The sequence below is a fragment of the Pantoea pleuroti genome, assembly GCF_014156615.1.
In the GTDB taxonomy this organism is placed as follows: Bacteria; Pseudomonadota; Gammaproteobacteria; order Enterobacterales; family Enterobacteriaceae; genus Pantoea; species Pantoea agglomerans.
Genome location: NZ_SBFD01000003.1, coordinates 308,871 through 539,556, shown reverse-complemented (window position 1 = coordinate 539,556; position 230,686 = coordinate 308,871). Strand labels below are relative to the sequence as shown.

Genomic DNA, 230,686 nt, shown 5'->3' with positions numbered 1-230,686 from the left:
GATCTCATCGACAATACACGAGGCAGTCATGACCGATTTAATCAGCGTAGCCAGACTGGCAGGGGTCTCCCGCGCAACCGCTGCGCGCGCCTTTTCTGACCCTCATCTGCTAAAACCGGGCACGCTGCAAAAGGTGCTTGCCGCCTCGGAACAGATCGGTTTCCGCCCGAATCATATTGCCCGTCAGCTCCGCACCCAACACTCCACCACGCTTGGCGTCCTGTTGCCTTCACTGCTCAATCCGGTTTTTGCCATGCAGTTACAGGCGATGGAGCAGCAGGCTCGTCTGGCGGGATATGGGCTGCTGGTAGCAACCAGTGATTATCAGGCTGAGCGGGAAGCGGCCATTGTCGAACATATGCTGCACCAGCGTGTCGCCGGTCTGGTACTGACGGTGGCAGATGCCGACAGCAGTGCGCTGCTGCCGACACTGGCGGCGGCGAAGATGCCCTTCGTGCTGACCCACAACGTTCCGCAACAGCAAGAATGGCCCGCGCTGTGCGTAGATAACCGCAAAGCCATTGCCGAAGCGACCGCCCATCTGGTGTCACTGGGCCACCGCCACATCGTGATGGCTGCGGGTCCTATGCAGCAATCTGACCGCGCCCGTCTGCGCTACCTTGGCTACTGCGATGCCATGCAGCAGGCCGGTCTGACGCCGCAGGCGATGATTGAGATGCCCAGCCATATCCAGTCCGATTTCCATCCGCTGCTGCCGCTGATTAATGCACCTTCGCCGCTGACGGCGGTGATTTGCAGTAACGATCTGCTGGCTATCAGCCTGCTGGGTGCCGCTGCGCGTGCCGGCGTCAGTGTACCGAATCAGCTCTCCGTGGTCGGCTTCGATGGCATTGAGCTGGGCGAACAGCTTTCACCTTCACTGGCCAGTGTGGTGCAGCCGATTGCGCTAATGGGCGCGCGCGCCATTGACCTGCTTCTGAATCCCGTCGGCGGTAAAACCCATCTGCTGGCACATCATTTACGTCTCGGGGAGAGTGTCGCCCCGGCATTTCATGGCTCTTTTTCAGGGGAACATCATGTCACTCACCGTTAACTTCAAACCTATCGCCAGCGCTGCGCTGCTGGCCGGATGCACGCTTGCCTCATCGTGGGCGCAGGCGGCAGAAAATGCTATCTGCTACAACTGCCCGCCAGAGTGGGCCGACTGGGCGACACAGCTCCAGGCGATCGAAAAAACGACGGGCATTCATGTGCCGCAGGATAATAAAAATTCGGGTCAGGCGCTGGCGCAGCTGGTCGCCGAGAAAAGCAATCCGGTCGCCGACGTGGTCTATTACGGCGTCAGCTTCGGCATTCAGGCAGTCAGCGCAGACGTGATCAGCGCTTACAAACCGGCAAACTGGGATCAGATCCCGGCAGGCATGAAAGATCCCGCTGGTAAGTGGGTGGCGCTGCACTCCGGTACCATGGGCTTTATGGTCAACGTTGATGCGCTGGGTGGCGCGCCGGTGCCGCGTTCCTGGGATGATCTTCTGAAGCCGGAATATAAAGGCATGGTGGGCTATCTTGATCCGGCCAGCGCCTTTGTGGGCTACGTTGCAGCCGTCGCGGTGAATCAGGCCAAAGGCGGCAGCCTGCATGACTTCACCCCGGCCATCAACTGGTTCAAAGCGCTGCAACGCAACCAGCCGATTGTGCCTAAGCAGACCGCCTATGCCCGGCTGATTTCAGGCGAAATCCCGATTCTGATCGACTATGACTTTAACGCCTACCGTGCCCGTTACAAAGATCACGCCAATGTGGAATTTGTGATCCCCAGCGAGGGGACGATCACGGTGCCTTACGTCATCAGTCTGGTGAAAAATGCGCCGCATCCGGCCAATGGTAAGAAAGTGATCGATTTCGTGCTGTCAGATGCTGGTCAGGCGATCTGGGCTAATGCCTGGCTGCGTCCGGTCCGGGCGGGGGCGATGTCACCCGAAGCGAAGAAATATTTTCTGCCTGACAGCGACTATGCGCGCGCTCACACGGTTGATTATCAGCAGATGGCCGACGCGCAGAAGAGCTTCTCCGCCCGTTATCTGAGCGAGATCCGCTGATGTCACTCTCAGAGATCAATCCGTTTGCTGCTGGCGACTCAGTTCGCCACCGCCTTCGGCCGCTGGGGGCAAACTGGCCGTGGATGCTGCTGCCTGCGCTGCTGTTCTTTGCTGCCTTCTGGTTGTTGCCGTTTGCTCGTCTGTTGCAGATCGGTATGACGGAGGATCGCACGACTCACCACAGCGGCTACTGGACGGTAATCAGCCAGCCGCAATATCTGCAAAGCCTGCTGAATACCGTGCTGCTCTCGGCGGCGGTCACACTGGTGACGCTGCTGATTGCTGCGGTGGTCGGCTGCTTTCTGGCACGGCAGCGCTTTACCGGGCGAGGCACTCTGCTGGCGCTGCTGACCTTTCCGCTGGCCTTTCCGGGCGTGGTGGTGGGATTTCTGATGGTCATGCTGGCGGGGCGTCAGGGGGTTCTGGCGCAACTCAGTCTCAGTCTGTTTCATGAGCGCTGGATCCTGGCCTATTCGCTCAGCGGCTTATTTATTGGCTATCTCTATTTTTCGCTGCCGCGCGCCATCGTGACGCTGGTGGCGGCCAGTGAAAAGCTGGACCGTTCGCTGGAAGAGGCCGCCCGATCGCTGGGTGCCAGCCAGTGGCGCATCATCATTGACGTCATCATTCCTGGGCTGAAACCGGCGCTGCTCTCCTGCGGCGCGCTCTGTTTCGCCACCAGCATGGGCGCCTTTGGCACCGCATTTACCCTTGGCACAGAGCTCGCGGTGCTGCCGCTGACCATTTATGGCGAGTTCACTAATTACGCCAACTTTGCCACCGCAGCGGCGCTTTCGGTGGTGATGGGGGCGGTGGCCTGGCTGGCGCTGATGCTGGCGAACGGACTGGCTGCCCGCCGTAAGGAGACGGTATGAAGCGCCGGGGGCTGTTCTGGCTGCAGGTGGTGATCACCAGCCTCACCGCGCTGTTTATGATTGTGCCGGTTGTGCTCTCGATGCTGGCGGGCGTCACGCAGAACTATTTCACTGGCCTGCGCAGCGGCCTGACGCTGAAGTGGGTGGAACAGGTGTGGCAGATGTATGCCGACACCTTCTGGCTGTCGCTGCTGATCGCTCTGAGTTGTCTGGCGGTGACGGTTATCGCTGGCGTGCCGGCCGCCTGGGGCTTACTGAAATCACCGTCACGCTGGGCCAGCCGCATTGAGGAGTGCCTGATGCTGCCAGTCGCATTGCCGGGCCTGGCCACCGCATTGGGCATCATTCTGCTTTATGGTCAGTTCAGCGCGTTGCGCGACAGCTGGCTCTTCATCCTTATCGGCCATGTGCTCTTTACCTTGCCCTTTATGATCCGACCGGTGCTGTCGGTGATGCAGGCGATTGATCTGCCGCGCCTTGAAGAAGCTGCCGCCAGCCTGGGGGCGGGCTTCTGGCGCCGCTTCTTTACCGTGGTCGTCCCGAACTGCCGCAACGGCATTCTGGCGGGCGCATTTATGGTGATCACCCTGTCGGTGGGGGAGTTCAACATTACCTGGATGCTGCACACGCCACTGACCAAAACCCTGCCGGTTGGTCTGGCCGACAGCTACACCTCGATGCGGCTGGAAGTCGGGTCCGCCTATACCCTGATCTTTATTATGATGATTTTACCGCTGCTGCTGTTGCTCAACGCCTGTAATCACTGGCTGGAACGGCAATCTTCGCGGCAGCAGAGAGAGGAAACCGTATGAATGAGGCCGTCAACGTGACGCTGCGCCACTGCTCGCGTCGCTTTAATCAGCAGGTCGCGCTGCATCCGCTCGAACTGCAGGTTCACGCCGGTGAAACACTGGTACTGCTGGGGCCGTCAGGCTGTGGCAAAACCACGCTGCTGCGTATTATCAGCGGTCTGGATAGCAGCGATCCCCCGGGAGAGATCTGGTTTGACAAGCGTAACGTCACCGCGCTGCCGATTGAGAAACGCAATGTTGGCATGGTGTTTCAGAACTACGCGCTGTTCCCGACGCTCAACGTGGCGCAGAACGTCGCCTATGGACTGAAGGTGCAGGGCGTGCCACGTGCCGAGCGTGACGCGCGGGTCGCGGAGATGCTGGCACTGGTTGACCTGACACATCTGTCCCACCGGGCGATTGATAAATTGTCCGGCGGGCAGAAGCAGCGGGTGGCGCTGGCACGTGCGCTGGCCGCCCGGCCCAAAGTCCTGTTGTTCGATGAGCCGCTGGCGGCGCTTGACGCCAGGCTGCGCGATCGGCTGCGACTGGAGATCGGCGCGCTGCTCAAGCGGCTGGCGATTACCGCGGTTTACGTCACCCACGATCAGCAGGAGGCGATGGCGCTGGGCGATCGCATCGCGGTGATGGAGCAGGGCCGTCTGGTGCAGTTGGATACTCCGCAGGGAATCTATCAGCGCCCGGCCTCCCGCTTTGTGGCGGATTTTGTGGGCGCCATTAACTGCATTGCGCACGATCCCGACGGTCATCCCCTGCGTTTTTGCCGCCCGGAAGATGTGCTGCTGGCCGACGACACCCGCTATGCCCAGCGCGGTGTGGTGGTGGGCAGTACGTTTCTTGGCGCCTCGCAGCGCTTACTGATCGATATCGGGCTGGATAACCCCATTCAGGTCGAGCGTCATGCCCGCGAAATCTGGCAGGCGGGACAGCGCATCAGCTGGTCGCTGACCCGCCAGGCCGCGCTGGAATTTAGTTGCTAAGGAGTCGGTTGTGTCTGTTCAACCCACGGTCATCGCTCAAATCAGCGATCTGCATATCAAGGCCTTTGGTCGTCTCTCTTATAAACAGGTCGATACCCATGCCGCTTTACTGCAGGTTATCGATACTCTTAACGCGCTGCAGCCGCGCCCCGATGTGGTGGTGATTACCGGCGACCTGGTCGATTTTGGCAAGCCGGAAGAGTACCAGACGCTGCGCGAAGCCCTGCAGCGCCTCCAGCTGCCCTTTTATCTGATGGCGGGCAATCACGACGATCGCCAGGCACTGCGGGCTGCCTTTCCGGATCACACCTACCTGCAGGCGGGACCAACCCTGAACTGGCAGCTTAGCGTGGGCGGCGTCAGGCTGCTGGCCCTGGACTCCAGCGTACCGCAACAGCCGTGGGGCGAGGTGGATGAGCAGCAGTTGCAATGGCTGGATCAGGCACTGCACGAGGCCGCGGATCAGCCCACGCTGGTGATGCTGCATCATCCCCCTTTTGCCTGTGGCATTGCGCATATGGATCGGCAACGGTTACGCCATCCTGAGGCACTTGAGGCGATCATTGCCCGCCATCCGCAGGTTGAGCGGGTGCTCTGTGGTCATCTGCATCGCAGCCTGCAGACCCGTTTTGCCGGAACCCTGGCCTGTGTCGCGCCAGGCGTGTCGCATCAGGTGGCTCTGGATCTGCATCCGGAGGGGCCGGCTCATTTTATTCTGGAGCCGCCTGGCTTTTTGCTCCATTGCTGGCAGCCAGTGCAGGGAATGGTCACGCATCAGTGCGCGATTGGCCACTTTTCGGGACCCTGGCCATTTTACGATAGTCAGGGGTTAATCGATTAGTGCCAGCTAAATCTGTATTAAGCGGGGTGATATTTGTCTTAATGCTGCTCAAAAATGCCGACACAGTGTAGACTTAAGCCCGGCTATCAGGGCTTCTGGCACACATTAAAAAAATAATCAGGCATTCACGACATGACACTCTTCTCCAGGGCGGCGACGCCATGCTAAAGCTCTTTCGGCCCAAGGCCGACTTGCGCAATCTGATCGCCCTGCTGGTGATTGTCAGCATTGTTATCACGCTCGCGAATACGCTCTACGCCACCTGGCGGGTGCAGCGCCAGGTACTGATTGACACCACACTTGAGGCTAACCGGGCCTATGCCGCCAAGCTGGCCTCAACCAGTGAAATCTTTTTCCAGCTGGCGCAGTCACAGCTGCACTACAGCGCCAACCAGCTAAGCCGTGATTTTAATAATGAAGAGCTGCTGAATAGCGAAGTCAATCGTCTGCGTGAGCAGACCACCAGTTTCAACTCGGTGGCCGTGGTGGATGAGCAGGGCGCGATCAAAGCGATCTCGCCCGAATCCCTGACGCTGAAAGGGATGCGTGTCACCAGTGACGCCTCCCGCGAAGCGCTGACGCTGCGGCAGCCGATCATCAGTAAACCGACCCTTTCTGCAGCCAATAATCTGCTGGTGTTTGTCTCCTGGCCAATCTGGAGTCCCGATGGCGACTATCTGGGCTACATCGGCGGCACAATCTATCTGAAGAAAAAAAGCATTCTGAATGCGTTACTGGGTGAACAATTTTACCGTGATGGCACTACGGTCTATGTGCTCGACAGTAATAATGAGGTGTTGTATCACCAGAATCGTCAGCTGATTGGTAAAGTTCTGCCCGCCATCGTCAGTCCGCGTGACGAGAAGACCAATGGCTCGCTGATGCTTGCGGGTGCAGGTGAGTCCACGCAGCTGGCGGGCTATGCCGTCGTGCCGACCACCGGCTGGACGGTGGTGGCGCTGAAGCCGATTAACGTCACGCTGAACCCGCTCTCAGGCCTGTTAATGAAAGTCCTGAAAAACTCGGTGCCGTTCGCGTTGCTGACCCTGCTGGTTGCGCTGGTGCTGGCACGGCTGATTGCCCGGCCGCTGTTCCAGCTGGCCCGCAAAGCCAGCCGTATGGATGCGCAGGGCGTATCAAAAGAGATTGGCGGCATCAGTGCCTGGTATTTTGAGGCGGCGCAGGTCAAGCGCGCGCTGCTCACCGGCATCGGACTGGTGCAGGATAAGATCGGTCGTCTGAGTTCGGAAGCCCAGACCGATCCCCTGACTCAGTTGCTGAATCGGCGTGGTCTTAATGCGGTACTGGAGTATTACCGCACGCTACGCCAGCCTTTCTCGGTGCTGGCGCTGGATATCGATCACTTTAAAAGCGTCAACGATAGCTGGGGCCACGATGTGGGTGACCGGGTAATTCAGCAGGTCGCTAGCACGCTGCGTGCCAGCGCCCGTCAGTCTGACGTGGTGTGCCGCAACGGCGGAGAGGAGTTTCTGATGCTGCTGCCGGGAACGGCGCTGGATGAGGCGCAGATTATCGCCGAGCGCGTGCGACTGGGTATTGCAGAAGCCTGGCTCACCGACGTGGGACGCATTACCTTGTCTATCGGCGTCGCGGCCTGGAATGGTTCGCAGGATGCCGGGCTTGAAGGCAGTTTAAAACAGGCGGATGCGGCACTCTATGAAGCGAAAAATGCCGGGCGCAACTGCGTTATCGTGGCCGCCGCGTAATCGCTTGAACTCAGAGTATTTCGTAACGGCAGGATAAAAACGGGCGGGGAAGAGGCAGCTAAGCAGGGCACGGCGTTAAGGCTACCGCGCCCCTCAACATCAGGCTGACTTGACGTAATCCAGCACCATGTCGTGGTGATTCGAGGTCTTAAAGTTATCAAACACTTTTTCGATCCTGCCCTCAGCATCTATCAGGAAGCTGATGCGATGAATGCCGTCATAGGTTTTCCCCATAAACGTTTTTTCACCCCAGACGCCAAACGCCTGGCAGACTTCATGGTTTTCATCGGAGAGCAGGGTAAAGTTCAGCAGCTCTTTTTCGACAAACTTTGACAGTTTTTCCGGTTTGTCGGTGCTGATGCCCAGCACTTCCACGCCCGCTTTTTTCAACTCATCCATGTTGTCACGCAGACCGCACGCCTGCACGGTGCAGCCTGGTGTCATCGCTTTCGGGTAAAAGTACACCAGAACGCGCTGTCCCTGGAAGTCGGTCAGATTCACGTGTTCGCCGTCCTGATCGGGCAGGCTAAATGCGGGTGCAGTATCTCCGGCTTTCAGTGGATTCATTACATCTCTCCATTTTCTTATTCAGGCTGTGGGTAATACACCATCCGGTCAGAAACGGCCAGAGGGAAAATTACCATCAGGGGGTATTTCACCACATAGCCGGTCACCTTTCAGTGGCAGTAATGTGGAGAAATAACTCCGGTTAATTGACCAAAGCTTAGCGTACCGCGCTGACAGATTCGCTGCTGTCGGCATCTGACACACTGTAAAGGCGCAGCGTTCCCTGAGCATTCAGCTCCTGACACAGGGTATTAAACGCCTGCTCAAACGGGGTGCCACTGGTTCGCGTCGGACTGTGAGCGGTCATTTGAATATAGAGCGTAGGTGGCAAATTGTGTTGTGCTGGCGTGATGCGCGACACCAGTTCGGCCACATTCATCTGATGCTTATCGATAAGATCGGTAAAGCGTTCAATAATATGCGGCGAATCAGCCACCTCAACCTGAATGAACGCGGTGTCGGGCATCGGCGGACGGAGCCGGGCATTGGTGCGCTTCATGACGATCAGCAGTTCCAGCTCTGCCCCTTTCAGTGGCAGGGTCGATTCAATCAGTGTGATCGCGTTCCAGCTGCCCGACAGCAGCATGATAAAGGTGAACTCATCCCCAAGCATGGCAAGACGGCTATCTTCAATATTGCAACCGCAGCTGCTGACGTGTCGGGTAATGGTGTTGACGATACCCGGACGGTCAACACCGAGCGCGGTGATCACCAGATGATGGGGCTGAGATTGCGGCAAAATGGCTTTTCCTCTGCTTTCGCTAATAACCATAAGGTAAACATAAAAAAAACTGCTGACAAGCGCGGGAATGGCGTGGCTGGCTTGCTTTTCCCTAAGTGTAAAACGTACCATGAAGCACTTGTTTGTCGAGGGGATCGCCAATGTTTACGGGAAGTATTGTTGCACTCGTTACGCCAATGGATGACAGCGGTAATGTCTGCCGGTCGAGTCTGAAAAAACTGATTGATTATCACGTCGCCAGCGGCACCGCGGCGATCGTTTCCGTCGGCACCACAGGCGAATCTGCTACCCTGAGCCATGAAGAACATGGTGATGTGGTGATGCTGACCCTGGAGCTGGCCGATGGCCGTATTCCGGTGATTGCCGGAACCGGGGCAAACGCCACCGCTGAAGGCATCTCTCTGACTAAGCGTTTTGAAAATTCCGGCGTTGTGGGTTGCCTGACCGTGACCCCATATTACAACCGTCCGACGCAGGAAGGGCTGTTCCAGCACTTTAAAGCGATTGCGAATAGCACCAGCCTGCCACAGATGCTGTATAACGTTCCCTCGCGTACCGGTTGTGACATGCTGCCGGAAACCGTTGCCCGCCTGGCCGAAATCAAAAATATTATCGGAATCAAAGAGGCAACCGGGAACTTATCGCGGGTTAGTCAGATCCAAGAGCTGGTTAATGAAGATTTCATTCTGGTGAGTGGCGATGACGCGACTGCGCTGGACTTTATGCAACTGGGCGGCAAAGGCGTCATTTCGGTGACGGCCAACGTGGCTGCGCGCGAAATGGTCGAACTGTGTCAACTCGCACAGCAGGGCAATTTCGTCGGGGCACGCCGCCTGAATCAGCGTCTGATGCATCTTCACCAGACGCTTTTCTGTGAACCCAATCCTATCCCGGTGAAATGGGCTGCGAAACAGCTAGGATTAATCGCTAACGACACGCTGCGTCTGCCAATGACGCCACTGACTGCAGCCGGCCAGCCGAAAGTGGAGCAGGCGCTGGTGAAAGCGGGTTTGCGATAATTTAGGGAGTTTGAATGAATTACTCAGTAAAGCGGTCAACAGTAGCCACAGTGGTGGGGCTTTCTACCCTGATGCTGTTGTCGGCCTGTTCAAGCGATCAGCGTTATAAGCGCCAGGTCAGCGGTGACGAATCTTATCTTGAAGCCAGTCAGTTAAATGAACTGAAAGCGCCTGCCGGAATGATCCTGCCGGTGCAGCGTGGTGATTTCGATGTGCCGCGCACGACCAGTCAGGCACCCACCGGCAAGCAGCTCGACATCCGTCCGCCAGCCCAGCCGCTGGCGCTGATGAACGGCACCCGCGCACAGTTCAGCAACAATACCGGCGCGCTGATGATTGATAACAGCCGCGGTTCAGTCTGGTCGCAGGTCGTCAACGTGGTGCAGTCATACAAATACCCGATTGCCTCCCGTAATGACGCAGGCCAGCAGCTGACGACGGACTGGGTGCAGTGGAACCGTGCTGATGAAGATCAGCAGTATCGTGGCCGCTACCAGATCAGCGTGCAGTCGCAGAGCTATCAGCAGCAGTTAACCGTTCGTCTGCTGGAGCTGCAGCAGGATGGTAAAACCATTACCTCACCTGTGCAGATCCAGCGTTACACCGCGCAGATGCTGAATGACATCAGCACCGGTATGGACAAGATTGATACGGCGAGTGAAAACGCGGCCTCTGGTCGGGTGAATGGGGCCATTGATGTGCAGAGCGGTGCAGATGATACCGGCCTGCCACTGCTGATCCTGCGTACGCCATACAACGTGGCATGGCAGCGTCTGCCTGATGCAATGAAACGCGTCGGGATGGAAGTGACCAACTCGACCCGCTCAACCGGCAGCATGAAGGTGACCTACAAGTCACTGAGCAGCAGCGACTGGGATTCAGTCGGTGCGAAAGATCCGGAATTACCAAACGGTGATTACAAAGTGCAGGTCGGCGATCTCGACAACCGCACCAGTCTGCAATTCATCGACCCGAAAGGGCATGTGCTGACCCAGTCGCAGAACGATGCGCTGGTGGCCGTGTTCCAGGCGGCGCTGAACAAATAAAGTTGCCCCAGGCCGGAGATTCTCCGGCCTTTTTATTTTGTTTTTGGCATAATAGCGCGCGGCGAAGTAAACGATTGCGTCAAGGCAATCGCCGCAGCGGCACTGGCCGCTGAACACCCGTTATTTCAAGTCTGGAGTGAACAAGATGCAAAAGCGAGCTGAGTTGTATCGCGGTAAAGCGAAAACCGTATACAGCACCGATAACCCGGATCTGCTGATACTCGAATTCCGCAACGATACATCAGCAGGTGATGGCGCCCGAATCGAGCAATTTGATCGCAAGGGAATGGTTAACAACAAGTTTAACCATTTTATCATGACTAAATTGCAGGAAGCGGGTATCCCGACCCAGATGGAAGCGCTGCTGTCAGATACTGAAGCGCTGGTGAAGAAGCTGGAGATGGTGCCGGTAGAGTGCGTGGTACGTAACCGCGCCGCAGGCTCGCTGGTAAAACGTCTGGGCGTGGAAGAGGGCATTGTGCTCAATCCGCCGCTGTTTGATCTTTTCCTGAAAGATGATGCAAAGCATGACCCGATGGTCAATGAATCCTACTGCGAAACCTTTGGCTGGGTCAGCAAACAGAACCTGGCGCGGATGCAGGAGCTGACCTTTAAAGCCAACGAGGTGCTGAGCAAACTGTTCGACGATGCGGGCCTGATTCTGGTCGACTTCAAACTGGAGTTTGGTCTGTTTAACGGCGAAGTGACGCTGGGCGATGAGTTTTCGCCAGACGGTGCGCGCCTGTGGGACAAAGAGACGCTGGATAAAATGGATAAAGACCGTTTTCGCCAGAGCCTCGGCGGCGTGGTGGAAGCCTATGAAGCGGTTGCACAGCGGCTGGGCGTGAAGCTCGACTGAGTTTGCCTGCCGCGCAGAAAGAAAAAGGAGAGCCCCGGCTCTCCTTTTTTCATTTCAGGGTAAAGCTGGTGATTGCTGCCTCACACAACTAAAATCATGCCATCTGAAAAAATGACTGAGGGAATACAGCATGCGCTGGCAAGGGCGTCGCGAAAGCGACAATGTAGAAGACCGTCGCGATCAATCGTCCGGTTTAGGCGGCGGAGGCCGCCAGATTCGTCTGCCGCGCGGTAAAGGCGGTATTGTGCTGCTGATTGTCGTGGCCATCGCGGGTTATTACGGTTACGACCTGACCGCACTGCTGACAGGTGGCGAAGTTGCACCGACCAGCCAGCAGCAACAGCGCAGCGTCAGCGCCAATGATGATGAGGCTGCGAAATTCACGAAGGTGATCCTGGCCACCACGGAAGACACCTGGGGCAAACTGTTCCAGCAGATGAATAAACAGTATGTGGCACCAAAGCTGGTGATGTATCGCGGCGCAACCCGCACCGGCTGTGGTACCGGACAGTCAGTCATGGGGCCGTTCTACTGTCCTGCCGATCAGACCGTCTACATCGACCTCTCTTTTTATGACGAGATGAAAACCAAACTCGGCGCGGACGGTGACTTCGCCCAGGGCTACGTCGTCGCGCATGAAGTTGGCCACCATGTCCAGAAACTGCTGGGCATTGAACCGAAAGTGCGTGAGATGCAGCAGGGCGCCAGCCAGACGCAGGTCAATCAGCTCTCCGTCAAAATGGAACTGCAGGCGGACTGTTTTGCCGGTGTCTGGGGACATTATATGCAGCAGGAAAATATCCTTGAAGCGGGCGATCTGCAGGAAGCGCTGAATGCCGCCGAGGCAATTGGCGATGACCGCCTGCAGCAGAAAGGTCAGGGCCGCGTGGTGCCGGACAGCTTCACCCACGGGACGTCTGAGCAGCGCTACACCTGGTTCAAGCGCGGTTTTGATGGTGGCAATCCAGGACAGTGCAACACCTTCGCCAGCAACTGATGAGTCTGCAGCATCTTACGCAGCTTATGCAGCAGGCCGGTGTGCGTCGTCTGGCGGTGATCAGCGGCGACCCGGCCTGGTGTTTACTACGGGCTGCGGCGTGGCGTGAAACGCTGACCGGCGACTGGCTGGAGTTGAGCCCGGAACCGCTGTTCTCTGCTTCAGATATAGAGCCGGGTCAGTATAAAACGCCTGTCCTGCACAAACAGCCTGCTGCGGTGCGCACGCTGCTTGGCCGTGAATTTCGTCATGCCCTGTTTGACGCCCGTCAGGGCTTTCATGCCGACGCTTTCGCTGCGCTGGCTGGCACGCTCACCGCCGGTAGCTGGCTGTTACTGCTGGTGCCGCCCTGGGAACAGTGGGCGCAGCAGCCTGACAGCGACAGCCTGCGCTGGGCCGATGTCGCTGAACCCATCGCCACCCCTTATTTTGTTCACCACCTGCAACAGCTGATATTAGCGGATGACCAGGTGCTGCTGGAGCGGCAGCATCAGCCATGCCGGTTTCCGGCGCAGCCGGACTGGCCGCAGTGGCACTGTCAGGCACCGCAGCAGCAGCAGCAGGCGATACTCGATCAGCTGATGAGGCTGCCAGCGGGGGTTGCCGTGCTGACCGCGCCTCGCGGACGCGGTAAATCGGCGCTGGCGGGCATGCTGGCACGAATGAACGGACATTGTCTGGTGACGGCTCCGGCCAAAGCCTCAACGGAGGTGCTGAGCACCTTTGCTGCTGACGCTTTTCACTTTATGGCACCCGATGCGCTGCTGGCGCTGGAGGCGTCGCCGCAGGCGGAATGGCTGATTGTGGATGAAGCGGCGGCGATCCCGGCACCGCTGCTGCAGGAGCTGGTCAGTCGATATCCCCGCGTATTGCTCACCACCACCGTACAGGGCTACGAAGGAAGCGGGCGCGGGTTTATCCTTAAATTCTGCGCCGGGCTTCCTGATGCACACTATTTTACGCTCGATGAGCCGCTGCGCTGGTCGCGTTTCGATCCGCTGGAGCAGTGGCTGAACCAGGCGCTGCTGTTTGACGATACCGCCGCACCCGCACCCGATTGCCCTGTAACGCCTCATCGTGTTGAGCGCCACGATTTCGGTGCGCTGGAGGCCGCGTATCGTCTGCTGACCAGTGCGCACTATCGTACCTCGCCACTTGATCTGCGCCGCCTGCTGGATGCTCCGGGCATGCAGCTGTGGCGGGCCGGTGATGCGCCGGCGTTACAAGGCGCGCTCTGGCTGGTGGAAGAGGGCGGTCTTGAACCTGCACTGGCACAGGCTGTCTGGGCGGGCACCCGGCGACCCCGCGGGAATCTGGTGGCGCAGTCGCTGGCAGCCCATGCCGGTCTGGCTGAGGCGGCGACATTGCGCTCGCTGCGCATCAGCCGTATTGCCGTGGCGGCGGAGCGGCGTCGTCTGGGAACCGGACAGCAACTGGTTGCTGCAGCGGCCAGTGCGGCCGCCGGATATGACTACCTCTCCGTCAGCTTCGGCTACACTGAATCTCTCTGGGCGTTCTGGCGCGCCTGTGGCTTTAGCCTGGTGCGGATTGGCAGTCAGCGCGAAGCCAGCAGCGGCTGCTACGCGGCGATGGCCATGTTGCCCTGTTCTGCTGCGGGTGAGGCATTGCAGCACCGCGCGGCAGAACAGCTGGCGCGAGACTGGCCGCTGTTGCGCCAGCATATCGCACTGGAACTGCAGTTTGATCAGGTTACTGACGACGGATTGACCGCACAGGATATTCGTCTGGCGGCGGGTTTTGCCTGGGCGCAGCGGCCACTGGAAGCGAGCCTGCCGGTGTTGCAGCGTCTGGTGCGGGCCAGTTCAGCCTCTTTACCGCTGCTGGCTGCGGCGGTTGCCACACCCACAGCCCTGGGCGAACTGGCCCGGCAGGCGGGAGTGAGCGGGCGCAAAGCGCTGATAGCTAAGCTGCGTCAGCAGGCGGCAGCGGCCCTCCAGACACTGGGCGTTGATGCGGCCTTGCTGCACCTGCCGTTGAAATAATTCGACCAGCTGGTTCAAATTATCCTTATATGATTTTGTGCCAGGCGGCGTAGAGTGAATACAGGAGGTCAACATGACACTGAAATATGTAATCGTTCAACAGCCTGCCACTACAGCGCAGCTGTTTCTGCTCTACCATGGCGTTGGCGATAATCCGGATTCAATGGGCGAGATTGGCAACTGGTTTGCCCGAACGTTTCCCGAAGCGCTGGTGGTGTCCGTCGGCTCTCCTGGTGCGGGTCGTCAGTGGTTCGGCGAAACCGACCTGCACGATCAGACCGTCCAGCAGCGGGTTGATGCGGCGATGCCGCAGTTTGTTGAGTCTGTGCGCCACTGGCAAAAAAAGAGCAGCGTGCGGCCGGAAGCGACAGCGTTAATCGGCTTTTCGCAGGGCGGCAGTATGGTGCTGGAAGGGGTTAAGGCGCATCCGGATCTGGCGGGCCGCGCGGTGGTGTTTAATGGCCGGTTTATCACCCTGCCGGAAAAGGCCAGTACCCGCACCACCATTCACCTGATCCACGGTGATTATGATGAGCAGATCCCGCTGCATCATGCGCAGCAGGCGGAGCAGCGGCTGACCGCCTGCGGTGGCGATGTTACCCTGGATATCGTTGACGATCTGGCGCACGCCATCGATCAACGCAGCATGGAGCTGGCGCTGAATCATCTGCGTTATACGGTGCCAAAACGCTACTTTGATGAGGCGTTAAGCGGCGCAAAACCGGGTGACGATGATGTTATCGTTATGATGTAAAAAGCCCCTGCGTAGCAGGGGCATTTCAGACTGCTGACAACGCCGAATCGGGGTAATCCCACCGCCACGCATAAATTCAACACGCAGGGAACACGGTCAGAGGAGGAAAGCGTCCCGCGCCAGGGATGGTGCGGGCCGAGCGGCCAGGGAATGGCTTTAGCGACTTTCCGATCTGACCGTGTTCTCTGCGCAAGCTCGATCTTAACGCTGATGAGAGCTGACTTTGTGAAGAACCATAAAAAAGCCCCTGCTATGCAGGGGCTTTTTCGTTTACTTTTTCTTCGGCCAGTTGTCGTCGTCATCCCATTTATCGTTGAAATCACGATGCGGCGGCAGGTCAGGTTTGTTATCCATAAATTTTTTATGATCGATGCGTTTCAGATCTTTATAAACGTTCATCAGCACGCCAACCATCAGCAGGATCACCAGGATCCACCAGTAATCTTTAATAAATTCCATTTGCTGCTCCTTAAAACCGCCGTCAGGCGATCAGTTGTTCCATGATGCGTTGGTACATCCGGCTCAGCATCTGCAGGTCGGAGGCTTTCACACACTCATTGATTTTATGAATGGTGGCATTCACTGGCCCCAGTTCCACCACCTGTGCACCCATCCGGGCAATAAAGCGGCCATCGGAGGTTCCGCCCGTGGTCAGCAGCTGCGGCTTAATTTCATTATAGTGCGCTACAGCTTTCACGACGGCATCAACCAGTTTACCGCGCGTGGTCAGGAAGGGCTGGCCAGAGAGTTTCCACTCAATGGTGTAACGCAGCTGGTGACGATCCAGCAGCTCTGCGACCCGCTGACGAATCATCTCATCGGTGAGTTCGGTGCTGAAGCGGAAGTTAAACTGCACAAACAGCTCGCCGGGGATCACATTGTTACTGCCGGTGCCCGCCTGGACGTTGGCAATCTGCATGCTGGTCGCCGGGAAGAACTCATTCCCCTGATCCCACTCGGTCGCGACCAGCTCGTTCAGCGCCGGCATCGCCCGGTGAACCGGGTTATCCGCCAGATGCGGATAGGCGACGTGGCCCTGCACGCCATGCACCATCAGGTTAGCGGTGATTGAGCCGCGACGGCCATTTTTCACCACATCACCCACCACTTCCGTGCTGGAGGGCTCGCCGACCAGGCAATAGTCGAGCCGTTCGCGGCGCGCCATCAGTCGTTCAACCACTTTAACTGTGCCGTTGGCCCCGCTGGCCTCTTCATCGGAGGTAATCATAAAGGCGAGTCGCCCTCGGTGATTGGGACGCACCGCAACAAAACGTTCGGCAGCCACCACCATTGCCGCCAGCGATCCTTTCATGTCGGCCGCGCCGCGACCAAACAGCATGCCGTCGCGGATGGTGGGTTCAAACGGCGGATTAATCCAGCGGCTGGCATCGCCAGGCGGCACCACATCGGTGTGACCGGCAAACGCCAGCGTTTCACCTTCGCCACGGGTGGCCCAGAAATTCAGGGTGTCGTCGATGTTCATCGTTTCAATCTTAAAGCCAATGGCTTCAAGACGGGCGATCAGCAGAGCCTGACATCCGGCATCATCGGGGCTGAGAGAGGGGCGACGAATAAGCTGCTGCGTCAGCTCAATGACCGGGCAAAACATATTATGACTTCTCCTGGATAGCATTCTGATAGGTGGCTTCGCTGAAACCGGCGAGCAGGGAGCCATCCGGGGCGCGCAACAGCGGACGCTTAATCATGGCGGGATGCGCCAGCATCAGCGCTTTGGCGCTGCTGGCATCGGTAACCGCGTCGCGATCACTCTCAGGCAATTTACGCCAGGTGGTACCCCGGGTGTTAAGCAGAGCCTGATAACCCAGTGCATCGATAAACTCCTGCAGCAGGGCATCGCTCAGGCCATCCGCACGGTAGTCGTGGAAGTGATAGTCAACGCCTGCGTCTGTTAAAAAGCGCCGGGCTTTTTTTATGGTGTCGCAATTTTTAATCCCGAACATCACCCACTGCGTGCTCATGGCCCGATCCTTATTGTCCTGTGAGAAGTGAAAGCTGAAAAAAGCAGCCAAAGTGCGAGTTTACCATAGTGTGATCCGTTGCGGCATCTGCCACGGCGCGGGAACAGGGCCGCAGGGCACGCTAGCGAGGACATCGTCTGGCATCGGGTAAACGCTATCAATTTCGTAGCTAATCATTACCCTGCTTATCAATAAGAGCTTAGGAATTTCGCCATGTTGATAAAATAGTCTACCGTTGGGTTTAAACTAAATTATTTTCAACAGGGTTAAGGAGTTGCTGAAGTGTGCGTCAGCTTGCAAAACCAGCAACATTCATGTTTTTATGACGGTTGCCGATAGATATAACAGGTGTAAACGTATTCACCTGTATAAAAAAAGCGCGTAATATTGCCAGCACAATAAGAGAGGGCATTATGATTGACACTGAAATGGGAACCTGGAAAGAATTTATCGAAGCGATGTTACGCAACAAGTAACGCGCGAAGAAAAAAGCAGGTTAATCCCGCTTGCTGGAATTCTTACCACACACAGAAATAAGGCGGCCACTGATATCAGTGACCGCTTTTTATTTGCGCCTCTATTTAGTCGAGCGGCTTCTCTTTGAGCGGGAAGCGGCGGCGTACCAGCACAAAGAACAGCGGCACAAAAAAGATCGCCAGCAGTGTGGCAGAGATCATTCCGCCCATCACACCGGTTCCCACGGCATGCTGGCTGCCGGAGCCCGCTCCGCTGCTGATCGCCATGGGCAGTACACCAAAAATAAAGGCCAGCGAGGTCATCAGAATCGGCCGCAGACGCTGACGCGATGCCTCCAGCGTAGATTCCACCAGCTCGCGTCCACGGCTGTTGATCTCATTAGCAAATTCTACAATCAGGATGGCGTTTTTGGCGGATAACCCCACTACCGTCAGCAGGCCAACCTGGAAATAGACATCATTTTCCAGCCCACGCATCCAGGTGGCGATTAGTGCCCCGACCACGCCCAGCGGCACCACCAGCATCACCGAGAACGGGATCGACCAGCTTTCATACAGCGCGGCCAGGCAGAGGAAGACCACCAGCAGCGAAATCGCATAAAGTGCCGGCGCCTGCGAACCGGAGAGCCGCTCCTGATAAGAGGCACCGGTCCACTGAAACCCGACGCCAAGCGGCAGGGCATTAACCAGTTTTTCCATCTCATCCATCGCCGTGCCGCTGCTGACGCCGCTGGCCGCTTCACCGACAATCTCCAGCGACGAATAGCCATTGTAGCGTTCAAGACGCGGGGAACCGGTCTCCCAGCGGCTGGTGGCAAACGCGGAGAAGGGCACCATTTTGCCGCTGCTGTTGCGCACGTACCATTTATTGATGTCGTCTGGCAGCATGCGGAATTCAGCGGCGGCCTGCACATAGACCTTCTTCACCCGGCCACGATCCAGGAAGTCATTCACGTAGCTGGAGCCCCACGCGGTGGTCAGGGTGTCGTTGATGGTATCCAGCGACACGCCCAGCGCCTGCGCTTTACGTGCATCAACATCGATCTGCAGCTGCGGGCTGTCATCCAGTCCATTGTGTCGTACCCGCGACAGCGCGTTGTCATTGCCCGCCATCTCCAGCAGTTTGTCACGCATCGCCATCAGTTGGGTATGACCGACGCCCGCGTGATCCTGCAGTTGCAGGTCAAAGCCGGAGCTGCTGCCCATGCCGGTGATGGCTGGCGGGCTGCTGGCAATCACCCGACCCTCTTTGATCTTCTGGAATGCCTTCGTCGCGCGATCGATAATCGCGAACGAGGTGCGATCCGCACCGGGCCGCGCTTCCCAGTCTTTCAGCCGCACAAACAGACGCGCCACGTTTTGTCCATTGCCGCCCGGACCTGCGCCGATGGTGGAGAAGACCGACAGCACATTGGCCTTCTCCTCGGTGAGATAATAGTTTTCGACTTTGGCGACGACGCTGGCAGTTTGCTCAAGCGTCGCGCCTGCCGGAAGCTGAACCTGCGTCAGGAATACGCCGCGATCTTCCAGCGGCAGAAACGACGTCGGCAGACGCAGAAACAGAAAGGCCATCAGGCCGATGATGCCGAGATAGAGCAGCAGCCAGCGACCGCCCTTGCGCAGGATACCCGCGACCCCGCGCTCGTAGCGGTCAGCATTGCGATTAAAGTGACGATTGAACCAGCCGAAGAAGCCGCGACGCTCAGGCTGCTCGCCCTGCGCCACGGGTTTGAGCAGCGTGGCACAGAGCGCCGGTGTCAGGATCATCGCCACCAGCACCGACAGCACCATCGCCGACACAATGGTAATTGAGAACTGACGGTAGATGGCGCCGACGGTGCCGCCGAAAAACGCCATCGGCACAAACACCGCAGAGAGCACCAGCGCGATGCCCACCAGCGCGCCCTGAATCTGGCCCATCGATTTTCGGGTGGCGGCACGCGGCGAGAGTCCCTCTTCATGCATGATACGTTCAACGTTTTCCACCACCACGATGGCATCATCCACCAGCAGCCCGATCGCCAGCACCATGGCAAACATGGTCAGGGTATTGATGCTGAACCCGCAGGCATAGAGCACGCTGAAGGTGCCGAACAGCACTACCGGCACCGCAATAGTAGGAATTAAGGTGGCGCGGAAGTTCTGCATAAACAGGTACATCACGCCAAAAACCAGCACAATCGCCTCCAGCAGCGTCTTCACCACATCGGTGATTGACGCTTTAACGAAAGGGGAGGTTTCATAGGCGATTTTTGCTTCCAGACCGTGTGGGAAGTAGTGGGACAGCTCCTCAATACGCGCCCGCACCAGCTTATCGGTGTTCATCTCGTTGGCACCGGACGCAAGCTTCACCCCCAGGCCTGACGCGGGCTGGCCGTTGTAACGACTCAGATAATCATACTTCTCAGCGCCCAGCGCCACACTGGCGACATCGCCCAGCGTCACCACCGAACCATCGGGATTGTTCTTCAGGGTAATCGCCCGGAACTGCTCAGGGGTCTGCAGCATCGACTGGGCGTTGACCGTAGCGTTAAGCGCCTGTTTCTCTACCGACGGCAGGCCACCCACCTGACCCACGGCAACCTGGGTGTTCTGCGACTGGATCGCGCTGACCACATCTTCCGTGGTCAGCGAGTAGGCGATCAGTTTATTGGGATCGAGCCAGATACGCATCGCATATTGCGAGCCGTAAGCGTCAACCTGGCCGACGCCATCAATACGGCTTAGAGGATCCTGAATATTACTGGCGACATAGTCTGAAATATCCTGCTTATCCATGCTGCCGTCGGTTGAAACGAATGCCACCATCAGAATATTACTGTCACCGGTTTTATTGACGGTTACACCCTGCGACTGCACCGCCTGTGGCAATTTGCGCAGTGCGGATTGCAGCTGGTTCTGTACCTGCTGACGGGCTTCATCGGGATTGGTCCCGGCGGTAAAGGTGAGGGTGATCTGTGCCTGGCCGGTGTTGCTGCTGTTAGAGGACATGTACATCAGATTATCGATGCCGGTCATGTTCTGCTCGATCACCTGGGTAACGGTGTTTTCCAGCGTCTGGGCGGATGCGCCCGGATAGTTAGCGGTGATGCGCACGTTGGGCGGTGCCAGATCGGGGTACTGTTCAATAGGCAGCGAAATAATCGAAAGCGTGCCACACAGGCACAGCAGAATCGCCAGAACCCAGGCAAAGATAGGGCGGTCGATAAAGAAATTCGACATTAAATCGACACTCCTCACTACTTTTATCGTTGGTCAGGCCCACCAGCAAAGAGCGCTCTGGCAGGAAAATCGGCGGGTCTTTGCCATGATTCTCCGCCGCCGTTTACTCTACGTGCGGCAGCGGGGGAAATCGTGGAGAAATTGAGGAGAAAATGTAAATTCGTTGGCTATTTGCGGCTTTCAAGCCACATCACCGTGGCGGCGACGCGTGAGCGGACATCCAGTTTCCGCAGCAGGTTACGAATATGCACTTTTACCGTCTCTTCAGAGATATGCAGAATAGCGGCAACCTCTTTATTCGACAGGCCACGCGCCACCTCCTGCAGCACATCCCGTTCGCGCTCGGTGAGCTGACGCAGAGGATCGGCACTGTGCTGGCGATTAGCCAGATAGCGGGTGACGCCCTCGCTGAAGACCTTTTCGCCCCGTGATGCCTGCAGGATATGCGCCAGCAGGACCTCCGGCTCGCTGTCCTTGAGCAGATAGCCGTCAGCACCGGCATCCACCATGGCAAAAATATCGCTGCGGGCGTCAGAGACGGTCAGCACCAGAATGCGCGAGCTGATCCCTTCATGGCGTAGCGCCTTCAGCGTATCCAGTCCGGACATGCCTTTCATATTCAGGTCGAGCAGAATGATGTCCGGTTCCTGATGACGGGCCTCCGCCAGCGCTTCAGTGCCATTGCTGGCTTCGGCGATCACCTCCAGCCGGGGATCCAGCGCCAGCAGCTGACGGACACCGCGGCGCATCAGCGGGTGGTCATCCACAATCATCAATGTTAATGCGGGCTGTTGCATATTTTCTCCGTTTCATCGGTTTCAGACTGCGGCAGATCAGACGGTATTGGTCAGGGACAACACCCTGTTCTGTATCGAATAGTCCGCGGTCGCAAACCGATAGATTATTTTAATGAATTAAGATTAGCTCTGGCCTGCTATTCCAGCGGGCGCGCCGGTTGCGGTGGAAAGCGCAACTCCACCCTGGTACCCCGTGGCTGTGCGTGGAGGGTCAGATGGCCGCTCAGGCGCTGAGCGCGCTCCGCCATAATAGTCAGGCCGTAATGGCCCGGCGGTTCGTCAGTGCTGTTCATCCCCACGCCATCATCCGTAATTGTCAGTAAGTGCTCACCTTTTTCACTGTGCTGATAATCCACCCGGATAACCTGGGCACTGGCGTGACGAATCGCATTCAGCAGCGCCTCACGGACGATCTGCAACACATGCACCTGCTGTTGTGCTTCCAGACTCTGCAGGCCGGTCTGATAGTTAAAGTGTATCTCTGCACTGCTCTTCTCCTGCAGCGAGGCGATCATCGCCTGCATGGCCGCCACCAGATCCGCCTGCTCAATGGTCAGACGGAAGGTGGTCAACAGTTCGCGCAACTGACGATAGGCTTCGGCCAGCGCCTGATCGAAGTCCGCGATAATGGTATGGGCGGCGCTATCGTCTTTATCAACGGCGCGGCGTAGCAGGGTCAGCTGAATGCGTAAAAACGAGAGCGACTGCGCCAGCGAGTCATGTAATTCCCGGGCAATGGTCGTGCGCTCTTCAATCAGCAGCATCTGCTGATACTGCTGCTGTGCCTGCCAGATCCAGATAGCTCGTCCCAGCATCGCCGCCAGGCTGCGCATCAGTTCATCCGGAGGCGGGGCGCCAGCTGTCTGCCAGCGCAGCTCGCCGATCTGCTGCTCGTCCTGCTGTAACGGCAGACGTTGCCACTGACCGGCGGCCTGATCATCACCGGCGCGAAACTGAAACTGGTCACTGTCGAGCCGGATCGCCGTCAGTTTCTCACGCGTCAGTACATTGGTTAACACGGCTTCAAACAGTGCCGGATGCAGCGGGCTGGCGGTCAGCATTTGTGAGCTGTCATAGAGTAGCGACAGCGTGCGATTCGCCTGGGTTAAATCTTCCGTTTTGGCGCGCACCGTGCTTTCCAGCAGCTGGTAGTGCGAATGCAGACGTGCCGCCATGCCACTGAAGGCATGCGACAGCACCCGCAGTTCATTCTGCTGTTCAACGTGCAGCGGCGGAAAAGCAAAGTTGCCGCTCTCAACATAGCGACTGGCGGTGACCAGCGCATTAAGCGGGCGCACCACCTGCAGTCGGGTAAAGCGAATCGTCATCAGTGCCAGCGCCACAATCGCAATGACCCCCACCAGGCTGCTGGCGGCCACCAGATGCATTTTCAACTCGGTATAGCGCTGCAGACCCAGCACAAAGCGATCGATTTCACCGACGTAGATCGGCACCTGCTGCTGATAAGCCACGGTATCGCCCTGTTGCAACTGCTGCTGCAGCGAGGGCCAGGCGGCACGCAGCCGTTGATAGCGAACACTTACTTCACGGGGTACCCAGGGCCGATCGAGTTTTTGCAGCACCGGCGCATCCAGCGTTTGCTGATAGCGCGCCAGATGATGAGCCAGATTTTGCGGCTGACGGCTGGCATCCCAGGCCATGCGATAGCTCTGCATGCGCAGTGAACCCGCCAGATTGATCGCCTCCGCGTCGCGCTGGCTGCTCAGGAGCGTGACTAATGCCAGACCGGTGGTGAGCAGCGACAGCAGGACAATGGCGCTGAGCGCCTGAGCGATGCTTTGAGTTACGGAACGTTTAACAATCACATGAATGGCCCTGTTGAGAGTGCGGGAATTATAAGAGCGCATTAACGTAACGCAAATGATCCATTCCCTGTTTATCGCACAGGACGTTACACATCGCACATAAAATGACCGCAACTGACAGTTCCCAGGACGTGCTGCTATTCCACGCTTAAAAAAGGAACAGGTTTACATCGTCCCGATGTTGCTTTTCATTGCAGCGCTAATAATTCATCCAGTCATCAAATCAATCCCGATCACAGATTAAGGAGCATCCAATGAAAAAGCTGAATGCTGTCCTGGCGGGCGCATTACTGGCTACCGCCTCATTTGCCACTTTCGCCGCCACGCCGGTCGATCAGTCGCAGGCGCAGAGTATGCAAAGCATCGGTAGCGTTTCGGTCTCCGGCGTTCGCGGCTCACTGGACGATGCGAATCGCCAGCTGTCGCAAAAAGCGGAAGAGATGGGCGCCAGCCATTACCGCGTTATTGGTGTCGATAACCCAGGCGACTCCAGCCTGTGGAGCGGCACCGCAGAGATTTATCGCTAACCCAACCCTCCTGTTTCCATCCCTGTAGCTTTTACCGGCCTGAAAATGGCCGGTTTTTTTGTTTTTGTGCATCAGGATGGATTCTTACAAATCAGCCTGTGCATCTGCCCGGTATATTTTGCTTCGTTCTTGCAGAACGGGTAGGATTCATCGCCGTAAATTCCCGCGCTGCCTGGCACTCACTCACAGGCAAACGCACAGAGGAAAATACCCCATTTCACAGGGCATTACGCCTGAAATAGGGATGCGACGACTGATAGTCAGGACAAACAGGAATGCTATGAAATCTAAAAACAAAACCCCAGGCGAGATGCGCGCTGCGAAACGACGCTGGCTCAATTCTCATGACGCCGGCTACCAGAAGGCGATGGGTAACCGTCACGTACAGATGATTGCGATCGGCGGTGCCATTGGTACCGGTTTGTTCCTGGGCGCAGGTGGCCGTTTGCAGGCTGCTGGCCCCGCCTTAGCCATCATCTATCTGGTGTGTGGCATCTTCTCCTTCTTTATTCTGCGTGCGCTGGGCGAACTGGTGTTACACCGTCCCAGCAGCGGCAGCTTCGTCTCCTACGCCCGTGAATTCCTGGGTGAGAAAGCTTCCTACGTGGCGGGCTGGATGTACTTCGTCAACTGGGCAATGACCGGCATCGTCGATATCACCGCCGTCGCGCTCTACATGCACTACTGGGGCGCATTTGGTGATGTGCCACAGTGGGTGTTCGCCCTGGGCGCGCTGGCGATTGTCGGCACCATGAACATGATCGGCGTAAAGTGGTTTGCCGAGATGGAGTTCTGGTTTGCGCTGGTGAAAGTGCTGGCGATTGTGATCTTCCTGGTGGTGGGCGTGGTGTTCCTTGGCACCGGCAAACCGCTGGATGGCAACAGCACCGGCTTCCATCTGATCACCGATAACGGTGGCATGTTCCCACACGGCTTACTGCCTGCGCTGGTGCTGATTCAGGGTGTGGTGTTCGCCTTTGCCTCTATCGAACTGGTAGGTACGGCGGCGGGAGAATGTAAAGACCCGAAAACCATGCTGCCGAAAGCGATCAACAGCGTGATCTGGCGTATCGGCCTGTTCTACGTTGGTTCCGTGGTCCTGCTGGTGCTGCTGCTGCCGTGGAACGCCTATCAGGCGGGTCAGAGTCCGTTTGTTACCTTCTTCTCGAAGCTGGGCGTACCTTACGTTGGCAGCATCATGAATATCGTGGTGCTGAGTGCGGCGCTCTCCAGCCTGAACTCTGGCCTCTACTCAACCGGGCGTATTCTGCGCTCCATGTCGATGGGTGGCTCTGCACCGAAATTCATGTCTAAGATGAACGGTCAGCAGGTGCCTTATGCCGGTATTCTGGTGACCATCGCCGTCTATGTGATTGGTGTGGTGCTTAACTACTATGTGCCTTCTCAGGTGTTTGAGATTGTCCTGAACATCGCCTCGCTGGGGATTATCTCCTCCTGGGCCTTTATCGTGGTTTGTCAGCTGCGTCTGCGCAAAGCGATTAAAGAGGGCAAGGCGGATGATGTCAGCTTCAAGCTGCCAGGCGCGCCGTTTACCTCATGGCTGACGCTGCTGTTCCTGTTCAGCGTACTGGTGCTGATGGCGTTTGACTACCCGAACGGGACTTACACCATCGCCTCCATTCCGCTGATCGCGGTATTGCTGGTGCTGGGATGGTTTGGCGTGCGTAAGCGTGTTCACGCCATAGCTGAGACCGAACAGGATCATCACGAAGAGGAGCCTCAGCCGACCCGACTGGCTGACGACACCTCGCGCTGATAAGCTCTGCAGCAATCAGGCCAGCCTTCGGGCTGGCTTTTTTTTGTCCGCCAACCGCCTCATTCACCGCGAGAATTAGGATAGTTTTCCCGCAAGCTTGCCCCTATGATGAAAGGCTCCCTTTATGCGGTAGCGGAGTCCTCATGTCGTTTAAGATCAACATCATCAAAGATAAGCTCCTGTCCGAAAACTGGTTTGTGCTGCGTAACTACACCTATGAGATCACCGATGGTCGTGGCGAGGTTATCCGCCATAAACGTGAAGTCTACGATCGCGGAAACGGGGCGACCATCCTGCTCTATAACCGTGAAAAGAACAGCGTGGTCCTGACGCGCCAGTTCCGTATCGCCACTTACGTCAACGGTAACGAAGGCGGCATGTTAATCGAAGCCTGCGCAGGCTTGCTGGACGACGACTCTCCGGAAGATTGCATTCGCAAAGAGGCGATTGAAGAGACCGGTTATGCGGTGGGCGAGGTGGAGAAACTCTATGCCTGCTATATGTCGCCGGGCGGCGTCACTGAATTGATCCACTTTTTCGCAGCGGAATATAATGAATCGCTGCGCGACAATGCGGGCGGCGGCGTTGAAGATGAGTCGATCGACGTGCTGGAACTGCCTTTCCCTGATGCACTGGCAATGGTCGCCGATGGCCGCATTCGCGACGGCAAAACTGTCATGCTGTTGCAGCATGCGCAGATTGCTGGCTGGCTGATACCATAAAAAATCATGCAGTTAGCCTGTTGCAGCGTGACGGCGTTGAGCGTGGAAAGTGAAGCATAATCCACTTTTCATGCACGCTTTTTAAGCAGTTAACTGCGCTTTTTGCACAGGTTCACAGAATGGGAACCCTGGCAGGCCCGTTGATGCGCTATCCTCTCCACTCTGGGTATTCGGGGATCGATTTTCTTAATGTCGTATTGGATGAAATCGCTGTGGCTGTTGCCGTCTCTGTGGGTTGCCTGTGTTCAGGCGGAACCGTTGCAAAAGTCATTCAACGACTGGCAAATCACCTGCAACAATGAAGCCTTTTGCGTGGCGCGCAATATTCCGGGCGACAAAGGGTTAGTAATGACGATTTCGCGGCATGCGGGCGTCAACGATCGCCCCTTGCTGCGAATCGACTACGGCAGTGCCTACAGTGGCGCGCTGCCGGGCGGTTCGCTTCAGGACAACCTGCTACTGGACCAGCGCCGTCTGAAACCCGACCTCAAACACTGGACGGTTGAACCGCATCATCTCGCCACCAGCAATGCCATCGCAATTGATGAGTTTCTTGATCTGGTGATGGAGGCGAAAACCCTTCAGCTCACTTTCGATCCCAATGCGCTGATCTCCCTGCGCGGCATGAAGGCCGCGCTGTTGCTGATGGATGACACCCAGGGGCGGGTCAACAGCATGAGCGCATGGGTCAAACGTGGCGATCGCGCCAGCTGGGATGTTCCGCCACCGCCTGCGCTGCCGCCACTGCCGCCTGCTGTCGAGCCACCCGCGGCATTAACACGCGACGAGACCAGCGGATTAATTGATTACGGCACCTGGCGGGTCAATACCGACTCCTGCTCACTCGATCCACTGCGCCGTGAAGTCAGCGTTGCGCCACTCACCGATCAGCGCGCGCTGCTGCTGGTGAGTTGTGAAATGGGGGCTTATAACGTGATCGATCTGGCGTTTGAAGTGACGCGCAGTCAGCCGTATGTCGCGCGCGGCATCACCTTAACTCTGCCGTTTACCCCACCAGGTGCCAGCGATCGGCAGCTTGAGCTGATCAACGCCGAATATGATGCGGCCAGCGGCCAGCTCTACACCTTTGGTAAAGGGCGTGGATTGGGTGATTGTGGCAGTGCCACACGCTGGCAGTTTGATGGCACGCGTTTTGTGTTAGCGGAGTATGCGGAAGAGTCGACCTGTGACGCCTGGCACAGCAGTGATGACTGGCCAACCCTGTGGGTCAGCCAGTCTGACGGTGGCGTACAGCAGCGTTAACGAATCGCCTGCACCATCATCGGTGAGCCAAGCTGATTACCGACCAGTTCGGCCAGCATATTATTCACGCCGTCGCTCATTGGCGTAAAGCGGGTCAGCGGCGAGCGTGTCACCACCACAAATACCCCCACATTATACTGCGGCACCATCGCCATATAGGTGATGAAACCGCCGCCGCCGCCGGTTTTCTGAATAATGCCAGGGCGACCATTTTTCGGCCCCATAAAGACCCAGCCCATCCCCAGCGCATCTGCTTTGCCCGGCACATCCATGCCTTCTACTTTGCTCAGCTGATCGCGACGATAGATCAGCGTCTGCAGTCGATCGATCTGCGGCGTGCGGTGGTTAACCGAAGAGTTAAGGAACTGCTGCATCCAGCGGCCCATATCATCCGGCGTGGAGTAAACGCCGCCGCTGCCAATCGCCGCCAGGGTGTTATTGCACGGACTGGCCCCTTTTTCCGCCACCATCAGGCGTCCGCACTGCTCAGGCGACGGCGTAAACGTCGTGTCCTTCATGCCGAGCGGGCGGGTAATCAGCTGCTGAAACAGCGCCGGATAGGGTTTGCCGGTGGCGCGCGACAGCGCATCACCCAGCAGATCGTAGCCCAGGTTGGAGTAGGCGGCACTGCTGCCCGGTGCCGCTTTGAGGTTAGCGCGCGACAGCCACGCCCAGCGTTCACCACGGGTCGGCCAGACAAATACCGGACGCTGCGCTTTGCCGCCTGGCTGTTCGCGCGGCAGTCCGCTGGTGTGGGTCGAGAGGTTGATCAGGCGAATGGGCTGACCATTGTAGGTGGGCACGCGTGAACCCGGCGGCGCATATTTACTCAGGGGATCGTCGAGGCGAATCTGTCCGCGCTCAGCCAGCTTCACCATCACTTCACTGGTCATCAGCTTACTCAGCGAGGCGATGCGAATCAGCGAATCTTTCTGCGGACGGATATTGTTGCCGGGACGGGTTTCACCAAAGCTGGCGAACACCCGCTGATTGCCATCAATCGCCACCAGTGCCATGCCGGTTGCACCGCTGCCGTAAAAGATATGTTCCGCATAGCGATCAACAATCTGAGAGGCCAGCAGTGGATCGGGCGCGACCTGCGCCATGCTTTTTAATGGAAGCAGTGAAACCATCAGGGCCAGTAAATAGGGTGTGCGCATGTTCAACGGAAGTGGCTTCGCTATAAAATCGGAGGAAATCTGCCTTCACTCATCGGGATGCATCAGGACAGAACCGCGTTATCCCGGCAGAACAACAGCAGGAACAGACGGACAGTCAGCGCACAGGCAGCATTAAGTATGACGGCTCTATAGTAATGAGTTTGCGCAGGGCGGGAAGAGGGGAATGGAGTTTTTTTTATGTATCAGGCTATAAGTGGAAATGGCCCTTCCCGGTGAGCCGGGAAGGGCATAAGCATTAAACTGGCTTGAGTAATGCTTCAGCGTGGCTGACGATATTCTCTACCGTGAAGCCAAACTCCGGGAACAGCTGACTGGCCGGGGCCGATTCACCAAAGGTGGTCATACCGACAATCGCACCGTCCAGACCGACATACTTGAACCAGTAGTCAGCAATACCCGCTTCTACCGCCACACGCGCCTTCACGCCGCTCGGCAGTACGGATTCGCGGTAAGCGGCATCCTGCGCATCAAACAGGTCAGTAGAAGGCAGTGAAACCACCCGCACCTTGTGACCGCCTGAAGTGAGCTTGTCCGCTGCACCCAGGGTGATCTCAATCTCTGAACCGGTTGCGATCAGAATCACTTCTGGTGTGCCGTCGCAATCCTTCAGCACGTAGCCGCCGCGTTTGATGTTTTCGATCTGCTCCGGGGTACGTTCCGGCTGCAGCAGATTCTGACGCGAGAGGATCAGCGCTGTCGGGCCGTGATGACGTTCGACGGCGGCTTTCCACGCTACAGCGGTTTCGACCTGATCGCACGGACGCCATACGCTCATGTTTGGCGTCAGACGCAGGCTGGCGATCTGCTCTACCGGCTGGTGCGTCGGACCATCTTCGCCCAGACCGATGGAGTCATGGGTGTAGACCAGAATCTGTCGTGCCTTCATCAGTGCAGCCATACGCGCGGCGTTTCGCGCATATTCAACAAACATCAGGAAGGTTGCGGTGTAGGGAACGAAACCGCCATGGTGCGCGATACCGTTACCAATCGCCGTCATACCAAATTCACGCACGCCGTAGTGAATGTAGTTACCGGCCGGATCCTCTTTGATCGATTTAGAACCGGACCAGATGGTGAGGTTACTCGGTGCCAGGTCAGCAGAACCGCCGAGGAACTCCGGCAGCATTTTGCCGTAGGCTTCCAGCGAGTTTTGTGACGCTTTACGGCTGGCGATTTTCTGCGGGTTAGCCTGCAACTCCTGAATGAACCGGGTCGCTTCGGTTTCCCAGTTGGCGGGCATTTCGCCATTCATCCGGCGCTCATACTCTTTCGCCAGCTCGGGATGGGCTTCTTTGTAAGCCGCAAATTTTGCATCCCAGGCTTTTTCACGTTCAGCTCCCGCCGCTTTAGCATCCCACTGCTGGTAGATTTCAGCCGGGATCTCAAACGCCGGATAGTTCCAGCCGAGCTGTTTGCGGGTCAGGGCAACTTCTGCCTCACCCAGCGCCGCGCCGTGCGACTCCTCTTTACCGGCTTTGTTCGGCGAACCGAAACCGATAATGGTGCGGCAGATAATCAGTGAAGGCTTATCGGTGACGCTCTGCGCTTCTTTGATCGCCTCACGAATGGCATCAGCATCATGGCCGTCAATGTCGCCAATCACATGCCAGTTGTAGGACTCAAAGCGTTTATGGGTGTCGTCAGTAAACCAGCCTTCGGTCTCGCCATCGATCGAGATACCGTTATGGTCATAGAAGCCGATCAGTTTGCCGAGACCCAGGGTCCCCGCCAGTGAACAGACTTCGTGCGAGATGCCTTCCATCAGACAGCCATCGCCCATAAACACATAGGTGTGGTGATCGACAATCTCATGATCCGGACGGTTAAACTGTGCGGCCAGCGTGCGTTCTGCAATCGCTAAGCCCACGGCGTTAGCCAGTCCCTGACCCAGCGGGCCGGTGGTGGTTTCAACGCCTGGGGTGTAGCCGATTTCCGGGTGACCTGGCGTTTTAGAGTGCAGCTGACGGAAATTTTTCAGCTCTTCAATCGGCAGGTCATAACCGCTCAGGTGCAGCAGGCTATAGAGCAGCATCGAGCCGTGGCCGTTGGAGAGGATAAAGCGGTCGCGATCAAGCCAGGCGGGATTGGTCGGATTATGCTGGAGGAAGTCGCGCCACAACACTTCGGCGATATCGGCCATTCCCATTGGCGCACCGGGGTGGCCTGAATTTGCCTTCTGTACCGCATCCATGCTCAGTGCACGAATCGCGTTTGCCAACTCTCTGCGTGAGGACATAAAGTTCTCCCTTGTTATGCATCAGGGCGGGAAAGTCCCGCCCGACTAAAATAAAGACTACAGGCGTGCGGCGAGCACATCTTCCAGCTTCTGCTGGTCAACCGCGAACTGGCGGATGCCGTCAGAGAGTTTTTCAACTGCCATCGGATCCTGATTATGTTCCCAACGGAACTCCGCCTCGGAGAGCGGCGACGGCTGGTGGAAGCCTTCAGTTGAAGGCTCCAGTTTGCGCTCAAGCGGCGCATCACTGTTCTGCAACTCTTCCAGCAGGTTAGGTGACAGGGTCAGGCGGTCGCAGCCTGCCAGCGCGATAATCTGCTCCACTTTACGGAAGCTGGCGCCCATGATGATGGTGCTGTAACGGTGCTTTTTGTAGTAATCGTAGATGCGACGCACGGATTTCACGCCCGGATCTTCATCCGCCACGTAGGGGTCCATGGGTTTGCGCGAGTTATACCAGTCGTAGATGCGGCCAACGAACGGGGAGATCAGGAACACGCCCGCTTCGGCACAGGCACGGGCCTGAGCAAAGGAGAAGAGCAGTGTCAGGTTGCACTGAATACCGTTTTTCTCCAGCTCTTCCGCAGCGCGGATGCCTTCCCAGGTAGAGGCCAGCTTAATCAGTACGCGTGAGCGATCGATACCGTGCTCTTCATACATCCGAATCAGTTTTTCTGCTTTGGTCACACACATGCCACGATCGAAGGAGAGGCGCGCATCCACTTCGGTCGAAACACGGCCCGGTATGCTTTTCAGGATTTCCATACCAAGGTTGATCGCCACTTTGTCGCTGGCGTTGATAATCTGCGTCTCTTTGCTGCCGCCCTGTTTTTTGGCGTACTCAATCGCGTCATCCATCAGGTGCTTATACCCTTCGAGACCGGACGCTTTCAGAATGAGTGAGGGGTTGGTGGTGGCGTCTTCCGGATGGTAATTACGAATCGATTCGATATCACCACTGTCCGCCACCACGGTGGTGAACTGTTTTAGGGCTTCTAGCTGGTTCATCTCTAAACTCCTTGAAAAGAAAAATGAAAGCGAACAGGGGGCACCTCAGGCCTCGCAGCCGGTCTGTGGCATGTTCTGCTACCGGGAACGCGAACCCATAACATTGCAACAGAGAGTTTCTGATGAACATGCGGTTTCTCTGATTGTTGCGCTGCGAGGCGGTGCGAAGGAGCCGTCATGCGGTGTTAACCGTGGGGTGCGCCATATTCCACCCATAAGCATAGCAGTCAGGAGGAATGACGCAGGCCACACTGTAGCAATCTGTGCCCTGTCAAAAAGAAGAGGCCGATCAGGCGAGAGGTAAGCGCAGCGCGGGTTGAGACCCGCGCTGCAGCGGCAGAAACGATCAGACTGGCAGGTTCAGCCAGTTCTTCACCGGCAGGAAATCGCGATAGAGGGCGGCTTCAGGTGAGTCGGCATCGGGCTGATAATCATATTCCCAGCGCACCAGCGGGGGCATCGACATCAGGATCGATTCAGTGCGACCGCCGGTCTGCAGACCAAATAGCGTGCCGCGGTCCCACACCAGATTAAACTCCACATAGCGACCACGGCGATAGAGCTGGAACTGGCGCTCACGATCGCCCCACGGGTGTGCTTTACGGCGCGCTACAATCGGCCGATAGGCATCCATAAAGCCGCGGCCAACCGCCTGCATAAAGCTGAAGCTCTGCTCAAAGTCGGGCGTGTTGAGATCGTCAAAAAACAGGCCGCCAATGCCGCGCTGCTCATCACGATGCTTCAGATAGAAATAGTCATCACACCACTTTTTATAGCGCGGATAGACATCCTCGCCAAAAGGCTGGCAGAGGTCAGCGGCGGTCTGGTGCCAGTGCAGCGCATCTTCTTCGAAGCCATAAAAAGGGGTCAGGTCAAATCCGCCACCAAACCACCAGACGGGATCGGCACCCGGTTTCTCCGCGATAAAAAAGCGCACGTTAGCGTGGCTGGTGGGCACATAGGGATTGTTCGGGTGGATCACCAGCGACACGCCCATCGCTTCAAAGCTGCGACCCGCCAGCTCCGGCCGGTGTGCAGTGGCGGATGCAGGCATCTGATCGCCATGCACGTGCGAAAAGTTGACGCCCGCCTGCTCAAACACCGCGCCGTTGCGCAGGACGCGGCTCTGACCGCCGCCGCCGCCGGGACGCTGCCAGCTATCTTCGGCAAACGCTGCGCCGCCATCTTCAGCCGCCAGCTGGTTACAAATCTCATCCTGCAATGCGAGCAGGAACGCTTTTACGCGGGAAATATCAGCCATTTTTTCGCTTATGGTTTGTCAAAGTCTGACGCGATTATACGCAAAACCGCGCCGCTTGCATGAGTGCGGCGAGTCGCACGGCCTGAACCGGCGACACGCATCAGGCGTTTCGCCGATCAAACTCATCAAAGTAATTGACGATGCCGCTGGCAATAGCCGAGGCGATTTTCTGGCGAAACGCGGTGGTGCCAAGCAGCTGCTCTTCACGCGGATTGGTAATAAAGGAGGTCTCGACCAGTACCGAGGGGATCGACGGTGACTTGAGTACCGCGAAGGCAGCCTGCTCGGTGTGCTGGCTGTGAAGATGATGAACCGGGCGGATCTGATCCAGTACATGCTTGCCCAGCGTCAGGCTGTTTTTGATGGTGTCCGTCTGCACCAGATCGAACAGGATCTGCTGCAGATAGTGATCCTGCTGCTGCGCTTTCACGCCACCCAGCTTGTCCGCATCGTTCTCCCGCTGTGACAGATAACGCGCCATCGAGCTACTGGCACCGCGATTAGAGAGCGCAAACACCGAGGCACCGCTGGCATCGGGACTGGTAAAACCGTCGGCATGAATCGACATAAAGAGATCTGCGCCGTGCTGGTGGGCGATCTCTACCCGCTGATAGAGCGGAATAAAGTGGTCGCTGTCGCGGGTCAGACGCACTTCTATACGCGGATGGCTCTGTAGCTGACGCTGCACGTTGCCGGCAATCTCCAGCACGATGTGTTTCTCTTCGGAACCCTCTTCGCCAACGGCACCAGAGTCGATGCCGCCGTGACCGGGGTCGATCATCACGATACGTTTACCGTTCTTTGCGGGCGGGGCAGGGCGCGAATGACGATTTGCACCGGTAAGGGCTGACTGCTCTTTAGCCTGAACCGCGCGCGGCGATAGAATGGCCAGAGCCAGCCCGGAAAGCAGTAACTGACGGCGATGAATCAAACGTTTAAGCAGGTGCATGTGCGGGTCCGGTAACAGGAATCTTGCCGGTGTTATAGCCTAAGGGGCTGCTGCCTGCGATCACAGAACCATTTCAGGGCATTACTTTGTATTGCAGGTCGCGAACAGTAAATTTGCGCTTTTTTATTTGTCGCCCGTCATGGAGGGTTGCGTGCGGCAGAGAATGCGTGATAATCAGCAAATTGTGCTTATTTGCAGGTAAAGAAGATGGAAATCCGCGCCTTCCGCCAGGAAGATTTTGAAGAAGTGATCACCTTATGGGAACGTTGCGATTTGTTACGGCCATGGAACGATCCTGAGCTGGATATCGAACGCAAAATGAATCACGACCCCGATCTCTTTCTGGTCGCTGAAGTGGGCGGCGTGGTCGTTGGCACACTGATGGGCGGCTATGATGGCCATCGCGGCGCGGCTTACTATCTGGCCGTGCATCCCGACTATCAGGGACGCGGCTTTGCGAATGCGCTGATGAACCGTCTGGAGAAGAAGCTTATCGCGCGCGGCTGTCCGAAACTGCATCTGATGATCCGCGAAGAGAATGATCAGGTGGTGGCGTTCTATGAGAAGCTCGATTATGAGCCGGTTGATGCGCTGCTGTTTGGTAAACGTCTGATCGAAGATCGTGAATACTAAGCCGTCACCGGGCTATCTGCCGGACGAGTATGACGCCAGAGGGCAGCTGCGGCTGCCGTTTCTTTTTTGGCTGATCCTGTTACTCCAGGCGCGGACCTGGCTGCTGCTGGTGATGGCCGGGGCGTCACGGCAGCAGGGTAACGATCTGCTGGCGCTGTTCTATCCGGATCGTCAGGCGTTCTGGATCGGTCTTGCGCTGGGTTTACCGGCGCTGGCGGGCCTGCTGCTGACCGGATATCGCACCCGCCTGCCGCGACTCTGGCAGCACTGGCGCAGCGTGCTGGCGCTGTCGCTGCTGGTGAATCTGCTCTGGCAGGGAATGCAGTTTGTGCAGGGCGATCTGCTCACCTCACCGCTGCCATTGCTGCTGACGTTGTTTGACCTGCTGGCGCTGATCTGGCTGCAATCCAGCCGCCGCTGTCGTGACTGCTTTCTGCCCGAACATCATCTTCACTAAACTTTTTGTCGCTTTGCGACTCCAATCAGTTCCGCCTTTCCGGCATCGCATTTACAGGAGTTCTCATGAAAGCTGTTCGTTCCACGCTACTGATCGCCGCCGTTGTACTGAGCGGCTGTGCCAGTTCGGGTTCCGGCGCTGACAGCAGCCAGCAGGCAAGCTGGTGGAATCCGCTGACGTATCACTGGTCTTCGGCGCTGCCGTGGAACTGGTTCGGTTCCTCGCTGACCGCGACTGAACAGGGCGTGGGTGGGTTAACTGCCTCGACCGCCATGAAAGAGGACGCGATTAATGCCGGACTGAACGGTGACTATAGCCTGCGTCAGGGCATGCGCAGCCAGAACGGTCAGGTGGTCTCTTTCTGGCAGGCGCTGGATGATGGCAAAGTTAAGCTGGTGATTTACGGGCAGTCGCAGGTCGAACGTATTGAGGTCATGGACAGCGCAATCGCCAGCAGCGATGGCAGCAAAGTGGGTGATGTCTTCAGTAATAAGTTCAGCAAAGCCTTCGACAATTGCACCTTAGCCAGCGGCACCGATGCGCGTGACGTGGCGTGCCGCGCGCCTGGCAGTCAGCATCTGACCTATGTTTATCATGGTGACTGGCATGGACCGGAGGGATTAATGCCCTCTGACGATACGCTGAAAAGCTGGAAAATCAGCAAGATTGTCTGGCAGCGTTAATTCCTCGTCTTCAGCGCGCCGCGCGTCAGGCGGCCGCTGAGCCTCCCAAACCCTTGCCGGAGCGTGCGGCACGGGGTTCCTCCTCCCCATCGGCTTTTGCTGATTTCTGCATAAACAGTGCCGTCGTCTTATGCTTTTTTCGACTTTGAAATCATCAAACGATATATAAAACCGTTACTGGTTTTCACTGAGTTATAAATAAACTGGTGCCTCAGCGGGTGAGATCCGCATCAAACTTTTTCAGGGTGCCAAATGACATTACAAGCGATGAAAAAAATCGTGAGCGGTATCGCGTTGTCGCTGAGCCTGGCCGGCGCAGCCAATGCCACTGAACTCCTTAATAGCTCTTACGATGTTTCGCGGGAGCTGTTTGTCGCCCTGAATGCTCCCTTCGTTAAACAGTGGGATGCCAGCCATCCCGGCGATCCACTGACCATTAAGATGTCGCACGCCGGTTCATCGAAGCAGGCGCTGGCTATCCTGCAGGGACTGCGCGCGGATGTCGTCACGTACAATCAGGTTACGGATGTGCAGGTGCTGCACGATAAAGGCAACCTGATTGCCGCAGACTGGAAAAGCCGTCTGCCGAATAACAGCTCGCCTTTCTACTCCACCATGGCGTTTCTGGTGCGCAAAGGGAATCCAAAACAGATTCACGACTGGTCAGATTTGACCCGCAGTGATGTGAAGCTGATTTTCCCGAATCCGAAAACCTCCGGTAATGGCCGCTATACCTATCTGGCCGCCTGGGGCGCAGCGGATAAAGCGGACGGGGGCGATCAGGCCAAAACCCGTGCCTTTATGACGCAATTCCTGAAAAACGTTGAAGTGTTCGACACCGGCGGTCGCGGTGCGACCACGACCTTTGCTGAGCGTGGCCTGGGCGACGTATTAATTAGCTTTGAGTCCGAAGTGAATAACATCCGCAACCAGTACGGCAAAGATGAGTATGAAGTGGTGGTGCCGAAAACCAACATTCTGGCGGAGTTTCCGGTGGCATGGGTGGATAAAAACGTCGCGACCAATAAAACCGCTGATGCGGCCAGCGCTTATCTGAACTATCTCTACACGCCTGAAGCGCAGAATATTATTACTCACTACTACTATCGCGTGAACAATGCACAGCTGATGGCGGAGCAGAAAGATCGCTTCCCGCAGACCAGCCTGTTCCGGGTGGAAGAGGCGTTTGGCGGCTGGGATAAGGTGATGAAGACGCACTTCGTCAGCGGCGGTGAGCTTGATAAGTTGTTAGCGGCGGGGCGCGGATAATGTTTGCAGCCAGCCAGAAACGTGTGTTGCCCGGCTTTGGTCTCAGCCTCGGCACCAGTCTGCTCTTTACCTGTCTGATTCTGCTGCTGCCTATCAGCGCGGTGATCATGCAGCTGTCGCAGATGACGCTGCAACAGTACTGGGATGTGGTGACCAATCCGCAGCTGATTGCCGCCTATAAAGTAACTCTGCTCTCTGCAGGCGTCGCCTCACTGTTTAATGCGGTGTTCGGCATGCTGATGGCATGGATCCTGACCCGTTACCGTTTTCCGGGCCGGACGCTGCTGGATGGCCTGATGGATCTGCCATTTGCACTGCCTACGGCGGTGGCAGGTCTGACCCTGGCCGGACTCTTTTCGGTCAACGGCTGGTATGGACAGTGGTTCGCTCAGTTCGACATCAAAATTTCCTACACCTGGATTGGTATCGCCATCGCCATGGCCTTTACCAGCATTCCGTTTGTGGTGCGTACCGTACAGCCGGTGCTGGAAGAGTTAGGTCCGGAGTATGAAGAGGCGGCCGAAACGCTGGGTGCCACGCCATGGCAGAGCTTCCGCCGCGTCGTGTTGCCGGAAGTGGCACCGGCGCTGCTGGCCGGGACTGCGCTCTCATTTACCCGCAGCCTGGGTGAATTTGGTGCGGTGATCTTTATTGCCGGTAACATCGCCTGGAAAACGGAAGTCACCTCACTGATGATTTTTGTCCGGCTGCAGGAGTTCGACTATCCGGCGGCCAGCGCCATCGCCTCGGTGATCCTGGCGGCATCGCTGATTCTGTTATTTGCGATTAACACATTACAGAGCCGCTTTGGCCGTCGTCTGGGAGGTCACTAATGGCTGAGGTTTCACAAATTAATCACGCTGCTCGTCAGCCAGTGAACTGGGGCAAGTGGCTGCTGATTGGTATCGGCGCGCTGATCTCGATTCTGCTGCTGGTGGTGCCGATGGCCTCCATCTTCTGGGAAGCGCTGAATCAGGGGCTGATTGTCGCCCTCAGCAATCTGGCAGACCCGGACATGCTGCACGCCATCTGGCTGACCGTGATGGTGGCGCTGATCACCGTACCGGTTAACCTGGTGTTCGGCACGCTGCTCGCCTGGCTGGTGACGCGCTTTACCTTCCCGGGTCGTCAGTTGCTGCTGACCCTGTTTGATATTCCTTTTGCCGTGTCCCCGGTCGTGGCCGGTCTGATGTATCTGCTGTTCTGGGGCGTTAATGGCCCGGCAGGCGGCTGGCTGGATGCGCATAACATCCAGATTATGTTTGCCTGGCCTGGTATGGTGCTGGCGACGGTGTTTGTGACCTGTCCGTTTGTGGTACGCGAACTGGTCCCGGTGATGCTGAGTCAGGGCAGTCACGAAGATGAAGCGGCGGTGTTGCTGGGCGCCTCTGGCTGGCAGATGTTCCGCCGCGTAACGCTGCCGAACATTCGCTGGGCGCTGCTGTATGGCATCGTGCTGACCAACGCCCGTGCGATTGGTGAATTTGGTGCGGTCTCGGTGGTATCGGGATCGATTCGCGGTGAGACCTACACGTTACCGCTTCAGGTTGAATTATTGCATCAGGACTACAACACCGTTGGCGCGTTCACCGCGGCCGCCCTGTTAACCCTGATGGCAATTGTGACGCTGTTTCTGAAAAGTATTGTGCAGTGGCGTTTAGAGCAACAGCACAAACGCCTGCAACAGGAGGGAAATCATGAGCATTGAGATTAACAAGATCAACAAATCCTTTGGTCGCACATCGGTGCTGAACGATATCTCTCTGGATATTGCCTCGGGTGAAATGGTGGCGCTGCTTGGCCCGTCAGGCTCGGGTAAAACCACGCTGCTGCGCATTATTGCCGGGCTGGAGCATCAGAACAGCGGTCACATCCGTTTTCATGGTAACGATGTCAGCCGCCTGCATGCGCGCGATCGTCAGGTCGGTTTTGTCTTCCAGCACTACGCGCTGTTCCGTCATATGACGGTATTCGACAACATCGCCTTTGGCCTGACCGTGCTGCCACGTCGTGAGCGTCCTTCAACGGCGGAGATCAAACAGCGTGTTACCCGTCTGCTGGAGATGGTGCAGCTGGCCCATCTGGCGAATCGCTTCCCGGCACAGCTGTCGGGCGGCCAGAAACAGCGTGTGGCGCTGGCGCGTGCGTTAGCGGTTGAACCACAAATTCTGCTGCTGGATGAACCCTTTGGCGCGCTGGATGCTCAGGTACGTAAAGAGCTGCGCCGCTGGCTGCGTCAGCTGCATGAAGAGCTGAAATTCACCAGCGTGTTTGTCACCCACGACCAGGAAGAGGCGATGGAAGTCGCGGATCGCGTGGTGGTGATGAGCCAGGGCAACATTGAACAGGTCGGCACGCCAGATGATGTGTGGCGCGATCCGGCGACCCGTTTTGTGCTGGAATTCCTGGGTGAGGTGAACCGCTTTGATGGCGAGATTCAGGGATCACAGTTCCATGTTGGCGCGCATCACTGGCCGCTGGGCTATACCTCGGCCCACCAGGGCGCGGTTGAGCTGTTCCTGCGTCCGTGGGAAATCGACGTTTCACGCCGTAGCAGCCTGGAAACCCCGCTGCCGGTTCAGGTGCTGGAAGTGAGCCCGCGTGGACACTTCTGGCAGCTGGTCGTCCAGCCTGTCGGCTGGCAGAGCGAGCCGGTCTCGGTGGTGTTTGAAGGTGAGCAGGCAGCGCCGATTCGCGGCGAGCGTCTGTTTGTTGGCTTGCAGCAGGCGCGTCTCTATAAAGGCGATACGCCACTGCGTGCAGTTGCCTTTGCACAAAGCGCCTGATATTTTCTCTTCAATACCGGGCGGGAGTGTCATTCCCGCCTTTTTTTCGCATCTGGTTTGTAAGATGCCAGGAACCGCACCGTGACGACTCTCGAAAATACCATCGGCAATACCCCGCTGATTATGTTGCAGCGCCTGACGCCCGCCAACGGCAGCGAGGTCTGGCTCAAGCTGGAAGGCAATAATCCGGCAGGTTCGGTAAAAGATCGCGCGGCCTGGTCGATGATCAATCAGGCGGAGCTGCGTGGTGATATTGCACCTGGCGATCAGCTGATTGAAGCTACCAGCGGCAACACCGGGATTGCGCTGGCGATGATCGCGGCGATGAAAGGCTACCGACTTCGCCTGCTGATGCCCGACAACATGAGTCAGGAGCGGCAGGACGCGATGCGCGCCTATGGCGCAGAGTTAATTCTGGTGCCACGTGAACAGGGCATGGAGGGCGCACGCGATCTGGCCCAGGCGATGGCGGCGCGCGGTGAAGGCCGGGTGCTGGATCAGTTTAATAATCCCGATAATCCGCTGGGCCACTATCAGACCACCGGCCCGGAGCTGTGGCAGCAGTCGAACCAGCGCATGACTCATTTTGTCTCCAGCATGGGCACCACCGGCACCATTACCGGCGTAGGACGATATCTGAAAGAGCTCAACACGGGCGTGCAGGTGATCGGTTTGCAGCCCAGCGAAGGCAGCAGTATTCCGGGTATTCGTCGCTGGCCGCTGGCTTATCTGCCGGGGATCTACCGCCCCGATCTGGTGGATGATGTGATAGATATGACGCAAAAGGAAGCGGAAGAGACGATGCGCGCGCTGGCACGCCGTGAAGGCATTTTCTGTGGCGTCAGTTCAGGCGGCGCGGTGGCGGGTGCGCTGCGTATTGCGCAGGCCAATCCTGGCAGCGTAGTGGTGGCGATCGCCTGCGATCGCGGTGACCGTTATCTCTCTACCGGACTCTATCATCAGTAACCTCTGCTGATGCGGAATCAGGCCTGTGCGCGCATTAACTGCCCACAGGCCTTTTTTAACCCCAATTTTCGGTGCCAGATAGACTGAATCTGTAAGGATCGCGTAAATCAGGCTGCGCGAATGTTTAGCACAGGACAAAATAGCGGCAATTCTCCAGAGAGATAACCATGAAAATTTTGCTTGTTGATGATGATGTTGAATTAGGCACGATGTTAAGCCAGTACCTGATCGGGGAAGGGTTTGATGCTCAGCTGGTTCTGACCGGCAGCGCTGGCGTGCAGGGCGCGTTATCGGGAGAGTTCACCGCCATGATTCTGGACATTATGCTGCCCGACATGAGCGGCATTGATGTGTTGCGTCAGGTGCGCCAGAACAGCCGGATACCGGTGATTATGCTCACCGCCAAAGGCGATAATATTGATCGCGTGATCGGTCTGGAAATGGGCGCGGATGACTATATGCCCAAGCCCTGCTATCCCCGTGAGCTGGTGGCGCGACTGCGCGCCGTATTACGCCGTTTCGAAGAGCAGGCACCGCAGCCAGATGCCAGAGAGCCGCTGCGCTGGGGGGAGCTGATGCTTAATCCCGCCACCCGCATCAGCGAATGGCAGGGTAAAACCTTTGATCTGACGGCGTCGGAATTTAATCTGCTGGATCTGCTGCTGCGTGCGCCGGACAGAGTGGTGTCAAAAGATGAGCTCTCTGAAAAGGGACTCGGTCGTCCGCGTGAAGCCTATGACCGCAGCGTTGATGTACATATCAGTAACATTCGTCAGAAGCTCAGTGCATTAACCGCTGACAGCATCAACATCGAAACCGTTCGCAGCATCGGTTACCGTATTCGATGAAACAGAGTTACCGTGGACGCATGTTCTGGAAGATCTTTATCGGCTTCTGGATCGTTTTTGTCATCATGAGCCAGCTTATCTGGCTCGGCTTTACGCTCTCCGGTAAACGGCATGAACCGCCTGAACTCGTGGCTATCCGTCGTATTGTGGATCTGCAGATGACCTCCGCCGCGTCCGTGCTGGAGCGGGGCGGGCCTGATGCGCTGAATGCGATGCTGTCAGACTGGGATAACAGCGATCGGCAGTTCTTCCACGTCACCCAACAGACAAAACCGTCGCAATCAGAAAACAGCGGCAACATGGATATCAGAGGGCGCTTTCCTGAAGAGGTGGTGCGCTGGGTTCGTGGCGCGGATGGCAAAGCCTATCAGCTGCGCTACGACCTGGATGGGATGCGTAAAGACAGCACGCTGAACATGATGCCGCGCAAATTTCTGAATATTCCTGAGCCGATGTTTGTCTTCGCCGGCTCGGTGGGATTGCTGTTCAGTCTGCTGCTGGCCTGGAATCTGACGCGACCTATGCGTCAGCTGCGGGAAGGATTTTCCCGCGTGGCTGAGGGCGATTTAAGCGTGCGGCTGTTTCCGATCATGCGTAAGCGCCACGACGAGATCTCAAACGTCGCTGAAGCCTTTGACGCCATGGTCGAGCGGCTCGATACCCTGGTGCGCGCCCGTGAAGAACTGTTGCATGATATCTCACATGAGCTTCGTTCACCGCTGGCCCGACTGCAGCTGGCGACCGGGCTGGCCAGACAGACGCCAGAAAGTGTGAACAGTTCGCTTGATCGCATTGATGAAGAGGCGCGTCGGCTGGACAAGATGATCGGTGAACTACTTACACTATCGCGGGCTGAGCATGAAAGCATCCCGGATGAGCAATATTTTGATCTGACCGGCTTGCTGCAGGCGGTTATTACCGATGTCCGTTATGAAGCGCAGATCCCTGGCGTGCAGGTAGAGTTGCAGGTCGACGATCGGGCTGATTACACCGTGCGGGGCAATGCAGAGCTGATACGGCGCGGAGCAGAGAATGTGTTACGCAACGCACTACGCTTCTCTCTGCCAGGGCAGCGGATTGATGTTCATCTGCACGCAGAACAGCAGTGGCTGGTGATTCAGGTGCGCGATCAGGGGCCAGGAGTCGATGAGGAGAAACTCTCCAGCATCTTTGACCCGTTTGTTCGGGTTAATTCGCCGCTGATGGGCAAAGGTTATGGTCTGGGGCTGGCTATCGTGCGCAAGGTGGTGCTGGCGCATCATGGTGAGGTCGAGGCAAGAAACCGGCCAGAAGGCGGACTGGAACTGACGCTGCGTCTGCCGCACTGGCAGCCCTGAACAGGTATACAGCAGAAACGATAACGGCACCCGCGGGTGCCGTTATGTTATGAACGAATGCTTACTTTCTGATGCGAATCACCGGCGTTTCGCCGACGGTGACCTGGCCAGTCAGCTTAATCAATTCCTTGATTTCATCCATATTGGAGATGACAACCGGTGTCAGGGTTGATTTCGCTTTCTCTTCCAGCAACGGCAGGTCGAACTCGATAACCACGTCGCCTTTTTTGACCTTCTGGCCTTCTTCAGCGATGCGTTTGAAGCCTTCACCTTTCAGTTCAACCGTATCGATACCGAAGTGGACGAACAGCTCAATGCCATTGTCTGATTCGATCGAAAAAGCGTGATTGGTTTCAAAAATCTTACCGATAGTGCCATCAACAGGGGCAACCATTTTGTTGCCGCTGGGCTTGATCGCAATACCGTCGCCCACGATTTTTTCTGCAAACACCACATCTGGTACGTCTTCAATGTTGACGATTTCGCCTGACAGAGGCGCTACGATGTCAATTGTCCCAGCGCTATCCGTTTTTTCGCCAAAAAGTTTAGAAAACAAACCCATGATCTTCTCCTAAGCAGTAATTTGGGGCCAGCATCATGCAGATTAGCAGAGCGTTTTTTCCTTAATGAACTTGTTTACCAGGTTCATTAAATCTTCCGCTGTCGGTTGAGCCAGTGCCTGCTCCGCCAATGCCTTCGCATCTTCAAAATTAGTATTACGAATGATTTTCTTGATGCCAGGGATAGAAATGGCACTCATGCTGAACTCGTCCAGCCCCATTCCCAGTAACAGTAGTGTAGCACGTTCATCACCTGCCAGCTCACCACACATGCCGGTCCATTTACCTTCAGCGTGAGATGCATCAATGACTTGCTTGATTAAGTTAAGCACAGACGGCGTCATTGGGTTGTACAGGTGCGAGATCAAATCATTACCACGATCGACCGCCAGAGTATACTGCGTCAGATCGTTTGTCCCAATACTGAAGAAGTCGACTTCCTTCGCCAGATGATGAGCAATCACGGCTGAAGCCGGGGTTTCCACCATGATGCCGACTTCGATGCTCTCATCAAAGGCTTTACCTTCTTCACGCAACTGCGCTTTCAGCAGCTCCAGTTCCGCTTTCAGGCTGCGTACTTCTTCAACCGAAATAATCATCGGGAACATGATGCGCAGTTTACCGAAAGAGGAGGCGCGCAGGATCGCACGCAGCTGCGCATGCAGAATCTCTTTGCGGTCCATGGCGATACGGATAGCGCGCCAGCCGAGGAACGGGTTCTCTTCTTTTGGCAGGTTCATGTAAGGCAGGTCTTTGTCGCCGCCGATGTCCATGGTACGCACGATAACGGCCTGTGAACCCATGGCTTCTGCGACGGCTTTGTACGCCTGGAACTGCTCTTCTTCGCTTGGCAGTGAGTCACGATCCATGAACAGGAATTCGGTGCGGTAGAGACCCACGCCTTCAGCGCCGTTACGTTCAGCACCGGCGATATCGCGTACAGTACCGATGTTGGCGCAGACTTCAACCTGATGACCATCCAGCGTAACGGCTGGCAGATCTTTCAGCTTGGCTAATTCATGTTTTTCCGACAGATACTGGTTCTGTACGGCTTTCAGCTCTTCCTGAATCGCTTCTGAAGGATTGACGTGAATCGCATTGTTAACGCCATCCAGAATCAGGAAATCGCCATTTTTAACCGTGACGGTCACATTGCCGGTACCGACAATGGCTGGGATCTCCAGCGAGCGCGCCATGATTGAGGTATGTGAGGTACGGCCACCCAGATCGGTGATAAAGCCCAGCACCTTCTTCAGGTTCAGCTGTGCGGTTTCTGACGGCGTTAAATCTTTTGCCACCAGAATGGATTCGTCCGGAATAGCGCTCAGGTCAACGATATGCAGACCGAGGATGTTTTGCAGCAGTCGCTTACCGATGTCACGTACGTCAGCCGCACGCTCTTTCAGATATTCGTCATCTAACTCCTCCAGTGCTTTCGCCTGGCCATCGATGACCGAGTAAGCAGCAGCATCGGCAGAAGCGTGATCTTTTTTGATCAGGTCGATGATTTCCTGCTCCAGCTCTTCATCTTCCAGCAACATAATGTGGCCTTCGAAGATTGCTGCTTTCTCTTCACCGAGGGTTTCACCCGCTTTGACGCGAATCGCTTCCAGTTGTAATGCCGCTTTGCTGCGGCCATCGAGGAAGCGCTGGACTTCCTGCTCAACCTGGTCATCAGAAATTTTCTTGCGGTTGATGACGATCTCGTCTTCTTTCAGCAGCAGTGCTTTGCCGAAAGCGATACCTGGTGATGCTAAAATGCCTGAAATCATAACGCTACCTTTTAATCACGATGGCTGATGGGACTCTGTGCGGTGCCATTGTCGCGGGACACGTACTCTACGAAAGCAATAACGCGGACAGGTTGTCCGCGATCAAGATGTTTGCACTCAATGGCGCAGAGGAGTCGATTTGCTGGAGAGCTGAGCGGAGATTACTCCAGTTCAGCCATCAGTTTGACCAGATGCTCAACTGCTTTCTGCTCGTCTTCACCTTCCGCGGAAAGGGTCACAACAGTACCCTGGGTTAAACCCAGTGTCTGCAGCTTGAACAGGCTCTTCGCGCTCGCTGATTTACCGTTAGAGGTCACGGTAATTTCTGACTGGAAAGCTTTGGCTTCTTTAACGAATTGCGCAGCTGGGCGAGTGTGCAGACCGTTTGGTGCAGTAATGGTAACTTCTTGCTGGAACATTCTATTTCCCCAACGTTATCAGGATGAGTGTTATGGATCTAAAGTCTAGCCTGGAGCCTTTACTTTAGCCTGTGTAGGTGCGCGGGTATAGCTTCATGCTGACCAAAGACGCGCATGCGTCAAATCTACAGTCCGTTGCGTCTCAAAACCGATTCTACACGTCACCGGTTAATTATGCCGTGATTCGCCGTTTCACTGAATCTGTAAATCGATTCAGCTTGATCCACTTCAAACGCGGATTAATTTCAGGCATCGAAATAATTGGCAGTCTAAATAACAGAGCGGCGTCACTGAAATCAATCTGCCGGGTGATGAAAGTGAGATCTGCACCACAAAAAAGCACCCGATTGGGTGCTTTTTTCTCCATTTTCGGACTATCGGCCTCTGCTACTGAAGCTCTTTTTCAGTGAAGAGATCGGCAAACAAGGCGGTACTCAGATAGCGTTCACCGGAGGAGGGGAGGATCACCACAATATTTTTGTTGGAGAAGGCTTCATCTTCCTGCAGCTTCAGCGCCGCGGCAACGGCAGCACCGGATGAGATACCGGCCAGAATACCTTCCTCTTCCATCAGCCGACGCGCCGTACTGATCGCTTCTTCATTGGTGATTGCCACAACGCGGTCCACCAGATTCAGCTCAAGGTTGCCCGGAATAAAGCCTGCGCCAATACCCTGAATTTTGTGTGGGCCGGGCTTGATCTCATCGCCCGCCAGCGCCTGAGCAATCACCGGTGAATCGGTCGGCTCAACCGCGACGGTAATCAGATCTTTTTTGCCTTTGGTTTTTTTGATGTAGCGGCTCACGCCGGTCAGCGTACCGCCGGTGCCGACACCGGCAATAAAGACATCCACTTCGCCGTCCGTGTCTTCCCAGATTTCCGGGCCGGTGGTCTTTTCATGGATTTCCGGGTTGGCCGGGTTGCTGAATTGCTGCAGCAGCACATATTTATCCGGATTGCTGGCAACAACCTCTTCAGCTTTGCTGATGGCACCTTTCATGCCTTTGGCACCCTCGGTCAATATCAGCGTCGCGCCCAGCGCCTTCAGCAGCTTACGGCGTTCCACTGACATGGTTTCTGGCATCGTCAGCGTTAATTTATAACCGCGCGCTGCGGCGACATAGGCCAGAGCAATACCGGTGTTGCCGCTGGTCGGTTCCACCAGTTCAACACCCGGTTTCAGAATACCGCGTTTTTCTGCGTCCCAAATCATATTGGCACCGATACGGCATTTTACGCTGAAGCTCGGGTTACGGGATTCAACTTTCGCAAGGATGCGGCCGTTACCGATGCGGTTCAGTCGAACCAATGGCGTATGACCAATTGTCAAAGAGTTGTCTTCATAGATCTTACTCATAGCCTGTCCTTAACTGTATGAATTATTGGGAACCCTATGAGCATACCTGTTCTGCCTGGGGGCGGAAGGAAAGAAATCGCATATCTATATGTCACCCGGCAATAAGCCCTGCTGAAAAGAGCATAAGGCGCGCTGATAATTTTAGCGCACTTCACTGCGTGCCAGCTGTGGCCGGTAGCGATCGACCCACATGGCGGTGGCACCGCAGACGGCAACCGGCATGATCACGAGGTTCAGAACCGGAATCATGGTGAACAGACTGATTAGCGCGCCAAACTGCATATTGGCCGTTTTGTGCTGACGCAGGGCGTTGCGCATCTGCTGAAAAGGCACTTTATGGTTATCGAACGGGTAGTCGCAATACTGGATGGACAACATCCAGGCGCTGAACAGGAACCACAGCACTGGCGCAACGGTCTGGCCAAAACCAGGAATAAAATAGAGCAGCAGCAGACCCAGAGCGCGTGGCAGGTAATAACCCAGTTTTTGCAACTCGCGCTTCATGATGCGCGGCACATCCTTAATCATCCCAGCCCAGCCGCTGTCCGGCAGGGGCTTGCCTGTCAGGCGGCCTTCCAGTTGCTCGGCCAGCAAGCCGCAAAACGGAGCGGCAATTAAGTTTGCCAGGGTCGAAAAGAAGTAGCTAAACACCAGCACAATCGCAATCACCGACAGCGGCCATAACAGATAGCTCAGCCACTGCAGCCAGTCCGGAATATGGGCCATCAGACGCGGGATCCAGTCACCGAGACGATAGAAAAGCCAGATAAAAGCGCCACCCAGCATCACAATATTGATCAGCAACGGCATCACCACAAAGCGGCGAATACCAGGCAGACGTACCAGTTTCCAGCCCTGGCTAAAGTAGTGCATGCCGTTAAAATTTAAGACGGAATTCTCACGGGCCATAAAGCCAGTTCTCCTGAAGATGTTAAGGCGCGCCCACTATAACCTGGCTTTTTCTCCAGGCCAGGTGCCGTTTGGGTAAAAAAACAGCGAAAAAGCGTGGGTTGCCTATCTTATTTGTCAGAAAATAGTGCACAGACTTGCACTTGTGTAGCAGGGCAAATACAGTTAGAGGATAAAGTTTGCCGCGGTGGCAAGGTATTGGAACAACAGAGAATACAATGATGCAGGATTTGCGTCTGATATTAATCGTTGTTGGCGCGATCGCCATTATAGCGCTCCTTCTTCACGGGCTGTGGACCAGCCGTAAAGAGCGTTCGTCAGTGTTCCGCGATCGCCCGCACAAACGTCTAAAACAACGTGATGAAAATGATGAGCAGGACCTGATTGACGACGAGGATGATGGCGTCGGCGAGGTTCGCGTTCGTTCTGATCGCAACGTACATCAGGAACCGCGTTTCGATGAGATTCGCGAGCCACAGCCAGAAGCGCCGCGTAAGCCTGCGCCCGCTGAGCCTGTGCGTCAGCCTGCGCCACGACCCGCACCGCAACCCGAACCTGAAAGCGACCCGCTTTTTAACACGGCACCGCAGCCTGCTCCGCAGTCGCGCCCTGAACCGGTTCGTCAGCAGCCCGCACCCACTTTTGTCGCGCCGCCGGTTCAGGCCGACCCGCTGCTGGATCTCGACCCGCTGGAATCTGTACAGCCAGCACCGCAGTACCAGGCAGAACCTGAGCCGCAGCCTGAAGTGACACCGGCGCCCGCGCCGGCACAGCCTGCTGCTAAAGCGCCAGCGGAAAAACCGAAAGAAGCGGTACTGGTGCTGCATGTTGCCGCACATTCGGGCGGTGAACTGAACGGTGAGGCACTACTGCAGGGTATTCTCCAGGCGGGCTTCCAGTTTGGTGAAATGAACATTTTCCATCGTCATCTCAGTCCGGCTGGCAGCGGCCCGGTATTGTTCAGTCTGGCCAATATGGTTAAGCCGGGCTCGTTCAATCCTGATCTGATGACCGATTTCAGCACGCCTGGCATCTCTATCTTTATGATGGTGCCTTCTTATGGCGATGCGAATCAGAACTTCAAGCTGATGCTGCAGTCGGCTCAGCGTATCGCTGATGATGTGGGTGGCGTGGTGCTGGATGATGAGCGTCGCATGATGACCCCACAGAAGCTGGAAACTTACAAAGCGCGTATCCGCGATGTGGTTGGCGTCTGAGACCGGCGCTAAACGCTATCTGAATTGTTAAAAACAAACCCCCGCCTGTCGGGGGTTTTTTATCTGATGGGGCTTTATGAAATCCGTCCAGGATCACATCACCGAACTGCGCACCACGTTGCGCCATCATGAATATCTCTATCACGTTATGGATGCGCCGGAAGTGCCGGATGCTGAATACGATCGTCTGATGCGTGAACTGCGTCAGCTGGAAGAGGAGCACCCGGATCTCATTACGCCGGACTCGCCGACACAACGCGTGGGTGCCGCGCCGCTGACGGTCTTCGAGCAGGTGCGCCATGAAGTCCCGATGCTGTCGCTGGATAACGCCTTTGATGAAGCCACGTTTATGGCCTTCAACAAGCGGGTGCAGGATCGGCTGAAAAGCAGTGACGACATTACCTACTGCTGTGAACTCAAGCTTGATGGCGCTGCGGTCAGCCTGATGTATGAAAATGGTCTGCTGGTCCGGGCCGCAACGCGCGGTGACGGCACAACCGGCGAGAACATTACAGCCAATGTCCGCACCATTCGCGCTATCCCGCTGCGGCTTAAAGGCGACAACATTCCGGCACGGCTGGAAGTGCGTGGCGAAATATTTATGACGCAGCGCGGCTTTGAAAAGCTGAATGAGGAAGCACGCCGGACTGATGGCAAAGTCTTTGCTAATCCGCGCAATGCAGCAGCCGGTTCTCTGCGTCAGCTGGATCCGCGCATTACCGCCAAACGTCCGCTGACCTTCTTCTGCTACGGTTTTGGCCTGCTGGAAGGCGGTGAGATGCCGCACAGTCACATGGGGCGTCTGCAACAGTTTAAAGCCTGGGGCCTGCCTGTCAGCGACCGCATTAAGCTGGTGCACAACGCAGAAGAAGCCCTGGCCTTCTATCGTGATATTGAACAACAGCGTCCGAATCTGGGTTTTGATATTGATGGCGTGGTGATCAAAGTCGATTCACAGGAACTGCAGGAAAAGCTGGGCTTTGTGGCGCGTGCACCGCGCTGGGCGATTGCTTTTAAATTTCCGGCACAGGAACAACTGACCTGGGTGCGGGACGTCGAATTTCAGGTTGGCCGCACCGGGGCTATCACACCGGTGGCTCGCCTGGAGCCGGTGCAGGTCGCGGGCGTTATCGTCAGCAATGCCACGCTGCATAACGCGGATGAAATCGAGCGGCTGGGATTACGCATCGGGGATCGGGTCGTCATTCGCCGCGCCGGTGATGTGATTCCGCAGGTGGTCAACGTGGTGATGGCCGAGCGCCCTGAACAGACGCGTGAAGTCCTGTTCCCGGCACACTGTCCGGTCTGTGGTTCCGAAGTAGAACGGGTCGAAGGGGAATCGGTTACGCGCTGCACGGGCGGTTTAATCTGCGGTGCTCAACGCAAAGAGGCGCTGAAGCATTTTGTCTCGCGCCGGGCGCTGGATGTTGATGGCATGGGCGATAAGATTATCGACCAGCTGGTAGAGAAAGAGTACGTCAACACACCTGCGGATCTGTTCCGTCTCACGGCGGGCAAACTGACCGGACTGGATCGCATGGGGCCGAAATCGGCACAAAACGTTGTCGACGCGCTGGAGAAAGCGAAATCGACTACGCTGGCGCGATTCCTCTATGCACTGGGCATTCGTGAAGTGGGTGAAGCCACCGCTGCCAATCTGGCTAACCATTTTGGTGAATTGCAGAAGGTTATGGATGCCGATCTTGAGGCGCTGATTGCGGTGCCGGATGTCGGCAAAGTCGTTGCGGCACACGTGCGCAACTTCATGGAAGAGGAGAGCAACCGTGAGGTTATCCGCCAGCTGGTCGAAGATATCGGCATTCACTGGCCGCAGGTGGTGGTGGTGAGAGCCGAAGAGATCGACAGTCCGTTCGCCGGTAAAACGGTGGTGCTGACCGGCTCCCTGTCGCAGATGAACCGCGATGATGCCAAAGCGCAGCTGATCGCACTGGGCGCAAAAGTCAGCGGCAGTGTCTCGAAGAAAACCGATTTGCTGATTGCCGGTGAAGCGGCCGGTTCAAAGCTGGCGAAAGCAGCGGAGCTTGGCATCGAAGTGATTGATGAAGCGGAAATGATCCGCCTGCTGGGAGCCTCAGATGGATGAACATCAGTTGGTGGCGATAGCTAATACGCCTATGCCGTTTGGCAAATATAAGGGGCGGATGCTGATCGATCTGCCTGAGCCTTATCTGCTGTGGTTTGCCCGCAGTGGGGACTTTCCGTCTGGTCTGCTGGGCGATCTCATGCAACTCACCCTGACAATAAAAATTGAGGGTCTGGAAGGGTTAGTTAAACCGCTTCAGACCCGCAAGTAACGCTGCCCGCGCTGGCGGGCAGCCGATCTATTTCTGAGACTCCATCACCGAATCTTTGACCTGCACAGCCTGCTGCTTCTCATTGGTCTTCTTATAACGTCCGGCAATAAATGAACAGACCATCAGCTGTACCTGATGGAAAATCATCAGCGGCAGCACAATAATCCCCACGGTACTGGCCGGGAACAGGATATTCGCCATCGGCACGCCATTCGCCAGACTCTTCTTCGAACCACAAAACAGCACCACAATCTCATCGGCGCGTTTAAAGCGGAACAGGCGCGAGGCCAGCAGGTTGATAATCAGCACAGCGGTCAGCAGGATGATTGAGCCTGCCACAATCCACAGCAGCGTAATCAACCCAACGCGATGCCAGATGCCGTTAACCACCGCTTCACTGAAGGCAGAGTAAACCACCAGCAGAATGGAGGTCTGGTCGGTTTTGCCAATCAGGCTGCGGTGCTTCTCAACCCAGCCACCGATCCAGCGCCGTGAGAGGTGTCCCAGCACGAAAGGCACCATCAGTTGCAGCATAATCTTCCCGATCTGCTCCAGTCCATCGCTGGGCGCGCTGCTGTGAATATCCATCACCAGGTTCACCAGCAACGGCGAAATAAACACACCCAGCAGGCTTGATGCAGAGGCGCTGCATACCGCTGCCGCGACGTTACCGCCCGCCATGGAGGTAAACGCGATAGCGGACTGCACGGTCGCAGGCAGGATACAGAGGTAGATAAAGCCGGTATAAATTTCCGGGCCGACATTAACCGGATGCCACCAGACCAGCAACAGACCCAGCACCGGAAACAGCACAAAGGTGCTGAACATAATCCACAGATGCAACCGCCAGTGACTGCTGCCTGAGATGATCTTTTCACGCGACAGCTTGGCACCATGCATAAAGAACAGCAGTGCTATCGCTGCCGTCGCGAGATAGCTGAATATATCAACGTAGATCCCTCTGGCTGGCAGGAAAGAGGCCAGCAGCACGGTGATGATGAGTTTAATCATCATCGGATCGAGTTTTAAAAATCCCATTGTTAAATTCCGGTAAATTTTTCAATAGCGCGATTGTGCGTGAAACCTGTTTAGAAATAAAATTGATTTATTGAATTAATCTATGAGCAGAATCGATGAATTATACCCTGCGTCAGCTACGAACCTTTATTGCGGTGGCACACTATGGCGGATTCAGCCAGGCGGGGCAGGCGATAGGTCTGAGTCAGTCGGCGGTCAGCCACAGTATTAAAGAGCTGGAAGCGGAAACCGGCGTACGGTTGCTGGATCGAACCACCCGGGAGGTGATGCTGACTGAAGCGGGAAAACAGCTGGCGTCACGCATGGAGCGCCTGCTGGAGGAGATTCATACCACGCTGCTGGATATCCGCAGTTTTGGCGAACAGCGCAGTGGTACCGTCAGAGTGGCAGCCAGCCAGACCATTTCCGCTCATCTGATGCCGCAATGTCTGGCCGCCAGCCAGCAGCACTTTCCTGACATCAAAGTGATACTGCACGATCGTGCCCAGCAGTGGGTGCTGCAAAGTGTGCGTAACGCCGAAGTCGATTTCGGGATTGTGATTGGGCCACTCAGCGACAGCGATTTTGACAGCATCGCGATTCTGGATGAGCCTTTCCTGCTGCTATGCCGTGATGATGATCCGCTGGCGCAGGTGGAAAGGGCAGAATGGTCAATGCTGGATGGCCGCACCATGGTGCTTCAGGACTATGCTTCGGGCAGTCGGGTCCTCATTGATGCGGCGATGCAGCAGCAGAATATCAGGGCTGAAGTCGTTCAGGAGATTGGTCATCCCGCTACGCTGTTCCCGATGGTACAGGTGGGGATCGGCATTAGTATTCTGCCCGCGCTGGCGTTACCGTTACCGGCGGATCGCGCATTAACGGTGCGGCGTCTATATCCTGAAATCAATCGCAGCCTCACGCTGATTAAGCGTAAAAACCGCTCGCTGACGCCTGCTGCCGAAGCGATCTGGCAGGAGGTGCGCCAGCAGGCGACGCTGCTGGCGCAACAACGCGAGGCCAGGCCCGCATTTTAGATGTAGACGTCAATTTTGTTGGTGTCGGTAGGGCGGTTAATCCCGTCCGCTTTGCTCTCACTGACAGGCGAGCTGTCACTCTTTGGCTGATCCTGCTCGGCCTGCTTCTGTTCCAGCTGAGCAATCTGTGCCTGCAGCATGGTGATTTGTGACTGATACATCTGCTGCATTTCAGACTTCTGTTCGTCAGTCAGTTCTTTGTTGTCGGCCAGTTCCTTGACTTGCGTTAAGACGTTCTGAATCTGTTTATTCAGTGCCGCGACCTGCGAGGCAACACTGCCGCCACCGCTGTCACCGCCACTGACTGCACTGCTTAGAATTCCGGAAATTGAAGACATCATTTTTCTCCCTGTAAGTTGTCAGATACGTTATCGGCACGCTGTGAAACGACTTGAGAGCTGAAATTGTTAAGGTTGCGAAAAGGCGAGAGCTTATCTGTTAAGCCAATGTCAGTGCAGCAGAAAAAAACAGGCACCAAAAAGGGCTAAAAGAGAGCAGATAAGCTTAAAGCGAGGGGAGCACAGGCCTGTAGCAAAGCATCGCGGGACAGGGACAAAAACGCCGGGAGCGTTTTTGAACAACGCAAAGCGTTGGCCCGTCTGCGGGCGCACCTCAGGGATGAGGTGCGTAATCGCCCGCGCTGTGCCTGTCATGGAAGGCGGTTTTGCGTCTTTGCGAAAGGCCTGTGCACCCTGAGCCAGCACACTGTTTAAAGCCTGAAGTCGCAGAAAAGGTCAGTTCAGCTTTAAGCATGGTTAAGTCAGCGCAGCAGAAACGAAAAAAGCGCCATAAAGGCGCTTTATTCTGAATTGGTGGGTCGTGCAGGATAGCCTCGGCCCGTCGTGGGCCTCGCCCTGCGGGTGATGCTGTCGCATCAGCCTGAATCGCTCCCGGCGATTCAGTCGAACCTGCAGCAGGTTCTCACCCTGCACGGTAAAGTCCGTGCCCCGGAAACGAAAAAAGCGCCTTAAAGGCGCTTTTTTCTGAATTGGTGGGTCGTGCAGGATTCGAACCTGCGACCAATTGATTAAAAGTCAACTGCTCTACCAACTGAGCTAATCACCCACTTCGTACTTCAGTACTACTCACAGGCTAGATATGGTGGGTGATGACGGGTTCGAACCGCCGACCCCCTCCTTGTAAGGGAGATGCTCTACCAACTGAGCTAATCACCCACTTCGTACTTCAGTACTACTCACAGGCTAGATATGGTGGGTGATGACGGGTTCGAACCGCCGACCCCCTCCTTGTAAGGGAGATGCTCTACCAACTGAGCTAATCACCCATATCTTCATACCTGTTCACTGCGGGCCACGCTGTTAAGAGTGGTGGGTGATGACGGGTTCGAACCGCCGACCCCCTCCTTGTAAGGGAGATGCTCTACCAACTGAGCTAATCACCCCCGCTGTGTGGAGTCGCATTATAGGGATAGTTGATTTTGAGTCAACGCTTTTTAAAACATAAATGTGCGTTCGGTTTATTTTTAAACACCCTGTCGCGCTTTTAGCCAATGTGCTGGTTTTACTGGCAGAAAAGCCTCTTTTCCCGGACGGCAACCGGCGGGCATGCATTGAGGATTCACCGTCAGATGCTAGAATGTGCCCACTGTTTTTCGCGTCTAACCTGTTTTTTGTCATCCAGACAGAGAACCCGCGCATCTAAGGCAATACTCAATGAAAATCAAAACACGCTTCGCGCCCAGCCCGACTGGCTATCTGCATGTAGGTGGCGCTCGTACCGCACTTTACTCCTGGCTCTTTGCCCGTCACAACCAGGGCGAGTTCGTGCTGCGCATTGAAGATACCGATCTGGAGCGCTCCACGCCGGAAGCTATCGAAGCCATCATGGATGGCATGAACTGGCTGAGCCTCGACTGGAATGAAGGCCCTTACTACCAGACAAAACGTTTTGATCGTTACAACGCGGTCATTGATGAAATGCTGGAAGCGGGCACCGCCTATAAATGCTACTGCTCTAAAGAACGTCTGGAAGCGCTGCGTGAAGAGCAGATGGCCAACAACGAAAAGCCGCGTTATGACGGCCGCTGCCGTGACAGCCATGAACATCATGCAGATGATGAGCCGTGCGTTGTGCGTTTCCGCAATCCGCAGGAAGGTTCGGTCATCTTTGACGACCAGATCCGTGGCCCGATTGAGTTCAGCAACCAGGAGCTGGATGACCTGATCATCCGCCGCACCGATGGTTCGCCAACCTACAACTTCTGCGTCGTCGTGGATGACTGGGATATGGGCATCACCCATGTGATTCGCGGTGAAGACCACATTAACAACACGCCACGTCAGATCAACATCCTCAAAGCGATTGGCGCGCAGGTTCCGGTCTATGCCCACGTCTCAATGATCCTGGGTGATGATGGCAAAAAGCTCTCCAAGCGTCATGGCGCGGTAGGGGTGATGCAGTATCGTGATGATGGCTACCTGCCAGAAGCGCTGCTCAACTACCTGGTTCGTCTGGGCTGGTCACATGGCGATCAGGAAATCTTCAGTGTGGCCGAAATGGTTGAGCTCTTTACCCTGGATGCGGTCAGTAAGTCTGCCAGTGCGTTCAACACTGAGAAACTGCAGTGGCTGAACCACCACTACATCAATACGCTGCCGCCAGAATATGTGGCGACACATCTGCAGTGGCATATTGAAGAGCAGAAAATCGATACCCGCACGGGTCCGGAACTGGCGAAGCTGGTTGCTCTGTTAGGCGAGCGCTGCAAAACGCTGAAAGAGATGGCTGCATCCTGCCGCTACTTCTATGAAGACTTTGCAGAGTTTGATGCCGATGCCGCGAAGAAACATCTTCGTCCGGTAGCACGTCAGCCGCTGGAAGTAGTACGCGATAAGCTGGCCGCGATAGAAGAGTGGACGGCTGAAAACGTTCATCAGGCTATTCAGAGCACCGCAGATGAGCTGGAAGTCGGGATGGGAAAAGTAGGCATGCCGCTGCGTGTGGCCGTGACCGGTGCCGGTCAGTCACCCGGACTGGATGTCACCGTGGAAGCGATAGGCCGCAGCCGCAGCGTTGCACGTATTGAGCAGGCGCTGGCCTTTATCAGCGAGCGGGAAGCACAGGCTTAATAAACAGAACCGGAAGCTTCGCGCTTCCGGTTTTTTACTCTTCAGTGATATCCAGACGCTGCAACATGCCTTTAATACCTATCCGCAATATCAGCGCTGAAAGCTGCTCCTGTTCAGCCTGACTCATTTGCGGAACCGCATTCACCAACAGTGCCGTCAGTGAATCTGCCGGAACCCTGTACATTGCGGCGGGTTCATGCAGGCTACGCGTCGAATGGATAAATTTTTCTACGCGATCATCGACATGAATCAATCGCGCCTTGCCGCCCTGAATGCCGGGTCTGGGCAGGGTAGTCCAGTTTTCGCGCTTAATCCATTTGTTCACTGTCTGTCGGCTCAGGCCCGTCTCTGAGGCGAGTTCTTCGGGTGTTAACCATTCCTTTTTCATCATACCTTCCCTGATAAATACACCTTACTCTTCGCTGATGCCCAGTCGCTGCAAAACGCCCTTGATACCTTCGCGTAAGATTAGTGCAGTGAATTGATCCTGCTCGTCCTGAGTCATTTGCTGGACGGAACTTATTAATAACGCAGGTAATGAATTGGACGGAGTGCTGTAAATTGCCGTCGGCTCGTTAAGGTTACGGGTCGACTGAATAAAACTTTTTACGCGCTCATCAATGTGAATCAATCGGGCTTTACCGCCTTGCACACCGGGCTTCGGCGTGGTCGTCCAGTTTTCCCGCTTGATCCATTTATTCACCGTTTGCCGACTGTAACCCGTCTCTGCAGCCAGCTCTTCGGGGGTAAGCCATTCCTTTTTCACGATGCAGTCCCTGATTAATACATTAGCAGGACATATTACAGCAAAACGTAACGGGGGAAAGTAACTGAAGCTGAAATTGCCTTTTGTCTCTCGACAAAAGGCAAAACATCATTACTGAGGATTACTGGCGGGTTCAGCGGCAGGACGGAATGCAAGGAAATAGGCCAGACCAACGAACACGGCACCACCCACGGCATTGCCTGAGAAGACGGCAATAAAATTAGGGAAGTACTCTGCCCAGCTCATCTGACCGGCAAAAATGGCGGCCGGAATAATAAACATGTTGGCGACAACGTGCTGGAAGCCAATGGCTACAAATGCCATCACCGGGAACCACATGCCGAAGATCTTGCCGACCACATCTTTACTGGCAAAGGCCAGCCATACCGCCAGGCAAACCAGCCAGTTACAGCCGATGCCAGAAATAAAGGCGTGCAGGAAATCAGCGTGGACTTTTGCAGAGGCGATAGCAACGGTCTTCTTCAGGTAATCGCCCTCGGTCATACCCAGCATATGACCAAAGAACCAGGCGACAGCCACGCTGCCGAGAAAGTTAGCCAGGGTAACCCAGAACCAGTTGCGCGCCACGCTCATAAAGCTGATGCGACGGGCGAACCAGGCCACCGGTAAGGTCATCATATTGCCGGTCAGCAGCTCACCACCCGCCAGTACGGTCATGATGATCCCCACCGGGAAGACCGCGGCGCCTAACAGGCCGCCAAAAGAGCCCCATTCAGCGGGCAGGGTGTTGATCACGTGAAGATCCAGCAGGAAGCCGGTCGCAATAAATGCGCCCGCCATAAAGCCGAGAATCAGAAGGATGCTGACAGGTGCACGGCTTTTAGCCACGCCTGACTGGATCGCCAGTTGTGCGATTTCTTTAGGTGTATGCAGCGACATAGTATCTCAGTAGTTTTTTTATGATTAATGGGACGATAACGCCTGGTGGACGCGTGGTACGCGGGAGAGGGTCCCGGCGACCACTTAATTAGCGGGCTAAGTTTTGCATGCGAAAAAGCCGAAGACAAGAAAATTCCTATAACATATTTAACCGTGAATTAACCTGACGGCAGACTGAATAACAGTTAAAAAACGGTCCTGTGTGAACAGACACGATTTTCCCCTGCAGCATGCTGCTGAAACTTCGCAGGTTGCCGCCTTTTTCAGCGATCAAACAGAGAATGTCATTTTGCCGTTGACACCCCGGAGGGGGTTTCATATTATGCCGTCCGTCGCTTAACGCGACAGTTTTTCGGTTCGGGGCTATAGCTCAGCTGGGAGAGCGCCTGCATGGCATGCAGGAGGTCAGCGGTTCGATCCCGCTTAGCTCCACCAAACTTCTTCCCAAAAGTTTGGCACTGAAAAACGATTCCAGATGTGGGGGTATAGCTCAGCTGGGAGAGCGCTTGCATGGCATGCAAGAGGTCAGCGGTTCGATCCCGCTTATCTCCACCATTTTCTAACACGCCGTTGTCAAAATCCTTTCTGATTAATCTCTTATTCGCCAGTTGCTGCGGATCCCAACGCTATTGCTTTGCCATTCACGCTGCTGCGCACGCTTAAATACGTTATTACCGGCATGATCCGCCATAACATCCGATGCTGTTTGCAGGACGCTGTGCCGCCTGTTGTGCACGATCTGAATGCAGATGTGACATGTGCAATGGAAGAGTTAACGCGGGAAAGGGAAATCAGCGGGAAGCAGAGCAGGAACAGAGCAGAAAGAGAAGGGCGAGACCTGCTCGCCCTTTGATGCTAAGAGTAGTGCGCAGAACCGTGCTTAGAACGCCAGAACCAGACCGGCGATAGCGGCGGAAAGCACGCTGACCAGCGTAGAGCCGTACAGCAGCTTCAGACCAAAGCGGGAAACCACGTTGCCCTGTTCTTCATTCAGACCTTTAATCGCACCGGCCACGATGCCGATAGAAGAGAAGTTGGCGAACGAGACCAGGAACACGGACAGAATACCTTCTGAATGTGGCGACAACTGACCCGCGATTTTCTGCAGATCCATCATGGCAACAAACTCATTCGATACCAGCTTGGTTGCCATAATACTGCCGACCTGCAATGCTTCACCAGCAGGCACGCCCATCACCCAGGCAAACGGATAGAAGACAAAGCCGAGAACGCCCTGGAAGGAGATGCCGAAGATCAAATCAAACAGCGCATTCAGACCTGAAATCAGCGCGATAAAACCAATCAGCATGGCGGCAACGATAATCGCGACACGGAAACCAGCCAGGATATATTCGCCCAGCATCTCAAAGAAGCTCTGGCCTTTGTGCAGATCCTGCAACTGCAGATCTTCTTCGTTCTCTACGCGATAAGGGTTGATCAGCGACAGCACGATAAAGGTGCTGAACATGTTGAGCACCAGCGCGGCGACCACATACTTCGGCTGCAGCATGGTCATGTAAGCACCGACGATCGACATCGATACGGTCGACATCGCTGTCGCGGCCATGGTGTACATGCGGCGCTGTGACATTTGGCCCAGGATATCTTTATAAGCGATGAAGTTTTCTGATTGTCCCAGTATCAGAGAACTCACGGCGTTGAAAGATTCCAGTTTTCCCATGCCATTCACTTTCGACAGTACGGTACCGATACCGCGAATCACCCATGGCAGGATACGGAAATGCTGCAGAATACCGATCAGCGCAGAGATAAAGACGATAGGGCACAATACGTTAAGGAAGAAGAAGGCCAGGCCTTTGTCGCTCATGTTGCCGAAGACGAAGTTGGTACCCTCAGCGGCATACTTCAGCAGATGGTCAAAGAAGCCCGCGAATCCTTTGACGAAACCGAGTCCCGCTTCTGAGTTCAGGAAGAACCAGGCGAGCACAATTTCAATCACCAGTAGCTGTATAATGTAGCGAATGCGAATGCTTTTACGATCGTGACTGACCAGCAAGGCGAGTATCCCGACCACCACCAGTGCTAAAAGAAATTGCAAAATATGGGACATGGTTGCTCCAAATTTGAGGAGGGTTGTATTTTGTTGCGTATTCTATGTAACGCGTTACTTAAAAACGAGATCTGAACCACAATATAAGTATTCGCTATCGCTATATTTTCCAGAAAAGTTCCAGAGATCACGTCCTGTTTACAAATACTTCACTTCAGATAACCACATAATTATTGTCTGAATTTTACACCGGGCGTAAAGTGACACTATTGCTCACATTTTTAGCAATCACATCCTTTACTGTAATGTATAGCAATGGCTATACTTTATAGCAGCATCTATTACACCGATAACAATAAACGAATTTCACTTGCACCTGCTAACCCCTAAGCTGCCGGGGCAGGCAAATGTTCAGACAGGGTACCGGATATGTTTGAAAGTCGTACCGCCGAGCGCGCCGCTCGCGGAGTCAGAAAAGTCAAACTCGCACTGCTGGGGCCCGCTTTTATCGCCGCTATCGGCTATATCGATCCGGGCAACTTTGCGACCAACATTCAGGCGGGCGCTGCTTACGGCTACAAATTGCTGTGGGTGGTGGTATGGGCCAACATCATGGCCATGCTGATTCAACTGATGTCAGCCAAGCTGGGTATCGCTACCGGCAAAAACCTCGCTGAACACATTCGCGATCGTTTTCCCCGGCCCGCCGTCTGGTTTTACTGGGTGCAGGCGGAAATTATCGCGATGGCCACTGACCTGGCGGAATTTATCGGAGCCGCGCTGGGGTTCAAACTGCTGCTCGGTATTTCATTGATGCAGGGCGCGGTGCTGACCGGCATCGCCACGTTCCTGATATTGATGTTACAGAGCCGTGGGCAAAAGCCGCTGGAGCTGGTGATTGGCGGACTGCTGCTGTTTGTGGCGGCGGCCTATATCGTCGAACTCTTCTTCTCCCAGCCCAATGTCAAAGAGCTGGTAATCGGCATGGCGCTGCCCGCGTTACCGACGTCGGATGCTGTATTCCTGGCGGCGGGTGTGCTGGGTGCGACCATTATGCCGCACGTGATTTATCTGCACTCCGCGCTGACGCAGGGTAAAAGTGAGGACAGCAAAGGCCAGCGTTACTCCTCAACCAAACTGGATGTGGCGATTGCCATGACCATTGCCGGATTTGTTAACCTGGCGATGATGGCGACCGCCGCAGCGGCATTTCACTTCAGCGGCCACAGTAAAATCGCTGAACTCGATCAGGCCTATCTGACGCTGCAACCTCTGTTAGGCCAGGCGGCGGCGATAGTGTTTGGTCTGAGCCTGGTAGCGGCCGGATTATCTTCAACGGTGGTCGGTACGCTGGCGGGGCAGGTGGTGATGCAGGGCTTTATCCACTTCCATATTCCCCTGTGGGTGCGCCGAACCGTCACCATGCTGCCCTCCTTTATTGTCATCTGGGCAGGCTGGGACCCGACAAGGGTTCTGGTAATGAGTCAGGTGCTGCTGAGTTTTGGTATTGCGCTGGCGTTGATTCCGCTGCTCTCCTTTACCGGCAACCGCGAGCTGATGGGCGATGATATGGTTAACTCGCGCCTGATGCAGAACACCGGGCGACTGATCGTGCTGCTGGTGATTACGCTGAATCTTTACCTGCTGGTGGGTGAAGCGCTGGGGCTGTAGCGACTGTGAAACCTGAAACGCCCGGTTCTGCCGGGCATTGCAGACAACTGACAAACTCAAGTCAGATATCTTTCAGCCGCGAATTAGCTTAAAGCACAGGGAATCCGGTCAGAAGAGGAAAGCGTCCCGCGCCAGGGACAAAAACGCCGGGAGCGTTTTTGAACAACGCAAAGCGTTGGCCCGGCTACGGGCGCACCTCAGGGATGAGGTGCGTAATCGCGCGGGACGAGCATGTCAGGGATGACATCTTTTGCGTCTTTCCGATCTGACCGGGTTTCCTGTGCTGGCTCCGTCTGGCAGCAATCAGGCCTGACCTAATCAATAAATAAAAACGCCCGGTTCTGCCGGGCGTTTTTATTAATGGCGATCGTGTCCGTGATGGTCAGGCCCACGACGGTCATGATGATCCCAGCCACGATCACGATCGCGGCGATACTGATGTTCCCAGCGACGCTCGCGGTCGCGCTCATGCCAGCGGTGTTCGCGCTCCCACTGCTGCTGACGACGCCACTCTTCGTGTCGCCACCAGCGGCGTTCGTTGTAAGAATAGCGGTCGTTCCACCAGCGCGGTTCACGCCAGCGGCCACCATCCCAGTAATAGCCACGGCGATCGCGATCGCCAAGATTCAGGGTGACGCCGGGGGCCAGAGTAATAGAGGCACTGGAGGCCTGGGCTGTGTGGTGTGCCAGCGGCGACAGCAAGGCCAGCAGGGCAGCAAAAATAAGGGCTCTTTTCATTTTCTTCTCCTCATCAACAGTCTGATGCTGTTGCGGCGCAGCGAGTATGCCTGCGTATTGCTGTTGTTACCGCATCATTGTGTCGGAAGATTGTGAGGAAATTGGGGAGAGAAAGGGGTTTGAGACTATTCTGGCGCAGAAACGCCCGGCGTCAGCCGGGCGCTAAAACCGTTACAGTAGCGCCGCGTCAATCGCAGCTAACTCGCTGTCGCTGAACTGACGGTGAGCAAGCATCGCCATCGCGTCATCGATCTGGGCCGTTTTGCTGGCTCCGATCAGTACTGAAGTCACACGCTCATCGCGCAGCACCCACGCCAGCGCCATCTGCGCCAGCTTCTGTTCGCGCTGCTGCGCAATAGCATTAAGCTTGCGGACTTTCTCCATCTTCTCATCCGTCAGCTGGTTCTCATTCAGGAACTTGCTGCCGCTGGCCGCGCGCGAATCTTCCGGAATGCCCTGCAGATAGCGATCGGTGAGCACGCCGCCTGCCAGCGGAGAGAAGGCGATACAGCCGACGCCCGCATCGCCCAGCGTCTGAATCAATCCCTGCTCAGGTGTGCGTTCAAACATCGAATAGCGCGGCTGGTGAATCAGACAAGGGGTGCCGAGATCGCGCAGGATAGCTATCGCTTCGGCGGCAAGGTCGGCCGGATAGTTTGAAAGGGCAGCGTAAAGCGCTTTGCCCTGGCGCACCACATGATCCAGCGCGCGCATCGTCTCTTCCAGCGGGGTTTCCGGATCGGGACGGTGATGATAGAAAATATCCACATACTCCAGCCCCATTCGCTTCAGGCTCTGATCCAGACTGGCGACCAGATATTTACGCGAACCCCAATCTCCATAAGGCCCCTGCCACATGGTATAGCCCGCTTTAGTGGAGATGATCAGCTCATCACGATGGGCACGAAAATCTTCCCGCAGAATACGCCCGAAGTTCTCTTCTGCTGAGCCAGGTGGTGGGCCGTAATTGTTGGCTAAGTCGAAGTGCGTGATGCCAAGGTCAAACGCATGACGCAGCAGCTCACGGCTGTTATCGACCCGGGTACTGTCACCAAAGTTATGCCACAGTCCCAGCGAAATGGCGGGCAGTTTGATGCCGCTGCGGCCGCTGCGGCGATATTCCATCTGTTGATAGCGATCGGGATGAGGGAAAAGGGACATTCAGCGCTCCTGGATAAAACGGGGATATGTGCCAAAAGTGTATCAGTGTATACGGTTACACTTAGTGACAGCGCGCTGCAATTCGCATTTTTACAGAATATTCCGCCAGCGTAACGTCGCCTTTCCAGCCATTGCGGCTGGCTAAAATAGCGGCACGCCTCGCTAATTTTATCCTCTGTCAGATACTTAACCCGACTCTTCCCTGAAAGGAATGCGCAATGTCCATATTCACTGTTGGAGATTACCTGCTGACCCGTCTGCAGGAGATTGGTGTAAAGCATCTGTTTGGCGTGCCGGGCGACTATAACCTGCAATTTCTTGACCACGTCATCGCCCATCCGGCCATCAGTTGGGTAGGCTGCGCTAATGAGCTTAACGCAGCCTATGCGGCAGACGGTTATGCACGCTGCAACGGCGCGGGAGCGCTATTGACCACGTTTGGTGTGGGCGAACTCAGCGCGATTAATGGCATTGCGGGCAGTTATGCCGAGTATCTGCCGGTGATCCATATCGTTGGCGCGCCTGCGACGCAGGCCCAGTTGCAGGAGGATTGTGTTCATCATTCGCTGGGCGATGGCGATTTCCAGCATTTTATCCGCATGGCCGCAGAAGTCAGTGCGGCAACGGCACAGCTTACCGCTGACAACGCCACGGCTGAGATCGATCGGGTGATCGTCAGTGCGCTGCAGGCTCGTCGTCCCGGCTATTTGTCACTGGCCGTCGACGTGGCGGCCATGGAGGTGCAGCCACCCACGCAGCCCCTGAACAGTCATCAATCCTCTTCGCCCGCTGCGCGTCGCGCTTTCAGCGATGCGGCGGAACGGTTACTGGCACCGGCAGAGCGGGTTTCACTGCTGGCCGATTTTCTTGCGCTGCGCTGGCAGCAGCAGTCCGCACTGGCCGCGCTGCGTGAGCAGTGTGCTATTCCCTGTGCCAGCCTGCTGATGGGCAAGGGGGTTCTGGATGAACAGCAGCCGGGTTACGTCGGTACCTATGCCGGTGAGGCCAGCGCAGGTCAGGTGTGCGAACAGATTGAGCAGGTGGATGTGGCGATCTGCGTCGGGGTGCAATTTACCGACACCATTACTGCAGGCTTCACGCAGCAGTTTAACCCTGAGCGACTGATTGATCTGCAGCCCTTCAGCGCCAGCGTGGGCGGTGAAAATTTTGCGCCGCTGTCGATGGCGGAGGCGCTGAGCGAACTGCTGCCGCTATTTGAACGCTATGGCCGGCAGTGGCAACCCGCCGCCGCGCCGCCCGCTGCGCAGCCTGCAGAACCGGCGGCAGTGATCAGCCAGCAGGCGTTCTGGCAGGCGATGCAGGCATTCCTGCAACCCGGTGACCTTATTCTGGCCGAGCAGGGGACTGCCGCCTTTGGCGCGGCCGCGTTAAGATTGCCCTCGCAGGCGCAGCTGGTGGTTCAGCCATTATGGGGATCAATCGGCTATACTCTTCCGGCAGCGTTTGGCGCGCAGACTGCCGATCCTGATCGCCGGGTTATCCTGATCATCGGAGACGGTTCGGCGCAGCTGACAATTCAGGAACTGGGTTCGATGCTGCGTGACCAGCAGCGACTGATACTCTTTTTGCTGAATAATGAAGGCTATACCGTCGAACGGGCGATTCATGGCGCAACACAACGTTACAATGATATTGCCCAGTGGAACTGGACGGCCTTACCGCACGCCCTTAGCCTGCAGGGCCAGGCGCAGAGCTGGCGTATCAGTGAAACGGTGCAGTTAGAGGAAGTGATGGCGCGACTCTCAGAGCCGAAGTGGCTCTCTCTGGTTGAAGTCGTTATGCAGAAAGAGGATTTGCCGCCACTGCTACGAAAAGTCACCGCCTGCCTGAATCAACGCAACGGCGGCTAAGATTCAGATAGTTGCCGCTGTGCAGGGTGGGCTATCGCGGTTAGGCTGTAGCACACCTGAGTAAGACGCTCACCAATCGCACCGGTGAGCGTTGTTGTTTTATGGGCAGAATTTTATAGTGTCCTCCAACTCTTAAGACCCCAAGCGGAGCAACAGAAGAATGACAACTTATGCCTTGGTCGGCGATGTCGGCGGTACTAACGCACGCCTCGCCCTGTGTGAGGTGGAAAGCGGCAGCATCACCCAGGCCAAAACATTCTCAACATCAGAATACGACAGCCTCGAAGCCGTCATCCGCCACTATCTTGATGAACAACAGCAGGACGTTAAAGATGGCTGTATTGCCATTGCCTGCCCGATTACCGATGACTGGGTTGAAATGACCAACCATGACTGGGCGTTTTCCACGCGCAAGCTCAAAGAGAACATCGGTTTTGAACACCTGGAAATCATTAACGACTTCACTGCGGTATCCATGGCGATCCCGATGCTGACCGCCGAAAACGTGATTCAGTTTGGTGGTACAGAGCCAGTCAAAGATAAGCCTATCGCGATTTATGGTGCCGGCACCGGATTAGGCGTCAGCCATCTGGTGCATGTGGACAAGCGCTGGGTCAGCCTGCCAGGTGAGGGCGGTCATGTCGACTTTGCTGCCAACAGTGAAGAAGAAGATCAGATCCTGGAAGTGCTGCGCGAAGAACTGGGCCATGTTTCAGCGGAACGTGTGCTGTCAGGTGCCGGTCTGGTTAACCTCTATCGTGCGATTGTTAAAGTGGATAATCGCGTGCCGGAAAATCTGAAGCCGAAAGATGTCAGCCAGCGTGCGCTGGATGACAGCTGCACCGACTGCCGTCGCGCGCTGTCAATGTTCTGCGTCATCATGGGCCGTTTCGGCGGCAACCTGGCGCTGAATCTCGGCACCTTTGGTGGTGTCTATATTGCCGGCGGCATCGTGCCACGCTTCCTGGAGTTCTTTAAGTCGTCGGGTTTCCGTGCGGCGTTTGAAGATAAAGGCCGCTTCCGCGACTATGTTGCCAGTATCCCGGTTTATATGATTACGCACGACCAGCCTGGCCTGCTGGGCGCGGGCGCGCATCTGCGCCAGACGCTGGGTCGCGAAATCTGATTCTGCTTTACCTCGCGCGCACTGCCATTCTGCGCGCGAGCGATTTTCCCGATCTGCCTGCTTCACCGGGGCAGGATCGGGGAATTCCCTCCCGACTTTTTGCTGCTCTCCTGCTTCGCCATCCCCCTTTCTGAACAGGTCTTTAACCGTACTGCGCTACAGGCGCATCAGCTGTCGAAACTGCTTCACCTTACTGCGGCTGACCGGCACCTGAAACTCCAGATCGCGCAGCTTCAGCAGATAGGTATTGTTAAACCACGGCTCGATTTCACGAATCTTGCTGAGGCTGACACAGAAAGAGCGGTGGCAGCGGAAAAATTGCTGTTCCGGCAGGCGTGAACAGAACTCGGTAATATTCATCGACATCACGTAGGATTCGCGCCGGGTATAAACAAACGTCAGCTTCTCATGCGCCTCAACGTAGTAAATATCATTCACGTCAGTGACGATAATACGCTCATCTTTGATCAGGTTGACCGTCTGCGGTGCGGGCGTGGCAGTGAGATGGCTGACCGCCTGCTGCGCCTGCGCTGTGGCTTCGAGCTTGTTCAGCATGGTGACAATTCGCGACTCCTGATAGGGCTTGAGAATGTAGTCAAACGCCTCCAGCTCAAACGCTTCCACCGCATGCTCTTTCCACGCGGTAATAAAGACAATCAGTGGCTTGTGGGCAAACTGATGGATATTCTGTGCCAGCAGCATGCCATCCAGTGAGGGGATGTTGATGTCGAGGAAAATCACATCAACCCGATGCTGTTGCAGGTATTTCAGCACGTCCAGACCATCGTCAAAACAGGCTTCAATCTCGATTTTGCTGTGATGCTGAATCATCCAGCTCAGCTCCTGCTGCGCCAAAAATTCATCTTCCACAATAATGGCTTTCATAACAGATTCTCCGCCAGGCGCTGGCCATTCTTACTCAGCGTAAAGGAAATCTCGGTGCCCGGCTGATGCCGCACGATATTCAATCCCTGACCCGACAAAAGTTTTACCCGATGATGCACATTGAGCAGGCCGATTTTATTACCGGGCATCTCGTTGCGTGCCACCCGTGCTATCACTTCGTCACTGATGCCCTGGCCGGTATCCCGCACCGAGATCCGCACCTGATCGCCCAGATCCCGGACGCTCAGCGTCACCACGCCTTTGCCTTTACACGGCTGGATGCCATGGACAATGGCATTCTCCACCAGAGGCTGGATCAGCAGACTCGGCAGCAGAAAATGGAGATCCTCATCGACGTCATAGATCATCGTCAGCTTATCGCCAAACCGGGCCTGCTCGATGGCGATGTAATCTTTCACCTGCCACAGCTCTTTACGGATGTCGATTAGCTCATCGTCGTTCAGTTCCAGGTTATAGCGCAGATAGCGTGACAGGTTGATCACCAGCTGGCGGGCGGTATCGGGATTGAGCCGGATAGAAGAGGAGATAGCATTCAGGGCGTTGAACAGGAAATGAGGATTTATTTTACTTTGCAGCGCACGCAGTTCCGCTTTATTCGCCATCTCGCGCAGCTGCTCGGCACGCGACACTTCAAGCTGGGTTGAGATGATTTGTGACAGGCCAATCGCCATCTCCTTCAGCGAGCCGGTAATACGGTGCGCGCGGCGATAGTAGATTTTCAGCGTGCCGGTGACTTTGCCTTTCTCCCACAGCGGGATCACGATCATGGAGTGAATATCTTTGGTGCGATGCGCTTCATCGTTGTTCTTAATAATAATTTTACCGCTGGCGATCGACTGCGCCGTGGTGGGGCTGATGCCATCATCCCCATGTTTATAGTTGTGTTCGCCATAGCCGACGTAGGCCAGAATCTGTTTTTTATCGGTCATCGCCACTGCATCGGCTTTGATCTCCCGTCGGATAATGTCACAGATGTTGCGCAGCGAGTCGCTGTTCACCTGACGAAACAGCGGCAGAGTTTTATTGGCGATCTCCAGCGCCAGCTTGGCCTGGCGGGCGGCAATCGCCTCTTTCTCCCCCTCAACGCTCTGCACCAGTAGCACAATGATACCGATACTGGAGGCACCGAGGATCATCGGCAGGGCAATTTCCGACACAATCGCCAGCCCGAGTGAGGTGGGGCGCGCCCACACAACAATCAACAACATCGTCAGGGCTTCACAGAGCATGCCGCCGACGATTCCGGCACGCCAGCGGTGCTCTTTCAGTACCCGGCGATTAATACCGCCCGCGACGATACCGGCAATGATGCTGGTAATCAGGCAGGGCACGGAGGTTACGCCGTGAATATCGATCAGAAAACGGTGCAGACCGGCAATAACCCCGGTGGCGATCCCGACCCAGGGACCAAACAGAATGCCGCCCGCCATCACGGCGATGACCCGCACATTCAGCAGTGAACCATCGACATCGACACCCGACCAGGTACTGAACAGCGCAAACAGGGAAAAGATGGCAGTAACCGCCACTTTCTCCGCACGGGTGTGTTCATCTTTTTGCAGCAGCTGACGAAACGGGCGGGTGCGTGTCAGGAAGAACAGGCAGATCAGCATCAGGGCGGCGCGGTCAAATACTGCCAGTAACATCGTGAAGTGGGAGGACACAGGCGACTCGTCGGCAATGGAAAGTGCCTCTATGATAAAAAATGTGATCGCGAACCGCTAGCGTCCCGATCAATCACGGCGGGAGTTAGTGCTTCAGATCAATTTTTATGGCATATGGGCAAAAAGAGGAAAGGTTGAGTGCATTAAAGGGGAACAGTTTTTCGCCCTGCAGAGGCTGGTCGCTAAGGTGCCGTTTTGCTATGTTGCGCGATGAGGTGCGCCAGTGACCGCTGGAAAACCGCGCCCATCGGGAGCAGCAGATGCAACTAGTCACCGCCAGATTAACCCTGAGTAAATTACAGCCAGAAGACTGGCAACTGTTTCGTGCCGTCCATGAAGATCGCGACACCATGACCTGGGTGAGCGAAGTCCCCGATGAAGCGGATATCCGCCAGCGCTTCACCGAGCGTCTTGCGCCCTGGCAGGCGAGCAGTTTTCATATGCTCTGCCTGGTTGCACGACGTCGTGACAACGGTGAGCCGATTGGCCTGTTTGGCTGCAGCCCCGAATGGGAGCCATACCGTCAGGCGGAGGTGGGCTATATGCTGCTGCATCGCCACTGCGGTCAGGGATATGGCAGCGAAGCCCTGGCGGCGCTGTGTCAGTTTTTGCTTGAAGCCGATTTCCACAAACTCAAAGCGATGGTGATTGAAGGTAACTGGGCATCACGCCGTATTCTGGAGAAAAACGGCTTTCAGCTGGAGGGCACGCTACGGGATAATTATCTGCTGAACGGCTGCTGGGTGAACGATTGGCTGCTGGGGCGGCTGAATCCGCAAAAATAAAAATATTTTCCGCCACCCTCGACAAAATGATCCTCGCCACGTTATGTTCGTAACGGGTCACCACAGTGACCCGCGTCGCTCGGACGGTCCGGGCGCTTACGTAATCCAGAGGACATCATGGCTGATAACAGCACACCCCGTCGTTTCTCGCGTATCGAACGCTTACCCCCTTACGTTTTCAACATCACCGCTGAACTGAAGATGGCTGCGCGTCGGCGCGGCGAAGATATCATCGACTTTTCAATGGGCAACCCGGATGGCCCGACTCCGCCACACATCGTCGAAAAGTTATGCCAGGTGGCGCAGCGTGACGATACCCACGGTTATTCCACCTCTCGCGGTATTCCGCGCCTGCGCCGGGCGATCTCGCGCTGGTACGCCGATCGCTATCAGGTTGATATCGATCCTGAATCAGAGGCGATTGTCACCATCGGTTCCAAAGAAGGCCTGGCGCACCTGATGCTGGCGACGCTGGATCACGGCGATACCGTGCTGGTTCCCAATCCGAGCTATCCGATTCATATCTACGGTGCGGTGATTGCCGGGGCGCAGGTGCGCTCGGTGCCGCTGGTGGCGGGTGTCGACTTCTTCAATGAGCTGGAACGCGCCATCCGCGAGAGCTATCCCAAGCCAAAAATGATGATCCTCGGCTTCCCGTCCAACCCCACCGCACAGTGTGTGGAGCTCGACTTTTTTGAACGGGTGATTGCGCTGGCGAAGCAGTACAACGTGCTGGTGATCCACGATCTGGCCTATGCCGACATCGTCTACGATGGCTGGAAAGCGCCATCGATTATGCAGGTACCGGGCGCGCGTGATGTCGCCGTCGAATTCTTTACCCTGTCAAAAAGCTACAACATGGCAGGCTGGCGCATCGGTTTCATGGTGGGCAACAAAGAGCTGGTCGCCGCGCTGGCGCGAATCAAAAGTTATCATGACTACGGCACCTTTACGCCACTGCAGGTGGCGGCGATTGCGGCGCTGGAAGGGGATCAACAGTGCGTGCGCGACATCGCAGAGCAGTACAAACGCCGCCGTGATGTGCTGGTCAAAGGATTGCATGAAGCGGGCTGGATGGTGGATAACCCGAAAGCCTCAATGTACGTCTGGGCAAAAATACCGGATCATTACGCACATCTTGGGTCGCTGGAGTTCGCTAAGCAACTGCTACAGGAGGCGAAAGTCTGTGTCTCGCCCGGTATCGGGTTTGGCGACTATGGTGACACGCACGTGCGTTTTGCGCTGATAGAGAACAGCGATCGTATTCGTCAGGCGGTACGGGGAATTAAAGCGATGTTTCGTGCCGATGGCATATTGCCAGGCAGCATAAAAATGGAAGAAGAACGCTGACAGCCAGCAGGGGCGACTCCGGGGTCGCCCCGTGGCGGCACTGTCACGCCATTACTTCAGCAGCAGAACAAAGGTTCCGAACCAAAGTAACGCGAAAAAAGATATTCCCATCAAGGCATATTTCACAAAGCAACTCCTCTGAGCGGTTACGATGATGGCGATCCCAAACCAGTGCAACGCGAACAGATGTGGAAAAGAGATCGCCATTTACAGTCATGGTCTGCTCTTTTCCGGGTTGATCTGAATAACTCAGAACAGGATCGAGCGCTAATTTACGCGGAATCCTCCCCAAATGAAATAGGTCCGTTCTGAGATATTGCTCACAATTTTACGGCACTTCGATTTCAGGGATCGCCGACATGCCTACACGTAACTGAGCCAGATGCTGTTGGTCGCCATCCAGCACAATTTTCACCGGCAGACGTTGAACGACTTTAGTGTAGTTGCCGGTGGCGTTATCGGGAGAGATCGCCGAAAAAGTTGCGCCGGTGGCCGGTGCGATGCTGTCCACATGACCAGTAAAGGTCTCGCCCGGCAGGGCGTCCACCCGGATCCGCACCCGCTGGCCGGGACGCACATCGCTTAACTGCGTCTCAAGATAGTTAGCAGTAATGTAGGTTTGCTGCAGTGGCACTACCGCCAGCAGACGGGTGCCGGCTGATACGTACGCGCCGGTCCGCACCGAGCGCTGACCCACCATGCCGTCAACGGGCGCAGTAATGCGGGTGTAGGAGAGATTCAGCCTGGCCTGATCGACGCTGGCCTTCGCCGCTGCAACGTCCGCTTCTGCTGAACGCACCGCCGCCTGTAGCACTCCCACCTGTTTTACTGCTGACGCCAGCGCGGCCTGACTCTGATGCACAGCTGCCAGCGCCGAGCGCTGGTTTGAGCTGGCTTTCTGCTGATCGTCGGCTGCCACGGTACCGCTTTTATAGAGGCGGTTATAACGATCGGCGCTCTGACCGGCATACTGCGCAGAGGCTTCGCTGGCCGCCACGCTGGCTTTCTGCTGATCAATCACCGACTGCTGCTGCTCCAGCTGTGCCTGGCTGCTCAGCAGTTTCGCCTGGCTCACCTGCAGGTCAGCCTCCGCACTCTCCAGCGCCACACGATAGTCACGATCGTCCAGCGTCGCCAGCAGCTGACCCGCTTTGACCTGCTGATTATCCTGCACCTGCACGTGGCTGATGTAGCCCGAGACTTTCGGTGCCACAAGGGTGTAGTCCGCATTGACGTAAGCGTCGTTGGTGCGGTGATCGTTGCCGGTCATCAGTGACCAGACCACAAAAGCGATGGCCAGTAACACCAGCAGCAACAGACTCAGCAGCAGGGTTCTTTTCATTTCGAAAGCACGCATATTCAGTTATTCCGGGAAGGGTTTTGAATCAAAGTTTGAGGCGGCCACACCCGTTTTGGCAGGATGGCGGTAAGCAGTAACAGGCAGGCGGCAAAGCCGGTCAGCATCAGCCAGCTGTCGCTCAGTCCAAGGATCGTGGCCTGATGCCTGACCAGGGTGGCGAATCCGCTGAGATTATAGGCGGCGCTGATGCTGCCATCCGGCAACAGCGGCAAGCTGCTGCTGGCCTGACTGGCCGTCGGCGCTGTCATCAGCCAGCTGCGACTGGATGCCTGATTAATCAGCACACTGGAGTGAAACTGCTCACGATGCGAAAGGAAAACCTCAACCAGCGTAGAGGCAGCGATGCTGGAAAAGCCGCGCACCGTATTAAACATCGCCGAGGCAAACGGGCCTTCTGGCGGGGCCACAACGCTGGTGGCGCTCATCAGTATCGGCAAAATGATCATCGGTTGTCCGAACGCCTGCAGGATCTGCAGCAGCCAGAAATTCTGTCTTGCCCAGTCACTGGTGATCTGTGAGCCCAGCAGGCAGGAGGTCACCAGCAGGCCAACGCCCGCCGTCAGCATCCAGCGGCAGTCGATCCAGCGGATATTCAGCAGGGCCGCAATCAGCGGTGCGATCAGCAGTTGCGGCAGACCCACCGCCAGCGCCAGCGGGGCAAACTCAAGGGTGCGAAAGCCGCTGACCTGAGCAAAATAGGCCGAAGGCAGCGCGGAGCCTGAAAGCCCAAGGATGAGCACGCAGGCCAGGCCCAGCAAGCCATGCGCCAGATTTGGCCGTCGGAGCATCTGCAATTTAAACAGCGGCAGCGGGTGAAACCATTCATTAATCAGGAAAACCAGCAGCAGCGGCAGCGCGGTGAGCAACATACCGGTAATCAGTGGCGAGTTCAGCCAGTCGAGGCGCTCACCCTGGGTCAGCACCAGAATCAGCAGCGCAACACCACTGCAGCCGGTCACCATGCCGAACAGATCGATCTGCTGAAAGCGTTCCGGCCGCAGCGGATCCTGGGGCAATCCCCATCCTGTCAGCAGCATAGCGATCAGCATCAACGGCACGACCTGCCAGAACACCATCATCCAGCTGACGTGATCGGTCCACAACGAGGCCAGCGAGGCCGCCATATTGGGGCCAAACGTCGCAGTCAGGGCATAGCCCGCCAGGCCAAAAAGTTTAAAGGGCGGCGGCAGAAAGCGCAGGGCGACCGTCATCAGCATCGGTGGTAAGGCGCCGCCAAACAGGCCCTGCAATACGCGCAGAGTGATAAACAGCGTCGGATCCCGCACCAGCGGCAGCAGAATGCCGGTCAGCATAAATCCCGCCGACACGCCTAACGTAAAACGCCGCAGCGACAGGGTGACGGCAAACCAGGGCGCAATCATCATGGCGGCTACTTCTGCCGCCTGATAACCAGAGATAATCCAGCTACCCTGATCGTAACTGATGCCGATAGCGGCACGTATATCGGCCAGCGCGATATCACTGACGCGATCGTTCAGCCCGGAGGTCAGGGCGGCGATGAGCACGCCGACTAATCCCAGTGCCAGTCGCAGTGTAAAAGGATGAGGGGCCGGCGCGGTGGCAGGCTTAGCATTCATTGCAGGCGATCTCGTTATTATGATGCAGTGTACTGCGATGTGATACAGGTCGTAATATTACATCCCGGTATACTGTATTGCAATGTGGTACAGGCTGTAAAAAGTGCGGCATTCGCGCTACAGTAAGGCAGCTCAAACAGGACGACGCTATGGCACATCAACCCTCCAGCCGCGAGGATGAAAAAACGGGCGGTATACAGGTCATCGCCCGTGCGGCAAAAATTCTTAATGCGCTTGGCGAACAGCCCGGCGGCATGAGCCTTGGTGAGATCGCTCAGGCGGTCGAACTGCCGCGCTCAACGGTGCAGCGTATTGTTGCTGCGCTCGACAGTGCAGAGCTGGTGCGCAGCAGCGGGGCGGGCGGACTGCGTCTGGGGCCGGCGCTGTTAAAACTGATCTCCAGCGTACATACCGATGTGGTTGATCTGGTCAGTCCGCTGCTGGAAAAACTCTCTTCCGACACCAATGAAACCGTCTCGCTGGCGCGCGCCAGCGGCAGCCAGCTGGCGATTATTCACCACGTGGTGGCGTCGCGTGAGCTTCGGGTGGTTCCGCATATGGGACTCAATCTGCCGCTCTACAGCACCTCCGGTGGACGGGCGTTGCTGGCGCTGGAGTGTGAAAAAGATGTACGGACGATCGTTGGCGACGCCTGGCAGGAGTTAACCGATATGACGGTGAAAACGCTGCCTCAGTTGCTGCAACTTATCAGGGAAGTGCGCGAAACCGGTATCGCCGTGGATCGCGGTGAAACGCTGGAAGGTATCTCTACCATGGCGTTTGCGCTGGATACGCTGTTTGGTCGCTTTTCTGTCTCTTTGCTGGTGCCCTCTGCACGTTTTCTGCGACACGAAGCCCGTTTTCGTGACGAGATGCTGAAGTGTAAAGAGGCACTGGTGCGTGAAATCGGCAAAGTCGCCGCGATAGAAGGATAAGCATTCGATGAAAACCCTGCTGATGGCCATTGATCACTCTCCGGTAGCGGAAAAAGTGGTCGCCTTAACCATTGAAGAAGCGCTGGCGCATCGCGCCGAGGTGGTCGTGCTGTGCTGCGTCGATCCCGCTTACTCCTCCTGTAATCAGCCAATGGAAATCGATGCGGGTGAAGATCCGGCCGATTTTGTGGCCGCGCAGGATGAGCAGAATACGGCAGAAATGGTGGTGCGCCATGCACTGGCTCCGTTACTGCGCGCGGGCATTAATGCGCGGGGCATGATTCTGGCGGGTGACGCGGCAGATACTATCGTTGCCCAGTCGCAACAGCTCAAGGCCAGCATGATTATCATGGGACGTCGCCATCTCTCCTCTTTGAATCGGCTGTTAAAAGGCTCGGTCAGCGCATCCGTTATTGAGCGCGCTCACTGTCCTGTGCTGATCGATGTGCGTAAGGATTAATCCCGCCGCATGAATGCTCTGCTTTTTATTACGCTGGCCGCGTTTGCGCTGCTGGCGCTGATTGTAATTGTACTGATCAAAACCACCCGGCTGCGTTTGTGGCAGGGGCTGATCATCTTTCTGCTGCCCCTGATACTGGCGAATCTGCTCTGGTTCAGTTGGGTTGCGCCGCATCAGTTGCAGGCCAGTCAGCGTGAGCAGGCGGTAAATCAACTGGCAAAGATGCCCGGTTATCGGGTGCTGCAGACTCAGGAGCCGGCGTTATGGCTGTTGCTGACCCAGGAGCTGACCCGGCGCATCCGGGCGGGGGAGCCGGCTGAGAAGGCGACGGGCGAGCTACGTGGCTGGCTGATTGAGGTGATTAATCAGCGGCTGATGCGCGGAACTGACGCGGCGGTCGTCAACTATATCAGCGTCTCGGTTGAAGAGATGCGGGCGCTGAACCAAATCGATCCGGGCCTCTGCTTCCGTTATCTCTATCCGCAGGTGAGTGGTGGCATCAATCTGCTGACCACGCTGCCGCCGTCGCTGAATCGCAAAGAGGCGGATGCCATGGAGCAGCTGCTGCTGAACAGTCCATTGCCCGATCAGCCATTGGATAAGGCGCTGGCGCAGGATGATCTGCAAAAGATTGTCGCCCGGCTCTATCAGCAGTGGGGGGATAAGCTGCAGCAGCTGAATATGCCTGCCGACACGGCGGTTGATCGCTCATCGTTGTGTGCCATGTCGATTGACCTCTACAGTGCGATTCTGGCATTACCTGACAAGCGCGCCGCTAACCTGTTACGTAGAATGATTGCACTGACTGGCCAGTAAGCGGCAGCGGAGCAGCGGAATGGCGGGCGAAAAAAAGCCCGCTAAGCGCGGGCAGGGAAGAGAGGAACAGATTTTTATTTTTGGCATTTCCTGGTGTGGTGCAGTCTTCGTTTTGTCTGAATGCATCTTGTCACGCCGCGTATGATAGTGCTAGCCGTTTAATCGTATTACATTAATCGGTAAAAGCTTCTCAAGTTTTGATTTTTCGCGCATTAATCCTATGGATGCGCGGCACGCTGCGTCATAAACTGCGCGGCAACGTGAGGATAACTAAATGAAAAAACTAATTACCAGCGCACTGGCGCTGATTTTGCTGAGTGGATGTACTGCCAGCAAACCCGGGGCATTTGAACGTGTAGATGAAGATCCAGGCTCAAATACCGTGCAGTACCGTTTTGACCCGGTAAAGGTCAATCGTGATGCAATGAATATTGATCTGGCGAATTACTGCAGTAATAAAGGCTTTGATAAAGTCGAGGCGTTACCTGCGCAGGAGAGTCATATTCCGGGACTGCAGAAAGCGTGGTTCCAGTGTAATTATGCTGTGAAAAGCTAAATAAAACGGGCGGGATAATTATCCCGCCCTTAAAGTTTAATGCTTTTATTTTATGCTGTGTGACATCTTTGCCCGTTAGCGGCGATGGTGACCGCCATGATACCCACCGTGATAACCTCCATAGTAGCCTCCATGATATCCGCCGCCACCCCCGCGGTGCCAGCCATTGTCGTGTCTGGGGCTGATGATACAACCACTTAATAAGGTCATCAGCGCAACCATCGAAGCGACTTTAATTAATCTCTTCATCGGAAGCTTCTCCTCTTTTCCAATGACTATGACACTACGCTGGAAAAGTGGAGTGAAGATGCAGGCTTTGTAGAGTTATTTAAGAAGGTATGACCGAATATTTCAGAGTGCTGCGTTTTGCAGCGGAGAATAATAAAGAAATAAGAATGAACTGAATAGTAAATACTATCAAAGAGAATAGTCTCAAAATCAAGCGAAAATAATTCTCATTTGAAAGTTTTTACAACTACATTATTAGCATGTCAGTTCAATGGGAGAGAAACATGGCGCATGACGTTAAAAATATTCTGGCTTTACAGGCTGAACTGGGCGAATGCCCGCTCTGGTCAGTGGAAGAACAGGTGCTGTACTGTGTCGATATTCTGGCACCCGCCATTCACCGTTTTGATCCGGTCAGCGGTGAACTGCAAACCTTCCCGCAGGCGGAAGAGGTGGGATGTATCGGTCTGCGTGAGCAGGGCGGTCTGATAGCTGCATTGCGTGGCGGTGTCTGGCTGCTGGATGCGCAGGGTAAGCCAGAGAAAAAGATCGCAGAGAATCCCGGTGTGGCTGCGCAGAGCCGATTTAATGATGGCCGTGTCGATCCCTGGGGGAATTTCTGGTGCGGCAGCCTGTGGGAACCGCAGGACAAAAATGGCGGGCTGCTGTGCCGTGTGACGCCTGACCTGACGCTGGAGGTCAAAGCGCGTGACATTAAAATTTCCAACGGGCTGGCCTTTTCTCCCGACCGGCGCTGGATGTATCACAGTGACACGCCGAATGAAGCGCTCTATCGCTATCCATTAAACGCGCAGGGCGAACCGGGCGAACGCACCTTGTTCCGCCGTTTCGACGCGAAAGGGGGATTGCCGGATGGTGCCGCAGTGGATAGCGAAGGATTTTACTGGTCCGCACAGTTTGATGGCGGACGCGTAGTACGCATCGATCCCCAGAGCAGCGAAATCGTCGATGAGATCCTGCTGCCGGTGAAGTGGCCAACCATGGTGGCCTTTGGTGGCGCCGATCTTAAAACGCTGTTTATTACCAGTTCACGGGAAGATCGCACCGAAGAGGAGCTGGCGCGCTATCCGCAGTCAGGCGATATCTTTGCGGTGGACGTCTCTGTGGCAGGCATGGCAGAGCCGCGATTCCGCGGCTAAACGTGAACGGGCCGCTCTGGCGCGGCCCGTCGTGATGGTTAATGACGTTGCAATACAGGTGTTGCTGTAACAGAACTCTGTGGTAAGCGGATGGTGAGTGACAGGAACAGGGAGATGACCAGCAGCGTCATAATCAGACTGAAGGTGACGGTGAACCCGCCAAACAGCGAGGCGACCAGTGAGCCCAGCACGCTACCGATACCAAATCCGAGATAGAGCAGACCATAGTTTTTTGTCAGGTTGTTGAGGCCGAAAAAGTCACTGACCAGCGACGGGAATACCGTGATGGTACCGCCAAAGCTGAAGGCTACACAGGCGAGTGACAGGAAGAAGGTGATCTCATTCATCCGGGTAAACAGCAGCACGCTCATCCCGATCAGCGACACGATTTGCGCCAGTGAAATAACCCGGATGCGCATCATTTTGTCAGACAGTATACCCAGCACCAGACGGCCACTCAGGTTGGCAATCGCGATCACCGTTACCGCACTGGCAGCGGTCTGCGTAGTCAGATGCACCAGCCCTTCGCCGATATCTTTAGCAACGCCTATCACATAGAGACCGCTCATGCAGGCTGTCAGGAACATCAGCGCCAGCATCCAGTACTGCGGCAGACGCACCGACTGTGCCAGCGTGTAATCCCGCGCATGTTGCTGACCATTCGTGCTGCTCCCGGTATCCTGAAGGGGGGCTTCACGCATCAGCAGTGCACCGAGGATAATCATCGACATCGCTAGCACGCCCCAGATCATAAAGGTCTGCTCCAGACCCACCGTCGCCAGCAGCGCCCCGCAGATAAATTTGAATCCCAGACTGCCAAGACCGTAAGCGCCAATCGCACAGGCAGAGATCATCCCTTTGCGCTCCGGAAACCACTTCACGCAGTTTGAGAGCGTCATCAGGTAACCTGCGCCATCGGCCAGACCAACCAGCAGCCCGGCGCTGAAATAGAGCATCATCAGGTTATTAGCATGCGCGGTAAGCCAGAAACCCAGCGCCATCAGCACACCCGCCCCGATAGTGACGCGGCGTACGCCAAAACGTTCCTGTAATTTACCGGCCAGCGAGGAGGCAATAGCCAGCCCCAGGCTCAGAAGACCAAAGGAAAAAGCGACCTGACTGACCGTCGCATCCAGCTTCTGTGACAGCTGGCCGTTGAACAAACTCCATGTGTAGACTGACCCCAGTGCGAACTGAGTAATTACCGTTCCGAACAATGTAAGCCAGCGAGCACGCTGGTAAGAAGCCTGTTGAGTCTGGTTCATAATTTATCTCTCCCGTCCGGGAATCTGGAAACTGTGGTCAGAATAAAGCAGTGATTCGCGCGCGTGAGCAGTAAAGGCATGAACGGAACGGATCGGGGAATGAAATGCCATTCAGGCGGTATGAATGGCATCGGAGGGGTTAGCGACGTCGCGTCAAAAGTAAGCAAAGCGGCAAATTAATAAGTAAGCGTAATTAGCCGTAAGATAATGTTTCATTAAGATGATTCTGTGAGCAGGTTTTCAGATTATTTGCCAGGCTAACAGTTCACTTATCAGGAGGAAATATGAAAGACCGGACATATGAATCCAGCACCAGTGAGGATGAAGTTTGCTGCATTATCGGTCAGGCGGTGATTGAACTCAGTACAGAACAGCAGCCTGTGACCAAATCGACGCTGGCATTAAAACTGCTGTCGATGGCCGATCGTGATAGTGACGATGAGCGTGTTCTGCTTTACTGGATTGCGCGTAAAGCGATCAATAAACCACAGAAACTCCTTCAGCAGCAGTGGGCGTAACGCCCATACGGGGGCGGGCCTCAGCCCGCCTCCGCGTCAGATGATTACCCGGCGACGACTTGCCGGCCAACGGGCAAACATCACTATATTGCCCAGTAAAATCATGACAAGGCCAGGGATGGCACTGGCATGCCACTCATATCCTTCGTAACGGGTAGAGAGTGCCAGCGCCACCAGCGGAAACAGCACCGTTGTATAGGCAGCCCGACTGGCTCCGATACGTCCCACCAGCGTAAAATAGGCCCCGAATCCCATCACCGATCCCACGATAGCCAGATAGATCAATGCCCCAAACCACTGTGTATTCCATGTCGGCTGCAGCGAAACACCCTGTAGCAGCGAGACCAGTGCCATGATCAGCGCACCGTATAACATGCCGTAACTGTTGGTTGTCAGCACGTCGCGTTGCAGACGCTGATGCCGCTGACTGATCATATTGCCGAATGAAAATCCCAGTGTGCCCAGCGCACTTAACCCAATGCCCCACATCAAGCCGGCCGAGGCATGCGTGCTGCGCAGATCGTGCCAGAACAACTCAACAATGCCCGCCATGCCGAGCACTATCGCCGGAATCAGACGTGCGGAAGGGCGCTGACGGAAAAATATCCAGCTGTTAATGGCGTTATACATCACAGCCATAGAGAAAATGACCGACTCCAGTCCGCTGCTGATATAGCCAGAGGCGTAATAGAAGCAGACAAAGTTGAAGCCAAAAACGCAACAGCCCTGCAGCACACAGAAAAGGTGATCCTGCAGTGTCAGCCTGTGCAGACGCTTTATCAGCTTAAGCAGCAATAACATGACCAGCGAGGCCAGCAAAAAACGCCAGAAGACAGCGACGGTCACGGCGCTGATGCCTGCAGACTGTTGCGCATAAATCGCAATCCAGGTCGTGCCCCAGGTGAGCACGACTGAGAGATATAAAAACAGGTTCATTGCCAGATTCTCCATCGCAAAACGCTGAGTCTGCGCCCGCAACGCTCCCTGATCTTGCAGTGGATTGCGCAGGGTTTGCAAAATCTTGCGCATTTTTACCCTCTGTCCCGATGTGCTCTGTTTTCTGTCCCGCGCAATCCGTAAACTGGCACTCTGTTTATCTGAACTGATACCCCGATGAGTCGCTTCCAGACCTTTGACATGCTGCAACGCCACAAAGCACAACTGCGTGATCAGGTGCAGCTTCACAGCGGCATTCAGCTGGCAGCCTGGTTTAATAGTGGCGATCGCGTGACAAACCTCAGCGATCATCACACGCTGAGCCTTTACGTGGCGGGCGGCTACGATACCTGGCATAAAACCCCGCATGGCTGGCGTAACGGTGGCGCACCGGACCGCTTCTGTCTGATGCCGGCAGGCACGGAATCGACCTGGGATCTGCGTGCCGATCTCGCCTTTGTTCATCTTTATTGCAGCGAGAACCAGCTGCGGCAGCTAGCCGAACGGGTCTGGGACCGCAGTCCGGCGCAGTTAAATCTGCATGAGAAAGTCTTTTCTGTTGATGACCGCATTACCCAACTCTATCGACACTTTCTGCTGAGCAGCGACTGGCAACAGCCCGCCAGCCAGCTGACGCTGAGCAGCGCATCAACACTCCTGCTGACTCATCTGTTGCAGCACTACAGCGAAGTTAAGTGGCAACTGCCCCAGGTGCGGGGTGGACTGTCTCCCGCTGTATTACGGCGGGTTCTGGAATTTATTGAAACCCATCTCGATCAGCCTTTAACCCTGGCTGTGCTGGCGCAGGAAGCGGCATTGAGTGAGTTTCACTTTGCCAGAATGTTCCGTCATACCACTGGCGAGGCACCACACCAGTTCGTGATGCGCCGTCGTATGGATCGTGCAAGGATGTTGCTTGAGCGGCCCGAGCTGACGCTGATCGATATTGCCCTTCAGTGTGGTTACCACTCTTCAGCCCACTTCAGCCATCGTTTCCGGCAGGTTTATGGCATGACGCCCTCGGCATGTCGGCGGGGGAGTCGATGAAATTTCTGAAATTGCCTCTATAGATACTGGTATTAAGCCACATTGAGGATCTACCTTTGGACTATTCTGCAAGTTTCTTTTTCAGACGAACATAATTTATGCGAATTCTGGCTTAATATGTGAGTCGTTATTTATCTTAATGCTTCATAAGTGTGTTTAAGACTGTATGATTGGATTAATTATCATAATTTGAGAGAAATTATTACGGCTTAATAAAACACGAAGGTGCCAGTTTTAATAGACACCCTAAATAAATAATAAGCTTCAGATCGTGCTAAAACATCCAGTGTTCTTGAGACATTACTGTTCTTTGTTACCTTTAATATCCCACCCTGACTGAGTTTCCGCACCTTTGCCGCCACTCGCTGACTGTTCCCAATACTGTGTTTTAACTTTTGATGCCTGAAACTGATATGAAACTCCGATCAGATCACGATTTGTAGTGCCATTGAAAACCACATTGGTGATAAGAACGTCTTCAAGCGTAATGCGGCAATACTCGATTTGGCTCCCTCCTGCCTTACATACCGAAAGCTCCACCTTGCCAATATGCTTGCCGTTGGAGACGTAACGCATGATTGCTGGAGTAGCTTTGTCTATAAGCGCCTGAACAGTCAGATCACGATACTGAACCTTTCCTGCGCCACAGCCCCCACCAACCGTCATGTTCCCTGGCTGGTTTGCACCCCAGGTGAATGATTCAATGCTGATGCAGCCTTTATGATTACTGTCCTGAGATTCGCCCGTAATGCCATCGATTTTTAAGAAGATATCTGTACTAATTGCTGGTCCGTTTGCTTTCCCTCAGAAGAGGGATCTGATTAAATAAAATTAATAATACGTATAGTGACATAAAGGTACAGTCATGGACTACTGGAAACCAGGCCGATTTAAGGATTACTTTCTGACAATGGCTAGTGCTGAGGCTAATCAGCTGCTTATTAAGTCAAGTCACCTCTCTTTAATTCACTTGTATGATGGTTACAACAGGGTTCAGTTTCAGGACGAAGTAAAGATTTTCATTAACGCTCAAATGGATACTATTCGATCAGGTGCCAGCGATGATGAATGCCAGCGATGTATACAAAATCTGAAAGAAGAACATCGTAATCTCATAAGACAAGATCAACTTCTTTGGACAGGTCAGGCGGCATTGCATGCTTTAGTACAGTTCGTTCAGCAAGGTGATATATGGGGATATGTTATCAATGGTGCAGGTGTAGTACTGAATGGATTACAGGTAGTGGCTGGGTTTGGAGTCATGGCCGCTTCAGCTGCAACCGGAAATATAATAGGGGTTGGGTTTGGTGCAATGCTCACACTTCATGGTGTGAATGGGGTCCAGGAGAGCGTGATGAATGCTATTACAGGAAAAAATGACGCCCAGGGTTTCTTAAAGGACGGCTATATTGGAGTAGCTAAGTTTTTAGGCTTCGATCAAAAAACAGGTGAAATTGCTTACAGCAGTATGGATCTTGCTCTCTCTGCCTACGGCATGTTTAGGCTGATAAGAAAACCCGAAACATTTCGTCTCTTTTACTACATAAACTCCGATTTTATTCGGGGTATCAAAGATATGAGCCGTTTTGAATTAGGAGTTGAAATATATAACGGCTATTCTGCTCTCAAATCGATATACGATAATAAAAAATAAGTCACTTTTTTCTTGTATATAGGAATGATTTGTAGCCTAACTTCATCGGTGTAAAAATGTAAAAAATTGGAGCTATGATTAGCATTGTGATTGAGTATGAGGTAATAGCGAGGCTATCCTTGTACATAAGCGTGTATATCCAAACAATAGCAAGAATGATTACAAGGAGCATTGAAGCAATAAAGCGTAGGCTAAGCTCTTTGAGTAAAGCTGGGTAAGTTGTTCCACTTTTTTCGGCTTGCATTCTTAAAGCAGAAATATCTTTCGCATTGAAACCGTTTTCAGCGAGACTTCTTTCAATTTCAAAAATGTTCATATTGTCACCAGGGCTGTAGGTCTGAATAGATCATAACTTATATCGCCAGGAAGTTGCCAGAAAAATTATATTGTCTTTCAATAAGGAGGTAAAAATGTTAGAGGACTCAAAATTAATTTATCCACATCTTTCTATTATGCGTTATTCCCCAGCGTGGATTGATGAGAGCAAAACTACTGAATTAGCTTTGAAATGGCAGAGTTCACTAGTCTCTTTTTTTATAACTCAACCTCACCGAAAACAAGAGGCTTTTTTGATCGGAAGCGGCTTTATCTATCTATTGAGCGACCATATGCCTTGTATTGTTAGTGCTTCCCATGTAATTAAAGAGATGCAAAAAAGTGAATCACCATTCATATCTATTGACGGAAATGAATTTAAGTTCGAGCATCTGGACATTTTTTTTAATGATGAACAAGATTACGCTATCATTCCTATGCCTGAAAAAATCATGAAAGCAATACCAAACAGCATTCTTTTTGATACTAAAATTGATAATGAATATTTTGATAAAACATCTTCATTTGTGATTATGGGATATCCGTCAAAAGTTAACAAGTTGCATAAAATGTACCCTGAGAAAAGTTTGTCGCCTTTTAATATTAATTTCCACAACTTTTTTTATGAAAGGAAAACCGAAGATATTTATTTCCATTTCATTGCTGAGGGTAAAGAAAAAAATATCTGTTTTGAGGATGCAAGTACTAATAAAAATGTTACTTCGCTTGCAGGCATGAGTGGGAGCGTAATTGCTCAGCTGATAATTAGTAAATTGAACGGGGGGAGTTTCTTTAAAAGCCATTGGTATATTCAAAGAGCACCGCCCTAAAAGAGGTAATTTTCTGGTAGGTTCTACCTTTATCGATTTTGCGGATGAGGTTAATTCATGCTTAAATAATGATGAGAATCAGCCTTCGCATTTCTTACCTTTAACTCAGTGAGTGGCATAGTAAAAATCCCCGGCTGATGGAATCTGCATTATCGAACCAAACATCTCAACAATTGTACCAACATGACACTGTTGATTTTGTGAGTCTGCTGGAGACGCAGGTGGACTGTGTGATTGAGTTAAATGACTGAACAGAATGGATAAAGTAGACTTTGAGATACGTTGCGAGACTAGCATATGGTGTCCCCTGCAGGAATCGAACTTACAGTTAAGTGACTTATTTTAAGCGAAAAATATGATTTAGAATCATTTGTACCAACAAAGATACCAACAAAAGCTTCTTTCTTCAAAACAGCTTTATGACGTTGATTGAACAGTGTTGATTATACTCTTTTCATGGAGAAATCGTGAAGGAGTTAGCTTTGAAAAACTGGTCAACAGAAGATACCAAAGCAGTCAAATCCTGGCTGAACATTTCTAGCTATAGAAAGTTCGAAGAGACCACGCTTAACTGTCTCTATCATGAGCTGTGGGCAAGGGCCTTACTCTTTAAACCCTGGCCCACAGAAGAAGAAAAGATCGGCCTCGGTGGGTATATGAGACAGATCTTCAATGGGAAGCCTTTCCTCTTCGATCCCGAACAGCTTAACTACATGCAAGATGATCAAACTCTTCAAAGCCCACCGCATATCTTCATCACAGACATAAGCCGACTTGCTCAACTTAGTGTAACGGGTCTCCGGGTCAATCTGTTCTCCTGGGAGCAAGGTAGTGACGAGTACTGCGTAAACCTTCCCCACCATGAAGCCTATGTATCTACGGTTATGTCAGCGGTATGTGAGAGAACCGTCCTTTTAGAAATAGACCTTGCCAGTGGTACAGACGATGAGATTGCAGAGTCTATCAAGTCAGCTCTTCCGCAATGGAGACGCGTGAAGGGGATTGAAGCTGACGAGTCAGGGGCTGTGCGCTTCGGCTACGGCACAATCAAGAAGATTATCTCTTATCGTCTCATCGCAATGCTCGATGTTCTTTTATGGGCAAAGATGTATGAGCTGCGCGTTTCAGACGAGCGGCTTTCCAGACTGCTGTACACAGATGAAGACGACGAGGCAGTTATCCGTCTTAATTACCATATCAAAGACGCCGATAGACCACTGGCTATGAAAGCAGCAACCATTGATTTCGTTCGCCAATTCAATTTCTTCATAAATCGAAACCCCCACCTTAAAAATATGAGAGTTTCAGACGTCATGAAACTCTCGGATTCCAACTGACCCAGCCTCCAGTGGCTCCGTTGTCACGAGCCACACTCACCCTCCTAATCTTCCACCTGGTAATGTAGCTCTCATCGAAACAGAAGAGAGAGCGACAGCATGAACATTTCAAATATAAAACTCATTCGCTTAAGTGCGGTAATAAATAAAACAGGATATAGCAAGTCATGGATTTATAAGCTTATTAGGAACAAGCAATTTCCTCAACCTATCAAGATTGGCTCTCGTGCGGTGGCGTTTATTGAGGGTGAGATTGATGAATGGATTGAGATGTTAATTTCTAAATCACGAAACGAAACCATTTAAGAGGGGTTTAATATGAAACTGAACGATTTTATTAGTACTAATAAATATTTTAAGTCTATGAAAAAAGAATCATTTGATAAAAGATTCGACCATGATGCAGTTACAGCCATGTGTAATGATGAATTTTCTAAAAGCATTGCTTTCTGGTTAGGGGAATATCTCTCAGGAAATATAAAGAGTGCAGTATCTACTATTTTTGAATTTGAGTTTAAATTACAGTACGCAGTCTTTTCAATATGGATGACTTTGTTTAAGCAGAAAGAAGATGTTGAGAATCTGGCCAAAATGATCCTTTTGTTTAAATCTGAGCATGAATTCAAGGATTTTAAGCTGTAATATTATTTTAAATAAATCGTATTTTTATATGGTTAATTTAACAGTGATAGGAATGGGGCCATGTATCATATGCATGGCCCTTCATATAAATGAATTACAACCTATCTTGCTTTTTTATGGTTTCTGCTAGTTGTTCAATATTGGAACCCAATAGTTGCTGTTCATTTTTAATCCTTTGGGTTAAATGTTCGCTTCTAAGATCGGCAACACGTGATTGAATAGACTGAAAGTTTTCAAATTTTGGTTCTCCGTCGAGAGTGGATTTTTGATCAAAGCCATAGCTAATGAGCTGAGATATTGAATGTTTATCATCAAGATTATTATCGATTTTGTAGTCTAATAAATATTGGAAGAAGTCAAGGAACTCCCTTGCTGATAACTCCAATAGGTAGCGTTCGTAGAACTCGAAGGAAGATGATTCATATAATTCTTGCAAGATTTCATTTTCATTTTCAAGAAAGTATATCCACATAATTTCCAGGTTGTTTTTAATATCGATCATAGACTCTCCTTAGTTTTTATTTCTATATAAGCATTTTTTAAAATTAAAGCAACTATTGACTAATTAAAAAGTTGTGTTATTTAAAGTGAATGCTGTGAAAGTTGTCGATAAAAATGGAAAGAATTAAGCGTAAAAATAAGATAAAATTTGCAAAATTCTTTACGGTAATAATGCGAAGTCAGTTATATCAAGCTACGCAGAGTGTTTTTAAGGTATCAGGTAAATAGAATCCTCCTTATATATACCTTATTAACATTTGGAAAGAATATTTAGTGCCATCCTTTATTGACAGTTATTAAGCGGTATATTAATAAAATATTTTTGCAAAATTATTATAGGTCATTGTTTTTGAATATTTAACCTATACCTGTTTCGCAAAGAATTTAACTGAAAAAAAAGGAGATTTTATGGAAAGATTTGGTATTAAAACGTTTAAAATGAAAAATGGTGAGCGCTATTGCATTATAAAAAACAAGAAAACAGGCATTCCGGTATTTTATCCATGTTTATTTATTACTACACAACTGAGAAATAGTAATGAATCGATAAAAACAATTGAGACTCAGGCAGGGTGTATCACACTTTTTTATCGATTTCTTTTTATACGCAACATAGACATTGAAGAGCGAATTCAAACAGCCAGATTTCTGGATAATAATGAAATTGATCTTCTGCGGGATTTTGTCGGGAAGAGGATGAGAACTGCGAAAGTGATTAATATCAAAGATCATCATCCTGGAGTATGCAGTGCGACAAAGTACATACGGCTTACGACAATAGCAAAATATCTCGAATGGTTGTGTCAGCTAACTATCAAAAATATAGATGATGGCTACATGAAAATTTCCTACTTCGTGAAAAAAATAAAAGCCAGAAGGCCGAAGATAAAATACAGGAATTCAGAAGGCAACGTCTATAAAACAATCGAAGAAGAAGACCTGGAAATCCTTCTTTCAGTTATTGATCCTCAATGTGAATTGAATCCATTCGACAAAAAAGTTCGCCATAGAAATCAGCTTATAGTCATAATATTACATTCATTAGGGATAAGGTGTGGAGAGTTATTGAACCTGAGAGTTGAAGATATTGATTTTGCAGCGCAAATGCTTTTCATAAGACGAAGGGCTGACAGTATTGAGGACACAAGAGTCAATCAGCCCCTCGTAAAAACGCTTGAAAGAAATTTACCTATGTCTGACGAACTTACCAGACTTCTCCATTCATATATTACAGGCGAAAGAAAAGCCAATATCAGAAAGAAAAAGCACGGATACCTTTTTATTACTCACAAAGAAGGAGAGACACGTGGCGATCCTCTGTCCGTTCCTTCTTACCATAAGATCATTTATAGACTGAGAAGCATTGACTCAGGTTTAAGCCAGTTGACTGGACATAAGTTCAGACACACATGGAACTATCTATTTTCGAAACTGATGGATGAAAGCACCGACTATGTGAGTGAAGAGATGCAAGAGAAAATGCGTTCCAGCCATATGGGTTGGGAGCCGGGTTCTGGAACAGCACAAACCTACAACAGACGATTTATTGTTAAGGAATCAGTAAAAGCAGCCTTGCAACTTCAGGATAATATTTTTAAAAAGCGCAGCGGGGTATCTTATGAATAAATTAAAGGTTCTGAACGCGCATAAAGATATCTTTCATGCAAAAAACGAAGGCTACAGATTCGGATTGGATGATGAATTCTGGGAGTTAAGTAGAAATATAAAATTGAATGTGGGTGAGGTCACTGAAAGGTTGTCAGATAACCTCAGGTACGGTTATGTGAACACACTTAAATATTTCGCAGAAGAAATCAGCCCCGGATCTGTTAAGCAAATTAACAGAGTTTTCATGAAATTCATTTCGTTTATGAGTTTTGATTCAATTGACGAAGCTGTAATGCTAACAACAAAGTCCAGTAATAAGTTCTCGAATCAGGATTTCATTTGTCTCAGGATCCTAATCAAAAAATGGTATGAATTAGGTTTTGACGGGGTTACCCAAAACTGTGTAGACCTCGTTGATAACTGGACGATAAAAGACAATAAAAAGGGTGAGGTTGTTAAAAGACGAGACCCTTATCAGGGCCCTCTGACAGACATGGAGTTTGATAACTTTTACGATGCTGTCTCACGTGCGTACCAGAAGGGTACGATATCCTATTCTGATCTGGCAATGGCCTTAATCACCATTCATACGGGAAGAAGAAGTCTACAAATCACACAGATAAAAACGAAAGACATCATAAACGAAAGAACTATAAACGAATGCTATATAAATATCCCCAGAATAAAACAAGGTGAAAAGTATAGAGCCTCATTCAGGCGATTCAGGATTACACATGAATTATTCAATATTTTTAAAGAACAGGCACGTATTGTCTCTGAGAGTTTTAGCAAGCAGATCGGCAGAAAACTCTCTGAGAAAGAGATGTTGGAACTACCATTGTTTGTCTGTAAGGAAAGGCTTGAGGGGGTTGTTGAGTGTGAGAATTTACATGAGCTGCTTTCTTCAGACAGACTTCATGCCTATGCGATAAAGTGTACTCAAACGCTCAAAAGAATAGCTACAACAGAGGACGTGATCTCGGAAAGGACGGGTGAAGTAATAAATATGAATGCCAGGCGGTTTCGCTATACGTTAGGTACCCGGCTTGCCAGAGAGGGTTATGGAGAAGTCGTTATAGGCGAATTACTTGATCATTCCACTTTAATGTATACAGGCGTTTATGTTCAGTCAGGTCCAGATAGTTTAAATAAAATCGAAGATGCCGTCTCCGCTGAGCTTGGCTACTATGCAAAGATGTTTCAGGGAGTGCTGATTAACAAAAGTGAGGATAAATATCCCGGCGGCAATATCAGAATTAATACTGGTGAAAAGTCAGGGCAATGCGCCAGTTGCAAATCCTGCACAGCATGTGTGCCCATCCCCTGTTACACCTGCATGCATTTCAGACCTTTTGTTGAAGGGCCGCATGAAAAATTACTCGAATATTTACTCGATGAGCGTAACAGGATTCAGTGCATAGTGGCTGATCCTGTGACTATACAAATACTGGACAGAACAATTATTGCAGTATCAGAGGTGATAAATAAGTGTAAAGAATTTAAATCAAACCCGGAGGTGTCAAATGGATAATATCAAAAATGATAAAGTTAGAGTTCTCGAAACGTGCAGGGAAAAATATTGCGCGCAGAAAATAGATGATTTTGTGAGCTACTGTCGGATCACTCTCAATAAAAACGACCTTGTGAGCTGGGAGGAGGTTAACTGGCCAAAAGTTTTCCTTTTCACTAAAACCCCTGTCAAAGGCGCTAAAAAAAGTTCTGTTATTGTAAATGAGCCATTAGACAGGAATTTTATTGAGTTCGCTAAAAGCTATGTCCTTTACCACTACATGAATGGGGGCAAGAAAATCAATCAGCGTCTTAATATCGTTTTCAGGACACTTGAGGCAGCCCTCTTGCAGGTCAATGGGCGGAGTCATATTCAGTACGTTAACCTCACTGTTCTGGATCAGTGCGTTGTCACCTTAAAAAGCGCATACACCAAAGCAGTAGCGCATGCCTGCGGCAAGGTACTTGAAGGACTGGTTTTATTTCTCAGAGAAAAAGAATTCCTGATCATGCAGTCACTGCTCTGGAAGAGCCCAATCAGAGCGCAGGAAGCAAGCAACAGGCTCACTAAAACTGCTCAAGAGGCCCGTGAGGCAAAGTTACCTGACGAAGAGTCGTTGAATGCTATCGCTGAAATCTTCGCACTTCCAGATGATCAGCTTTCAGAAATGGACTTGTTCATAAGCTCCGTCTTTGCATTGCTCATGTGCGCACCTTCCAGAGTAACCGAAATCCTGACGCTCCCGGCGGATTGTGAAATCCGTGAGGCGGACAGGGAAGGAAAGCTGAGGTACGGGCTGAGATTCTATTCCGTGAAGGGGTTTGGTGGAAATGTGAAATGGATACCTGAAGTCATGGTCCCGGTTGCTGAGATAGCTATCAGGAGGCTGAGGACTCTTTCAGAAAACGCCCGGACATATGCCAGAGAGATTGAGATTTCCGGTAAGGGCCGAGAGCTTTACCCAGACTTCCCCTGGTACGATAAAGAAAAGAACATTCGATACAGCAACGCACTCTGCCTGCTGTTCCGTTATCAACTCAGCACAAGTATAAAAACACAAAGAAGTCTTTTCAGACCAACTGCCACACTTGTCAGCGCCAATCTGGGGAGCACTGAGTATCGCAGGACGCACTGCATTTCTACGATTTTTGACAGGCACGGCTACAAAGGATCAAAAGGGAACAATCTTTCACTCAGAAGTCACCAGGCAAGACACTTACTCAATACAATTGCACAACGTGGTGGCCTTGGCGACTTTGAACTGGCCAAGTGGTCAGGAAGAGTGAGGGAAACACAAAACAGAACCTATAACCACGTCAGCCAGGAAGAGAAGGTTCGGGAGTCAGTTAAGCATAACGTGCAGAATATTGGCATTAAACCAGAAAACACCACCCCACGAGCTATAGCAAACCCTTCATGGCGTATTGATGTTAAAGATACAGGCCATGCAGCCATTCACGTGACAGAGTTCGGCTACTGCACTCATGACTACGTAATCTCTCCATGTACGAAGTTCAGGGACTGTATCAATTGCAGCGATCATACGTGCGTGAAAGGGGACAAAGACTCGCTAGGCAGGCTGGAAGCTACTGCGGCATACACAGAGCAGCTTCTTGAAAAGGCAAAGGTTGATATGGAAGAGGAATACGGGGCTGACAAGTGGGTGGCCTATCACGAAAAAACCCAAGCAAGACTTCTGGATTTGATAGCGTTACTCAAAAGCAAAAATCTTGAGGACGGGGCGCTGGTAAGACTGGAGGGTGATGATTTTACACATATGAAAAATCTCACAGGCGCGAGCAGAAATGAACTGATTGGAAATGAAAGGATTAATCATAATTAAAAGGAGAGTCATATGGCTAAACATCTAGATGATAAAGATATCAGCATAATTAAAAACACAATAGCAGGTTGGGACAGTGAGAAGTCAGGTAAGCTTTCATGGGAATATCTTTGTGACAGGCTTGAACCTCTGATTGGTAAGCGACCAACCCGTCAGTCACTGGGGCTTCACAAAGATATTGTCATGGCTTTCAATATTAAGAAGAAAAATATTAAGTCTGGAAACGATGAAGAAAAACGGCCAGCTAATTTAAAAATGGCCTCACAGCGTATCAGTAATCTCGAATTCAAAAATAAAGTACTGGCAGAAGAGCTCAGGAGTCTGGAAGAGAGGTTTGTTGTATGGCAGTTTAATGCTATTAATCACGGACTCAGTTTTGAACAACTTAATAATGGATTGCCCAGGATAGACAGGGAAACAAATGCTGATTAAATATTTAGTTGCGCAGATATTGCGCAATTAAAATTATATGTTATCTTGTATATACAACCAAGGAGTGGTTGATCAATTTTGCAAGGACGCAATCTATGAAAAATACAGACGCTCTTTCAAGGGAAGAAAAGTTACTTTTGCTTTTACAAATGTTCATTGAGAGATTAAAAAAATCAGGTTTTGCTCAGGACAAGATAATTAGATATATCTGGCTATTCTGTGTCGGCTACTACATTAAGTACTACCTTCCACAATCTAAAACAGATCTTGCAGATCGTTTTACGATAATATCTATGCTTTCAAACGCTCTAAAATCGAGTTCTCCAAGAATCATTCAGCACCTTGGCTATGAACATGAGATCACGTTTTTTTTTCACTTTATGATTCATTATGCCATTGATAATGATGAAGAGGCGGAAAATATTTATCGTGAGGAAAGGGTAAAGTATGAGAAAGCTGTACTCCTAAATCAGGTTGTTGCTGCCAGAAGAAAGAGAAAAAAAAGGAGAATTTAAAAATTAAAAGGGCATTAAAAATTAACACCCCAGGGATATTTACAATCATCAATTTTTTGATTAAATACCAATTATTCTAATGTTATTCGTTTGATTGTTAGCTTTTGCCCAATGAGATAATTCAGAAAGGATTTGTGCGTTAAAATCAGAGTCTGGTTGATGTCCAACAGGATCGTGATCTTCTCCCTGAAAAAGCGATGAAATTAATTTTTGCACTTTAACTTTTAAAATTTCATCTGCAGAAATTCGGGTGAAAGCGGAGTAAGGCTTATCTTTTCCAAGCTCAGCCCCTCCTAAGAAACGTTCAAAATCAGGTATGCTCCAACGATGATAGACGGTATGACCATGGTTTCTGCATTTAACAATCTCTTCTCTAATTACATTATTAATAGTCCACATTCCATTGTTAGAACCATCTTTGCGATAAGGCCAATCAATATCATGAATAATGCCAAAGCTAGTTTTGAAATGGCGTAGCATTTTTATTAATGGAATTAAGACAGCTTTACCACGAGCTCTTATGATACTTACTTTCCCAGACATTTCGTGCTGCGTTTTTACAATAGCTGAAATGAAAGCTGCATGTTCAGTATCGCCCTCAACAATAATAGGATAACTACCAAAGAAAATTTCAGCAAACCCAATATCTGTCAATTGTAAAGCTTGAAGGTTATCTTTTTCAGTTGTTGAGAAATCTGCTTCATCTGCTATATATAATCGTGGAGACAATGACTTTCCATCTGCCGAACGCTGCATACGTGCAATGGTAGTATGATCTTCTAAAGGATTAATAAAATAAGGAGAATGTGTAGTTATTAATACTTGCCAGTCAGAATGTTTACCGAGAGCATAAAGGTGTGCCTGAGCAGCTCTTGCAGCCATTGGATGTAACGCATTTTCAGGTTCGTCCATTAATAGTATATACCCAGGTAATGCGGGGTCCTCAGCGTCCTCAGGAATAGTATCACCATTATTGATAGCTTCAATTTGCTGATTAAGTAGTTTTACAGTTTCGCTTTCTGAATTCTTTTTAAGCTCTTTTTTTAGCTGATCTTTTAAAGGTTTGAGAAGAGCATCTCGTTTCTCTGTTTGACGGCTAATTTCATTGTGTACTTGTAACATTGCCCAAAATAATGCTCTCCTTGCTCCAGTGCCTTGTTGCCCGATTCGAGATTTGCCAGCAGCTTCCTCAACGAGTAATCCTGAACCTTGTTTGAGTAAGTTTTCAATTTTCAGCTCTGGAGGTGTCATTTCGACATGAAGTTGTACCCCTAGACCAGGAAAAATATTTTGAAAACCATGCTGTATTTGTTGAGATATATGAGACAATCTTTGCTGATGCGGACCAGCTAATGCATTTACAGTAGCAGCTAAAGCAGCTTTATCTTTTGATATTTGTGAGTCGCAGTCACTCTCTAATGTTTTAAGCTCTTTAACAAGAGGACTCAAAGCTAACGTTAGCAAAATATCTTCTGTTGTTACAGCATCGTCTAATGATTTAATTCGCATAGGTCTTGGAAGTCGTGACTTAAATACATTATCAGCACCACCAGCTTTACCATCAGCCGCCCAGTCATTTAGTTGAGGATCCCATGTTTTCCTGGTGGATTTACCATCCTCATCCCAGAACCATGAACTCCTGACTATTCTTTTATCATCATCGACTATTTTCCACTTCTCATCTACGTTGCCCATCCCTTCAGGAATATGAACATCAAGTATGACTTCGGATATTTGATCTCCTTTAGACCAATTACACCTGTCACTATTTATATTAAATATATTAGGGTTAAATGCAAGTTCATAAGCTCTCAGTATTGTAGTTTTACCAGAGTTATTTGGCCCAACAAGACAGAGAATATCGTCGAGTTTAACACTAACACCCTCTGGCCCAATACAGCCTATGTTCTTGACGGTGATATTTAATAGCTTAGATCTCATTTCTTCTATCCTTCAAAGTTGATAAATCATATTCTTAATAAGTAAAGCTCTCAATATATACGCAAGAAACATTATGTGACAATTTTTTAGTTAGAACTGTGATAGGAGTAACGTAAATTTCAAACCTGCAATTAATTTATAGGTCCATAGTGCTAGTAGAAGATTGAAAGCAGGTTATAGAAAAGAGAATGAAACGAGGTTATTTATAAATTGATTTAGTATTGCATAAGTCAGTTATTCTTTTAATTTTGATTACTATCGGTTACATTGCTATTATTATGTTTTTGTTAGTTATTTGTTCTGCATGCGGATTGTCTCAACTCCAGTAGATAGTTCTTGATCCTTAATCATAAACAATTTAAAGAAGTTGAAAAAAGGAAAATTACCGATAAAAGATTTAATCTATATTCTCTTTAACATTAGTCGAGGATGAAGTATGGACGTTATTCATAACTATGAAAAATACAGACGCTCTTTCAAAGGATGAAAAGCTACTTTTGCTTTTACAAATGTTCATTGAGAGATTAAAAAAATCAAGTTTTGCATAGGACAAGATAATTCGCTGTATCTGGCTTTTCTGTGTCGGCTACTACATTAAGCACTACCTTCCACAATCTAAAACAGATCTCGCTAATCGTCTTACGATCATATCTGTACTATCAAACGCTTTTAAATCGAGTTCTCCAAGATTCATTCCGCACCTTAGCTATGAGCACGAGATCGCTTTGTTCCTTCGCTTTATTAATTCATTATGCCATTGATAATGAATAAGAGGCTGAGGGAGTGTATCGTGAGTAACGTGCTAAGTATGAAAAATTCTTTCTATTTAAATGTTTCTTTGCACATCTAAAAAAGAAAGGTAAGAGATTTCAGTTGAAGTTTAAATGAAATCTTCTGCGTTAAAAAAGTATCTTTGAGAATGCTATAGACACCAAATTTATTTTTAATATATTAAAAGTTTAATTGTTAAACCAAAAAGGATAAATCTGGCTTTAATAATTAATTTGCAAACTATTAATTTATTATTCGTTCGTTTTTGTTGTTTTTGCATAATATAAAGGAATTGATATTTCAAATCAATTCCTTTTATTGTTGCTGGATTCTATAGTTCATTGAATTCGCAAACGGGAATAACAATTAAACTTGTTTTCTTTAAAAGGTATTTCCTAATAACTGATGACTTACTTCTCATAACATTTTCCCTGGCCTTAGCATTAAGGCTTTTTTTCTTAGGATCGTAAAAATCCATATCTTCAGTAATGAATTTTGCTTCATCCATCTGTTCTGCAAGAGTTACTGCTGTTCTGACATACCATTTATCTCCTGAAGAGGGAAATCCATTGGTTTTTAAAGTTTTTAATATCGTTTCATGATTTTCTATTGGAATGTTCACTACATTACCTGACTCAAGTTCATAGATAAGCCAAGCATTAAACCATTCAGGGCTGACCACATTTCTCCATTCACTTTCAATTTGACTTCCTTCGTCCATGTAAATAGTTTTATTATCGAAATCGAATAATTTAAGTGTTGAGCCAGTTAAGCTGGTTTGATCCTCATTTAATTCAAGTACGGTTTCCTGATAAAACCCTTTAAAAATATTTGCATCGATTACTAAGTTCATTTAATCATTCCTTGATTTTTGATGAGAGCGAATATGACGTGCTTTAGCTAAAGCTTTAGCTTCTTCAAGTCGCTGTGGGAAAAATCCCTCGGGCCATGGATCCTTAAAATTTCCTAACTCGTCTAATTCAAGTTTTATTAATGATTTTTTATCACCAATAAAATGAGAATAATAAATAACAACATCTTCTTCTGGTATTTCTTTAAGTGCAATATATTGTTGCAAGCGAACAATCAAATGTTCGCTGTGAGTTTCAGCGATAACAACCTTATTTTCCTGGTACATATCTAGGAAGAAATTTGCAAGTTCTGCCTGTGCCTTAGGGTGTAAATGTATTTCTGGCTCTTCAACAATAAGTAATCCTCCTTCTTGCATATTATAACCAGCTGTTAAAACAGGTATTATTTGACTGTTTCCGTAACCAACATCTGCATAATTTTCATACTCTTTGGTTATAGGATGCTGTATCTTTATTTCATAATGACGGTCAGATAGGTGGTTGATTTTTAAATCAGATGCGATTCCAGCCTTATTTAACCAATTAGATATTTTATTTATAAGCTTTTTGGATTTTTTTTCTCCTTTTATTTCATCCATTGCTAATATATTTGCTGAATTCTCTCCAGTGATACCAACTTTAGAATGCCTCTCACCAGAATATAAATAGCTTCGCAACGGTGCAGAACGCATAGCGCCCAGATATTCAACACCTGTCAAATCTTTTTGTAAAGTATCAGATATATGAGTTAATGCTCTTGCAGCATGCATCGTATCCTCAAATATCAGTTTATTCAGTTTTTCATTGTTGTATAATTCATACCCAAGAGTTAAGTTGCTGGGTATGAAATTAAAGATCCTAATTTTTTTGGATATAGATGAACGTAATTCAGTAGGGATTGTTATATTATTTAATGTGTTTATAACATAATTTTCACTATCATCAGATCTCGTAATAGTTATAACGTTGTCGTTACCAACGTCTACAACAATTTCGCTTAAAACTATTTCACGAAACTTGGATCTATATTTGTATTTGAACGTGAATTCAAAGTTAGATGTATAATCTAGCTCGGCTTTCTTGAAGATTTTTGAGTAAAAAGCTGATGATTTTTCTCTTTTAACGCTTACTTTTATCTCAATCCCCTTTCTTATACTATTGCCAAATGTGATGTCTTTATAAGTCCCAAAATCCCCTAAATAACCATTAAGCAGAAGCGGGATGTTGTTATCATAACTCTGGAGAGTTTGTGAAAGAATTCTAGGGATAGCCAGTGCAGATGACTTGCCAGAGTTATTTGGTCCGACAATTAATGTTATAGGTTTTATATCCATATTAGTACTTTCAAAAGCTTTGAAATTTTTAGAAGATAAATTTGTTATCATTTAATTTACACCTTTTTGTTTATGGTGGGAAAATAATGTATTTTTATAAGAGTTACTGGTATCTTCAATATTATATTAATACTTTTTTCCATTTGATTAATGGTTTACATTAAGACTTTGAGTTACTTATCCAAATTAGAATTACAATTCTTTGTTAGATTTAATGTCCCAACCTGACTGTGTTTCAGCACCCTTGCCACCGCTTGCAGATTGCTCCCAGTACTGTGTTTTAACTTTTGATGCCTGGAACTGATATGAGACTCCTATCAGGTCACGGTTAGTAGTACCATTAAAAATCACATTGGTGATAAGAACGTCTTCAAGCGTAATGCGGCAATACTCGATTTGACTCCCTCCGGCCTTACATACCGATAGCTCTACCTTACCAATATGCTTGCCGTTAGAGACATAGCGCATTATAGCTGGAGTTGCTTTGTCTATCAGGGCCTGAATCGAGAGATCGCGGTACTGAACTTTTCCAGCACCACCTCCGCCTCCAACTGACATGTTCCCTGGCTGGTTCGCGCCCCATGTGAAAGATTCAATAGCAATCCAGCCCTTATGGTTACTGTCCGGTGATTCACCTGTAATTCCATCAATTTTTAGGAAGAGGTCTGTACTCATGACTGGTCCTTTTTCTTTCCCTGAGAAGGGTAATCTGATTAAATAAACTTAATGATACGTATAATGACATAAAGGCACAGTCATGGACTACTGGAAACCAGATCGATTCAAGGATTACTTTCTGACTATGGCTCATGCTGAGGCAAATCAGCTGCTAAGCAATGCTAATCACCTTTCTCACATCTACCTTAAAGACGGATTTAATAGGTTACAGTTCCAGGATAACGTTAAGGCTTTCGTTAACGCTCAGCTTAACGTTATCCGTTCTGGCTCCACTGATGATCAATGCCAGGAATGCATCCAGAATCTCAAAAAGGAAAATGAGTACCTTACGATTCAGGACAGAATGCTAAGAGCAGGAACAGCTGCGGTTCATGCTTCGGTGCAGTTGGTCAGGAATGGAGATTTTTGGGGCTATGTGATTAATGGCGTTGGGGTAGTGCTGAGCGGTATGCAGGTAATAGCCGGTGTATCAGTGATCGGTGCTTCCCTTGCGTCAGGGACAATCATAGGTTCTGCCTTTGGGGGAATGTTGGTTCTGCATGGACTCAACGGCTTTCAGGAGTCTGTTGAGAACCTGGTGTATGGCAAAACTGATAGTGTTGGGTTACTCAAACAGGGTTATGTAGCAACAGCTGAGTTTTTGGGGTTCGATCAGAGGGTTGGGCAGTTAGCATACAGTTCAATGGACCTGGCACTGTCTCTCTATGGCATCGTGCGTCTGGTACAAAAACCTGAGGCCTGGCGGCTCTACTATTTTCTTAATACCGACTACGTTCGCGGGATTAAGGAAATGAGCAGAAAAGAGCTATTCATTGAAGTCTATAATGACGCTTCAGCCATAAAGTCAATCTCTGACACTTACAAAGAGTGACCATGCTTTTTAATGAATCTGTAGGCTTTAAATGCAGGTTTCAAAGGTACGAATATATATAAAATAACGAAACCTGCTACAAGCGTGATCGAATACGAAACAAGGTTTTCTTGTGTACCACTGCGAATAGTATAAATGAGTCCTGCGAGAAGGATTGCTATTAATATCATTGCAACTATGAATCTTTTCTTTAACTGTGAAAGGAGCCAGGGATAAGGATAACCGTCTTTCTCAGCATGCTGACGTATCACAGAGACTTCTTTTGGCGTAAACCCCTCTTTTACAAGCATTTCTTCGATTTGCATTTTGTTCATAATAAGCGTCATTCATTTGTCTTAAGATAGTCTGATTGTAACTCAATACCTAAGCCCTATACAAACCGGAAAGACCTTTGAAAGGCTTCTGGTTTTTTATTTTTTTGAATGGTTCCCTGGTGCTAACACTTGCGCATAAAATATGTGCTTTGAAATTTCGTTGGAAAATGAGCTTGTTAATTATTGGATTCAATTAAGGTGATACTTTCCAGTTACCTTCATTTTTCGTGAATTTGAATTCAGCTACGGTTTGTTTCTCGCCCATCATTGGTAGTGTTATATCAGTATCCACTTTGCAAAGATATGTCCCTTTTGCCTCAGACTCTTTACAGGAAACCTTGTCAGCTTTGTTCAGAGTCGTGAGCATGTCTTTGCTGTTTTCACCGAACCGCTGTCTGGCTTGCTGGTTTGTGTGCTCAATGTTTTCCTGCATAGCTTTCTGGATTTCGGAAGAGGAGGGTTCGCTGTCGCAACCAGTGAGCAAAACTGACAAAGACAGGACTACAACTGTTGAAATTTTATTCATTTCTTAATCCCTTATTTGATATTGATAATTATTGTGTTGCTGTGGTTTTGTTGAGTGTCTGATCAAAAATTTCACACCACTGTTTTAATTGCATTTCCGTATCACGGATCCCGCGTTCATGGTGAAACCGGCCTTTACGGGGGTGAAATTTGATCTGCCATTCCGGGCATTCAATGTCTCTCACCTGGATAAAGAACCCTGAGTTTTCGAAATTTTTAAGGCGGGTAAGGTTGTTTTGACCTTTAGCTCCTGCCATACCGACTAAATCAAAAGCTACGATTTCACCTCCAACGGCTAAATGATATCGCCAGCCTTTGACGTCACTAAACCTGTAAGCTTTCTTGCGCTTACCTGCTTCGAGAGTTAGCAACTTCCGATTCGTATCAATGGTCATTTTGCTGTCCTGGAACTCATGGATCCACAGACCGTTGTCATTGACGTTCAGCAGGTCGATAGTCGACGCGTTTGCTCTTTTATGTGTGTATGACACATATGCCGTAAGGAGTAAGAAGAAGGCAGGTAACGTCCACATGAACAGGAACCCTGCAGTGTCCCTAGGATTTGAATCAGTCAGAATCCAGAAAATCACTACCACAACAATCCAGAATCTAATCGAACGAAAGAACGATGGTTTACTCACTTTCTGACCGCTCAAAGCCGCTGTGTCCATTTTATGCACCTTTATTTTAAAGTCGCTCATAACTAGCTGATTGGTAACTGCTTTTACGACGCATTTTTGAACGAGTTCAAAACTTAAGCAAATCACTTGTACCGATCGATGATCCTTATTTGATAGGTAATGACTATCATATATAGATTATCGATCTGTAAAAACGATCAATTGCTTGTGCAAATAAGAACTTAGACTGGAAAATTGCGTAGAGGCAGGAGGTTATCGAAAGGGCACTGCTGTGCGTTCAGTCACTATTTTGCTGCTGCCTGGTGGCTCAGATAACTCAGGCTCAGCTGAGAGGACTGTATGAATTGTCGAAAATGAGGATTTTTGGTGGAGAAACGTCTTACCTGCCTTTTTGAGCAGGTCTGTGAAAGCGGCCAGGTAAGGAATGCTCAGTAGCCACTCTAATACCCTTGTCATGAAGTAGTCAGCCCTACTAGGTTGCTTGCCTGACGTACTCGTTATGTTGAAAAGGGTCTGCGCTTCGGTTGTCTCTGACGCTCCAGCTCTATGATCATAAATAGGAGGAGGCGTACCTTCGGATTCTAAAGCAGCTGGTAATGACGGTGTAATAGCTACCTTAGTAACTTCTTTATCTGAATCACTCGTCTCATTACCTCCCATAGCTGAAGCTTTCAAAGCAAACAGCAGAGGATTGTCACGTTCAGGTTCGTAGCGAAGCTTCTCTTGCAGGTTGGCCCATGAGTAAGACTTTCCCAGCTGGGAAGCTTTAAAGGCGATCCCGGAGTATTCGAATGAGAAACCATTCATACGGCCCGTGGAGGAAATGTTGGGTATGGTCGTTATACCGTTCTCAGCAAGTGCTTTAACGAAGCTCGGAATGCCATTGTGAGTACTGCGGAGTGTATCTATTGTGTTCTGCAGGAAAGTTTTGGGGCTTTGCTGGCCTTCGCGCTTCTCTTTCTGTTCCTCACTTCGTGATAGCCTCTTACGCTTACTGGATGGGGAAGGGCTATGTGAAGGCGAGTGACCTTTTGTTTTAGTCAGTTCATGCGCCATCTCAAGCTCCTGAATTACTCGCGTGCTGATTAGGTTTTCATTCCTACCTAGGTAAAGCTTACCCCCAACTAAGTCGACTCTGCTGGCAATGATATGAATGTGCTGGCCGGCCTCGTCGTCATGTAAGACATAGCAGCGTAAGTGCGTCTCACTAAACCCCATGCGATTCATGTAGTCGTCAGCAAACACATCCCACTGCTTCGCTGTAAGGGATTCACCCTGTGGCAGGCGAAGCGAGTTGTGCCAAACTGGTTTTGCGACATCTTGGCGAAGATGCTTGGTGCTATCGAATTCAGCTATCAGTTCAAGGGTTGAATCACCTAACATGTTCCCGCCAATGACGATTGGATCACTTCTATGATGTGAACCAGGTTTCAGTGCATAGAAGACAACGCCAGCGAAGCTCTTACCTCTCCGAATCTTCTGCATACCTTTCATTAGGGGCACTCCATACGTCTGCTGAGATAAGGCTCTGGCGAAGCTCTATGATCTGTCTTCTTACGGCAAACAGCTCTGTATTCGTAAGCTGGCTGTCTTTACTCTTACTATCGATATGGAAAGCAATACGGTTTAATTTCTGATTGATCTCACCCAAAGTCTTCCATGTATCGATGTTTACAGGAGGTACAATCATGGGGAGCTTCTGCAAAGAAGCCATACGTAACCATTCGCCTTTTGCGTAATCTCCTCTCAATTCGTTTAGCTTGATCAATTCGGCGTTATTAAGACGGACACTAACACAATGGGTTCTGAGTGTTTCTGGAATCACGTTAGTAAGGTTTGAGGAACTTTTAATCAAAGGGACAATGCTTTTGCCTACACGAGGAATGGGTGATTTATTTTCCATATGAACTCCTTTTCATATATGAAATTGAATATTTAACTAAATTATTATTGGGTCTTTATTGGTTTGTCAAGAAGGCATTGTCATTATTACTAATTACTCGATTAAAAAAATGAGAGAATGTACTATGAGAGCTCTAAAAGTGTTTGATCCTATTCAGGTTGAGAGGTACGCAGAATGAAACATGGTATTAGAAGTTTTGAGTTTATCGATTGGGATGTTTTCCTAGCTGAAAGTAATAAAGATGTTTCCTTTACACTAGATTTTCATATTGATGCGGGGTTTAGTTTTGCTAATGCCGTTGCAGATAGGAAAATACACAAGGAAAAAGCTAAGTCAGTGGTAATGGATGATTCCTTAAAAATTCCAACGGCAATTTTTGATTTCCAAGGTAAAGTGAAAATTGAATATTTAAAAATAAAAACCATAAGTATTAAATGTCTTGATTATCATTTTTCCGATATTACTGAAAAGTACATTGTTACAGTTGATTTTTCTGATGAAGAAATGAATTACGGAAAATTCCGAAAAGATTTGAGTTTGAGGTATAACGATAATGAAAGTTTAAGCAAGGATATCGTAAATAAAATATACTTTACAAGTTATTTTAAAGAAAGAGCAGAGAAAATAAAAAATGAGATAGTGTCTTTTATAGAGCTATCAGGATATTTTGCAAAATATTCACACTCATCATTAAACCTATACTTAAATGAAGAAGGCATGTATTTTAGGATTTTGCAATCAGGGGGAGGGATCCAAACGGCTGGGCATAATCCTATACACCCATTTCTTCTGCGTAAAGATAAGTTAATATCCTTAAAAGATACATATGATAAAATTCCTGTCCAATACAAAAAATATTATCAGAAAGGCATTCATTATCAATTCTTAGGCTTCTTTGATGAAAGTTTTTTATGCTTCTATAAGCTTATTGAGAACGTATTTTATTGCGAAGATTTTCTTATGTCGTTCCATCAAAAAAATGACAAATTCGGGGAGCTCAAAGGGATTCAGAAATCGCGTAAGAAGCTTGGGAATCAGAAGAAAATGACTTCATTTATTTGTGAATGGATTATTGAAGCCGACTGCTCAAGTTTAGATGAGCAAAATAAGCTTTTTGATATGTTTGAGGAACTTATCAAGATAAGGAATGAAATTGCTCATGGTAGCGATCAAAGTGAAAAGAGTAATATCGCCATAAGGCAACTTATAGCATTATCTAACTTAATGCTCAATCAAATAAATTCTATAATTTAAATTTAGAGCGTCATTTAAATTAGCAGATTGCGCATCCACTTATGTTAGGATTAAATAACTGAAGCACGTCTTTTTATCTTGATTTTTTCTTTTCAAACATAGAGCAGAAAAGCAAGGCAACTCAGAGAAGCGGAGCTTCTTTGAGTTAGCCCTTGCTTTAAGTAAAAATATTCTTTAATTGATCAACTTGACAAATATAGATTTCGGAAGTATTAAGAATATATTGGTGTTTTCTTTGGGGGTTAATATGTTTATATGTTCAATTTTTATATTATCGTTAAATATATTGGCTATGTTCGATAGCAGTATAACTGCTTGGGTTGTAATTGTTGATATTTGGTGCGCAATAACAATTATCGTTATTGCGGCAATGAAAAGGTCTGGAAAAATTGATTTTTAATTATTCCTGCTTCTGACAATAAATTTTATAGTGTTTAATATTTCAGATATAAGGTTTTCTTTAGAGTTTTCAGGCGTTTTTTCTGTGAGTTCGCTAAGTTCACTTTTTTTGAGAGAGTTTAATGTTTCCTTAACGCGTTCCTGAATAAACTCAATTGCGCAGATAAAGAATTTTGCAGCTAAGCAGGTTAGGATAATAACCTTAAGTATCAGGAGGTCTTCCAAGTCAAATAGTGATTTAAAAAAATCAAATATTGCAGTGTTACCTAGGATATTTTTGTAAAAAGCGGAGTAAGCCACATAAGTTGCTGAAGCAGAAAGTGCCGCATCATTTAATGCCTTAATAGATTTACCTCTATGAAAATACCAAGTAGATATAATTATCCCCCCGATTATAAGTACAGAAAATAAAAGTGTATCATTCGGTTTTGTAATGAGAGATGATAGGTGAAAAGTGTCTGGGTGCTTTATGATATATTTACAAGCATAATAAGCTAATGTTAAAGTGGCGACAAAACCACAAAGATCTTTAGCTATTGATTTAAGTTCAATCTTTTTCATTCGCTTTCCTTTATAATGGAATTGTATTGATCAAAGGTGATGTTTATATATTTTAGACCTAAGAGATGGGACCAAACTAAGAAAAGTTTTCAATTATTTTTTGATTATAATCCTCAAGATAATTTTGCAGTTCATTTCTGTCAACTAAGCGAACTTTCGCTGATTCTGCAAGTTCTTTCGCCGAATTAGTGAAATATGAATTTGTAATAACCATTGCTTCGTCACATGAGTAAAATGCTTTAGCGGAGATAGCTTGTTGTACTGCTGAGTTACCAACTGAGCCAGAATAGTTTTTTGCTTGGATAACAATGTTTTTATCGAAACGAGTGACGAATAAATCTGCACCCTGATCTTGAGTTCTCTTTGTTTCTTTAACATCATATCCGAGAGTCTGGAATATTTTGACTAAAAAGTCTTCAAATTCAAATCCATTCATCGAATCTACTGAGTACATATTAACATATTTATCAGGATTGAAGTGCTCAAGACGTGTAGCCAATCTTTCGACTAAAATGTCAAAGTATATAGTTTCACAGATTGATGTATATTTTCTAACATTATCAATCGTTATTAATGGTGTGCCTGGAGTGTTTTGAGCATTCTCGTTGAAATCTAATGCAGGGAAGGTTATTTTATTGTTCCAGACAAAATATAGAAATAAAGATAGATCCGCTCGAAATGTTGTTCCTGCTTCTTCAATCCATGATTTTAAAGATTCTGTTAATGTAGGTTTGATATGCCTTTTGATCTCATTCGCAAATCCACTATATAAAGCGTTGAATGATGTGGTAAGTAAAAGCTTGTCCAAAAGCATTGGCAGCTCTTCTAACTCATCAAAACCCTTTCGAACAAGTACTTCGCGAAACAAAATAAAATCAGAGTAGGTACTTTTGTCTTCAGTGACATTATTCTCTGAACGCTTATCATGTGAAAATTTTGTCGTGTAAATGAAATTTGTGAAGTAAGGATCCTTAAACGTTGCATATTTATCTAGAACATTTTGAAGGAGGCTATTGAGTTGGGATTGCTCTTTCTTTTTCCCGAACAGGTCTTTTATAACTCCTTTTGATTGATATTGAAATTCTGGATAAAAAGAAGGGTTAAGAGGTATCATTTCTTCTGAGGTTATGGGGATGTGTGTTTTTGTACCCCATGATTTTGTCGCCGTTGGAACTCCGCCAGAGCACCATGGGCAAATAATTTCAAAAGATGTCTTACTACATGAATAACATTGATAAATCATAAAGGGTTGTCCATATTATTCGTAAAAACCGTGAGTTAACTGAGTCTTTTTATTAATTGAGACACGAGAATAATATTCTTGTGTCTCAACTCTCTATGTATTTAGTGGCGCTTGGAGTGCAAGCCACTAAATAAGTATTATATAATATAATACATTGGTGATTTATAAATTATTTTATTATCACTTTCCATTTTTTGAATAACGGATGTGATAATTCCTTTTAAAGTACCACTTGTAGCCTTGAAGCCCATGGCCCTTGATACAGAATTGACCAACTCGTCCTGGGTAGCACCGAAGCTTTTATTGATAATCTCAATGATTCCTGCCTCCATTTCCTTATTAGATATGTTTTCCGACTTTCTTAATCCTGCTGATTTAACATTCGTTCTGTCTCTCAATGTGATTGAAAGACTATCATTGTATAAAAAGTCATCTTCCAGGCAAAATGAGGAATTTGAGGTTGTAATTTTTATTGCATCTTTAACAATGGCTTCAATACGGGCCCCTGCACGTTGTAAACCCCATGCTGACCTGACACGAGTGATGACTTCATTCACATGTATTGGGGCTTCCACAAGAACAATTTGCTCAACTATCTTAGCGAGAACGCCAACTGGGGTTTCATGAATCTGGAATCTTGTGTCAACGTCAGGAACCGCCTCAACATATGCCACAGTTTCATTGAAACTGCCTTCAATTGTCTCAAGACCAATCTCTGTGACAGTCTCTCTTTCAACTGTCACTATCTCGACAGGTACAGCTCTTGACCGAGATAGAGAAGTTTCAGAACGATTTTCGAGCTCTTTCTTAGCCGCCTGAATAGCAGAGAGAGTTTTCTGTAGTTGCTCTTCGGGGCGCTGGAACCAATCCGTGCTCCAAATCCTATGAATGATCCAACCATGGTCCTCAAGCACTGCCTGACGTAGGCGATCTCGTTCTCTTGAAGAACGGGAAGAGTGGTATGTCATACCATCGCATTCAATCCCGATAAGGTAGCGACCCGGCATATCAGGGTCGGCAATGGCTAAATCAATAAAGAAGCCTGCTATACCAACTTGAGGGTGGACCTGGAAGCCTTCTTTTTGAAGAGCATTTGCAACCTGTTCTTCGAACACACTGTCCATTGAACGGCCACTTTGTTCTGCAACTGACAAGCGTCCTGTTCTTGCATATTGCAGGAAAAGTTTAAAAGCGAAGACACCTCTACCTTTAGCTCTTTCAAGATCGATATCTTCGTCAGTGATTGAGGCATAAACTTCGCAACGCCTTTTGGCTCGACTGATAAGAACGTTCAGGCGTCTTTCACCACCCTCTGCTCCAAGAGGACCAAATCTCATTGCCATGTAGTTTTGTGGATTTCTGGCATATCCAACAGAAATGATAATGACGTCGCGTTCGTCACCCTGAATGTTTTCAAGGTTTTTTACAAAAAACGGTTCGCTTGGGTGTGCATAGAAAAAGTCCTCGAACTCAGTGTTCAACCTGCGAAGCACTTCAAGCTCGTCCTGAATACGCTTTCTCTGGGTAACAGAAAAGGTAGCAACACCTAAAGATAAATGAGGATGGCTTCTTGCATGTTCGAGAATTGCTGTTGCTACGCGTTTTGCTTCGTTTGCATTGCTTCCAGATTCGAATACGCCATCTTCAACTTTATGGAAACTTAGGCCCATACCTGCTTCTTGTGTATAGGGGCTGGGAACTATAAAAAGTTTGTTTTCATAAAACTGGCTATTTGACACAGCAATCAATGACTGGTGGCGGCTTCTGTAATGCCAGCGAAGCATTTTTTGAGGCAACCCTCTGGCAACAAAAAGTCCAAGTATGCTCTCAATGTCCGCCACTTGTGCTGACTCGTCATCATCCTGCTCATCTGCGGAACCTGTCATTTTGGCGAAGAAAGAAGTTGGAGGTAACTGACGTTCGTCTCCGACAACGACCATCTGCTTACTTCGTGCAATAGCTCCTAATGCATCTACAGGTTGGATCTGACTGGCTTCATCCATTACCAGTAAATCAAACGACTGCTTACCTGGTACTAAAAACTGGGCAACTGACAGAGGGCTCATCATCATAACTGGCTTTAAGGCCTGAATAGCTGCACCAGCTTTTGTCATGAGCTGTCGAATCGCCATATGGCCACGTTTGCGTGCCATCTCACCCCGCAGTACACCCACAGGGCCTACGCCAACTTTAGAGGGAATTGCTCTGTGGTGAGCTCTTACAACTTCAAAACTCGAAGCTTTTATTCTTCGCAGATCCATTTCAGCGAAGCTTGCTACTCTTCTTGAATGCAAATCACCATCAAAACGAGCCAGTTCTGGCTCATCTTCGACCATTACAGACAGAATTGAGTCGAAATAAGTTCTGTCAAAAGTACCCGCTAAACGTTCAGGGGAAAGAACTCCACTACTCAAATCGGAGATTAATGGATAAATACCAAATGTTCTCGCCAGCTCTACACGGTTTTGCCAGGCAACCCATTTTGAAAGTTGTTCAGAATTATCTATCCAAAGAGTAATCTTGTCATAGACTGGATTAAATAGTATTTCATGAATATTTTCATTTTTGAAAATTGATCCATAGGAAGATCTAAGCGAAGTAAACACTGATGTGAGTTTGGCAAACTGCGCTTGAATAGACTCACTCAAGCTTCGGGATTTATCAACTAAACCCTGTCTGTCATCTAATTTAGACGCTAAGATTCTTAGGTCGTTATTTAATTCAATCCATGAGTGAGATTGAAGTAACAGATCCCAGTCACTGTTTTCTTTCAACCATAATGGATACATGGTTGACTGAGCTAAATTATCGAAAGTATGAATGATATTCATTTTTTGCTGGGCGTTTGATAACAAACTCAACAATTCAATACGATCAGAAACAGAGGGTTCATTTTTGACGAAAACATCTTTATACGCGGAGTCCATAGTGCTTAGCACTTCAGACTTTACAAGAAGTGATTCTAGTGGAATGCTTTTAACGGAGTAATAGTTATCAAAAAACTCTTCTGGCGTGGCTCCTAATGAATCCCAAAGAATACGGCTTTCACCTAAAACTTCATGAGTGAGTTTTTTAAGCTGACTCACTTGATATGCTAAGGCGTCTTTGTTGGAGAGGCGACTTGCAATTATTCGGGCCTCAGAGTTGATACCACGTAAGGTACGCATCCATTCGACAAGTGATTTCAGCAATTCACTATCGCTATTCTCACCTCGCCAGTCTGAACCAAATGCAGACTGTCCAAACTCATTCAAATCAATGATGGATTTTCTCAATTTCTGTGCTTTTGTCAACAGATCGAGGTACTCAACCTGCTGAGGGATCGTCAAACCTTTATCATTTATCAATGAAAGGGTAAGCTTTTTCGACTTTCGCCATTCGCTATTAAGGAATTTAAAAGCGCCAGTGTTGTTTTCAAGGCTGTTTCGTGTGCTTTCTACATCTGTTTCCCACGCCTTTTCAACAAAGATGAGATTGATTTTTAATTTATAAATACTAAGCTGTTTAATATCTGCAACCAGACTTGCCGCTTTATCAATACCACCTTCCCAGACAGTGGCAATGAATGCTTCTGGACTCACATTTGGAGCTTGAGTAATACTTTCACCCAACTCAATGAGACTTTCAATCTCACTTAAATTCGAGAATCCGATTTTAGAACCCAACTCCTGCTGCAATCTGGAAGACTCTTTTAAGATTCTAGGTGTAAGTGTCTTCAGTTTATAGGCAGTAGTAAAAGCATTAATATTAATATCTACAGGTAATTTACGATAATCTTCTGAAAGGCTGGCGACCTCGGTGTTGAATTTGTCTGCATGTAATTCTTTTTCAAGCTTGCTGTAGAGTTCTTTAAATGAGAATCCAGTTTCAATTAACGTCTTTGTCTCATCTTTAGAAGTGGCCCATAATGGCGAACTTAATGATTCAGGTGATAAATTAGGCGCTGAGTTAATTAATTCAGCTATTAGAATGAATTCCTGTAACTCTTTTAATGAGCCTATATGATAGGCTTCATTGGTAAGTTTAGAAAGATTGATAGACTCTTCAATAGAATCTGAAAGTTCAGACTTCAGGTTCGTTAATGAGGCAGTGAGTCTTTCAACTTCACTAGGAAGTATCTCAGTTCTATCGATACCATTCCATGGGTGCGAATCAGGAATGCCAATATCACTTATCCTCTCAATTAATTCATCAATAAGTGCATGTCTTTTGGCGAAATCGTCGTTACTCCATGATTCATAACCGCTAAGCTTATAATCATTAGGATCAAAACCTGATTGTCTGAGACGTACCAGTTGCGCCATAACCTTGTATGGCGTTAAGCCAGATGGCATGTACGTTTTATGAATTCTTGCCGGGTGATTGTTGAGGATATCTCGGCTTTCTGTGAGATTATTGACTAATGTATCTGGAAATTCTCCCCGAGGTGAACCGAGTTCCCAGACTCGCTTCAGTTCTTCAAGGAATGCTCTTTTGTTGGTTTTATTGCTATGTAGCTCTAAACAAGCATCTCCAACACCCGCCTGATCAAGTCTGCGCTTAACTACTTCAAGGGCCGCCATCTTTTCAGCTACAAACAATACTTTTTTACCGTCTGCTACAGCTGAAGCTATGATGTTTGCGATTGTCTGAGATTTACCAGTTCCTGGAGGACCCTGAATAACCAAGCTTTTACCATTACGTACTTCGTGAATGGCAAGAGTCTGTGAGCTATCACTGTCCAAAATATGAAGCATTTCTCGTGGGGGGATGACTGAGTCAATTACAATGTCGTCAGAGATTAACTCTCCACCAGAGAAGCCTGTTTCTAAAAGACACTTTATTGATTCCTGATCTGTGATCTTTGAATCTGAAGGCCAGTTATCAGGATCTAAATCTGTATACATCATAAATTTAGCGTAGGAGAACAGACCTAGATTGACTTCATTTTCTAATACTTCCCAGCTTTCTTTCAATGATACAGCTTGTTTTATCTCTGCGAAGTAATTCGTTAAAGAAAAATCTTCATCGATACTCAGGGGAGGTAGGGTGATTTGGTGAACACGGCTGAGGAATGTCTCAAGCGACAGGTTGCTAATGATGTCCTCATCCCTGACTTTAATTTTAAAGCGTTCTCCTGCTTTAGCTCGCATTAATTCAATTGGCAACAATAAAAGAGGGGCATGCCGTATGTTTGCTTTGTTGTTAGGATCTATCCATTTAAGCGATCCTAGCGATAGAAACAGGATGTTTACGCCTTGTTCTTCTTCAAGGGTCTTTGAGTCATAATATAAATCTAATAACTTTTTTTGTAATGTCTTTGGCGTGAGCTTGGTCTGGAGTTTTGTATCATTGTGGTTGGTTTCGGAGTCATCTAAGAAAATAATATCTTCGGACTCTGAGTCTGTCTCATTGTTCTCATTGCTTTCATCTGTTTTTTTATCTTCTCGACCATGAAGAAAAGTGAACGGCTTGCCTTCTTCAAAAAGCATCTTGAACAAAATGTCAGATCTTTCATTAACTACTTCCAAAAATTTTGTAGTCTTTGATTTTGGTATGTTAAGTAAACGATTTCTAGCTGTCAGATCGAGTAACTCTGCTCGCGACTTTTCAAGTTTCTGGCTGAGTGACAGATTGGAGTTTTTGTAAAGCGAGCCTTCAATTTCGTCCATTACGCATAACCTTGAATTGAAAATTTATCAGTTAATCAGTGAGTTATGCTAATAGCTTTAAATCACTGCAATTTTTCTGTACATATTAGAATGTTTCAGCGTGAAAATTAAGAATTTTCTAATTAATATTGGTTGTTATTTTTTACTTCTTAAAAATCATGTGCTTAAATAAGGCCGTTAAAGCCATAGCTAAGGTGAAAGGAGTTTGATATAAGTAAGATTGATGCTTTGGTGCTTTAAAGGTCAGAAAATAGGTAGCCCAGTTGCAGGTAATTTATACCCACACAGCATAACGTTGTGAAAAAGGTTTGGTTGGGCTTAGAAAATTTTATGCCTAATGTAGGTACAGGTACATTATTAGGTAATCTATTGAATGCTTTAGGTGGCTACCAAGAACTGGTTTCCAGATATAACTAAAGTTAATCTGCACAAGCACTTGATTTATTATAGAATTATGATGGGTGACTTTTAAATACTGTTAATAGTGCTTGAAGCGATTTACGTATGACTCCAGTAATGTTTATTCACTACTCAGATTATGTGTCTAAACCCGGCTGGATTCGAGTGTAACCCTCCAGCCAAGCAATACGACACTCAGAAAGTATCTCGGTCAGAACGAGATTTAGCATTAGTTGTATCTATGTTCATCTTGCTATGAACTCTTAAAAATTAGACCTTGATCAAATCCCTATCAGTTTGTCAAAAGATCTCTTGATATAGCCAACTATTGATCATATTTTGAACAGAAGGGTTCCTTTTCAAACATTCACAGGAGAATTTCTATGGCACTTAAGCCTGGTCCGAAACGAATTGCTGATTCAACAGGACAACCTGATCAGCGTCAACGTGATAACAAAAAAACTCCGGGAAATAACCCAAAGGTAAAACCTAGTAAAAATTCCAAACCTTAGTAATTTCTAACTAGTAACAATTAAAAGCCTTGCGGGGCTTTTTTTGTTTAAAGTATAATAAAAATTTAGATGATTATGTGGATTTTTTTAACAAAGGCCTAACTTATTATTTATCGATGAAGGTTATGTTCTTTTCTTAGATTGATTTTTTCCTTCAGGAGTGAGTTATGCCTACGAATATGTAAATGTAGTGGTCCGAAAGAAATCGTTAAAATCAACTTTGTTATCGCATTGAATCCAGTTATCTTAGTGGTTTAATAAAAATACTCTTCCTGAAAAATATTTTGGTAATCTTCCTGGAGGCCTTTCCCAGTATATGAGTATCCAGATTTTTATTTTTTTAGCTGAGGTGGCAGCACACAACTTTCACGTTTTGTCGTCAGTTAAGCCATAAAGATTGCATTTCAAAATTCCACAAGAAGAGGTGGTTGCTTATTGACCTTTAGTTAACCATATAAATAATATTTTATATCGATTTTGGTTTTTTAAATAATAAAATTATCGTTAATTTTTAGATGCAAGGCTTAAAATAAGTGAAAACTATTAAAGCAATTCAGGTTTATAAAAGTGATGATGAGTTACAAAACCTTCTAAATGCTTGGATTAATGCCATCATACGTTATACCTCAACTAATGAGTACGATAACCCATGGTGGTATAATGAAAGGGCTTCGCTAAGTGTTTTGGCTGGAGCCGCATGGACGCTGAAAAATTGGCTCGCTTTGGAAGAGTTTTCTACGATGAAGCGTTACCGCACTCTTGTACCTGGGGTTGATAGCGGGTCTCTGCGCCATGGTCGTTGTGATTTGTTTGTTCAGTCCCCAAACAGTAGTTTTGCAATTGAAGCAAAGCAAACTGTGCAGTCTATTGGGTCTCGTTCCGATGGCAATACTTATATTGCTCGTGCGATGCGAAGGGCTTGGGAGGATTCTGGAGACTTGAGTAAAAAGGAAGCGTATCGTCGATTTGCTGTAACATTTATTGTTCCCTATATACCAGTAAATGAAGTTCTTAACGAAGAGGTTGGTGATACTGAGGTATGTCCTGAAAAAGTAGAGAAAGCTGTCAACGATTGGTTAAGCGGCCATCATATTTTTTCTGAGAACTCTATGAAAAATGCTAACTATGCTTATGTTTTCCCTAAATTAGGTAATCACAATTACTCGCTTAATAGGAAGCACTATCCTGGTATAATGGTTTTTTTTGAAGAACGCTTCCGTGCACATCGCCAAAAAAATTCAAATGATCAGTAATTCTTCTGAGTCTTTATCTTGCATGATATAAGATTATTTTATTTTAACACTAATATATAAAATATTAGTGTTTTTAACAATACACTGAATTTTAACTGCCTAGTATTAAAGATGTTTTAAGGGGGGTATTTCAATAGAACACATAAAATGATAATGAAATATGAAGCTAATCAGAATGTTCGAATCATTAGGGGTAGGCCCATTTTAACCCAAGTGATTTTAGGAATTAATGCATAGCTTTTTTAGAAAAGTTTTAGGGCGTTAGCGTTCTCACCCTACAGGCTTCCAGATAGTCAGCCCACCATTGCAACATGAGTTTCGCTCTTCTAAATATTCTGGTTTATGGATGTAAGCTTCCCAAACGCTATTGCGCTCTTGATGGCTTATTTGTCTCTCTACAGGGTGTCTTAACCAAAGTTCGGATTCAATTAATGCACTACGAGCCATGGTTCAATGCAAAAAAAGCCAGTCACTATTTACTGGCTTTTATTAAAAAATGAAATTTATTGACCTAAATCACGTAGCTTCTTGCCAGACATAAGATTCTTTTCGATATGCTTAAGAGTGACTCCTTTGGTTTCGGGAATCAGGAGAAAAGTTATCACGATAAAGATCAGGTTGAAGCCGGTATACAGCCAGAACGTTCCTGCAGGCTCAATACTTCCCAGAAGTGACAGGAAGGTTGCTCCGAATATCATGTTGGCAACCCAGTTAGTAGTCGTTGAGCAGGTAATCCCGAAGTCCCGGCATTTCAGAGGCTGTATCCCTGAACACAGTATCCAGACCACCGGGGCAGCACTCATGGCATAGCCACCTATACACAACATTGTCATACCCACTGACACCCATGACAGACCGGAACTGATATTTTCCTGACCCGCTTTCATGAGGCAGTAGCCCAGAACCATAGTGGCGAATGCCATTACACTGAATCCAATTTTAAGGATTGGCTTCCTTCCCGTTTTATCAACGGTGAAGACCGCAATGAAGTTAGCAAACATGAAGGTCAGGCCAACTACTATGGTTGCAACCATCTGCTCCTGTGTGCTCTGGAAACCAGCCATTTGAAAATCTGAGGAGCGTAATACATGATGATGTTCATACCCGTGAACTGTTGCATGCCCTGCAGCAACATACCAAGGTAGACGGCGCGTCTCACATTCCTGTTTTGCCTGAACAGAAAAAACCCCCCTTGCTTCATACGAAGGCTTTCCCTTATCTCGTTCAGTTCCTGTCTGGCTTTCTCTGAGGTATCACGAAGCATTCGCAGAACTTCTTCCGCCTCAACATGCAGACCTTTTGAAGCCAGCCAGCGGGGGCTGTTGGGCAGGAAAATAACCATGACGAAAAGTACAACTGCTGGTATAGCGAGAACACCCAGCATTGCCCGCCAGTTGCCACTGTAACTGAATGCTGTATCCGAAAGGAAAGCTACGACAATACCAAAGGTGATCATGAGCTGGTAAAGACTAATCATTTTTCCACGTACATTCTCTGTTGCCATCTCTGACAGGTAGAGAGGGGCGGTATAGGAGGCGATACCAACGGCCAGTCCGAGTAAAACCCTGAATGTAAGCAGAGCTTCAACACTTATGGCGAAGGCTGATCCAAGGGAACCCATTATGAAGAGTATGGCTCCCGCCATAAGGCTGTACTTTTTTCCCAGTCTATGTGAAACCCAGCCGTTACAGATTGCTCCAATCGCGGCTACCAGAGTGGCAGGGCACTTGAGATAATACCTATATCAAGTCCAAGGAGAAGCCCAGCGAGAGCTGCTGTTATGGATACAAAAAGACATTCATTGTTTTGACTGGACAACACATCTCGTATGAGACGGCATGATGTGAATTTTCACTCGCATGTGAGCAATAATCTGGAAACTTCATTCAAATACAGAAACGAAATTCTTGATTACTAAAACATGTATAATTAGCATGATAAATATATTTTTTTGAATTATTAGCAAAATATAGAGGAGTATTAAGATTTTAATAAATGTAACTTATTAATATGGAAAACCTATTTAGCTAATAAATAAAAATAAAATTTGTAGTTGAAAATTCTGTTTAATGGTGGAGTGTCCATACATAAATAGTGATTTTTTTTATAGTCCAGAGCTAATGCAAAGTTTTACACGCAACATAAAATTAACAAAATTACATACTAACCTCCTATTCTGAAACATTTCTGATGAATATAACTTCACAAAAGTAGTGTTAGGTTGATTTTAACCTTTCACGTTACTGATGAGTTAGCTTCTTGGAATTCCATGGAGGTGAGTAGTGAGTGAACACATCATTAATAATGATCCAGCATATTGTAAGCAAGCTAAGTATGGGTGTTCTGTAGGGATTTTTTGCACGGTCAGTAGTAATGAGCTATTGCTGGCTTTTAAAACACTATCTTTTGCAGCACGCTCTGAATTTGTTTCTAACATTCTTATTTTGATCACTGATAACGGAAACATAAATCAAAATTTTGCCTCTTTGGAATTATTAGAGCGTTTTTCGCATAAGTTCGAAATTAAATGTGGGAACTATGGTTCTGGTTATGAAACTTCGATCCGAGATGGGGGTTATGATCAGATATCAGCTCGCAATGCTGCCTTAGACATTTTGTACAAAAAAGATGTTGATTGGGTTATGCAACATGATGCGGATGATGTTTATGATCTTTCTTTTTATGAGAGAATCTGCACAGATTATGCTGAACACCAAGCCATAATGACTGAATGCTATACATTGAATTCTAGATCGTCTTATATTGTAAATTCAAAAATGTACAAAGACATGTATGGCAAGAAGCTAATTAATCCACACATAAGAGTCTGGAAGAAAGAGTTAAACCTTAAATTCAGCAAATCCAAATTAGTTTCAGATAAGTATGCGAATGAAACAAGACATTGTGGTGTTGAATTTCCCGATGGAATGAAATTAATCTTAATCAATAAACCATCTCACTACCACTTGCATCGACTTCTTAATAAAAGGCACTCAAATTTTCTTGATAAAGGAAATACGCAAGAAATAAAGTTAGAAGAAGAACTTAAAGAGAAATTAAAAACTATATTACTTTAGATAGAGTGAGGTGAGTTATGAGTTCATCAGAGCATAAAGTATTGAATACACCCATGTATCACTTTGAAGGAGATGATGGGCTTATATACTCTCATCTGCCTTTAAGAGGTATAGCTTTTAAAAGTAGTAAGGCTTCTTTACCATTAATTGAAAAGCTTGCAAATCATGTTAATCTGGATGCTGAAGAAATAAATCATCCGATAATAAAAAAACTGTCCAAGTGGAATGTTATTGGAGAACACATTAAGCAATTACCTGTAATAGAAGATCTTGAGGAATTTAAACCGTTTGAGGCCACTTTGCTACTCACTGAAACATGTAATCTGGCTTGTAGCTATTGTTATGCCAGGGCCACAGGTGAGAAGAGTGAAGCAATGAGCAAAGAAATAGCTAAAAAGGCTGTAGACATTGCTATTGAGAATGCAAAATCAATCCATAGTCACACCGCAGAGTTCAGGTACCTTGGAGGTGGAGAACCTACTACGGAATGGGAATTGATTGTATGGATAAATAATTACATAAAGTATAAAGCTGACGAGGCTGGTGTTAATACTTATATCAGGTTAATAACTAATGGAGTCTTAATCAATGACGAAAAGGCAAAGTGGCTCAAAAAAAATATCGACTTTGTAACTTTATCATTTGATGTATTACCCGATCTTCAACTGAACCGTCCTTTCCCTAATGGAAAAAGTTCACAAAAAGCGCTACTTAGAACAAGCGAATTATTAACTAAGCATGGTGTTCCTTATCATTTCAGGACGACTCTATCTAGCGAATCAACAGGACGGTTAGTCGAAATGGTCGAATATATTAGGGACTATACCTCTGCCAAGGAAGTTCGCATGGAACCAATGGCTGAGATTGGCCGAGCGACTGATAGTGAACTTTCAAAGCCCAAACAACAAGAGTTCATAGATCAATTTAAAAAAGCATATTTTTTAGCTAAAGAAAATGGCATCAATGTCACAAACAAGCTAATGGGTAACGTTGATCGCAGGGGGGGCCGTTTTTGTAATGTAGAGTTCGCTGTTACTCCCAAAGGTGAAGTCGCAGGTTGTCATAGATATAGTCGAAGCGAAAATGAAGGTTATGACCTGTTCCATGTTGGGACATTCAAAGACAATGACTTTAAGTTTGATGTGAAAAAAGTTAATTCTTTAAGGCAAATTAATAATACTTCATTTAGTGATTGTTCTAAATGTTTTGCCAGATGGAGTTGTGCCTCAGGATGCTTGTCTGCACGTTACGATAAGAATGGCATAGCCGAGCATGGCCCGATATGTCATATCACCAGGGAATTGCTAAAATTTGGAGTACAGCAGTCTCTGGCGGAATGATGTGTGAGTAGTGTTTTTTCCAATCAAAGGAGAGTAAAATGAGTCTTGATTCGAAATTGCATCAAAGTGAGAAAAATATTAATCTAGAGGATGAAGATGTTGAAATTACTTTTATTTCAAAACATCCTGAAGATGAAGAAGGTAATTTTGAGTTCCTTTGCTGTGCCGTAGGCGCTGGTGGTGGCGGACCGGGTGTCGGTGGACACTTCTAAATGAAATCTTAATTATCAATAGGGATAAGCAACAGCGCTTTATCGCTGTTGCTTAAATAAGGATAGAAAATGCTAACTTCTATTTTAAAAAAATTTGAGAGCTTTATTAAGCCATTTGAAGAGGATAATGGTTTTCTAAAAGAAAAGAATTCTTTAAGAGTGTTAATTAAACTTGCATTAGAACATAAGATTTTAGCTTCTTCACTTTTCATACTTGGTTTATTATGTTCTGGTTGTGAGGTTTTTATAATTCACTCTTCAGGAAAGCTTGTTGATCTGATTAGTGAGGTTAGTCGGGATCGCGATACTATCATTAAAGCATTAAGCGATAACCAGATTTTTATTATTCTTTTCTTGGCAATGCTTTTGTTTATTAGGCCTCTATTAAGGTGCTTAAATTTACTAACAATAAATCAAGCAGTTTACTCGAAATTAAGTGCATTAGTTCGAGTTCAGCTCTACAAAGAAACCTTGAAAAATAAGATGGTTTTTTTTGACAGTAATAATCCTGGTAAAATAACATCTTCTATTTGGCAGGCTGGTCAGGCTGTCAATGAAATGTCTTCTCTGTTCTTCCAGAATATTTGGGTTACAACCGCTTTTTTTATATTCTCCTTCTCTGTTATGGCGTCGATTAACCTGTATTTGCTTGCTCCAATTTTCACGTGGATGCTCGCGATTTTCTTTATTGCTAAAGTTTATGTTCCTAAAACAAAACAACTAGCTCGTGAGTCGGCAAATCAATCCGTGAACGTCAATGGAGTAATTAGCGATAGTTTCAATAACGTTTTAACTCTGAAGTTATTTTCTAAATACAATGATGTAAATGAATCTAACAGGATAGTGGTTTCACTAAAGGATTTTATAAATAAATCTGCTTTGTATTTAAGGTCAATTACGAGATCAGAGACGATAATGATTATTACAAGTTCACTCATAATGGCTATCATAACACTGATGATCTTGTTTCTATGGATTTCAAAAGGTATTTCTTCAGGTGAAGTGGCTGTTGTGTACGCATTGGTATTTAAACTGGAGGGACTTTTTTCGACATTAATGGACCAATTCACTGCTTTGTTTCGTGCATATGCTTTATTCAATACAAGCTTAAACACACTGATAAAGAATGAAAAAGAAAAAGAAGGTTATCACTGTTTAAATAATATCGAATTGATTGAGTTTAAAAACGTCTCAATGAAACACGGCGAAAAGCTGGTCTTGAAAGAAATTAACTTCAAAATTAAAAAAGGAGAAAAGGTAGGTTTAGTCGGTGCTACAGGGTGTGGCAAATCAACGATTTTAAAGTTGTTGTTAGGATTATATGATTATGAAAGTGATGGCTCTATATTGATTAATACATCTGAATTGGATGATTTGAATACCTCAAGTCTAAGAGAGAACATTTCATATGTATCTCAGGACGCAAATTTCTTTGATGATACGGTTTTGTATAATATTTGCACTTCTAAGGAAAGCTTATCTATTAATGAAATTGAGCATGTTCTGAGTTCGGTTTGTTTGCAAGACCTTATGAATGAAAAAGAAAGTTTCACCTCTCTTTTAAATACAAAAATTGGGAATAAAGGTTCTACTTTGTCGGGTGGGCAATTGCAGAGGTTAAATATAGCTCGTGGTTTAATTAAAAAACATAATGTTCTCTTACTTGATGAAGTAACTTCAGCATTAGATCCAAATACCAAAGCGAAAGTTTTGGAAAATCTCAAAAACTTTTTTTCGAATAAAACAGTAATATGTATATCTCATAGTGTTGATATCATTAATGATATGGATAAAGTGATTTTCATAAAAAATGGTAGTGTATTCGCGGAAGGGAAGCACCATGAACTTTTGATAGGTTGTAAAGAATATAAACAGCATTGGGAAAATGAAACTGTATCTCTGGAGGATGCTCAGTGAAATCATTTGATGCCCTTAATTCTCTTTTAAAAGATAATCTTCTTTATGATCACCAATGGCACTTGCATGGTAAGCATCCCTCTTTTACATCAGGCTCTTTATGTTCAGTTAATGCTGAATATTATTGGAATTCAAATCAGTCTTTTGGTGATAGTGACATAGTTGTTGCAGTAGCTGATGATGGGTGTTTGATTGACAATTTTAGTAATGATTACTCAGATAATATTGAAGCATTTACTTACATTGAAAACGGTAAGCTTAATATAACTAAAGATAAATCGAAAGCTGATAGAGTTTTCTCTGATAAATTCAAGCACGGAACGGCAATTTGTGGTCTGATAGCTGGGCCATTGAGCAATAGCCTTCCTGTAGGTATTGCCCCTACGGTAAAGATTTTACCGATCCGATGGCCTTACGATAACAGATTTATCATAAACCAATCTGGATTTCAGCAGTTTGTTAAGGCTCTCTCGGATAAAGTTGATATATTCGTAAATACATGGTCAAAGCTTCCTGATTTTATTCTTAATAATGAAAGTATTGATTTGATCTCTTCTTTATCCTCTCAAGGAGGGAGAAGAGGTAAAGGTGTGCTTTTTTTGTGGTCAGCTGGTAATAGTAATTGCCCTATTAACTATGACGGGGATAAAAAGATAGTATACTCACAAAATATTAATGGTGAACCGAAGTTTTCATCTCATTTTAGCAATAATCTAAGTACCCTCAGCAATGTATTAGTTGTATCAGCTATTAGCCCTTTTTATGAGAAAGCATCTTATTCTTGTTTTGGACCTGGTATCGATCTTTGTGCTCCATCACATGATGCCTATTCTTCAAATGGAGAAATTAAAAACTTAGGTCTTACCACGCTCTCCGCAGACCTGAAGAAATATACGCATAATTTTAAAGGCACAAGCGGAGCTTGCGCGGTAGCGGCTGGTGTTGCAGCACTAAATTTATCGCTCTCAATGAACCAAACAGCAATTGAAATAGCTAACAATTTAAAAAATAAGGCTTCTAGAGATTTAAATAAAAACTATTCAAGCTTTGAATCTATGGTTATAAATCTGCACGAGCAGGTAAGGCATGAGTTTATTTTTGGAAAAGAAGAAAAATATCCTGACCTCTTTGATGTATTTTATGGTGCAGGAAGAATAACTGTCTGAATTAGAATTTAGTAACTCTAAGTGTTTTATGCTTATTAATTAAAAACTATCAAAAAAATTACGTCCCTGTAGATTGGGATTTTTTTGAGAAGTAAAAAGGTGTTTGTGCTTCTTCTTTACAAGCTTCCAGATAGTCAGCCCACCACTGCAGCATAAGTTTCCGCTCTTCTAAATGCTCGGCTTTATGGATGTAAGCTGCCCTAACGCTGTTACGCTCTTGGTGGCTCATTTGCCTCTCTACGGCGTCTCTTGACCAAAGCCCGGATTCAATCAATGCACTGCAAGCCATAGTCCTGAAACCATGCCCACAAACTTCAGTTTGGGTATTGTATCCCATGGTTCTAAGGGCTTTGTTGACTGTGTTTTCACTGATCGGTTTGTCGTCATTACTAAATCCGATGAACATGAGATCTTTGCCACCACTGATTGCATGTAGCTGTAACAACAATTTTTTAGATTGTTTGCTTAAAGGCACCAGATGAGGGCTTTTCATTTTTGCCCCTCTTGCTGAATATCTAACCCCAATGAGTGCTTGTCGCTCTGCGGGTATAGTCCATAGTGAGTTTTTGAAATCTACCTCTGACCAACGTGCAAATCTTAATTCACTCGAACGTACAAATGTCAGGAGTGTAAGCTGGGTCGCAATCTGTGTTATGCCTTTGCCTCTGTAAGCTTCAATGCGTTGCATGAGCTCTGGTAACCGTTCTAAAGGAAGGGCAGGGCGGTGAATACTTTTTTTAGAAATTACAGCACCAGCGAGGTCATAGGCAGGATTTTGCTCAATCAATGCATTGTGGACAGCATATCTCATGATCGCAGTTATGCGTTGTTGAAGACGTGAAGCGAGTTCGAGGTGACCTGTTGCTTCAGCCCTTTTTAGTGGAATCAGTAAGTCACGGGTTTTGAGTTCTGTGATATTACGATTGCCAATAATAGGGAATAAATGACTTTCAAGACTGCTTAACACAGTAGTTCTGTGGTTTTCCGACCAGGTCCTGTTACTGGAATGCCAATCTCGTGCAACCTTTTCAAATGTCAGCAGCCCTTTGATCTCGACCTTATCAGCTTTGCGTTTTTCACTTGGATCAACGCCATTTGCCACGAGTTGCCTAGCTTCGTCTCTTCTGCGTCGGGCTTCCGATAACGTGACCTCAGGATAAACACCGAGAGCAAGAATCTTTTGTTTGCTACCAAAGCGATACTGAAAACGCCAGTATTTGGAACCGTGTGGGGTAATCAAAAGATGCATACCATTACCGTCTGTCATCTTGACCGGCTTCACAGCAGCCTTAGCATTTCTTACCTTTAACTCAGTGAGCGGCATAGTAAAAATCCCCGGCTGATGGTATCTGCATTATCGAACCAAACATACCAACAATTGTACCAACATGACACTGTGGATTTTGTGAGCCCGATGGAGACGCAGGTGGACTATCGGGTTTAGTTAAGTGACTGAATGGAATGGGTAAAGTAGACTTTGAGATACGTTGAGAGACTAGCATTTGGTGTCCCCTGCAGGAATCGAACCTGCAACTAGCCCTTAGGAGGGGCTCGTTATATCCATTTAACTAAGAGGACAGCGGCGCGCAGTATAGCGCAAACAGGCAGTGAGATTCACTACATCGCCGTCCGTTTGCTCATTCCGCCAGCAATCCCGGTTTTCTGCGCACGCTAACGTTACGTGCAGAAAGCGGAAACTGCTGTACTGAAGTCCGGGATGTCATCCAGACTGAAGCGGCACCCCGACTCTAAAATCTTCACTCCCTCTTTGCAGCAGACACTTCCAGTAAACGTTTTTCAGACGCCCGCCTGGCAAATCGCCTTCAGCAAACAGACCAGAAAGGCAGACAGAGCGGTTCAATCTACTCTGCCTGCCCTGGATTTACTCAGCCTTTTCCTGCTCTTCACGCTGGCGACGTTTCTCCTGCTTCTTCTTCTCAGCCTTCGCTTTAGCCACGGCCGCTTCACTCATGTCGTTGCGGATCTGCGCGTGGCTGATCAGGGCAAAAATCAGCGTGCCGCCGGTAATGTTGCCGAGCAGTGTCGGCAGGGCAAACGGCCAGAAGAATTCATGCCAGCTGATGATGCCATTAAAGACCAGATAGAGCACTTCCACCGATCCCACCACGATATGCGCCAGATCACCCAGCGCAACCAGCCAGGTCATCATCACAATCACCAGCAGTTTGGCGCCGCCCGCCGAGGGGAACATCCAGACCATGGTGGCGATAATCCAGCCGGAGATCACTGCATTGGCAAACATCTCGCCGGGCGTATTTTCCATCACCTTCATACTGATGCTGGTAAACGCCTGACGGGTAGCCTCGTCAAATATCGGCATCTCATTAAACGCCAGCGCACCCAGCGCCGTCCCTATCAGGTTACCCAGCAAGACGATGCCCCATAAACGTAATAGCAGGGCGCCATTACTCCAGGTCGGTTTGTGCATCACCGGCAGGACTGCCGTGACGGTATTTTCGGTAAACAGCTGCTGACGCGCCATGATGACGATAACAAAACCAAAGGTATAACCCAGGTTTTCAAGCAGGAACGCCCCTGGTACGCCATCCAGATGCACCTGAAATATCCCCTTTGCCATCAGCGAGGCGCCCATGGATAAGCCTGCTGCAATGGCTGACCAGAGCAGCGCCATACCATCGCGCTCCAGCTCTTTTTCCCCATCCTGGCGGATCTCTTCATGGATGGCGGCGGCGCGGGAGGGTAAAGCCTCCTCATCGACTTCGATATCAGTGCCCTTATCCTTCTCTTCACTCTCTACGTCGTTAGGACCCTGTTCATTACCTGATGAAGGCTTCATATTTTCTCCTGGTGATAGTGCTGTCGCGTAATAAGCGTAGCCGTTTTTTATTTGCCGATAATGTAACGATTGATGCGAATAAGCGTAACAACGTTTTTCGGAACTGCATTTTTATTCAGAGTGCGGGCGATACCGCACGAATAAACCCATGGCATCGAAACTGAGCGCTGGCTCACACTTCGGCCCACAGCAACATTGTGGTAATATCCCGGCCACTTTTAGCTGGTGCGATTCCCCCCTCGATGTTGGAAATCATTACGCTCACTTGTGCATACGACGAACGTGCGCTGTTCCGGCAGCTCTCATTTCGCGTCTCTGCAGGCGACATTGTGCAGATTGAAGGCCCCAATGGTGCCGGTAAGACCTCACTCTTGCGGCTGCTGGCTGGCCTGAGCCGTCCTGAACAGGGTGAAATACGCTGGCTGCAGCAGCCAATTCTGCGGCAGCGCGAAGCCTGGCATCAGGCGATGCTCTATCTGGGCCATCATCCCGGTGTCAAAGGCGTGCTTACACCGCTGGAAAACCTGCGTTTCTACCATCCTGATTGCAGTGATGCGCAGATCTTTGCTGCGCTGGAAAGCGTCGATCTCACGGGCGACGAAGAGGTGCCGGTTAGCCGGTTATCGGCGGGTCAGCAGCGTCGGGTAGCGCTGGCGCGGCTGTGGCTCAGCCAGGCCCGCATATGGATTCTCGACGAGCCGCTGACCGCCATCGACAAAGCGGGTGTTAAAAAATTAATGACGAAATTCGCCCGGCATGCCGATAACGGTGGCGCAGTGATCCTGACAACCCATCAGGATTTGCCCGCGGATGCTGCGCGGGTGCGTAAAATTCGCCTCGGCGACGGGGAGGCAGGCTGATGCTGTTTCGCCTCATCCAGCGTGAATTGCGCATCGCCTTTCGCGGCGGGGCTGATGTGGTTAATCCGCTCTGGTTTTTCCTGATTGTTATTACCCTGTTTCCGCTGGGCATCGGACCTGACCCGCAACAGCTGGCGCGCATTGCACCGGGCGTAGCCTGGGTTGCCGCGCTGCTGGCGTCGCTGCTGGCGCTGGAGCGGCTGTTTCGCGATGACTTCAGCGATGGCTCGCTGGAGCAACTGGTACTGCTGCCGACGCCGCTGCCGGTAACGGTTATCGGCAAAGTAGTGGCGCACTGGCTGGTCACAGGCGTGCCGCTGATTATCCTGTCGCCGCTGGCCGCGCTGCTGCTGTCACTGGATTTTAATGGCTGGCGGGCGATGGCCCTGACGCTGCTGCTCGGCACGCCAACCCTGAGTTTTCTCGGTGCCATTGGTGTAGGTCTCACGGTGGGTTTACGGCGTGGTGGCGTACTGCTTAGCCTGCTGGTGCTGCCGCTGGCTATTCCGGTCTTGATCTTCGCCAGTGCGGCGATGGAGGCGGCCAGTCAGGGATTGCCGATTAGTGGCTATCTGGCGATTCTCGGCGCGATGCTGCTGGGCAGCGCCACGCTCTCCCCGTTTGCCACGGCGGCAGCGCTAAGAATTACTTTGCAATAACAGCCGTTGAAATAACCGCGCGTAAAAGACGCGGCAACACTCTTTTATCGTTAATGTGAGCATTTGATATGTGGAAAGCGTTACATCAGCTGGCCAGGCCCGAACGGCTCTATCAGTTTTCGGGACGACTGGTGCCGTGGTTCGCCATCTCAGGGCTGGCGGCGTTGCTGCTGGGCTGGGCCTGGGGCTTTGGATTTGCTCCCGCTGACTATCAGCAGGGCGACAGTTTCCGCATCATGTACATTCATGTGCCCGCCGCGATGTGGTCGATGGGCATTTATGCCTCGATGGCCATCGCCGCCTTTATCGGCCTGGTGTGGCAGATGAAAATGGCCGATCTGGTTTCTGCCGCCATGGCACCGGTGGGCGCGGTCTTTACCTTTATTGCGCTGGTCACCGGATCCGCATGGGGTAAGCCGATGTGGGGGACCTGGTGGATCTGGGATGCGCGCCTCACTTCGGAGCTGGTGCTGCTGTTCCTCTATATGGGCGTGATTGCGCTCTGGCACGCTTTTGATGACCGCCGCACCGCAGGCCGGGCCGCGGGTGTTCTCATCCTGGTCGGCGTAGTTAATCTGCCGATCATTCACTTCTCAGTGCAGTGGTGGAATACCCTGCATCAGGGCTCGTCGGGCATTCTCCAGCAGGCGATTGCGCCAGTGATGCGAACGCCGCTGCGCTGGGCAATCATCGGTTATCTGCTGGTGTTTATCACGCTGACCCTGATGCGGCTGCGCAACCTGATTCTGTTAACCGAACGTCATCGTCCCTGGGCGATTGATGTGGCGAAGCGGGGAGAGCAGGCATGACACCCGCCTTTTCCTCCTGGCACGCTTTCTTTGAGATGGGAGGCTACGCCTTCTATGTCTGGCTGGCGGTTGCCTGCACGCTGATTCCGCTTGTCGGGCTGACGCTGCATACCCTGTTGCTGCGCCGCCGCCTGCTGGCTGAGATCCGCCAGCACGACGCGCGGGAACGCCGCATCCGGGCAGCGAAATCTAAAAAAGCCGCGGCTGAAGCGGCAGGAGAGAAATTGTGAATACCCGTCGACGCAACCGCCTCTATGCGGCAGTGGCGATTCTGCTCGGCCTCGGCCTGGCCACCGCGCTGGTGATGTATGCGCTGCGCTCAAACATCGATCTGTTCTATACCCCAGGTGAAATCCTCTACGGCAAAGGCGAGGCGCACGAGAAGCCCGAAGCGGGCCAGCGGCTGCGCGTCGGCGGCATGGTGATGCCCGGCAGCGTCCGGCGCGATCCGAATACGCTTGCCGTGTCGTTCAAACTTTATGATGCCCGCGGCGTGGTCAGCGTCAGTTTTGAAGGCATCCTGCCGGATCTGTTCCGTGAAGGGCAGGGCGTCGTCGCACAGGGCGTGCTGGCGGCGGGCAACCAGGTGATCGCCAAAGAAGTGCTGGCGAAACATGATGAGAAATATACGCCGCCGGAGATTGAAGACGCGATGAAGAGTAATCACACCGGCCCGCAGTCGCTGTATCAGTCGGGAAATAAATCATCATGATGCCCGAGATTGGTACTTTTCTGCTCTGTCTGGCGCTGGGGCTCTCCCTGCTGCTGAGCAGCTATCCGCTGTGGGGCGCAGTGCGCCAGGATGCCCGCCTGATGGCGATGGCGCGTCCGCTGGCCTGCGGTCTGTTTATCTGCATCGCGGCGGCTTTTGCGCTGCTGGTCTGGGCCTTTATCAGCAACGATTTTACCGTTGCCTATGTCGTTACAAACTCCAACAGTCTGCTCCCGGTTTATTATCGCATTGCCGCCACCTGGGGCGCGCATGAAGGATCGCTGCTGTTGTGGGTGTTGCTGCTCAGCACCTGGACATTGGCGGTGGCGATATTCAGTCGCGGTATGCCGCAGGATGCGCTGGCACGCGTGCTGGCGGTCATGGGGATGATCAATCTCGGCTTCCTGCTGTTTATCCTGTTGACCTCGAATCCATTTGGCCGCACGCTGCCGGACTTTCCGATAGACGGGCACGACCTGAATCCGATGCTGCAGGATATCGGCCTGATCTTCCATCCGCCGCTGCTCTATATGGGCTATGTCGGCTTTTCGGTGGCGTTTGCCTTTGCTATCGCCTCGCTGATGGCCGGACGGCTGGATACGGCCTGGGCGCGCTGGTCGCGTCCCTGGACCACGGCGGCCTGGGTCTTTCTGACGATTGGTATCGTCCTTGGCTCGGCCTGGGCCTATTACGAGCTGGGCTGGGGCGGCTGGTGGTTCTGGGACCCTGTTGAAAATGCGTCGTTTATGCCGTGGCTGGCAGGCACCGCCCTGATGCACTCGCTGGCGGTCACTGAAAAGCGAGGCACCTTTAAGGCCTGGACCGTGCTGCTGGCGATTACCGCGTTTTCGCTGAGCCTGCTGGGGACGTTCCTGGTGCGATCCGGGGTGCTGGTGTCGGTGCATTCCTTCGCCTCCGATCCGGCACGCGGGATGTTTATCCTCGCGTTTCTGGTGATTGTTATCGGCAGTTCGCTCCTGCTCTACGCGATTAAAGGCGGGCAGGTACGTGGCCGGGTGCAGAATGAAACCTGGTCGCGCGAATCGTTTTTGCTGGGTAATAACGTGCTGCTGATTGCCGCGATGCTGGTGGTTCTGCTCGGCACGCTATTGCCGCTGGTGCACAAGCAACTGGGCCTGGGCAGCATTTCGGTCGGTGAGCCGTTCTTCAACACCATGTTCAGCTGGCTGATGGCACCGTTTGCGCTGCTGATGGGGATCGGACCGCTGGTGCGCTGGCGTCGCGATGAACCGCAGAAACTGGCAAAACGGCTGGCGCTGGCGCTGATCGTGACTCTGGCATGTTCCATGATTATTCCCTGGTGGCTGCAGGATCGCATTGAGGCGATGACCGTGGTTGGCCTGCTGATGTCACTCTGGATTATCGTGCTGACGCTGCTGGAACTGCATGAGCGCGCCACTCACCGTCATCCGTTCTTTGCCGGTTTACGTCACCTGTCGCGCAGTCACTGGGGCATGGTACTGGGCCATCTTGGGGTGGGGGTGACGGTGATCGGTATTGCATTCAGCACCCAGTACAGCGTGGAACGCGATGTGCGGATGAAGGCGGGTGATAGCATTGATATTCATCACTATCACTTTGTCTTCCGCGGCGTGCAGAATCTGCAGGGGCCTAACTACAGCGGTGGCATGGGCATCATCGATGTCACGCGCAACGGCAAACATGAAGCGACGCTGCAGGCAGAGAAACGCTTTTATACGGCCGCCCGCACCATGATGACCGAAGCGGCGATTGATGGGGGGTTCAGCCGCGATCTCTATGCGGCGCTGGGCGAAGAGCTGGAGGATGGCGGCTGGGCCGTGCGCATCTACTACAAACCCTTTGTCCGCTGGATCTGGTTTGGTGGCGCGCTGATGGCGCTGGGTGGGCTGTTCTGCCTGTTTGATCCCCGTTATCGTTCGCGCAAAAAAGCGGGAATTGAGGAGCGGACATGAACAAAAAAATCCTGTTTATTCCCCTGATGCTGTTTCTGTTGCTGGCGGCGGCGCTGCTGTGGCAACTGACACGTAATGCCGATGGCGACGATCCAACCCGTCTCGAATCCGCTCTGATCGGTAAGCCGGTGCCGCTGTTCCGGCTGGAAGCACTCGATCAGCCAGGCAAAACCTACGACCAGCGCGTGCTGACGGATGGCAAACCGATATTGCTGAACGTCTGGGCGACCTGGTGTCCGACCTGTCGCGCCGAGCATCAGTATCTGAATACGCTGGCGGAGCAGGGCATTCGCGTCGTCGGGCTGAACTACAAAGACGATCGTCACAAGGCGGTTAACTGGCTGAATACGCTGGGCAACCCCTACGGGCTAAGCCTCTATGATGGCAACGGCATGCTGGGACTGGATCTCGGCGTCTATGGCGCGCCGGAAACCTTTCTGATCGACGGTAAAGGGATCATCCGTTATCGCCACGCGGGCGATCTCAATGCGCGCGTCTGGGATCAGGAAGTGAAACCCTTGTGGGTGAAATACAGCGCGGAGGCGGGATCATGAGAACGCTGTTACTGCTCTGCGGCCTGCTGTTCAGCATCAACCTGTGGGCAAGCATCGACACGCTGCAATTTGACTCGGTGGCCCAGGAAGAACAATACCGCGACCTGACCGCTTCACTGCGCTGTCCGAAGTGCCAGAACAACAGCATCGCCGACTCTAACGCCATGATTGCCGCCGATATGCGGCTGAAAGTCTATCAGCTGATGAAGCAGGGCCAGAGTCGCCAGCAGATCATCGACTATATGGTGGCGCGTTACGGTAACTTCGTCAGCTATTCGCCACCGGTCACGCCCTCAACCCTGGTTTTGTGGGCTGGTCCGGCGCTGTTTGCGCTGCTGGGCGGCGCGGTGATTATCCTGCGCAGCCGTCAGCGAAAAACCCGCAGTGAGCTGGATGAAGATGAACAACAGCGTCTTAATGCGCTACTGAAGTCAGACAGGAAGCCGTAATGAGTGCATTTTGGATCACCCTTTTTCTGTTACTGCTGGCGGTCTGTACGCTGTTTCTGGCGGCGGGCTGGCGGCAACGTCAGGCCAGCACAGGCGATCGCGATCGCCTTAATCAGCGCTTCTACCATCAGCGGATAGACGAGCTGGCACAGGATGAAGATCAGGGCGTCGTCGCTGAGCGTCCGCTGATGGAGCGGGAGTTACAGCAGACACTGCTGGCGGATATTCCACCGGCACAGACGATGAAATCATACAGCAGCAGTCGCTGGATTTTGCTGCCGGGCCTGATCGTGCTGATTGGGGTATCGCTGGGAACTTACCTGAAAACCGGTGGCCTGGCACAGCTCACGGGCTGGAAGCAAGTGCAGCAGGCGTATCCTGAGCTGCGTGCCCGACTGATGGACCCTGGCGCTAAACCGCTGAGCATGGAGGAGCTGGCGCGTTTACAGCTCGGATTGCGTACCGCGTTGCAAACGGAACCGGATAATCTGGCCGACTGGACCATGCTGGGACGGCTCGGCATGGTGCTGAATAATGCCGATACGGCCAGCCAGGCATTTGAGCATGCGCTACAGCTTGCTCCCAACGATCTGGCGCTAAAACAGGATTATGCCGAAGTCCTGACGCGATCCCCCGATCCGCAGGATAACCGTCAGGCGTCACTGCTGCTGCAGGCATTGCTAAAAGCGGATCCGAAAAACCTGCGTACGCTGAGCCTGCTGGCATTTAATGCTTACGGACAGCAGCAATATGATCAGGCTATCGACGCATGGCAGACCCTGCTGGGTCTGTTGCCGGCCGGTGATTCGCGACAGGCGATGATCGCCCGCAGCATCGAAAAGGCCAGAAGTGCCGCCGGGCAACAGAGTCGTCAACTGGCGCTGACCGTGACGCTGGCACCTAAGGCAGAAAAAATGTTACCGCAGGACGGAGTGTTGTATATTTCGGTTTCTGACGGTGCTTCACCGGTGCCGGTGGCTGTTAAGCGGATGCCGCTCAGTCACTTCCCGCTGTCGCTGACGCTGGATGACAGCAACGCCATGATGCCGGATCGCCTGCTTTCGGCGCAGCATCAGGTCGAGGTCCGGGTGCGTATCTCCCGCGACGGCAGCGCCAATTCCCGGCCGGGTGACTGGCTGGGGCTGAGCGCAGTGACGCCCTGGGATGGGCATCAGCCGATCGCGGTAGAGATTAATCAGCAGCTTCCCTGAACGCATCAACTGACCGCGTTCAGGATGATGCGTGCCATTGCCTGCTGCCTCTGGCACAAAGTCAGCTATGCTCATCGGGTAAGTCGATTCGATACCGGGCTGTGACCTGAACGATGGGTAGACCTTTTTCATCCGCACAGGGAGATTGGAATGAATTATCGCCTGACCAGCCTGGCTGTCGCCAGCGTCCTTCTGGTAGGTTGTGCCAGTTCAAAGCCGGCGAATAGCGATCCTGCTCAGCGCAGCGATCCGTTCGAAGGCTTTAACCGCACGATGTTTAACTTTAACTACAACGTGCTGGATCCGTATGTATTACGTCCGGTCGCTGTGGCCTGGCGTGATTATGTGCCGGTGCCGGCACGTACCGGCCTGAGCAATTTCCTCGGCAACCTGGAAGAACCTGCCAGCATGGTCAACGCCATCCTGATCGGTAACGGACGTGATGCAGGTATTCACTTCACCCGTTTCTTCCTGAACAGCGTGCTGGGACTGGGCGGCTTCATTGACGTTGCCGGTAAAGCGAATCCGGAACTGGCACGTGAAGAGCCGCACCGATTCGGTACTACGCTCGGTCACTATGGCGTCGGCTACGGGCCTTATGTTGAGTTGCCTGCTTACGGCAGCTTTACGGTGCGTCAGGATGGCGGCGACTACGTTGATACGCTTTATCCGATCCTTGGCTGGCTGACCTGGCCAATGTCGATTGGTAAATGGACGCTTGAAGGGATTGAGACACGCGCGCAGCTGCTGGACTCTGATGCAATCCTGAAACAGCAGAGCGATCCGTACGCCTTTATCCGTAACGCTTACTTCCAGCGTCACGACTTCCTGGCGCGCGGCGGCAAGCTCAAGCCGGAAGATAATCCTAACGCGGCTGCGATTCAGGATGATCTGAAGGATATTGACGCCGAGTAATCGCCCGCGCTGCGCCGCCAGGGATGGCGGTTTATGCCTCTTTGGGCAGGGCGTATGCTCCCTGAGCCATTAAGCAATCCACGGCCACAAAAAAGGGCGACTCACCAGAGTCGCCCTTTTTGTTCGTACCAGCCAGTCAGAACTTATAGTTAAAGTTCGCGCCGTAGAGCCAGGCCTTGCCTTCAGAGGTAAAGGTATAAGGTCCTTCTTTCACCGTCACTTTCTGTCCGTGCATATAAGAGATGCCTAAATCCACCGAGGCATCATCGTTAAAGGCGTAAGAAGTACCGGCACTCAGCCATAAACGATCCTGGTCCGGGATGGAGATAGAGCGCTTATCGGCCGGAACCGGGCTGTCATCAAATGCAATACCGGTACGGAAGGTCCAGTTCTTGTCGTAGGAATAGGTTGTGCCCAGTGCAATACGGTAGGCGTCGTGGAAGCTTTCATCTTTATAGAACAGCGTCTGGCCGTTAGAGCCAGTGGCTTTCAGCTCCTGGAACTGGCTCCAGCTGGTGTAAGCCATGCTGTAGTGAACTGCCCACTGCGGTGCCACTTTATGCCAGCCTGACACTTCCCACATCTCTGGCAGATTCAGCGTTAACGCGCCTGGAACGGTGGTGCCGTTGGTGCCAAAAGGTACGCCTGACACTTCCGGATTATTCACCGCATTCAGCCGGGATGAGAGATTACTTTTGTAATCGCCATCAAAGTCGACTTTCACTTCTGAACGATAGGTAAAGCCGAAGCGGTTATTTTCATCCACTTCATACAGGATGCCAGCATTCCAGCCGTAACCCCACTCATCGCCTTTCAGATGGGCAACCTGCGTATCAGCCGGAACCCCCAGCCGCGCGCCTGACTCACCGGCATAACGCTCAATTTTGGCTTTAGCGTAAACCGCATCAAAACCGATGCCTGCACTAAAATGTTCATTAAAGCGATAAGCAGTGCTGAGATTTAAATTGCCGGTCATCAGGTCAGTTTTACCGCCGTAACCGCCAGCGGTATAGCCATTATTAAACTCTGTTGCTAAGCCGTAGTTTGAGGTTGCAGATGCGCCAATCCACCACTGATCGTTGATGGGCTGGACGTAATGAATATTGGGTACCCACTGATTAGGGGCAATATTATTCGCATCCAGGCTGCGGCCACTGGGACTGCTACCACTGATATTTACATCCGGCGCAATATAGACGGCCCCGATAGAAAATTCCGGGCGATCCATTAACGCCATTGTCGCCGGGTTACGGCTGGCAGACGCCGCGGTATCACCCATTGCCCCTTCGCCTGAATATGCGCGACCTAAACCAATCGAAGAGAATTCATTTAACTGAAACCCAGCAGCGTAAACGTGGGAAGAGACAAGCGCCACTGCAGCCGCCACGGCTGACTTTGCAAACAGGTTTTTATGGTTCATGACCACAACCTCATGTGAATTATTATTTAACGCTATAACGTCGCGTAACAAAGGACGGCGGATTGTAGGGACTGATGTAAAGCGCACATATCAGACCAGTGCGGAGAGTATAGGTCCGACCTGTGTGCATGTTGCAATATTGTTTTTAAAATATTTCAGGTTTGATCGCTTAAAATTCGATCTGCATAACAAAAAGCCCCTGATCCTGGACAGCATAACCATTCCAGTTTGTTCTGGATCAATTTTTATTGTGATATTCGTCACTTAGCAACAGGTGCGTGGCGCATCTTTCAGCGAGAAGGTAAGATTTCGTCCATAAAATCGCTCAACCTATGCAATTGCTGGTCTGGAGAATGAAATGACTGATGCCATTAAAAAATGCAGTGCGACCGAAACCGCAGCCTGTTGTTGTGTTGATGTCGGCACGGTAATGGATAACACCGATTGCACCGCCAGCTGGTCAGAATGGTTTGCTCAGCGTGCCGATGCGGAAGCGAAATTAGCGCAACTGACCGAACGTGCCCGCGAGGTTGAATCGGAACCCTGTCTGATTGAATCGCGCTTCAGCGAAGTGGATCAGGGTGTGCAGCTGGATATCGATTTCACCTTCAGCTGCCAGGCTGAAACCATGATTTTTCAGCTCGGTTTGCGTTAAGTATCATTACGCCGCGTCACTGCGGCGTTTTTCATTTTCGTGTTTCCCTTCGCACTTTTTCCCTTCCGATATTGGCGGCTCACCCGCTTGTGGTTAACACTGATCAGGTCAGACCTCTTCAGGCAATGATGCCACAGTCCCAGCCACAGGTGAGAACAATGAGCAAAGCGCAGCCGCTGCTGACGCGTGATGGTGAACGCATCGCAATAACCCACGGATTACGCACCCCTTTCTTACGCCAGGCGACCGGCTTCCATGGCATTCCCGCCATTGAGCTGGGACGCATGGTGGTCAGCGAATTAATGGCGCGCAGTGAACTGCCGGCTGAGGTGATCGAGCAGCTGGTCTTTGGGCAGGTGGTGCAGATGCCGGAAGCACCGAACATTGCGCGTGAAATTGTATTAAGCAGCGGGCTGAGTGTGCATACCGACGCCTACAGCGTCAGCCGTGCCTGCGCCACCAGCTTTCAGGCGGTAGCGAATGTGGCAGAAAGTCTGCTGGCGGGCACCATCTCTGCCGGTATCGCCGGAGGCGCGGACTCCTCGTCGGTGTTGCCGATTGGGGTCAGTAAAACGCTGGCCCGCGCGCTGGTAGATCTCAATAAAGCCCGCAGCTTCGGTCAAAAACTGCACATCCTGCGGCGTCTGCGTCCGCGTGATCTGCTGCCGGTCCCGCCCGCAGTGGCGGAGTATTCGACCGGCCTGCGCATGGGCGACACTGCGGAGCAGATGGCTAAGAGTCACGGCATCACTCGCGAAGCACAGGATGCGCTGGCGCTGCGATCCCATCAGCATGCCGCCAGGGCCTGGCAATCCGGGGTACTGAATCAGGAAGTCATGGCAGCCTTTGTGCCGCCGTGGAAAAGCGCCATCGCTCAGGACAATAACGTGCGGATGAATGCCAAAGCGGAGGATTACGCCCGACTGCGTCCGGCATTTGATCGCCAGCACGGCAGCGTCACCGCGGCCAACAGCACGCCCCTCACCGACGGCGCGGCGGCAGTGATTCTGATGCGCGAGGGCCGCGCCCGCGAACTGGGCATCAGGCCGCTGGGCTATCTGCGCAGCTACGCCTTTGCCGCCATTGGTGTGCAGCAGGATATGCTGCTGGGCCCGGCGTACGCTTCACCACTGGCACTGGATCGCGCCGGCATAACCCTGGCCGATCTGACGCTGATCGATATGCATGAAGCATTTGCTGCCCAGACACTGAGCAACCTGCAAATGTTCCGCGACGAGCGCTTTGCCCGTGAGGTGCTGAATCGGCCACACGCGCTGGGCGAAGTGAATGAAGAGCGCTTTAACGTGCTGGGCGGATCGATCGCCTATGGTCATCCTTTTGCCGCCACGGGGGCGCGCATGATCACCCAGACGCTGAATGAATTACGCCGTCGCGGTGGCGGGTTAGGACTGGTCACGGCCTGTGCGGCAGGCGGCCTGGGTGCGGCAATGATTCTGGAGGCCGAATAATGGAGCAGAATGCGTTTCATCTGAAGATGCGACTGGATCACGTTGGCATCATTACGATCGATGTCCCTGGTGAGAAGATGAACACCCTGAAAGCGGAATTTGCCGGGCAGATCACCGCCATCATTGCGGAGGCGCGGCGCGATCCGCAACTGGCTGGCCTGGTGCTGATTTCCGGCAAAGCGGACAACTTCATCGCGGGCGCAGACATCAGCATGATTGACCGCTGTAAGAGCGCGCAGGAAGCCGAAGCGCTGGCAAAACAGGGCCAGGAAGTGATGGCTGCGCTTGACGCGCTGCCGTTCCCGGTGGTCGCGGCGATCCACGGTGCCTGCCTGGGAGGCGGACTGGAACTGGCGCTGGCCTGTGATGCCCGTATCTGCTCGCTGGATGATAAAACCCGCCTCGGTTTGCCGGAGGTGCAGCTCGGCTTACTGCCAGGCTCTGGCGGCACTCAGCGGCTGCCACGCTTAATCGGCGTGCAGCAGGCGCTGCCACTGATTCTGACCGGCAAAGCCCTGCGGGCGAAACAGGCCCGTAAGCTGGGCGTGGTCGATGACGCGGTGCCGCAGGCGATTCTGCTGGAGACCGCCATCGCCCGGGTGAAAAAGGGCAAGGTTAGCGGACGAACGCTGCCGCTGCGCGATCGTCTGCTGCATGGTCCGGTTGGCCGTCAGGCGCTGTTTGCGCTGGCGACCCGACAGACCGCAGCCAAAACACAGGGTAACTATCCGGCGGCAAAACGCATTATTGAGGTGGTGCGCATCGGACTGGAGCAGGGCAGTCGGGCCGGACATGAGGCTGAAGCACGCGCTTTTGGTGAGCTGGCGATGACGCCAGAATCGGTTGCGCTGCGCGGGATCTTTTTCGCGACTACGGCTATGAAAAAGGAGCGGGGCGGTGAAGCGGAACCCGGCACCGTTAAGCGTGTTGGTATCCTCGGCGGTGGCCTGATGGGCGGCGGTATCGCCAGCGTCACCGCGGTCAACGCCGGGTTGCCGGTACGCATTAAAGATATCAGCCTGGAAGGGGTGAACCATGCGCTGAAAACCAGCTGGGAACTGCTGAGCAAAAAAGTTAAACGCCGCCAGCTTACTCCGGCACAGCGTCAGCAGCAGATGGCACGTATCACGGGCGGCATCGATTATCAGGGCTTCTCACAGCGCGACGTGGTAATTGAAGCCGTATTCGAAGATTTAGCCCTGAAGCAGCAGATGGTCAGCGAAGTGGAGGCACACTGTCAGCCCCACACGCTGTTTGCCTCAAATACCTCTTCGCTGCCGATTGAGGCGATCGCCGCCGGCGCCCAGCGTCCTGAGAACGTCATCGGGCTGCACTATTTCAGTCCGGTAGAGAAAATGCCGCTGGTGGAGGTGATTCCTCATCTGAATACCTCTACCGCGACGCTGGTGACGATTGTGGCGCTGGCGCGCAGCCAGGGTAAAACCCCGATTGTGGTGGCGGACAAGCCTGGCTTCTATGTTAACCGCATCCTGACGCCCTATATAAATGAAGCGATGCGCTGCCTGCTGGAGGGCGAACCGATTGACCATATTGATCGGGCGCTGGTGAAGTTTGGTTTCCCGGTCGGCCCGATTCAGTTGCTGGATGAGGTCGGTATCGACGTTGGCAGCAAAATCAGTCCCATCCTGCATCAGGCTTATGGTGAACGCTTTGCCGCGCCAGCCGCTTTTGATGCGGTGCTGAAAGATGGCCGCAAGGGACGTAAAAACAGCAAAGGCTTTTATCGCTATGACCAGCCGCGCTGGCAGCGTAAAAAACCGGACGCTTCGCTGTATACGTTGCTGAAGGTCTCGCCGCAGGCCAGGCAGAGTGACGCGCAGATTGCTGAACGCTGCGTGATGATGATGCTGAACGAAGCCGCACGCTGTCTTGATGAGCAGGTGGTTCGCTGCGCCCGCGATGGGGATATCGGTGCGGTGTTTGGTATTGGCTTTCCGCCTTTCTTAGGCGGCCCGTTCCACTACATGGACAAACTGGGCGCGGCGGACGTGGTCAACAGATTAAGCCGGCTTGCGCAGCAGCATGGCGAACGATTCACACCCTGTGAGGCGCTGATTCAGGCGGCTGCAAAATAGACGAAATTTTACATTTCTGCCGAAAATGGAATAACCAATCCGATTCAGCGGCTTAGAAAAGCGCCGCCAGAGTGTGCGGCGCAGCATGATTCTGAGAAGTGCTTATTTAATAAACAACCGGTTGACTATACTAAAGCCATTAGGGTAAAACACAGCGTTCATTCGCAGAGTGAAGAGTCAGGCGCTACGCGTCGGGCGATGTCGACAAACAACAGCGGTGCTTTATGCAAGTTTTTATCATGCGTCACGGCGATGCGGCTCTGGAAGCAGCCAGTGATTCAGTCAGGCCTTTAACCTTATGTGGCTGCAATGAATCACGTCAGATGGCCAACTGGCTTAACAGCCAGACGCCGGACATTGAGCGTGTCCTGGTGAGTCCCTATTTACGCGCGCAGCAAACGCTCGCGACCGTGCGTGAAGCCTTTCCCCTGCCGGAAAGCCAGGACGTTCTGCCGGAATTAACGCCGGGCGGCGATCCGGAGATGGTCGGGTGCTATCTGCAGGCCCTGGCGAATGAAGGGGTGAAATCGGCTCTGGTGATCTCACATTTACCGTTGGTGGGGTATTTAGTCTCTGAACTGTGCCCGCAGGAAGCGCCGCCAATGTTTGCCACTTCCGCTATTGCCTGCGTGGAATTCGATCCCGCGGCGAGTGCCGGTAAACTGCTTTGGCAGGTCAGTCCCAAAAAGCTGGCTAAAGCAATCTGACGTCTGTGGGCCGATCATTCCGGCCCCTCTCAGGGCAATTCAGGCGGTTGCCACTCCTCAATCTCAATCAAAACCAGCAGCGCGGCGTCACCGCCGAACATTTTGGGTGCCTGATGAAAAGCCATCACCCACGGATGCTGGGCCAGCCACAGCGGCGTCTGCTGCTTCAGAATATGCTTTCCATGACCGGTCATGACGCTGGCGCAGAACAGATGTTCACGGCGGCAGGCGGCGATCAGTGCCCCCAGCTCCTGCTTGGCCTGCTGCTGCGTTAAGCCGTGCAGATCGAGGAAAATCTCCGGCGTATAGTCGCCGCGACGTAATTTTTTCAGCTCAAAATGGCTGACATCGGCGCGCACATAACGGGTGGCACCTTCCGTTGAGAGCAGCGGCTGAAACTCATCCGAAAAGTAATGACTGTTGTCCGCCTGCTCTGAAAGCAGACGCTTTACCGGGATCTGGCGGGTTTTAACCGGCGCTTTGTGGACAAACGTGTCCTGTTTCAACTGGCGTGTCCCCGTCATTAACTGGCGAAACAGCGCCTGGTCATCCGGGCTTAGTGGTGTTTTTTTACTCATGGCAGGTCAGTCATATCAGAAAAGGCTGTCACACAGCAGAGCCGATACCTTACCGTTAAGCGTCATTAAATGTCAGCTTTTTCACCTCGCTGCGCTGAATTCTCCCCGGCTTCATGGCACACTACTGGCCGATTTAGCAAAAGGCCTGCGGAGGGCTACGTGGACAAAATTTTCGTCGATGAGGCAGTGAACGAACTGCACACCATTCAGGACATGCTGCGCTGGGCGGTCAGCCGCTTTTCCGCTGCCGGAATCTGGTACGGACATGGCACAGACAATCCCTGGGACGAAGCCGTTCAACTGGTCCTGCCGTCACTCTGGCTGCCGCTGGATATTCCTGAAGATATGCGCAATGCGCGTCTGACCGCCAGCGAACGTCTTCTGATCGTCGAGCGCGTCATTCGTCGCGTCAACGAGCGCATTCCGGTCGCTTATCTGACCAATAAAGCCTGGTTCTGCGGCCACGAGTTCTTTGTTGATGAGCGCGTGCTGGTGCCGCGTTCACCGATTGGCGAACTGATTGAGAACCGCTTTGCCGGTCTGGTCAGCACACCACCCCATCATATTCTGGATATGTGTACCGGCAGCGGCTGTATCGCGATTGCCTGCGCCTATGCCTTCCCGGAAGCGGAAGTGGATGCGGTGGATATCTCCACCGGTGCGCTGGCGGTTGCCGAGCAGAACATTGAAGAACATGGCCTGATTCATCAGGTTACGCCGATTCGCGCTGACCTGTTCCGCGAATTGCCACCGCTGAAATATGATCTGATCGTCACCAATCCACCGTATGTTGATGCGGAAGATATGGATGATCTGCCGAACGAATATCGCCACGAACCAGAGCTGGGGCTGGCGGCAGGCAGCGACGGCCTGAAGCTGGTGCGTCGCATTCTGGCCTGTGCACCGGATTATCTCAGCGAGCAGGGCGTCCTGGTCTGCGAAGTGGGTAACAGTATGGTGCACATGATCGAGCAGTATCCCGATGTGCCCTTTACCTGGCTGGAATTCGACAACGGCGGTGACGGCGTCTTTACGCTGACGCGCCAGCAGATTGTCGACGCACAACACCATTTCTCTTTTTACAAAGACTAAAAATGGGGCGAAGCATCGCCCGCGGAACCCTGAGAAGGAAATAGCATGGCCGGAAACAGCATCGGGCAATTTTTTCGAGTAACGACCTTTGGCGAGTCCCATGGGCTTGCGCTGGGCTGTATCGTTGACGGCGTGCCGCCAGGCATTCCGCTGACCGAAGCGGATATTCAGCATGATCTTGATCGCCGCCGCCCTGGCACATCGCGCTATACCACGCAGCGCCGCGAGCCGGATCAGGTGAAAATTTTGTCCGGTGTGTTTGAGGGGGTGACCACCGGCACCTCGATTGGCCTGCTGATTGAGAACACCGATCAGCGTTCGCAGGATTACGGCGCTATCAAAGATCTCTTCCGTCCGGGCCATGCTGATTACACCTATGAGCAGAAATATGGTCAGCGTGACTATCGTGGCGGTGGCCGCTCGTCGGCGCGCGAAACCGCGATGCGCGTGGCGGCCGGTGCGATAGCCAAGAAATACCTGCAGATGAAACACGGTGTGGTGGTGCGCGGCTATCTGTCACAGATTGGTGACATCGCCTGTGAGCTGAAAGACTGGAGCATCGTGGAAGAGAATCCGTTCTTCTGCCCGGATGCGGACAAGCTGGAGGCGCTGGATGAACTGATGCGCGGCCTGAAAAAAGAGGGCGACTCCATTGGCGCTAAAGTCACAGTCATGGCAGATCACGTGCCGCCAGGCCTGGGCGAGCCGGTATTTGACCGACTGGATGCCGATCTGGCGCATGCGCTGATGAGCATCAATGCCGTTAAAGGCGTTGAAATCGGTGACGGCTTTGCGGTGGTTAACCAGCGCGGCAGTCAGCATCGCGACGAGATCCGCCACGATGGTTTCCAGAGCAACCACGCCGGGGGCATTCTGGGCGGTATCAGCAGCGGCCAGACCATCAGCGCCAATCTGGCGATGAAACCGACCTCCAGCATCACCGTGCCGGGTAAAACCATTACCCGCGACGGCGAAGAAGTGGAGATGATCACTAAAGGCCGCCACGATCCCTGCGTCGGGATCCGCGCAGTGCCGATCGCCGAGGCGATGATGGCGATCGTCCTGATGGATCATCTGCTGCGCCAGCGGGCGCAGAACGGTGACGTTAACAGCTCCGTACCGCGCTGGTGATGCCATGAAGGCTCTTCTGCTTACCCTGAGTGCGCTGTTAATCAGCGCCTCCAGCCTGGCGGCGACGCCGTGGCAACGCATCCAGCAGCCGATTACCGGCGCACCGCAGTCAATCGGCGGCTTTGCCAACGGCTGTATTGTTGGCGCCGAGGCGCTGCCGCTGAATTCACCGCACTATCAGGTGATGCGTCAGGATCAGCGGCGCTACTTTGGTCATCCCGATCTGATTCAGTTTATTCAGCGGCTCAGTACGCAGGTGCATAACCTGCAACTGGGCAACGTGCTGATTGGTGACATGGGCATGGCAGCAGGCGGACGTTTCAGCAGCGGTCACGCCAGTCATCAGACCGGGCTGGATGTCGATATCTGGCTGCAACTGCCGAAAACCCGCTGGAGCGCGCAGCAACTGCTGAAGCCGCAGCCGCTCGATCTGGTCGGGCCGGGTGACAAAAATGTGATTGCGCGTCACTGGCAGCCGGAAATTGATAGCCTGATTAAACTGGCCGCCAAAGATGATGATGTGACACGCATCTTCGTCAATCCGGCGATTAAAAAGCAGCTTTGTGCCGATGCAGGTAACGATCGTGACTGGCTGCGTAAAGTGCGCCCGTGGTTTGCTCATCGGGCCCATATGCATGTGCGCCTGCGCTGCCCGGCGGGCAGTATGGGCTGCGAAGATCAGCCCGCACCGCCTGCTGGCGATGGCTGTGGCGCAGAGCTGCAGAGCTGGTTCCTGCCGAAACAGCCTGGTTCGGGCGCGCCGGTGAAACGTGAGCCGCCGCCATTACCGCCTGCCTGTCAGGCCCTGCTGGATAAACATCTACTGTAAGGGATTCCATGGATTGGTTTGTGGTCAGCCCGCTGCTCGTCGGGCTGCTGTTTTTAATCGCCATGCTCGCCGGTTTTATTGATTCAATCGCGGGTGGCGGGGGATTACTTACGGTACCTTCGTTGCTGGCGGCGGGCCTCTCTCCGGCCCAGGCGCTGGCGACCAATAAACTGCAATCGGTCGGTGGATCATTTTCCGCCAGTCTCTACTTTATCCGGCGTGGTGCGGTCAATCTGAATGAACAGTGGCTGAACATTGCCATGACGCTGCTGGGTTCCGTGCTGGGCGCGATACTGATTCAGCGCCTGCAGGCGGATTTCCTGCGCCAGATGCTGCCGCTGTTTTTAATCGCTATCGGTCTGTGGTTCCTGCTGATGCCGCGCCTCGGCGAAGTGGATCAGGCGCGTCGCCTGCATGGTCTGGCCTATGCGCTGGTCGGCGGCGGGGCTGTGGGATTCTATGACGGATTTTTCGGACCGGGCGCAGGCTCTTTTTATGCGCTGGCTTTCGTCACGCTCTGCGGCTACAACCTTGCCAAAGCGACCGCCCATGCTAAGGTCCTCAATTTCACCTCGAACCTCGGCAGCCTGCTGTTCTTTATGTTCGGCGGCAAAGTGGTGTGGGGAACCGGCCTGATCATGATGCTCGGCGCTTTCTGCGGCGCGCGTCTGGGCGCAAGACTGGTGCTGAGCCGCGGACAGAAGCTGATCCGCCCGATGGTGGTGATTGTGTCTGCCGTCATGAGCATTAAATTACTGTGGGACAGCCATGGCAGCGCCGTTATGGCCTGGCTTGCCACGCTGCAATCGTAACCTAAAACCTGATACCGTCATGAACCCGACACATCATTATGAACAGCTGATCACGCTGTTTGATCGCTGTTTCAGCGATGAATTTCAGACCCGTCTAATTAAAGGCGATGATGAACCGATCTATCTTCCTGCTGATGCCGAATCGCCGTGGAATCGTGTGGTCTTTGCTCACGGCTTCTACGCCAGCGCCCTGCATGAGATCTCTCACTGGTGCATCGCCGGTGAAGCGCGCCGCAAACTGGTCGATTTTGGCTACTGGTACTGTCCGGATGGCCGCGATGCGCTGACCCAGAGTCAGTTTGAAGCGGTGGAAGTGAAGCCACAGGCGCTGGAATGGATGTTTTGTACGGCGGCAGGCTTTCCCTTCAACGTGAGTTGTGACAATCTCGACGGAGATTGTGAGCCGGATCGCATTGCGTTCCAGCGTAAAGTGCATGCTCAGGTCATGAGCTATCTGACGTCGGGCATTCCCGACCGTCCCGCGCGTTTTATTACCGCCCTGGCGGAATTTTATGGCAGGCCTTCATTAACAGCATCGCAGTTTCCCTGGCCGGACGATCTGTGATGCAGAAAGGCATTATTAAAAGAGGAATTGAGATGATCGCAGAATTTGAAGCGCGTATTCTGGCCCTGATTGACGACATGGTCGAGCATGCCAGTGACGATGAGCTGTTCGCCAGCGGTTATCTGCGCGGGCATCTGACACTGGCCGTCGCTGAAGTGGAGCAACTGGGCGAACATACGCCAGAAGCGCTGCAGATTCAGGTGAGCCGCAGTCTGCAAAATGCCATAGCTGCCGGAGAACTCTCGCCGCGCGATCAGGCATTAGTGGTCGGGATGTGGGATAACCTGTTTGTTCAGGCACGCCAGCTCTCCGCGTAATGGTGCAGGGCGGCATGCCGCCCTTAGCGTCCGCTAAACGGCTTTTCCCTTCAGTAATTTCCTTACCCAGTAACGATTCGGATTGAGTGCTGCCAGGGTACTGGCATCCAGAGGCTGCGGCTCGCCCGCCAGCTGAGCTGCCAGCACTTCGGCCGCCAGCGGCGCACTGCACAGGCCGCGCGATCCCAGCGCCCCAAACAGATACAAGCCCGTAAGATCGGGTGCGTCAGCGATATCGCCGCTTGCTGCCTGCTGTGCCGGTAAATCAGCATACTGCGCCAGCGTAGCAGGATAATCCGGCACGCCGCCCACCATCGGCAGGTGATCCCGGGTAGCGCAGCGCACCCCCATTCTTGCCTCTCCATCACTGACATCCACCGTTTCGGCCCAGTTGCTGTCAGGCAGGCAATGCAGCAGGCGGCTGCGGTTCTCCTGCTGATCCTCTTCCCGATACGCGGTTGCGGTATCGCCACGGTGATAGCTGGCCCCGATACAGTGCGTACCAAACTGCGGGCTGACAGGGGTCAGATAGCCGTCGTAACAGAGCACCGTTTGCAGCGCGTTGAGGCCGGGCGTGGAGGGAACATGGCTTACCTGACCGGCCACCGGATAGGTCGGCAGCGGGGCGCTTTGCGCAAAGTCGGCAATCGCATGACCGTTTGCCAGTACGACGGTCGGATGACGCACCGCCGGACGATCGCTGAACGTCAGCGTCCAGTGATCATCCTCCCGGGAAAGCGTGCTCACCCGGTGCAGCCAGTGAATGCGCAATCCCTGGGTCTCGCCATGCGCCAGCATCGCGGTGGTCAGCTCTGCCGGTGAGAGCCAGCCGCCTTGCGGATAGAAAATGCCGCCACAGCCATGTTCAACATTTGCCAGTTTTTCAGCTTCTGCCACATCGACGCCACAGGCGATGATTTCAGGCAGGTCCATCGCCAGCATCTGATCGATCTTCTTACGGCTTTTCTCATCCCAGCCCAGCTGCAGCACCCCGCTCCAGTGATGCTCATAGGTGACGGTTAGTTGATCATAGAGCCGCCGGGCAAAGCTGAAGGCCGAGGGGAAAAAAGTGGCAAGCGCCGGGTCGTGCTGATTGAGCAGCGGATAGAGCGCTCCCTGACGATTGCCGGATGCGCCCAGCGCGGGCGCCTCATCGGCGCAATAAAGTGTTACCCGCCAGCCGCGACGCAGCAGCGCCAGCGCCAGGGTGGCACTGGCGACGCCACCGCCAATCAGGGCCACATCACGCTGCTCCGCAGCCTGACGATGATACCAGGGCTGCGCGGCGGGCAGCGGAGGCGCATCCTGCAACGGCCCGCATAGCATTTCGCGCTTCGGACCAAATCCTTTGCGGCGAATGACCGCAAAGCCCGCCTGCTGCAGACCGCGCCGGACAATACCTGCAGCCGTAAAAGTTGCGAAGGTCCCCTGCGGCCGCGCCAGTTTTGCCATCATGCCGAACAGCTCCGGCGTCCACATATCCGGGTTCTTTGAGGGCGCGAACCCATCCAGGAACCAGGCATCCACCTGACGATTCAGGCTCTCATCCAGCTGGCCCATCAGCAGGTTAATATCGCCCAGCCACAGGTCGAGCGTGATGCGGCCGCCATCAAACAGCAGACGCTGACAGCCGGGCAGGGCAGCGGGCCACTGCGTCTGCAGCGCCTCCGCCCAGGGGGCCAGTTCGGGCCAGTGCTGCTGCGCCGCGGTTAAATCTTCACGTGTTAACGGAAATTTCTCAAAGCTGATGAAATGCAGACGTTTTAAAGTGGCGTCGGGCTGTTCGCGCTGAAACGCATCGAACGCCTGCCAGAGCGTCAGGAAATTAAGACCGGTGCCAAAACCGCTCTCCGCCACGATCAGCAGATCGCGCGGATGCTCAGCAAAACGCTGGGGAAAACCATTGCCGCCAAGGAAGACATAGCGTGTCTCTTCCAGACCGTTGTCATTAGAGAAATAGACATCGCCAAACGCTCGGGAAACAGGTGTACCCTGTTCATTCCAGTTTAGCTTTGCATGTTCAACCGGGGTCAATTTCACGGTAAAGGCTCGTTTTTCAGGCAGTGGCGCGATTCTAGCGACCCGCGTGACATGACGCAAATTTACAAAAGGAAATAGCTGATCGGACTTGTTCGGCGTACAAGTGTACGCTAGAGTGCATGCCAATTAAGAAGAAGTGGATGAGGAAGATTGAATGAAACGTGCTGTGATTACTGGCTTAGGGATCGTTTCCAGTATTGGTAATAACCAGCAGGAGGTGCTGTCATCTCTGCGTGAAGGACGCTCTGGCATCACCTTTTCTGAAGAGATGAAAGATTCCGGCATGCGTAGTCACGTCTGGGGTAACGTTAAATTAGATACCACCGGCCTCATCGATCGCAAAGTTGTGCGCTTTATGAGTGATGCGTCCATCTATGCTTATCTTTCCATGGAAGAAGCGATTAAAGATTCTGGCCTCAGCGCTGAAGCGTATCAGAGCAACCCACGTGTGGGTCTGATTGCGGGTTCAGGCGGCGGCTCCCCTCGTTTCCAGGTATTTGGTGCTGATGCAATGCGCAGCCCACGCGGCCTGAAAGCGGTTGGCCCTTATGTGGTCACCAAAGCGATGGCCTCTGGCGTCTCTGCCTGCCTCGCAACGCCATTCAAAATTCATGGCGTAAATTACTCGATTAGCTCCGCCTGTGCCACCTCTGCGCACTGTATCGGTAACGCCGTTGAGCAGATCCAGCTTGGCAAACAGGATATCGTTTTTGCGGGCGGCGGCGAAGAGCTGTGCTGGGAAATGGCCTGTGAGTTCGACGCCATGGGCGCGCTCTCTACCCGTTACAACGACACGCCTGAAAAAGCGTCACGCACTTATGATAATGAGCGCGACGGCTTTGTTATCGCCGGTGGCGGTGGCATGGTAGTCGTTGAAGAGCTGGAGCATGCGCTGGCACGTGGTGCGCATATCTATGCCGAAATCGTCGGTTATGGTGCCACTTCAGACGGTGCAGACATGGTTGCTCCATCAGGTGAAGGCGCAGTGCGCTGCATGAAGATGGCGATGCACGGTGTCGATACCCCAATTGACTATCTGAACAGTCACGGAACCTCTACCCCGGTGGGTGATGTGAAAGAGCTGGGTGCGATTCGTGAAGTTTTTGGCGATAACACGCCATACATCTCAGCAACGAAAGCGATGACCGGCCACTCTCTGGGTGCGGCTGGCGTGCAGGAAGCGATCTACTCGCTGCTGATGCTGGAGCATGGCTTTATCGCGCCAAGCATCAACATCACCTCGCTTGACGCGGCAGCAACTGGTATGAACATCGTCACTGAGCCGATGGAAAAAGAGCTGACTACCGTGATGTCTAACAGCTTTGGTTTTGGCGGCACCAACGCCACGCTGACCATGCGTAAATATCAGGCGTAATTATTACGTCAGCACTCTGAAGGGCCGGCTTGCCGGCCCTTTTGTTTTACAGCCCATCCGCTTTACCTCGTTAAAACCTCCGTTTTAGCCCTCCCGCTGCAGCAGCCGCAGCAATGTATCGCATCCTGCCACAATCTCGTCAGGCGTCAGTGCCGCAAAGCCCAGCATCCAGCCCTGCTGAGACGAAGGCCCGGCATAGAGCGGGCTCAGACGCGGCAGCAGCAGACCCTGTTGAGCCGCCAGTGCGGTTAATCGCGCTTCATCCTGTTGCAATCTGACAGTTACCTGTAACCCGCCGCCGCTGGCAATCGGCGTGATCCACGGCGACAGTTGCTGAGCGATTAGCGTTAGCAGCAGATCGCGACGGCTACGATAGAGCTGACGCATCAGCCGCAGATGGCTGGCGAAATGTCCCTGTTGCAGAAAGGCGGCGGTGACAGCCTGCGGCAGCAGGGCGCTGTGTCCATCCAGCACGCTGCGTGCCTGGCCTATGGGGGTAATCAGCGCGGGCGGGACCACCATCCAGGCCAGCCGCAGTGAGGGAAACAGCGACTTCGAGAAGGTACCCAGCGTAATCACCCGCTGATGGCGATCCAGTCCCTGTAGCGCAGGGACAGGACGTTCGTCGTAGTGAAATTCGCTGTCATAATCGTCTTCGATCAGCCAGCACCGGTTATACTGCGCCCAGTCCAGCCACGCCAGGCGTCGCGCCAGGCTCAGCGTCACGCCGCCAGGATAATGATGCGATGGCGTCAGGTACATCAGCTTTGCACTGCCGCTGGCGGGGATGGCACCTTCGGCATCGACCCCAATCCCGCGCACCTGTGCGCCGGCAGCCAGAAAGGCGTTACGCGCACCAGGATAGCCCGGCTCCTCCATCCATACCTCATCACCGGGATCGACGAACATCATTGCCAGTAACTGCAGTGCCTGTTGTGAACTGGTCAGAATGATCACCTGTTCCGGCTGGCATACCACGCCCCGGGAAAGCGCCAGATAATCCGCGAGTGCGCTGCGTAACGGCAGGTAGCCGCAGGGATCGCCATATCCCATTGCGGCGCTCCCCAGTGAACGCTGCACGCTGCTGCCTAGGCGTCGCCAGGTGTCGTGGGGAAAAGCGCGTAACTCCGGTGAACCGGCGGCGAACGCATGAGGAAAAGGGGGATCCTGACAGCCACCGGTTGCCAGTACCTGCTGGCCCCGCGCCGAGAAACGGACGGGCTGAGGCCGGGCAGGTAATGATGATGAGTGGGTGGGGATGATGATGGCAACAAAAGTACCGCGACCGGTTTCGCGTCGCAGATAGCCTTCACTCTCCAGCTGTCCGTAGGCCGCTTCCACCGTCACACGTGACAGACGCAGATCCTGCGCCAGCTGCCGACTGGACGGCAACTGCTGACCAGCATGCAGATGGTGCCGGTTGATCGCCAGTCGCAAAGTAGAGCAGAGCCGCTCGCGCACGCCACCACTGGTCTGATGCTGGAAAAGTTGTAGTAACGGAGCAGACATATGGGTCTTATACCTGATGGAGAATGGGTATCAGTAAGCAGTCCACTTTGCCGTAAACTGCAGACTCACCACAACAGGAGAATCACTATGTCATCGGTTTTACGCATTCCGGCCGCCACCCCGCAGCAAAGCCACGACTATCTGCAGGCAAAACTCGCTTTTTACACCGACGCCTGGGATCTGGCGGAAGATCTGGAGCGGCAAATCCCGGATATCGTGGTAATTGATGCCCGCGCGCCGGAGGCTTATCGCGCCGGGCATATTTGCGGCGCGATCAGCTTTCCGCATCGCGAGATGGATGCCACTACCACGGCCCGGCTCGAGCGCAGCAAAGTTTATGTCACGTATTGTGACGGCATTGGCTGTAACGGCTCGACAAAAGCGGCCTGGAAACTGGCCTCGCTGGGATTTCAGGTGAAGGAGTTGATTGGCGGGCTGGATTTCTGGAAACGTGACGGTCATCCGCTGACCTGGGGTGATGCTCCGGGTGAATGGCCAGTCGCCGCGCCCAAAGCATTCTGTGGCTGTTAACTCAGAGGACCAGCCAGAGTAAAAGGGTGATGACGACCAGTGCGACAAAGAAACCCAGCAGGGGACGTTCTGCCAGAGGCTGAATCGCGGGCGGCAGCGAGGCGACAAAGGGCGACCAGATCGGCTGCGGTTTAATCTCGCTGGCAGCCAGCGGCTGTTCGGGAAGTTTTTCTGCCCGGTCGGCGCGACGGCTGAACAGGAAGTTCAGCAAATCCTGGGTCTGCGTTACGGTGAGCACCGTCTGCGGTGTCGCCTGAAAACGCTGCTGGCTGTAGTCCTCCAGTTGCTGCCGCTCCTGCTGATCAAGCGGCTGTTTCAGGGACGCTTCCAGCAATTGCAGCGTCGGTGCGCTGTGCTGACTCAGCGTCTGACGCACCTGCAGATACTGGGTCAGCAGCGGGAAGTGGCGCGACGGGATGGGATCACCGCTGGTCAGATTCACCAGTTTCAGCGCAGCCGTCCACAGCTTACCGGTGGATTCGCCAGTGGCAGCGGCCAGGCGTACCACCTGCTGATTCAGCGTATGGTGCTCGGCAGGCAGCAGCGTGCGATCGCTGACGCGGATCTGCTGCGGCTGAGGAATCGTCATCTGCCCGTTCTGCAGCATCGTCAGCACCTGGCGCAGCTGATCCTGGCTCAGCGCGCTCAGTACGGTCTGACCAAATTGCTGACGGATAAAATCGCTGACGGCCTGACGGTTATTCCCTTTCGGCAGCAGATCGGTGAGCTGGGTCATCAGCTGGCGTGTGGCATGCCCATTTTGCGTCTGCGTAAGGCGGCCATTAAGGTACTGTTCCGCTGCCGGAAAATGACGCGACTGCAACTCTGCTTCACTCTTTACGCCCACTTCATGGCGTACACCCGCCCACAGTTCAGGCGCTTTAAGATTACTGAGCGATGAGATACGCACGATCAGGCGTTCTAACGTCGTGCGCTGCGCAGGGGATAGGGGCTGTTCACCGGCCACTGAACCGTGACGCGTTACGCCAGTTTGTGGATTGACAGATGAACGATCGCCGACCGGCACACCGGGGCCGCTGAGTGGTTGCATGGCGGATTCCTTGGGAAAACAGAACAGCGTGGGGTGCGCCGGAAAATGAATAGGCCATGATAGCAAAAGCCCCCGGGAAATCCCACGGGGGCGCACGCGTTTCGGCGGGAGATTTACTCTTCTGCCAGCTTCAGACGATGACGACGCCAGCGTTTCCAGACTGGCGGCACGACCAGCACGGCAATCGCCAGCACCAGCAGTACTTTGCAAATCAGGCTTTCCCACAGGATGACCATATTCCCGTTGCTGATCGACAGCGCACGACGCAGGTTCTGCTCCAGCATTTCACCCAGCACAAAGCCCAGAATCAATGGCGACATCGGAAAATCCATCTTACGCAGGATATAGCCGAAGATCCCCAGCCCGACCATCAACAGCAGATCGAAGGTGGTGCTGTGTACCGCGTAAACACCAACGGCCGAGATGGCGGCGATTGCCGGTACCAGGAACCAGAGTGGAATGGTCAGCATACGGGCGAAAACGTTGATCATCGGGATATTCATGATCAACAGCATCACGTTGCCGATTAACAGAGCGGCAATCAGACCCCAGACGATATCAGGCTGTTCAACAAACATCGCCGGTCCTGGCGTGATGTTATACAACGTCAACGCGCCGACCATCACCGCAGTCGTGCCCGAGCCGGGGATCCCCAGCGTCAGCATCGGGATAAAGGATCCACAGGCGGAAGCGTTGTTTGCTGCTTCCGGCGCAGCCACACCGCGAATATCGCCTTTACCAAATTGATCGCTGCCGCTGATCTTCTTCTCGGTCATATAGGCGATGGCGCTGGCAATGGTTGCACCGGCACCCGGCAGCACCCCGACGAAGAAACCAATGAAAGAGGAACGCAGCGTGGCGCCGGTCACCATTGCCGCTTCTTTCATATTGAACATCATGCGTCCGCTGGCCCGAACCGCTTTCTGCCCGCCGCTGGTCGACTCCAGCATCAGCAGAATTTCACTGACCGAGAACAGGCCAATCACCACCACCACAAACTGAATGCCGTCGGAAAGATGAACGCTGTCAAAGGTAAAGCGGTAGACGCCGGTATTGGCATCAACGCCCACCGTGGCCATTCCAAGCCCAATCAACGCGGCGAGGAACGATTTCAGCGGATTATGGCTCATCATGCTGCCAAGACAGGCGATAGCGAACACCATCAGGGCAAAATATTCTGCCGGACCAAAGGCCAGCGACCAGCTTGCCAGCAGCGGAGCGAACAGAATAATGCCGATAATGGCAATCGTAGAACCGATAAAGGAGCTGACCGCCGAAATCGACAGAGCGACGCCCGCCTTGCCCTGTTGTGCCATCGGATAGCCATCCAGCGCAGTCATGATTGCGCCGGCGTCACCGGGTACGTTAAGCAGGATAGAGGAGATACGTCCGCCATATTCACAACCGATGTAGACCGTTGCCAGCAGAATCAGCGCAGATTCCGCCGGTAAGTGCAGCGCAAAGGCCAGCGGCATCAGAATCGCCACGCCGTTAATCGGGCCAAGACCCGGCAGCAGGCCGACGATGGTGCCGATAAAGCAGCCAATCAGGGCAATCAGCAGGTTCTCTGGCGTCATGGCGACGGCAAAGCCCTGCATTAAAAAGGACCAGGTATCCATGATGCTCTCCTTAACTCAGCCAGCTGCCGACCGGAAGGGTTACTTCCAGCAGGCGATCAAAGGCGTAAAACAGCGTGCTGCCCATCACCAGCCCGGCCAGCGCTGCTGCCCACCAGCGCGCGCCAAACAGCAGACCGATACCGAAGGTCAGCAGGGTGGTGCAGATGGCAAAGCCCAGTGTTTCAAAAAACCAGCCATACAGCAGCATCATCAGCGCCAGCGCGACCAGCCGTTTCAGCGTGCTGCGTGAAGGCCAGTGAATGGTGTCGGGTTTACGGAACAGCATCAGCAGGGCACAGATCGCCATCAGGCCGAGAATCGCCATCGGGAAGGGCCGCGGCCCTACCGGCTCATAGCTGTATTCGCTCTGAATTTGCCAGGCCACCACCATGCCGCCAAGACAGAGCGCCAGCCACAGGCCCGCAAAAATACGATCGCTCATGATGTGCTCCTGTTATTTGGCCAGGCCAAATGATTTTGCCTGCTCACGGTAATCCGCCACCTGCTTTTTCACGTAGCTGTCGAGTTCCTGTCCGAACAGGTTGAATTCGAACAGCCCACGCATATCACGCTGCTTTTTGAATTCCGGGGTATCCACCATTTTTTTGAAGGCCTGCTCCCACCACTGATAATCGGCGTCGCTGACTTTGGGTCCGAGGTAGTAGCCGCGAATAATCGGCCAGACGATATTGAAGCCTTGTTCTTTGGCGGTAGGTACCTGTGCCAGCTGGCCCGGCAGGCGCTGATCAGACATGACCGCCAGTACCCGCATTTTGCCGCCCTGCAGATGCGGTACCATTTCACTCATGTCGCCGGAGACCACCTGAATATGATTGCCGAGCAGTGCCGTCACCGGCTCTCCGCCGCCTTCAAAGGCGACATAGCGCATCTTGCGTGGATCGATACCGGCTTCTCGTGCCAGAAGCGCTGTTTTCATCCAGTCCTGGCTGCCGATAGAAGCCCCGGCTCCGACTACCACTTTGGTTGGATCCGCTTTCATCGCCGCCATCAGTTCACCGAGGTTTTTCCACGGTGCATCCTCACGGACTGCTACCATGCCGTAATCAGTGCCCACCGCTGCCAGCCACTTCACGTCATCAACTGAGTAGCGGCCAAATTTTCCCTGCGACAGATTCAGCAGCGAGCCGCCCGAGAAGGCGACTACCGTGCCGGCTTCAGCCGGGCGCTGGGCAATAATTGCGTTATAGGCAACCGCGCCGACGCCGCCGGGCATATAGGTGACGCGCATCGGCGTCTCAATCTGTTTGGTTTCCTGCAGCGAAACCTGCAACAACTTACAGGTGAGGTCAAAACCGCCACCCGGTTTGGCCGGTGCAATACATTCAGTACGGCCTGGACCGTCGGCGGCGGTTGCAGCAGGCAACATCAGTGCCAGCAGAGCGGTAGTCAGGGCGGTATGGATTATTTTTTTCATCGTAGGCTCCATTCATTCTTCCAGAGTGTGATTGCTGCCGAACTATTGGCGTTGCTGAATTGTTAAAACAATTACCTTTCATTTACCTTTCACTGCCCGGATTTAATGACAGGATGTGATATGCGTCTCTTACTGGTAGAAGATACGGCTGACCTGGCGCGCTGGCTGCAAAAAGCGCTGACGCAAAAAGGCTTTGCCGTTGACTGGGTGGCAGATGGTATCGCCGCCGATCACGCCTTGCAGTGTGAAGCCTATGCGCTGGTCGTGCTGGACGTCTCACTGCCGCGCATCGATGGGCTGGAGGTGCTGACGCGGTTGCGGCGACGCGGACAGAGCGTGCCCGTTTTGCTGCTGACAGCGCGCAGTGCGCTGGACGATCGGGTTCGCGGCCTGAACCTCGGGGCGGATGACTACCTGACCAAGCCTTTTGAACTGGATGAACTGGAAGCGCGGCTACGGGCGCTGCTGCGGCGCAGCCAGAACCAGGCTGCGCAAACGCAGTCGCTGGGCCAGCTGGTGCTGGATGGCGAAGGCTATTTCATGCTGGGCGACCGGTCGCTGGCGCTGACGCCGCGTGAATCGAGCATTCTGACTACGCTGATGCAGCGCCACGGCCGGCCGGTTTCCCGTCAGCATCTGTATGAACAGACTTTTAGCCTGGCGGATGAGGCCAGCCCGGAGAGTATTGAACTGTATGTCCATCGGGTGCGGAAAAAACTGGCGGGCAGCGATGTCGCCATCGTGACGTTACGCGGACTCGGTTACAGCCTGGAAACGCTGCCGTGCGGTTGATCCATTCACTGCGCGGCGAGCTGCTCGCCTGGCTCGGCCTGCCGCTGCTGCTGCTGTGGGCGCTGTCGGTTTACACCCATTATCAGAGCGGGCTGGCGGCCGCTAATCAGGCGTACGATCGCTCGCTGCTGGCCTCGGCGCGCACCGTGGCAGAACGGCTGGTAGTGCGCCAGCATCATCTGGAAGTCGATGTTCCCTGGGTGGTGCTGGACAGTTTCGAACGCAACATGAATGACCAGTTATTTTATCAGGTGATCTCCCCACAGGGAAAGACGCTGTCCGGTTACGACGACCTGCCGCCGATCCCCCCCGCCAGCGAAATGTCGACCGCTTACCCGGCGCTGGTGCACTTTTATGACGGGCGTTATCACCAGCATCGCATTCGGGTAGCGGCACTGTGGCAACCGGTGAGCGAGGCGGGCGTCGACGGTATGGCGCTGGTACTGGTGGCGGAAACGGTCAATTCACGCCAGGAGTTTGCCCGCGGGCTGATGCGTACCGCGCTGATCAGCCAGAGCGGGCTGGTGCTGATGACGTTGCTGCTGGCCAGCCTGATGCTGCGTCGGGTGTTACGCCCGCTGCGGCGTCTGTCACGGATTGTATTACAGCGCGACGGCGGAGAATTAACCCCGTTGCCCTCGCTGCCATGGTCAGAACTGCAACCACTGATCATCGCCTTTAACCGCTATCTGGAGCGTTTGCGCGGCCTGCTGGCGCGTCAGGATCGCTTCAGCGCAGACGCAGCACATCAGTTGCGCACACCGCTCACTATCCTCAAAACCCAGGTGAGCGTGGCGCTCAGCAGTGAACGACCCGAGCAGTGGCAGGAGAGTCTTCATGGTATGCGTCATACACTGGATGAGACCATCTTACTCACCGATCGGCTGCTGCAGCTGGCGCGTATCAAGGCACGTCACGGTGAAGATAAGCCAATGATGCGGGTCGATCTGGCGGTCATCGTGCGTGAAGCCTGTCTCAGCCGTTACACGGCGGCGCGCACCCGACAAATCGATCTCGGCTATGAGGGCGATGAGAGCAGTGAGGTGATCGGGGACGGCGTGCTGCTCGGCGAGCTGTGTGCCAACCTGCTGGACAACGCCATTAAATATACTCCGCATCACGGTATCGTTACCGCGCGGGTGGTGGCGGGAAAGCTGGAAATCGAGGACAACGGGCCAGGCATTTCCGGGGCAGAGCAGTTGAAGGCGTTACAGCCCTTTCAGCGGCTGGATAATGTCGGCGTGCAGCCGGGTGCCGGCATTGGGCTGGCGCTGGTACAGGATATCTGTGCCTGGCATGGTGCCCGTATGCAGCTGGATCGCAGCCCGCAACTGGGCGGGCTGCGCGTGACGGTATGGTTTACAGCCGACGCAGGTTGACCGGTTTTGTTCGGGTGAGCGGTGCGCGCAGCCGCTGCGCCAGTATTACACCGCCAAGCGTCAGACCGCCGCCAATCCAGTGGTAACTGTGTAGTTGCTCATGCAGGAAGATCACCGCGATCACCGCGGTAAATACCGGGATCAGATTCATAAAGATACTGGTGGTGCTGGCACCCAGACGCTGTACGCCGTGGATCCACAGGAACGGCGCGATGATCGAAGCAAACAGACCGGCAAAGGCGACCAGTGGCAGGTTGTGCCGGTTAAGCGCTACCTCGGGAGCCAGCAGAAAACCAGGCAGCAGCAGCACGACACCGAATAAAATCTGTACATACAGGCTTTGCCAGATCGGCAGTGGCAGCGCCCAGCGCCGTGTCAGCACGCCATACAGCGCATAGGCGGCGGAGGCGGCCAGCATCAGCAGTTCACCTTTGCCCAGACCATGATTCAGCAGTTGCATCACGTTGCCCTCACTGACCAGCCACACCAGACCGGTAAAGGAGATGATGCTGCCGAGCAGGATGCCGAGCGTCGGCGCAATCCGCAGGATCACCACGCTCAGCAGCACGGTGAGCAGGGGGATGAGGGCGCCGATAATGCCCATAAAGAGTGCACTGACACTGTGTGCTGCGTAGTAGGCGAGGCTCTGATAGAGCACCATGCCGAGCAGGCCAAGGATCGCCAGCCGCCAGAGGTGCGGTTTAATGGCCTGACGCGTGCGCCAGACGCCGGGCAGCACAAAGGGCGTCAGCACCAGCAGCGCCAGTAACCAGCGGTAGAATGAGATTGCCGCCGGATCGATCGCATCCGCCGAGAGTTTGCTGACAATTGAGTTGATCGACCAGATTATTACCGCAAAGAGCGGGTACAGGATAAACATGCTGACTCTCCACACGCCATAATGAGGCGCAGTGTACGCTTGTCCGGATTTATTCAGATAGTTAATATCGGACAAAATTAGTTGTGGAGCGGACAGAATGACCCTGAAAGTGATCTACCAGCCGCCCCCTGACGCGCCGCAGCTGCGCTACTTTATGCGTTACGAACAGGCCAATGCCCGCACCGAATATCTGCCGCATGCGCATGCCTGGGGTCAGCTGATTATGGTGAAAAGCCACGTACTGGAGATGCAGGTCGAGGGTGAACGATTGCTGACACCGGCAGATATTCCGGTCTGGATCCCTCCGGGTCAGCTTCACAGTAGCTATAACCATCGTCAGGCACAGTTCCGTACTTTTAATCTGGCGGCCCCGTTATGCGCCGATCTGCCCCGGCGCGCCTGCCTGCTGCTGGTCGATCCCATTGCACATGCCATTATGGATGAGTTTGCTGAGCAGCAAATCGAGCAACCCGAAACGGATGCGCAGTGGCGGCTGTGCGAGGTGCTGCGCGATCGCCTGCAGCTGGCGCAGGTACAGGAGAGTTATCTGCCCACCTCTGACGATAAGTTTCTCGCGCCGGTGTTACATGCGCTGGAAGCACATCCGGGCGATAACACCACGCTGGCAGGCTGGGCGGCGCGGGTCTTTACCACCGAACGGACGCTGGCGCGGCGCTGCCAGCAGCAGCTTCATATGACCTTTGGCGAGTGGCGGCAGCGGCTGCGGTTTCTGCGCGCCATTGTGCTGCTGGAGCAGGGGAAAAGCGTGCAGAGCATCGCCCATGAGCTGGGATACAGTTCAGCTTCGGCACTGATTGTGATGTTCCAGCAACAGGCGGGAACCACGCCCGAACGCTACCGTGCACGGTTAGGCTAACGCGTCGCTTTGTGCCAGAATAATTGCCTGATATGTAACTGACAGGAAAGCCGTGGTGAAAATTCTGGTCGATGAAAATATGCCTTATGCCCGTGAGCTATTCAGCCGCACCGGCGACGTGGTCGCGGTGCCGGGGCGTCCGCTGCCGGTGGCTGAACTGGCCGATGCCGATGGCCTGATGGTGCGCTCAGTCACCCAGGTTAATGAGGCCCTGCTGGCAGGAAAGCCGGTGAAATTTGTCGGAACCGCCACGGCGGGCACCGATCATGTCGACGAGAACTGGCTGCAGCAGGCGGGCATTGCGTTCTCTGCCGCACCCGGCTGTAACGCCATTGCGGTGGTGGAATATGTTTTCTCTGCGCTGCTGCTGCTGGCGGAACGCGATGGTTTCCAGCTGCGTGACCGCACTGTCGGCATCGTTGGCGTCGGTAACGTCGGTGGGCGACTGCAAAAGCGTCTTGAGGCCTGGGGCATCAAAACCCTGCTGTGCGATCCGCCGCGCGCAGATCGCGGTGACGAGGGGGATTTCCTGTCGCTGGAGGCCGTGACAGAGCAGGCTGATATTCTGACGTTCCATACGCCGCTGTTTAAAGAGGGCCCGTATAAAAGCTGGCACCTGGCGGATGCGGCGCTGCTGATGGCGCTAAAGCCTAATACTATCCTGATCAACGCCTGTCGCGGCCCGGTGGTGGACAACAGCGCGCTGCTGGAGGTGCTGAAAATGCGGCACGATCTTAGCGTCGTGCTGGATGTCTGGGAGCCGGAGCCGGATCTGTCGCTGGCGCTGCTGGATAAGGTCGATATCGCCACGCCGCACATCGCGGGCTACACGCTGGAAGGCAAAGCGCGCGGCACCACCCAGGTGTTTGAAGCCTGGTGCGACTTTATTGGTCAGCCGCAGCAGGTGCCGCTCAGCACCTTACTGCCGGTGCCGGAATTCAGTGAAATCACCCTGAATGGCCCGCTGGATCAGCCAACGCTGAAACGCCTGGCGCATCTGGTGTATGATGTGCGCCGCGATGATGCCCCCCTGCGTAAAGTGGCGGCGAAACCCGGCGAGTTTGATCGCCTGCGCAAGCAGTATCAGGAGCGCCGCGAGTGGTCATCGCTGCAGGTGAACTGCGATGACGCCACAACCGCTGAGCTGCTGAACCAGCTGGGCTTTAACGCAATCATCTCCCCGGAATAGCGGGCGCTGCAGGTCAGGCGCCCTGGCGCGGTTTCCGCACTGAATTAATCAGTGAACGGAAGGCACGCGCTGCTGGCATGTCTGCATGACGGCGGGTTCTGGGGGGGATATACCCAATGGATTTCGGGTTGCATTGAGGCGGCAAGAGAACGAATCCCGATGAGCTTACTCACGTAAGTGATTCGGGTGAGTGAACGCAGCCAACAAAGATGCAACGTGAAAGACGACGGGGATAAATCTGAATCCCTGGGCGGTGAATATCACCGCCTTCTGTTTTTATGTCATTGTCTGGAGTAAACCAACATGTCTGACGGCTGGAATATTGCGCTACTTGGCGCGACAGGCGCAGTAGGGAACGCTGTACTGGAACTGCTGGCGGAACGCCAGTTCCCGGTTGGTGAATTATATTTGCTGGCCAGCGAAAACAGCGCAGGCGAAATCAAACGTTTCGAAGGCCGCTCGGTGCGGGTCGAAAATGCGGAGACGTTCGACTGGTCACAGGCGCAGCTGGCCTTTTTCGTGGCGGGACGTGACGCCTCGGCGCGCTTTGCCGATGAAGCGGCCAATGCCGGTTGTCTGGTAATCGACAGCAGCGAGCTGTTTGCGCTGGAACCCGATGTGCCGCTGGTGGTGCCGGATGTGAATCCGCAGGTGCTGGCAGATTATCGCAATCGCAACATCATCAGCGTGGCGGACAACCTGGTAAGCCAGCTGCTGACCGCAATTAAACCGCTGGTGGATGCGGCCGGATTGAGTCGTTTACAGGTGACTAACCTGATCTCAGTCTCCAGCTACGGCAAAGTGGCTGTGGATGCGCTGGCCGGGGAAAGTGCCCGTCTGCTGAACGGTATTCCGGCCGATGAACACCATTTTGGTCGTCAGCTGGCGTTTAACCTGATGCCACAACAGGCCGACGCAGAAGGCAGCGTGGAGAGTGAGCGTCGCCTGATTGATCAGGTGCGTAAGGTATTGCAGGATGAAGGCTTACCGATTGCGGTCAGCAGCGTACAGGCTCCGGTGTTCTACGGTAATGCGCAGATTGTGCATATCGAAAACCTGCGCCCGCTCTCTGCTGAAGAAGCGCGTGCCGAACTGGCGCTGGCGTCAGATATTCGTCTGAGCGAAGAGGATGAAGTGCCGACGCCGGTCACGGATGCCTCAGGCAACGGCGAACTGAGCATCGGCGCTGTGCGCAACGACTACGGTATCCCGGAACTGCTGCAGTTCTGGTCAGTGGCGGACAACATTCGTTTTGGCGGCGCGCTGATGGCGGTGAAAACCGCTGAGAAACTGGTTCAGGAGTATCTGTAACCATGTCCGATGGTCAGACGCAAAAACTGGCGCTCGGCATCGAGTATGACGGCAGCCGTTACTACGGCTGGCAGCGTCAGAATGAAGTCCGCAGCGTGCAGGAAAAGGTAGAGCGCGCGCTGTCGAAAGTCGCCGATCATCCGGTCAGTATTTTTTGTGCTGGCCGCACCGATGCAGGCGTACACGGGACGGGGCAGGTGGTCCATTTCGAGACCACTTCGCAGCGGCCTGATGGCGCCTGGACGCTGGGCGTCAACGCCAATCTGCCGCCGGATATTGCGGTGCGCTGGGTGAAAGCGGTGCCGGATGAATTCCATGCCCGCTTCAGCGCCACGGCCCGACGCTATCGCTACCTGATCTACAACCAGCGTCTGCGTCCGGCGGTGCTGGCGCAGGGCGTGACGCACTTTTACCATCCACTGGATGCGGAGAAGATGCAGCGCGCCGGACAGTGTTTGTTAGGCGAGAATGATTTCACCTCATTCCGCGCGGTGCAGTGCCAGTCGCGTACACCGTGGCGCAACGTGATTCACCTCAACGTAACGCGTCAGGGTCCCTACGTGATTGTGGATATCAAAGCCAACGCCTTTGTGCATCACATGGTGCGCAATATCGTGGGCAGCCTGATGGAGATAGGCTGCGGCAATAAGCCGGAGTCATGGATGGCAACGCTGCTGGCGGCGAAGGATCGGACATTAGCCGCAGCCACAGCCCGGGCAGAGGGGTTGTATCTGGTGGCGGTGGATTACCCATCCCACTTTGCGTTACCACAGCCGTCGATGGGACCGTTGTTCCTCGCGGATTAATTCACTTTCAGGACTTAAAAGGGCGCGCCATGGAGTTTCTCCATTTTCTGGTTGATTTTATTCTGCACATTGATGTGCATCTTGCCGAACTGGTTGCACAGTACGGTATCTGGATTTACGCTATTTTGTTCCTGATTTTGTTCTGCGAAACCGGTCTGGTGGTGACGCCCTTCCTGCCGGGTGACTCGTTGCTGTTTGTGGCGGGCGCACTGGCGGCGTTGCCGGGTAACGATCTTAATGTGCATGTGATGGTGGCATTATTAGTGGTGGCCGCGGTTCTGGGCGATGCAGTGAACTACACCATTGGCCGCCTGTTTGGCGAACGGTTGTTCAGTAATCCGAACTCGAAGATTTTCCGTCGCAGCTATCTGGATAAAACCCATGCGTTTTATGCCCGTCATGGCGGAAAAACCATTATCCTGGCGCGCTTCGTGCCGATCGTGCGAACCTTTGCGCCGTTTGTTGCCGGTATGGGCCATATGTCCTATCGCCACTTCGCGCTGTTCAACGTAACGGGTGCGCTGCTCTGGGTGCTGCTGTTCTCCTATGCCGGTTACCTGTTTGGCGATCTGCCGGTGGTGCAGGAAAACCTGAAGCTGCTGATTGTGGGCATTATCCTGGTCTCGATTCTGCCAGGTGTGATTGAAGTCTGGCGTCATCGCCGTCAGGCTAAGCAGCAGAAGCAGCCGTAAGGCTGCGCTCAGGGGTAAGACCAGATTTTTATCCACAGTCTGAACAGGTTGTGGTTTAATGAGCGACATTTACCGTCTGCTGAAGCGGTTTTCAGCAGTATCAAGACGACTGGACCAGGTCAGTTTTAAACAGAAAGGTCATCAATGAGCTGGATTGAACGCATTCTTAATAAAAGCACCGGAACGCCTGTGCGCAAAGCCAGTATCCCGGAAGGGGTCTGGACCAAGTGTGACAGCTGTGGTCAGGTTCTCTACCGCGCCGAGCTGGAGCGTAATCTTGAGGTCTGCCCGAAGTGTGACCATCACATGCGTATGCACGCCCGTGAGCGCCTCGGCAGTGTCCTCGATCAGGGCACGATGGTTGAGCTGGGTAGTGAACTTGAACCTAAAGATCTGCTCAAGTTCCGTGACTCCAAAAAGTACAAAGATCGTCTGGTAGCGGCCCAGAAAGACACCGGTGAGAAAGATGCGCTGGTGGTCATGAAAGGTCAGCTGCACGGCATGCCGGTTGTTGCGGCAGCCTTTGAATTTGCCTTTATGGGCGGTTCAATGGGCTCAGTGGTCGGTGCGCGTTTTGTACGTGCGGTCGAGCAGGCGTTAGAAGATAACTGCCCGCTGATCTGCTTCTCCGCCAGCGGCGGGGCGCGTATGCAGGAAGCGCTGCAGTCGCTGATGCAGATGGCGAAAACCAGTGCGGCGCTGGCAAAAATGCGTGAGCGTGGTCTGCCTTACATTTCCGTGCTGACTGACCCGACCATGGGTGGCGTTTCGGCCAGTTTTGCCATGCTGGGCGACCTCAATATCGCGGAACCTAAAGCACTGATCGGCTTTGCCGGCCCACGCGTTATTGAGCAGACCGTGCGTGAAAAACTGCCGCCGGGCTTCCAGCGCAGTGAGTTCCTGATTGAAAAGGGCGCGATTGATATGATCATTCGCCGTCCGGAAATGCGCTACAAACTGGCAAGCCTGCTGGCAAAAATGATGAACCTGCCGGCACCGCTGCATGACGGTGAACAGTCCGCTCCGGCGACGACTGAATCGGAAAGCAACGAGGCCTGACAGGAGATAGAGAGGTGCGTCCAAAGCACCTCTTACCAATGCACCGTATACCGCAGCAGCAGCCTGCCAGGTATAAATAAGCAAAACGGGACATATGGACAATCTTCACCTTCCCCAAGCCACGTCGCCTTTGGCCACGTGGCTTTATTATCTTGAGCACCTGCATACTCAGGCCATTGAACTGGGTCTGGACCGTATTCGTCAGGTAGCGCTTCGTCTCGACCTGCTGAAACCCGCTCCTTTTGTCTTTACCGTGGCCGGTACTAATGGCAAAGGCACCACCTGTCGCACCCTGGAAACGCTGCTGATCGCCGTGGGTTACCGCGTTGGCGTGTACAGCTCACCGCATCTGGTGCGCTATACCGAGCGCGTTCGGGTTCAGGGAGAGGAGCTGAGTGAAGCGCAGCACTGCGCCAGTTTTGCGGAGATTGAAGCCGGACGTGCAGATATTTCGCTGACCTATTTTGAATTTGGCACGCTCTCCGCGTTGAATCTGTTCCGCCAGGCGCAGCTGGATGTCGTGATCCTCGAAGTCGGCCTCGGCGGACGGCTGGATGCGACAAACATCGTGGATGCCGATGTCGCGGTGGTTACCAGCATTGCGCTCGATCACACCGACTGGCTTGGCCCGGATCGTGAAAGCATCGGGCGTGAAAAAGCGGGTGTGTTCCGGGCAGGAAAACCTGCGGTAGTGGGTGAACCGGATATGCCGCAGAGTATTGCCCTGGTCGCACAGGAAAAAGGTGCGCAGCTGTTGCAGCGCAACCGTGACTGGTCGTGGCATGCGCAGGCAGAAAGCTGGTCACTGCGTGATGCGACAGGTGAGCTGAACGATCTGCCGCTGCCGCAGGTGCCGCTGCCTAACGCGGCGACCGCGCTGGTGGCGCTGCGGGTCTCCGGGCTTGAGGTCAGTGAGGCGCAGATTCGCGCCAGCCTGCCGCTGGCGATGCTGCCAGGCCGTTTTCAGACCCTCAGCGAATCACCACGCGTTATTCTGGATGTCGCCCATAACCCGCATGCGGCAGCGTATCTGGCGTCGCGGCTGGCGGCACTGCCGAAACGCGGCAAAGTGCATGCCGTAGTGGGCATGCTGCATGATAAAGATATCGCCGGTACGCTGGCGGCGCTGGCACCGGTAGTCGATGCCTGGTACTGCGCGCCCCTTGAGGGTCCGCGCGGCGCCAGTGCTGAGCAACTGCTGACCAGTCTGTCGCAGGGCGAGGCTTTTAGTTCGGTTGAGCTCGCCTGGAAGCAGGCACGCCAGCGGGCAGCGCCGCAGGACATTGTGCTGGTATGTGGTTCATTCCACACAGTTGCACAGGTCATGGAATCGATTGAAACGGAGAAAGGACGTGGCAAGTAAGTTTCAGAACCGTTTAGTCGGCACCGTTATTCTGGTCGCCGTTGGCGTGATTGTGCTGCCAGGGCTGCTGGATGGTCAGAAAAAGCATTACAAAGAGGAGTTCGCCGCCATTCCGCTGGTGCCGAAACCTGACGATCAGCAGGACAGCGAAATGGTGCCGCCGGTAACTCAGTCGCTGCCGGCACAGCCGCCGGAAGGCGCGGGCAATGCGGTCAGCAGCAGCAATGGCAACGGTAAAACCAACGCTACGGCAGAGCAGGGTCGGACTCAACCGGAAGACGAGAGCGATCCGGTAGTGGTCTCGCCGCCGCCGGTCCATCAGTCTGTGCCCGCACAGACGGTGACGAAGCCGAAGGTCGTTGAGCAGCAGAAACCGAAAGTAACAGAACAGCCTAAGCAGAAGCCAGTCGAACAGCAGAAGCCAAAAGCCGTGGAGCAGCCTAAACCTAAACCGGTTGAACAGCCTAAAGTGGTCGAACAGCCGAAGCAGGAAGAGGCGCCAAAATCAGCAGAGACGACAGCGCCGGCAGGGCAGGCTTATGTGGTGCAGTTAGGTGCGCTGAAAAACGCCAGCAAAGTGAATGAGATTGTCGCGCAGTTGCGGCTGTCGGGCTATCGCGCCTTTACCGTTCCTTCAACGCCGGTACAGGGTCAGATCACCCGCATTTACGTTGGGCCGGATGCGTCGAAAGCCAAAATGCAGAGTGCAGTTGGCGAGCTGAAAAGCATCTCCGGACTGGGCGGTGTCGTGAAGCCATACAGCGCCCGCTAAAACGGGCGATTGGCGCTGCCGATAGCAGTAACAGGCAGCGTCTTTTGCCCATCAGGCAGCGCGTTTAAAGCGTGCTGCCGCGCAACATAGTGACGATTTTCAACGGCCTGTCCGGCTGAGAATCACCCGGGCGATAGCGTTTTTTTTCATCGCCTTTTTTATGGATGCAGAAAAAGAAAACCGCTACGCAAACGTTTTCTTTTTCTGTTAGAATGCGCCCCGAACTGGATGCAGGGGTGCAATTGCACTGGCGCTGGAAGAGTTCATGATCTGGATTGATTACGTCATTATTGCGGTAGTTGGTTTTTCGGCTCTGGTCAGCCTGGTCCGTGGGTTTGTCCGGGAAGCCTTATCTCTTGTTACCTGGGGATGCGCGTTTTTTGTCGCCAGTCGTTACTACGCCTACCTTGCAGTCTGGTTTACAGGTTTTGACGACGAACTGGTTCGTAACGGTATCGCCATCGGTGTGCTGTTTGTGGCAACCCTGATTGTGGGGGCCATTGTGAACTACGTTATCGGCACGCTGGTGGAAAAAACCGGCCTGTCGGGAACCGACCGGGTGTTGGGCGTCTGTTTCGGGGCGTTGCGTGGTGTGCTGATCGTAGCCGCTTTGCTGTTCTTCCTCGATACATTCACTGGGTTTTCCAAAAGTCCGGACTGGCAACAGTCTCAACTCATTCCCGAGTTCAGTTATATAATCAGGTGGTTTTTTGATTACCTGAAAAGCACGTCGAGTTTTTTACCCCGGTGATGTGACCGGGAGTGCGGCTTAATGAGGAAATGACAACATGTGCGGTATTGTCGGTATCACCGGTTTCATGCCGGTCAACCAGTCGATCTATGACGCGTTAACGGTGCTCCAGCACCGCGGGCAGGATGCCGCAGGCATTTGTACTATCGATGCGCTGAAATGTTTTCGCCTGCGAAAGGCAAACGGCCTGGTCAGCGACGTTTTCGAAGCACGCCACATGCAGCGTCTGCAGGGCAATATGGGGATCGGTCACGCGCGTTATCCAACCGCGGGAAGCTCCAGTGCCTCTGAAGCGCAGCCATTCTATGTAAACTCCCCGTATGGCATCACCCTGGCGCACAACGGTAACCTGACCAACGCCCACGTGCTGCGTAAGCACCTGTTTGAAAAGGGCCGCCGTCACGTTAATACCACCTCAGATTCTGAAATCCTGCTGAACATTTTTGCGCAGGAGTTAGATCGTTTTCAAAACGATCCGCTGACAGCCGACAACATCTTTGCTGCGGTTGCTGCCGTGCATCAGCAGGTGCGCGGTGCCTATGCGGTGGTGTCGATGATTATCGGCCACGGTATGGTCGCCTTCCGTGATCCTAACGGTATCCGTCCGCTGGTACTGGGCAAGCGCGTTATCGCTGATGGTCGCACCGAATATATGGTCGCCTCCGAGAGCGTGGCGCTGGATACGCTGGGCTTTGAGTTCATCCGTGACGTCGCACCGGGTGAAGCGGTTTATGTGACTGAAGCGGGCCAGCTCTCTACCCGCCAGTGCGCTGAAAATCCGAAAAGCAATCCGTGCCTGTTCGAGTATGTCTATTTTGCGCGTCCCGACTCCTTCCTCGACAAAATCTCGGTCTACAGCGCCCGTGTCCGTATGGGCACCAAGCTGGGTGAGAAAATTGCGCGCGAGTGGGAAGATCTCGATATCGACGTCGTGATTCCGATCCCTGAAACCTCCACCGATATCGCGCTGGAAATTGCACGTATTCTCGACAAACCCTATCGTCAGGGCTTCGTGAAGAACCGGTACGTTGGCCGTACTTTTATCATGCCGGGTCAGCAGTTACGTCGTAGCGCGGTGCGCCGCAAGCTAAACGCTAACCGCGCCGAATTCCGTGATAAAAATGTGCTGCTGGTGGATGACTCTATTGTTCGCGGTACCACCTCAGAGCAGATCATTGAGATGGCGCGTGAAGCGGGCGCGAAACGGGTTTATCTGGCGTCAGCGGCACCGGAAATTCGTTTCCCGAACGTCTACGGTATCGATATGCCCAGCGCCACGGAACTGATTGCGCATGGCCGTGAAGTGGAAGAGATTCGCCAGCTGATTAAAGCCGATGCGCTGATCTTCCAGGATCTGGACGATCTGATCGAAGCGGTACGCGAAGAGAATCCGGACATTGCACAATTTGAGTGCTCGGTGTTCAACGGCATTTACGTGACGAAAGATGTCGATCAGCAATATCTGGAGTATCTTGAATCGCTGCGTAATGATGATGCCAAAGCACTTCAGCGGCAGAACGAAGTCGAAAACCTCGAGCTGCACAACGAAGGCTGATACCTTCAGCAGGCGGGCAGCATAAAACAGGGCGGGAGCAATCCCGCCCTGTTTGTTTTCAGAAACCCGCAGGCCGCGTATGATGGCCCATTGGCTGACATAAGGTTGGAATATGAAACGACTCATCATTGGCATCTCTGGCGCAAGCGGGGTGATCTATGGCGTGCGCATGCTGCAGGTGTTGCAGCAGGTGGAAGAAGTAGAAACGCATCTGGTTATGAGTCAGGCGGCGCGTCAGACGCTGGGGCTGGAGAGCGATTATTCGCTGCGTGACGTGCAGGCGCTGGCCGATGTGGTGCATGACGTGCGCGATATTGCAGCAAATATCTCATCTGGATCGTTTAAAACGCTGGGCATGGCGATTTTACCCTGCTCAATGAAAACGCTCTCTGGCATCGTCCACAGTTACAGTGACTCGTTGCTGACCCGTGCGGCTGACGTGGTGTTAAAAGAGCAGCGTAAGCTGGTGCTGTGCGTGCGCGAAACACCGCTGCATGTTGGCCATCTGCGAATGATGACCACTGCCGCAGAGCTGGGTGCCATCATCATGCCACCTGTACCGGCATTTTATCATCGGCCTGAAACGATCGATCAGCTGATCGATCAGACCGTTAACCGGGTTATCGACCAGTTTGATATCGAATTATCGGAAGATCTCTTCACGCGCTGGCAGGGTGCATAAAGTTCCGCTGGCGCACTTATTTAGTGCATAAGCGCGCCTCGGATCACTCTTCGTGCATTTGATGCACCAAAAGTTAACAACGTCGCTTTTTCTCTTTTACTTCACTGCTATATTCCCCTCACAAACACAGCGTTTTCGCCTGTCTGACATCACGCTAACAGCGTGGTTAACTTGCAGAACTGGCATGAAACATGCAAATTACTTTGCGCAAACACATCACGAACCACATAACAAAAAGCACTTCACTTGAGGGTAATCTATGAAAAAGCGTGTTCTGGCTCTTTCCCTGATGCTGGGCTTATCCAGTGCTGCCAGCGTTTTCGCGGCGGTTCCGGGTTCGATCCGTATCGGCACAGATCCAACTTACCCACCGTTTGAGTCGAAAAACGCGCAAGGCAAGTTAGTAGGCTTCGATATCGACCTCGCTAACGAAATCTGTAAACGTATTCATACCCAATGTACCTATGTTGAGAGCGACTTTGATGCGCTGATCCCTTCGCTGAAAGCGAAGAAAATTGATGCCATCATCTCCTCACTTTCCATCACAGCTAAACGTCAGGAAGAGATCGCCTTCTCGGAAAAACTCTACGCCGCTAACGCGCGTTTAGTCGCGCCGAAGGGGTCGAAAATTGAGCCGACCATTGAGTCGCTGAAAGGCAAAAATATCGGTTTGCTGCAGGGCACCACGCAGGAAACTTACGCCAATCAGAACTGGCGGCCAAAAGGGGTGAACGTCACGCCTTATGCTAACCAGGATCTGGTCTATCAGGATCTGAATGCTGGTCGTATTGATGCAGCCTTCCAGGACGAAGTGCAGGCCAGCGAAGGATTCCTGAAGCAGCCGGTCGGTAAAAATTACGCCTTCGCCGGTCCGGCCGTGAAAGATGACAAGATTTTTGGCGTCGGTACCGGCATGGGACTGCGTAAAGATGACAGCGAACTGAAAGCCGCCATCGACAAAGCCTTTGCTGACATGCGTAAAGATGGCACCTACGACAAGATTGCGAAGAAATACTTCGATTTCAACGTGTACGGCGATTAACCATCCTGTCGCTTTACCCTCTGTATCCGTTTTTGCCGGGTCTGAGCCGGTTCTGCCAGGTGCAGAATCGGGTTCTTTTCCGCTGGTGGCGGATGGCATCTGCAACAGAGAGGTAAAGCTAAACTGCCCGTCGATTGTTGGCGGGCAGCGTTTCGTTTTCACCCCACGACAGGACCCTTTCGATGCTGTATGGCTATTCTGATGTAATTCTTCGGGGCACGCTGGTGACGCTGGAGCTGGCGCTCACTTCCGTTGTGCTTGCAGTGCTGCTGGGCCTGATTGGCGCAGGCGCGAAACTGTCGCGCAGCCGGCCACTGGCGATGATTTTTGAAGGCTACACCACACTGATTCGTGGCGTGCCAGACCTCGTACTGATGCTGCTGATCTTCTACGGTCTGCAGATTGTCCTCAACCAGATAACCGATGCGCTGGGCATGGCGCAGTTTGATATCGACCCGATGGTCGCCGGTATCATCACGCTCGGCTTTATCTATGGTGCCTACTTCACCGAAACGTTCCGCGGCGCCTTTATGGCCGTGCCTCAGGGGCAGATTGAAGCAGCAACCGCGTTTGGCTTTACCAGCGCGCAGGTGTTCCGCCGCATTCTGTTTCCGGCCATGATGCGCTACGCGCTGCCAGGCATCGGCAACAACTGGCAGGTGATTCTGAAAGCCACCGCGCTGGTCTCGCTGCTGGGGCTGGAAGATGTGGTGAAGGCGACGCAACTGGCAGGGAAAAGTACCTGGCAGCCGTTCTACTTCGCCATTGTGGCCGGTGTGATTTATCTGGTGTTCACCACGCTATCAAACGGTGTGCTGTGGTGGCTCAACCGGCGCTATACGGTGGGTGTGAAGAGGGCGAGTTATGATTGATATTATTCAGGAATACTGGAAATCGCTGCTCTGGACTGACGGTTATCGTTTTACCGGTGTGGCTATCACCCTGTGGCTGCTGATCCTCTCGGTCACCATTGGTGGATGTCTGGCAATCCTGCTGGCGATAGCGCGGGTTTCCCCTAACCGGTTTATCAGCTTTCCGGTCTGGCTCTTCACCTATGTGTTTCGTGGCACGCCGCTCTATGTGCAGCTGCTGGTGTTCTACTCCGGCATGTACACGCTGGAGATTGTGAAAGGCACAGAACTGCTGAATGCCTTTTTTCGCAGTGGTCTGAACTGTACGCTGCTCGCCTTCACCCTCAACACCTGCGCCTACACCACGGAAATTTTTGCTGGTGCGATTCGCTCGGTGCCACACGGTGAGATTGAGGCGGCTCGGGCGTACGGCTTCTCCACCTTTAAACTCTATCGCTGCATTATCCTGCCATCGGCGCTGCGCACGGCTCTGCCGGCCTACAGCAACGAAGTGATTCTGATGCTGCACTCCACGGCGCTGGCCTTCACCGCCACAGTGCCGGATCTGCTGAAAATCGCGCGGGATATTAACTCGGCAACCTATCAGCCGTTTACCGCCTTTGGTCTGGCGGCTGTGTTGTACCTGATTATCTCTTACGTGTTGATCAGCCTGTTCCGCCTGGCGGAACGTCGCTGGCTGGCCCACGTGAAACCCTCTTCATCGCATTGAGTAGAACTATGGCTGACAATAAATTAAGCGTCACCGAATTGCATAAGCGTTACGGTGAACATGAAGTGCTGAAAGGGGTCTCGTTAACTGCTAAATCGGGCGATGTGATCAGTATCATTGGATCGTCCGGCTCAGGGAAAAGTACCTTTTTACGCTGCATCAACTTCCTCGAAAAACCGAGTGAAGGCAGCATCATGGTGAATAACCAACAAATCACCTTAGTCCGTGACAAAGATGGTCAGCTTAAAGTGGCTGACAAAGAGCAGCTGCGCGCGTTACGTACCAGCCTGACCATGGTATTCCAGCACTTTAATCTGTGGAGCCACATGACCGTGCTGGAAAACGTGATGGAAGCACCGATTCAGGTGCTGGGGCTGAGCAAAGCGGCAGCGCGTGAGCGTGCCATTAAATACCTCGATAAAGTCGGGATTGATGCGCGGGCGCAGGCAAAATATCCGGTTCACCTCTCCGGCGGTCAGCAGCAGCGTGTGTCGATTGCGCGCGCGCTGGCGATGGAGCCAGAAGTGTTGCTGTTTGACGAACCCACTTCGGCGCTTGATCCGGAGCTGGTCGGGGAAGTACTGCGCATCATGCAGAAGCTGGCGGAGGAGGGCAAAACCATGGTGGTCGTGACCCACGAGATGGAATTTGCCCGCCACGTCTCCAGCCATGTCATTTTCCTGCATCAGGGCAAAATCGAAGAGCAGGGGCCGCCTGCGGAACTGTTTGGCAGCCCAAAAAGCCCGCGTTTACAGCAGTTCCTCAAGGGCTCGCTGAAGTAAGGGTCAGATATTAGTTAAGACGAGGGAATCAGGGTACCGGCATAACGTGCCCTGCGCAGAATAAGTGCAAGAAGCATTTGAGATTTTGCATCATCTTTGCGTTCTGCCCTCGCACTCTTCATCTAAGCTGAGATATCACTTTTGCAGTAGCTTCAGCGCCGTATCCTCATCAGTCACCAGTCCCGATACCCAGCCGCCCTGTAATGCGGCACGGATTGCTGGATACTTGCGCTCGCTACCCGAAAAGCCAATAATTTTACGCTGAGTCTGGCTTTCCAGTCGCACGCTGGTCAGTAGCTCATCCGTTTCCCCCCACACCCGTTCACCCTGCTGATTGAAAAAGTGACCGAGCATTTCGCCTACCACGCCGCGCCCATTTAGCGCCTCGACCTGCGCATCTGTGATGAATCCTTCGGCATTCAAAGGACAGCCCGGCATCACTTCGCCAATACCCACAAAGGCCACGTCCGCCTGTAATGCGCGATCAATGACGCGCTGGTAAACCTTATGCTGAACCCACATCGCTTTATCCTCTGGGGTGTCGGCGTATAAGGGCGCAGGGATAAAGAAATACTTACCCTGCATCTTTTCGGCCATCTTCAACGGTACGTCATAGCGTGTACCGGAATCATCTCGTGCGATGGCACCAATCATGGAGACGCAATGATGCTGCGGGCGATCAACCCAGGGTAGTGCATCGATCATTGAGCGCAGGGTTTTACCGGAACCAATACCGAACACCTGAGGCGTTTCCTCATTGATGAATTGTGTCATCACCGCCGCGCCTTCAACTGCCAGCATTTGTTGAATAGCTTCATCTTTCAGACTGGCCGATGGCACAACGCGGCACAAATCCAGACCAAACTTCGCCTGTACCTCACGCGCCAGCTGCAGGCAGTGCGTGACGGGATGATCAATTTTTACGTTCACCATGCCCATTTCACGTGCACTGGATACCAGACGCTGCGCTACCTGTCGTGACAATCCCAATGCCTGCGCAATCTCCTGCTGTGTCACGCCTGCGACGTAATACATCCATGCAGCACGTGCGGCCAGCTCCTGCTTTTTCTCTTCTCTGCTCATCACGGTGTTCCGTCGAATTCGAGGGGACATCTTAACGCCGTGCGGCACGAAAAGCACTAACTGAGCAAAAGCCCGTAAAAAGGGCAAAAGTATTATTTGTGACTCAGCTCGCAGAAGGATCTTCGTAATGGGAACTATGCTACACGTCATCGGGCAAATGCCCTTTAGTGTGGCAAATGTTTAAATGAGGCGATTATGAACAACCAATCAGTGTGGATGCACATCGGCGCGGGATCTTTTCATCGGGCACATCAGGCGTGGTATCTGCATAAACTGCGTGAGCAGGGTGATGAACGCTGGAGCATCGCGCTCGGCAATATCCGTAATGACGCAGTGCCGCTGCTCAATCAGCTCGCGGCGCAGCAGGGAGAATATGTGCTGGAAACCGTGACGCCTGAAGGTAAGCGCGACTACGAAACCATCACCTCGCTGCGCAAAATTTTGCCCTGGGACAGTGATATCCGTGCGTTGATTGAGCAGGGGGCCAGCGCGGAAACGCGTGTAATTAGCTTTACCGTGACCGAAGCGGGTTACTACCTGACGCCCGCGTTTACCCTGGATCTTAATCAGGCAGATGTGAAGGCCGATCTGGGGGGCGATATCCGTACCCTCTACGGCGCACTCAGCCATATTCTGACACAACGTGTTGCGCAAGGCGGTGCGCCGGTTACGCTGCTGAACTGCGACAATCTGCGGCACAATGGTGAGCGTTTCCGTGACGCCTTCCTGGCGTTTCTTACAGCCAAAGGCGACACCACGCTGGCCGACTGGGTGCGCACGCAAACCCGTTCACCGAATACTATGGTCGATCGCATTACACCCCGTCCTACTCCGGAGGTGGCAGAACGCGTGCAGGCGGCGATCGGCAAACAGGATGGCGCAGCAGTAATGGCCGAATCTTTTATTCAGTGGGTCATTGAGGATGATTTTATTGCCGGGCGCCCGGCGCTGGAAAAGGTCGGTGTTGAACTGGTGGAATCGGTACTGCCGTGGGAAGAGGCGAAAATTCGCATCCTCAATGCGACACATGCTGCGATTGCCTGGGCGGGCACACTGATTGGTCTGAACTATATCGATGAGAGCACCAGCCATCCGGCGATTTATCAACTGGCTCACGACTACGTGACCCAGGATGTCATCCCCTCTCTGTCTCCCAGCCCGCTTGATTTAGCGGATTATCGAGACGTGGTGCTGGCCCGCTTTAGTAATCCTTACATTAAAGATACCAATCAGCGCGTCGGTGCCGATGGTTTATCCAAAATTCCCGGCATGGTGACGCCAACCCTGCAACAGTGCTACCAGCGCGGTGCGCAGCCCACCGCAACGGCGGTGATTCCGGCACTGTTCTTCTTGTTTATGCAGCGATGGGCCAATGACGATTTACCCTATCGCTATCAGGACGGTGCGCTACAGGCCGATACGCTACGTAAGCAGTTCGCCAGCGCCGATCCGCTCCATGCGTACCTGAGTGATAGCGCGCTGTTTGCGGAACTGGCATCTGATAAGGCGTTTCATGAGTTAGTCACTCGCCGTGTTGCGAGTTTGCAGCAGTGGCTGAATCAGCCTGAACTGGCGGCGGTGTAATGATGTATCTCGGCATTGATATCGGCACCTCAGAGCTTAAAGCGCTGATCATTAATACGCACGGTGAGATTGTGGCGTCTCAGCACGCCACGCTGAACGTGCAGCGTCCCCATCCCCACTGGGCTGAACAGGATCCTGAATGCTGGTGGCAAGCCTGCAGCGAGGTTCTGGCGGGATTACGTCATCAGTTTCCTCTGGCATGGGCCGCGATTCGCGCTATTGGATTATCGGGACAGATGCACGGGGCTGTGTTGCTGGATGCCGGGGGGAAGGTGCTGCGTCCGTGTATCCTCTGGAACGACACGCGCAGTGCACCGCAGTGTGAAAGGCTACGGAAGAGCTATCCCCGGATAATGGAAATTAGCGGCAATATGATTATGCCCGGCTTCACTTTGCCGAAACTGCACTGGGTCGCGGAAAATGAGCCAGAAATTTTCAGTCGCATCGATAAGGTCCTGCTGCCGAAAGATTATCTGCGCTGGCGTCTTACCGGGCGCTTTGTCAGTGAGCCTTCGGATGCGGCCGGAACGCTGTGGCTCGATGTCTCCCGGCGTGACTGGTCGGACGAACTGCTGGCCATCACCGGACTGAAGCGTGCCCAAATGCCTGAACTGGTAGAAGGCAGTGCAATAAGTGGACGCCTGCAGCCGACACTGGCGAGCGAGTGGGGCTTATCTACTGCGGTTACTGTCGCGGGAGGCGGCGGTGATAATGCCGCATCGGCAGTTGGTGTGGGGGCGGTGAATCCCGGTGATGCGTTTATCTCATTGGGTACCTCCGGTGTGATTTTTGTCGTAAACGACCGCTTACGGGCTGACCCTCAATTCGGGGTGCACGCCTTTTGCCATGCGTTACCGGGCCGCTGGCACCAGATGAGTGTGATGCTTAGCGCCGCCAGTTGTCTGCGCTGGCTGTGCAATCTGCTGTCGGTTAGTGAAAGCCAGTTGATGGAAGAGATGGCCCAGCTCAGTGATGAGCAAGTGCGTAGCGCCCCGGTTTTCCTGCCCTATCTGTCTGGTGAACGCACACCCCATAACGATCCTGACGCCTCCGGTTCTTTCTTCAATCTGCGCCATGAAACCCCGCGCGCCTTGCTGGGCTATGCGGTGGTTGAAGGCGTGGCATTTGGGCTGGCTGATGGGTTGAAGGTGCTCGGCGATGCCAGGCATCACATTCAGCAGTGCAGCCTGACCGGGGGCGGCGCACGTAGCACATTGTGGGCTCAATTGATTGCCGATGTGCTGCAACTGCCCATTGTTACCCATCCCGCCAGCGCATCTGGCGCGCTGGGTGCGGCACGTTTAGCGTGGCTGGCTGATGGCGGCCCTGAGCATAAGGTGTGTCTGAAGCCAGCTGTGCAGGCGCGCTACCAACCGGACGAGACGCGCGGTGCTGTGCTGCAAAAGCGGCTGTGTCTGTTCCGGGAACTTTACATCCAGCAACAACAGGTGCGCAGCTTGCTGCCTGCATAACGACTAACCAGACAGAAGGTAATTGTGATGCAATCGAACGAATACTGGTTTGGCTTACCGAAAAAGATGTTCTGGGGTTTCCTCGCTATCGCAATCTTTATGGCGGGTGATGGCTTTGAAATGGCGTTTCTGTCGCGCCATATCACCGATATGGGCTTTACGCCCGCGCAGTCTGCAGTCGTATTCACCTTCTATGGCTTAGCGGCAGCCCTGGCGGCCTGGGCATCTGGCGTGGTAGCCGAGTTGATCACACCGCAGCGCGCGATGATGATTGGCTTTGTGTTATGGATCGTGATGCATACGCTGTTTATGTCGCTGGGGCTTGGCCTGCGCAACTATCCGCTGATGGTGCTGTTCTACGGCATTCGCGGGCTGGCTTATCCGCTGTTTATCTACTCTTTCATGATGATGCTGGTGCAGGTCTTACCGCGCGAAAAACTGGCGGCGGCGACTGGCTGGTTCTGGGCGATGTATTCTGTCGGCATCGGGGTGATTGGCAGCTATCTGCCAAGTCTGACCATCCCGATGCTGGGGGAAACCGGAACGCTGTGGCTGGCTATTATCTGGGTGGCCTGTGGTGGGATCCTCGCATACTTCAGTCTGCGCAAGGTACCGGTGGATCGCTCTCGTGTGAATTTGCCGATGCGTGACAAGATGACAGAGATGGCGCGTGCCGTGACCATCCTGTTCACCAATCAGCATGTGTTTTATGCCTGCCTGATTCGCATCATCAACACGTTGTCGCTGTTTGGTTTCGCCATTATCATGCCACTGCTGTTTGTCGATCGTCTCGGCTTTACCATCTCTGAATGGCTACAAATCTGGGCGGTGTTCTTCTTTGTCACTATATTTACGAATATCTTCTGGGGCCTCACGGGAGAGAAGCTGGGCTGGATCCGTCAGGTGCGCTGGTTTGGTTGCCTGGGGATGGCCATCTCCAGCCTGACCTTTTATTATCTGCCGCTGTATGCGGGTCATAACTTCTGGGTCGCATTAATCCCTGCGGTAATGCTGGGAATTTTTGTCGCCGCGTTTGTACCGATGACCGCGGTATTTCCCACGCTGGAACCGCATCACAAAGGCGCTGCGGTCTCGATTTACAACCTCTCCGCAGGACTCAGTAACTTTGTGGCACCGGCTATCGCCTCAGTCATGTTGCCGTTCTTCGACATTGTCGGTGTGGTATGGGCCTATACCGGGCTATACGTGTTCGCTGGCGTGCTGACCTTTATTATTCGTGTGCCACAACCGGGGCACACGCGTAAAGAGAAGGTGATGAAGTCGCGTGTAGCAGAGCAGCGTAACTAACTGAACATACGGCGGCCCAGGGCCGCCGTATGTTTATCCTGCTACATCCTGCAACGCCTCCTGCAAATCGTACCAGCGGAAGCCAAAGCCTGAGGCTTCCAGCCGCTTTGGCAGCACATGCTGTCCTCCCAGCACCAGTACCGACGATTCGCCCATCATCAGTTTAATGGCGCTGGCAGGCGTGCGCATAAAGGCCGGGCGATGCATAACCCGGCCCAGGGTGGCGGCAAACTGCTCGTTACGCACCGCGTAGGGAGCGACCATATTGAACGGACCCCGCAGATCGTCATGCTCCAGCAGCCAGATAATGGCGTTTAGCATGTCGTCAATATGAATCCACGGCATGTACTGTTTACCACTGCCAATTGGCCCGCCGATGCCGAGTTTAAAGGGCAGCTTCATTTTGCTGAGTGCACCGCCCTCAGGCGCCAGCACCACGCCGGTACGCAGCAGACAGACGCGGGTGCGTTCGCTTTCAGCCGCGAGCGCCAGCTGCTCCCAGCGGGCGCAAAGCTGATGAGTAAACTCATCCTGACCCTGATCCTCTTCAGTCAGCACCAGATCGCCGGTGTTGCCATAAAAGCCGGTTGCCGAACCTGAGATCAACACGGACGGTGGCGTGGCGCTGGCGTTGATCAGTGAGACGATCTGCTCGGTTATCTGCCAGCGGCTTTCACACAGCTGCTGTTTATGCGGCTCCGTCCAGCGTTTGTCGGCAATAGGTTCTCCTGCCAGATTAATGACCGCATCGATCGTATCCAGGTTCGACTGTTGCGCCAGCCCTGACCAGAGCGCGACCTCCTCGCCCAGTTTTTCACGTGCGCTGACCACGTCACGCGTCACCACACTGATTTGATGTCCCAGCTGTTGCAGGCGCGGAATCAGATGACGGCCAATCAGTCCCGTGCCACCGGTAATAAGAATATGCATGTTGCGGCTCCCTTGATGTTTTTGTTATTTGCACCTTTCAGCATAGAAGAGTCGAGCCACTCTATCGTGAGTCGCGTCGCGCTTTCTTATTCCGGAGGAAGAGATCGGATCAGCTCAGCGTTGCCTTCCCAAAAAAAAATCGGTAAACATGATGCAACCCTGACAGCCAATTGAGGTAACCGATGAATTATCCGTCCATCACCCTGTGGTCAGATTCATCATTTTTCAGTCCTTACGCCATGTCGGCCTATGTTGCTCTTACCGAAAAAGGGATCCCTTTTCAGCTGAAGCGCGTCGATTTGTCGCAGAATCAGCAATACGCCGCGGCTTACCGCGAGCTGTCGCTGACCTGCCGGGTACCGACCCTGCAGATTGATGCGTTCCTGTTAAGCGAATCCTCGGCGATTACCGAATATCTTGAAGAGCGCTTTCCGGCGCCCGAGTTTGAGCGCCTCTATCCCCGCGACCGCGAGAAGCGTGCCCGCGCCAGAGAGATTCAGGCCTGGCTTCGCAGTGACTTCCTGTGGATACGCCAGGAGCGTCCCACAGAAGTGCTGTTTGCCGGTGAGCGCTTTTCACCGCTGACCGCATCAGCGCAGCAGGCGGTGGATAAACTCGTTATGGCCGTCGATCGCCTGCTGCCGGACGGGCAACAGAACCTGTTTGGCGAGTGGTCAATTGCGGATACCGATCTGGCGGTGATGCTTAACCGGCTGGTATTGCATGGTGATCCCTTGCCTGCACGTCTGCGGGATTATGCTGAGTTTCAGTGGCAGCGAGCCTCTGTACAGCTGTGGTTAGCAGAAAGTGGTAAAAATCGGTAACAGCCAGGGCTTGCTCAGGCTGACGGAAGTGATTACCTTACGCCACATAAAAATAACGACGTGGCAAACTGCGTACCCAAGTGTACGCCAAACAGGAAAGGGTTACGGATGGTGGATCAAACTGCGGGTGACGGCATCGAGTGGGTCGATATCGTAAACGAAGAGAATGAAGTTGTTGCTCAGGCAACACGTGCGCAGATGCGCGCTGAGTGCCTGCGTCACCGCGCTACCTATATTGTGGTTCATGACGGTATGGGCAAGATTCTGGTGCAGCGTCGCACTGAGATAAAAGATTTTATGCCGGGCAAACTGGACGCAACCGCAGGCGGCGTGGTGCAGAGCGGTGAAGATATGCTGGAGTCTGCGCGACGTGAAGCGGAAGAGGAGTTAGGAATTGCCGCGGTGCCGTTTGCTGAGCATGGCAAATTCTACTTCGAAGATCAGCACTGTCGCGTCTGGGGCGGACTGTTCAGTTGTGTGTCACACGGGCCATTCGCCATGCAGGAATCGGAAGTCGATGAGATTATCTGGATGACGCCCGACGAGATCACCGCACGTTGTGATGAGTTCACTGACGATTCGCTGAAAGCGCTCTCTCTGTGGATGAGCCGCAACGGTGATAACCGGGCCTGAAAACAGGCGCTTTAACACGTCTCAGCGATCCGCGTTAAAGCCTCCGGCTCTGTTACCGGCGAAAAAAAGGCATGCCCTGGGGCATGCCTTTTTTGTTCTTACCTGACGCTTAGCCTTGTTCAGCCTGCTGAGACTGAATGGCGGTTAAGGCGATGGTATAGACGATGTCATCAACCAGCGCACCGCGCGACAGGTCGTTAACCGGCTTACGCATACCCTGCAGCATCGGCCCGATTGAGATCAGATCGGCTGAACGTTGTACCGCTTTATACGTGGTGTTACCGGTGTTCAGATCCGGGAAGATAAACACGGTGGCGCGACCGGCAACCTGTGAATCTGGCGCTTTCGATTTCGCCACATCTTCCATGATCGCGGCGTCATACTGCAGCGGACCATCGATAACCAGATCAGGACGTTTTTCCTGCGCGATACGCGTTGCTTCACGCACTTTTTCAACGTCGCTGCCTGCACCTGACGTGCCGGTAGAGTAGGAGATCATCGCAACACGTGGATCGATACCAAAGGCTTTAGCAGAGTCGGCTGACTGAATAGCGATCTCAGCGAGCTGCTCAGCGGTGGGATCCGGGTTAATCGCGCAGTCACCGTAAACCAGCACCTGCTCCGGCAGCAGCATAAAGAACACCGATGAAACCAGTGAGCTGTTAGGCGCAGTTTTGATCAGCTGCAGAGGCGGACGAATGGTGTTGGCGGTAGTGTGAACCGCACCTGAAACCAGGCCATCCACTTCGCCGCTCTCCAGCATCATGGTGCCCAGCACCACGTTATCTTCCAGTTGTTCCTGGGCGACCACTTCGGTCATGCCTTTGCTCTTACGCAGCTCGACCAGACGCGGCACGTAGTTTTCACGCACCTGTTCCGGATCAACAATCTCAACCCCTTTGCCCAGTTCGACACCCTGAGCCGCAGCGACGCGCTGAATCTCATCCGGGTTGCCTAACAGTACGCAGGTAGCGATACCGCGTTCAGCACAGATAGCGGCCGCTTTGACCGTACGCGGCTCATCACCCTCTGGCAGCACCACGCGTTTGCCCGCTTTACGCGCCAGCTCAGTCAGCTGATAGCGGAAGGCCGGTGGCGACAGGCGACGGCTGCGCTCTGACGTGGCGGTCAGTGACTCAATCCAGTCAGCATTAATGTAGCTGGCAACATATTCCTGCACTTTCTCGATGCGCTGCGTATCGTCAGCGGGCACTTCAAGATTAAAGCTCTGCAGGCTCAGAGAGGTCTGCCAGGTATTGGTTTTCACCATAAACACCGGCAGGCCGGTCTGGAAGGCACGGTCACAGAGGCGCGCGATGCGATCGTCAATCTCGTAGTTACCGGTCAGCAGGATAGCGCCAATCTCAATGCCGTTCATGGCGGCCAGGCAGGCGGCGACCAGCACATCCGGGCGGTCTGCGGAAGTCACCAGCAGTGAGCCTGGGCGGAAATGCTCCAGCATGTGCGGGATACTACGGGCGCAGAAGGTGACCGATTTAACCCGGCGGGTCTGAATCTCACCTTCGTTGATGATGCGCGCGTCCAGGTGACGGCACATATCGATTGCGCGGGTGGCGATCAGATCAAAGCTCCACGGCACGCAGCCCAGTACCGGCAGCGGGCTGTCTGAGAACAGCTGCTTAGGATCGATATTGGCGATGCTGGCTTTTGACGAGTCATCAAAAATTTCTGACAGGTCAGGGCGGGTACGCCCCTGATCATCGACCGGCGCGTTGAGTTTATTGATGATCACACCAGTGATATTTTTATTCTTCTGACCGCCGAAGCTGCTCTGCGTCAGTTCAATGCGCTCTTTCAGCTGTGCCGGAGAGTCATTGCCCAGCGCCATCACGAAGACGATTTCCGCATTCAGGGTTTTCGCGATTTCATAGTTCAGCGCGTTGGCGAACTGATGCTTACGGGTAGGGACCAGACCTTCAACCAGCACCACTTCAGCATTCTGCGTGTTGGCATGGTAACGGGAGATGATCTCTTCCATCAGCACATCCTGCTGGTTCGATCCCAGCAGTGATTCAACACGTGACATCTGCAGCGGTTCAGCGGCAGGAATCGAAGAGTTCTTACGGATAATAGTGGTGGTTTGATCCGGCGTATCGCCGCCGGTACGCGGCTGAGCAATCGGCTTAAAGACGCTGAGTCGAACGCCTTTGCGCTCCATGGCGCGGATAACGCCGAGGCTGACGCTGGTCAGGCCGACGCTGGTGCCGGTCGGAATGAGCATAATTGTACGTGACACGTTTGAACCTCTCAGTAATGGCAGGGTGTCAAAAACAACTCCGTCAGCCTGAGCTGACGGAGAGAAGTGTTTACGCAGTCAGACGCGCGGCGTCCTGGGCGATGACCAGCTCTTCGTTGGTCGGGATCACCAGCGCCGGGCGGGTGCCTTCTTTATTGATATAACCAGACTTGCCGAAACGGGCCGCCAGGTTGCGATCGTGATCGACGTCAAAGCCCAGCAGCGCCAGTTTTTTCAGTGAGAGTTCACGAACCATCGCGGCGTTTTCACCGATGCCGCCAGTAAATACCACGGCATCAAGGCGGCCATCCATCAGCGCGGTGTAGCTGCCGATATATTTCGCCAGGCGATGACAGAAGACATCCATTGCGCGCTTCGCATCTTCTTTAGTGGTGTAGTTATCTTCTACGTAGCGGCAGTCGCTGGTGACTTCGGTCAGACCTAACAGGCCAGACTCTTTAGTCAGCAGTTTATTGATGGCATCGACGCTCATACCCAGCGTATCGTGCAGGAAGAAGATAATTGCCGGGTCGATGTCGCCACTGCGGGTACCCATCACCAGGCCTTCCAGTGGGGTCAGGCCCATTGAGGTATCCACACACTCGCCGTTGCGAATGGCAGAGACAGAACCGCCGTTACCGAGGTGGCAGGTAATAATATTCAGTGACTCAAGCGGTTTGTTGAGCATTTTGGCCGCTTCGTGGGTCACATAGAAGTGGCTGGTGCCATGCGCGCCATAGCGACGAACGCCATGCTCTTTATACAATTTGTACGGCAGCGCATAGAGATAAGACTCTTCCGGCATTGTCTGATGGAAAGCGGTGTCAAATACCGCGACATTCTTATCTGACAGGTGAGGGAAGTTTTTCATCGCTTCATCAATACCGATAAGATGAGCCGGATTGTGCAGCGGTGCAAAAGAAGAGGCGTCTTTGATGCCCTGTACCACTTCCTCAGTAATGATGACTGACTGAGTCAGCTTCTCGCCGCCATGAACGATACGATGGCCGATTGCAGCAATTTGTGCCGAAAGCTCAGGTTTTTGTGCCAGAATGGTTTTAACGATAAAGTTCAGCGCTTCACTATGCGCTGCGCCAGCACCCAGAGGCGCTTCCTGTTTTTCGCCTTCCAGCTTCCATTTGATGCGGGCTTCAGGAAGGTGGAAACATTCCGCCAGGCCAGACAGGAATTCTTCACCGCTGGCAGGGTTGAGGATGGCAAACTTAAGGGAAGAGCTGCCACAGTTCAGAACCAGAACTAACTTACTCGACATGGAAGTACCTATTTTTTGAGAGTGGCTAAATAAAACGCAATCAGACTAACAGCGTAGCCCATGAAAGCTGGTAGATTAATGACAAACATCATGCGGTAGACAGAATTCTGCATTTCCGCAAAAAATTTCGGCAATCTTACGCGAAAATTTGAAAATTGCCTTGTCTAAACCTGGCTCAGGCCTCTTCCCAAAGGCGCAATCCGCTTCCGGAAAGGTGGTAAAACGGCGTCAGAATAGCTGGAGTCACCTTTAAAGACAAAAATAATTGAAGGATGTCACGTAAAGTTGTGTGGTTATAACTATTTTTTAATTTTTACAGCATTAGTTGAGGTGAGCCATGGCGAATGAATCTGGCAGTACCAATTGGTTTCGGATGTTTCAGCGCGGCCAACACTATATGAAGACCTGGCCGGCTGATAAGCGCCTGGCACCCATGTTCCCGGAAAACCGTGTTTCTTCAGCAACGCGTTTTGCTATTCGCTTTATGCCCCCTTTGGCGATTTTTACGCTGACTTGGCAGATCGCGATGGGCGGTCAGTTAGGCCCGGCCGTGGCGACCGCGCTGTTTGCCTGTAGCCTGCCGATGCAGGGTTTATGGTGGCTGGGGAAGCGTTCAGTGACGCCGCTGCCGCCGACGCTGCTTAACTGGTTTCATGAAGTTCGTGCCCGGCTGGAAGAAGCGGGGCAGGCGACTGCGCCAGTAGAAGGCAAGCCGACCTATCAGGCGCTGGCCGATCTGTTAAAGCGGGCGTTCAAACAACTCGACCGCACTTTCCTCGACGATCTCTGACCCATCCCGGGCTGGCGGTAAAATATTTACCGCTAACCTGCGGCCAAATCAAAGAATGGTGATACGGCGATTTCCGTGTCGCTAACGCTGTGCAATCATTTCTCCATTGTCGATTAACTGAGCGGTCTCTGACCGGGAGTAAATGATGGAAATGACCCATGCGCAGCGTTTGATTCTCACTAACCAGTACAAAATGATGGCCATGCTTGAGCCGGAAAATGCGGAGCGTTTTCGCCGTTACCAGACCATCATCGAGCGCGGTTATGCGCTGCAGATGCGGGAGCTGGACAAAGAGTTTGGCGAACTTAGCGAAGCGATCTGCCGGACGGTGATCGATATTATGGAAATGCATCACGCACTCCACGTCTCCTGGTCGAACCTTAAAGAGAAAGGTGAGCTTGAAGAGCGCCGTCTCGCCTTTCTGGGCTTCGATGCGGCAACGGAAGCGCGACTGCTTGGTTACGTCCGTTTTATGGTCAATACAGAAGGGCGTTATACCCACTTCGATTCCGGCACCCATGGTTTTAATGCGCAGACCCCGATGTGGGAAAAGTATCAACGGATGTTAGCTTTGTGGCAGACTTGTCCGCGCCAGTACCATTTAAGTGCAAACGAAATTGCGCAAGTGATTAATGCCTGATGAGGAGGAGCGCGTGACCTACAGAGGTTTTCTATTTGATTTAGACGGCACGCTGGTGGATTCACTGCCAGCGGTTGAACGAGCCTGGAGCCAGTGGGGTGCCCGTCATGGCATCGCGGCTGATGAGATCCTGGATTTCATTCATGGCAAACAGGCGATTACCTCTCTGCGTCATTTCATGGCAGGCCAGTCGGAAGAGGCTATTCAGGCGGAGTTTGTCGCGCTGGAGCAGGCTGAAGCGGCGGACACCGACGGTGTGCAGGCGCTGCCAGGGGCCAACGCGTTGCTGAACCGGCTGAACGAACTGCAGATTCCCTGGGCGATTGTCACTTCCGGTTCGGTGCCGGTGGCACATGCACGTCATAAAGCCGCAGGATTACCGAAGCCCGCCGTGTTTATTACCGCTGAACAGGTGGCTAAAGGCAAACCGGAACCCGATCCCTACCTGCTTGGCGCGGAGAAGCTGGAATTAGCGGCGACATCGTGCGTGGTTGCAGAAGATGCACCTGCCGGCATCTTATCCGGCCTGAATGCTGGCTGTGCGGTGATTGCCATCAATGCGCCGGCGGAGACACCCCGACTGGATGAGGTGGCGCTTCAGCTCGACTCACTGGCGTCACTGGTGATAACCCGCGAGTCTGACGGTAGCTTTACCTTCAGTCAGCAGGTTTAAGGGCTGGCCCGGCGGCCAGACCGCCGGGCTTAGAGTGGCGTATCCTGCGAGATTTCATCCAGTGACAGGCTGAAGCTCGGAATAAACACCTCAACGAAGTAATCCATCTCCGGTGAACGCCGAAGTGCCAGGGTCTTTTCCAGCCGCGCTTTGGCCAGTAAAAATTCGTTGTTCCCGGCAGACAACTCCTCAAGACATTTTACATATGCACAGAGCGCATCCGCCTGTTTCAGAACCGCCTGCTCCTCTTCGCTGTGCAGATGCTCATCGATCAGCGGGCGATAGATCGCCTGAAACTCTTCAGGCAGCATCTCAATCAGCTTCTGCTGAGCAATCTTCTCGATTTTCTTATATTCGTGGGCGATCTGCGCGTTGTAATACTTTACCGGAGTCGGTAAATCGCCGGTGAGCACTTCGCTGGCATCGTGGTAAAGCGCCAGCATGGCAATGTGATCGGCATTAAGTGAGCCGTTGAATTTGAGGTTTTTGATCAGGGCCAGGGCATGCGCCACCATGGCGACCTGCAGGCTGTGTTCGGAGACATTTTCGGTGCGCACATTGCGCATCAGCGGCCAGCGATTGATCAGCTTAAGACGGGAGAGATGAGCAAAGAAGTGGCTTTGTGTCATGAGCGTTCCTGTTGGCTGGCGGGGGAGAGACAGACTCTGGCTCTCCCCAAATAGCGTCAGTATACGCGGGCCTGATTATTGACGATAGCCTTGCAGGAAGCGGCCAAATTTATTGATCGCCATCTCAAGATCATCCACACGAGGCAGCGTAACAATGCGCAGGTGATCGGGCCACGGCCAGTTAAAGGCACTGCCCTGAACAAGTAACACCTTCTCCTGTAGCAGAAAATCCAGCACCATCTTCTGATCGTCGAAAATGTTGAATTTTTTGGCATCAATTTTCGGGAACATATAAAGCGCGCCCTGTGGCTTCACACAGCTGACGCCTGGGATGTCGTTGATCAACTCCCAGGCGCGCTGCCGCTGCTCGTAGAGACGACCACCCGGCATGATAAATTCGCTAATGCTCTGATAGCCGCCCAGCGCCGTCTGAATCGCATGCTGCGCTGGTACGTTGGCACACAGGCGCATCGAGGCGAGCATCTCCAGCCCTTCTATATAGCCTTTAGCATGTTTCTTCGGCCCATTCAGTACCATCCAGCCCTGACGGAAACCGGCAACGCGATAGGTTTTAGAAAGGCCATTAAAGGTGACAGTGAGCAGATCGGGTGCCAGCGCTGCGATGCAGTGATGCTGTGCATCGTCATAGAGGATCTTGTCGTAGATCTCGTCGGCAAAAATAATCAGGTTATGCTGACGCGCAATTTCAACCACCTCTAACAGCAGCTCTTTGCTGTAGACCGCGCCAGTGGGGTTATTCGGGTTGATGATCACGATGCCGCGGGTACGAGGCGTTATCTTGCTGCGGATATCATCGAGGTCAGGGAACCAGCCTGCTGATTCGTCACAGAGATAGTGCACTGCTTTACCGCTGGAGAGGGAAACCGCAGCCGTCCATAACGGATAGTCGGGGGCCGGCACCAGCATTTCGTCGCCGCTGTTCAGTAACGCCTGCATCGCCTGCACGATGAGTTCTGAAACACCGTTGCCAATGTAGATATCTTCTACGGTGACATCGCGCATGTCGCGCGCCTGGTAGTGCTGCATGATCGCTTTACGGGCGGAATAGAGACCCTTGGAGTCACAATAGCCCTGAGAGCTGGGAAGGTTACGAATAACATCGACCAGTATCTCATCCGGTGCTTCAAAACCAAACGGCGCCGGATTGCCGATGTTCAGCTTCAGAACTTTGTTACCTTCTTCTTCGAGGCGTTTAGCCTCTTTCAGTACCGGGCCACGGATGTCATAGCAGACGTTATCGAGTTTTCCGGATTTATCAATTTGAAAAGTCATTGTTACCGCCTTAATGGGCAGAATCCTTTTGGCTGCCACAGAAATCCAACCAGCACAATGTACTCTCCTGACAGTCACAAAAGAAGGGTGCCGCCCCGTTTTGGCGGGTTCAACAACTTTTTGCCCGGTGCGCAGCGTAAAAAATATTTGTTGTCGCGTAAACTGGTTAATGAAACCATAAATTGGCATTAATGCAGCATTTTAACTTGTCCAAAGCGCTGCTGAACCGACATATGGCTTTAGCATCATGAACGCTATCTGGAAGTTATTGAAATGGAACTTTTCTTTGCACCTGAAATATACACTTAGAGAAATAGTTAAAGGATATTTTATAAATGTTCAAATTATGGACGATTTTAGAACGTGCCTAAAGATTACGCCTTAACGCTGCTTAAGAGTGGCGCGTTTAAGGCCTTGTGTTCGCCGGAAAAGTGCCAAAAGCAGAGCTTCATATGGCACCTTTATTGCAGGATTGTGAGCCGTACTTAACACTTCCTCACTAAATTTCAGAACGCTGAAGGCTTAAAAAGTGATCAATAATGTGGCATAAGGGTCTGGAAATGCCTTTAGTACAAAATTTACAGCGCTTTTCACAAAATCATTTCCATTTTGAAGTCAAAAATGATTAAGTATAATTTATTATTTAGTGCACTTTGCCGCTTCGCTTTGATAGCCCGTAAAGTGTGCTTTCTATCCCACACGATTCTTTCTGGTGGGAATAAGACAACTACGCAGCTTCCTGCATTTGCGCACCCAGCGCCATCGGTTCAGAAGTTGTATCTGTCTTGAATAGCACTATGACCCTTCAGAGGAGTCAACAGTGCAGGATCCACATAAACTTTTTTTGTGTCAGTCTTCACACAGGACTGTCATTGAGCACCATTACTGCTTATCACTTTGATAAGCTTGTGATAACACCAGGGTAGTAGTTCGTAAAAATCTTATAAGTGAAGAAAAAACATGACTAATGCAAATCGTCCGATACTGAATCTCGACCTCGATCTGCTGAGAACCTTCGTTGCCGTTGCGGATTTGAATACCTTTGCAGCAGCCGCTGCAGCGGTCTGCAGAACCCAGTCAGCAGTCAGTCAGCAGATGCAGCGTCTGGAACAATTGGTAGGTAAAGAGCTGTTTGCCAGACATGGACGTAATAAGCTTCTGACAGAGCACGGTATCCAGCTTTTAGGCTATGCGAGAAAAATTCTTCGTTTTAACGACGAAGCCTGCACGTCTCTGATGTACAGCAACATTCAGGGCGTGCTGACCATTGGTGCCTCTGATGACACCTCTGACACTATTCTGCCGTTCCTGCTAAACCGGGTGACCTCGGTTTATCCGAAACTGGCAATCGATGTGCGGGTTAAACGTAATCCGTTTATGATGGAAATGCTCAATCAGGGTGAAGTGGACCTGGTTGTGACGACTTCCAGCCCGGGCAATTTTACCTATCAGGTACTGCGTACTTCACCTACCTTGTGGTACTGCGCAGCGGATTATATCTTCCAGCGTGGCGAAGCCATTCCATTGGTGTTGCTGGATGAGCCAAGTCCTTATCGTGATATGGCTATCGATCATCTCAACGAAGCGGGCATCCCGTGGCGTATCTCTTATGTCGCTTCCACACTGGCTGCAGTACGCGCTGCGGTGAAAGCGGGACTGGGTGTGACGGCACGTCCGGTCGAGATGATGAGCCCGGAACTGCGTGTTATGGGTGCAGCTGAAGGACTGCCGGTACTGCCGGATACGCAATATCTGCTGTGCCGTAATCCAGACAGCGATAATGAACTGGCGCTGGCTATCTTCAATGCCATGCAGTCCACCAATGATCCTTATAACCTGAGCAATAATCCCGACGGTTCACTGTTGCTGGATGACGAAGAGTAATTTCGCTAACGTGTTGTACTCAATACCCGCGTGATTGCCTTAATAAACGCTTATAAATAAGCCTCTCCTTCCCTGAAAAGAACGAGAGGCTTTTTTGTGCCTGACCCTCGTCCGACGTCCCTAACTGATTCATCTGCCTCTCCTGACCCGACTAAAAAAGTTTCACCTACTGTTTAATTGAAATTTCCAGACCAAAAAACCGAACGCTTTGTTCCGAATCACCGTTTCAGATGGGGAAAATTAACGCATAAAGGGCAAAAGTGTGTTCTGGATCAAAAAAATAGCCCTGGAAAGGGGAGGGAAAAATCAGTGATACCTGTCAAAATATGTTTGTTAAATGCACGATCCATGCATGTGAATACCCGCTACACTAAAATTAACCCTACAGACTGAAGCGATTTAGCTGGAAAGCGGGGCATCATTTGTTAATAATATGATGCAGGTGTGAAATAATGTTTGGATACTTTTGTCAAAGTTGACAAAAGGTTATAGAAAGGAGTAAAAAACCCCATAAAATAGCTGCTTATTACGTAATAACAGCGACATTTGAAAGGTTTTTATCCTTCCCTTGAATCGATGTGGTCAGTTTGCTGCGGGAAACGCGTGCAGGATGCCAGCGCCACTTTTGATGAGTAAGCAATGAGTATGTCAACTACCACCGAAATCATCGCTCAGCACTGGGCGTTTATCGTATTTATCGTTATTGCCTTTGGCCTGTGTGCTTTCATGCTGACCGGAGGATGGCTGCTTGGCGGCAGAGCGCGCGCCCGCTATAAAGACACGCCATTCGAATCGGGCATTGAATCCGTTGGTGATACCCATATCCGCCTGTCGGCGAAATTTTATCTGGTTGCGATGTTTTTCGTCATCTTCGACGTCGAAGCCCTCTTTTTATACGCATGGGCGACTTCAATCCGTGAAAGCGGTTGGATCGGCTTTGTGGAAGCCGCAATTTTCATTTTGGTGCTCCTGGCGGGTCTGGTCTATCTGGTACGCATTGGCGCACTGGACTGGGCTCCAGCTCGCCGTCGCGTGGTGGTCAAAACCACTACGGTCAGCCACACCAATCCTCATAAGCAGTAAAAGAGAGGCAATAAGATGGACTATACGCTCACCCGCATAGACCCGAACGGTGGTGAGAACGACCGTTATCCTCTGCAAAAGCAGGAAATCGTCAGCGATCCGCTGGAGCAGCACGTTCATCGCAGCGTTTATATGGGCAAACTCGAAAATGCCCTGCATGACATGGTGAACTGGGGGCGTAAAAACTCCCTCTGGCCTTATAACTTTGGCCTGTCCTGTTGTTACGTTGAGATGACAACATCGTTCACTGCGGTCCACGACGTGGCACGTTTTGGCGCCGAAGTTATGCGCGCTTCGCCACGTCAGGCCGATTTCATGGTCATTGCCGGTACGCCGTTCACCAAAATGGCCCCGGTTATTCAGCGTTTGTACGATCAGATGCTGGAACCCAAATGGGTGATTTCCATGGGTGCCTGCGCCAACTCTGGCGGCATGTATGACATCTATTCCGTGGTGCAGGGTGTCGATAAATTCCTGCCGGTTGATGTTTATATCCCTGGCTGTCCGCCACGTCCTGAAGCGTATATGCAGGCATTGCTGCTGTTGCAGGAGTCGATCGGCAAAGAGCGCCGTCCGCTCTCATGGGTGGTTGGCGATCAGGGCGTTTATCGCGCCAACATGCCATCTGAGCGTGAAAGAAAACGCGGCGAGCGCATCGCAGTCACAAACCTGCGCAGCCCGGACGAAGTTTAAAACCGTATGGATGGAAAACAGCGCCTGCAGCAGAACATCACAATTTAATGCATGGCCCCATCCTGACGCCTTCATTTGAGTGCCTGAGACCAGGCCGGAATGGTGAGTAACGTATGACAGATTTGACCACGCAAGATCTCGCTCAGCCTTCATGGCAAACCCGTGATCACCTTGATGACCCGGTGATCGGCGAGTTGCGTAACCGTTTTGGGCCGGATGCCTTCACTGTTCAGCCAACCCGTACCGGTATTCCGGTGGTGTGGGTGAAGCGTGAACAGATACTGGAAATTATCGAGTTCCTGCGTAAATTACCCAAGCCTTACGTCATGCTGTATGACCTGCATGGCGTGGATGAGCGTTTACGTACCCACCGTGCAGGCCTGCCTGCGGCGGATTTTTCCGTTTTCTACCACCTGCTGTCGATTGAACGCAACCGCGACATCATGCTCAAGGTGGCACTCTCTGAAAACGATATGCATCTGCCGACCATCACCCGCCTTTTCCCGAATGCCAACTGGTATGAGCGTGAAACCTGGGAGATGTTTGGTATCACCTTTGATGGTCACCCGCATCTGACGCGCATCATGATGCCGTCGACCTGGGAAGGCCATCCGCTGCGTAAAGATTACCCGGCGCGCGCCACCGAATTCGATCCGTTTACGCTGACCAAACAGAAAGAAGATCTGGAGATGGAAGCGCTGACCTTTAAGCCTGAAGACTGGGGCATGAAGCGCAGCACCACCAACGAAGACTTCATGTTCCTGAACCTCGGGCCTAACCACCCGTCGGCGCACGGGGCATTCCGCATCATTCTGCAGCTGGATGGTGAAGAGATTGTCGACTGCGTGCCTGACATCGGCTATCACCATCGTGGTGCCGAAAAGATGGGCGAGCGTCAGTCGTGGCACAGCTACATTCCTTACACTGACCGCATCGAGTACCTCGGCGGCTGCGTAAACGAAATGCCGTACGTACTGGCGGTGGAGAAACTGGCCGGTATCGTGGTGCCCGATCGCGTTAATGTGATCCGCGTGATGCTCTCTGAGCTGTTCCGCATCAACAGCCACCTGCTCTATATCTCCACCTTTATTCAGGACGTCGGGGCCATGACGCCGGTGTTCTTTGCCTTTACCGACCGTCAGAAAATCTATGACGTGGTTGAGGCAATTACCGGTTTCCGTATGCACCCGGCGTGGTTCCGCATCGGTGGCGTCGCGCATGACCTGCCGCGAGGCTGGGAACGTCTGCTGCGTGACTTCCTCGACTGGATGCCAAAACGTCTTAAAGAGTATGACAAAGCGGCACTGCGCAACAGCGTACTGATTGGCCGTTCCAAAGGCGTTGCTGCTTACAATATGGAAGAGGCGCTGGCGTGGGGCACTACCGGTGCCGGTCTGCGTGCTACCGGTCTCGACTTTGACGTACGTAAATGGCGTCCCTACTCCGGCTACGAAAACTTCGATTTTGAAATCCCGGTCGGCGACGGAATCAGCGATGCTTACAGCCGCGTTATGCTGAAAATGGAAGAGATGTGGCAGTCGCTGCGTATTCTTGAGCAGTGCCTCAACAACATGCCAGAGGGTCCGTTCAAAGCGGATCATCCGCTGACCACGCCGCCACCGAAAGAGCGCACGCTGCAGCACATTGAAACGCTGATCACGCACTTCCTGCAGGTTTCGTGGGGGCCGGTGATGCCAGCCAATGAGTCGTTCCAGATGATTGAAGCGACGAAAGGGATCAACAGCTACTACCTGACCAGCGATGGCAGCACCATGAGCTACCGCACCCGCGTGCGTACGCCGAGCTTCCCGCATCTGCAGCAGATTCCTTCAGTAATCCGTGGCAGCCTGGTATCCGACCTGATCGTATATCTGGGTAGTATCGATTTTGTTATGTCAGACGTGGACCGCTAATTATGCACGATCAAAACATTGCCATTAAAACGATCGACCCTAACGAGGTCTTCGTGCTGAGCGCGGAAGAGCATCACGCCATTGAGCACGAAAAACACCACTATGAAGATGCGCGTGCAGCCTCGATTGAAGCGCTGAAGATCGTGCAGAAACAGCGCGGATGGGTGCCGGACGGCGCCATCAATGCGATTGCCGAGGTACTGGGTATCCCGGCGAGTGATGTTGAAGGTGTGGCGACATTTTACAGCCAGATCTTCCGTCAGCCGGTTGGCCGTCATGTGATCCGTTACTGTGACAGCGTGGTCTGTCATATCACCGGTTATCAGGGCATCCAGTCAGCACTGGAACAGCAACTGAATATCAAACCGGGTCAGACCACTGCCGATGGCCGCTTTACACTGCTGCCAACCTGCTGTCTGGGTAACTGCGATAAGGGGCCAACGATGATGGTGGATGAAGACACGCATGTGCATCTGACGCCGGAAGGCATCCCTGGTTTGCTGGAGCAGTATCAATGACAATTAAACAGATCATTCGCACTGCAGAAACCCATCCGCTGACCTGGCGGATGCGTGACGACAAGCAACCTGTCTGGCTTGACGAATATCGCAGTAAAAACGGCTATGCCGGTGCGGAAAAAGCGCTGAAAAGCATGTCGCAGGATGAAATCGTTGCGGCAGTCAAAGATTCAGGCCTGAAAGGACGCGGCGGTGCGGGTTTCTCCACCGGGCTGAAGTGGAGCCTGATGCCGAAAGACGAGTCGATGAACATCCGTTACCTGCTGTGTAACGCCGATGAGATGGAGCCGGGCACCTATAAAGACCGCCTGCTGATGGAGCAGATGCCTCACCAGCTGGTGGAAGGAATGCTGATCAGCGCCTTTGCGCTGAAGGCTTACCGTGGCTATATCTTCTTACGTGGCGAATACATTGAAGCCGCGGTGCATCTGCGTCGTGCGATTGCTGAAGCGACGGAAGCGGGCTATATCGGTAAAAATATTCTCGGTACCGGCTTTGACTTTGAGTTGATTGTCCACACCGGCGCAGGTCGTTATATCTGCGGCGAAGAGACGGCACTGATTAACTCACTGGAAGGCCGTCGTGCTAATCCGCGTTCGAAACCGCCATTCCCGGCGAGTGCGGGCGCGTGGGGCAAACCGACCTGCGTGAACAACGTGGAAACCCTCTCCAACGTTCCGGCGATTCTGGCCAACGGCGTGGAGTGGTACAAAAACATCTCTAAAAGCGAAGATGCCGGTACCAAAATGATGGGCTTCTCCGGACGGGTTAAAAATCCCGGCGTCTGGGAGCTGCCATTTGGTATCACCGCACGTGAAATCCTTGAAGATTATGCGGGCGGTATGCGTGACGGACTGAAGTTCAAAGCCTGGCAGCCCGGCGGGGCAGGGACTGACTTCCTGACCGACCAGCACCTGGATCTGCCCATGGAATTTGCCAGCATCGGCAAAGCGGGCAGCCGTCTGGGTACGGCGCTGGCGATGGCGGTCGATCACGAGATCAACATGGTCTCGCTGGTGCGTAACCTGGAAGAGTTCTTTGCCCGTGAGTCGTGCGGCTGGTGTACACCGTGTCGCGATGGCCTGCCGTGGAGCGTAAAAATTCTGCGTGCGCTGGAGCAGAAGCAGGGCCAGCCAGGCGATATCGAAACCTTACTGCAACTCTGCCGTCAGCTTGGCCCGGGTAAAACCTTCTGTGCGCATGCGCCGGGTGCGGTTGAGCCACTGCAGAGTGCGATTAAATATTTCCGTGAAGAGTTTGAAGCCGGCATGGCACCGCAGGTGTTTGGCAATACCCGCGCCATTGGCGGGATCCAGCCAAACCTGCTGAAAGCGCGCTGGTAATTCGCCGAAGAACACGGAACAGGCCTGGTGCCGCCGCCCCGACAATGTCGTGCGTCGGGGCAAGAATATGATTAACGCTCGTCTCTGACGAGCCTTACGGAAGCATGTCACTATGGCTACAATTCATGTAGACGGTAAAGAGTATGATGTGAACGGAGCGGACAACCTGCTACAGGCATGTCTCTCTCTGGGCCTTGATATTCCTTACTTTTGCTGGCATCCGGCGCTGGGAAGCGTTGGGGCCTGCCGCCAGTGTGCGGTAAAGCAATTCCAGAATGCCGAAGATACCCGCGGCCGTCTTGTCATGTCCTGCATGACGCCGGCCTCTGACGGCACATTCATCTCCATCGATGATGGCGAAGCGAAAGAGTTCCGCGAAAGCGTGGTGGAGTGGCTGATGACCAACCACCCGCACGACTGTCCGGTGTGTGAAGAGGGCGGTAACTGTCACCTGCAGGATATGACAGTAATGACCGGCCACAGCTTCCGCCGCTATCGCTTCACCAAACGTACCCACCGTAATCAGGATCTCGGTCCGTTCATCTCCCATGAGATGAACCGCTGTATTGCCTGTTACCGCTGCGTGCGTTACTACAAAGATTATGCCGATGGCAAGGATCTGGGTGTCTATGGCGCACACGACAACGTCTACTTCGGACGCCCGGAAGATGGCACGCTGGAGAGCGAATTCTCCGGTAACCTGGTTGAAATCTGCCCGACCGGCGTCTTCACCGATAAAACGCACTCCGAACGCTATAACCGTAAATGGGATATGCAGTTTGCGCCGAGCATCTGCCAGCAGTGCAGTGTGGGCTGTAACACCAGCCCGGGTGAGCGTTATGGTGAATTACGCCGTATCGAAAACCGTTATAACGGCACCGTAAACCACTATTTCCTGTGCGACCGTGGCCGCTTTGGCTATGGCTACGTGAACCGCAAAGATCGCCCACGCCAGCCGATGCTGCTGCGCGGCAACGACTGGGTGACGCTGAACGCAGAGCAGGCGGTCAATGCCGGTGCAGATTTGCTGCGTCAGGCGAAAAAAGTGATCGGTATCGGCTCGCCGCGCGCCAGCATTGAAAGTAACTTCGCACTGCGTGAACTGGTCGGTGCAGAGAACTTCTCTACCGGCATGCCAGCGGGTGAGCAGGCCCGGCTTGAACTGATGCTGAAAATCCTGCGTGAGGGCGGTATCTATACGCCATCGCTGCGTGAAATTGAAAGCTACGATGCGGTGCTGGTGCTGGGCGAAGACCTGACCCAGGTTGGCGCACGCGTGGCGCTGTCAGTGCGTCAGGCCGTAAAAGGCAAAGCGCGCGATATGGCTGCCGCTCAGAAAGTGGCAGACTGGCAGATCGCCGCGATCCTGAACATCGGTCAGAATGCGAAACATCCGCTGTTTATCACCAACGTCGATGAAACTCGTCTGGATGATATCGCGGCATGGAGCTATCGCGCACCGGTTGAAGATCAGGCGCGTCTCGGTTTCGCTATCGCCAGTGCGCTGGATGAAACCGCCCCGGCGGTGACCGATTTCGACAGCAAACTGAACGGCAAGATGGATGTCATCGTGCAGGCGCTGGCCGGCGCGAAAAAACCGTTAATTATTTCCGGGACCCATTCCGGCAGCAGCGCGATGATCGAAGCGGCCGCCAACGTGGCCAAAGCGCTGAAAGCGCGCGGTGCCGACGTCGGGATTACGCTGCTGGCGGGACACGCCAACAGTGTGGGTCTTGGCCTGATGGGCGGTAATCCTCTGGAGAGCGCGCTGGAGCAGCTGAGCAACGGTGAAGCCGATGCACTGGTGGTACTGGAAAATGACCTCTATCGCCATGCACCGAAAGCGCTGGTGGATTCGGCGCTGGCCCAGACCACTAACGTAATTGTGGTTGATCATCAGCGCACCGCGACGCTGGACAAAGCGGGTCTGGTGTTATCAACCGCCAGCTTCGCCGAAAGTGATGGCACCTCGATCAACCATGAAGGCCGCGCACAGCGTTTCTTCCAGGTTTACGATCCATCTTACTATGACAACAACGTAGTGATGCTGGAGAGCTGGCGCTGGCTGCATTCGCTGCACAGCACGCTGGAAAGCCGTCACGTCGACTGGACGCAGCTGGACCACGTGATCGATGCGGTGGTCAGTCATCTGCCACAGCTGGCCGGAATCAAAGATGCGGCACCGGATGCCAGCTTCCGTATTCGCGGACAGAAACTGTCGCGTTCACCGCACCGTGCCAGTGGCCGTACCGCGGCGCGCGCCAATATCAGCGTGCACGAACCGCGTCAGCCGCAGGATCAGGACACGATGTTCGCCTTCTCAATGGAAGGGAACAACCAGCCAGGCGCACCGCGTTCGCAGATTCCGTTTGCCTGGGCACCGGGCTGGAACTCACCGCAGGCGTGGAACAAGTTCCAGGTTGAAGTGGGCGGCAAACTGCGTAATGGCGATCCGGGTGTACGGCTGTTTGAAGCCAGCGCAGCCAGTCTGCCCTGGTTCAGCAACGTTCCGGCGGCATTCGTCATTGAAGCGCAGTGGCGCGTGGCCCCTCTCTACCAGCTGTTTGGTAGTGAAGAGATGTCACAGCGTTCACCGGTCTTCCAGCAGCGTATGGCTCCACCTGCACTGGTGATTAACCCGGAAGATGCAGCGAAGCTGGGCGTCAACAATGGCGCGGCGGTTGAGTTCATCTGTGCCGGTGAGACAGTGCGTCTGCCGGTCCGTTTCTCGGCGTCACTGCAGGCGGGACAGATTGGTCTGCCGCTGGGCATGCCGGGCGTTCCGCCATTCCTGGCGAACGGTAAAATCGACACTCTGCAGGAGGCGGCGCAATGAGCTGGTTAACACCGGACGTTATCGACATTCTGCTGGCCATTGTTAAAGCCATCGTGATTCTGCTGGTGGTTGTGGCCTGCGGCGCGTTTATGAGCTTCGCCGAGCGTCGTCTGCTCGGCCTGTTCCAGAACCGTTACGGACCAAACCGCGTAGGCTGGGGCGGCTCGCTCCAGCTGGTAGCGGACATGATCAAAATGTTCTTTAAAGAGGACTGGGTCCCGCCGTTTACCGACCGCTTTATCTTTACGCTTGCGCCGGTTATCGCCTTTGTTTCACTGCTGCTGGCCTTTGCTATCGTGCCGGTTTCGCCAACCTGGATGGTGACAGACCTGAATATCGGTCTGCTGTTCTTCCTGATGATGGCGGGCCTTGCGGTCTACGCGGTACTGTTTGCCGGCTGGTCGAGTAATAACAAATACTCGCTGCTGGGTGCGATGCGCGCCTCGGCGCAGACCCTGAGCTACGAAGTGTTCCTGGGTCTGTCGCTCATGGGTGTGGTGGCGCAGGCGGGCTCGTTCAACATGAACGATATCGTCAACAGCCAGACGCACCTGTGGAACATCATTCCGCAGTTCTTCGGTTTCGTGACCTTCTGTATTGCTGGCGTGGCGGTGTGTCACCGTCATCCATTTGACCAGCCAGAAGCGGAGCAGGAACTGGCGGACGGTTATCACATCGAATATGCCGGTATGAAGTTCGGCCTGTTCTTTGTCGGCGAATATGTGGCGATTACCACCGTTTCAGCGCTGATTGTGACGCTGTTCTTTGGTGGCTGGCACGGCCCATTCCTGCCGCCGTTCATCTGGTTCGCCCTGAAAACGGCGTTCTTTATGATGATGTTCATCCTGATTCGTGCTGCGCTTCCGCGTCCACGCTACGACCAGGTGCTGTCATTCGGCTGGAAAGTGTGTCTGCCGTTGACGCTGTTGAACCTGCTGGCGACTGCCGCAGTGATTCTCTACACAGCGCCGTAAGGGGTTAACAAATGACTTTGAAAGATATTGTCACAGGCTTTGGCACGACAGTTCGCAGTATCTGGCTGATCGGGCTGCACGCCTTCGCCAAACGTGAAACTCAGATGTATCCCGAAGAGCCGGTTTATCTGCCACCGCGCTATCGTGGCCGTATCGTGTTAACCCGCGATCCGGATGGTCAGGAGCGTTGCGTCGCCTGTAACCTGTGTGCGGTTGCCTGTCCGGTTGGCTGTATCTCGCTGCAGAAAGCTGAAACCAAAGATGGCCGCTGGTACCCGGAGTTCTTCCGTATCAACTTCTCACGCTGCATCTTCTGCGGCATGTGTGAGGAAGCCTGTCCGACCACGGCGATTCAGCTGACCCCCGATTTCGAACTGGGTGAGTTTAAGCGTCAGGATCTGGTGTATGAGAAGGACGATCTGCTGATTTCGGGGCCGGGTAAATATCCGGAGTACAACTTCTACCGCATGGCAGGTATGGCGATTGACGGTAAAGATAAGGGCGAAGCGGAAAACGAAGCGAAGCCTATCGACGTCAAAGGCTTATTACCTTAAGGAGCAAGGCATGGAATTTGCGTTTTATCTTTGCGGGCTGGTGGCAGTGCTGACGACGTTGCGCGTCATTACCCACACTAATCCGGTACATGCGTTGCTGTACCTGATCGTTTCGCTGTTATCGATCGCGGGCGTCTTCTTCTCTATGGGTGCCTATTTTGCCGGTGCGCTGGAGATCATCGTCTACGCCGGTGCCATTATGGTGCTGTTCGTCTTCGTGGTCATGATGCTGAACTTAGGCAAACAGACCGAGAAGCAGGAGCGTGAGTGGCTCAGCCCGTCACTATGGATTGGCCCGGGAATCGTCTCGTTGCTGCTGCTGGTCGTAATGGTCTACGCCATCCTGACCGCCAACGATCAGGGCATCGATGGCACCATCATCGACGCCAAAGCGGTCGGCATCAGCCTGTTTGGTCCTTACGTACTGGCGGTTGAACTGGCCTCAATGCTGCTGCTGGCGGGTCTGGTCGTGGCGTTCCATATCGGTCGTGAAGAGCGTCAGGGCGAAGTCCTGAGTAACCGTAATGCTGACGCCGCTCAGGTGAAAAAGGAGAACGCATGATCCCGTTACAACATGGATTGATTCTTGCTGCCGTGCTGTTTGTCCTTGGACTGACGTCGCTGGTAATACGCCGCAATCTGCTGTTTATGCTGATCGGCCTTGAAATCATGATCAACGCCGCCGCTTTAGCCCTGGTGGTTGCCGGGAGCTATTGGGGTCAGGCCGATGGACAGGTGATGTATATCCTGGCGATCAGCCTGGCGGCAGCGGAAGCCAGTATTGGTCTGGCACTGCTGCTTCAGCTCTATCGTCGTCGTCAGACGCTGAACATTGATACTGTGAGCGAGATGCGCGGATGAATCTTCTCTATTTAACTGTCTTGTTTCCGCTGATCGGCTTTCTGCTGTTAGCGTTTTCGCGCGGTCGCTGGTCAGAGAACCTGTCGGCCACGATTGGTATGGGATCGGTGGGTCTGGCGGCCCTGACCACGGCTATGGTCGGTTTTGACTTCTTCGCCAACGGCCAGCAAGCCTACACGCAGGCGCTCTGGACCTGGATGCATGTCGGCAACTTCGACATGAAGGTGAACCTGACGCTGGATGGCCTGTCGCTGACCATGCTGTCTGTCGTGACCGGTGTCGGTTTCTTCATTCACATGTTCGCCTCCTGGTATATGCGCGGAGAAGAGGGCTACTCCCGCTTCTTCGCCTACACCAATCTGTTTATCGCCAGCATGGTTGTTCTGGTGCTGGCCGATAACCTGATGCTGATGTATCTGGGTTGGGAAGGGGTAGGGCTCTGCTCTTATCTGCTGATCGGTTTCTACTACAGCAATCCGGAAAACGGCAAAGCGGCGATGAAAGCATTCATCATCACCCGTGTGGGCGACGTCTTCCTGGCATTCGGCCTGTTCATCCTCTACAACGAGCTGGGCACGCTGAACTTCCGCGAGATGATGGAGTTGGCTCCTGCGCACTTTGCCGCAGATAACCATATGCTGCAGTGGGCAACGCTGATGCTGTTGGGTGGCGCGGTCGGTAAATCGGCACAGCTGCCGTTACAGACCTGGCTGGCAGATGCGATGGCCGGTCCGACACCAGTTTCGGCACTGATCCACGCCGCGACCATGGTGACAGCAGGTGTCTACCTGATTGCCCGTAGCCACGGTCTCTTCCTGCTGACGCCGGAAGTGCTGCATCTGGTCGGGATTATCGGGGCGATTACTCTGGTGCTGGCAGGCTTTGCCGCGCTGGTACAGACCGATATTAAACGTGTTCTCGCTTACTCCACCATGAGCCAGATTGGTTACATGTTCCTGGCGCTGGGTGTTCAGGCGTGGGATGCGGCGATTTTCCATCTGATGACGCACGCCTTCTTTAAAGCGTTGCTGTTCCTCTCTTCGGGTTCAGTGATTCTGGCCTGCCATCACGAGCAGAACATTTTCAAAATGGGCGGCCTGCGTAAGAGCATTCCGCTGGTCTACACCTGCTTCCTGGTGGGCGGCGCGGCGCTGGCGGCACTGCCGCTGATTACGGCGGGCTTCTACAGTAAAGATGAGATTCTGTTTGGCGCACTGGCTAACGGTCACATCAACCTGATGGTTGCGGGTCTGGTGGGGGCGTTCCTGACCTCTATCTATACCTTCCGCATGATCTTCATCGTGTTCCACGGCGAAGAGAAAATTCATGCGCACGCCGGTAAGGGTATTACCCATCATCTGCCGCTGATTGTGCTGCTGCTGCTCTCCACCTTTATTGGTGCACTGATTACGCCGCCGCTGGCAGGTGTACTGCCAGCAAATGAGTTCGGTGAAGCGGGCAAAGTGGGACTTGAAATCACCTCGGGCGTCGTAGCGATTGTCGGCATTCTGATCGCTGCCGCGCTGTGGCTGGGCAAACGTGAGCTGGTTACCCGTATCGCAAACAGTGCACCAGGCCGTTTCTTCGGCACCTGGTGGTTTGCGGCCTGGGGCTTCGACTGGCTCTACGATAAAGTGTTCGTCAAACCTTATCTGGGTATTGCGTGGCTGCTGAAGCGCGACCCACTGAATGGCCTGATGAACCTGCCTGCGCTGCTGTCACGTATTGCCAACAAAGGCCTGGTAGTCAGTGAGAATGGCTACCTGCGCTGGTACGTTGCGTCAATGAGCGTGGGCGCCGTGCTGGTGCTGGCTCTGCTGCTGGTGATTTAAAGATTGATGAGCGGGGCAGGTTAGCTAATCTGCCCATTGAGAATGTCAAAAATTGTCCTGAGCAAGGGCGTTATCGTCGCGGCCAGTTTGGTTACCGCCAGCGCACAGCAACCGGAGCATACCGAGGTATGTGAGGATTGCGAGCACTGCCGGGAGCCAAAATGGCAAGTAAGATAGCCCGAACTAAGACAAAGAAAAGGGAAGTGTGCCGTGTTATTACCTTGGCTAATTATCATACCCTTCGTCGGTGGTCTGATCTGCTGGCTCACTGAGCGCCTCGGCGCGAAGGTGCCACGCTGGATCGCACTGATCACTATGGGGCTGACGTTGGCGCTTTCACTGCAACTCTGGTTGCAGGGAGGCTATTCACTGACGCAGGCAGCGGGCATTCCGCAGTGGCAGTCAAGTTTCTCCGTTCCGTGGATCCCACGCTTCGGTATCAGCTTCCATTTAGCCATTGATGGCCTGTCGCTGCTGATGGTGGTGCTGACCGGCCTGCTCGGTCTGATGGCGGTGCTCTGTTCATGGAATGAGATTTCAAAGTATCAGGGCTTCTTCCACCTGAACCTGATGTGGATCCTGGGCGGTGTAATCGGTGTGTTCCTCTCCATCGACCTGTTCCTGTTCTTCTTCTTCTGGGAAATGATGCTGGTGCCGATGTACTTCCTCATCGCGCTCTGGGGTCATAAAGCATCGGACGGCAAAACCCGTATTTCCGCCGCGACCAAATTCTTCATCTACACCCAGGCTTCAGGTCTGGTGATGCTGATTGCGATTCTGGGCCTGGTGTTTGTTCACTACAACGCGACTGGCGTCTGGACATTCAACTACGAACAGCTGCTGCAGACGCCAATGTCGAGCGGTGTTGAATATCTGCTGATGCTGGGCTTCTTTATCGCCTTTGCGGTGAAGATGCCGGTGGTACCGTTGCACGGCTGGCTGCCGGATGCGCACAGTCAGGCGCCAACTGCCGGTTCTGTCGACCTGGCGGGTATCCTGCTGAAAACTGCAGCTTACGGTTTACTGCGTTTCAGTCTGCCGCTGTTCCCGAATGCGTCAGCCGAGTTTGCGCCGATTGCCATGTGGTTAGGCATCATCGGTATCTTCTACGGTGCCTGGATGGCCTTCTCGCAGACCGATATCAAACGTCTGATTGCTTACACCTCGATTTCGCACATGGGCTTTGTGCTGATTGCTATCTACACCGGCAGCCAGCTGGCGCTGCAGGGCGCGGTGATTCAGATGATTGCGCACGGTCTCTCCGCTGCAGCACTCTTCATTCTGTGTGGTCAGCTGTATGAGCGTCTGCATACTCGCGATATGCGTCAGATGGGTGGCCTGTGGTCGCGCATCAAATGGATACCGGGTCTGTCGCTGTTCTTTGCTGTTGCCAACCTCGGTATGCCAGGCACCGGTAACTTCGTCGGCGAATTTATGATTCTGACCGGCAGCTTCCAGGTCGTGCCGATGATTATCATCATCGCGACCTTTGGTCTGGTGTTCGCCTCGATTTACTCGCTGGTGATGATGCAGCGCGCTTACTACGGCGAAGCGAAATCGAAAGATCCGCTGCCAGGCATGTCACCGCGTGAGTTCATGACCATCGGGGTTCTGGTGGTGCTGCTGGTGCTGCTGGGCGTCTATCCACAGCCGATTCTGGATACTTCGCACGCTGCCATGAGCAATATTCAGCAGTGGTTTACCGCTTCAATTTCAACTACAAGGCCGTAATTCGCCATGACAATAACTCCTCACCAATTGATTGCGTTGCTACCGCTGTTAATCGTCGGATTGACGGTGGTGGTTGTGATGCTGTCCATTGCCTGGCGACGCAACCACTTCGTTAACGCCACGCTAACGGTAGTTGGCCTGAACCTGGCGCTGCTCTCGCTGTACTTTGTCGGTCAGGTCGGAGCGATGGATGTCACGCCGCTGCTGCGCGTCGATGGCTATTCGATGTTCTATACCGCGCTGGTCATGCTGGCGAGTCTGGCGACCTGTACCTTTGCCTATCCATGGCTGGCAGGCTTCCCGGACAACAAAGATGAGTTCTACCTGCTGGTGCTGATTGCGGCACTCGGTGGCATCGTGCTGGCCAGTGCTAATCATCTGGCCTCGCTGTTCATCGGTATTGAACTGCTGTCGCTGCCGCTGTTTGGTCTGATTGGTTACGCCTTCCGCCAGAAACGTTCGCTTGAAGCCGCACTGAAGTACACCATTCTTTCGGCTGCGGCCTCGTCGTTCCTGCTGTTTGGTATTGCGCTGATCTACGCCGACTCCGGCAACCTGAGCTTTGTGGCGCTGGGCCAGAGCCTGACTGACAGCATGATCCACGAGCCACTGCTGCTGGTGGGTCTGGGTATGATGATCATCGGTCTGGGCTTTAAGCTCTCACTGGTTCCGTTCCACCTCTGGACCCCCGATGTTTATCAGGGTGCGCCTGCGCCGGTTTCAACCTTCCTGGCCACCGCCAGCAAGATTGCTATCTTCGGTGTCATCATGCGTCTGTTTATGTATGCGCCGGTGACCGACAGCGAAGCGGTGCGCACAGTGCTGGCCATGATCGCCTTCGTGTCGATTCTGTTCGGTAACCTGATGGCGATTTCGCAGAGCAACATCAAGCGTCTGCTGGGTTACTCTTCTATCGCCCACCTCGGTTATCTGCTGGTGGCGCTGATTGCGGTGAAAGATCATCAGCTGTCGCTGGAAACGTCGGGCGTATACCTGGCCGGTTATCTGTTCAGCAGCCTGGGTGCCTTTGGTGTGGTGAGTCTGATGTCCAGCCCGTATCGTGGCCCGGATGCTGACTCGCTCTACTCTTATCGCGGCCTGTTCTGGCATCGTCCTATTCTGTCAGCGGTGATGACGGTGATGATGCTGTCACTGGCGGGTATCCCGATGACGCTGGGCTTTATCGGTAAATTCTACGTTATCGCTTCAGGCGTCAGTGCGCACCTGTGGTGGCTGACCGGTGCTGTAGTCGCGGGTAGTGCGATTGGCCTCTACTACTATCTGCGCGTGACGGTGAGTCTCTACCTCAGCCCGCCGGAACTGCATACCCGTGATACCCCGGCTAACTGGGCATTTACGGCCGGTGGTGTGGTGGTACTGATCTCTGCCATTCTGGTGCTGCTGTTAGGGGTTTACCCGCAGCCGCTGATCAGACTGGTGCAGATGGCTCAACCGCTGATGTAAGCGCGTTGCTGCGACTGACGAATCAGGCCTCCGGGCCTGATTTTTTTTGCCTGTAAAAGGGTGTCACCAGCAGGTGCTGGCGACACCGCGCTGATGTAGAGTGTGTGGATTAAAGGAGAGACCATGGACATTAACTGGCAGGATAAACACCATAGCGAACTGACCCCCTCACAGCTCTATGCCCTGCTGGCGTTGCGCAGTGCCGTGTTTGTGGTGGAACAGCAGTGCGCTTACCTTGATGTGGATGGCAAAGATTTGCAGGCGGAAAACCGGCATCTGCTGGGAATGGCGGATGACCAGCTGGTGGCCTATGCGCGACTGCTCTCCCCGGAGGATGAGACCAGCCCGGTGAAAATCGGACGGGTGATTGTTTCAGATCGGGTTCGTGGCGCGCGGCTGGGTAATCGTCTGATGGAGCAGGCAATCAATAGTTGTCAGCAGCACTGGCCGGGCCGCGATCTGTTTCTCTCCGCGCAGGCGCATCTGGAAAGTTTCTATGGGCAGCATGGCTTTGTCGCGGTGGAGGAGAACTACCTGGAAGATGGGATCCCTCATGTCGATATGCTGAAGAACGCGCCATAAAAAAAGGCGAGGCCTGAGCCTCGCCTGTTTACATCAACCCACCGTCATCTGGCGGTCGTCGACATATTTACGTTGATCCGGCGCAGGCGGGAAATATTGATAGAGCCAGGTTTCACTCAGCGTCTCATCTTTGCTGCGCAGGAACAGACGCATCTCTACCGGCTCGGTGGAGTCGCTGTTCGGATACCAGTCAAACAGGATGCGATAGCCCTTAAGCGGATCGACATACAGAATTTCAACCTGCTTCACGCTACCGGATGAAACGGTAATCACCGGCTCAATACCTTTCGGCGCAGCAGCCTGCAGATCGCCACCAATAAAATCGATGGCGAAGCGGCGGCACCAGGTTTCCGGGAAGTGTTCGCCAGGCGCCCAGCCTTCCGGGAAACCACCAATACCGGTACGGGTTGCATCCACGCGCGCCAGACCGCTACGCACCGGCGGCAGACCACTCCAGTAAAGCTTGTAGGAGAAGTTCAGCTCGCTGCCCGCTTTGACCGGCTCAGCCGGTTGCCAGAAGCAGACCACGTTATCCAGCGTTTCACCCGTAGTCGGGATCTCCATCAGGTTAATCGCGCCTTTGCCCCACTTACCCACCGGCTCAACCCACAGGCTGGGACGTTTGTCATACCAGCCAATCACATCCTGATAATCTTTGAAGTCGTGATTAAGCTGCAGCAGGCCAAAGCCACGCGGATTCTCATCTTCATAGGCGTTGAACTGCAGACGCTGAGGATTATTCAGCGGGCGGGCAATCCATTCGCCTTTACCGGTCCACATCGCCAGGCGATCGGAGTCATGGATCTGCGGATGGTAAGTGTTGCACATGCGGCGTTCGTTGGTGCCGCAGCTGAACATGCTGGTCATTGGCGAGATGCCAATCTGACGGATCTCTTTACGGGCAAACAGGTGGTTTTCCACCTCCATCACCACGCGTTTCTCTTCGCAATGGATGATGAATTTATAAGCACCGGTGACGCTGGCACCATCCAGCAGGGCGTAGCAGGTAAAGGTGGTATCTTCCGCTTTTGGCGTTTCAAACCAGAAGGCGGTGAAATCGGGAAACTCCTCCTGGCCATTGCTGAAGGTGTTGATCGCTACGCCGCGCGCCGAGAGGCCGTACTGGAAAGTATCGTCAACGGCACGGAAGTAGCTTGCGCCAAGGAAGGAGACGATGTCGCGACGGGCCAGTTCCGGTTTTTTAAAGGCGCGGAACCCGGCGAAGCCGAGGTCAGTTTTGCCCTCCAGCTGCTTCGTATCAACTTTGGCGTCGTTGTAGTTGAACAATTCGGGACGGAAGTGAATTTCGCGCGCTTCGCGACTCTCGCCGTCAACAGAGAACATGCGGATGCGCCGCTTGAAGCCCATACCGACATGGAAGAACTGAACGTCCAGTTGACGATCGGGCAGGTTGTTCCAGAGTGAGTGGTTGGCGTCATACTGAATTTCGTTGTACGCCTGCGGGGTCAGTGTGGCCAGCGTCTCCGGCAGCGCGCCCGGTGCTCCGCCCCAGGGTTTTTTCGCCAGCGCAGCCGCGTTTTTCTTCAATACGTCGAAATCGAAGCGTACGGCGGTTCCGTCAGCAATGCCATCTTCTGCCCATGCGGATTGCGCAAACAGCGTTGACAGGCCGGTCATGCCGCTGACGGCGGAGAAGGCCATTGACGCTTTCATAAACATTCTTCGATTCATGCCAGAGATTATTCCTTAGCTGTTCGAGGGTGTCGTGACTGTCGTGCAAAATGCACTTTCATGGCCCGATAATCACAGGCAACAGAGGGGTACGACAGTAGGGTTACTGGAAAATTCAGTCACGACAAAATTTATCAGATTAATCAAAGAAGCGAAGCGAAATTCCGCGGTTGCCGCTGCGTCTTACACTTCTTTGCGCAGCGAAACGGCGCACAGCCTGCACTGAGCAAGATTAACAGATGAAAAATCAGGTGATTCCTGGAGCAGGAAATCAGCAGAGCGCCAGATTATGACTATAGTTAATGAACTGCTTTGCAATTCACACGGAGGAAACGATGGTAAACCAGACAAATCAATTCGAAACGGGCCTCGATGACGATATTGCGTTACTGACTGAAACGCTGGAAGAAGTCCTTAAGGCATCAGGCGATCCGGCCGATCAGAAGTACATTGAGCTTAAAAGCAAAGCCGAACAGGCGCTGAACGATGTGAAATCCCGTGTCAGCCAGGCGTCCGATAGCTACTACTATCGCGCTAAACAAGCGGCTTACCGTGCAGACGACTACGTGCATGAAAAACCATGGCAGGGTGTTGGTATCGGTGCAACAGCCGGTCTGGTACTGGGTCTGCTGCTGGCGCGTCGTTAATCGCGATTCGCTGACCCGGTTGTAGCAGACAACAGTAATAAAAAAGCGGCGGGGCAATCCCGCCGTTTTTATTGGTTTTTAACTACCTGAACACCTTCCCCTCCCTTGATCCTGCTTCACCCTCGCTATCTTTATGCACAATGTGCCTGAGACGCAATGGTCACAATCCCTGGTGATGCCGATTGTGTCTGGCGGGAGGAGTTCGTACAGTAAAGCAAACGTGAAAAGGAGAACTCAACGTGATTAGAGTAGAGATGCTGTCGACCGGGGATGAGGTGCTGCATGGCCAAATCGTCGATACCAACGCAGCCTGGCTGGCGGATATGCTGTTCCAGCAGGGGTTACCTATGACCAGCCGCACCACGGTAGGAGATTCACTCGAATCGCTAATCGCCACGCTACAGGCGCGCAGCCGTGAGGCAGATGTGCTGATTGTAAATGGCGGTCTGGGGCCGACCAGTGACGATCTCAGTGCGCTGGCAGCCGCCAGAGCCTGTGGCGTTGAGCTAGAGGTGCAGCAGGAGTGGCTGGAACAGATGGAAGCCTGGTTCGCCAGCCGGGGACGCGTGATGGCGGCCAGCAATCGCAAGCAGGCGGAAATCCCGGCTAATGCGGAACTGATTGATAATCCGGTCGGTACCGCCTGTGGCTTTGCCCTGCAACTCAATCGCTGCTGGATGTTCTTCACGCCTGGTGTGCCATCTGAATTTAAAGTGATGGTGGAGCAGCAGATCATCCCCCGTCTGAAAGCGAAATTTTCGCCGCCCGAGCCACCGATTTGTCTGCGGCTGACTACCTTCGGTCGTGGTGAAAGCGATATTGCCGCCGAACTGGAGCCGCTGGCGCTGCCGGAAGGCGTAGTCATGGGATATCGCTCGTCCATGCCGATCATTGAGATCAAGCTCACCGGCCCGGCCAGTCAGCGGGTGGCGATGGAGCAGGTGTGGCAGCAGGTGCGCCTGCAACTGGCGGAGTGCACCATTTTCGAAGGCACCGAAGGCTTACCGGCGCTGCTGGCACGTGAGCTGGAGCAGCGCGGTGAGCAGCTGGCAGTCAGTGAGCAATACACCGCCGGACTGCTCTACTGGCAGTTGGCTGGCGCCAGCGTGCCGCTGCGTGGGGCTGACATCTTTCCACCCCGGCAGGAGACGCTGGAGCAGCAGGTGATCCGCACCCGCGAACTTGCTGCACAGCAGCAGGCCGCGCTGGCGCTCTCTGTTGGCAGCCTGGAGCAGGAAGAGATTTCGGTGGCGCTGCATACGCCGGATGGCAGCTTTGGTCAGCGTGTGAAGTTCAGTACCGGTCGCCATAATCTGGAGACGCGGCAGAAAGTGGTGGCGATGATGGCGATGAACATGCTGCGCCGCTGGTTACACGGCAGCGAAGTGAGCACCGGTCACGGCTGGATTGATGTGGTCGAAACTGTCAGACAGTAATGTTAGTGAAAACGAAACGGGCGCCTGAGGCGCCCGTTTTATATGTGACTGCGAATTAACCCCATACAGCGTCATTCTCGCAGCAATAAATTAGCTCAAAGCGCAGGGAACACGGGCAGAGGAGGAAAGCGTCCCGCGCCTGGGACAAAAACGCCGGGAGCGTTTTTGAACAACGCAACGCGTTGGCCCGGCTACGGGCGCACCTCAGGGATGAGGTGCGTAATCGCGCGGGCCGAGCTGTCAGGGATGACGCTTTTTGCGTCTTTCCGATCTGACCGTGTTCCCTAAGCTGACTCGATCTCACAGCAAATCAAGCCAGACTTATTCCATCTCAGTTATAACTCCAGCTCAATCTCGCCTTTGGCTTTGCAGCAGCAGGGCAGGATCTCATCCTGCTGCACAAAGGCCAGCGGCCGCTGTGGGTAATGCACTTCGCCTTTCAGCAGCCGCATCCGGCAGGAGCCGCAGTAACCTTCGCGGCACTGAAACTCCACGCAGAGATTGTTGGCTTCCAGCAGCGTCAGCAGATTGGTATGTTCGTCTGTGCATTCCAGCCGGGTGCCGGAACTGCGCAGAATAACAACGTCGCGGCTCATCATTAAAGCTGGAAGTCGTCGAAGTCGTTAGCGCCAACTTCAGAATCGATCTGACCCACCAGATAGGAGCTCACTTCCACTTCCTGCGGCGCAACCTGAACGTTGTCAGAGACCAGCCAGGAGTTAATCCATGGGATTGGGTTTGAGCGCGTCTGGAACGGCAAATCAAGGCCGACAGCCTGCATACGGATATTGGTGATGTACTCAATGTACTGGCAGAGAATATCTTTGTTCAGGCCGATCATTGAGCCGCCGCTGAACAGATATTCTGCCCACTCTTTCTCCTGCAGCGCTGCTTTCTTAAACAGCTCGAAGCACTCTTCACGGCACTCTGCCGCAATCTCTTTCATCTCCGGATCGTCTTCACCGCTGCGCAGCAGGTTCAGCATGTGCTGAGTGCCGGTCAGGTGCAGCGCTTCATCGCGGGCAATCAGCTTGATGATTTTGGCATTGCCTTCCATCAGCTCGCGCTCAGCGAACGCAAATGAACAGGCGAAGCTGACGTAGAAACGAATCGCTTCCAGCGCATTGACGCTCATCAGGCAGATATAGAGCTGCTTCTTCAGGGCGCGCAGGCTGACGACAACCGGTTTGCCATTGACCTGATGCGTGCCTTCACCCAGCTGATGCCAGTAGTTGGTCATCTCAATCAGATCGTCGTAATAGCGTGAGATATCCTGAGCACGCGCCAGAATCTGCTCATTGGTAACGATATCATCAAACACCACCGCCGGATCGTTAACGATATTTCGGATGATGTGGGTGTAAGAACGGGAGTGAATCGTCTCTGAGAACGCCCAGGTTTCAATCCAGGTTTCCAGTTCAGGAATCGAAATCAGCGGCAGCAGCGCGACGTTCGGGCTGCGGCCCTGAATCGAATCCAGCAGCGTCTGATACTTCAGGTTGCTGATAAAGATATGTTTTTCGTGGTCCGGCAGCGCCTGGTAATCGATGCGATCGCGGGAAACATCGACCTCTTCCGGACGCCAGAAGAAGGAGAGCTGCTTTTCGATCAGCTTTTCAAAGATGTCATATTTTTGCTGGTCGAAGCGCGCCACGTTTACGGACTGACCGAAAAACATCGGCTCTTTCAGCTGATCATTTTTGTTCTGTGAGAAAGTGGAGTAAGCCATAAAAGTTGTCCAAAAGTAGACGAAGCCAGGCCTCGTGAAATGAATGAGGCGGGAGATTCTCCCGCCTGACCATTAGATCTTACAGGCGCCGCTCTCGCAGCCATCATCCTGGATGGAAGGTGCCAGGTCATCCTGCGCATCTTCAGCACCGTCACGGGTGTTTTGATAGTAGAGCGTTTTCACGCCGAACTTATACGCCGTCAGCAGATCTTTCAGCAGCTGTTTCATCGGCACTTTACCGTTGGTGAAGCGCGACGGATCGTAGTTGGTGTTGGACGAAATCGCCTGGTCGATGAATTTCTGCATCAGACCCACCAGTTGCAGGTAGCCGTCGTTGTTCGGCATTTCCCACAGCAGTTCGTACTGATCTTTCAGACGCTCATACTCCGGCACGACCTGACGCAGGATGCCATCTTTCGACGCTTTGATGCTGATGTGGCCGCGTGGAGGCTCAATGCCGTTGGTGGCATTGGAGATCTGCGACGAGGTTTCAGACGGCATCAGCGCAGACAGGGTCGAGTTGCGCAGGCCGTGCGTTTTAATCTCTTCACGCAGGCTTTCCCAGTCGAGATGCAGCGGTTCGTTGCTGATCGCGTCCAGATCTTTCTTGTAGGTGTCGATAGGCAGAATGCCCTGCGCATAGGTGGTTTCATTGAACCACGGGCAGGCACCTTGCTCTTTCGCCAGCTCGTTTGAGGCTTTCAGCAGATAATACTGAATTGCTTCAAAGGTCTTGTGCGTCAGGCCATTGGCGCTGCCATCGGAGTAGCGCACACCATGCTTCGCCAGATAGTAGGCGTAGTTGATGACGCCGATACCCAGAGTACGACGACCCATCGCGCCACGCTGGGCAGCCGGGATCGGGTAGTCCTGATAGTCGAGCAGCGCATCAAGCGCACGTACTGCCAGGGTAGCCAGCTCTTCCAGATCGTCGAGGCTTTCGATGGCGCCGAGGTTGAACGCAGAGAGCGTACACAGGGCAATCTCACCGTTTTCGTCGTTAACATCTTCCAGCGGTTTGGTCGGCAGGGCGATTTCCAGGCAGAGGTTAGACTGGCGAACCGGCGCAATGCTCGGGTCAAACGGGCTGTGGGTGTTGCAGTGATCGACGTTCTGAATGTAGATACGGCCGGTAGAGGCACGTTCCTGCATCATCAGTGAGAAGAGATCGACCGCTTTAACCCGCTGCTTGCGGATGCTCTGATCCTGCTCATATTTGGTATAAAGGCGCTCAAACTCATCCTGATTGGCGAAGAATGCGTCATACAAGCCAGGCACGTCAGACGGGCTGAACAGGGTGATATCTTCGCCCTTCAGCAGGCGCTGATACATCAGCTTGTTGAGCTGTACACCATAGTCCATGTGACGCACGCGGTTGCCTTCAACACCACGGTTGTTCTTCAGTACCAGCAGGCTTTCGATTTCCAGATGCCACATTGGGTAGAACAGCGTGGCTGCGCCGCCACGAACGCCGCCCTGAGAACAGGACTTCACCGCGGTCTGGAAATGCTTGTAGAACGGGATACAGCCGGTATGGAACGCTTCACCGCCGCGAATCGGGCTGCCCAGCGCACGGATACGACCGGCGTTGATACCGATGCCGGCACGCTGAGAGACATATTTCACAATCGCGCTGGAGGTGGCGTTGATAGAGTCCAGGCTGTCGCCGCACTCGATCAGTACACAGGAGCTGAACTGGCGCGTCGGGGTGCGAACGCCAGACATGATTGGCGTCGGCAGGGAGATTTTAAACGTCGAGATCGCATCATAGAAACGCTTGATGTAATCCATACGCGTGTCGCGCGGGTAGCCGGAGAAGAGGCAGGCGGCGACCAGAATGTAGAGGAACTGCGCGCTTTCGTAGATTTCACCCGAAACGCGGTTCTGCACCAGATATTTGCCTTCCAGCTGTTTCACAGCGGCATAGGAGAAGTTCATGTCACGCCAGTGGTCGAGGAACTCGTCCATCTGCGCAAACTCTTCCTGGCTGTAATCTTCCAGCAGGTGACGATCATATTTGCCCATATCGACCATCTTAACGACCTGGTCATAGAGCTTTGGCGGCTCAAACTGACCATACGCTTTTTTGCGCAGGTGGAAGATCGCCAGGCGGGCAGCCAGGTACTGATAGTCAGGGGCATCGCGGGAGATGAGGTCTGCTGCGGCCTTGATGATGGTCTCATGAATGTCAGAGGTTCTGATGCCATCATAGAACTGAATGTGAGAGCGCAGCTCTACCTGTGAAACTGAGACGTTGTTCAGCCCTTCAGCTGCCCAGTCCAGCACACGGTGAATTTTGTCGAGATCAATGCGCTCCTGGCGGCCATCGCGTTTAGTAACGAGCAGACTCTGGTTCATGTCGCGTTTTTACCTTTGCGTGAGTATCCAAAAATTAAAAGAAATCCCGGTTTATACACAGCCTATTCATTGTGAATAATGTGTGGATAAACACTACATCTAGGGGGTGATGGGAAAAGCCATAACTACATGGGGGCATATTTTAGTATTTTACGGCCGCTTAACAAGAGCAAAAAATGATGGCTGGAGGGGTTGTAATTCTTGCGAAATTTCTTAGCCCACGCCTTGTAAGGCCTGGCATCATGTCAACCAGATCACACTTTTTTTTCTTATTATGATCGGGCGCGTGTTTCTTATTCAATCCTCAGGATTCAGCAGGAAAAGGGATGAAAAGTGGCTAAAAGCCGCTAGCGGGTTGCTGTGAGCGGGTCAGGCCGTTGCCGCTGCTTCTGATGGCTCACCGCCAGAACCGCGTAACTCTCTGGCGCATAACAGAATGCCTCAGTATGCGTTTTCCTGCAGCAATCTCTCTTTGGCACGGAAGGGAGTAAAGTGAATCGCCTCTGACGTGAATCCTGTACGGCAGAGGCGGAAAAACTAAATAAGCTGGCTGATCAGGATGACCATGCCCAGACCCACGACTGAGTTGATCAACTCCAGCAGCCCCCAGGTTTTGAAGGTGTCTTTCATGGAGATACCAAAGGTCTCTTTGAACAGTAAAAAGCCACCGTCATACATCAGCGTGATGGTGTTGCTGCCACAGGCTACGGCAAGCACCATCAGCGCCGGATTAAGATGAAAGGCCTCGATCATCGGGGCCACAATGCCCGCTGAAGTAATGGCGGCTACCGCGCCCTGGCCGGTAAGAATGCGGATCACTGCCGTGATTAACCAGGCAATGATAAAAGGTGAGAAGGGCACATGACTCATGAGCTGGACAATGCTGTCACCCACATCAGAATCAATGATCACCTGTTTAAGGATGCCGCCGGCGCTGATGACAAACAGCACATTGGAAATTTGCGAAATCGAGTTGGTGACGTGCTCTGTTATGCCTTCGGAAGTCATCCCCCGTTTAACCCCCAGAAACCACATCGCAGCCAGCGTGGCGAACAGCATGCTGACCTCCGCGCTGCCCAGCAGTTTAAAAACGCGTGTCAGCTCAGCGCCATCACCGGCCAGGGGTTTGACCACTGACGCCAGAATCATCAGCACCGCAGGGATCAGCGGGATCAGAATACTGATTCTGAAAGAAGGAAGATCTTCAGATGCCAGCTCTTTTATCGGTTTGATCATGGAATTAAGCGGAATACGGCTGATTCCCGGCAGGAAACGAGGCAGTAAAACGCCAGCGCAAAACAGGGCAGGGATAATCACCACAACGCCGTAAAGATAGACCTGAACGATATCCGCGTTAAATGCGCTGATAAGGGCAACCGGCCCCGGCTGTGGTGGAAACAGGCTATGTCCCATGGTGGCGCCGACCACCGTCGGGATGACCAGCTTCATGTAAGGGATATCCGCTTTTTTAGCTATGTTCATCACCAGCGGCATGGCAATCAGAAAGGCGACCTCGTAGAACATCGCAATACCAAATATGACGCCGATAAACATCAGCCCGGTCGAGAGGAAGCGAGTGCCACAATGGCGGATGACCGTATCCGCTATCTGCTGGCTTGCACCCGATTCGGTCATGAACTTGCCAATAATCGCGCCGAATATGATGATCAGCGCAAGGTGACCCATGATGCTGCCGATCCCCATCTGGACTACGCCGACAATTTTATCTGACGGAATGCCCACCATGATGGCAACAAACATGCCCGCAATCAGCAGAGAGAAGACGTTGTGGAATTTATATTTCAGATTGAGTACGACTAATATCGCGATACCAGCCAGTACCCAAAAAAGCGATAAAAAGGGCGTCATGGTTATCCTTAACAGTGATGAAGTTAATCTTATGCAGGCATATACGACTGCCCGTTATTATTCTGGCTGGTAACTTATTCAGCACCGTTTGCCCTGTTCAGAATTAAAGTCGCTGTTTGTCTGGCCGGAGGCTTTCAGCCTTAATCGCCATTTATAGCGCTCACTGTAGCGACGTTTACAGATTGATTGCCGGGCTATACAGGTTTCAGCCCTCTTTATCTAAGGCATCAACAGTCAGGTCACTGAGTATCAGGTAATTCTACCATTCTAGTATGTTGAATTGCGGCTGGAGGTTTTTTGAAGCGTGTCACAGTGTGTTAAAACCATCACTTCAGAGCGGTATGAGCGCATTGACAGGATAAGTTCTTTACCTGATGAATAATTAAATCTGGGGTTTTATCAACGTGATTTTTATTTTTTAAATCAATAAGTTTTTAAAGGTCAGGGTTGAGTCATTAATCCGTTTTAATGAATTAAAGCCAATTGGCTATTAAGGCCTGATTTTAATTATTCTCATACGCTGAACGTGTTTTTATTCAGTTTTGGTGAGGGGGTTATTTTAATGTGCCAGCGAAGGTTGTCAGGCAGGGAGGGGCTATGAAAAGCGCGCCTGTATTTAGCGTGATTCGTAACTGAATGCTGCAATGGTTACGGTTAATGCGCGGATAGTTTTATTTGAGCGGTTAACGCAAGTGAGACTTCAATATTACCCGCCTGCTTCCAGGCGGGTAATATCACTCAGACGGCGCGGTGGGTGTGCACCATATAATTCACGTCAGTGCCGGGAGCCAGTTTGAAGCGGTTGGTCACCGGGTTGTAGTGCAGGCCAATGATGTGGCGTTCACGCAGGGCCGTTTCATCGACCCAGCCCAGCAGTTCGGAAGGACGGATAAATTTCTTCACGTCGTGGGTGCCGCGCGGCAGCATGCGCAACACATATTCCGCGCCAAATATCGCCAGCAGCCAGGCTTTTGGATTGCGGTTCAGCGTAGAGAAAAAGACTTCGCCGCCGGGTTTGACCAGCTTCGCACAGGCGTGAACGACTGAGCGCGGATCCGGCACGTGCTCCAGCATCTCCATGCAGGTCACCACATCATATTTTCCTGCGTGCTGCTCCGCATGCTCTTCGACGGTCTGCTGCACGTAGTCCAGCGTCACTCCGCTCTCCAGAGCATGCAGGCGCGCCACGGCCAGCGGTTCCGCGCCCATGTCCAGACCCGTGACCACGGCGCCTTCGCGCGCCATGCTTTCGGCTAAGATGCCGCCGCCGCATCCGACGTCGAGCACGGTTTTACCGAATAAGCCGTTGCTGTGCTGCGCGATATAGCCCAGGCGCAGCGGGTTAATGCGGTGCAACGGTTTAAATTCACCCTCCAGATCCCACCAGCGCGAGGCAACGGCCTCAAACTTGGCAATTTCCTGCGCATCGACGTTCTGCTGATGATTCTGCGGTTGTGCATTCATTGAATCGTAACTCCTGACAAAATGTGCTCACAGTATAAACGCTTAACCGCAGATGGCACACCTTTCAGGCACAAGGAAAAGCGGGTGAAATCGGTGGTTAGCGTTCACCAGAGCATTGCAGTGTGATATACTTTCGCACCTTTAAAATCCGGGATTAAGTAGAGGGATAGCGGCTCCATGAGCGACCTTGCGAGAGAAATTACACCGGTCAATATCGAAGAAGAATTAAAAAATTCTTACCTCGGTTACGCCATGTCGGTCATCGTTGGCCGAGCTTTACCCGATGTGCGTGATGGCCTGAAGCCGGTTCATCGTCGCGTACTTTTTGCGATGAGCGTACTGGGTAACGACTGGAACAAACCCTATAAAAAATCTGCCCGCGTCGTCGGTGACGTTATCGGTAAATATCACCCGCATGGTGATTCCGCCGTATACGACACCATTGTACGTATGGCCCAGCCTTTCTCCCTGCGTTACATGCTGGTGGACGGACAAGGCAACTTCGGTTCCATCGACGGCGACTCAGCCGCGGCGATGCGTTATACCGAAATTCGCATGTCGAAAATCGCCCACGACCTGTTAGCTGACCTGGAAAAAGAGACCGTCGATTTCGTACCGAACTACGACGGCACTGAGCAGATCCCTGAAGTTCTGCCGACCAAAATTCCTAACCTGCTGGTGAACGGTTCTTCCGGTATCGCCGTGGGTATGGCAACCAACATTCCGCCGCATAACCTGCGTGAAGTGATTAACGGCTGCCTGGCTTACATTGAAAATGAAGACATCAGCATTGAAGAGCTGATGGAGCACATTCCGGGGCCTGATTTCCCGACCGCCGCTATTATCAATGGTCGCCGTGGCATCGAAGAAGCGTACCGCACCGGACGCGGTAAAATTTATATTCGTGCGCGTGGCGAATTGGAAGCTGATGCTAAAACGGGCCGCGAGACCATCATCATTCATGAGCTGCCGTATCAGGTTAACAAGGCACGCCTGATTGAGAAGATTGCGGAGCTGGTGAAAGAGAAGCGTGTCGAAGGCATCAGCGCACTGCGCGATGAGTCTGATAAAGACGGCATGCGTATCGTGATTGAGATCAAGCGCGATGCGGTCGGCGAAGTCGTGCTGAATAATCTCTATTCACTGACCCAGTTGCAGACCTCGTTTGGTATCAACATGGTCGCCCTGCATCAGGGTCAGCCGAAGATCATGGCGCTGAAGGAGATTCTGGACGCCTTTGTTCGCCATCGTCGTGAAGTTGTGACGCGTCGTACTATCTTTGAACTGCGTAAGGCGCGCGATCGTGCGCATATCCTGGAAGGTCTGGCGATTGCGCTGGCGAATATCGATCCTATCATCGAGCTGATTCGTCGTGCACCAAACCCGGCAGAAGCGAAAGCGGGTCTGATTGCGCAGGCGTGGGATCTCGGTAACGTGTCAGCGATGCTGGAACGTGCCGGTGATGACGCCGCGCGTCCGGAGTGGCTGGATCCACAATACGGCATCCGTGATGGTCAATACTATCTGACCGAGCAGCAGGCTCAGGCGATTCTGGATCTGCGTCTGCAGAAACTGACCGGCCTTGAGCACGAGAAGCTGCTGGATGAGTATAAAGCGCTGCTGGAGCAGATCGCTGAGTTGCTGCGCATTTTGTCGAACGCGGACCGTCTGATGGAAGTGATTCGCGAAGAGCTGGAGCTGATGCGTGATCAGTTCGGTGATGAGCGTCGCACAGAAATTACCGCCAACACTGCTGACATTAATATCGAAGACCTGATCAATCAGGAAGATGTTGTGGTGACATTGTCGCATCAGGGCTATGTGAAGTATCAGCCGCTGACCGACTATGAAGCGCAGCGTCGTGGTGGTAAGGGCAAGTCAGCCGCACGTATCAAAGAAGAGGACTTCATTGATCGTCTGCTGGTCGCCAATACGCATGACACGATTCTTTGCTTCTCCAGCCGTGGCCGTCTCTACTGGATGAAGGTTTACCAGTTGCCGGAAGCAAGCCGTGGCGCACGTGGACGTCCAATCGTCAACCTGCTGCCGCTGGAAGCCAACGAGCGTATTACGGCGATTCTGCCGGTACGTGAGTATACCGAAGGCTTTAATATCTTTATGGCGACCGCGCTCGGTACCGTGAAGAAGACCGCCCTGAAAGAGTTCAGCCGTCCACGCAGCGCCGGTATTATTGCCGTGAATCTGCGTGACGACGATGAACTGATCGGTGTGGCGCTGACCAACGGTAACGATGAAGCGATGCTGTTCTCAGCGGCCGGTAAAGTGGTGCGCTTTGCAGAAACCGCAGTCCGTGCGATGGGTCGTACCGCCTCTGGCGTACGCGGCATCAGGCTGGCTGAAGGCGATCGCGTTGTGTCATTGATTGTGCCGCGTGAAGAGGGTGCAATTATGACCGTGACGCAGAATGGTTACGGCAAGCGCACTGCCAACAGCGAATACCCGACCAAGTCGCGCGCGACCCAGGGTGTTATTTCAATCAAAGTGACCGAACGTAATGGTCCGGTGATTGGCGCCGTTCAGGTCGTTGATGGCGATCAGATTATGATGATCACCGATGCCGGTACGCTGGTGCGTACCCGCGTTTCAGAAGTCAGCGTCGTGGGTCGTAATACCCAGGGTGTGATTCTGATTCGTACCGCAGAGGATGAGAACGTCGTGGGTCTGCAGCGTGTTGCCGAGCCGGTTGAAGAAGAAGAGCTGGATTCAATCGACGGTAGCGTGGCGGAAGGCGAGGAAGATATCGCGCCGGAAGCAGAGATTGACGATGAAGAGATTGCGCCGGAAGCGGATGCAGAAGACGAAGACGACGCGGCTGAAGACGAAGAGTAATTTGTCTGGCGTGAGCTGAGGTTCGTTGCAGAAACGGCAGGTCAGGGGAAACCCGGCCTGCTGTTTTTTTTGTGTGTGATGGGGAGATTGCAGGGGGCAGAGAGCTTATGGCGGATGGCGGGTGGCTGATGGCTGATGGCTGTCAGATGGGAGCCGTCGAAAGGCCCTCTGTGCCCGATCGCAAAGGATTCCCGCATCCATGCGGATCGGCCACGCCATCTCTGGCGTGGACGCTTTGCTCTTCGGGCATAGCTGGCCTTTCTTGTTGGATTTGGGTGTCGCTTTGAGGGGATGGGCGTGGTGTTTGAGGTCTTAGAGGCGGGTCGGGAAAATGGGTGGCTGGTGGCTGTGAGTCGGGAGCCGTCGAAAGGCCCGCAATGCCCGATCGCAAAGGATTCCCGCATCCGTGCGGATCGGCCACGCCATCCCTGGCGTGGACGCTTTGCTCTTCTGGCATAGCGGGCCTTTCTTGTTGGATTTTGGTATCGCTTTGAGGGGATGGGCGTGTTGTTTGAGGTGTGAGAGGCAGGTCGGGAAAATGGCTGGTGGCTGTGAGTCGGGAGCCGTCGAAAGGCCCGCAATGCCCGATCGCAAAGGATTCCCGCATCCGTGCGGATCGGCCACGCCATCCCTGGCGTGGACGCTTTGCTCTTCGGGCACAACAGGCCTTTCTTGTTGGGATTTGGGTGTCGCTTTGAGGGGATGTGCGTGGTGTTTGAGGTCTTAGAGGCGGGTCGGGAAAATGGGTGGCTGGTAGCTGGTAGCTGGTAGCTGGTAGCTGGTAGCTGGTGGCTGTGAGTCGGGAGCCGCCGAAAGGCCCGCGATGCCCGATCGCAAAGGATTCCCGCATCCGTGCGGATCGGCCACGCCATCCCTGGCGTGGACGCTTTGCTCTTCGGGCACAGCAGGCCTTTCTTATTGGGGTTGTGGTATCGCTTTGAGTAGATGCAGATGTTGCTTTGGCTGTCTTAAAAGATTCCCAAACCGCCCGCTAAGCCTGCGGCTGGCTGGCTTTTTACGCCCGATAAAGCTAGTGTATGGGCATTAAAAATCGATGATGCGACTAACCTTGCCAACTGCGAGTTACCTTTGAAATATCCTGTCTCTTTCCGCACTACGCTTCGCATCTCGCGCTATCTTTTCCGCGCGCTGGCGCTGCTAATCTGGACGCTGGGCGCCGTTCTTACTGCATTTTACATTATTAGCGTGCTGCACAATAAAGAGACGCAGGTTCGGCAGGAGTTTGCCAGCAACTACGGCACGATTCAGTGGTATGTCCGCCATTCGGCGGACATGATGCGTGAGCTGAAATATATCACCGAAAACCGCTTAACCAACGCCAGCAGCGGTCTGGATGTGCTGACCGGTATGATGCCAGGCAAAACATCTCAGCCGCAGTTTACGCCCCTGTTTTCGGATGGCGACTGTACCTCGATGAGCAATACCTGGCGCAACTCGCTCGACTCACTCAGTTACTACATCAATTACTGGAAAAGTAACTTCGCCTCATCGTATGAGCTGAATCGGGTGTTCTTTATCGGTGGCGAGAGCCAGTGTCTGGCCGACTTCACGATTGGCAGCAGCAATGCTGACCGGGAACGCAGTCTGAAATCGCTGCGTGAGAATGTGCTGCGCTATCGCAATAGCAGTGAAGAAGAGCGCCGCAATCCGATGTACTGGATTAACAGCAGTGCTCAGCCAGGCGTCGGAACCTTCTTTATGGTGGTGCCCGTCTACGTTGCTAATAAGTTACAGGCGTTGCTTGGCGTCGAACAGAATATCCGTCTGGATGAGTTTATTCAGCCGGGCAGCCTGCCGGTTATCGCGTCTATTACCGATGAAAATTATCGTCCACTGCTAAATTCGCGGCGCGGCGGGCTGGGCTTCTCGCTCGACAGTCTGCCTGATGATAAAACCTGGTTTGGTTACCTGAATGGTTATCGTCAGCTGGTCCTGAAAAAGCCGCTGCCGCCCTCCGATCTTAACGTGGTGTGGTCGATATCTACCGACGTGATGGTGGATCAGCTCAAGCTGATGATCATTAATGCGCTGCTGCTCAATATTTTCAGCGCCGTTATTCTGTTTACCCTCGCCTGGCTGTTTGAGCGCCGGATGTTCCTGCCGGCGGAGGAGAATGCGCACCGGCTGGAAGAGCACGAGCAGTTTAACCGTAAGATTGTCGCCTCTGCGCCGGTCGGGATCTGTATTTTACGCACCAGCGACGGCACCAATATTCTGAGTAACGAGCTGGCGCACAATTATCTGACGTTGCTGACGCAGGAAGATCGCCTGCGGCTGAATGAGATTATTGGCGGGCAGCAGGTCAACTTTGTCGATGTGCTCACCGGCAGTAATACCAACCTGCAAATCAGCTTTGTGCATTCGCGCTATCGTAATGAGAACGTGGCGATTTGCGTGCTGGTCGACGTCTCGGCGCGCGTGCGGATGGAGCAGTCGCTGCAGGAGATGGCCCACGCGGCAGAGCAGGCGAGCCAGTCAAAATCGATGTTCCTTGCCACGGTCAGTCACGAACTGCGCACGCCGCTTTATGGCATTATCGGTAATCTCGATCTGCTGCAGACCAAAGAGCTGCCCAGCGGTATCGACTCGCTGGTGACGGCGATGAACAACTCCTCCAGCCTGCTGCTGAAAATCATCAGCGATATTCTCGACTTCTCAAAAATCGAATCAGAGCAGCTGAAAATTGAGCCGCGTCCGTTTGCACCTCGTGAAATCGTGACCCACATCGTCGGCAACTATCTGTCGCTGGTGGTGAAGAAGCGGATTACGCTCTACTGCTTTATTGAACATGACGTTCCGCAGGTGCTGGACGGCGATCCGCTGCGTCTGCAGCAGGTGATCTCGAACCTGCTGAATAACGCGATTAAGTTCACGCATACGGGCTGTATTATCCTCCACGCTTACGTTGCGCAGGGCTATCTGGCATTCCGCGTCCGTGATACTGGCGTCGGCATTCCGGCGAAAGAGCTGCCACGCCTGTTTGATCCCTTCTTCCAGGTGGGAAATGGCGTGCAGCGTAATTTCCAGGGCACCGGGCTGGGACTGGCGATCTGTGAAAAGCTGATCAATATGATGGATGGCGACATCGAGGTCGACTCAGAGCCAGGCATGGGCAGCCAGTTTATTGTGCGTATTCCAATCTACAAAGGGCAGAAGCCGTCACTGATGCTGCTGGAGGATTTACAGGATAAGAAAATCTGGCTGGCGATGCGCAACGAGTACCTCGCGGAATTTATCACGCGTCAGATTCAGCAGCAGGGCATTCAGGTCGCGGAGTATAACGGTAAGCCTGGCCACGACGATGTGGTGATGACCGATTACGAACTGGATATTGATGCCCCGCTGCGGGCACTGGTCACTTTCGATGGATCGCATGTGGATATGCCGCGTGAACGTCAGCCCGGCCGCTGGATCCACTCTACCGCCACGCTGCACGAGGTTCCGGCGCTGCTGGCGCGCATCTATCGGATCGCACTGGGCAACGACGCCGCAGATGCGCTGTTGCTGGCCGCGCCGGTAGAAGAGAAAGTGCATAACGATGACATCATGGTACTGATTGTCGATGACCATCCGATTAACCGCATGCTGCTGTCGGAACAGCTCGGCACGCTGGGCTATCAGGTGAAAACTGCGCAGGATGGCGTTGATGCGCTTAACGTACTGAGTCGCAATGAGATCGATATCGTACTCACCGACGTAAATATGCCGAATATGGATGGTTATCGCCTGACGCAGCGGTTGCGTCAGCTGGGCCATCTCTTCCCGGTGGTTGGCGTGACGGCGAATGCGCTGGCGGAAGAGAAACAGCGTTGCATGGATGCGGGCATGGATAACTGCCTGTCGAAACCGGTGACGTTAGATGTGCTGAAAGTGACGCTGGCAATCTATGCTGATCGGGTACGTAAAACGCGGATGGGGTAGGGCAGGAAAGGGCAGAGGCGAGGCGGTGCAGGCTGCACCGCCTCAGGAAGTAACTTAGTCTCTTTCGACCTGAGTCTGGCTGACAGACGACAGGTAGTTCAGCAGTGCGATATCGTTATCCACGCCCAGTTTCATCATCGCTGATTTCTTCTGGCTACTGATGGTTTTGATACTGCGGTTCAGCTTCTTGGCAATCTCGGTCACCAGGAAACCTTCTGCAAACAGACGCAGCACTTCGCTCTCTTTCGGTGACAGACGTTTGTCGCCATAACCACCCGCGCTGATTTTCTCCAGCAGTTTCGCAACGCTTTCCGGCGTATATTTCTTGCCTTTCTGCAGTGCAGCCAGTGCCTTTGGCAAATCGGTTGGCGCGCCCTGTTTCAGTACAATCCCTTCGATATCGAGATCAAGCACTGAACTCAGAATCGCCGGGTTGTTGTTCATGGTCAGAACAATAATCGAGAGATCCGGGTAGTGGCGTTTAATATATTTAATCAGCGTAATACCATCGCCATACTTCTCACCTGGCATAGAGAGGTCGGTGATCAGGACGTTGGCATCAAGCTTGGACAGATTATTGATCAGTGCTGTTGAGTCTTCGAACTCACCTACAACGTTAACCCATTCAATTTGTTCCAGAGATTTTCGGATACCGAAAAGGACAATTGGATGGTCATCGGCAATAATTACGTTTAAGTTATTCATCTTATTGGTTACCTTGCTGCAGCAGTTGATTGACGTAAGCGTCAATATCACTGGTGGTATTTGTAATGTTTGAATCGTCACACGCTTTAATGTGGTGTTCTAACTCTTCACAAAGCTGTTTGCCGGGAGTCAGATTGAGCATGGCAAACACGCCCTTTAGGCGATGCGCTGTCTGAGCAAGCGAGGCGTAGTCCTTTTCCGCCGACTCAGTATACAGCCTCTTCACATCAACCGGTACTGTCTCCGTAAACAGCTGGAAATAGCCGCCGCTCATCAATGGCGTGGCCGCGTCGTCTTCCGTGTCGTTATCCATCACATCATGCGACAGTTGCTTCTCTATCAGTGCCAGCAATGCATCCAGCAGCGCATTACTGAGATTGAAATTGACCCGATACTGCTGGTCGTTCAGTGCATGGTGCCCCAGTTCATCTTCCGCCAGCAGCAGTGCCCAGCCGCTAAGCTTTGATGGATCGTCGGTCACCAGCACATCGTGATCCTGACCGGAAATGCGCTCGTCGGGTGTCAGACAACGCGCTCCCCAGTTTTCCAGATGGCGGCAGACAATTTTATGCACGTCCTCCACGGTGATCTCCACCAGCGCGGTAACGCCATCCAGAATTTTTTCCTCTTCTTCTTCGCGCTTCTGCTCCAGCACCAGCGGCAACTGCATGTTGTAGCGCGTGCCGATATCCGCTTTTGCCACGATATCGAGGCTGCCGCCCATCTGCTTGCAGAGCTGCTTACAGAGGAAGAACGCCATGCCAGAAGCCTGTCCGTAGCGATCCTGACTGGTATCGCCCAGGAACGGGAAGTCGACATTGGCCAGTTCATCCACCGTCAGGCCCGCACCGGTATCCACCAGTTCGATAATCAATCTATCGGCCTGCTTGTCTGCAGCCTTAACTTCCAGGGTGATTTTCCCCCAGCGGGTGGTGGTCAGGGCGTAGTGCATCAGCGTGGTCAGCACTTTACGCAGGGCGCGACGGTCGCCAAAACGCGTCTCATCATTAGCCAGGTGATTATTCACCACCAGCGACAGCCCTTTGCGGCGCATCAGCGGCAGGCTTTCCAGCGCGATCTCATCCAGCAGTTCCTGCAGGTTAAAGACGGTCGCATCGGGTGACCAGTCGTGCGCCTCAAGCCGGTTCAGCAGCACGATATCATCCACCAGCCGCGCCAGCCCCTGGCTCTCATCGAGCAGGTCCAGCACGGTCTCATCGGCATCACGCTGGCTGAGCTGTACCAGCTGCGTCACCATCTTCTCCAGGGGCTGATTCAGCGCATGGCCCAGATTGTGCAGCAGTTGCTGTCGCATCTGATGGTTGCGATCCAGGACCTGCTGCGCTTTTTGCAGCTTCTTATTCACCAGCAGTTCGCGATCCTGGTCGCGCATCATAAACAGCTGGGTATGCGGCGACAGCACGCTGCGGGCGTGGCGAATCTCATACACTTCGTTATTGATGGTGGCCTGCAGCACGCCCTGATGCTGGTCGGACATATTAATGATCTTCTGCAGATTGAGGTGAGGCAAAAGATGTTCAGCAATCTTATTGCTCAGCAGGGTGCGGTTGCTGGCAAAGTCATACACCAGCAGGCCGACCGGCAGACTGGCCACAATCTCTTCATTCAATACCCGCAGCGAATCGAGTTCAGCGCTCTGGTTCTCGCTGGGACGCAGCGACTGCTGGCGCAGCAGCACGATACCCGCCAGTGAGAGCAGGAACAGCAGCAGGTTGATCAGCAGCGGCCAGAGCAGATTGTGCAGGGTATCGATAATCAGACGGCTAATCGGCACCTGATAAACCAGCTGCAGTGAGGTGCTGGGCAGAGTGGCCGTAATCTCGATATTGGGGTTAACCAGTGAGATGTGGGTATTTTCCACCTCCTGCTGTTCACTGCTGCTGGCAGGCATTGAGCTGTCCTGACGCAGCTGGAAATTTTCCAGCGGCATGTTCTGCGGAACAATATCGTTAACCGGCAGATCAAAGGCGACCACCGTGGCCAGATGGCCTGGCTGGTTAAAGGTGGTACGCAGCGTGAAATAGTGATCGTTCTGGAAGGCGAGGTGGCGCAGCGGTGAGAAACTCTCGCGCTCATCAAGCGCATTCGCCTGCTGCAACATCTCAGCACGACGGCCATCAACCATTGAACTGATGGCGCTCTCTTTATAGCGCGTCGCCATATCTTTCAGCGGCAGGGTCGAGATCATAATCAGGCTATTGTCCTGACCGTTTAAAAAATACATCGACCAGGTGGGATTTTCTGCGCCCCACAGCGTGTCGAGATAGTTCGACATCCGCATGGTCATGTCCAGCGTGCTGCTGTCATGTGAGCCGAAAATCAGCGCTTCCGTTTTACGCCGGGTTTTTTCCAGGTAATAGACATCAGGACGCAGTCGCGTCTCCTGCAGATTACTGCCGGGTATTGCACCTGCCGCACTGGTAGAGAGGTTTTCATAGATCTGCCAGGTGGCAAAGCGATAGGCATCAATGCGCTTCTGAACGTCACGTGCCAGATCGTCCATGGCATAGCGTTTCCCGGTCAGCCAGGCATTCACCGAGTTATGCACCATAAAGCCCAGCGCCAGCAGGAGCACCAGATTGAAAACCACAAAAAAGCGGGTGACGTTGCCGGAGGTCAGTGGAAACTTATACAACATAGCGTGTCAGGTACCTGAATTATTGCGCAACTTTTCGCGCACTGGCGGCTACCGCTAACAGCAACAGGGCGATCGCTAAAAATGCGCCGCTGAGGCTGATCCATTGCGAAATGAATCCGATTAAAGCCGGACCTGAGAGAATACCCGCATATCCCAGCGTTGTCATGGCAGAAATCGCCAGGTTCGCAGGCATATCCTGTTGATTCCCGGCAGCATTGAACAACATCGGCACCGTGTTAGATAAACCAAAGCCGACCAGCAGGAAAGCCAGCAGGGCGATCTCCGGCCACGGCAGCCAGACGGCCAGGCTCATACCCGCTGCGGCGGTCAGCGCGCCGGTCAGCATCACCGGGTAGCGACCAAAACGCTGGATGATCTTATCGCCGCTAAAACGGCCCAGCGTCATCGCCACGGAAAAGACCGCATAGCCCAGTCCGGCCCAGGCGGGTGACATCTCCGGGTTCTGCAGCAGCAGCAGCGCGCCCCAGTCCAGCACGGCCCCTTCCGCCAGGAACAGGATAAAGCAGAGCAGGCCAAGAAACGCGACCCAGCCACGTGGGATCACCAGCCAGGGTTGATCGGGCTGGTGCAGGCGTTCATTCATTAATACCGGCAGTCGCCACAGCAACAGCAACAACATCACTGCCATCACCACCAGCATGGCGGCCAGAGGTGTAAAAGACTGGCTCAGCAACAGGCTGACCGTGCCCGCACCCAGGATCCCGCCAAGACTGAAGAAGCCATGGAAGCCGGACATCATCGGTTTATCCGCCGCCTGCTCAACCTGAACCGCCTGATAATTCATCGCCACATCCAGCATGCCCAGCCCGGCGCCAAACAGCATCAGCGCAGCCGCCATAACCAGATGAGAGTCAGCCGTGGCCAGCAGCGGCATCATCATCAGCACTAACAGGGTAGAGAAACACATCACCTGACGGCAGCCAAATCGCGCCACCAGTGTACCCGTCACCGGCATCGCAGCCAGCGAACCAATACCCAGACAGAGCAGTAACGCGCCCAGTGATGCGCCGCTGAGCTGCAGACGATCGCGGGCAAACGGCACCAGCGGAGCCCAGGCTGACATTCCTAAGCCATTGATCAAAAAGATGGTGCGCGTGCCCCAGTTCAGGCGGCTCTGATGTTTGTTTTGTTGTGCAGCGTCCAGTGCGGTCATAGGTCAGATTCATCAATGGTAAAGCGGAAAAGTGTAGCACTGGCCGTGAGTCAGTGGCCGTTGCGCCTCTGATAAGGAACGGGGCAGCAACATGGCATAGATGACAAAACCGGGAGTTTACCGACTTTTGTCGCGCTGCGAATTTTTTCCAGAACTTTCCTGGCATGACCACCGCCCCGCAGAATGACTTAACACAAATTTCACTGCCGTTTTTCAACGACTTGCTGCTGAAAAACCGGAACAGGGCCACTTATAAATGATGGCTGAATCGCTTAATGAACAAATTTTTTTAGCGCCCTAATGTTTCGGTAGTGATGGTTTTTTAACCTTTCCGCATCATTTTTGGAAACAGTCAGCAATAAATTGACATGTAAAAACAAAGGCAAAGCGGATTTTATGAAAGCCTTATTTCAAGCGTGGCTTATGTAATGAAGATTAAACCATAATGAAATCTGTACATTGAAATTGTTTTTTAACACGGCTACGCTAAACGTTAATCTGTCAGAAACGTTACATTCTGCGTGAGCCTGTACAATTAAAACTAACAATAATAGCGTCATTCGCCACTCTGATTAGGGGCGTGCGACCAGCTTTGGCTTTGCCGTTTCGACATACACCAGGTTAAGACATCTTCTGATCTGCAGAAGGTGAAACTATGTGTGAACACCGTAAGCATAAAATAATTTTATGTTTATGGATTCAGTATATTAGCTAATCTGGTGGAGTAGAGGTTACAAATGGCAGAACTCACGCAAGGCCGTGTAGACATTATCTCGCGCGAAAACGGCACACTCATCTCGCAGTCCGTCAGCGGTTCGTCACAATCCATTAACCTCACCGAGCCCAGCGTCGTGCGCATCAGCGGCACCCGCGACATGGTGACGCAGTATGAGCGCCAGGGTAACGATCTGGTGCTGCATATGCGTGACGGCAGCACTGTCCGCTATCAGAAATTCTTCCTCGACGACGCCGATGGCCAGCACAGCGAACTGGTGTTCGATGATGGCGTCAATCCACCGGAACATGCGCTCTTTCCGCAGACCGCAGAAGGCACTGAACTCGCTTCCACGTCGGTTACGCCAACCTATGAATCACTCGACAGTGTAGAGCCGCTGCTGTTGGCAGATAACGCCAACACCTCCATGGGTGTGATAACGGCGGGCGGTCTGGGTGTGCTCGGCTTAGCCGGCCTGGCCGTTGGCGTCGGCGGTGGTGGTGGTGGCGGTGGGGGTAACGGTGGCGGCAATGACGGTGGCACCGATCCCGGAACACCGGTCACACCGGGGACGCCTGCCATCACGCTCAATGCGTTCGCTGGCGATGATGTCCTTGATAACGCGGAAAAAAGCAGCGATCAGGTATTGAGCGGCACCACCAGCAATGTTGAAGCGGGTCAGATTGTCACGGTCACGCTGGGCGGTCAGACCTACAACGCCACCGTCGGTGCTGACGGCAGCTGGAGCGTCACTATCCCTGCTGCCGCGCTGGCGGGACTCGCCGCAGGCACCACTTCCATCGACGTCAGCGTCACCAACGCGGCGGGCACGACCACCACCGGCAGCCTGCCCATTACCGTCGCGGCCGCCGATCCCGGCACACCGGCTACGCCGTCCATTAGCCTGAACCCGTTTGCGGGTGATAACCTGCTGGATAACAGCGAAAAAACCACGCCACAAACGTTGTCCGGCAGCACCAGCAATGTCGAAGCGGGCCAGCAGGTCAGCGTGACATTGGGCGGACAGAGCTATAACGCCACTGTGGGGGCGGATGGCAGCTGGAGCGTCTCAATTCCAGCCGCCGCACTCTCGGCGCTG

At 52.7% G+C, this 230,686-nt stretch carries 203 protein-coding genes, 7 tRNA genes, 1 other RNA gene and 2 pseudogenes; 131 read left to right on the top strand and 82 right to left on the bottom strand.

Annotation, left to right across the window (positions count from 1 at the left end; genetic code table 11):
* Window positions 1–28 precede the first annotated feature (28 nt).
* From EPG66_RS10100 to EPG66_RS10070, 7 genes are all read left to right on the top strand, one after another.
* The gene (locus EPG66_RS10100) at window positions 29–1,054 is read left to right on the top strand and encodes a LacI family DNA-binding transcriptional regulator (RefSeq protein WP_182686678.1); all 1,026 of its coding nucleotides are present in this window, start codon (window positions 29–31) and stop codon (window positions 1,052–1,054) included.
* Complete coding sequence (locus tag EPG66_RS10095) at window positions 1,038–2,060, top strand: ABC transporter substrate-binding protein (RefSeq protein WP_182686676.1); 1,023 nt, start codon at window positions 1,038–1,040, stop codon at window positions 2,058–2,060. Before EPG66_RS10100 ends, EPG66_RS10095 begins: the two co-directional genes overlap by 17 nt.
* Window positions 2,060–2,935, top strand: a complete 876-nt coding sequence (locus tag EPG66_RS10090) for an ABC transporter permease (protein ID WP_109650978.1) — start codon at window positions 2,060–2,062, stop codon at window positions 2,933–2,935. The genes EPG66_RS10095 and EPG66_RS10090 overlap by 1 nt, the downstream gene beginning before the upstream one ends.
* A complete protein-coding gene (locus EPG66_RS10085; protein ID WP_022624145.1) occupies window positions 2,932–3,747 on the top strand; it encodes an ABC transporter permease in 816 nt (271 codons plus the stop codon). The genes EPG66_RS10090 and EPG66_RS10085 overlap by 4 nt, the downstream gene beginning before the upstream one ends.
* Window positions 3,744–4,727 carry an ABC transporter ATP-binding protein gene (locus tag EPG66_RS10080; RefSeq protein ID WP_115757919.1) on the top strand — a complete coding sequence of 328 codons (984 nt, stop codon included), beginning with the start codon at window positions 3,744–3,746 and terminating at the stop codon, window positions 4,725–4,727. Before EPG66_RS10085 ends, EPG66_RS10080 begins: the two co-directional genes overlap by 4 nt.
* A 10-nt stretch (window positions 4,728–4,737) precedes the next feature.
* Window positions 4,738–5,568, top strand: coding sequence for a metallophosphoesterase (locus EPG66_RS10075; RefSeq protein ID WP_182686674.1), 831 nt, complete (start codon window positions 4,738–4,740; stop codon window positions 5,566–5,568).
* A 161-nt stretch (window positions 5,569–5,729) separates the two neighbouring features.
* Window positions 5,730–7,295 (top strand): sensor domain-containing diguanylate cyclase, encoded by a 1,566-nt coding sequence (locus tag EPG66_RS10070; protein WP_115757921.1) that lies wholly within the window; start codon window positions 5,730–5,732, stop codon window positions 7,293–7,295.
* Between the two features lie 99 nt (window positions 7,296–7,394).
* On the opposite strand, the gene bcp is transcribed toward EPG66_RS10070, so the two are convergent.
* Window positions 7,395–7,862, bottom strand: coding sequence for a thioredoxin-dependent thiol peroxidase (gene bcp, locus EPG66_RS10065; protein WP_010260016.1), 468 nt, complete (start codon window positions 7,860–7,862; stop codon window positions 7,395–7,397).
* Window positions 7,863–8,019: 157 nt separating this feature from the next.
* Window positions 8,020–8,601: a glycine cleavage system transcriptional repressor gene (locus EPG66_RS10060; protein WP_010260011.1), complete on the bottom strand. Its 582-nt coding sequence runs from the start codon at window positions 8,599–8,601 to the stop codon at window positions 8,020–8,022.
* Window positions 8,602–8,744: 143 nt separating this feature from the next.
* Here EPG66_RS10060 and dapA point away from each other — a divergent pair, with 143 nt between their 5' ends.
* The 6 genes from dapA (at window position 8,745) to ypfH (ending at window position 15,282) form a co-directional block, all read left to right on the top strand.
* Complete coding sequence (gene dapA, locus EPG66_RS10055) at window positions 8,745–9,623, top strand: 4-hydroxy-tetrahydrodipicolinate synthase (RefSeq protein ID WP_115757922.1); 879 nt, start codon at window positions 8,745–8,747, stop codon at window positions 9,621–9,623.
* Between the two features lie 14 nt (window positions 9,624–9,637).
* A complete protein-coding gene (bamC, locus tag EPG66_RS10050) occupies window positions 9,638–10,669 on the top strand; it encodes an outer membrane protein assembly factor BamC (protein ID WP_182686672.1) in 1,032 nt (343 codons plus the stop codon).
* Window positions 10,670–10,814: 145 nt separating this feature from the next.
* Window positions 10,815–11,528 (top strand): phosphoribosylaminoimidazolesuccinocarboxamide synthase, encoded by a 714-nt coding sequence (purC, locus tag EPG66_RS10045; RefSeq protein WP_010260002.1) that lies wholly within the window; start codon window positions 10,815–10,817, stop codon window positions 11,526–11,528.
* A 130-nt stretch (window positions 11,529–11,658) separates the two neighbouring features.
* On the top strand, window positions 11,659–12,525 hold the full coding sequence (ypfJ, locus tag EPG66_RS10040; protein ID WP_010259999.1) for a KPN_02809 family neutral zinc metallopeptidase: 867 nt from the start codon (window positions 11,659–11,661) through the stop codon (window positions 12,523–12,525).
* Entirely contained in the window at window positions 12,525–14,528 is a 2,004-nt protein-coding gene (locus tag EPG66_RS10035; RefSeq protein ID WP_182686745.1) for a tRNA(Met) cytidine acetyltransferase TmcA, read from the top strand. The genes ypfJ and EPG66_RS10035 overlap by 1 nt, the downstream gene beginning before the upstream one ends.
* A 73-nt stretch (window positions 14,529–14,601) precedes the next feature.
* A complete protein-coding gene (gene ypfH / locus EPG66_RS10030) occupies window positions 14,602–15,282 on the top strand; it encodes an esterase (RefSeq protein ID WP_163657813.1) in 681 nt (226 codons plus the stop codon).
* 270 nt (window positions 15,283–15,552) lie between these two features.
* On the opposite strand, the gene EPG66_RS10025 is transcribed toward ypfH, so the two are convergent.
* The 6 genes from EPG66_RS10025 to narQ form a co-directional block, all read right to left on the bottom strand.
* Complete coding sequence (locus EPG66_RS10025) at window positions 15,553–15,741, bottom strand: YpfN family protein (RefSeq protein WP_003848800.1); 189 nt, start codon at window positions 15,739–15,741, stop codon at window positions 15,553–15,555.
* Between the two features lie 22 nt (window positions 15,742–15,763).
* Entirely contained in the window at window positions 15,764–16,891 is a 1,128-nt protein-coding gene (gene dapE / locus EPG66_RS10020) for a succinyl-diaminopimelate desuccinylase (protein WP_010671351.1), read from the bottom strand.
* A 1-nt stretch (window position 16,892) separates the two neighbouring features.
* Window positions 16,893–17,261: an ArsC family reductase gene (locus EPG66_RS10015; RefSeq protein WP_031592574.1), complete on the bottom strand. Its 369-nt coding sequence runs from the start codon at window positions 17,259–17,261 to the stop codon at window positions 16,893–16,895.
* Between the two features lie 581 nt (window positions 17,262–17,842).
* The gene (acrD, locus tag EPG66_RS10010) at window positions 17,843–20,959 is read right to left on the bottom strand and encodes a multidrug efflux RND transporter permease AcrD (protein WP_039390832.1); all 3,117 of its coding nucleotides are present in this window, start codon (window positions 20,957–20,959) and stop codon (window positions 17,843–17,845) included.
* A 167-nt stretch (window positions 20,960–21,126) separates the two neighbouring features.
* The gene (narL, locus tag EPG66_RS10005) at window positions 21,127–21,756 is read right to left on the bottom strand and encodes a two-component system response regulator NarL (RefSeq protein ID WP_010259976.1); all 630 of its coding nucleotides are present in this window, start codon (window positions 21,754–21,756) and stop codon (window positions 21,127–21,129) included.
* A gap of 137 nt (window positions 21,757–21,893) precedes the next feature.
* Window positions 21,894–23,582: a nitrate/nitrite two-component system sensor histidine kinase NarQ gene (narQ, locus tag EPG66_RS10000; protein ID WP_039390917.1), complete on the bottom strand. Its 1,689-nt coding sequence runs from the start codon at window positions 23,580–23,582 to the stop codon at window positions 21,894–21,896.
* A gap of 254 nt (window positions 23,583–23,836) precedes the next feature.
* On the opposite strand from narQ, the gene EPG66_RS09995 reads away from it, so the two are divergent.
* The 4 genes from EPG66_RS09995 (at window position 23,837) to EPG66_RS09980 (ending at window position 27,871) form a co-directional block, all read left to right on the top strand.
* Complete coding sequence (locus EPG66_RS09995; RefSeq protein WP_031592576.1) at window positions 23,837–24,109, top strand: YdgH/BhsA/McbA family protein; 273 nt, start codon at window positions 23,837–23,839, stop codon at window positions 24,107–24,109.
* Window positions 24,110–24,389: 280 nt separating this feature from the next.
* On the top strand, window positions 24,390–25,886 hold the full coding sequence (ansP, locus tag EPG66_RS09990) for an L-asparagine permease (RefSeq protein ID WP_010671357.1): 1,497 nt from the start codon (window positions 24,390–24,392) through the stop codon (window positions 25,884–25,886).
* Window positions 25,887–26,029: 143 nt separating this feature from the next.
* Window positions 26,030–26,608: a GDP-mannose pyrophosphatase NudK gene (nudK, locus tag EPG66_RS09985; protein WP_031592577.1), complete on the top strand. Its 579-nt coding sequence runs from the start codon at window positions 26,030–26,032 to the stop codon at window positions 26,606–26,608.
* Window positions 26,609–26,797: 189 nt separating this feature from the next.
* Window positions 26,798–27,871 (top strand): DUF1176 domain-containing protein, encoded by a 1,074-nt coding sequence (locus tag EPG66_RS09980; protein ID WP_010259965.1) that lies wholly within the window; start codon window positions 26,798–26,800, stop codon window positions 27,869–27,871.
* Here EPG66_RS09980 and ampH read toward each other — a convergent pair.
* From ampH to amiA, 5 genes are all read right to left on the bottom strand, one after another.
* Window positions 27,868–29,031: a D-alanyl-D-alanine-carboxypeptidase/endopeptidase AmpH gene (ampH, locus tag EPG66_RS09975; protein ID WP_182686670.1), complete on the bottom strand. Its 1,164-nt coding sequence runs from the start codon at window positions 29,029–29,031 to the stop codon at window positions 27,868–27,870. The genes EPG66_RS09980 and ampH overlap by 4 nt on opposite strands.
* Window positions 29,032–29,287: 256 nt before the next feature.
* Complete coding sequence (gene tkt / locus EPG66_RS09970) at window positions 29,288–31,288, bottom strand: transketolase (RefSeq protein WP_010259958.1); 2,001 nt, start codon at window positions 31,286–31,288, stop codon at window positions 29,288–29,290.
* Between the two features lie 57 nt (window positions 31,289–31,345).
* Complete coding sequence (tal, locus tag EPG66_RS09965; RefSeq protein ID WP_010259954.1) at window positions 31,346–32,296, bottom strand: transaldolase; 951 nt, start codon at window positions 32,294–32,296, stop codon at window positions 31,346–31,348.
* A 346-nt stretch (window positions 32,297–32,642) separates the two neighbouring features.
* Entirely contained in the window at window positions 32,643–33,557 is a 915-nt protein-coding gene (gene hemF, locus EPG66_RS09960) for an oxygen-dependent coproporphyrinogen oxidase (RefSeq protein WP_010259951.1), read from the bottom strand.
* A 100-nt stretch (window positions 33,558–33,657) separates the two neighbouring features.
* Window positions 33,658–34,506 carry an N-acetylmuramoyl-L-alanine amidase AmiA gene (amiA, locus tag EPG66_RS09955; protein WP_010259947.1) on the bottom strand — a complete coding sequence of 283 codons (849 nt, stop codon included), beginning with the start codon at window positions 34,504–34,506 and terminating at the stop codon, window positions 33,658–33,660.
* A gap of 207 nt (window positions 34,507–34,713) precedes the next feature.
* Between amiA and EPG66_RS09950 the strand changes: the two genes are divergently transcribed.
* From EPG66_RS09950 to EPG66_RS09905, 10 genes are all read left to right on the top strand, one after another.
* Window positions 34,714–35,139: a GNAT family acetyltransferase gene (locus EPG66_RS09950; protein ID WP_003848834.1), complete on the top strand. Its 426-nt coding sequence runs from the start codon at window positions 34,714–34,716 to the stop codon at window positions 35,137–35,139.
* A complete protein-coding gene (locus EPG66_RS09945; protein ID WP_010259942.1) occupies window positions 35,129–35,596 on the top strand; it encodes a DUF2919 family protein in 468 nt (155 codons plus the stop codon). The genes EPG66_RS09950 and EPG66_RS09945 overlap by 11 nt, the downstream gene beginning before the upstream one ends.
* Before the next feature lie 65 nt (window positions 35,597–35,661).
* Window positions 35,662–36,279, top strand: coding sequence for an RpoE-regulated lipoprotein (locus EPG66_RS09940; RefSeq protein WP_115764948.1), 618 nt, complete (start codon window positions 35,662–35,664; stop codon window positions 36,277–36,279).
* Between the two features lie 252 nt (window positions 36,280–36,531).
* Window positions 36,532–37,548, top strand: a complete 1,017-nt coding sequence (locus EPG66_RS09935) for a sulfate ABC transporter substrate-binding protein (protein ID WP_010671362.1) — start codon at window positions 36,532–36,534, stop codon at window positions 37,546–37,548.
* A complete protein-coding gene (gene cysT, locus EPG66_RS09930; RefSeq protein ID WP_010259932.1) occupies window positions 37,548–38,381 on the top strand; it encodes a sulfate/thiosulfate ABC transporter permease CysT in 834 nt (277 codons plus the stop codon). Before EPG66_RS09935 ends, cysT begins: the two co-directional genes overlap by 1 nt.
* Entirely contained in the window at window positions 38,381–39,256 is an 876-nt protein-coding gene (gene cysW / locus EPG66_RS09925; protein ID WP_031590524.1) for a sulfate/thiosulfate ABC transporter permease CysW, read from the top strand. The genes cysT and cysW overlap by 1 nt, the downstream gene beginning before the upstream one ends.
* Window positions 39,246–40,334 carry a sulfate/thiosulfate ABC transporter ATP-binding protein CysA gene (gene cysA / locus EPG66_RS09920; protein ID WP_031590525.1) on the top strand — a complete coding sequence of 363 codons (1,089 nt, stop codon included), beginning with the start codon at window positions 39,246–39,248 and terminating at the stop codon, window positions 40,332–40,334. Before cysW ends, cysA begins: the two co-directional genes overlap by 11 nt.
* Before the next feature lie 81 nt (window positions 40,335–40,415).
* Window positions 40,416–41,300 (top strand): cysteine synthase CysM, encoded by an 885-nt coding sequence (gene cysM / locus EPG66_RS09915; protein ID WP_039390845.1) that lies wholly within the window; start codon window positions 40,416–40,418, stop codon window positions 41,298–41,300.
* Between the two features lie 167 nt (window positions 41,301–41,467).
* A complete protein-coding gene (locus tag EPG66_RS09910) occupies window positions 41,468–42,148 on the top strand; it encodes a response regulator transcription factor (RefSeq protein WP_010671364.1) in 681 nt (226 codons plus the stop codon).
* Window positions 42,145–43,485 carry an ATP-binding protein gene (locus EPG66_RS09905; protein ID WP_143991389.1) on the top strand — a complete coding sequence of 447 codons (1,341 nt, stop codon included), beginning with the start codon at window positions 42,145–42,147 and terminating at the stop codon, window positions 43,483–43,485. The genes EPG66_RS09910 and EPG66_RS09905 overlap by 4 nt, the downstream gene beginning before the upstream one ends.
* Window positions 43,486–43,546: 61 nt before the next feature.
* On the opposite strand, the gene crr is transcribed toward EPG66_RS09905, so the two are convergent.
* From crr to cysZ, 5 genes are all read right to left on the bottom strand, one after another.
* On the bottom strand, window positions 43,547–44,047 hold the full coding sequence (gene crr, locus EPG66_RS09900; protein ID WP_010259911.1) for a PTS glucose transporter subunit IIA: 501 nt from the start codon (window positions 44,045–44,047) through the stop codon (window positions 43,547–43,549).
* Window positions 44,048–44,089: 42 nt separating this feature from the next.
* Window positions 44,090–45,817, bottom strand: coding sequence for a phosphoenolpyruvate-protein phosphotransferase PtsI (gene ptsI / locus EPG66_RS09895; protein WP_003848857.1), 1,728 nt, complete (start codon window positions 45,815–45,817; stop codon window positions 44,090–44,092).
* 161 nt (window positions 45,818–45,978) lie between these two features.
* The gene (gene ptsH / locus EPG66_RS09890; RefSeq protein ID WP_003848868.1) at window positions 45,979–46,236 is read right to left on the bottom strand and encodes a phosphocarrier protein Hpr; all 258 of its coding nucleotides are present in this window, start codon (window positions 46,234–46,236) and stop codon (window positions 45,979–45,981) included.
* Window positions 46,237–46,623: 387 nt separating this feature from the next.
* Window positions 46,624–47,592 carry a cysteine synthase A gene (gene cysK, locus EPG66_RS09885; RefSeq protein ID WP_182686668.1) on the bottom strand — a complete coding sequence of 323 codons (969 nt, stop codon included), beginning with the start codon at window positions 47,590–47,592 and terminating at the stop codon, window positions 46,624–46,626.
* Between the two features lie 141 nt (window positions 47,593–47,733).
* On the bottom strand, window positions 47,734–48,501 hold the full coding sequence (gene cysZ, locus EPG66_RS09880; protein ID WP_182686666.1) for a sulfate transporter CysZ: 768 nt from the start codon (window positions 48,499–48,501) through the stop codon (window positions 47,734–47,736).
* Between the two features lie 218 nt (window positions 48,502–48,719).
* Between cysZ and zipA the strand changes: the two genes are divergently transcribed.
* The 3 genes from zipA (at window position 48,720) to EPG66_RS09865 (ending at window position 52,033) form a co-directional block, all read left to right on the top strand.
* Entirely contained in the window at window positions 48,720–49,718 is a 999-nt protein-coding gene (gene zipA, locus EPG66_RS09875) for a cell division protein ZipA (protein WP_022624162.1), read from the top strand.
* 76 nt (window positions 49,719–49,794) lie between these two features.
* The gene (gene ligA, locus EPG66_RS09870; RefSeq protein ID WP_069025254.1) at window positions 49,795–51,822 is read left to right on the top strand and encodes an NAD-dependent DNA ligase LigA; all 2,028 of its coding nucleotides are present in this window, start codon (window positions 49,795–49,797) and stop codon (window positions 51,820–51,822) included.
* The gene (locus EPG66_RS09865) at window positions 51,815–52,033 is read left to right on the top strand and encodes a DUF3820 family protein (protein ID WP_003848878.1); all 219 of its coding nucleotides are present in this window, start codon (window positions 51,815–51,817) and stop codon (window positions 52,031–52,033) included. Before ligA ends, EPG66_RS09865 begins: the two co-directional genes overlap by 8 nt.
* Window positions 52,034–52,060: 27 nt before the next feature.
* Here EPG66_RS09865 and EPG66_RS09860 read toward each other — a convergent pair whose 3' ends face one another.
* Window positions 52,061–53,071: a bile acid:sodium symporter family protein gene (locus EPG66_RS09860; RefSeq protein ID WP_031590532.1), complete on the bottom strand. Its 1,011-nt coding sequence runs from the start codon at window positions 53,069–53,071 to the stop codon at window positions 52,061–52,063.
* 95 nt (window positions 53,072–53,166) lie between these two features.
* Between EPG66_RS09860 and EPG66_RS09855 the strand changes: the two genes are divergently transcribed.
* A complete protein-coding gene (locus tag EPG66_RS09855) occupies window positions 53,167–54,087 on the top strand; it encodes a LysR family transcriptional regulator (protein WP_010259882.1) in 921 nt (306 codons plus the stop codon).
* Here the strand turns inward: EPG66_RS09855 and EPG66_RS09850 are convergent.
* The 6 genes from EPG66_RS09850 to EPG66_RS09825 form a co-directional block, all read right to left on the bottom strand.
* Complete coding sequence (locus tag EPG66_RS09850; protein WP_069026538.1) at window positions 54,084–54,425, bottom strand: FlxA-like family protein; 342 nt, start codon at window positions 54,423–54,425, stop codon at window positions 54,084–54,086. The genes EPG66_RS09855 and EPG66_RS09850 overlap by 4 nt on opposite strands.
* 472 nt (window positions 54,426–54,897) lie before the next feature.
* Window positions 54,898–55,033: non-coding RNA, RtT sRNA (locus tag EPG66_RS09845), on the bottom strand.
* A gap of 43 nt (window positions 55,034–55,076) precedes the next feature.
* Window positions 55,077–55,152, bottom strand: a tRNA-Lys gene (locus tag EPG66_RS09840).
* A 34-nt stretch (window positions 55,153–55,186) separates the two neighbouring features.
* Window positions 55,187–55,262 (bottom strand) — tRNA-Val (locus EPG66_RS09835).
* 34 nt (window positions 55,263–55,296) lie between these two features.
* Window positions 55,297–55,372: transfer RNA gene (locus tag EPG66_RS09830), tRNA-Val, on the bottom strand.
* A 41-nt stretch (window positions 55,373–55,413) separates the two neighbouring features.
* A tRNA-Val gene (locus EPG66_RS09825) sits at window positions 55,414–55,489 on the bottom strand.
* 271 nt (window positions 55,490–55,760) lie between these two features.
* Here EPG66_RS09825 and gltX point away from each other — a divergent pair.
* Window positions 55,761–57,176 carry a glutamate--tRNA ligase gene (gltX, locus tag EPG66_RS09820; protein ID WP_039390859.1) on the top strand — a complete coding sequence of 472 codons (1,416 nt, stop codon included), beginning with the start codon at window positions 55,761–55,763 and terminating at the stop codon, window positions 57,174–57,176.
* A 34-nt stretch (window positions 57,177–57,210) separates the two neighbouring features.
* Here gltX and EPG66_RS09815 read toward each other — a convergent pair whose 3' ends face one another.
* The 3 genes from EPG66_RS09815 to EPG66_RS09805 form a co-directional block, all read right to left on the bottom strand.
* On the bottom strand, window positions 57,211–57,567 hold the full coding sequence (locus tag EPG66_RS09815) for a YfeC-like transcriptional regulator (protein ID WP_250488662.1): 357 nt from the start codon (window positions 57,565–57,567) through the stop codon (window positions 57,211–57,213).
* A gap of 21 nt (window positions 57,568–57,588) precedes the next feature.
* Window positions 57,589–57,942, bottom strand: coding sequence for a YfeC-like transcriptional regulator (locus EPG66_RS09810; RefSeq protein ID WP_031590536.1), 354 nt, complete (start codon window positions 57,940–57,942; stop codon window positions 57,589–57,591).
* A 111-nt stretch (window positions 57,943–58,053) separates the two neighbouring features.
* A complete protein-coding gene (locus EPG66_RS09805) occupies window positions 58,054–58,842 on the bottom strand; it encodes a formate/nitrite transporter family protein (protein ID WP_010257841.1) in 789 nt (262 codons plus the stop codon).
* 359 nt (window positions 58,843–59,201) lie between these two features.
* Here EPG66_RS09805 and EPG66_RS09800 point away from each other — a divergent pair.
* Both EPG66_RS09800 and EPG66_RS09795 read left to right on the top strand, forming a co-directional pair.
* A tRNA-Ala gene (locus EPG66_RS09800) sits at window positions 59,202–59,277 on the top strand.
* A gap of 44 nt (window positions 59,278–59,321) precedes the next feature.
* Window positions 59,322–59,397 (top strand) — tRNA-Ala (locus tag EPG66_RS09795).
* A 325-nt stretch (window positions 59,398–59,722) separates the two neighbouring features.
* Here EPG66_RS09795 and EPG66_RS09790 read toward each other — a convergent pair.
* Entirely contained in the window at window positions 59,723–60,913 is a 1,191-nt protein-coding gene (locus tag EPG66_RS09790) for a NupC/NupG family nucleoside CNT transporter (protein WP_010671371.1), read from the bottom strand.
* Between the two features lie 369 nt (window positions 60,914–61,282).
* Here EPG66_RS09790 and EPG66_RS09785 point away from each other — a divergent pair, with 369 nt between their 5' ends.
* Window positions 61,283–62,524: an Nramp family divalent metal transporter gene (locus tag EPG66_RS09785; RefSeq protein WP_031590537.1), complete on the top strand. Its 1,242-nt coding sequence runs from the start codon at window positions 61,283–61,285 to the stop codon at window positions 62,522–62,524.
* Window positions 62,525–62,881: 357 nt separating this feature from the next.
* Here the strand turns inward: EPG66_RS09785 and EPG66_RS09780 are convergent, their stop codons facing one another.
* Together EPG66_RS09780 and mgrA are read right to left on the bottom strand one after the other, a co-directional pair.
* The gene (locus tag EPG66_RS09780; protein WP_182686664.1) at window positions 62,882–63,262 is read right to left on the bottom strand and encodes a DUF2502 domain-containing protein; all 381 of its coding nucleotides are present in this window, start codon (window positions 63,260–63,262) and stop codon (window positions 62,882–62,884) included.
* A gap of 171 nt (window positions 63,263–63,433) precedes the next feature.
* A complete protein-coding gene (gene mgrA, locus EPG66_RS09775) occupies window positions 63,434–64,423 on the bottom strand; it encodes an L-glyceraldehyde 3-phosphate reductase (protein ID WP_182686662.1) in 990 nt (329 codons plus the stop codon).
* A 218-nt stretch (window positions 64,424–64,641) separates the two neighbouring features.
* Here mgrA and ipdC point away from each other — a divergent pair, with 218 nt between their 5' ends.
* On the top strand, window positions 64,642–66,294 hold the full coding sequence (gene ipdC, locus EPG66_RS09770) for an indolepyruvate decarboxylase (RefSeq protein WP_182686660.1): 1,653 nt from the start codon (window positions 64,642–64,644) through the stop codon (window positions 66,292–66,294).
* Between the two features lie 160 nt (window positions 66,295–66,454).
* The gene (glk, locus tag EPG66_RS09765; protein WP_010257856.1) at window positions 66,455–67,420 is read left to right on the top strand and encodes a glucokinase; all 966 of its coding nucleotides are present in this window, start codon (window positions 66,455–66,457) and stop codon (window positions 67,418–67,420) included.
* Between the two features lie 156 nt (window positions 67,421–67,576).
* Here glk and EPG66_RS09760 read toward each other — a convergent pair whose 3' ends face one another.
* Both EPG66_RS09760 and EPG66_RS09755 read right to left on the bottom strand, forming a co-directional pair.
* Window positions 67,577–68,305, bottom strand: a complete 729-nt coding sequence (locus EPG66_RS09760) for a LytR/AlgR family response regulator transcription factor (RefSeq protein ID WP_031590540.1) — start codon at window positions 68,303–68,305, stop codon at window positions 67,577–67,579.
* Window positions 68,302–69,972 carry a sensor histidine kinase gene (locus EPG66_RS09755; protein WP_010257859.1) on the bottom strand — a complete coding sequence of 557 codons (1,671 nt, stop codon included), beginning with the start codon at window positions 69,970–69,972 and terminating at the stop codon, window positions 68,302–68,304. The genes EPG66_RS09760 and EPG66_RS09755 overlap by 4 nt, the downstream gene beginning before the upstream one ends.
* 278 nt (window positions 69,973–70,250) lie before the next feature.
* Between EPG66_RS09755 and EPG66_RS09750 the strand changes: the two genes are divergently transcribed.
* Window positions 70,251–70,775, top strand: coding sequence for a GNAT family N-acetyltransferase (locus EPG66_RS09750; RefSeq protein ID WP_031590544.1), 525 nt, complete (start codon window positions 70,251–70,253; stop codon window positions 70,773–70,775).
* Between the two features lie 117 nt (window positions 70,776–70,892).
* Window positions 70,893–72,125, top strand: a complete 1,233-nt coding sequence (alaC, locus tag EPG66_RS09745) for an alanine transaminase (protein ID WP_182686658.1) — start codon at window positions 70,893–70,895, stop codon at window positions 72,123–72,125.
* A gap of 51 nt (window positions 72,126–72,176) precedes the next feature.
* Here alaC and ypdK read toward each other — a convergent pair whose 3' ends face one another.
* The 3 genes from ypdK to EPG66_RS09730 all read right to left on the bottom strand — a co-directional run bounded on the left by ypdK (window position 72,177) and on the right by EPG66_RS09730 (window position 75,083).
* On the bottom strand, window positions 72,177–72,251 hold the full coding sequence (gene ypdK, locus EPG66_RS09740; protein WP_099257831.1) for a membrane protein YpdK: 75 nt from the start codon (window positions 72,249–72,251) through the stop codon (window positions 72,177–72,179).
* Between the two features lie 202 nt (window positions 72,252–72,453).
* Window positions 72,454–73,482, bottom strand: a complete 1,029-nt coding sequence (locus EPG66_RS09735) for an HlyD family secretion protein (protein ID WP_010257869.1) — start codon at window positions 73,480–73,482, stop codon at window positions 72,454–72,456.
* 2 nt (window positions 73,483–73,484) lie between these two features.
* Entirely contained in the window at window positions 73,485–75,083 is a 1,599-nt protein-coding gene (locus EPG66_RS09730; RefSeq protein ID WP_182686656.1) for an MFS transporter, read from the bottom strand.
* Window positions 75,084–75,232: 149 nt separating this feature from the next.
* On the opposite strand from EPG66_RS09730, the gene EPG66_RS09725 reads away from it, so the two are divergent.
* From EPG66_RS09725 to EPG66_RS09705, 5 genes are all read left to right on the top strand, one after another.
* Complete coding sequence (locus EPG66_RS09725) at window positions 75,233–76,018, top strand: IclR family transcriptional regulator (RefSeq protein WP_010257875.1); 786 nt, start codon at window positions 75,233–75,235, stop codon at window positions 76,016–76,018.
* A gap of 7 nt (window positions 76,019–76,025) precedes the next feature.
* Window positions 76,026–76,478 (top strand): universal stress protein, encoded by a 453-nt coding sequence (locus EPG66_RS09720; RefSeq protein ID WP_010257878.1) that lies wholly within the window; start codon window positions 76,026–76,028, stop codon window positions 76,476–76,478.
* Between the two features lie 9 nt (window positions 76,479–76,487).
* A complete protein-coding gene (locus tag EPG66_RS09715) occupies window positions 76,488–77,294 on the top strand; it encodes a hypothetical protein (RefSeq protein ID WP_010257881.1) in 807 nt (268 codons plus the stop codon).
* Between the two features lie 274 nt (window positions 77,295–77,568).
* Complete coding sequence (locus EPG66_RS09710) at window positions 77,569–77,850, top strand: putative periplasmic lipoprotein (protein ID WP_031590547.1); 282 nt, start codon at window positions 77,569–77,571, stop codon at window positions 77,848–77,850.
* Window positions 77,851–78,362: 512 nt separating this feature from the next.
* The gene (locus EPG66_RS09705) at window positions 78,363–79,238 is read left to right on the top strand and encodes an SMP-30/gluconolactonase/LRE family protein (RefSeq protein ID WP_069025250.1); all 876 of its coding nucleotides are present in this window, start codon (window positions 78,363–78,365) and stop codon (window positions 79,236–79,238) included.
* A gap of 38 nt (window positions 79,239–79,276) precedes the next feature.
* Here EPG66_RS09705 and EPG66_RS09700 read toward each other — a convergent pair whose 3' ends face one another.
* On the bottom strand, window positions 79,277–80,503 hold the full coding sequence (locus tag EPG66_RS09700; RefSeq protein WP_137229962.1) for an L-lactate MFS transporter: 1,227 nt from the start codon (window positions 80,501–80,503) through the stop codon (window positions 79,277–79,279).
* A 284-nt stretch (window positions 80,504–80,787) separates the two neighbouring features.
* Here EPG66_RS09700 and EPG66_RS09695 point away from each other — a divergent pair, with 284 nt between their 5' ends.
* Window positions 80,788–81,021 (top strand): hypothetical protein, encoded by a 234-nt coding sequence (locus tag EPG66_RS09695; protein ID WP_010257893.1) that lies wholly within the window; start codon window positions 80,788–80,790, stop codon window positions 81,019–81,021.
* A gap of 36 nt (window positions 81,022–81,057) precedes the next feature.
* Here the strand turns inward: EPG66_RS09695 and EPG66_RS09690 are convergent, their stop codons facing one another.
* On the bottom strand, window positions 81,058–81,957 hold the full coding sequence (locus EPG66_RS09690) for a DMT family transporter (RefSeq protein ID WP_182686744.1): 900 nt from the start codon (window positions 81,955–81,957) through the stop codon (window positions 81,058–81,060).
* Window positions 81,958–82,134: 177 nt separating this feature from the next.
* Here EPG66_RS09690 and EPG66_RS09685 point away from each other — a divergent pair, with 177 nt between their 5' ends.
* Window positions 82,135–83,004 (top strand): helix-turn-helix domain-containing protein, encoded by an 870-nt coding sequence (locus EPG66_RS09685; RefSeq protein ID WP_182686654.1) that lies wholly within the window; start codon window positions 82,135–82,137, stop codon window positions 83,002–83,004.
* A gap of 300 nt (window positions 83,005–83,304) precedes the next feature.
* On the opposite strand, the gene EPG66_RS09680 is transcribed toward EPG66_RS09685, so the two are convergent.
* Entirely contained in the window at window positions 83,305–83,787 is a 483-nt protein-coding gene (locus EPG66_RS09680) for a type VI secretion system tube protein Hcp (protein WP_182686742.1), read from the bottom strand.
* A gap of 82 nt (window positions 83,788–83,869) precedes the next feature.
* Between EPG66_RS09680 and EPG66_RS09675 the strand changes: the two genes are divergently transcribed.
* Window positions 83,870–84,658 carry a DUF4225 domain-containing protein gene (locus tag EPG66_RS09675; protein WP_182686652.1) on the top strand — a complete coding sequence of 263 codons (789 nt, stop codon included), beginning with the start codon at window positions 83,870–83,872 and terminating at the stop codon, window positions 84,656–84,658.
* A gap of 1 nt (window position 84,659) precedes the next feature.
* Here EPG66_RS09675 and EPG66_RS09670 read toward each other — a convergent pair whose 3' ends face one another.
* Window positions 84,660–84,974, bottom strand: coding sequence for a hypothetical protein (locus tag EPG66_RS09670; protein WP_069025246.1), 315 nt, complete (start codon window positions 84,972–84,974; stop codon window positions 84,660–84,662).
* 94 nt (window positions 84,975–85,068) lie between these two features.
* On the opposite strand from EPG66_RS09670, the gene EPG66_RS09665 reads away from it, so the two are divergent.
* The 4 genes from EPG66_RS09665 (at window position 85,069) to EPG66_RS09650 (ending at window position 87,782) form a co-directional block, all read left to right on the top strand.
* A complete protein-coding gene (locus tag EPG66_RS09665; protein ID WP_182686650.1) occupies window positions 85,069–85,803 on the top strand; it encodes a serine protease in 735 nt (244 codons plus the stop codon).
* Between the two features lie 482 nt (window positions 85,804–86,285).
* The gene (locus EPG66_RS09660) at window positions 86,286–87,140 is read left to right on the top strand and encodes a DUF6387 family protein (RefSeq protein WP_109651108.1); all 855 of its coding nucleotides are present in this window, start codon (window positions 86,286–86,288) and stop codon (window positions 87,138–87,140) included.
* Between the two features lie 99 nt (window positions 87,141–87,239).
* Window positions 87,240–87,446, top strand: coding sequence for a helix-turn-helix transcriptional regulator (locus EPG66_RS09655; RefSeq protein ID WP_050679705.1), 207 nt, complete (start codon window positions 87,240–87,242; stop codon window positions 87,444–87,446).
* A gap of 12 nt (window positions 87,447–87,458) precedes the next feature.
* Window positions 87,459–87,782 (top strand): hypothetical protein, encoded by a 324-nt coding sequence (locus tag EPG66_RS09650; protein WP_109650923.1) that lies wholly within the window; start codon window positions 87,459–87,461, stop codon window positions 87,780–87,782.
* A 94-nt stretch (window positions 87,783–87,876) separates the two neighbouring features.
* On the opposite strand, the gene EPG66_RS09645 is transcribed toward EPG66_RS09650, so the two are convergent.
* Window positions 87,877–88,284 carry a hypothetical protein gene (locus tag EPG66_RS09645; RefSeq protein ID WP_182686648.1) on the bottom strand — a complete coding sequence of 136 codons (408 nt, stop codon included), beginning with the start codon at window positions 88,282–88,284 and terminating at the stop codon, window positions 87,877–87,879.
* A 407-nt stretch (window positions 88,285–88,691) separates the two neighbouring features.
* Between EPG66_RS09645 and EPG66_RS09640 the strand changes: the two genes are divergently transcribed.
* The 5 genes from EPG66_RS09640 (at window position 88,692) to EPG66_RS09620 (ending at window position 94,191) form a co-directional block, all read left to right on the top strand.
* Window positions 88,692–89,909 (top strand): tyrosine-type recombinase/integrase, encoded by a 1,218-nt coding sequence (locus EPG66_RS09640; RefSeq protein WP_182686646.1) that lies wholly within the window; start codon window positions 88,692–88,694, stop codon window positions 89,907–89,909.
* Window positions 89,902–91,422: a site-specific integrase gene (locus EPG66_RS09635; protein ID WP_182686644.1), complete on the top strand. Its 1,521-nt coding sequence runs from the start codon at window positions 89,902–89,904 to the stop codon at window positions 91,420–91,422. The genes EPG66_RS09640 and EPG66_RS09635 overlap by 8 nt, the downstream gene beginning before the upstream one ends.
* The gene (locus EPG66_RS09630; protein ID WP_182686642.1) at window positions 91,415–93,244 is read left to right on the top strand and encodes a hypothetical protein; all 1,830 of its coding nucleotides are present in this window, start codon (window positions 91,415–91,417) and stop codon (window positions 93,242–93,244) included. Before EPG66_RS09635 ends, EPG66_RS09630 begins: the two co-directional genes overlap by 8 nt.
* Before the next feature lie 12 nt (window positions 93,245–93,256).
* Complete coding sequence (locus tag EPG66_RS09625; RefSeq protein ID WP_143991729.1) at window positions 93,257–93,676, top strand: hypothetical protein; 420 nt, start codon at window positions 93,257–93,259, stop codon at window positions 93,674–93,676.
* A 95-nt stretch (window positions 93,677–93,771) separates the two neighbouring features.
* Window positions 93,772–94,191, top strand: coding sequence for a hypothetical protein (locus EPG66_RS09620; RefSeq protein WP_182686641.1), 420 nt, complete (start codon window positions 93,772–93,774; stop codon window positions 94,189–94,191).
* A 60-nt stretch (window positions 94,192–94,251) separates the two neighbouring features.
* Here EPG66_RS09620 and EPG66_RS09615 read toward each other — a convergent pair whose 3' ends face one another.
* The 4 genes from EPG66_RS09615 to EPG66_RS09600 form a co-directional block, all read right to left on the bottom strand.
* Window positions 94,252–96,132 (bottom strand): ATP-dependent nuclease, encoded by a 1,881-nt coding sequence (locus EPG66_RS09615; protein ID WP_143990450.1) that lies wholly within the window; start codon window positions 96,130–96,132, stop codon window positions 94,252–94,254.
* 1,102 nt (window positions 96,133–97,234) lie between these two features.
* A complete protein-coding gene (locus tag EPG66_RS09610; RefSeq protein WP_143990449.1) occupies window positions 97,235–97,756 on the bottom strand; it encodes a hypothetical protein in 522 nt (173 codons plus the stop codon).
* Window positions 97,757–99,139, bottom strand: coding sequence for an AAA family ATPase (locus EPG66_RS09605; RefSeq protein ID WP_182686639.1), 1,383 nt, complete (start codon window positions 99,137–99,139; stop codon window positions 97,757–97,759).
* 141 nt (window positions 99,140–99,280) lie between these two features.
* Window positions 99,281–99,763, bottom strand: a complete 483-nt coding sequence (locus EPG66_RS09600; protein ID WP_143990447.1) for an Hcp family type VI secretion system effector — start codon at window positions 99,761–99,763, stop codon at window positions 99,281–99,283.
* Window positions 99,764–99,845: 82 nt separating this feature from the next.
* Here EPG66_RS09600 and EPG66_RS09595 point away from each other — a divergent pair, with 82 nt between their 5' ends.
* Window positions 99,846–100,637 (top strand): DUF4225 domain-containing protein, encoded by a 792-nt coding sequence (locus tag EPG66_RS09595; protein ID WP_143990446.1) that lies wholly within the window; start codon window positions 99,846–99,848, stop codon window positions 100,635–100,637.
* Here the strand turns inward: EPG66_RS09595 and EPG66_RS09590 are convergent.
* From EPG66_RS09590 to EPG66_RS09570, 5 genes are all read right to left on the bottom strand, one after another.
* On the bottom strand, window positions 100,625–100,951 hold the full coding sequence (locus EPG66_RS09590; protein ID WP_143990445.1) for a hypothetical protein: 327 nt from the start codon (window positions 100,949–100,951) through the stop codon (window positions 100,625–100,627). The genes EPG66_RS09595 and EPG66_RS09590 overlap by 13 nt on opposite strands.
* 193 nt (window positions 100,952–101,144) lie before the next feature.
* Window positions 101,145–101,477 (bottom strand): hypothetical protein, encoded by a 333-nt coding sequence (locus EPG66_RS09585; protein ID WP_143990444.1) that lies wholly within the window; start codon window positions 101,475–101,477, stop codon window positions 101,145–101,147.
* Window positions 101,478–101,505: 28 nt separating this feature from the next.
* Entirely contained in the window at window positions 101,506–102,177 is a 672-nt protein-coding gene (locus EPG66_RS09580) for a DUF4755 domain-containing protein (RefSeq protein ID WP_143990443.1), read from the bottom strand.
* A 192-nt stretch (window positions 102,178–102,369) separates the two neighbouring features.
* The gene (locus tag EPG66_RS09575) at window positions 102,370–103,611 is read right to left on the bottom strand and encodes a relaxase/mobilization nuclease domain-containing protein (RefSeq protein WP_246379251.1); all 1,242 of its coding nucleotides are present in this window, start codon (window positions 103,609–103,611) and stop codon (window positions 102,370–102,372) included.
* Entirely contained in the window at window positions 103,580–104,020 is a 441-nt protein-coding gene (locus EPG66_RS09570) for a hypothetical protein (protein WP_143990442.1), read from the bottom strand. Before EPG66_RS09570 ends, EPG66_RS09575 begins: the two co-directional genes overlap by 32 nt.
* Window positions 104,021–104,194: 174 nt before the next feature.
* Between EPG66_RS09570 and EPG66_RS09565 the strand changes: the two genes are divergently transcribed.
* On the top strand, window positions 104,195–105,274 hold the full coding sequence (locus EPG66_RS09565) for a hypothetical protein (RefSeq protein ID WP_182686637.1): 1,080 nt from the start codon (window positions 104,195–104,197) through the stop codon (window positions 105,272–105,274).
* Between the two features lie 396 nt (window positions 105,275–105,670).
* Here the strand turns inward: EPG66_RS09565 and EPG66_RS09560 are convergent, their stop codons facing one another.
* From EPG66_RS09560 to EPG66_RS09550, 3 genes are all read right to left on the bottom strand, one after another.
* Entirely contained in the window at window positions 105,671–106,234 is a 564-nt protein-coding gene (locus EPG66_RS09560; RefSeq protein WP_143990440.1) for a hypothetical protein, read from the bottom strand.
* 76 nt (window positions 106,235–106,310) lie between these two features.
* On the bottom strand, window positions 106,311–107,477 hold the full coding sequence (locus EPG66_RS09555) for a restriction endonuclease (RefSeq protein ID WP_143990439.1): 1,167 nt from the start codon (window positions 107,475–107,477) through the stop codon (window positions 106,311–106,313).
* 137 nt (window positions 107,478–107,614) lie between these two features.
* The gene (locus EPG66_RS09550) at window positions 107,615–113,128 is read right to left on the bottom strand and encodes a DUF3320 domain-containing protein (protein ID WP_182686635.1); all 5,514 of its coding nucleotides are present in this window, start codon (window positions 113,126–113,128) and stop codon (window positions 107,615–107,617) included.
* A gap of 1,444 nt (window positions 113,129–114,572) precedes the next feature.
* Here EPG66_RS09550 and EPG66_RS09545 point away from each other — a divergent pair.
* Entirely contained in the window at window positions 114,573–115,292 is a 720-nt protein-coding gene (locus tag EPG66_RS09545) for a hypothetical protein (RefSeq protein WP_197275994.1), read from the top strand.
* Between the two features lie 253 nt (window positions 115,293–115,545).
* Here the strand turns inward: EPG66_RS09545 and EPG66_RS23005 are convergent.
* Both EPG66_RS23005 and EPG66_RS09540 read right to left on the bottom strand, forming a co-directional pair.
* A pseudogene (locus EPG66_RS23005) lies at window positions 115,546–115,742 on the bottom strand (integrase); the annotation flags it as partial.
* A 53-nt stretch (window positions 115,743–115,795) separates the two neighbouring features.
* A pseudogene (locus EPG66_RS09540) lies at window positions 115,796–117,086 on the bottom strand (sugar porter family MFS transporter); the annotation flags it as partial.
* A gap of 488 nt (window positions 117,087–117,574) precedes the next feature.
* Here EPG66_RS09540 and EPG66_RS09535 point away from each other — a divergent pair.
* From EPG66_RS09535 to EPG66_RS09515, 5 genes are all read left to right on the top strand, one after another.
* The gene (locus EPG66_RS09535; protein ID WP_182686632.1) at window positions 117,575–118,369 is read left to right on the top strand and encodes a hypothetical protein; all 795 of its coding nucleotides are present in this window, start codon (window positions 117,575–117,577) and stop codon (window positions 118,367–118,369) included.
* A gap of 17 nt (window positions 118,370–118,386) precedes the next feature.
* The gene (locus EPG66_RS09530) at window positions 118,387–119,709 is read left to right on the top strand and encodes a radical SAM/SPASM domain-containing protein (protein ID WP_063880370.1); all 1,323 of its coding nucleotides are present in this window, start codon (window positions 118,387–118,389) and stop codon (window positions 119,707–119,709) included.
* Window positions 119,710–119,747: 38 nt separating this feature from the next.
* Window positions 119,748–119,921, top strand: a complete 174-nt coding sequence (locus EPG66_RS09525; RefSeq protein WP_155740523.1) for a hypothetical protein — start codon at window positions 119,748–119,750, stop codon at window positions 119,919–119,921.
* Between the two features lie 69 nt (window positions 119,922–119,990).
* Entirely contained in the window at window positions 119,991–121,838 is a 1,848-nt protein-coding gene (locus EPG66_RS09520; protein ID WP_143990436.1) for an ABC transporter ATP-binding protein, read from the top strand.
* Window positions 121,835–123,004: a S8 family serine peptidase gene (locus tag EPG66_RS09515; protein WP_182686631.1), complete on the top strand. Its 1,170-nt coding sequence runs from the start codon at window positions 121,835–121,837 to the stop codon at window positions 123,002–123,004. Before EPG66_RS09520 ends, EPG66_RS09515 begins: the two co-directional genes overlap by 4 nt.
* A 58-nt stretch (window positions 123,005–123,062) precedes the next feature.
* Here EPG66_RS09515 and EPG66_RS09510 read toward each other — a convergent pair whose 3' ends face one another.
* From EPG66_RS09510 to EPG66_RS09500, 3 genes are all read right to left on the bottom strand, one after another.
* A complete protein-coding gene (locus EPG66_RS09510) occupies window positions 123,063–124,328 on the bottom strand; it encodes a tyrosine-type recombinase/integrase (RefSeq protein WP_143990434.1) in 1,266 nt (421 codons plus the stop codon).
* A gap of 179 nt (window positions 124,329–124,507) precedes the next feature.
* Window positions 124,508–124,582: transfer RNA gene (locus EPG66_RS09505), tRNA-Arg, on the bottom strand.
* 304 nt (window positions 124,583–124,886) lie between these two features.
* Window positions 124,887–125,822, bottom strand: a complete 936-nt coding sequence (locus tag EPG66_RS09500) for a formate/nitrite transporter family protein (protein WP_182686629.1) — start codon at window positions 125,820–125,822, stop codon at window positions 124,887–124,889.
* 242 nt (window positions 125,823–126,064) lie between these two features.
* Between EPG66_RS09500 and ccmA the strand changes: the two genes are divergently transcribed.
* The 10 genes from ccmA (at window position 126,065) to mlaA (ending at window position 133,946) form a co-directional block, all read left to right on the top strand.
* Entirely contained in the window at window positions 126,065–126,682 is a 618-nt protein-coding gene (gene ccmA, locus EPG66_RS09495) for a cytochrome c biogenesis heme-transporting ATPase CcmA (protein WP_182686627.1), read from the top strand.
* The gene (gene ccmB, locus EPG66_RS09490; protein WP_083069182.1) at window positions 126,682–127,341 is read left to right on the top strand and encodes a heme exporter protein CcmB; all 660 of its coding nucleotides are present in this window, start codon (window positions 126,682–126,684) and stop codon (window positions 127,339–127,341) included. The genes ccmA and ccmB overlap by 1 nt, the downstream gene beginning before the upstream one ends.
* Window positions 127,342–127,409: 68 nt before the next feature.
* Window positions 127,410–128,150 (top strand): heme ABC transporter permease, encoded by a 741-nt coding sequence (locus tag EPG66_RS09485; RefSeq protein ID WP_010257913.1) that lies wholly within the window; start codon window positions 127,410–127,412, stop codon window positions 128,148–128,150.
* Window positions 128,147–128,380: a heme exporter protein CcmD gene (gene ccmD / locus EPG66_RS09480; RefSeq protein WP_182686625.1), complete on the top strand. Its 234-nt coding sequence runs from the start codon at window positions 128,147–128,149 to the stop codon at window positions 128,378–128,380. Before EPG66_RS09485 ends, ccmD begins: the two co-directional genes overlap by 4 nt.
* Window positions 128,377–128,862 carry a cytochrome c maturation protein CcmE gene (gene ccmE, locus EPG66_RS09475; protein WP_163842594.1) on the top strand — a complete coding sequence of 162 codons (486 nt, stop codon included), beginning with the start codon at window positions 128,377–128,379 and terminating at the stop codon, window positions 128,860–128,862. The genes ccmD and ccmE overlap by 4 nt, the downstream gene beginning before the upstream one ends.
* Entirely contained in the window at window positions 128,859–130,817 is a 1,959-nt protein-coding gene (locus tag EPG66_RS09470) for a heme lyase CcmF/NrfE family subunit (RefSeq protein WP_039388405.1), read from the top strand. The genes ccmE and EPG66_RS09470 overlap by 4 nt, the downstream gene beginning before the upstream one ends.
* Entirely contained in the window at window positions 130,814–131,371 is a 558-nt protein-coding gene (locus tag EPG66_RS09465; protein WP_163793210.1) for a DsbE family thiol:disulfide interchange protein, read from the top strand. Before EPG66_RS09470 ends, EPG66_RS09465 begins: the two co-directional genes overlap by 4 nt.
* Window positions 131,368–131,820: a cytochrome c-type biogenesis protein gene (locus EPG66_RS09460; protein ID WP_022625093.1), complete on the top strand. Its 453-nt coding sequence runs from the start codon at window positions 131,368–131,370 to the stop codon at window positions 131,818–131,820. The genes EPG66_RS09465 and EPG66_RS09460 overlap by 4 nt, the downstream gene beginning before the upstream one ends.
* On the top strand, window positions 131,820–133,031 hold the full coding sequence (ccmI, locus tag EPG66_RS09455; protein WP_182686623.1) for a c-type cytochrome biogenesis protein CcmI: 1,212 nt from the start codon (window positions 131,820–131,822) through the stop codon (window positions 133,029–133,031). Before EPG66_RS09460 ends, ccmI begins: the two co-directional genes overlap by 1 nt.
* 150 nt (window positions 133,032–133,181) lie before the next feature.
* Window positions 133,182–133,946, top strand: coding sequence for a phospholipid-binding lipoprotein MlaA (gene mlaA, locus EPG66_RS09450; protein ID WP_010257927.1), 765 nt, complete (start codon window positions 133,182–133,184; stop codon window positions 133,944–133,946).
* Window positions 133,947–134,082: 136 nt separating this feature from the next.
* On the opposite strand, the gene fadL is transcribed toward mlaA, so the two are convergent.
* Entirely contained in the window at window positions 134,083–135,366 is a 1,284-nt protein-coding gene (gene fadL, locus EPG66_RS09445; RefSeq protein WP_143790151.1) for a long-chain fatty acid transporter FadL, read from the bottom strand.
* A 358-nt stretch (window positions 135,367–135,724) separates the two neighbouring features.
* On the opposite strand from fadL, the gene EPG66_RS09440 reads away from it, so the two are divergent.
* The 4 genes from EPG66_RS09440 to sixA all read left to right on the top strand — a co-directional run bounded on the left by EPG66_RS09440 (window position 135,725) and on the right by sixA (window position 140,293).
* Entirely contained in the window at window positions 135,725–136,021 is a 297-nt protein-coding gene (locus tag EPG66_RS09440) for a YfcZ/YiiS family protein (protein WP_010671435.1), read from the top strand.
* 158 nt (window positions 136,022–136,179) lie between these two features.
* The gene (gene fadI / locus EPG66_RS09435; RefSeq protein WP_182686621.1) at window positions 136,180–137,490 is read left to right on the top strand and encodes an acetyl-CoA C-acyltransferase FadI; all 1,311 of its coding nucleotides are present in this window, start codon (window positions 136,180–136,182) and stop codon (window positions 137,488–137,490) included.
* On the top strand, window positions 137,490–139,586 hold the full coding sequence (gene fadJ, locus EPG66_RS09430) for a fatty acid oxidation complex subunit alpha FadJ (protein WP_182686619.1): 2,097 nt from the start codon (window positions 137,490–137,492) through the stop codon (window positions 139,584–139,586). Before fadI ends, fadJ begins: the two co-directional genes overlap by 1 nt.
* A gap of 224 nt (window positions 139,587–139,810) precedes the next feature.
* Window positions 139,811–140,293, top strand: a complete 483-nt coding sequence (gene sixA, locus EPG66_RS09425) for a phosphohistidine phosphatase SixA (RefSeq protein ID WP_010257941.1) — start codon at window positions 139,811–139,813, stop codon at window positions 140,291–140,293.
* Between the two features lie 29 nt (window positions 140,294–140,322).
* Here the strand turns inward: sixA and smrB are convergent, their stop codons facing one another.
* Window positions 140,323–140,871 (bottom strand): endonuclease SmrB, encoded by a 549-nt coding sequence (gene smrB, locus EPG66_RS09420; RefSeq protein ID WP_031590577.1) that lies wholly within the window; start codon window positions 140,869–140,871, stop codon window positions 140,323–140,325.
* A gap of 159 nt (window positions 140,872–141,030) precedes the next feature.
* On the opposite strand from smrB, the gene prmB reads away from it, so the two are divergent.
* Genes prmB through EPG66_RS09390 form a run of 6 tightly spaced genes read left to right on the top strand, consistent with a single transcriptional unit; the run spans window position 141,031 to window position 145,617 of the window.
* The gene (gene prmB, locus EPG66_RS09415; protein WP_039388414.1) at window positions 141,031–141,963 is read left to right on the top strand and encodes a 50S ribosomal protein L3 N(5)-glutamine methyltransferase; all 933 of its coding nucleotides are present in this window, start codon (window positions 141,031–141,033) and stop codon (window positions 141,961–141,963) included.
* Window positions 141,964–142,008: 45 nt separating this feature from the next.
* Window positions 142,009–143,094 (top strand): chorismate synthase, encoded by a 1,086-nt coding sequence (aroC, locus tag EPG66_RS09410; protein ID WP_010257950.1) that lies wholly within the window; start codon window positions 142,009–142,011, stop codon window positions 143,092–143,094.
* A 4-nt stretch (window positions 143,095–143,098) separates the two neighbouring features.
* Window positions 143,099–143,923, top strand: coding sequence for a penicillin-insensitive murein endopeptidase (gene mepA / locus EPG66_RS09405; protein WP_182686616.1), 825 nt, complete (start codon window positions 143,099–143,101; stop codon window positions 143,921–143,923).
* A gap of 8 nt (window positions 143,924–143,931) precedes the next feature.
* Window positions 143,932–144,735 (top strand): sulfite exporter TauE/SafE family protein, encoded by an 804-nt coding sequence (locus EPG66_RS09400; RefSeq protein WP_031590579.1) that lies wholly within the window; start codon window positions 143,932–143,934, stop codon window positions 144,733–144,735.
* A 19-nt stretch (window positions 144,736–144,754) separates the two neighbouring features.
* Window positions 144,755–145,300: an elongation factor P hydroxylase gene (locus EPG66_RS09395; protein ID WP_003854284.1), complete on the top strand. Its 546-nt coding sequence runs from the start codon at window positions 144,755–144,757 to the stop codon at window positions 145,298–145,300.
* Between the two features lie 32 nt (window positions 145,301–145,332).
* Window positions 145,333–145,617 (top strand): YfcL family protein, encoded by a 285-nt coding sequence (locus EPG66_RS09390; protein ID WP_003854283.1) that lies wholly within the window; start codon window positions 145,333–145,335, stop codon window positions 145,615–145,617.
* 33 nt (window positions 145,618–145,650) lie between these two features.
* On the opposite strand, the gene mnmC is transcribed toward EPG66_RS09390, so the two are convergent.
* On the bottom strand, window positions 145,651–147,657 hold the full coding sequence (mnmC, locus tag EPG66_RS09385; RefSeq protein ID WP_182686614.1) for a bifunctional tRNA (5-methylaminomethyl-2-thiouridine)(34)-methyltransferase MnmC2/FAD-dependent 5-carboxymethylaminomethyl-2-thiouridine(34) oxidoreductase MnmC1: 2,007 nt from the start codon (window positions 147,655–147,657) through the stop codon (window positions 145,651–145,653).
* A gap of 154 nt (window positions 147,658–147,811) precedes the next feature.
* On the opposite strand from mnmC, the gene fabB reads away from it, so the two are divergent.
* Window positions 147,812–149,032: a beta-ketoacyl-ACP synthase I gene (gene fabB, locus EPG66_RS09380; protein ID WP_010257968.1), complete on the top strand. Its 1,221-nt coding sequence runs from the start codon at window positions 147,812–147,814 to the stop codon at window positions 149,030–149,032.
* A gap of 84 nt (window positions 149,033–149,116) precedes the next feature.
* On the opposite strand, the gene pdxR is transcribed toward fabB, so the two are convergent.
* Complete coding sequence (pdxR, locus tag EPG66_RS09375; RefSeq protein ID WP_115757941.1) at window positions 149,117–150,541, bottom strand: MocR-like pyridoxine biosynthesis transcription factor PdxR; 1,425 nt, start codon at window positions 150,539–150,541, stop codon at window positions 149,117–149,119.
* An 87-nt stretch (window positions 150,542–150,628) separates the two neighbouring features.
* Here pdxR and EPG66_RS09370 point away from each other — a divergent pair, with 87 nt between their 5' ends.
* The gene (locus EPG66_RS09370; RefSeq protein ID WP_031590582.1) at window positions 150,629–151,072 is read left to right on the top strand and encodes a rhodanese-like domain-containing protein; all 444 of its coding nucleotides are present in this window, start codon (window positions 150,629–150,631) and stop codon (window positions 151,070–151,072) included.
* A 1-nt stretch (window position 151,073) separates the two neighbouring features.
* On the opposite strand, the gene flk is transcribed toward EPG66_RS09370, so the two are convergent.
* The 4 genes from flk to EPG66_RS09350 all read right to left on the bottom strand — a co-directional run bounded on the left by flk (window position 151,074) and on the right by EPG66_RS09350 (window position 155,177).
* On the bottom strand, window positions 151,074–152,123 hold the full coding sequence (gene flk, locus EPG66_RS09365) for a flagella biosynthesis regulator Flk (RefSeq protein ID WP_069025232.1): 1,050 nt from the start codon (window positions 152,121–152,123) through the stop codon (window positions 151,074–151,076).
* A gap of 113 nt (window positions 152,124–152,236) precedes the next feature.
* Entirely contained in the window at window positions 152,237–153,742 is a 1,506-nt protein-coding gene (locus EPG66_RS09360; protein WP_064703774.1) for a tripartite tricarboxylate transporter permease, read from the bottom strand.
* Between the two features lie 10 nt (window positions 153,743–153,752).
* Window positions 153,753–154,184: a tripartite tricarboxylate transporter TctB family protein gene (locus EPG66_RS09355; protein ID WP_039388427.1), complete on the bottom strand. Its 432-nt coding sequence runs from the start codon at window positions 154,182–154,184 to the stop codon at window positions 153,753–153,755.
* Window positions 154,185–154,196: 12 nt separating this feature from the next.
* Window positions 154,197–155,177, bottom strand: coding sequence for a tripartite tricarboxylate transporter substrate binding protein (locus EPG66_RS09350; protein WP_182686612.1), 981 nt, complete (start codon window positions 155,175–155,177; stop codon window positions 154,197–154,199).
* A gap of 120 nt (window positions 155,178–155,297) precedes the next feature.
* Between EPG66_RS09350 and tctD the strand changes: the two genes are divergently transcribed.
* The gene (gene tctD / locus EPG66_RS09345) at window positions 155,298–155,969 is read left to right on the top strand and encodes a transcriptional regulator TctD (RefSeq protein ID WP_064703773.1); all 672 of its coding nucleotides are present in this window, start codon (window positions 155,298–155,300) and stop codon (window positions 155,967–155,969) included.
* On the top strand, window positions 155,960–157,348 hold the full coding sequence (locus EPG66_RS09340) for a sensor histidine kinase (RefSeq protein WP_031590587.1): 1,389 nt from the start codon (window positions 155,960–155,962) through the stop codon (window positions 157,346–157,348). Before tctD ends, EPG66_RS09340 begins: the two co-directional genes overlap by 10 nt.
* Here the strand turns inward: EPG66_RS09340 and EPG66_RS09335 are convergent.
* Entirely contained in the window at window positions 157,329–158,228 is a 900-nt protein-coding gene (locus EPG66_RS09335) for a DMT family transporter (RefSeq protein ID WP_069025230.1), read from the bottom strand. The two genes, EPG66_RS09340 and EPG66_RS09335, sit on opposite strands and share 20 nt — an antisense overlap.
* Before the next feature lie 97 nt (window positions 158,229–158,325).
* Here EPG66_RS09335 and EPG66_RS09330 point away from each other — a divergent pair, with 97 nt between their 5' ends.
* From EPG66_RS09330 to hisP, 15 genes are all read left to right on the top strand, one after another.
* Window positions 158,326–159,105, top strand: coding sequence for an AraC family transcriptional regulator (locus tag EPG66_RS09330; protein ID WP_039388431.1), 780 nt, complete (start codon window positions 158,326–158,328; stop codon window positions 159,103–159,105).
* Between the two features lie 55 nt (window positions 159,106–159,160).
* Window positions 159,161–160,294, top strand: a complete 1,134-nt coding sequence (pdxB, locus tag EPG66_RS09325) for a 4-phosphoerythronate dehydrogenase PdxB (protein WP_033788195.1) — start codon at window positions 159,161–159,163, stop codon at window positions 160,292–160,294.
* Between the two features lie 303 nt (window positions 160,295–160,597).
* Window positions 160,598–161,605, top strand: a complete 1,008-nt coding sequence (locus EPG66_RS09320; protein WP_022625082.1) for an aspartate-semialdehyde dehydrogenase — start codon at window positions 160,598–160,600, stop codon at window positions 161,603–161,605.
* 2 nt (window positions 161,606–161,607) lie between these two features.
* Window positions 161,608–162,411, top strand: a complete 804-nt coding sequence (gene truA / locus EPG66_RS09315) for a tRNA pseudouridine(38-40) synthase TruA (RefSeq protein ID WP_008926481.1) — start codon at window positions 161,608–161,610, stop codon at window positions 162,409–162,411.
* 29 nt (window positions 162,412–162,440) lie between these two features.
* On the top strand, window positions 162,441–163,103 hold the full coding sequence (locus EPG66_RS09310) for a DedA family protein (protein ID WP_031590592.1): 663 nt from the start codon (window positions 162,441–162,443) through the stop codon (window positions 163,101–163,103).
* Between the two features lie 144 nt (window positions 163,104–163,247).
* The gene (gene accD / locus EPG66_RS09305) at window positions 163,248–164,162 is read left to right on the top strand and encodes an acetyl-CoA carboxylase, carboxyltransferase subunit beta (RefSeq protein ID WP_031590594.1); all 915 of its coding nucleotides are present in this window, start codon (window positions 163,248–163,250) and stop codon (window positions 164,160–164,162) included.
* A 94-nt stretch (window positions 164,163–164,256) separates the two neighbouring features.
* Window positions 164,257–165,525, top strand: a complete 1,269-nt coding sequence (gene folC, locus EPG66_RS09300; RefSeq protein WP_182686610.1) for a bifunctional tetrahydrofolate synthase/dihydrofolate synthase — start codon at window positions 164,257–164,259, stop codon at window positions 165,523–165,525.
* A complete protein-coding gene (gene dedD, locus EPG66_RS09295) occupies window positions 165,515–166,297 on the top strand; it encodes a cell division protein DedD (RefSeq protein ID WP_033772302.1) in 783 nt (260 codons plus the stop codon). The genes folC and dedD overlap by 11 nt, the downstream gene beginning before the upstream one ends.
* A gap of 265 nt (window positions 166,298–166,562) precedes the next feature.
* Window positions 166,563–167,048 carry a colicin V production protein gene (cvpA, locus tag EPG66_RS09290; RefSeq protein ID WP_182686608.1) on the top strand — a complete coding sequence of 162 codons (486 nt, stop codon included), beginning with the start codon at window positions 166,563–166,565 and terminating at the stop codon, window positions 167,046–167,048.
* Window positions 167,049–167,085: 37 nt separating this feature from the next.
* On the top strand, window positions 167,086–168,603 hold the full coding sequence (purF, locus tag EPG66_RS09285) for an amidophosphoribosyltransferase (protein WP_010258001.1): 1,518 nt from the start codon (window positions 167,086–167,088) through the stop codon (window positions 168,601–168,603).
* A 112-nt stretch (window positions 168,604–168,715) separates the two neighbouring features.
* Window positions 168,716–169,285, top strand: coding sequence for a UbiX family flavin prenyltransferase (locus tag EPG66_RS09280; protein WP_010258003.1), 570 nt, complete (start codon window positions 168,716–168,718; stop codon window positions 169,283–169,285).
* A 259-nt stretch (window positions 169,286–169,544) separates the two neighbouring features.
* Entirely contained in the window at window positions 169,545–170,327 is a 783-nt protein-coding gene (gene argT, locus EPG66_RS09275) for a lysine/arginine/ornithine ABC transporter substrate-binding protein ArgT (protein ID WP_010258004.1), read from the top strand.
* 182 nt (window positions 170,328–170,509) lie between these two features.
* Entirely contained in the window at window positions 170,510–171,199 is a 690-nt protein-coding gene (locus EPG66_RS09270) for a histidine ABC transporter permease HisQ (protein ID WP_182686606.1), read from the top strand.
* Window positions 171,192–171,908, top strand: coding sequence for an ABC transporter permease (locus EPG66_RS09265; RefSeq protein ID WP_010258010.1), 717 nt, complete (start codon window positions 171,192–171,194; stop codon window positions 171,906–171,908). Before EPG66_RS09270 ends, EPG66_RS09265 begins: the two co-directional genes overlap by 8 nt.
* Before the next feature lie 8 nt (window positions 171,909–171,916).
* Window positions 171,917–172,690 carry a histidine ABC transporter ATP-binding protein HisP gene (gene hisP / locus EPG66_RS09260; RefSeq protein WP_115757945.1) on the top strand — a complete coding sequence of 258 codons (774 nt, stop codon included), beginning with the start codon at window positions 171,917–171,919 and terminating at the stop codon, window positions 172,688–172,690.
* 135 nt (window positions 172,691–172,825) lie between these two features.
* On the opposite strand, the gene EPG66_RS09255 is transcribed toward hisP, so the two are convergent.
* Window positions 172,826–173,773 (bottom strand): sugar-binding transcriptional regulator, encoded by a 948-nt coding sequence (locus EPG66_RS09255; protein WP_182686604.1) that lies wholly within the window; start codon window positions 173,771–173,773, stop codon window positions 172,826–172,828.
* A 195-nt stretch (window positions 173,774–173,968) separates the two neighbouring features.
* Here EPG66_RS09255 and dalD point away from each other — a divergent pair, with 195 nt between their 5' ends.
* Genes dalD through EPG66_RS09240 form a run of 3 tightly spaced genes read left to right on the top strand, consistent with a single transcriptional unit; the run spans window position 173,969 to window position 178,137 of the window.
* Entirely contained in the window at window positions 173,969–175,357 is a 1,389-nt protein-coding gene (gene dalD / locus EPG66_RS09250) for a D-arabinitol 4-dehydrogenase (protein ID WP_182686602.1), read from the top strand.
* A 2-nt stretch (window positions 175,358–175,359) separates the two neighbouring features.
* The gene (xylB, locus tag EPG66_RS09245; protein WP_182686740.1) at window positions 175,360–176,829 is read left to right on the top strand and encodes a xylulokinase; all 1,470 of its coding nucleotides are present in this window, start codon (window positions 175,360–175,362) and stop codon (window positions 176,827–176,829) included.
* A 27-nt stretch (window positions 176,830–176,856) separates the two neighbouring features.
* Complete coding sequence (locus tag EPG66_RS09240) at window positions 176,857–178,137, top strand: MFS transporter (RefSeq protein WP_069025225.1); 1,281 nt, start codon at window positions 176,857–176,859, stop codon at window positions 178,135–178,137.
* 33 nt (window positions 178,138–178,170) lie between these two features.
* On the opposite strand, the gene EPG66_RS09235 is transcribed toward EPG66_RS09240, so the two are convergent.
* The gene (locus EPG66_RS09235; RefSeq protein ID WP_069025224.1) at window positions 178,171–179,067 is read right to left on the bottom strand and encodes a TIGR01777 family oxidoreductase; all 897 of its coding nucleotides are present in this window, start codon (window positions 179,065–179,067) and stop codon (window positions 178,171–178,173) included.
* 182 nt (window positions 179,068–179,249) lie between these two features.
* Between EPG66_RS09235 and yfcF the strand changes: the two genes are divergently transcribed.
* Window positions 179,250–179,891 (top strand): glutathione transferase, encoded by a 642-nt coding sequence (gene yfcF / locus EPG66_RS09230; RefSeq protein ID WP_031590601.1) that lies wholly within the window; start codon window positions 179,250–179,252, stop codon window positions 179,889–179,891.
* A 108-nt stretch (window positions 179,892–179,999) separates the two neighbouring features.
* Window positions 180,000–180,524, top strand: a complete 525-nt coding sequence (gene yfcD, locus EPG66_RS09225) for an NUDIX hydrolase YfcD (RefSeq protein WP_010258035.1) — start codon at window positions 180,000–180,002, stop codon at window positions 180,522–180,524.
* 109 nt (window positions 180,525–180,633) lie between these two features.
* On the opposite strand, the gene pta is transcribed toward yfcD, so the two are convergent.
* Window positions 180,634–182,766: a phosphate acetyltransferase gene (pta, locus tag EPG66_RS09220; RefSeq protein ID WP_031292718.1), complete on the bottom strand. Its 2,133-nt coding sequence runs from the start codon at window positions 182,764–182,766 to the stop codon at window positions 180,634–180,636.
* A gap of 85 nt (window positions 182,767–182,851) precedes the next feature.
* The gene (ackA, locus tag EPG66_RS09215; protein WP_010258040.1) at window positions 182,852–184,054 is read right to left on the bottom strand and encodes an acetate kinase; all 1,203 of its coding nucleotides are present in this window, start codon (window positions 184,052–184,054) and stop codon (window positions 182,852–182,854) included.
* A 337-nt stretch (window positions 184,055–184,391) separates the two neighbouring features.
* Here ackA and yfbV point away from each other — a divergent pair, with 337 nt between their 5' ends.
* The 3 genes from yfbV (at window position 184,392) to EPG66_RS09200 (ending at window position 186,157) form a co-directional block, all read left to right on the top strand.
* Entirely contained in the window at window positions 184,392–184,844 is a 453-nt protein-coding gene (gene yfbV / locus EPG66_RS09210) for a terminus macrodomain insulation protein YfbV (RefSeq protein WP_031590606.1), read from the top strand.
* 145 nt (window positions 184,845–184,989) lie between these two features.
* Complete coding sequence (locus EPG66_RS09205) at window positions 184,990–185,484, top strand: YfbU family protein (RefSeq protein WP_010671451.1); 495 nt, start codon at window positions 184,990–184,992, stop codon at window positions 185,482–185,484.
* Between the two features lie 13 nt (window positions 185,485–185,497).
* On the top strand, window positions 185,498–186,157 hold the full coding sequence (locus EPG66_RS09200) for a sugar phosphatase (RefSeq protein WP_031590607.1): 660 nt from the start codon (window positions 185,498–185,500) through the stop codon (window positions 186,155–186,157).
* A gap of 29 nt (window positions 186,158–186,186) precedes the next feature.
* Here EPG66_RS09200 and yfbR read toward each other — a convergent pair whose 3' ends face one another.
* A complete protein-coding gene (gene yfbR / locus EPG66_RS09195) occupies window positions 186,187–186,786 on the bottom strand; it encodes a 5'-deoxynucleotidase (protein ID WP_182686600.1) in 600 nt (199 codons plus the stop codon).
* A gap of 75 nt (window positions 186,787–186,861) precedes the next feature.
* Complete coding sequence (locus EPG66_RS09190; protein WP_010258051.1) at window positions 186,862–188,079, bottom strand: pyridoxal phosphate-dependent aminotransferase; 1,218 nt, start codon at window positions 188,077–188,079, stop codon at window positions 186,862–186,864.
* 960 nt (window positions 188,080–189,039) lie between these two features.
* On the opposite strand from EPG66_RS09190, the gene lrhA reads away from it, so the two are divergent.
* The 15 genes from lrhA to EPG66_RS09115 all read left to right on the top strand — a co-directional run bounded on the left by lrhA (window position 189,040) and on the right by EPG66_RS09115 (window position 206,347).
* Window positions 189,040–189,963, top strand: coding sequence for a transcriptional regulator LrhA (gene lrhA, locus EPG66_RS09185; RefSeq protein ID WP_010258055.1), 924 nt, complete (start codon window positions 189,040–189,042; stop codon window positions 189,961–189,963).
* A 639-nt stretch (window positions 189,964–190,602) separates the two neighbouring features.
* Entirely contained in the window at window positions 190,603–191,046 is a 444-nt protein-coding gene (locus EPG66_RS09180; RefSeq protein WP_010258058.1) for an NADH-quinone oxidoreductase subunit A, read from the top strand.
* A gap of 15 nt (window positions 191,047–191,061) precedes the next feature.
* Window positions 191,062–191,739: a NuoB/complex I 20 kDa subunit family protein gene (locus tag EPG66_RS09175; RefSeq protein WP_003854245.1), complete on the top strand. Its 678-nt coding sequence runs from the start codon at window positions 191,062–191,064 to the stop codon at window positions 191,737–191,739.
* A 113-nt stretch (window positions 191,740–191,852) separates the two neighbouring features.
* Entirely contained in the window at window positions 191,853–193,652 is a 1,800-nt protein-coding gene (nuoC, locus tag EPG66_RS09170; protein ID WP_010258063.1) for an NADH-quinone oxidoreductase subunit C/D, read from the top strand.
* 2 nt (window positions 193,653–193,654) lie between these two features.
* Entirely contained in the window at window positions 193,655–194,170 is a 516-nt protein-coding gene (gene nuoE, locus EPG66_RS09165; protein WP_039388486.1) for an NADH-quinone oxidoreductase subunit NuoE, read from the top strand.
* 2 nt (window positions 194,171–194,172) lie between these two features.
* Window positions 194,173–195,513, top strand: coding sequence for an NADH-quinone oxidoreductase subunit NuoF (gene nuoF, locus EPG66_RS09160; RefSeq protein WP_029519446.1), 1,341 nt, complete (start codon window positions 194,173–194,175; stop codon window positions 195,511–195,513).
* Between the two features lie 112 nt (window positions 195,514–195,625).
* Window positions 195,626–198,349 carry an NADH-quinone oxidoreductase subunit NuoG gene (nuoG, locus tag EPG66_RS09155; protein ID WP_182686598.1) on the top strand — a complete coding sequence of 908 codons (2,724 nt, stop codon included), beginning with the start codon at window positions 195,626–195,628 and terminating at the stop codon, window positions 198,347–198,349.
* Complete coding sequence (gene nuoH, locus EPG66_RS09150; protein ID WP_003854240.1) at window positions 198,346–199,323, top strand: NADH-quinone oxidoreductase subunit NuoH; 978 nt, start codon at window positions 198,346–198,348, stop codon at window positions 199,321–199,323. The genes nuoG and nuoH overlap by 4 nt, the downstream gene beginning before the upstream one ends.
* 11 nt (window positions 199,324–199,334) lie before the next feature.
* The gene (gene nuoI, locus EPG66_RS09145; RefSeq protein WP_031590610.1) at window positions 199,335–199,877 is read left to right on the top strand and encodes an NADH-quinone oxidoreductase subunit NuoI; all 543 of its coding nucleotides are present in this window, start codon (window positions 199,335–199,337) and stop codon (window positions 199,875–199,877) included.
* Window positions 199,878–199,887: 10 nt separating this feature from the next.
* Window positions 199,888–200,439 carry an NADH-quinone oxidoreductase subunit J gene (gene nuoJ, locus EPG66_RS09140; protein ID WP_010258075.1) on the top strand — a complete coding sequence of 184 codons (552 nt, stop codon included), beginning with the start codon at window positions 199,888–199,890 and terminating at the stop codon, window positions 200,437–200,439.
* On the top strand, window positions 200,436–200,738 hold the full coding sequence (gene nuoK / locus EPG66_RS09135) for an NADH-quinone oxidoreductase subunit NuoK (RefSeq protein ID WP_003854236.1): 303 nt from the start codon (window positions 200,436–200,438) through the stop codon (window positions 200,736–200,738). Before nuoJ ends, nuoK begins: the two co-directional genes overlap by 4 nt.
* Window positions 200,735–202,570 carry an NADH-quinone oxidoreductase subunit L gene (gene nuoL, locus EPG66_RS09130; protein WP_010258078.1) on the top strand — a complete coding sequence of 612 codons (1,836 nt, stop codon included), beginning with the start codon at window positions 200,735–200,737 and terminating at the stop codon, window positions 202,568–202,570. The genes nuoK and nuoL overlap by 4 nt, the downstream gene beginning before the upstream one ends.
* Window positions 202,571–202,780: 210 nt before the next feature.
* Window positions 202,781–204,301 (top strand): NADH-quinone oxidoreductase subunit M, encoded by a 1,521-nt coding sequence (gene nuoM / locus EPG66_RS09125; protein WP_010258081.1) that lies wholly within the window; start codon window positions 202,781–202,783, stop codon window positions 204,299–204,301.
* Window positions 204,302–204,307: 6 nt separating this feature from the next.
* A complete protein-coding gene (gene nuoN / locus EPG66_RS09120; RefSeq protein WP_010258083.1) occupies window positions 204,308–205,765 on the top strand; it encodes an NADH-quinone oxidoreductase subunit NuoN in 1,458 nt (485 codons plus the stop codon).
* Between the two features lie 123 nt (window positions 205,766–205,888).
* The gene (locus EPG66_RS09115; RefSeq protein ID WP_115757950.1) at window positions 205,889–206,347 is read left to right on the top strand and encodes a GNAT family N-acetyltransferase; all 459 of its coding nucleotides are present in this window, start codon (window positions 205,889–205,891) and stop codon (window positions 206,345–206,347) included.
* A gap of 33 nt (window positions 206,348–206,380) precedes the next feature.
* Here EPG66_RS09115 and EPG66_RS09110 read toward each other — a convergent pair whose 3' ends face one another.
* Window positions 206,381–208,039, bottom strand: a complete 1,659-nt coding sequence (locus EPG66_RS09110) for a glucan biosynthesis protein D (RefSeq protein ID WP_029519710.1) — start codon at window positions 208,037–208,039, stop codon at window positions 206,381–206,383.
* 335 nt (window positions 208,040–208,374) lie between these two features.
* Here EPG66_RS09110 and elaB point away from each other — a divergent pair, with 335 nt between their 5' ends.
* Both elaB and EPG66_RS09100 read left to right on the top strand, forming a co-directional pair.
* Window positions 208,375–208,686, top strand: a complete 312-nt coding sequence (gene elaB / locus EPG66_RS09105; protein WP_010258091.1) for a stress response protein ElaB — start codon at window positions 208,375–208,377, stop codon at window positions 208,684–208,686.
* Between the two features lie 239 nt (window positions 208,687–208,925).
* Window positions 208,926–210,122 carry a nicotinamide mononucleotide deamidase-related protein YfaY gene (locus tag EPG66_RS09100; RefSeq protein WP_182686596.1) on the top strand — a complete coding sequence of 399 codons (1,197 nt, stop codon included), beginning with the start codon at window positions 208,926–208,928 and terminating at the stop codon, window positions 210,120–210,122.
* A gap of 335 nt (window positions 210,123–210,457) precedes the next feature.
* On the opposite strand, the gene yfaE is transcribed toward EPG66_RS09100, so the two are convergent.
* The 5 genes from yfaE to ubiG form a co-directional block, all read right to left on the bottom strand.
* The gene (gene yfaE / locus EPG66_RS09095; RefSeq protein WP_010258095.1) at window positions 210,458–210,718 is read right to left on the bottom strand and encodes a class I ribonucleotide reductase maintenance protein YfaE; all 261 of its coding nucleotides are present in this window, start codon (window positions 210,716–210,718) and stop codon (window positions 210,458–210,460) included.
* 2 nt (window positions 210,719–210,720) lie between these two features.
* Entirely contained in the window at window positions 210,721–211,851 is a 1,131-nt protein-coding gene (gene nrdB / locus EPG66_RS09090; protein WP_010258096.1) for a class Ia ribonucleoside-diphosphate reductase subunit beta, read from the bottom strand.
* 72 nt (window positions 211,852–211,923) lie between these two features.
* On the bottom strand, window positions 211,924–214,209 hold the full coding sequence (gene nrdA, locus EPG66_RS09085; protein ID WP_010258098.1) for a class 1a ribonucleoside-diphosphate reductase subunit alpha: 2,286 nt from the start codon (window positions 214,207–214,209) through the stop codon (window positions 211,924–211,926).
* A 537-nt stretch (window positions 214,210–214,746) separates the two neighbouring features.
* Window positions 214,747–216,078, bottom strand: a complete 1,332-nt coding sequence (locus EPG66_RS09080) for a gluconate:H+ symporter (RefSeq protein ID WP_069025220.1) — start codon at window positions 216,076–216,078, stop codon at window positions 214,747–214,749.
* Window positions 216,079–216,816: 738 nt separating this feature from the next.
* Window positions 216,817–217,542, bottom strand: a complete 726-nt coding sequence (gene ubiG / locus EPG66_RS09075; protein ID WP_010671459.1) for a bifunctional 2-polyprenyl-6-hydroxyphenol methylase/3-demethylubiquinol 3-O-methyltransferase UbiG — start codon at window positions 217,540–217,542, stop codon at window positions 216,817–216,819.
* Window positions 217,543–217,719: 177 nt separating this feature from the next.
* On the opposite strand from ubiG, the gene gyrA reads away from it, so the two are divergent.
* Both gyrA and rcsC read left to right on the top strand, forming a co-directional pair.
* Complete coding sequence (gene gyrA, locus EPG66_RS09070) at window positions 217,720–220,392, top strand: DNA topoisomerase (ATP-hydrolyzing) subunit A (RefSeq protein WP_182686594.1); 2,673 nt, start codon at window positions 217,720–217,722, stop codon at window positions 220,390–220,392.
* A 1,089-nt stretch (window positions 220,393–221,481) separates the two neighbouring features.
* On the top strand, window positions 221,482–224,334 hold the full coding sequence (rcsC, locus tag EPG66_RS09065; RefSeq protein WP_182686591.1) for a two-component system sensor histidine kinase RcsC: 2,853 nt from the start codon (window positions 221,482–221,484) through the stop codon (window positions 224,332–224,334).
* Window positions 224,335–224,388: 54 nt separating this feature from the next.
* On the opposite strand, the gene rcsB is transcribed toward rcsC, so the two are convergent.
* Genes rcsB through EPG66_RS09050 form a run of 3 tightly spaced genes read right to left on the bottom strand, consistent with a single transcriptional unit; the run spans window position 224,389 to window position 228,872 of the window.
* Window positions 224,389–225,039 (bottom strand): response regulator transcription factor RcsB, encoded by a 651-nt coding sequence (gene rcsB, locus EPG66_RS09060; protein ID WP_009089068.1) that lies wholly within the window; start codon window positions 225,037–225,039, stop codon window positions 224,389–224,391.
* 1 nt (window position 225,040) lies between these two features.
* Window positions 225,041–227,698 (bottom strand): phosphotransferase RcsD, encoded by a 2,658-nt coding sequence (gene rcsD / locus EPG66_RS09055; protein ID WP_069025216.1) that lies wholly within the window; start codon window positions 227,696–227,698, stop codon window positions 225,041–225,043.
* Window positions 227,699–227,717: 19 nt separating this feature from the next.
* Window positions 227,718–228,872 (bottom strand): MFS transporter, encoded by a 1,155-nt coding sequence (locus EPG66_RS09050; RefSeq protein ID WP_182686589.1) that lies wholly within the window; start codon window positions 228,870–228,872, stop codon window positions 227,718–227,720.
* A gap of 737 nt (window positions 228,873–229,609) precedes the next feature.
* On the opposite strand from EPG66_RS09050, the gene EPG66_RS23000 reads away from it, so the two are divergent.
* On the top strand, window positions 229,610–230,686 hold a 1,077-nt coding region (locus EPG66_RS23000), incomplete at its 3' end, for a BapA prefix-like domain-containing protein (RefSeq protein ID WP_246379249.1).

What these genes read in the sequence shown, in the direction of transcription:
- EPG66_RS10100 (WP_182686678.1), top strand. Translation starts at nt 29, where the DNA reads ATGACCGATTTAATCAGCGTAGCCAGACTGGCAGGGGTCTCCCGCGCA.
- EPG66_RS10095 (WP_182686676.1), top strand. Translation starts at nt 1,038, where the DNA reads ATGTCACTCACCGTTAACTTCAAACCTATCGCCAGCGCTGCGCTGCTG.
- EPG66_RS10090 (WP_109650978.1), top strand. Translation starts at nt 2,060, where the DNA reads ATGTCACTCTCAGAGATCAATCCGTTTGCTGCTGGCGACTCAGTTCGC.
- EPG66_RS10085 (WP_022624145.1), top strand. Translation starts at nt 2,932, where the DNA reads ATGAAGCGCCGGGGGCTGTTCTGGCTGCAGGTGGTGATCACCAGCCTC.
- EPG66_RS10080 (WP_115757919.1), top strand. Translation starts at nt 3,744, where the DNA reads ATGAATGAGGCCGTCAACGTGACGCTGCGCCACTGCTCGCGTCGCTTT.
- EPG66_RS10070 (WP_115757921.1), top strand. Translation starts at nt 5,730, where the DNA reads ATGCTAAAGCTCTTTCGGCCCAAGGCCGACTTGCGCAATCTGATCGCC.
- bcp (WP_010260016.1), bottom strand. Translation starts at nt 7,862, where the DNA reads ATGAATCCACTGAAAGCCGGAGATACTGCACCCGCATTTAGCCTGCCC.
- dapA (WP_115757922.1), top strand. Translation starts at nt 8,745, where the DNA reads ATGTTTACGGGAAGTATTGTTGCACTCGTTACGCCAATGGATGACAGC.
- bamC (WP_182686672.1), top strand. Translation starts at nt 9,638, where the DNA reads ATGAATTACTCAGTAAAGCGGTCAACAGTAGCCACAGTGGTGGGGCTT.
- purC (WP_010260002.1), top strand. Translation starts at nt 10,815, where the DNA reads ATGCAAAAGCGAGCTGAGTTGTATCGCGGTAAAGCGAAAACCGTATAC.
- ypfJ (WP_010259999.1), top strand. Translation starts at nt 11,659, where the DNA reads ATGCGCTGGCAAGGGCGTCGCGAAAGCGACAATGTAGAAGACCGTCGC.
- EPG66_RS10035 (WP_182686745.1), top strand. Translation starts at nt 12,525, where the DNA reads ATGAGTCTGCAGCATCTTACGCAGCTTATGCAGCAGGCCGGTGTGCGT.
- ypfH (WP_163657813.1), top strand. Translation starts at nt 14,602, where the DNA reads ATGACACTGAAATATGTAATCGTTCAACAGCCTGCCACTACAGCGCAG.
- EPG66_RS10025 (WP_003848800.1), bottom strand. Translation starts at nt 15,741, where the DNA reads ATGGAATTTATTAAAGATTACTGGTGGATCCTGGTGATCCTGCTGATG.
- dapE (WP_010671351.1), bottom strand. Translation starts at nt 16,891, where the DNA reads ATGTTTTGCCCGGTCATTGAGCTGACGCAGCAGCTTATTCGTCGCCCC.
- EPG66_RS10015 (WP_031592574.1), bottom strand. Translation starts at nt 17,261, where the DNA reads ATGAGCACGCAGTGGGTGATGTTCGGGATTAAAAATTGCGACACCATA.
- acrD (WP_039390832.1), bottom strand. Translation starts at nt 20,959, where the DNA reads ATGTCGAATTTCTTTATCGACCGCCCTATCTTTGCCTGGGTTCTGGCG.
- narL (WP_010259976.1), bottom strand. Translation starts at nt 21,756, where the DNA reads ATGCAACAGCCCGCATTAACATTGATGATTGTGGATGACCACCCGCTG.
- EPG66_RS09995 (WP_031592576.1), top strand. Translation starts at nt 23,837, where the DNA reads ATGAAAAAGCTGAATGCTGTCCTGGCGGGCGCATTACTGGCTACCGCC.
- ansP (WP_010671357.1), top strand. Translation starts at nt 24,390, where the DNA reads ATGAAATCTAAAAACAAAACCCCAGGCGAGATGCGCGCTGCGAAACGA.
- nudK (WP_031592577.1), top strand. Translation starts at nt 26,030, where the DNA reads ATGTCGTTTAAGATCAACATCATCAAAGATAAGCTCCTGTCCGAAAAC.
- EPG66_RS09980 (WP_010259965.1), top strand. Translation starts at nt 26,798, where the DNA reads ATGTCGTATTGGATGAAATCGCTGTGGCTGTTGCCGTCTCTGTGGGTT.
- ampH (WP_182686670.1), bottom strand. Translation starts at nt 29,031, where the DNA reads ATGCGCACACCCTATTTACTGGCCCTGATGGTTTCACTGCTTCCATTA.
- tkt (WP_010259958.1), bottom strand. Translation starts at nt 31,288, where the DNA reads ATGTCCTCACGCAGAGAGTTGGCAAACGCGATTCGTGCACTGAGCATG.
- tal (WP_010259954.1), bottom strand. Translation starts at nt 32,296, where the DNA reads ATGAACCAGCTAGAAGCCCTAAAACAGTTCACCACCGTGGTGGCGGAC.
- hemF (WP_010259951.1), bottom strand. Translation starts at nt 33,557, where the DNA reads ATGGCTGATATTTCCCGCGTAAAAGCGTTCCTGCTCGCATTGCAGGAT.
- amiA (WP_010259947.1), bottom strand. Translation starts at nt 34,506, where the DNA reads ATGCACCTGCTTAAACGTTTGATTCATCGCCGTCAGTTACTGCTTTCC.
- EPG66_RS09950 (WP_003848834.1), top strand. Translation starts at nt 34,714, where the DNA reads ATGGAAATCCGCGCCTTCCGCCAGGAAGATTTTGAAGAAGTGATCACC.
- EPG66_RS09940 (WP_115764948.1), top strand. Translation starts at nt 35,662, where the DNA reads ATGAAAGCTGTTCGTTCCACGCTACTGATCGCCGCCGTTGTACTGAGC.
- EPG66_RS09935 (WP_010671362.1), top strand. Translation starts at nt 36,532, where the DNA reads ATGACATTACAAGCGATGAAAAAAATCGTGAGCGGTATCGCGTTGTCG.
- cysT (WP_010259932.1), top strand. Translation starts at nt 37,548, where the DNA reads ATGTTTGCAGCCAGCCAGAAACGTGTGTTGCCCGGCTTTGGTCTCAGC.
- cysW (WP_031590524.1), top strand. Translation starts at nt 38,381, where the DNA reads ATGGCTGAGGTTTCACAAATTAATCACGCTGCTCGTCAGCCAGTGAAC.
- cysA (WP_031590525.1), top strand. Translation starts at nt 39,246, where the DNA reads ATGAGCATTGAGATTAACAAGATCAACAAATCCTTTGGTCGCACATCG.
- EPG66_RS09910 (WP_010671364.1), top strand. Translation starts at nt 41,468, where the DNA reads ATGAAAATTTTGCTTGTTGATGATGATGTTGAATTAGGCACGATGTTA.
- EPG66_RS09905 (WP_143991389.1), top strand. Translation starts at nt 42,145, where the DNA reads ATGAAACAGAGTTACCGTGGACGCATGTTCTGGAAGATCTTTATCGGC.
- crr (WP_010259911.1), bottom strand. Translation starts at nt 44,047, where the DNA reads ATGGGTTTGTTTTCTAAACTTTTTGGCGAAAAAACGGATAGCGCTGGG.
- ptsI (WP_003848857.1), bottom strand. Translation starts at nt 45,817, where the DNA reads ATGATTTCAGGCATTTTAGCATCACCAGGTATCGCTTTCGGCAAAGCA.
- ptsH (WP_003848868.1), bottom strand. Translation starts at nt 46,236, where the DNA reads ATGTTCCAGCAAGAAGTTACCATTACTGCACCAAACGGTCTGCACACT.
- cysK (WP_182686668.1), bottom strand. Translation starts at nt 47,592, where the DNA reads ATGAGTAAGATCTATGAAGACAACTCTTTGACAATTGGTCATACGCCA.
- cysZ (WP_182686666.1), bottom strand. Translation starts at nt 48,501, where the DNA reads ATGGCCCGTGAGAATTCCGTCTTAAATTTTAACGGCATGCACTACTTT.
- zipA (WP_022624162.1), top strand. Translation starts at nt 48,720, where the DNA reads ATGATGCAGGATTTGCGTCTGATATTAATCGTTGTTGGCGCGATCGCC.
- ligA (WP_069025254.1), top strand. Translation starts at nt 49,795, where the DNA reads ATGAAATCCGTCCAGGATCACATCACCGAACTGCGCACCACGTTGCGC.
- EPG66_RS09865 (WP_003848878.1), top strand. Translation starts at nt 51,815, where the DNA reads ATGGATGAACATCAGTTGGTGGCGATAGCTAATACGCCTATGCCGTTT.
- EPG66_RS09860 (WP_031590532.1), bottom strand. Translation starts at nt 53,071, where the DNA reads ATGGGATTTTTAAAACTCGATCCGATGATGATTAAACTCATCATCACC.
- EPG66_RS09855 (WP_010259882.1), top strand. Translation starts at nt 53,167, where the DNA reads ATGAATTATACCCTGCGTCAGCTACGAACCTTTATTGCGGTGGCACAC.
- EPG66_RS09850 (WP_069026538.1), bottom strand. Translation starts at nt 54,425, where the DNA reads ATGTCTTCAATTTCCGGAATTCTAAGCAGTGCAGTCAGTGGCGGTGAC.
- gltX (WP_039390859.1), top strand. Translation starts at nt 55,761, where the DNA reads ATGAAAATCAAAACACGCTTCGCGCCCAGCCCGACTGGCTATCTGCAT.
- EPG66_RS09815 (WP_250488662.1), bottom strand. Translation starts at nt 57,567, where the DNA reads ATGATGAAAAAGGAATGGTTAACACCCGAAGAACTCGCCTCAGAGACG.
- EPG66_RS09805 (WP_010257841.1), bottom strand. Translation starts at nt 58,842, where the DNA reads ATGTCGCTGCATACACCTAAAGAAATCGCACAACTGGCGATCCAGTCA.
- EPG66_RS09790 (WP_010671371.1), bottom strand. Translation starts at nt 60,913, where the DNA reads ATGTCCCATATTTTGCAATTTCTTTTAGCACTGGTGGTGGTCGGGATA.
- EPG66_RS09785 (WP_031590537.1), top strand. Translation starts at nt 61,283, where the DNA reads ATGTTTGAAAGTCGTACCGCCGAGCGCGCCGCTCGCGGAGTCAGAAAA.
- EPG66_RS09780 (WP_182686664.1), bottom strand. Translation starts at nt 63,262, where the DNA reads ATGAAAAGAGCCCTTATTTTTGCTGCCCTGCTGGCCTTGCTGTCGCCG.
- mgrA (WP_182686662.1), bottom strand. Translation starts at nt 64,423, where the DNA reads ATGTCCCTTTTCCCTCATCCCGATCGCTATCAACAGATGGAATATCGC.
- ipdC (WP_182686660.1), top strand. Translation starts at nt 64,642, where the DNA reads ATGTCCATATTCACTGTTGGAGATTACCTGCTGACCCGTCTGCAGGAG.
- glk (WP_010257856.1), top strand. Translation starts at nt 66,455, where the DNA reads ATGACAACTTATGCCTTGGTCGGCGATGTCGGCGGTACTAACGCACGC.
- EPG66_RS09760 (WP_031590540.1), bottom strand. Translation starts at nt 68,305, where the DNA reads ATGAAAGCCATTATTGTGGAAGATGAATTTTTGGCGCAGCAGGAGCTG.
- EPG66_RS09755 (WP_010257859.1), bottom strand. Translation starts at nt 69,972, where the DNA reads ATGTTACTGGCAGTATTTGACCGCGCCGCCCTGATGCTGATCTGCCTG.
- EPG66_RS09750 (WP_031590544.1), top strand. Translation starts at nt 70,251, where the DNA reads ATGCAACTAGTCACCGCCAGATTAACCCTGAGTAAATTACAGCCAGAA.
- alaC (WP_182686658.1), top strand. Translation starts at nt 70,893, where the DNA reads ATGGCTGATAACAGCACACCCCGTCGTTTCTCGCGTATCGAACGCTTA.
- EPG66_RS09735 (WP_010257869.1), bottom strand. Translation starts at nt 73,482, where the DNA reads ATGCGTGCTTTCGAAATGAAAAGAACCCTGCTGCTGAGTCTGTTGCTG.
- EPG66_RS09730 (WP_182686656.1), bottom strand. Translation starts at nt 75,083, where the DNA reads ATGAATGCTAAGCCTGCCACCGCGCCGGCCCCTCATCCTTTTACACTG.
- EPG66_RS09725 (WP_010257875.1), top strand. Translation starts at nt 75,233, where the DNA reads ATGGCACATCAACCCTCCAGCCGCGAGGATGAAAAAACGGGCGGTATA.
- EPG66_RS09720 (WP_010257878.1), top strand. Translation starts at nt 76,026, where the DNA reads ATGAAAACCCTGCTGATGGCCATTGATCACTCTCCGGTAGCGGAAAAA.
- EPG66_RS09715 (WP_010257881.1), top strand. Translation starts at nt 76,488, where the DNA reads ATGAATGCTCTGCTTTTTATTACGCTGGCCGCGTTTGCGCTGCTGGCG.
- EPG66_RS09710 (WP_031590547.1), top strand. Translation starts at nt 77,569, where the DNA reads ATGAAAAAACTAATTACCAGCGCACTGGCGCTGATTTTGCTGAGTGGA.
- EPG66_RS09705 (WP_069025250.1), top strand. Translation starts at nt 78,363, where the DNA reads ATGGCGCATGACGTTAAAAATATTCTGGCTTTACAGGCTGAACTGGGC.
- EPG66_RS09700 (WP_137229962.1), bottom strand. Translation starts at nt 80,503, where the DNA reads ATGAACCAGACTCAACAGGCTTCTTACCAGCGTGCTCGCTGGCTTACA.
- EPG66_RS09695 (WP_010257893.1), top strand. Translation starts at nt 80,788, where the DNA reads ATGAAAGACCGGACATATGAATCCAGCACCAGTGAGGATGAAGTTTGC.
- EPG66_RS09690 (WP_182686744.1), bottom strand. Translation starts at nt 81,957, where the DNA reads ATGAACCTGTTTTTATATCTCTCAGTCGTGCTCACCTGGGGCACGACC.
- EPG66_RS09685 (WP_182686654.1), top strand. Translation starts at nt 82,135, where the DNA reads ATGAGTCGCTTCCAGACCTTTGACATGCTGCAACGCCACAAAGCACAA.
- EPG66_RS09675 (WP_182686652.1), top strand. Translation starts at nt 83,870, where the DNA reads ATGGACTACTGGAAACCAGGCCGATTTAAGGATTACTTTCTGACAATG.
- EPG66_RS09670 (WP_069025246.1), bottom strand. Translation starts at nt 84,974, where the DNA reads ATGAACATTTTTGAAATTGAAAGAAGTCTCGCTGAAAACGGTTTCAAT.
- EPG66_RS09665 (WP_182686650.1), top strand. Translation starts at nt 85,069, where the DNA reads ATGTTAGAGGACTCAAAATTAATTTATCCACATCTTTCTATTATGCGT.
- EPG66_RS09655 (WP_050679705.1), top strand. Translation starts at nt 87,240, where the DNA reads ATGAACATTTCAAATATAAAACTCATTCGCTTAAGTGCGGTAATAAAT.
- EPG66_RS09650 (WP_109650923.1), top strand. Translation starts at nt 87,459, where the DNA reads ATGAAACTGAACGATTTTATTAGTACTAATAAATATTTTAAGTCTATG.
- EPG66_RS09645 (WP_182686648.1), bottom strand. Translation starts at nt 88,284, where the DNA reads ATGATCGATATTAAAAACAACCTGGAAATTATGTGGATATACTTTCTT.
- EPG66_RS09640 (WP_182686646.1), top strand. Translation starts at nt 88,692, where the DNA reads ATGGAAAGATTTGGTATTAAAACGTTTAAAATGAAAAATGGTGAGCGC.
- EPG66_RS09635 (WP_182686644.1), top strand. Translation starts at nt 89,902, where the DNA reads ATGAATAAATTAAAGGTTCTGAACGCGCATAAAGATATCTTTCATGCA.
- EPG66_RS09630 (WP_182686642.1), top strand. Translation starts at nt 91,415, where the DNA reads ATGGATAATATCAAAAATGATAAAGTTAGAGTTCTCGAAACGTGCAGG.
- EPG66_RS09625 (WP_143991729.1), top strand. Translation starts at nt 93,257, where the DNA reads ATGGCTAAACATCTAGATGATAAAGATATCAGCATAATTAAAAACACA.
- EPG66_RS09620 (WP_182686641.1), top strand. Translation starts at nt 93,772, where the DNA reads ATGAAAAATACAGACGCTCTTTCAAGGGAAGAAAAGTTACTTTTGCTT.
- EPG66_RS09615 (WP_143990450.1), bottom strand. Translation starts at nt 96,132, where the DNA reads ATGAGATCTAAGCTATTAAATATCACCGTCAAGAACATAGGCTGTATT.
- EPG66_RS09610 (WP_143990449.1), bottom strand. Translation starts at nt 97,756, where the DNA reads ATGAACTTAGTAATCGATGCAAATATTTTTAAAGGGTTTTATCAGGAA.
- EPG66_RS09605 (WP_182686639.1), bottom strand. Translation starts at nt 99,139, where the DNA reads ATGATAACAAATTTATCTTCTAAAAATTTCAAAGCTTTTGAAAGTACT.
- EPG66_RS09600 (WP_143990447.1), bottom strand. Translation starts at nt 99,763, where the DNA reads ATGAGTACAGACCTCTTCCTAAAAATTGATGGAATTACAGGTGAATCA.
- EPG66_RS09595 (WP_143990446.1), top strand. Translation starts at nt 99,846, where the DNA reads ATGGACTACTGGAAACCAGATCGATTCAAGGATTACTTTCTGACTATG.
- EPG66_RS09590 (WP_143990445.1), bottom strand. Translation starts at nt 100,951, where the DNA reads ATGAACAAAATGCAAATCGAAGAAATGCTTGTAAAAGAGGGGTTTACG.
- EPG66_RS09585 (WP_143990444.1), bottom strand. Translation starts at nt 101,477, where the DNA reads ATGAATAAAATTTCAACAGTTGTAGTCCTGTCTTTGTCAGTTTTGCTC.
- EPG66_RS09580 (WP_143990443.1), bottom strand. Translation starts at nt 102,177, where the DNA reads ATGAGCGACTTTAAAATAAAGGTGCATAAAATGGACACAGCGGCTTTG.
- EPG66_RS09575 (WP_246379251.1), bottom strand. Translation starts at nt 103,611, where the DNA reads ATGAAAGGTATGCAGAAGATTCGGAGAGGTAAGAGCTTCGCTGGCGTT.
- EPG66_RS09570 (WP_143990442.1), bottom strand. Translation starts at nt 104,020, where the DNA reads ATGGAAAATAAATCACCCATTCCTCGTGTAGGCAAAAGCATTGTCCCT.
- EPG66_RS09565 (WP_182686637.1), top strand. Translation starts at nt 104,195, where the DNA reads ATGAAACATGGTATTAGAAGTTTTGAGTTTATCGATTGGGATGTTTTC.
- EPG66_RS09560 (WP_143990440.1), bottom strand. Translation starts at nt 106,234, where the DNA reads ATGAAAAAGATTGAACTTAAATCAATAGCTAAAGATCTTTGTGGTTTT.
- EPG66_RS09555 (WP_143990439.1), bottom strand. Translation starts at nt 107,477, where the DNA reads ATGATTTATCAATGTTATTCATGTAGTAAGACATCTTTTGAAATTATT.
- EPG66_RS09550 (WP_182686635.1), bottom strand. Translation starts at nt 113,128, where the DNA reads ATGGACGAAATTGAAGGCTCGCTTTACAAAAACTCCAATCTGTCACTC.
- EPG66_RS09530 (WP_063880370.1), top strand. Translation starts at nt 118,387, where the DNA reads ATGAGTTCATCAGAGCATAAAGTATTGAATACACCCATGTATCACTTT.
- EPG66_RS09525 (WP_155740523.1), top strand. Translation starts at nt 119,748, where the DNA reads ATGAGTCTTGATTCGAAATTGCATCAAAGTGAGAAAAATATTAATCTA.
- EPG66_RS09520 (WP_143990436.1), top strand. Translation starts at nt 119,991, where the DNA reads ATGCTAACTTCTATTTTAAAAAAATTTGAGAGCTTTATTAAGCCATTT.
- EPG66_RS09510 (WP_143990434.1), bottom strand. Translation starts at nt 124,328, where the DNA reads ATGCCGCTCACTGAGTTAAAGGTAAGAAATGCTAAGGCTGCTGTGAAG.
- EPG66_RS09500 (WP_182686629.1), bottom strand. Translation starts at nt 125,822, where the DNA reads ATGAAGCCTTCATCAGGTAATGAACAGGGTCCTAACGACGTAGAGAGT.
- ccmA (WP_182686627.1), top strand. Translation starts at nt 126,065, where the DNA reads ATGTTGGAAATCATTACGCTCACTTGTGCATACGACGAACGTGCGCTG.
- ccmB (WP_083069182.1), top strand. Translation starts at nt 126,682, where the DNA reads ATGCTGTTTCGCCTCATCCAGCGTGAATTGCGCATCGCCTTTCGCGGC.
- EPG66_RS09485 (WP_010257913.1), top strand. Translation starts at nt 127,410, where the DNA reads ATGTGGAAAGCGTTACATCAGCTGGCCAGGCCCGAACGGCTCTATCAG.
- ccmD (WP_182686625.1), top strand. Translation starts at nt 128,147, where the DNA reads ATGACACCCGCCTTTTCCTCCTGGCACGCTTTCTTTGAGATGGGAGGC.
- EPG66_RS09470 (WP_039388405.1), top strand. Translation starts at nt 128,859, where the DNA reads ATGATGCCCGAGATTGGTACTTTTCTGCTCTGTCTGGCGCTGGGGCTC.
- EPG66_RS09465 (WP_163793210.1), top strand. Translation starts at nt 130,814, where the DNA reads ATGAACAAAAAAATCCTGTTTATTCCCCTGATGCTGTTTCTGTTGCTG.
- EPG66_RS09460 (WP_022625093.1), top strand. Translation starts at nt 131,368, where the DNA reads ATGAGAACGCTGTTACTGCTCTGCGGCCTGCTGTTCAGCATCAACCTG.
- ccmI (WP_182686623.1), top strand. Translation starts at nt 131,820, where the DNA reads ATGAGTGCATTTTGGATCACCCTTTTTCTGTTACTGCTGGCGGTCTGT.
- mlaA (WP_010257927.1), top strand. Translation starts at nt 133,182, where the DNA reads ATGAATTATCGCCTGACCAGCCTGGCTGTCGCCAGCGTCCTTCTGGTA.
- fadL (WP_143790151.1), bottom strand. Translation starts at nt 135,366, where the DNA reads ATGAACCATAAAAACCTGTTTGCAAAGTCAGCCGTGGCGGCTGCAGTG.
- EPG66_RS09440 (WP_010671435.1), top strand. Translation starts at nt 135,725, where the DNA reads ATGACTGATGCCATTAAAAAATGCAGTGCGACCGAAACCGCAGCCTGT.
- fadI (WP_182686621.1), top strand. Translation starts at nt 136,180, where the DNA reads ATGAGCAAAGCGCAGCCGCTGCTGACGCGTGATGGTGAACGCATCGCA.
- fadJ (WP_182686619.1), top strand. Translation starts at nt 137,490, where the DNA reads ATGGAGCAGAATGCGTTTCATCTGAAGATGCGACTGGATCACGTTGGC.
- sixA (WP_010257941.1), top strand. Translation starts at nt 139,811, where the DNA reads ATGCAAGTTTTTATCATGCGTCACGGCGATGCGGCTCTGGAAGCAGCC.
- smrB (WP_031590577.1), bottom strand. Translation starts at nt 140,871, where the DNA reads ATGAGTAAAAAAACACCACTAAGCCCGGATGACCAGGCGCTGTTTCGC.
- aroC (WP_010257950.1), top strand. Translation starts at nt 142,009, where the DNA reads ATGGCCGGAAACAGCATCGGGCAATTTTTTCGAGTAACGACCTTTGGC.
- mepA (WP_182686616.1), top strand. Translation starts at nt 143,099, where the DNA reads ATGAAGGCTCTTCTGCTTACCCTGAGTGCGCTGTTAATCAGCGCCTCC.
- EPG66_RS09400 (WP_031590579.1), top strand. Translation starts at nt 143,932, where the DNA reads ATGGATTGGTTTGTGGTCAGCCCGCTGCTCGTCGGGCTGCTGTTTTTA.
- EPG66_RS09395 (WP_003854284.1), top strand. Translation starts at nt 144,755, where the DNA reads ATGAACCCGACACATCATTATGAACAGCTGATCACGCTGTTTGATCGC.
- EPG66_RS09390 (WP_003854283.1), top strand. Translation starts at nt 145,333, where the DNA reads ATGATCGCAGAATTTGAAGCGCGTATTCTGGCCCTGATTGACGACATG.
- fabB (WP_010257968.1), top strand. Translation starts at nt 147,812, where the DNA reads ATGAAACGTGCTGTGATTACTGGCTTAGGGATCGTTTCCAGTATTGGT.
- pdxR (WP_115757941.1), bottom strand. Translation starts at nt 150,541, where the DNA reads ATGTCTGCTCCGTTACTACAACTTTTCCAGCATCAGACCAGTGGTGGC.
- EPG66_RS09370 (WP_031590582.1), top strand. Translation starts at nt 150,629, where the DNA reads ATGTCATCGGTTTTACGCATTCCGGCCGCCACCCCGCAGCAAAGCCAC.
- flk (WP_069025232.1), bottom strand. Translation starts at nt 152,123, where the DNA reads ATGCAACCACTCAGCGGCCCCGGTGTGCCGGTCGGCGATCGTTCATCT.
- EPG66_RS09360 (WP_064703774.1), bottom strand. Translation starts at nt 153,742, where the DNA reads ATGGATACCTGGTCCTTTTTAATGCAGGGCTTTGCCGTCGCCATGACG.
- EPG66_RS09355 (WP_039388427.1), bottom strand. Translation starts at nt 154,184, where the DNA reads ATGAGCGATCGTATTTTTGCGGGCCTGTGGCTGGCGCTCTGTCTTGGC.
- EPG66_RS09350 (WP_182686612.1), bottom strand. Translation starts at nt 155,177, where the DNA reads ATGAAAAAAATAATCCATACCGCCCTGACTACCGCTCTGCTGGCACTG.
- tctD (WP_064703773.1), top strand. Translation starts at nt 155,298, where the DNA reads ATGCGTCTCTTACTGGTAGAAGATACGGCTGACCTGGCGCGCTGGCTG.
- EPG66_RS09335 (WP_069025230.1), bottom strand. Translation starts at nt 158,228, where the DNA reads ATGTTTATCCTGTACCCGCTCTTTGCGGTAATAATCTGGTCGATCAAC.
- EPG66_RS09330 (WP_039388431.1), top strand. Translation starts at nt 158,326, where the DNA reads ATGACCCTGAAAGTGATCTACCAGCCGCCCCCTGACGCGCCGCAGCTG.
- EPG66_RS09320 (WP_022625082.1), top strand. Translation starts at nt 160,598, where the DNA reads ATGTCTGACGGCTGGAATATTGCGCTACTTGGCGCGACAGGCGCAGTA.
- truA (WP_008926481.1), top strand. Translation starts at nt 161,608, where the DNA reads ATGTCCGATGGTCAGACGCAAAAACTGGCGCTCGGCATCGAGTATGAC.
- EPG66_RS09310 (WP_031590592.1), top strand. Translation starts at nt 162,441, where the DNA reads ATGGAGTTTCTCCATTTTCTGGTTGATTTTATTCTGCACATTGATGTG.
- accD (WP_031590594.1), top strand. Translation starts at nt 163,248, where the DNA reads ATGAGCTGGATTGAACGCATTCTTAATAAAAGCACCGGAACGCCTGTG.
- folC (WP_182686610.1), top strand. Translation starts at nt 164,257, where the DNA reads ATGGACAATCTTCACCTTCCCCAAGCCACGTCGCCTTTGGCCACGTGG.
- cvpA (WP_182686608.1), top strand. Translation starts at nt 166,563, where the DNA reads ATGATCTGGATTGATTACGTCATTATTGCGGTAGTTGGTTTTTCGGCT.
- purF (WP_010258001.1), top strand. Translation starts at nt 167,086, where the DNA reads ATGTGCGGTATTGTCGGTATCACCGGTTTCATGCCGGTCAACCAGTCG.
- EPG66_RS09280 (WP_010258003.1), top strand. Translation starts at nt 168,716, where the DNA reads ATGAAACGACTCATCATTGGCATCTCTGGCGCAAGCGGGGTGATCTAT.
- argT (WP_010258004.1), top strand. Translation starts at nt 169,545, where the DNA reads ATGAAAAAGCGTGTTCTGGCTCTTTCCCTGATGCTGGGCTTATCCAGT.
- EPG66_RS09270 (WP_182686606.1), top strand. Translation starts at nt 170,510, where the DNA reads ATGCTGTATGGCTATTCTGATGTAATTCTTCGGGGCACGCTGGTGACG.
- EPG66_RS09265 (WP_010258010.1), top strand. Translation starts at nt 171,192, where the DNA reads ATGATTGATATTATTCAGGAATACTGGAAATCGCTGCTCTGGACTGAC.
- hisP (WP_115757945.1), top strand. Translation starts at nt 171,917, where the DNA reads ATGGCTGACAATAAATTAAGCGTCACCGAATTGCATAAGCGTTACGGT.
- EPG66_RS09255 (WP_182686604.1), bottom strand. Translation starts at nt 173,773, where the DNA reads ATGAGCAGAGAAGAGAAAAAGCAGGAGCTGGCCGCACGTGCTGCATGG.
- dalD (WP_182686602.1), top strand. Translation starts at nt 173,969, where the DNA reads ATGAACAACCAATCAGTGTGGATGCACATCGGCGCGGGATCTTTTCAT.
- xylB (WP_182686740.1), top strand. Translation starts at nt 175,360, where the DNA reads ATGTATCTCGGCATTGATATCGGCACCTCAGAGCTTAAAGCGCTGATC.
- EPG66_RS09240 (WP_069025225.1), top strand. Translation starts at nt 176,857, where the DNA reads ATGCAATCGAACGAATACTGGTTTGGCTTACCGAAAAAGATGTTCTGG.
- EPG66_RS09235 (WP_069025224.1), bottom strand. Translation starts at nt 179,067, where the DNA reads ATGCATATTCTTATTACCGGTGGCACGGGACTGATTGGCCGTCATCTG.
- yfcF (WP_031590601.1), top strand. Translation starts at nt 179,250, where the DNA reads ATGAATTATCCGTCCATCACCCTGTGGTCAGATTCATCATTTTTCAGT.
- yfcD (WP_010258035.1), top strand. Translation starts at nt 180,000, where the DNA reads ATGGTGGATCAAACTGCGGGTGACGGCATCGAGTGGGTCGATATCGTA.
- pta (WP_031292718.1), bottom strand. Translation starts at nt 182,766, where the DNA reads ATGCTCATTCCGACCGGCACCAGCGTCGGCCTGACCAGCGTCAGCCTC.
- ackA (WP_010258040.1), bottom strand. Translation starts at nt 184,054, where the DNA reads ATGTCGAGTAAGTTAGTTCTGGTTCTGAACTGTGGCAGCTCTTCCCTT.
- yfbV (WP_031590606.1), top strand. Translation starts at nt 184,392, where the DNA reads ATGGCGAATGAATCTGGCAGTACCAATTGGTTTCGGATGTTTCAGCGC.
- EPG66_RS09205 (WP_010671451.1), top strand. Translation starts at nt 184,990, where the DNA reads ATGGAAATGACCCATGCGCAGCGTTTGATTCTCACTAACCAGTACAAA.
- yfbR (WP_182686600.1), bottom strand. Translation starts at nt 186,786, where the DNA reads ATGACACAAAGCCACTTCTTTGCTCATCTCTCCCGTCTTAAGCTGATC.
- EPG66_RS09190 (WP_010258051.1), bottom strand. Translation starts at nt 188,079, where the DNA reads ATGACTTTTCAAATTGATAAATCCGGAAAACTCGATAACGTCTGCTAT.
- lrhA (WP_010258055.1), top strand. Translation starts at nt 189,040, where the DNA reads ATGACTAATGCAAATCGTCCGATACTGAATCTCGACCTCGATCTGCTG.
- EPG66_RS09180 (WP_010258058.1), top strand. Translation starts at nt 190,603, where the DNA reads ATGAGTATGTCAACTACCACCGAAATCATCGCTCAGCACTGGGCGTTT.
- EPG66_RS09175 (WP_003854245.1), top strand. Translation starts at nt 191,062, where the DNA reads ATGGACTATACGCTCACCCGCATAGACCCGAACGGTGGTGAGAACGAC.
- nuoC (WP_010258063.1), top strand. Translation starts at nt 191,853, where the DNA reads ATGACAGATTTGACCACGCAAGATCTCGCTCAGCCTTCATGGCAAACC.
- nuoE (WP_039388486.1), top strand. Translation starts at nt 193,655, where the DNA reads ATGCACGATCAAAACATTGCCATTAAAACGATCGACCCTAACGAGGTC.
- nuoG (WP_182686598.1), top strand. Translation starts at nt 195,626, where the DNA reads ATGGCTACAATTCATGTAGACGGTAAAGAGTATGATGTGAACGGAGCG.
- nuoH (WP_003854240.1), top strand. Translation starts at nt 198,346, where the DNA reads ATGAGCTGGTTAACACCGGACGTTATCGACATTCTGCTGGCCATTGTT.
- nuoI (WP_031590610.1), top strand. Translation starts at nt 199,335, where the DNA reads ATGACTTTGAAAGATATTGTCACAGGCTTTGGCACGACAGTTCGCAGT.
- nuoJ (WP_010258075.1), top strand. Translation starts at nt 199,888, where the DNA reads ATGGAATTTGCGTTTTATCTTTGCGGGCTGGTGGCAGTGCTGACGACG.
- nuoK (WP_003854236.1), top strand. Translation starts at nt 200,436, where the DNA reads ATGATCCCGTTACAACATGGATTGATTCTTGCTGCCGTGCTGTTTGTC.
- nuoL (WP_010258078.1), top strand. Translation starts at nt 200,735, where the DNA reads ATGAATCTTCTCTATTTAACTGTCTTGTTTCCGCTGATCGGCTTTCTG.
- nuoN (WP_010258083.1), top strand. Translation starts at nt 204,308, where the DNA reads ATGACAATAACTCCTCACCAATTGATTGCGTTGCTACCGCTGTTAATC.
- EPG66_RS09115 (WP_115757950.1), top strand. Translation starts at nt 205,889, where the DNA reads ATGGACATTAACTGGCAGGATAAACACCATAGCGAACTGACCCCCTCA.
- EPG66_RS09110 (WP_029519710.1), bottom strand. Translation starts at nt 208,039, where the DNA reads ATGAATCGAAGAATGTTTATGAAAGCGTCAATGGCCTTCTCCGCCGTC.
- elaB (WP_010258091.1), top strand. Translation starts at nt 208,375, where the DNA reads ATGGTAAACCAGACAAATCAATTCGAAACGGGCCTCGATGACGATATT.
- yfaE (WP_010258095.1), bottom strand. Translation starts at nt 210,718, where the DNA reads ATGAGCCGCGACGTTGTTATTCTGCGCAGTTCCGGCACCCGGCTGGAA.
- nrdB (WP_010258096.1), bottom strand. Translation starts at nt 211,851, where the DNA reads ATGGCTTACTCCACTTTCTCACAGAACAAAAATGATCAGCTGAAAGAG.
- nrdA (WP_010258098.1), bottom strand. Translation starts at nt 214,209, where the DNA reads ATGAACCAGAGTCTGCTCGTTACTAAACGCGATGGCCGCCAGGAGCGC.
- EPG66_RS09080 (WP_069025220.1), bottom strand. Translation starts at nt 216,078, where the DNA reads ATGACGCCCTTTTTATCGCTTTTTTGGGTACTGGCTGGTATCGCGATA.
- ubiG (WP_010671459.1), bottom strand. Translation starts at nt 217,542, where the DNA reads ATGAATGCACAACCGCAGAATCATCAGCAGAACGTCGATGCGCAGGAA.
- gyrA (WP_182686594.1), top strand. Translation starts at nt 217,720, where the DNA reads ATGAGCGACCTTGCGAGAGAAATTACACCGGTCAATATCGAAGAAGAA.
- rcsB (WP_009089068.1), bottom strand. Translation starts at nt 225,039, where the DNA reads ATGAATAACTTAAACGTAATTATTGCCGATGACCATCCAATTGTCCTT.
- rcsD (WP_069025216.1), bottom strand. Translation starts at nt 227,698, where the DNA reads ATGTTGTATAAGTTTCCACTGACCTCCGGCAACGTCACCCGCTTTTTT.
- EPG66_RS09050 (WP_182686589.1), bottom strand. Translation starts at nt 228,872, where the DNA reads ATGACCGCACTGGACGCTGCACAACAAAACAAACATCAGAGCCGCCTG.